The organism is Flavobacterium sp. W21_SRS_FM3, from assembly GCF_052113625.1.
Taxonomy (GTDB): domain Bacteria; phylum Bacteroidota; class Bacteroidia; order Flavobacteriales; family Flavobacteriaceae; genus Flavobacterium.
The window spans coordinates 230,685-461,370 of the sequence record NZ_JBGQOD010000001.1 but is presented as its reverse complement, the minus strand read 5'-3'; the positions used below and the strand labels follow the sequence as shown (position 1 = coordinate 461,370).

Genomic DNA, 230,686 nt, shown 5'->3' with positions numbered 1-230,686 from the left:
GAAACGTCTTGGTATTTGTATTCGAAAATTTCGAAAACAGCAGTAAAAAAACCCTCTAATGTATTATCGTAAGAAAGAATCGTCATTTAAAAGTGATAATTGATTGCTGAAAGGATTTTCGAATTTGCTCTTGGTGTCTTTTAGAATAATGTCTTTTAAATTGACTGCATCGAGAAAATCCAGACTTCTATTTGCATTCGCAACAGAAATAAAATATTTGGCTCTATTAGTCGATACACCTATTTTCTTAATATGCTCTAAAGTCAGATTTTTAAAACGTCGTGCTTGAATAATTTTGTAGGCTGATTTGACTCCAATTCCCGGAACTCTCAAAATCATTTCTAAAGGCGCTGTTTGAATCATTACCGGAAACTTATCGACATTTCGCAATGCCCAACTCATTTTTGGATCTACCTCTAAGTCTAAAAACGGATTGTTTTGCTCGAGAATTTCATTGGCTTTAAAGCCATAAAAACGCATCAACCAGTCGGCTTGATACAATCTATTTTCACGTACTAACGGCACTTGCGAACCTAAAGCTGGCAAACGAGCATCATTTGAAACAGGTACGTAACCCGAATAATACACACGCTTTAAATTAAAATTTTTGTAAAAATGATCTGCTACTTTTATAATTTGTAAGTCGGTTTCTGGAGTGGCTCCCACAATTACTTGTGTACTTTGTCCCGCGGGTGCAAACTTAGGTGTTGACTTAATAATTTTCTTCTCGTCTTTGTATATGAGGATTTCGTTTTTTACAAAATCCATCGGTTTAATCATTTGCTGGTGACTCTTGTCTGGCGCAAGCAATTTTAGACCAGACTCTGTTGGGATTTCAAGATTCATACTTAATCGATCTGCATACAAGCCTGCTTCACGCATGAGCTCATCACTCGCATCAGGAATACTCTTTAAATGAATGTACCCATTAAAATTGTGCTCTAAACGCAATTTTTTTGCCACTCTCACGAGTCGTTCCATCGTATAATCGGCATTTTTAAAAATACCAGAACTTAAAAATAATCCTTCGATATAATTTCTTCTGTAAAAACTCATGGTTAAGTCTACAACCTCATCTACGGTAAATGCAGCACGTTGTATGTCGTTGCTAATGCGAGTCACGCAATAAGCACAATCATAGATGCAGAAGTTAGTTAATAATATTTTTAATAAAGACACGCAGCGCCCATCTTCAGTATAAGTGTGGCAAATACCAGTTGCTGATGAGTCGCCTAATCCTTTTGATATGTTCTTTCTATTACCTCCGCTTGACGAACAAGAAACATCATATTTAGCAGCATCTGCTAGGATTTCCAGTTTTTCTTTTACTCTATCGTAATTCAAATTTTTAAAATTTAAGGGATACAAATTTAGTGATAAAAACGTATTATCTCTCAAACAACCAAACATTTAAGATTTGTTTAATGTTTCAATTTATCTTTTAAAATAGTACACAAAATGTTTAAAACTTTGCCCTATATTTGCACATTCAAATATCAAATGTATTTTGATACTAATTGACTGATTTACGAAGATGAAAAAAATAAGGAATTTTTGCATTATTGCACATATTGATCACGGTAAGAGTACACTAGCTGACCGTTTATTAGGCGCTACACAAACGGTTACTGCACGTCAAGAAAAGGCACAACTACTAGACAATATGGACCTAGAGCGTGAGCGTGGGATTACCATTAAAAGTCATGCCATCCAGATGGAATATACGTACAAAGGAGAGGAATACATCCTTAACTTAATCGATACTCCTGGACACGTAGATTTCTCATATGAGGTTTCTAGATCAATCGCTGCTTGTGAAGGTGCCTTATTGATTGTAGATGCTGCACAAAGCATTCAAGCACAAACGATTTCGAATTTATATCTTGCTTTAGAAAATGACTTGGAAATCATTCCAGTATTGAATAAAGTCGATTTACCATCTGCTAATCCAGAAGAGGTTAGTGACGATATCATTGATTTATTAGGGTGTAAACTGGAGGATATTATTCATGCTTCAGGGAAAACAGGCTTTGGTGTCGAAAATATTTTGGCTGCCATTATTGAAAAAATTCCACCACCATCAGGAAATAAAGACGAACCATTACAAGCGCTGATATTTGACTCTCATTACAACCCATTTAGAGGAATTGAAGTTATTTTTAGAGTAGTGAACGGCGAAATCAAAAAAGGGCAAAAAATTAAATTCATGGCCACTGGCAATGAATATTTTGCTGACGAAATAGGTACATTAAAATTAAACCAAGTTCCGAAACAAGTGATTTCGGCTGGAGATGTTGGGTATTTAATTTCGGGTATTAAAGAAGCTAAAGAAGTAAAAGTGGGTGATACATTAACGGATGCTAAAACGCCAACCACAAATGTAATTACAGGTTTTGAGGATGTGAAACCAATGGTATTTGCTGGAATCTACCCTGTAGATACGGAAGATTATGAAGAGTTAAGAAACTCTATGGAAAAATTACAATTGAACGATGCTTCACTTGTGTTTTTACCTGAGAGTTCGGCTGCATTAGGATTTGGTTTCCGTTGTGGATTCTTAGGAATGCTACACATGGAAATTATTCAGGAGCGTCTGGAACGTGAGTTCAATATGACGGTAATCACTACGGTTCCTAACGTTTCTTACCATGCATTTACAAAGAAAGATCCTGACACAGTTCTAGTGGTAAACAACCCATCTGACTTGCCAGAGCCTTCTCGTTTAGATCATGTGGAAGAGCCTTTTATAAAAGCTACTATTATTACAAAAGCCGATTACGTAGGAAACGTAATGAGTTTATGTATCGAAAAACGTGGTTTGATTACCAATCAAACGTATTTGACTACTGAAAGAGTTGAGTTGACTTTTGATATGCCTCTAGCAGAAATTGTATTTGACTTTTACGATCGTTTAAAAACTGTTTCAAAAGGATACGCCTCATTTGACTACACACCTATCGGGATGCGTACATCCAACTTAGTGAAAGTAGATATTTTATTAAATGCGACTATTGTTGATGCTTTATCTTCACTGATGCACGTTGATAATGCTTATTCTATTGGTAAAAAAATGTGTGAAAAGTTGAAGGAATTAATACCGCGTCAACAATTTGATATTCCCGTACAAGCGGCGATTGGTGTGAAAGTGATTTCTCGTGAAACGATCAAAGCATTACGTAAAGATGTAACTGCTAAATGTTACGGTGGAGATATTTCTAGAAAGCGTAAGTTACTTGAAAAACAAAAGAAAGGTAAAAAACGTATGAGACTTGTAGGTAACGTAGAGATTCCTCAAGAAGCGTTTATGGCTGTACTGAAACTGAATGATTAAATCTTTTTTATAGAGAATAGAAGAAAGAAGCAACAACAAAGTGGAACCCTGACGATGTAAAAATGGTCAGGGTTTTTTATTTGAATTCTCGAACGCTGAAACATTCAAACTTAAAATAATCACTTTCCTTTCAACCATTCAAACAAACGTTTGGCGTCTTCTAATTTAAACAATTGGGTTCCCTCATTCATCGTTGCTGCTGAACCGCAGGCTACACCCCATCGCAATACTTCCTTCAAATTTTTATTTTGCGAAAGCGCCCACACCATTCCTCCTACCATACTGTCTCCTGCACCTACCGTACTTTTCTTTGCTACATTTGGAGCCGGAACATAATCATAGGAATCTTTGGTTACTAAAACTGCTCCTTGCGGACCTAGCGAAACAACTACAATTTCAGTCCCTCCTTGGGTAATAATTTTTTTAGCAGCTTCATTTACCTCTTCCATTTCAAGGCGTTCAACACCTACTAATTTAGCCAACTCTCCTACATTAGGCTTAATCATATAAACACCTGTTTCGACTACTTTTTGCAATGACTCTCCAGAAGTGTCTACGATAATTTTTGTATTTGCTTTTTTAGCTATTTCGGCAATCTGTTGATAAAAATTGCTAGCTAAACCTTCGTTTAAACTCCCGCTCAAAACTAAATATTCAGCTTTGATGCTTGCTATTTTAGTGAGTATGCTTTCTTTCTCCATATCGGAAAGAGGAGCTCCTGGAAAACCAAAGCGGTATTGAGAGTTAGTATTATCATCTACTGCAACAAAACTTTCTCGGGTCCAGTTTTGAACTGCTATGGGATCAATAGCAATTGATTCATTGGTTAATAATTCTTCTATAATAGCACCTGTTGGACCGCCCGAAGTAAAAACTGCTAAAGATTCCCCTTCTAATCGAGCTATCGCTTTAGAAACATTAATTCCGCCACCTCCTGCATCATATCTGGGTGCATCACATCTTATCTTTTGTTCAGGAACTAAACCTCTCAAGTGAGTGCTTTTATCCAAGGCTGGATTTACAGTTAGGGTAACAATGTTAGATGGTTTCATTTTGCGCTTTTTAATTTCACTTAAAGATGCAAAAAAAATATTAATCCGATTACTAAATATGAAAATCTATTCAACTTTAATCCATTTAAGCTATTCTACTTTGTACCTTTGCTGCATTGAAACTTAACATAATGATTGAAGATAAAAACCCACAACGAACTAGTATTGCTCAATTAGGAGAATTTGGTTTGATTGACCATTTAACAAAAAATTTCCAAATTACTCAGTCATCAACACTTAAAGGGATTGGTGACGACGCTGCTGTTTTGGATTTTAAAGATAAAAAAGTAGTTGTTTCTACTGATTTAATGATTGAAGGCGTGCATTTTGATTTGGCTTATATGCCTTTGAAACACTTAGGATATAAAGCTGTTGTTAGCAACATTTCTGATATCTGCGCGATGAATGCTAAAGCGACTCAAATCACTGTTTCTGTAGCAGTCTCAAACAGATTTCCGCTAGAAGCTTTGGACGAATTATTTGAAGGTATCAATCATGCCGCAATAGAGTACAAAGTTGATGTTATTGGTGGCGATACAACCTCCTCGCAAAAAGGTTTGATTATTAGTATCACTGCTATTGGCGAAGCAGATGAAGAAGAACTGGTATACAGGAATGGAGCTAAGGAAACGGATTTGTTAGTAGTAACAGGCGATATAGGCGCCGCTTACATGGGATTACAAGTTTTGGAAAGAGAGAAACAGGTATTCCAAGTGAATCCTAATTCACAACCTGATTTAGATGCATACACCTATTTAATAGAACGTCAACTCAAACCAGAAGCTCGAAAAGATGTTCGCACTTTACTGCACGCTCTTGAAATAAAACCTACTTCAATGATTGATATTTCAGATGGTTTATCCTCTGAAATTATGCATTTATGCAAGCAGTCTGGAGTTGGATGTAATTTATATGAAGACAAATTACCTCTTGATCCACAATTAATCAATGTTTGTGAAGAATTTGATATCGATAGTACTACTGTAGCTATTAATGGTGGTGAAGATTACGAATTGCTTTTCACAATTGCCATGGAAGATTTTGAAAAAATAAAAGCCAACCCCAACTTTTCAATAATTGGTCATATGACACAAGAAAGCGAAGGTATCCATCTTGTTACGAGAGCCAATACTAAAATTGCCCTCAAAGCGCGCGGTTGGAACGCTATAACCTAAAAATAATAAAAAAGGACATTTTAAAAAATGTCCTTTTTTTTATACGTTTAAAATAATAGCCCTTTGTTTCTAGCTGCTCTAACGAGTTCGATGTCACTTCCATCAGTTACATCTAATAACTCTTTGAGATTCAACTTCCTTGCCTCTATGGCGTTTAAGGATATCGGAATATATTGTGGCATGTCTTTCGCTCTAGTTCCTTTAGAAAGATGAAACAAAATTTGTTTATCGAATAAGTCAATTTCGATACTATGCTCTTGCGACTCCAGCATCTTAATAACTGATTGACTGTAATATCTTTCATTTTTAATAACCTTATCAAAAGCAAATAATAATTCATCAAAGGTCAAGTCATTTTTAATAACCAGTCCGTTCGGATTTATGCTATTAATGATAGTTTGTATTTTTAAAAATTCAGTGAACATGGTTAACAAAATAATTTTGCATTCGGGCATGAACTCTAAAATCAATCTGGCTAAATCCTCTCCAGAATAAAGTCCTTTTTCCTCATATGAAGGCATGCTGATATCTAAGAAAGCAATATCAAAAGAGGGAGTGTTGGGGTTTGTAATAATATTATACGCCGACTCACAGTCTTTAGCTTCATCAATCACAAACTCATATTGATCAGGATTATACCTTGTTATTGCATTTTTGTAGCCTTGTATAATAAAAGGATGATCATCAACAATTAAAATATTATTCTTAATGCTAGTTATAGCAGCAGAGTTGCTTGTCATTTTATGTAGGTATTTGTTTTTGTTCTAATGGGACTGTAACAGTAATGGTGGTTCCTTCTGCTTTCTTTGATTTTATAGTAAACAAACCATTACATTCTTTTGTTCGAGAAATCATGTTTTGTAAACCAATTCCTTTCTTCTTTGCTTTAGTATTAAATCCTAAACCATCATCATTTATTACTAAAACTATATTCTCTTCTTGCTTTCTTAAATCAATTTTAATCGTATTCGCTTTTGCGTATTTATTGATATTTTGAAGTGATTCCTGAATTATACGGTACAAATTAATTTTAACAGAGTTAATTACATCTTCCCATTTTATATTAGAATCAATGTTGGTTATCAATTTTGCATGAAAAGTTTTCCTTTGTTCTTCAAACAAATTATCAACAATGGCTACGAAGTTATTAATTAATTCTGATTTTTCTCTATTTAAATCGTGAGATATTTCACGAATATCCTGTTCAATGTTCTTTAATTCTGATAAATAACTTGTTCTTTGGGCTACTGCCATTTCATCTTGATAAGAATTTAGTCCATCCAAATTCATTCGAACACCAAACATTCTACCTAGTACACCATCATGTAACTCTTGTGCTACACGCTTTTTTTCCTCCACCCGATTGCTTTCAATGGTATTTTGCTGAGAGATCATTAAGTTGTAAATATCCTCATTAGCTTTTTGTTGCTGTTGTTTGTATAGTAATTCCCTATTTTTAGTTTTCTGGGCCTTTATAATATAGAGGAACAAACCTAATATGGTCAAGACACTGAAAACATATACTAAGTTCCTATTTTGAAGTTCTAGGCTGGAGTTTTGATCTTTGATTTGATCTGTTTCGTATTCTATACGGGCGAATTTATCACCCATCTTTTTTTCCTTATTTTGTAACTCTTCATTTACTTTAATATAATCTTTAGTATACTTTGAAGCATTTTGAGGCTCAATAACAGCTAACTGTTTCAAAGCAACTAAAATATCACGGGAATTTCTTGTCTCTTTAGATAAATGAAATGCTTCCTTTGAGAATTTTAATGCCTTAAGAGTATCTCCTTTTGATGCAAAATACTCAGATAAATGTATTTTATTAATAAAAATTCCAGATGTCAATTTTAAACTATCTCTCAACTTTAGTGAATCAAAAAATAAATCTGGAAGGTTTTCATTATCACCAATTTTAAATTTAGTATAAGCTAAATTATCAAGTAACATAGCGTATACATATGGTTTCTGAATTTTTAAATTTTTCTCTAAAAGACCTTTTTGAAAATAGTTTTTAGCAATTAGATATCGATTCGAATTTAGATATAGAAATCCAATATTATTATAGGTTGTTGCCTTTGATTGAAAAACTTTCGGTATAATGTCATCATCACTAATTTTCAACGCTTTATTATGATAAGCAATTGCATTATCATATTCACCTAACTCACCATAAATAATACCTAAAAGATTATAAGCATCATAGAAAATATTATTAACATTTCTTTCACCTTTTATAACGCGTAATACATTAAATACAGATTTTTCTGAACCTAAAAAATCTCCTGCTTTATATTGCAGATTTGCTTTGTTAATTAAAGTTTTTCCTAAATTAAAATTATCCTTATTATCCTTATACATATTTTCAGCCTTTGAATAAAAATGAAAAGAAGTATCTAAGATTCGTTGAGATTCATAATAGTCCCCTAAGTAGGTATATGCTTTTATTATATTTAAAGTATCTTTAGCATTTTCTGATTTTTCTAAAATATAATGCACTGTTTTGTTAAATGCTTTCCAGTCATTTACATTATAATATCGATTAGCAACTTTAAAAAGATTCGCTCTACCTAGAGAATCATCGGCCTGATTTTCAACTATGTTAAGTGCTTTTTTTGTATATAATAATCTTTTATCCTTCGACAAATTAAAGTCATTGGCCTTTGAGAAATAAATAGAAAGACTATCTTCAGAAGTATTTAAATCATCTTTACCATTCTGCCTTGAAGTACAACTCCAAAATATAATTAACAGAACAAGAATACTAAGTAAAATATTATTATTTTTCAATTTTCGGTATGGAATTTTATCAAAAATAGTAAAATAAAATGATTGATATAAAAAAGGCCATCAAATAAATTTGATGGCCTTTTAATATACTTGATGTACAAAGTATTTAATCCTTTATTTAGTCAACTTTTACATTGCCTCCGGTAGCTGTTCCGCCGATAATATCATCCACTTTAACGTTTCCTCCTGTAGCTGTTCCACCAATGATATCATCAACTTTTACATTTCCACCCGTTGCTGTTCCACCGATAATATCATCAACTTTTACGTTTCCTCCTGTAGCTGTTCCACCGATGATGTCATCAACCTTCACATTTCCTCCTGTAGCTGTTCCCCCAATAATTTCTGGGCTACTTGTTTCTGGAGTTGTAAAAGAAGTTAAAACCATTACTAAAGAAAATAAACTGAATGTTAAGATTGCTTTTTTCATAATTAAGGGGATTTTTTTATGTTGTTTTTTTGATTTTACATTTTTTTGACCTGCTGTTCTAGCAGTATCTTGATGTAAAATTACACAGAGTCCCGACTTTTTTCTTACAAAAAAAGCCCTATATGGTAGATTGCAATCGTTTGAGTGTGGATGATAACCAAATCTGGGTGGATGGCTATTTTTTAAATTTCTAGGTAGTTATTGTTGGAAATTTCGCTTATTATAAGATCTATATTAGTCTTATAACCTTTAGAGAAAGGCAGCTTTGTAGTTGTGTTCTTAATGTAGCATACAGCATTCCCTGTGTGAATTCGGGAGATATAATTACTATTTACAATATAGCTATTGTGTATTCTTATAAAAGGGAAAACAAGAGCACTCTCAAAATGCTTTAATGTTTTAAAAGCTGTGATAAGCTCGCCATTATTTAAATGAATGTCTGTGGAATTATTGTCTGCTTTTAAATAGCATATATCTCTCGTATCAATATACCTGTAATCTCCATAAGATTTAACACACATAATCAGTGGTTGATTTTCTACTGATTTTTCATGCTGGACTACAATTTCAGGTAATGGTTCTGGGGACGATACTAAGGGATCAACTGTTTCTTCTTTAATTGATTTCTTTAACTTTAAAACCATTTTGACAAAATCTGGTCTAGCTAGTGGTTTGAGTAAATAATCGGTTACCTCATATTTCAACGCCTCATAGGCTAAATCCGTTTTAGAAGTAATGACGACTATTTTAGGAATAATTTTTAAATAACGGTGCAGTTCATTGATGAGTAGCAAAGAGAGTTTACTTTGCTTTTTTGCAGGATCAATTTCTAAAAAAACTAGATCGGGGGTATGCTCTAGTACCAAATTTAAACCGTCATCATAATTTTGAGCGGAAGCTATAAAGCTAAGCTCCGAAAAACTATCAGCCACGGCTTTTGTTTTCAAAACACTTTCTTGATTGTCGTCAATAATAATGTACGAATAGTTCATCTATGCTTTTTCCTAAATTGTTAGGTATATTATTAGATGTTTACAGTAAAGCTTACTCTAAAAATTAAATTACTTACAGTAGTTTTGGGAAACTAATTAAATAAAAATTGGTACTTTTAAAACTTAAAACCAACAAACTCCCATTATTTAACAAAATAAATGTACGTGTTTACTGTGTTTTTATTAACAAATGTTCATATAATTTAAATGAATGTTAATATAATTTGTTCAAGTGCAAAAAAATCCGATGAAAGACATAATTAGCAGAGATTGAGCTAGTAAACTATTCACAATTCATTGACGATAATCTTTAAAACACAAAAGACCTTCCTAAACGGAAAGTCTTTTGTGTTTTATAATTAATGAGGTAATTACATTTTCATCAACCAGTTTTTCATCGAAACTTCATTTTCAATAATGGCTTTCAATTCCGAGATCTTAACTCTATCTTGCTTCATTGTATCTCTGTGACGGATAGTTACTGTTTGATCTTCTATAGTTTGATGATCTACTGTAATACAAAAAGGAGTTCCTAGTGCATCTTGCCTTCTATAACGACGCCCAACAGCATCTTTCTCATCATAAGTAACGCTAAAGTCCCATTTAAGATCTTCAATAATTTTATGTGCAATTTCTGGCAATCCATCTTTTTTAACTAATGGCAATACTGCTGCTTTTGTAGGTGCTAAAACTGATGGTAATTTTAACACTGTTCTAGTTGAACCATCTTCTAAAGTTTCTTCTTTAAGACTAGTAGCAAAAACCGCCAAAAACATTCTATCAAGACCTACTGAAGTTTCCACCACATAGGGAACATAATTTTTATTTAATTCAGCATCAAAATACTGTAATTTCCTTCCAGAGAACTTCTCGTGTGCTTTTAAATCAAAATCAGTACGAGAATGAATTCCTTCTAGTTCTTTGAAACCAAATGGGAAATTAAATTCAATATCTGCGGCAGCATTAGCATAATGCGCTAATTTTTCGTGGTCATGGAAGCGGTAGTTTTCTTTTCCTAGTCCTAACGACAAATGCCATTTAAGTCTTGTTTCTTTCCAGAACTCATAATGCTTCATTTCTTCTCCTGGACGAACAAAAAATTGCATTTCCATTTGTTCGAATTCACGCATACGAAAAATGAATTGCCTTGCAACGATTTCATTTCTAAATGCCTTACCCGTTTGAGCAATACCAAAAGGTACTTTCATTCGACCTGATTTTTGTACATTTAAAAAGTTTACAAAAATTCCTTGAGCTGTTTCTGGGCGCAAGTATAAGTCCATAGCAGTATCTGCCGAAGCCCCTAATTTCGTTCCAAACATCAAGTTAAATTGACGAACTTCAGTCCAATTACGAGAACCAGTTTCAGGACAGGCAATTTCTAACTCTTCTATTAATGCTTTCACATCTTCCAAGTCTTCATTCCCCAAAGAACGTCCTAAACGTTCTAATATTTCTCTTTCTTTAGCCTTGTATTCAACAACTCGAGCATTTGTGGTAACAAATTCCTGTTCATTGAAAGCATCTCCAAAGCGTACTCTTGCTTTTTCAATTTCTTTGATTGCTTTTACATTTAGCTTTTCAGCATAATCCTCAATCAAAACATCAGCTCTATATCTTCTCTTTGAATCTTTATTATCAATCAATGGATCATTAAAAGCATCAACGTGTCCAGAAGCCTTCCAAGTAGTAGGATGCATTAATATAGAAGCATCAAGGCCTACTATATTATCATTCATCTGAACCATTGATTTCCACCAATATTCACGAATGTTCTTCTTTAACTCCACTCCGTTTTGTGCATAATCATATACTGCACTCAAACCATCGTAGATTTCGCTTGACGGAAAAATAAATCCGTACTCCTTTGCGTGCGAAACTACATTCTTAAATATATCTTCTTGTTTTGCCATACTGCAAAAATATAAAAAGAGAACTTAAAAAAAAGGAATTAACTGAAGATTGAAGGATTGATTTTCATATTTTTATAAATAAATTAGAAAATGTATGTTAAAAAGCATTATTAATCTATTCTTTCCTAAGACTTGCTGTGGTTGCAATTCTCTCTTACTAACCAATGAAAAGGTAATTTGTACAGAATGCCGACATAAAATTCCATTAACCAACCACCATTTAAACATAGAAAACGAAGCTTTTAAGAAATTTTACGGTAGAACACCTGTTGTACACGCATCTGCATTTCTATATTTTCACAAAAAAGGAATAGTACAGGAACTTATTCACAACTTAAAATATAGAGGTCATCAAGAAATTGGGGAAATATTGGGCAGCTGGTATGCTGCAGATTTGAAAGAGGTTGAAGTCCTGAAAACCGTTGATTGGGTCATTCCTGTTCCACTGCATAAAAGGAAATACAAAGAAAGAGGTTACAATCAAGTAAGCACTTTTGGAAAATCACTAGCACAAGAATTAAATCTAATATATGTGGATACTTTATTATTAAGAACCTCCTATTCAACAACACAATCAAAAAAGAACCGAGTAGCCCGAAGCGAAGGAATTGAATCAGCCTTTGATACTGACTATTCTGAGCAGCACCACAACAAACATTTTTTACTAATAGATGATGTTATTACCACTGGTGCAACACTAGAGTCTTGTTCAAGAGCATTATTAAAAATCCCAGGTGCAAAGATTAGTATTGTCTGTATGGCTATAGCTGAATCCTAAATAAAAATTTGGATCAAAACAAAATTAGGATAGGGGAAAAAGTATTGATAATTAGAAAATAAGACATAAGAAAACTGAAAAACGACGCTACTATCAATTTATTTAATGAAATTATAACAAAATACAATTTTCAATTCCAAAGTTAAATGATTAAATTTGGATAAAATTATAAATTATTAAACAAACATATTATGGCTTTTGAATTACCTCAGTTACCATATGCGTATGACGCATTGGAACCAAATATTGATGCACGCACAATGGAAATTCACCATTCAAAGCATCATAATGCTTATACTACCAACCTAAATGCCGCTATTGCTGGTACTGATATGGAAGGAAAAACAATCGAAAATATTTTAATTAATCTAGACATGAAAAATACTGCTGTTCGCAACAACGGTGGTGGTTTTTACAATCATAATCTGTTCTGGACTGTAATGTCACCTAACGGCGGAGGTCTTCCTACAGGGGATTTATTAGCAGCAATTGAAAACGATTTTGGTAGTTTTGATGAATTCAGAGCTAAATTTAGTAAAGCGGGAGCAACTCAGTTTGGTTCAGGATGGGCATGGTTATGTGTACATAAAGGAGGAAAACTAGATATTTGCGGAACTCCTAATCAAGATAACCCATTAATGCCTGGTGTAGGTTGTGGTGGTACTCCAATTTTAGGAATGGACGTTTGGGAACATGCTTATTACTTGCATTACCAAAACAGAAGACCAGACTATATCGAAGCATTTTTCAATGTAATTAACTGGACAGAAGTTTCTAGAAGATTTGCTTCAGAGAAATAGTTTTTTTTACAAAAACACACAAAATAGACAAATTGACTGAAAAGTAAGTTTGTCTATTTTTTTTGCCTTCACATTAAGCAGATTACATTTTTTAAGGAATGAATACCACTAAAAAAAGACAAATACGCCATAGCTTATTTGTCTTTCTTATTTATATACTTTTTGTACTTGACTTTATTCCAATAAAAAAGGTGGAATTCCTTCCACCCTTTTTGCCCCAAATCTACCATAAACTTAACCTACTAATTTTATGGTTCACCAAATTTATGGTAGAAGGGTTTTACAAACAAATATTTAAGACGAACAACCCATAAAACCGATAAAAAACCTTATCAGTACGATTTTTAGTATGCTCGTGCATCTTTACCTTCATAAAAATTCATAAATGCTCTATTGACAACTCTGTTTCCTCCTGGTGTAGGATAGTCTCCTGTGAAATACCAATCTCCAAGATTTTTCGGACAAGCAATATGCAAATCTTCTACCGTTTGAAATATAATTTTCACCTCGGCTTTAATTTCTGGAGAACTCAGCATCTCAGCAATTTTATCTGAAACTTCTTGTGGTTCAAAAGGAGCATATATAGCGGTTACATAATTTACTACTTCAGTATCCACAAAGTTTTCTTGTGCTTTACACTTAGCGTATACTTCATCAACAATATGGTATAGATTTCTTTCTTTTAATAATGCTAGTGCCGCCCTGAAAGCAACAAGGCCTTCTAGTTTAGCCATGTCGATTCCGTAGCAATCTGGAAATCTAATTTGAGGCGCTGATGAAACAACCACAATTCGTTTGGGATTCAAACGATCCATCATTTTAATTATACTCATCTTTAAAGTAGTACCTCTTACAATACTATCGTCTATTATCACCAAGTTATCCGTAGGTTTGATAACTCCATAAGTAACATCATAAACATGTGCTACAAGATCATCACGACTACTGTCTTCAGTAATAAACGTTCTTAACTTAGCGTCTTTAATAGCAACTTTTTCAGTACGTATTTTTACAGAAAGTAGTTCTTGCAAACTTTCTGCTGTTAAAGTATCTCTATTTTTAAGTATGAAATTGTTTTTTCTTTGGTTCAAAAAGTCTTGAGCTGCTTCCACTAAACCATAAAAGGAAGTCTCGGCAGTATTCGGGATATATGAAAAAACAGTATTGTCAGTATCTTGATCAATTGATTTTAAAACTGCGGGCAAAATTAATCGCCCTAAGTTTTTTCTTTCTTGATATATTTCAGCATCACTTCCTCTAGAGAAATAGATTCGTTCAAAAGAACAGGCTTTTTTTACTGTAGGTGTTAAAATTTCCTGCATGGAAACAGTACCATTCTTTTTAATAATCAATGCATTTCCTGGTTCAATTTCCTGTACACTTTCAAAGGGAACATTAAATACAGTTTGGATCACTGGTCGCTCAGAAGCCACAACTACTACTTCATCATCTTGATAAAAATAAGCGGGACGTATTCCTGCTGGGTCTCTAAAGACAAATGCATCTCCATGACCTAACAATCCTGCCATAGCATAACCTCCATCTAAATTCTTAGAAGCTCTGGTTAAAATTTTAGCAACATCTAATTTTTCAGCAATTACTGGTGAAGCCTCTCTTTTAGACAAACCGTTATTTTTACACTCTTGGTATAAATCAGTAACTTCATCATCAAGGAAGTGTCCTATTTTTTCCATTACAGTAACGGTATCAGCCATTTCTTTTGGATGTTGACCTAATTCCACCAAACTATTAAATAGCTCTTTAACATTAGTCATATTAAAGTTACCTGCTAATATCAAGTTTCTGTGCATCCAGTTGTTTTGACGTAAAAACGGGTGAACACTCTCAATACTATTTTTACCAAAAGTTCCGTAACGTACATGCCCTAAGAACAACTCTCCTATATATGGAATCTTTGCTTTTTGAAGCGCAACATTATCTGCATATTCAGGATTTGAGGTCATTTCCTCATTGATACGGTCATTTATTTGAGCAAACACATCTTGTATAGGCTGCGAATGATTTGAACGTACCCGACTGATGTACCTTTCTCCAGGTTCTACATCTAATTTGATACTTGCAAATCCAGCTCCGTCTTGACCACGGTTGTGTTGCTTTTCCATAAGGAGATACATTTTTTGTATTCCGTAAAAAGCAGTACCGTATTTCTCTTTGTAATACTCAAGCGGTTTAAGTAGTCTAACTAATGCTATTCCACACTCATGTTGTAAAGCGTCGCTCATTGTGTTGTTGTTTGTTGTGTTGTTATTCTTAAAATATAAAAAGTCTTACTATTATAAAACCATGCAATAATAATGCCTTCAAAATCTATTAATCAAAAAAGCCCCGTCTCCGAGGCTTTAAGGCATTATAATTCTATATCAAATTGAGTCAAAGATTTAAACTGCATTAATCTTGACACTACTTCTTCTTTATCCAAACTAACCATTCGGTCTGTTCCAAACTTCTCTACACAAAAAGATGCTAAGTTAGAGCCATAAATGATGGCGTTTTTCATATTCTCAAAAGAGACATTTTCACTTTGTGTAATAAAACCTGCAAAACCACCTGCAAATGTATCTCCAGCACCTGTAGGATCAAACACTTCCTCTAATGGTAACGCTGGAGCAAAGAAAACTTTTTGATCATGAAACAATAAAGCACCATGCTCTCCTTTTTTAATTACTACATATTTAGGTCCCATCCCTTGGATTTTGGCTGCAGCCTTAACAAGAGAATATTCTCCTGAAAGCTGTCTTGCTTCCTCATCGTTGATTGTAATAACATCAACACGTTTCATTACATCAAGCAATTCAGGCAAAGCACAGTCCATCCAAAAATTCATTGTATCTAACACCACTAATTTTGGCTTAGTTTCCATTTGATCCAATACACTACTCTGCACTAGTGGGTGCAGGTTTCCTAGCATAACCACATCAGCATCTTTATAGTTCTCAGGAACTTTTGGTTGAAAATCAGCTAAGACATTTAATTGTGTGTCTAAGGTATCTCTCGAATTTAAGTCATTATGGTAGCGTCCACTCCAAAAGAATGTTTTTCCTCCCTTAACTACTTCAAGACCAGAAATATCAATATTTCTATCTGTTAATAAATCTAAATATTCTTGTGGGAAATCGTCTCCAACTACAGATACGATTGCAGATTGTAAGTTAAAAAAAGAAGCAGATAGTCCGATGTACGTTCCTGCTCCACCCAAAATTTTATCTGTTTTGCCAAAAGGAGTCTCAATTGCATCAAAAGCAACTGTTCCAACAATCAATAATTTATTCATTTATATGAGTTTCGAATTAAGGCGCAAAGATAGTTTATAACTTTCATAGTTGCAAAGATTCAAACTCGCAAAGTTTTCATAATAATTTACCCTCTTCCTTTTCATAAAAAGTATCTATAGAAAGATCTTTTTGCATTGAAGCCATGACAGCAAGTTCATCACAACGTTCATTTTGGGGATGGTTGTTGTGGCCTTTAATCCATTTAAAATCCACTTGGTGTTTTCTATATACAATTAAAAGTCGTTTCCATAAATCAGCATTCTTTCTATTGACAAAATTTTTCTTCTCCCAGCCAAGAACCCATTTTTTCATAACAGAATCTACTACATACTTAGAATCTGAAACTACTAGCACCTTAGTGTTTGGGATTTTAAGCTTTTCAAGTCCAACAATTACGGCAAGCAATTCCATTCTATTATTAGTAGTTAGTCGAAAGCCCTCATAAAATTCCTTCCTATAGACTTTACCCATCACCTTAGTTTCCATGACTACTCCATACCCGCCTCTACCAGGATTTCCCTTTGCAGCGCCATCCGTATATATATGTACTTCGTAATCCATGTGTGATATAGTGATTGTAATGATTAAACTTAGTATCTTTATTTTTTTAAAAGATTGGCTATAACTTCAGGGAAAAACTGCTGTTCTAGTCCATGAATCAAATTAGCAACTTCCTCAGGAGTTTCTGTTCCTTTTAAAGCAACACTTTTTTGAAAAACAATACCCCCTTCGTCATAATGTTCATTCACAAAATGAATAGAAATGCCTGTTTCTGATTCTCTATTTTCCACAACTGCCTTATGCACATTCATACCATACATTCCTTTCCCACCATATTTAGGCAATAAAGCGGGATGAATATTGATAATTTTATCCGGAAAAGCGGCAATGATATTTGCAGGAAATTTCAATAGAAAACCAGCCAAAACAATTACATCAGGCTGTAGTTGATTAATTTTTTGTAGTACTTTACTTCCAAATAACTCTTCTTTTGTAAAAATATCGGTTGAAATGTCGTGTTTTTTAGCTCTCTCTAAAACTTTTGCATCAGGATTATTTGTAAACACAGCTACTACTTCTGCTTTTTCATTTCCTTTAAAGTACTTTATAATATTTTCAGCATTAGTCCCCGATCCAGAAGCAAAAATTAGAATTTTTTTCATAATCAACCCGATTTTAGTTACGCAAAAAAAGGAATAAAATTCCAAAATAAATAACATTGAGAAGCCTTTGTTGAAATAAATTTTATAATTTAGTTGTCACATTTATCAACTTATTGGTTGTTTTAAAATAAAGTTTTTTATTTTTGCCAACAAATTAAATTCTAAAATTAAAGATTATGTCAGACATTGCATCAAGAGTAAAAGCGATTATCGTAGACAAATTAGGTGTTGACGAAAACGAAGTTGTAACAGAAGCAAGCTTCACTAATGATTTAGGAGCTGACTCATTAGACACTGTTGAGCTTATTATGGAATTCGAAAAAGAATTTGACATTCAAATTCCAGATGATCAAGCAGAAAACATTGCTACTGTTGGTCAAGCTATTTCTTACATCGAAGAAGCTAAAAAATAATAATATTTCACCCGTATACTTCTAGTATGCGGGTGTTATTATTTTTCTTTAAAAGAAAATTGCGATTGCTATTCAATCAAAAATGATATTTATAAGGTAATGCCCACGGCTCTTTTGTAACAATACAGTAAAGAAAGCGTGGGTTTTATTTGTTTAAAGATAACAAAACACATAAGTTATGGTATTAAAACGAGTTGTTGTGACAGGTTTAGGTGCTCTTACTCCTATAGGAAATAACATACAAGAATATTGGGACAGTCTTATTAACGGAGTTAGTGGAGCTGCGCCAATAACTTATTTTGACGCTTCAAAATTTAAAACTCAGTTTGCCTGCGAATTGAAAAACTTTAATGCCGAAGATTTTTTAGACAGAAAAGAAGCTAGAAAGATGGACCGTTATGCACAATATGCTATGGTTTCATCTGAAGAAGCAGTAAATGATGCAGGATTTAATTTCGAAAAATTAGATAAAGACAGAGCTGGTGTTATTTGGGGTTCAGGAATTGGAGGTTTAGAGACTTTTCAAATAGAAATGTTGAACTTTGCTGCAGGCGATGGAACACCAAAATTCAATCCGTTTTTTATCCCAAAAATGATTTCAGACATTGCATGTGGACATATTTCTATTAAATATGGTTTTAGAGGCCCTAACTTTGCGACTGTTTCTGCTTGTGCTTCTTCTACAAATGCTATTATTGACGCATTCAACTATATCCGTTTAGGACATGCTGATGTAATGGTCACTGGTGGATCTGAAGCAGCTGTAACTATTGCTGGCATGGGTGGATTTAATGCTATGCATGCATTATCAACTAGAAATGATGATCCAAAAACTGCTTCAAGACCGATGGACAAAGACAGAGATGGTTTTGTTTTAGGTGAAGGCGCTGGAGCTTTAATTCTAGAAGAATACGAACATGCTGTTGCCCGTGGCGCAAAAATCTATTGCGAAATTGGTGGTGGTGGAATGTCTGCAGATGCACATCATATCACAGCACCACATCCAGAAGGATTAGGCGCTAAAAATGTAATGCTAAATTGCTTAAGAGATGCAGGTTTACAGCCAACAGATGTTGACGGCTTAAACATGCACGGTACTTCAACTCCTCTTGGAGATTTAGCTGAATCAAAAGCAATTGAACACGTATTTGGAGAGCATGCTTATAGCATGAACTTGAACTCAACAAAATCAATGACAGGTCACTTATTAGGTGCTGCTGGTGCTGTTGAAACCATTTCTTCAATACTTTCTATGAAATACGGTATTGTTCCCCCTACAATCAACCATTTTACGGATGATGAAAACATTGACTCTAAATTGAATTTTACATTTAATGTAGCTCAGAAAAGAGAAATGAATGTAGTTATGAGTAACACTTTTGGTTTTGGTGGTCATAACGCATGTGTATTAGTAAAAAAACTAGACTTGTAATATAACATTATGAGTATATTAAAAAAAATATTTTCTAAATCCCGTTCTCTAGAAGACGGGATTTTTTTTGATGCTATTCAAAAAATTCTTGGGTTTGCCCCAAAAAACCTTGACCATTACAGAAAAGCATTTACTCATCGCTCCTCTAACCGTCTCAATGCTGATGGGAACCCTATAAACTACGAACGTTTAGAGTTTTTAGGAGACGCAATGTTAAGTTCTGTAATAGCTGCGCATCTTTTTAATAAAGCCCCACATGGCGACGAAGGTTATCTTACTAAAATGCGTTCAAAGATTGTAAGTAGAGAACACCTGAATGAACTGGGTAAAGACCTTAATTTGATTCAGTTTATTGAGAGCAAGGTTCCTGTACAGCACTTTGGAGAAAATATTCATGGTAATATATTTGAATCACTTATTGGCGCCATATATCTTGACAAAGGCTATGTGTATTGTGAGAAATTTATTCAAAAAAGAGTTGTAATTCCTTATGTCGACATATCTCGATTAGAAGGCAAAGTAATAAGCTATAAAAGTCTTGTTATCGAATGGTGTCAAAAGGAGAAAAAAGTTTTTCACTATGACATTTTTGAAGACAATGCTATTGATGGCCAACGTCTTTTTGGTGTTAAACTAAGCATCGACGATAAAGTAATTGCAAAAGCCAGAGCCACCTCTAAAAAGAAAGCAGAAGAGAAAGCATCCCAGCGCGCTTATTTTGCATTTCAGGAAAAAATGGACAAGAAATAATATTAAATCCTTGAAAACTACAACGTTTTCGTTCATAAATTAACGAATTCATTACATTTTCTGCTCTTTAACTTCAATAGAAATAGTATATTTACATCATTATTTTTAGTGAATATGGCTATTCATAAACTGGACCTTGGCGACTTTGACGAAATAGATTATTATTTAATTGCTATTCATACTTCATTAGAAGATTATCGATTAGCTTATTTTATCAATCAAAAACTTCCTATCAACTTAGCAAAAAGTAAAGAAGAAGTGCAGATAAACATAAAAGAAGGCGAAACTAATTTTGCTCGCTTTTATCACTATGATTCAGAGAATGCCATATCTTGGAATTTAATACAAAATAAGAACGAAGTACTCCAACAAAATCTAAATCCCTCACAAGATTTATTTTCGAATGTAAAAATGGAGGTTTCAACTAAAGTTTTCTTACTACCAGAATTTAAAAAAGCAGATTATTTTTTAAAAATAGAAAACACTGATGATACGATAAATGTGTCCCAAATTAAGACCATATTAAATACCATTGATAGTATATCCACTGTTTACACGGTAGATACTAATCAAATAAAATCAAAAAACAATTTAATTTTTTAATACAAATGATTCCGAACAAAAAAACCAAAATTGTAGCCACACTTGGACCTGCATGTAGCACAAGAGAGATTATAAAAGACATGATTGACGCAGGTGTAAATGTATTTAGAATTAATTTTTCTCATGCGGACTACGAAGGTGTAAAAGAAAAAATAAATATCATCCGTTCATTGAATGAGGAGTTTGGATATACTACAGCTATTCTTGGAGATTTACAAGGGCCAAAATTACGTGTAGGTATCATGAATGAAGGCGTTGTTGTAAATGATGGTGATTTAATCACATTTACTACCGCTGAAGATATTATTGGAACTGCTGAGAAAGTTTTCATGAAATATAAAAATTTTCCAAACGATGTAAATCCTGGAGAAAGAATTTTATTAGATGATGGAAAACTTATTTTTGAAATTGTTTCGACAGATAAGAAAACTGAAGTTGTTGCAAGAGTAATTCAAGGTGGGGAATTAAAATCTAAAAAAGGGGTAAACCTTCCAAATACTAAAATATCACTTCCTGCTTTAACAGAAAAAGATATTGCTGATGCGATATTTGCTATCGGACAAAAAGTAGATTGGATTGCATTATCTTTTGTAAAAACTCCTCAAGATCTTAAAGACTTACAGGATTTAATTAATGAGCATTCAGACGTTAAAATACCAATCGTTGCCAAAATCGAAATGCCAGAAGCATTAGAGAACATGGATAAGATTGTTGCTTATTGTGATGCCTTAATGGTCGCACGTGGAGATCTAGGAGTTGAACTCCCTGCTCACGAAGTACCATTAGTGCAAAAAGATTTGATTCGTAAAGCTAAAATGGCTCGTATTCCTGTGATTGTTGCTACTCAAATGATGGAAACAATGATTACAAGCTTAACTCCTACAAGAGCAGAAGTAAATGATGTTGCTAACTCAGTTATGGATGGAGCAGATGCTGTAATGCTTTCTGGAGAAACGGCTGCTGGAAATTACCCAGTTCAAGTGATCCAAAAAATGACGCAAATCATTCAAGCAGTGGAAGACTCTCCGCTTATTCAAGTACCTCAAAATACACCACAAATTAAGACAAAACGTTTTATTACAAAAACAATTTGTCGTCATGCTGCAATCATGGCCGATGCTATCAAAGCAAAAGCGATTTGTACTTTGACAAATAGTGGTTATACTGCTTTCCAAATTTCAGCTTGGAGACCATCAGCTCATATCTTAGTTTTCACTTCTAACAAAAGAATTGTAACGCAATTAAGTTTGTTATGGGGAGTTAAAAGCTACTACTATGACAAGACAGTAAGTACTGATGATACAGTAACTGATGTAAATGAAATTGCAAGAGAAAAAGGATATGTTACTAAAGGTGATTTCTTAATTAATTTAGCAGCAATGCCAATTAAAGAAAAAGGAATGGTTAACACGATGAGAGTTTCTGAAATAGAATAAAAAAAATACCATTGTAATAGAATCCGTCTTGTAAGAAATCAAACAAGGCGGATTTTTTTGTACAGCTATTTTTTTACTATATCTTTGATAAAAATAATATTTTAATTAATTATGAATTTCAAATCAAAAAATCCATTTTTAAACAATAAGTCTTTCTCAGCTACCACAGCACGAAGAGAAGAAGTGCACCACGCCACACTGATTGATTACAATCAAGAAATGACACTTAACGGAACTATAAGCAAAACACTACTTTTATTTTTACTATTGACAGCATCCGCAATGGTTATTTGGTGGATGGCTTTTAATGGTTTAAATCCAATTGTCCCTGCAATAGGGGGAGCAATTATTGGATTAATTTTAGTAGTTGCTGCTGCTTTCAAACCACAATATTCAGGCTATCTCGCACCGGGCTACGCCTTGTTTGAAGGATTATTCATTGGCGGTGTCTCAGCCATATTTGAAGCAAGATATCCAGGTATCGTTATACAAGCAGTAGGAGCGACATTTGTAACTTTTGCTGTATGTTTAGGACTTTATAAATTTAAAATCGTAAAAGTAACAGAACAATTTAAATCAGTTGTTGTAGCAGCTACTCTCGCAATTGCCACTTATTATCTTATCTCTTGGTTGGTATCGATGTTCACTAGTTTTCAACCAGTACATTATGGCAACTCCATGATGAGCATTGGAATTAGTGTATTTGTAATTATTATTGCTGCTTTAAATTTATTTCTAGACTTTGATAGAATCGAAAAAGGAGTACAACAAAAAATGCCAAAATATATGGAATGGTTTGGGGCAATGGGTTTAATGGTAACATTAGTTTGGTTATACATTGAGTTCCTTAGATTGCTGTCAAAACTTTCTAGCAAAGATTAAGTATAATCATTTCACTATAAAAAAAGCCTTTCAAAATGAAAGGCTTTTTTTATGCAGCTTGTTCAAAAGCGATAAAATGAGCTAACTCACCACTCCTATTAAAAATAGGAAAACCCTTTATTAGACAGTAATAAGGTTCACCGTTCTTTTTATAATTAAGCACCTTTTTTTCAAAGGGCAACCTATTGTTAATTGCTTCTCTGATTTCATTTGAAGTGATTGGACAACTGGCTTCGCCTTGAAATATTCTTGGATTCATTCCTATTAGCTCTTCAGCTTTATATCCATTCATATTAGCGATATTCTGAGACGCAAAAACAATATTGAGCTTTGTGTCAGTAAGTACAATTACTTCGCCGTATAACGCAGATTTGAAATCCCAGTCTTTTGATTCCCATTTAGCAACTGCGGCAATATCATTAATTTTTTTATGATCCTCATTTACATTTCGCAGATGAATTAAAGTATCATTATAAAAGTCCCATGAAAATACTGGATTAGCATTTATATTAAGACCAATATGAAACCTTGCTACTGCGTTCTCATAATTTTCAAATTGTATCATGTCTCTCCATTTTTAATCAAATATAATTGATTAACTACATCAACTAGAGTAATTCAAGTCATTTAACTATTGTTAAACCTTAATTTTTGAACTTAAAAGGCAAATTTTAGTTGTACTACCACCGCTTTTTTTTCTTCAGTATTCAAATTACTCATCGATATACCCAATAAACGAACAGACTCTTTCATACGTTCCTGATATAGAAGTTCTTTTACTGATTCTAATATTAGCCCTTTATCAGAAATGAAATAAGGCAATGTTTTACTGCGAGTTTGCTGGGTAAAATCACTATATTTAATTTTGAGCGTGACCGTTTTTCCAGAAATAGCACTTTTTTTTAATCTTCTCTCTAAAGTAGTAGCAATTTTTTCCAATTGCTCCAACATAAAAATCTCAGAAGACAAGTTGATATCAAACGTATGTTCTGCAGCTACAGATTTTGTAATTCTATTTGATTTCACTTCACTATTGTGTATACCTCGCACCACATTAAAATAAAAGGCGCCTGATTTTCCAAAATGTTTCTCAAGAAATTCCAAAGATTTATGCTTTAATTCAAGTCCAGTAAAGATCCCTAACTGATACATTTTCTCAGTAGTCACTTTACCAACACCATAAAATTTTCGAATAGGCAATTCTTCTAAGAATTTTAGGACTTCATCAGGATTAACCGTTTTTTGTCCATTAGGTTTATTATAATCACTAGCAATTTTAGCAACAAATTTATTAACCGATATTCCTGCTGAAGCTGTTAAACCGACTTCATTAAAAATGCGCATTCTAATTTCTTCGGCTAGTAAACTAGCACTGCTATTACCTTTTTTGTTATGGGTGACATCAAGATAGGCTTCATCAAGTGATAGAGGCTCAATTAAATCAGTATACTCTTTAAAAATGGTATGAATTTTAGCGGAGATCTCTTTATAACGATCAAAACGAGGGGAAACAAAGATAAGTTCTGGGCAATTTTTCTTAGCCATTACACCACTAATGGCACTTCTAACTCCAAATTTCCTAGCCTCATAACTCGCAGCTGCCACAACTCCTCTATTTTCAGATCCGCCTACAGCTATAGGTTTGCCTTTTAAATCTGGATTATCCATTTGCTCCACTGACGCATAAAAAGCATCCATGTCAATATGAATAATTTTCCTATTAGGATTTAAATTGGGCATAGTACAAATTTAAAAAGCTTTGCGCTGAAAACAATCTTATGAATACAAAAATAGTAATACATTTGAAGTATATAATAAACTGACCCAGCATTTGCTAAAGCTCGTAATTCAAAATAAAAGAGTTTTATAAAAAAGGCTACATATAAAAAGCAACACCTATGATTGAAATAGAAAGGAAGTTTTTAGTAAAATCAGAAGCTTTTAAAAATGATTTTTTTTCGAAAAGAAAAATTAAACAAGGCTACTTAAGTTCGGTACCAGAACGTACCGTTCGCGTAAGAATAAAGGGAGATAAAGCTTTTATAACAATCAAAGGCGCATCCAGTAACAGTGGTTTATCTCGATTTGAATGGGAAAAAGAAATACCCGTACAAGAAGCTGAACAGTTATTATTGTTATGCGAAGAAGGCATAATTGATAAAACTAGATATGAAATTAAATCGGGTATTCACACTTATGAAGTAGACGAGTTTTATGGTGCCAATGAAGGTTTAATCATGGCTGAAATAGAACTTAACTCAGAAGATGAAAGTTTCGAAAAACCAGATTGGCTGGGAATGGAAGTCACCAATGATCAGCGATATTACAATTCTTATCTTAGCGCAAATCCTTTTAAAAAGTGGAGCTAATTATTTAGTAAACACTTCAATGGTAACTGTCATAACACCAATACCTTTGTTTTTAGCAATTTCCATAAATGCTCTTTTAGACAAATCAATTTCTCTTGATCTTACAAAGGGCCCTCTATCAATCACTTCAACAATTACCGATTTGCCATTGACCTCATTTGTCACCCTCAACTTAGTACCAAAAGGAAATTTTTTATGAGCGGCTGTATATTTATTCATATCAAAAATAGCACCACTAGCAGTTCTTCTTCCATGAAACTTATCAGCATAGTATGAGGCATGAGAACCTGTTTTATAAGGCACTAACTTTCCCATCTTCTCAGTCAAAGTGTCTTTCTCGACTTCTTGCTGTACAATAATAGTTTTTACTTTTTTAACCGTATCTTTTGCCGTAGCATTCTTTTGTAGAGAAGTTTTGATTTTATCAGCAACTGTACTTTGACTACTAGCTAGCCCAATAATAGCTACTGAGAAAAACAATGTTATAAATTTTTTCATACTTTTTTATTTCGTTGTAATGCATTTTGCAAAAACCATACCTAGATAAAAAAAGTCCTGAAATCAGGACTTTTTGTTGGTTTTATAACCAAAGATGCCAAGGCAATCTAAGTAAGATTAACGCAAATCCTAAACCATAAAAAATAGCAAATGTTTTAAATTTTGACTCACTTGTGATTAAACCCTTATGCTTAGACCAACCAATTGTTATTAATGCAATAGCGATCAGATTAATCAGTGGATGCTCTAAGGAAGTTAAACGCATTGCTTTATCAGACATATTACCTAAAGCCGCAAAACCTAAAGGAGATACAAAATACAAAATCAATCCAATTAGTAATTGTGTATGTGTACCAATTAAAGCAAAGAGAGCAATTTTCCTATCTGTTCCCGTAAATTCTTTCTTAGAAAACATTCCTATGAAAGCGTTGACAACCGCAATTACTAATAATAAAAGAGCTAAGTAAGCCCAACCAGAATGAAATTTTTGAATGAATTCGTACATAGAGTAATTATTTTTTAAAACAAATATAGGAAAAAATGGGATAAAAAAAAGCCCTCATTTCTAATAGAAATGAGGGCTTGATGTTTTCAACAGAAATTAGTTAAATGTATAACGAAGACCTGTTTGTATTTGCCATCTTGATGAATTCAATCCAACATCATCAATTTGATTAATATTATTTCCTACGTTTGGATTATAACTAAATCTTGGTGTAGTAGTACCCGTTACGAATCCTTCTTGCTTAAGCAACTGTACTTGGTCGAAACTTGTAAAATATCTCTTACCCCAGTCTTTGTTTAATAAGTTGGTAAAGTTAAATATATCCGCAGTAAATTCTAAAGTATGTTTCTTTTTACCTGAAGTAATTATAAATTCTTGAGCGAATTTTAAGTCAACAACATGAGATGTTTTTAAACGATCCCCATTGCGTTCTGCATAATCACCTTTTCTACTTTTTAAGTATTTGTTTCCTTCTATGAAAGCACTAAGGGCATCCCATTGTGCTTGTGGAGATAAAGGATTTGCAGTAGTTGATACTAAAACAATCTCATTTTGTGCAGCTGGCACATATATTAAAGCTGAGTTAGAAAAAGTATCTTGTAATAATCCTCCAGCATCATTATAAACATAACTTATAGGAGTACCTTGAGCTCCCTCATAGAAAAATCCTATTCTAGTTTTAGTAAAAGGACTCCATTTGAAAGTTGCGTTACCGTTAGAGATAATTCTTCTACCTTGGTCAAAATCAGATCTAGAAAGACTTAAAGCATTTGCTCCATTTACTGATTCAGTATTATTCCACTGAGAACTGTTTTGAGATGACGTTGCATCTAAAAGAACTGTAGACTTACCGTATGAATATGTTCCAGAAATGTTACCATCAATAAAATCAGATCTAAAGTTTTTAGTCAATGTAAAAGAGATGTTGTGTGCCTTACCTTCGTCTGTGTTTGAAGCTAAATATATACCTAGGTATGTTGGATCAACTCTACTGTTTCCATTGTAACGTGGTCTATTATCTGGACCTGTTAAATTACTTGAAGCCGCTTTAATATTAAGATTTTCATATTTAATAGAACTGATATTATCGTTATACGTAATTTCAGAAGTTAAAACGAAGCCTAATGGTAATTTTTGATCAATCCCTAAACTAGCTTTAAAAACTTGAGGTAATTTAAAGTCATTTGCAAATAAATCTATGTTACCACCTTTTCCACCTGATCCAGGACGTGGGTAAGAAGCTGGCAATGGTTGGATTTGACTAGCAACACTAGGATTAGGATTAAAATATGGTGTTTGTGTAGCATTAGTAATTGAAATAGCTCCTTGAGAAATTCCATTATTATTGTACGTACCACCTGGCCATACTAAAGGCAGTCTAGATGTAAAAATACCTAATCCTCCTCTAAACTGAGTTACTTTTTTACCATCAAGATCGTAATTAAAACCTAAACGTGGTGCAATATGAGGAGTGTTTTTTATACCTTGACCCACTCTTGCTCCCTTTAAATCTTTTCCAGCAGCTTCTAATATACCAACAGTTCTGTTATTAAAATCGTTGTTTACTAAACCATCTTCCCAAACTGGAATATCAACTCTAACACCATAAGATAATTTAAAGTTACTATTTACTCTCATTTCATTTTGAGCATAGAAACCGAATTGTTTTGTTCCAAACTCAGCAGCTCCTAATGACTCGTCACCTTCACCACCAATTAATGAGTAGTTCATTTGGAATCTATTTGGTCTTCTATCTAATAAGAAATCATCTAAACTACTGTATCGGTATGATCCAAAATTATTACCGAAGAAAACATTACGAGAAGAAGAAAACTCATTGTGAGTTCCAATTGTAATTGTACTAATTCCAGCATTAATTTCGAAATTATCTGTAATTGTCAACACTTTTTGGCTTAAGAAATTTGCAGTTGAAAATCCTTCTGCACCAAAATAAATACTTTGTGACGATCCGTCAAAAATTTGTACTGAAGGAAAAGGATCTCCAGATGCATCACGATCATCAAGTACATTGGTGTAAGCAACAACTAAATTATTTGAAAATTTATTTCCAAATCTTGAGTTTAATTCTAAAGCAGTTGAATTAGTTGTTGAGTTGAATAATTGACTACCATTAATAAAACTTATAGCAGTAGCAGAAGATCTACTTGGTGAAAAATTCTCCGCTTTAACATAACTATGTTTCAATGATAATTTATGATTATCATTGATGTTCCAGTCAATTTTACCGATCAATTTATCACTTACTAATGTTCTCACGTTATTTTCAAATGACCCTGGATCATAACCATAAGAAGCTAATTTAGTTCTTAATTCACCTAATCTATTTGCTGAAAGACCAGTATAGTTTGCTAAATCAAAAGGTTGTGGAGTTTCATTATCTTGTTTTTCATAATTAATGAAATAGAATAATTTATCCTTAACAATAGATCCACCAGCTCTAATCCCATAAGTCTGTGCTGAGAAATCAGCTAATTTAACTCTAGGGTTTGTACCTGCTAATGAAGGAGGTGTTTTTGCAGCTAAATCTTGGTTTCTATTTAAATAGTAAGCAGAACCTTCAAAATTATTTGTTCCTGAACGAGTGATTGCGCTGATTGCACCACCAGCAAAACCTGACAATTTTACATCAAAAGGAGCAACACTCACTTGAAACTGCTCAATAGCATCAACTGATATTGGACTTACACCAGTTTGACCACCATTTGTACCGTTAGCCGCTAAACCAAAAACATCATTACTTACAGCTCCATCGATGTAAATAGCATTGAAACGGTTATTTTGACCACCAACTGAAAGAACATCATCACCACGTAATTGCGCTTGAGGAGTTAATCTAGCAAAATCAGCGATATTTCTTGACAGTGAAGGTAATGCCTTAATCTTATCTGAATCAATTATTGTTTGAGAACCTGTTCTTTTTGAATTAAATGTATTGTTTTTAACACCTGTAACCACAACTTCTTTTAATTCGCTAGCTTCATCTGTTAAAACAACTTTGAAGTTTTTCGAATCTCCTAATTGAAGATAAATATTAGCTTCCTCAAAGGTTCTATACCCTACGAAAGTAACCACTACACTGTAAGGACCTCCAACTCTCATGTTAGAAATTCTAAAATTACCATTAATATCAGTCGTTGCTGTATACCTTGTACCTGATGGTACATGCGTCGCAAGAATTGATGCTCCAGGCAAAGATTCTGACTCACGGTCGTAAACAACCCCATTTATGGAGGAAGTTGTATTACCTTGAGCATAAATACTGGTATGTGCAGCTGTAAATGCAACCAATATCAAAAATAACCTCAATAATTTTTTCATGATTTTTAGTTTAAAATATTTTGGCAAAAATCTAACATTTTCTACAAATAAATGTTAATTAAATGTTAATAAAAAGCCGCCTAAATGTGCTTTTTAACATAATTATGAATATTTACTTGTATATTCTCGCTTTCTGAATATTTTTTATCAAATCATCAAGTTATTTGTTAAAATAAATACTATTCCTTAATTAACTTAGATTTAGGCACTAATCCAGTATAAATGGTAAGTAATAGAGGGCGACTACAAAATTCATATATGCCTTTATAATAGCTCTACACTTGTCAAAAAAATAGATACATATTAACAATTACCAGATTAAAATAAGCACAAAAAAAAGCAGATGTTAAAACATCTGCTTTTAGTTATTATTGCCTATAAACTTTTACATTATAAGCGGTAAGTTATTATTTATCTAGAAGTTAAAACGCATAGAGGCATTCCAAGTTGTTCCATATCCATAATACCCTTTATTATTAGCATTAAGGCCATTAATTACTACATCACCGGCATTAGCAGCTATGTTTGTAGTAAGTTCAGATACATAGATTTCATCAAATAAATTGTTGATATTTACTCTAAATACGACTGATCTGTTTTTATTTTTTCCTGTTAACATTTTGTAAGAAAGTCCAGCATCTACTAAAGTATAACTTGGCAGCTCAATATTATTTTTTACTGAACCTACATTAGCATATAATTTTTGGTAATTTCTCCAATCAGCATCAATAGAAAAACGAGTTGCAATTTCATATTTAAATCCTAATCCCATAGTTACTTGCGCAGCATCACCAACTTTACCTCCATCAACATCAACTCTAGAACTACTAAGAATATTTCTATCTGAATCTCTAACTGTTTTAACAGCATCTCCAACATAGTGATAGTCTCCAACAGACGCAAATCCACTGATATCTAATTTAGTAAAAGGTTTTGCAACAAAATCTAATTCTAAACCTGAGTGAAGTTGCTCTACACCTTCATTTGTAGTATATTGTAAGTCATTATTAACCTCATTTGAAGTTGTAGTTACTCTATCTTTCCAAGATGTTCTAAAAGCATTAATACTACCACTTAAAAATCTTGATTTAAAGCTATAACCTGCTTCCAAACCAAAAACCTTTTCATTTTTAGTTAATGGATTCACTTCATTTCCGTAGTTTAAGTAAATGTTATCATGGTAAGGTTGGCGAGAGTAATATCCAGTATTAACATAGAATGAACTATTATTCCCTATCTTATAACTACCACCTGTTTTAACATTATAACCAACATTGTTCACTTTTTCTGATTCTGCGTCTGCAGGAAGATAAGCGTATCTATCAAATCTTACATGAGATTGGTTTGAAACCGCCCCTTGAAAAAATGCAGAGAAGTTATCCTTAGCATATTCTAATTGTGAGAAGAAACCTCCATAAGAAATTGTTTCATCATAATCCCATGAGTATCTGTTTTCAACAGAAGCTGTATGTGTTAAAACTGCCCAAGGATTATTTGTATTCGTTTCATAAATTTTATTATTAGGGATATTTACATTGTATTTATCTAAATAATAATCTGCACCTAATAAATTCGTAAGCTGTCTGAAGTGAGTTCCAGTATAGGTTCTTAAATCAAGTCCCATATTGAAGTTTAAATTCTCCGCTAATTCTGTTTTAAAATTAGTTACTAAACCATACCATGCATGGTTATTAACTGAATTACGTAATGCACCTGTTGCTGCACCGGTTGTACTTGCTTTGTTTGCTGCAATTGTAGCATCAAAATCAACATTACCAGTATCCGTTCTCTTAATTGAACCAACGGTACCTACACTTCCTCCTCTACCCCAAGACGCATAAAGAACAGTAGATAAACTTGATTTATCAGTAATATTAAAATCCCAATTCAAGTTAGCTACTGGTTTATGGTAATAATTTCCAACTGCTGAAAGGTATTCTCCATTTAGAGTTCCCCAGTTATTATTATATTTTCTACCATACTTTTTAAAATCACTTAATCTTTTACCGTAGTTCTGATCATGAGTTTGTGGAGCTCCAGTCAATATGAAGTTGAAACTATGCTTATCATTTGCTTTGTAACCTACAGAGATAAAATAATTTTGTCCTTGACCTTTAGTACCATCATTATAACCATCACCTTGCCAGTGAGAAAACAATACACTTGTTCCCCATCCGCTTTTACTCATACCTGTATTATAAGCAATAGTAGATTTAAAATAGTTATCATTTGCTTGACCAAATGAAGCGAAACCACCTTGTTTTTTATCAGTAGCTTTTGTAACAAAATTCACAGTTCCACCTACAGAAGATATTGCTAATTTAGAAGAACCTAATCCTCTTTGAATTTGAATTATACTTGCGATATCAGACATTCCTGACCAGTTAGACCAGTACATCTTACCGTCTTCCATTCCATTAATTGGTTGACCATTCAATAAAAAAGCAGTATTATCTTGAGCAAAACCACGCACACTTATTCTTGAATCTCCATATCCACCAGCTTGACCAGCTACATATACAGAGGGTGTATTTACAAGAGATTGTATTACATCAGAAGAACCAATTTTCGCTTGAATTTCCTCAGCTTTAATAGTTGAAACAGCAATTGCCGTTTTTCTATCTTTTGCTAAATCGATAATTCCTTTACCAATTACAACAATCTCGCTTAATTCATTAGAATTAGAAACCAATGCAATGTTTCCTAAATTTTGTGTGGCACCTTGTGCCACAGAGAATTTAACCAATTTAGGTTCAAAACCTATAAAAGAAATAATCAATTCACCAGAGTTAACTGTTGTGTTTATTGAAAATTTACCATCAAAATCTGCAGAAACTCCTGTTTTACTTCCTTTAACACTGACATTTGCACCAGGCAGTGAACCTTGTCCATCAGTAATAGTCCCAGTGATTTTCCCTTGAGAAAACATACTTGAAACTACTAAAAACAGTAATCCAAAGAGTAACCAATCTTTAATTGTCTTCATTTTTTGTTTTTTTATTATTTTCCACAAAATTATAACAATTTAACACAAGCATGTTAACATAATGTTAAGAACTATAATTAACGTAGTCAATTTTCTTAAATTAAATCTAGAATTTTAACTAAAACATCAATTTAAATTACACAATTAGCAAAGTAATGTAATTTTATATGTATATTATTCAAACTTTAAGGAATAACTTTGCAGACCTCTGAAAAGCAAAAAAAACCTAAATTTTTTAATAATTTAGGTTTTTTTTGTTAAAGAAATCAACTCATTATTTCTTCTGTAGATAATAATTCAATAAAAATTGGGTTGAGCTATCGTGATTTTTAACCTCATGATTATTAATTTCTTCTAAGATAGAATTTGCTAATTGCTTACCTAACTCCACTCCCCATTGATCAAAACTAAATATATTCCAGATTACACCCTGCACAAAGATTTTGTGCTCATATAGAGCGATTAGCGACCCTAATGACTTAGGAGATAGTTTATCTATTAATAATGTATTAGTCGGCTTATTTCCCGTAAAAACCTTAAAAGGCAACAAGAATTCAGCTTTTGTCTTATCTAGCCCTTGTTTAGTAAATTCATTTTGAACTTGATCCGCTGATTTTCCATGCATTAACGCCTCTGTCTGAGCAAAGAAGTTAGACATTAATTTATCGTGATGATCTTTATCTCCATACAACGGCGCAACAAAACCTATAAAATCGGAAGGAATTAATTTAGTTCCTTGGTGTATTAATTGAAAAAATGCGTGCTGAGAATTGGTGCCCGGCTCACCCCATATAATAGTTCCCGTTTGATAGTTAACCGGTTTACCGTCCCTACCAACACTTTTACCATTACTCTCCATTGTTCCTTGTTGTAAATAAGGAGCTAGTTTTTGCAAATACTGAGTATAAGGAATCAGTGCTTCACTTTCGGCACCAAAGAAATTATTGTACCACACACTAAGTAAAGCTAAAACAACGGGCATATTTGAATCAAAATCAGCAGTTTTAAAATGCTCATCCATTTCATTAGCCCCCGATAATAATTCGTCAAAATTATCAAAACCTACTGCTAAACTAATAGTCAAGCCTACAGCACTCCATAATGAAAATCGGCCTCCTACCCAGTCCCACATTGGAAAAACATTGTCAGGATTAATACCAAATGCTGTTACTTTTTGAATATTAGTAGAAACTGCCACAAAATGCTTAGCTATATCTTGTTGAGTAGCGCTTTGTAAAAACCATTTTTTTATGGTTTCTGAATTAGTCAAGGTTTCCTGAGTTGTAAACGTTTTTGATACAATTACAAAAAGAGTCGTTTCAGGATTTAGTTTTTTTATAATTTCATTTACATGATCCCCATCAACGTTAGAAACGAAATGAACATTTAAGTGATTTTTATAGTACTGTAAAGCCTCGACTGCCATCGCTGGTCCTAAATCTGATCCTCCAATTCCTATATTGACTACATCAGTAAATGATTTATTGGTATATCCTTTTCTCTCACCAGAGACTACTTCATTCGTAAAAGTCTTTATTTTATTTTTTACCTCGTAAACCTCCGGAATGACATTTTCGCCATTCACATTTACGACAGTACCTTCCTTAGCTCGCAGAGCAGTGTGAAGTACTGCTCTATTCTCTGTTTGATTAATTAATGCGCCGTCAAAATAATCCTCAATCGCTTCTTTAAGTCCAACTTCTTTTGCTAAATCTAACAATAAAGTGATTGTCTCTTGATTGATAATATTTTTAGAATAATCGATTAAAAAATCATTCCACTTTATATTGAATTTTTCTGTACGAGAAGCATCCGCTTTAAACATTTCTTGCATTGAAGCATTTTGCATTTCATTATAATGTTTTTGAAGCTTACTCCAAGAAACTGTTTCTTTTGGATTTATCGTTTTTAAGGCCATTGTATTTAAATTCTAGTGTTATTATATTTTTGGTAAAAATACTTAAATTACTTTTAACAGATAAAGTGATTCCGATTATATCACAATTTATCTTAAATCAAATACTAATTACAAAGCAGAAAAGGCAAAAAAATATTTCACTGAAATATTTTTTTGCCTTTTCTCAATTATAACAAAGAATTACGAATCTTATGTTTTATAAATTAGCAATACTATCTAATTCAAATTTTAATGGTTCAATTTTTTTCAAAAAACGAGCTTTATTACTACTATTCATTGGCTCACCGTTGGGCAACTTAAGCCTTAAAGCATCAACCTGAACTCCATTTTTCCAAAAGCGGTAACATACATGAGGTCCCGTTGCTAAACCAGTACTACCCACTCTACCGATTACATCTCCTTGGTTAACATGTTGCCCTCTTTTCACTAAAATTTTAGACATATGAAGGTATTGCGTAGAATAAGTACTATTATGCTTTACTTTAACATAATTCCCATTACCCGCTGTATAGCCCGTTTTTTCTACGGTACCGGATGCGGTTGTTGTGATAGGAGTACCTCTTGGTGCGGCATAATCAGTCCCTTTGTGTGCTTTCCATCTTTTTTGAACAGGATGAAACCTGTTCATCGAAAACCTAGATGTTAATTTACTGAATTTTATAGGCGTTTTTAGAAAGAAGTTTTTAAGGGTTTTTCCTTCTTCGTCATAATACTCCACCTTTCCTTTTGATTGATTTTGTACAAAAGGAAATGCATAAATGATTTTCCCTTTGTATTCAAAAAATGATGCTTCCATATTCTCCACTCCATCATAGATAGAGTCATTGATGAAGCGCTCTGTAAAAGTGATTCCGTAACGATCTCCTTTTTTAAGTTTGAAGAAATCAATAGACCAAGAATATATTTTAGTAATCTTACTTGCTAATGCAGCCTCTACACCTGCATTTCCTAAAGTCTCTGACAACGATCCTTTTAAAACCCCACCAATTGTTCGCCTTCTTATCGTAATTGGTCTTGTTTTTTTGTGCGCCACTACAGCCGAATCACGGAGGTCAAAAATATAGTAGCTTAAAGCATCTGGTTGATATACAAAAACTTCTAGCTTGTTCGTTTTATCTTTAGACCTTAGCATTGTATAAGCACGGTTAGGTCTTATTACCCGCACATCAAAAGTATCTTTTATACTGCGTACAATTTCATATACTTTTCTATCACCAATATTTTGTTTTTCTATAATTGTACCAAAAGTATCTCCCCTTTTTACCGTGTCCTGAACAACATTATATTCAGAAAAATTAAATCCAAAATCAGAATGCTCTGCCATGGGTTTAACTTTCTTAACTTGTTTTTTAATTTCAGCTTTGTTTTCGGATTTATTACAAGATAGTATTGTTGTCAATACCATGATAATGATTAATACTTGCTTCAAACTGTATTTTTTTTATTGAATTTAACTTATTTTTCCACGCCCCAATTCACCAATTCCTCCTCACTCCATAATTCTGGAAAAAAAATTCTTCTTTGGTATTTTGGATGCATGTATTTCTTCCAGTCACTTCCTCCTGTGGCTTCACCATCTCCTTTACCACTGTGATCGATGTATTTAATAGCGACATTTAAGTGTTGCATAACCCAAGTAATATTCACTGTATGGTCAAAATGGCGCATTGCCTTAACTAGCTCTGGATTTTTTTGATCTGCTTCAGGAAGCTGTTTGAATTTCTGCCAAATGTTAATGGAGTTGTACTCTTCCATATGCGCTAAGAAAGCACTTTTATATTTGCGCTCAAACTCTTGAAGCAGAAAAGATTTCTCCCCAGTTTTATAATCTTTACCTGCTGCTTGCCAATACAAATGTTCAAAAGCATGATTATAAGAGGTATTTCTATCAATATTAGCTCTAAAGCGGTAGTCAATCAAGTTAATCAAATCTGTTGAAGAAAATTCGATTAATCGATATTGAGCACTTTGAAAACCACTTGCGGGAGTTAAGGTATTTCTAAACTTCATGTATTGCTCTACTTCCATCCCTTCTTCCATTATACTAAACGAGGTGGTTAGCATGTCAAAGTACCTACTCACGCGCATTAGCCTTTCAGTAAAGAAGTCGGTTTTTATATTGTCACAATAACATATTTGCTGCATCTCCCATAGAATCATTTTAAAAATTAATTCATTTACTTGGTGATACATAATAAAAACCATTTCATCTGGGAGGGTTGTCCTTTGCGTCTGCAAACTTAATAAAGCATCGGTTTGAATATAATCCCAATAGGTTATGGGTTTTGACCAAAGTAATCCTTCGAGATGGGTATCTGTTTTCTGGTTAATGGCATCGTATTTATTTTCGATTTCCTTTAAAACAGCTTCTCGGTTTTCATTAATGTTCATTATTGTTTTATTTTAAACGGATTGTTTAATCCTTTAAATGCATCTAAATCTGCTTTTATTGACCCCACGGCTAGTTCTGCTTTTATTCGAATAGGCAATCTGTTATCATCATCCGATATCCATATTGTCACACTTTCTTTTTCTTTAAAAACACGACCTGATTGCACCAACGGTTTAAAAACCATAGAAGACACAACGCCAAATTTAGTGGTAATATTTTCACGGCCTACAAACTTTAACTTAAATTTTGTGGTTTCATCATCAAAGAACATATCAATCGCTACTGATTCACCTGGACTAATTTTATTGATCTCTGGCGAGTTTCTAAGATAGTAGAATGCTGATAATATATCTTGAGTGTTTTTAGGGATAACAAATGTTTTCTCGTTTCTGTTTTTGTAGTCTTTTACTAAAACCTTATTTGCAGACTGATTAAAGAAACCTTCTTGATTTTTTCTGTAACCACCTTCGTCAATTTTTCTAACAAAACGATAAGGACTGCCTGTTTCTTTATCTATATAACTTTCATATAGATCATCGACTTTAAAGAAAAATCGAGACATTCCAGTGGTATACCCTTTTCCAATAACGTGAAAAGCTTTTTTATTATTTATTGTAGCATCTTTAACTTCTAAAGTGGCGTAACCCGCATTAACAATACCATAATGAATTCGGAATTTAAACCATTCCCCTACATCATAAGCATCTTCATTGCGACTATCAAAGCTAACGGTAAGAATCAATAATAAGAATAGGATAATTTTTTTCATAACTTACTTTTTCTATTTATTGAGGGGAGTTGCAAATTTTGTTCCAAATATATTAAAACAAAAAAACTCAGTCAAATAATGACTGAGTTTTTATGCTATTAACTAACCAAAAAACTATAAATTATGAAATTTATATCAATTCGGAAGGAAACCACCCCTTCCATTTTGCGAGTGCAAAGGTAGCTAACAAATCCAGATATTTAAACTAAAAAAAAAGTTTAACACATCATATGCAAAGAAACATGCGTTTCATCGGTTATTTTTTTACATAATGCAAAAATAAGCTGTTTTTACAACGTTCCTCGCAATTGTTGTTCTCTCTCAATAGATTCAAATAATGCTTTAAAGTTTCCAGCACCAAATCCTTTGGCTCCCATTCTTTGGATTATTTCGAAAAATAAAGTTGGCCTGTCTTGAACTGGTTTTGTAAAAATTTGCAATAAGTACCCATCTTCATCAGCATCAACCATAATAGCCAATCTTTCGATTTCATTGATATCTTCTTTCATCATTCCCATATGCTCTCCCAAACGTTCTGGTATTGCTTCATAATAAGTATGTGGTGGAGCTGACAAAAATTCCACTCCTCTTGCTTTTAATTGACTTACCGTCTTAATAATATCATCTGTAGCAATTGCAATATGTTGAATTCCTGGTCCGCCATAGAAATCTAAGTATTCTTCAATTTGTGATTTTTTCTTTCCTTCGGCTGGTTCATTAATAGGGAATTTAATTCTACCGTTACCGTTAGACATTACTTTACTCATTAATGCCGAATATTCTGTATTAATTTGTTTGTCATCAAAAGAAAGGAAATTTACAAATCCCATAACTTCTTCATAGAACTTCACCCAAGTATTCATTTCATTCCATCCTACATTTCCTACCATGTGGTCAATGTATTTTAAACCTGTTGGCTCTGGATTGTAATCTGATTTCCATTCCTTATATCCTGGCAAGAAAACACCACTGTAGTTTTTACGTTCTACAAATATGTGAACCGTTTCTCCATAAGTGTAAATTCCAGAACGCACCACTTCTCCATATTCATCTTTCTCCACCGTAGGCTCCATAAAAGAACGCGCTCCGCGCTTCATTGTTTCCTCATAAGCACTTGTTGCATCTTCAACCCATAAGGCAGCTACTTTTACTCCATCTCCATGTTTTTTCAAATGTTCGTGTATAGGAGAATCTTGTGTCAGCGGTGTGGTTAATACGATACGTATTTTATCTTGCTTTAACACATAAGATGTCCTGTCTTTAACACCTGTTTCTAATCCGGCATACGCCAAAGATTGATAACCAAAAGCTGTTTTATAATAATGTGCTGATTGTTTTGCGTTTCCTACGTAGAATTCTACATAATCAGTTCCTAACAATGGAAGGAAATCTTGTGCTCCTTCAAATATTTTTTCTAATCCGTATTCTACTGATTTTACTTCTTTTGACATGATATTTATTTTTTATGTGAAATCTAATTTTGGAACGCAGACGACGCGGATAAAATTGATTTGCACGGATTTTTTTATTTTAAAATTTGTTTACTATTTGCACGTAACCCTAGCCCTGATGGTAGCGGCATCCTTTATGTTTTTTCTTTAAAAACATAAAGATATAGCGGACAGCGGGAAATAGCTTCTCCCATTGACTCCGCTAAGGAAGTCATTACTCTACCCAAGACTTATAATATTGTCCATCATCTAGACCCATAGCTTCTTCAGTGACCATTAGTGGACGGAATGTATCGACCATAACTGCCAATTCCTCCGTACCGGTGTGACCAATGCTGCGTTCCATAGCGCCAGGCGCAGGCCCGTGCGGAATCCCCTTTGGGTGCAAGGTGATATGTCCCTGTTCAATGTTGTTGCGGCTCATAAAATCACCATCTACATAATACAAAACTTCATCACTATCAATATTGCTGTGATTGTAAGGTGCCGGAATTGATTTTGGGTGGTAATCGTATAATCTAGGTACAAACGAGCAGACTACAAAAGTGGCAGTCTCAAAAGTTTGATGCACCGGTGGCGGTTGATGTACACGCCCCGTTATGGGTTCAAAATTGTGAATACTGAATCCATAGGGAAAGTTGTATCCATCCCAGCCTATTACGTCAAAAGGATGCGTAGCATAAACTACTTCGTGCATCATTCCTTCTTTTTTAATTTTGATTACAAAATCGCCTTTTTCATCATGGGTTTCTAATTCATTAGGCAAGATAAAATCACGCTCGCAAAACGGCGAATGCTCTAAGTGTTGTCCGCTTTCATTTTTATAGCGTTTAGGCGTATAAAAAGGCGCAAATGACTCAACATAAAACAAGCGATTGTCTTCAGTATCAAACTGAATTTGATAAATAATTCCGCGTGGTATAATGAGATAATCTCCGTATTCAAAGGGAATATTCCCCATCATGGTACGCAATTTGCCTTTTCCTTTGTGGATGAAAATCATTTCATCAGCATCGGCATTTTTATAGAAATATTCTGTAAGTGATTTTCTTGGTGCTGCAAGCCCTATCGTACAGTCTTTATTGACTAGCATGGCTTTGCGGCTTTCTAAGAAATCATCCGCAGGTTTCAATTCAAAACCTTTTAGTAATAAAGATTTGATGTTTTTTCCAATAGCAATTTTAGGCTCTACTGAATAGGATTTGTTGATCTCTTTAACCTGAGTAGGTCTGTGAACATGGTACAATAAAGAAGCGTGACCATGAAAACCTTCGGTACCAAACAGTTGTTCGTAGTAAAAACCCCCGTTGGGTTTTTCAAACTGCGTATGTCTTTTTTGAGGGAAAGTCCCTAATTTATGATATAATGGCATGTTTTTTTGTTTTAAGTGTAACTTATAAAGCGGGAAGGCTTTGCAATTCGTCATTCAAAATCAAAAATCAATGACTTATTCAGGATTTCTCTTGATTAAGAATTGTAGATACTCTAATAAACCTGTCCATTTTGTTTTCATTATAACAAATATCGGAAATATTATTGAAATAAATTAAATTTAAAACATAAATCCTACACTAAACCATGTATACCCTTTTGTGTTTTCTGGTGACCAAGAATGCTTAATTTCTATAGGACCGATTACGGTTTCCATGCCGTAACCAATAGCGTATCCCGAATATTTAGGTATGGATATCCACTCTACTGTTTCAAAAATATTATCCCCGAGATTTGCAAAATTTGCAGAAAAGTTCAAATGGTTATTTTTAAAGATCTCATAATCTAAAGTACCCGTTGATTTTATATAGCTATTTGCCGCAATACTTAAAAAATCATAACCATAAAAATGCCTGAAGTTATTTAAAGATTTATAGCCATAGCCTCCCAATATGAAATTAAAAAAACTAACACTATCATTCCCAAAAGAGAAACCGGCCTCTGTTTGAATCTTTATCGTAGCGTGTTTAAACAAAGTAGCTGCGACTCCGAAGTCTCCTTTTGCTATATTAAAGGGCTCAAATTCCTTAGTGTAATCTGACGAAAATAAAAAGGACTGAATATCACCTGAAAAATACCAACCTCTTTTTGGAAAATCTTTATTATCAAAAGAGTCGTATTTCATGTAACCGAAAAGGCTAAAATAACTGCTCTTATCAATTATAGGATCAGAGTTACCCAAGGTTTCTGAGTTAATCTTTAAATATTTATATTCGACTCCACCACCTATTAAGAACTTTTGTACAAATAGCGACTGAAAATAGGCCTGACTGGTTAAGTCTGAAAAATCAACATTAATGGAGTTCACTCCAATTGTATTAAAATCCAAATTACTAATTTCTCGCGCGACATTCCTATTAAACTGATTGTAATGTGACTTGAAACCAAAGCTTAAATTATATCCATTCTCAATGTAGTAATCAAAGTTATACCTAAAATTATCCCCTAGAACAATATCTAATGAAGCAATGTCATTTTTAAACAAAGTTTTTTTACGGGTCAAATTCACTAAAACACCACTTTTGAATAATCCATCGTAGTGCAAGCCAAATTTAAGATACGATTTAGTAGGATTCTCTTTTAATTCTAGATTCAAATTATCGCCACCGTTATGTGAATCTAATGTATAATCTATTACACTAAAATTTCCTGTGGCGTTAATATTATTTATCCCTCTTTCTAACTGATTATAATCTACTTTGGCATCTGGTTTAAAACGGAGTTTCCCTAGAATATAATCTCGAGTAAAATTATCTAAATCATTACAATTAATTTCATTAAGATGAATACTATCTCTCTCCACAGCCATTTTAGGCTTCACATAGGGCCCTTGTTGATCTGCTAGTCGTTTTATTGGTTCATAAACAGCAAATGTAGCGTCTTCCCCTTTTTTAATGATTTCTTTCCCTTTATCAAAAGAAATAACACCGTAGTCCTTGATATCTGGTTTTACATAAATATCTGTTTGTTCAATATTTTTCTTCATCTTTTCAATCGAATGAAGATTGGTTATTTGCACTAGAATTCGCGTAGCATCTTTGAGCGATTTTCTAGTTAACAAATCATCTTGCACATCAACACCTATGATAATATCAGCACCTAATTTTCTTACTTCGTCTATAGGGTAATTATTTGTTACACCACCATCTACGAGAAGTCTTCCATTAATTTCCACTGGGGAAAACAAAGATGGAAAAGCCGCACTGGCTATTATGGCTTGCGCCAAATTCCCTTTATCAAGTACAACCTGCTCTCCAGTTTCAATATCTGTGGCAATACATAAAAAAGGAATGGGCAGTTTGTTAAAGTCTCTTATGTGCCTTACATTTCTAGTTAACCTACTTAAAAGGTTGAAGTTGTACATTCCCTTAGAAAGTGCTTCAGGAATTCCTACTTTGAATTTAGTAAAAGGAAGTACTAATGCGTATAACTCATCATTTCTTTTTTCGTAAAAATTCTTTGATGATCTGGGTATAAAATCGTTGATTAACTCATCAAAATTGGTTGCCTGAAAGATAGAATCTATTTGAGTAGCATTATAACCAGATGCATATAAGCCTCCTATTACCGCCCCCATACTTGTTCCCCCAATATAATCTATTTTTAGACCTGCCTCTTCTAACACCTTTAGAACTCCGATGTGAGCAAAACCTTTTGCCCCACCACCGCTCAAAACCAAACCTACTTTTGGCCGTTTTGCATCTTGTGAGAAAACGGTCAAACAAGACAATAGCATCAGGGTAAAAAGAACAGGTTTTTTCATAAAAGAATTTTATTTTCAGAATGCTAGCTGACCAAATCAATTAGTTCACTCACTATCATTTAGTTGTCGCTTTGTAAAAGTCGGTAATTTTTTTGGCTTTAGACATACCAATAACGTCAGAAATTTCTTTTTCTGTTGCTAATTTCAATCTTTTAACACTTTTAAAATGCTGAATCAATGTCAACATTGTTTTTTCACCTATTCCAGGTATAGACTCAATAGAGGAGTTCAAAGCTGCTTTACTGCGTTTATCTCTATGGTGGGTGATTCCAAAACGGTGCGCTTCGTTTCTTAATTGCTGAATTACTTTTAAGGTCTCTGATTTCTTATCCAAATACAAAGGCACTGAATCCCCGGGATAAAAAAGCTCTTCCAAACGTTTTGCTATCCCTATAATGGCAATTTTACCTCGCAGTCCTAAATCGTCCAAGCTTTTGAGCGCAGCTGACAATTGTCCTTTTCCCCCATCTATAATAATTAGATTGGGTAATGGTTGCTCTTCATCTAACAATCGCTTGTATCTCCTATACACAACTTCAGTCATAGATGCAAAATCATCTGGCCCTTCTACTGTTTTTATATTAAAATGACGGTAATCTTTTTTACTGGGTTTTCCGTCTTTAAAAACAACGCATGCCGCAACGGGATTTGTTCCTTGGATATTAGAGTTATCAAAACATTCAATATGACGTGGCTCTACAGGCAATCGCAAATCTTTTTGCATTTGTGCCATTATCCTATTAGTATGTCGATCAGGATCTACAATTTGCAATTGTTTTAATTGTTCGATTCTATAAAATTTGGCATTTCTTATGGATAAATCTAAAATTTGCTTCTTATCTCCTAACTGCGGTACGGTCACTTTTAGATTCTCCCCTAAATCGACAGGAAAAGGAGTTATAATTTCTTTAGAAAGCAGTTGAAATCGCTCCCTAAGTTCTATAATAGCGAGCTCTAACAGTTCCTCGTCAGTCTCTTCTAACTTTTTCTTTATTTCCATTGTATGCGAACGGATAATTGCCCCATGCGAGATTTGTAAAAAATTCACATACGCAGCCGATTCATCAGAAACAATCGAAAACACATCGATATTAGTGATTTTAGGATTGACAATAGTCGAGCGCGACTGGTAATTTTGTAAAACTTCTATCTTTTCTTTTATTTTTTGAGCTTCTTCAAAATGCATGTTTTGAGCTAAGTCAGTCATTACTTTTTTAAAGTCTTTCATGCTCTCTTTGAAATTCCCTTTTAGAATTTCGCGAATAGCGTCAACATGTTTTTGATAGTTTTCTAATGTCTCATGTGCTTCACAAGGTCCTTTACAATTACCAATATGATACTCCAGACAAACTTTAAATTTACCGCTCTCTATATTATTTTTGGTCAAATCATAGTTACAGGTGCGCAAAGGATACAGCTCTTTGATCAAGTCTAATATGGTATGTACTGTTTTAAAACTAGTATAGGGACCAAAGTATTCTGAACCATCTTTCACCATTCTTCTCGTAGCAAAAATGCGCGAAAAAGGTTCTTTTTTAATACATATCCATGGATAACTTTTATCATCACGTAACAATACATTATACCTTGGCTGCAATGTTTTTATCAAATTGTTTTCTAATAAAAGAGCATCGGTTTCGGTAGGTACTACAATGTGCTTTATGGTCACAATTTTTCTAACCAAGACATTTGTTTTGGCAGTATCATGGACTTTATTAAAATAAGAAGAGACTCTTTTTTTGAGATTTTTGGCTTTACCCACATATAAAATCTTCCCTTCCTTATCGTAATATTGATAGACGCCTGGACTATCAGGCAAAGTTTGAATTTGAAGCTCGAGTGTAGGTTTTTGCATTATATTTTAATTTCACAGCACTACTGAGAGACCCAGCGCCTTTGTGGTATTCTATTATTTGTAGTTAGTGGACGGATTTAGTTTCAAATTTACGAATTCCAAATAATAATTTCTACTTTTAGCATTTAATTACAGATGAAAAACTCAAATCCTATTACTATTTTAGGCGAAACCATTTTAGCTGGCGAAAGCAAGACTATTTACATGGAGATTGCAAAATTACACAATACCGCTAAACTTAAGATTCCGATAATTGTACAACGTTCCAAAATTGCTGGCCCTACAGTCCTTTTCTGTGCCGGAATTCACGGTGATGAAATTAATGGAGTTGAAGTGGTACGACAGCTAGTAACGAAAAAAATAAACAAACCCATACGCGGTACAATAATTTGCATTCCTATCATTAACATGTTTGGATTTATTAACCGGTCACGCGAATTTCCTGATGGACGAGATCTAAATAGGGTTTTCCCAGGAAGTAAAAAAGGCTCCCTTGCGAGTCGGTTTGCTTACCATATTTTGACAGAGATTATGCCCCTTGTTGACTACGCTGTCGATTTTCATGCGGGAGGGGCAAGCCGTTTCAACGCGCCACAGATAAGATTAGCTCCTAATAGTGATGCACTAAAAGATTTGGCTGACGTTTTCAATGCTCCTTTTACTTTATTTTCTAAAAATATTGCGGGAACTTTTAGAAACGCCAGTCAGAAATTAAATGTCAAAATGCTGCTTTTTGAAGGCGGGAAGTCCCTAGATATCAATTATCCTGTTGCCGATGCAGGTGTTGATGGTGTTAAAAGAATTCTTAAACACCTAGAGATGTTAGACCCAAAACACCTGATCGAAATACAAAAAGAAAAAACTATATATATTGAAAAATCCATGTGGATACGAGCTAAATGCTCGGGCCTGCTACACGATAATGGGCATATAGGTGCTTTTGTTAAAAAAGGAACAGTTTTAGCCACTATTACTGATCCATTTGGGAAATTTGAACGCAAAGTAAAAGCCCTTAATGATGGTTATATTATCAATGCTAATCACTCCCCAATTGTTTACCAAGGTGATGCAGTATACCATATATCAAAAACGATTACCAATAGAGATGAATAAAAAAGAACTAAGAGTCAAGTACAAATCATTACGTAAAGCTCTCTCAGAAAATCAGAAGGAGGAAAAAAGTTTGTCAATTGTCAATAGAGTAATGACGCTGCCTATTTGGGACAAGAATTACTTTCATGTCTTTTTACCTATTGTAGAACAGAACGAAATAGACACTGAATTGCTCCTACACCTTCTCTCAGGAAGAGATAAAGATATTGTTGTTTCTAAAGCGGATTTTGAAACTCGCGATATGACACATTTTTTATTGACTGACAACACCCGAATTAAAAAAAACGAGTATCATATCCCAGAACCTGTTGACGGAATCGAAGTTCCAGCTAAAAAAATACAGGTAGTATTTGTACCGCTATTAGCCTTTGATAATAAAGGTAACAGAGTAGGATATGGTAAAGGTTTTTATGATAAATTCTTATCTGAATGTGCTGCTGAAACGATCAAAATAGGACTTTCTTTTTTTGATGCTGAGGAGCAAATCGATGATGTTTTTGATGGTGATATTCAACTGAATTACTGCATCACACCTGAACGTAATTATACCTTCTAAACACCTAGCCCTGATGGAAACGGCATCCTCTTGTGGCGGTGTTCGCCAGAAGAGATAGAGTGTACAGCAGGAAATAGCTACTAATACAAAAGGAATTAGACGTTTAATTGTGTTCTTTATGGAAGGCTTTTTTATTGAAAAAAATCAATATTCCAACTCCTGTAGAAATTGCCATATCAGCAATATTGAAGATGGCATTAAAAAATGTAAAATCTTTTCCTCCCCAGAACGGCAACCATTCTGGAAGGTTTCCATGCCAAATAGGAAAATAAAACATATCTACAACTTTACCATGAAAATACTTACCATAAGGTTCTTCAGCAAAAAGAGTGGCTAATTGTGAATGACTGTCATCAAAAATAACTCCGTAAAAAACTGAGTCAATAATATTACCAAAAGCACCTGCTAATATCAATGCAATTGCAACAATAAGATAGTTAGAACTGTGTTTTCTCTCTACAGAATCCCACAACCAATATCCTATTCCCCCTACTGCAACTAATCTAAAAAGAGTTAGAAACAATTTCCCATAGGTTCCAGGAATTTCAGTTCCCCATGCCATACCTTCATTTTCGATGAAAAGGATCTTAAACCAGTTGAAAACTTCAACTTCTTCTCCCAATATAAAATTAGTTTTTACAAATATTTTAGACAGTTGATCTACTAGTAATATTATAAAGATAAGGAGATACGCTTTTCGTAATGACATTTTTTTTTATTTAAGAGCCGTAAAAGTAATAATTTTATCAAAAAAAACGCTCCTAAAGGAGCGTTAAATATTTACCGAAGAAAGAGTCTTATCGTTGTAAGTTTTTAGCCTCTATACTCATGGTTGCATGAGGTACAATTTTTAGCCTTTCTTTGCTAATTAATTTACCGGTCACTTTACATAAACCATAGGTTTTGTTCTCTACACGGAATAAAGCGTTTTTCAAATCACGAATAAACTTTTCTTGACGAATAGCTAATTGTGAGTTGGCTTCCTTAGACATTGTTTCACTACCTTCTTCGAACGCTTTGAATGTAGGTGATGTATCATCAGTCCCATTGTTCAAATCATTCATGTAAGCACTTTTTATCAAATCTAAATCAGCTTGAGCTTTCTCTATTTTTTTAAGGATTATATCTTTAAACTCTGCTAAATCGGCGTCAGAGTACCTTGTTGCTTCATCTACCATGTCTTATATTATTTAGTAATTGTTATTTTTGTTTTTATCTCGTCAAATTCAATTTCAGCACCTCCCTCAACACTGGCTTGAAAAATCAATTCCTCAGTCAATGTCTCTGATTTTATGTACTCGGCATTTGTATTTACCGCTTCCTCTAAAGTAGTATTGTCTTGCAAATATACTTTTATCTTATCCGTCACTTCAAAACCAGAATCTTTTCTAAGGTTCTGAATTCGGTTAACTAACTCTCTTGCTATTCCTTCTTTTTTCAATTCAGGAGAAATTACAATATCTAATGCTACCGTAATTCCATTAGAGTTGGCAACCAACCATCCTTCAATATCTTGTGATGTAATCTCTACATCTTCTAATGTTAAAGTTATGCTATTTCCAGCAATAACAACATCTAGTGTACCTTTCGCTTCTATTTCATTTATTTGATCAGCTGAAAAATTTTGTATCTCCTTAGAAATCAACCCCATACCCTTACCAAATCTAGGTCCTAATGCTTTGAAATTAGGCTTGATTTGCTTCACTAAAACACCTGATGCATCATCTAATAATAAGATTTCCTTAACATTTACCTCTGCTTTTATTAGGTCAGAAACGGCCTCAATTTCAGCTCTTTGATTGTTGTCAAGTACTGGAATCATTACCTTTTGTAATGGTTGACGCACTTTAATCATCTCTTTTTTACGGAGTGATAATACCAATGATGAAATGGTTTGTGCCTTCTGCATTTTACTCTCTAACGATTTATTAACAAAGTTTTCAACGTATTTTGGAAACTCCGCCAAATGTACACTGTCAAAACTTTCCGACTGTGTTGCTTGAGTTAAGTCTCTGTAAAGTTTATCCATGAAGAACGGCGCAATGGGCGCACTTAGCTTACTTACAGCTAACAAACAAGTATATAATGTCTGGTAAGCTGCTATCTTATCTTGAGCGTATTCGCCTTTCCAAAAACGTCTTCTACACAAACGAACGTACCAGTTACTTAAATTTTCCTGAACGAAATCTGAGATGGCTCTAGCCGCTTTTGTAGGCTCATATTCCGCATAGAAGCTGTCAACATCTTTTATTAACGTGTTTAACTCAGAGATGATCCATTGATCAATTTCTGGCCTTTCGTTTACAGGAATTTCAGCTTCTTTATAAGTAAATCCGTCGATATTAGCATATAAGCTAAAGAACGAATAGGTGTTATAAAGTGTACCAAAGAATTTACGACGTACCTCAGCAATTCCCTCTAAGTCAAACTTTAAGTTGTCCCAAGGGTTTGCATTAGAGATCATGTACCAGCGCGTGGCATCTGGTCCATATTCTGATAAGGTTTCAAATGGATCTGCTGCATTTCCTAGACGCTTAGACATTTTTTGGCCGTTTTTATCTAGTACTAAACCATTCGAAACTACATTTTTATACGCTACTTTGTCAAAAACTAAAGTACCGATAGCGTGTAAAGTATAAAACCATCCACGTGTTTGATCTACTCCTTCTGCAATAAAATCAGCAGGGAAATCTTTGTTTTGATCAATTTTGTCTTTGTTTTCAAAAGGGTAATGCCATTGTGCATAAGGCATTGAACCGGAGTCAAACCAAACATCAATCAAATCAGCTTCACGGGTCATTGGTTTTCCAGAAGCAGAAAGCAAAGTAATTTCATCAACTACATTTTTATGTAAATCAATTAGGTCATAATTACTTTCGTCCATGTTCCCAATTTCAAAACCTTTAAAAGGATTTTCTTTTTGAAAGCCAGCAGCGATTGATTTTTCTATTTCGTTGTATAATTCTTCAACAGAACCAATTAAGATTTCTTCTTGTTTGTCTTCTGTTCTCCAGATAGGCAATGGAATTCCCCAATACCTAGAACGCGATAAGTTCCAGTCATTAGCGTTTTTAATCCAGTTTCCAAAACGTCCTTCTCCAGTTGATTTTGGTTTCCAGTTGATGGTTTCATTCAACTCAAACATTCTATCTCTAACCTCTGTGATTTTTATAAACCATGAGTCTAGTGGGTAGTATAAAATAGGTTTATCAGTTCTCCAGCAATGTGGGTAACTGTGAACGTATTTCTCTACCTTGAAGGCTTTATTTTCTTCTTTTAACTGAATAGCGATTTCAACATCTACAGAACGTTCTGGAGCTTTGCCATCGTCATAATATTCATTTTTAACATACTTTCCAGAGTACTCACCTAATCCTTGGATAAATTTCCCTTGTAAGTCTACTAATGGCACTGGTGTTCCATCTACATCTAAAACTAACATTGGCGGTACTTCAGGAGTAGCTTCCTTGGCTACTTTAGCATCATCCGCACCAAATGTTGGTGAAGTATGTACAATTCCTGTTCCATCTTCAGTAGTTACAAAATCACCCGAAATTACTCTAAAAGCATTCTCAGGATTTTGATACGGCAATACCAACGGCATTAATTGCTCGTATTTGATACCAACTAAGTCAGCACCTTTAGCCTCTGCAATAACTTGATAAGGTATTTTCTTGTCTCCAGCTTTGAAATTCTCAAAGTCGGCTGCATCTTCACTAGCAAAAAATCCTTTGCCAAATTGTTTCCCTACTAAATTTTTAGCTAGAACAACGTTCGTTGGTAAAAAAGTATATTGATTAAACGTTTTCACAACAACATAATCAATTTTTGGCCCTACAGTCAAAGCGGTGTTTGACGGTAATGTCCATGGTGTTGTTGTCCAAGCTAAGATTAAGATCTCGCCTAATCCTTGCAAAGCTTCTGGTAATGTTTCATTGATTGCTTTGAATTGTGCTACAACGGTTGTATCCGTAACATCACGGTAACTTCCTGGTTGATTTACTTCGTGAGAAGACAACCCTGTTCCTGCTTTTGGGGAATACGGTTGGATTGTGTAGCCTTTGTACATCAAATCTTTGTTATAGATTTGTTTCAAAATCCACCAAACCGTTTCCATATATTTAGGCTTGTAAGTCACATATGGATCTTCCATATCTACCCAATATCCCATTTTTTCGGTCAAATCATTCCATACGTCCGTATAACGCATCACGGTTTTTTTACACGCTTCGTTATATTCTTCGATAGAAATTTTAGTACCTATATCTTCCTTTGTAATTCCGAGTTCTTTCTCAGTTCCTAATTCCACAGGCAAACCGTGAGTATCCCAACCCGCTTTACGCTTTACTTGGAACCCTTTTTGTGTTTTATACCTACAAAAAATATCTTTGATCGCACGTGCCATAACGTGGTGAATACCTGGCAATCCATTTGCTGAAGGTGGTCCTTCAAAAAATACGAATGGTGCATTCCCCTCACGAGTAGTTACACTCTTTTCAAATATATTTTCTTTCTTCCAAAAATCAAGTACTTCTGACGCTACTGTTGGCAAGTCAAGTCCTTTGTATTCAGTAAATTTTGTGCTCATTTTATCCTTTTCTTTAATCGAAGTGCGAAAGTAATAAAATTATGTCATAAGTCGAAAGTCCAAGGTCGAAAGTTGATCAAAGACATGATTTTGTCTCCAAGACTATAACCAAATGATAATTAGCAGAATAACGCTTTGAATTTAGCTACATTTTTTCATCATCGTCTAACTCGAAAAAATCATTAACTGATTTGCTGAATAACAATGATAATTTCAAGGCTAATACAGTTGATGGAACAAACCTGTTTTTTTCAATTGAGTTTATCGTTTGCCTAGAAACTCCAATCTTCTCAGCAAGTTGTTCTTGTGTAAGATCTAAAATGGCCCGTTCAATTTTTAGTCTATTCTTCATTGTAGGCTTTTTTTAACTTTCTGAAAATAAGAATCTGCATTGTAAGCATAAACCCTAAAACAGCTACGTCCTTGCTTCCTTCTATTGTACGCCCTTCTGAGAGACTAAAAACAAGGGCGTAATGAATAAACGGAATTGATAAATATATCAACACTGTACCTATAACAGCATAATTATACGACTGCATACGGATTTTTGCAATTAACTCATCTTCTATTTTTTCTTTTGATATTGAAATCATAAGTAATCCTAAAATTATGCCTGTTTGAGCAATTCTCTCAAATAAATCTCGACTTCTTAAATCTATGAAATTGAGTTTAACAGAGCTAACAATTGCTAAAATAGAAATAATGAATAGCACCAAACCAACTTTCTTGAACTTATTAGGCAACTGAAATCCTGTAAATTTATTGATTTTTTCGATATCACCTTCTTGTTTTGTCTTTGACTCCATAAAGTTAATTAGTTAAAGTTTGCTTTCCTTAAAGAACAACAAACTTGATTAAAAGACAAATATACTTTACTTTTCAATACAAAACAGAATTTAATCTGAAATTTTCAGCTTTAAGAAAAAACTTCCTTTAAAACCTCTAGAGATTTCGGTTTTTTGAAGCCGTCAAGATGAAAACTGTAGTAGTCAATCAGAATTTTCAGCACAATTTGCCTTTCAAGAACATGAAAGATTTTTTGGTCGTTATCAAATTTCAAATTGATTAATTTTTTAAACAAATTCGTTTCATGTTCCGTAATGGAGCTCACCCCATGGAACGGCGTAAAAACACCTTCTACCATTTCAAAAAAAGGCATGTCAACATCTGAAATATCAGGATAAAAACCCAAATATTTAGTGGCTTCTAGCATTAGAATTAAATGAAAATTAGCTATTTCATCGTGATGGTCTAGCCATAACAATGCTGCCTCCAAAAAGTTAAATAGCGCTTCATTTTTTTCTTCTTCATGTATCGAATGATACAAAATTTCTGAAATAAAAATGACTATCGTACTCTTAAAAATATCCGTATGAATCGTTTGAAAAGGAGTGCTAATTTTTATCTCTTTGAAATTTTCTAAAGTTCCCTTATTCTTATGTACCGCTTCTATTTCCAACATTGAAAGTGGCTGAAAATAAGCAATCTTTTGGTTTGATTTCCTGCCAGAGAAAGCATCACGAACAAAATAAGATTTTAAGCCATGTGACTGCGTAAAGCACTTCACAATCAAACTCTTTTCTTGGAATTTAATTGAGGATATTACGATGGCTTTTGTTTTGACTTGCATAAATACTTTTTTTATGAAATAGCTAGTTGGACGTTGCTTTTGTATCGATTCAAGAATCTTTTTTCAATAACAAACCAAGAAAAAACTGCAAATAGAAAGGTAATAAAAATCACTAAAATTGCCATTAGAATGGGATTGAATCTTCCAAATAAATTGTATTGTCTAAAAAGCTGTATTATTGGAAAATGATAAATATACATTCCGTATGTAAAATCACCATACTTGCCAAAGTTATTAAGAAATGGAAAGCTATAAGCCGCAGTGATTACTATAACACCAAAAGTCAATGGATACAATAAATCAATTTGGAAAATTGAAAAATTGAAAAACATTGTTAAAAAAAGTGCTGCCAACAAGAGTTGAGTTTTGTGCTGTAAAACGAAATCAAAATTCAAATACAAAAAGACCCCAGTTACAAAGTATACTAAATACCCCGGCAATTGCTTTGCTAATACGGGATTATCAAAATAAAAATCCATCACAAACCAATATAGAATTGACAAAATGTACAAGCTTCCCAGTATTAAAAGTGGCTTTTTTATTTTTGTTATTATAAAAAAGATAATAGGTAAAACCACATAAAACCCTTCCTCAACTTTCAATGTCCAGAGCGATCCATTTATCACACAATAAAGATTATTTTCAAATAGACCTGGCAAACAAGGGTGCATAAAGTTTAAAAAAAGTAGATTCCATCCTAAATATTTATAAATATTTATATCTGTGAAATATTCGATAAATGAATAGCTACTGAAGAAAGACAAAACTAAAGTTGAAATTAGCAATACAGTTACATACGCAGGTAAAATTCTTTTGATTCTTTTCATAAAATACTCTTTTAGCGATGGAGTATTTCTATAACTTTTTGTCACAAGAAAACCACTAATAATAAAAAATCCCTTTACCGCTATACTTGAATTGGAAACACTTGACAGAAATGAAAGAGCTGTACTCTGTGAAAGTTCACATAAGTGCGCTAACAAAATATTAAAAGCAAAAAAAAATCTTAAAAAATCAAAACAATTTTTATTCATTTAGAAGTCTGTTGGTTAATATATTTAGAAAGTTCAGTTACCATGCTTATCGTATAATCATTACCTTCTTCACTTTAGTCTCCAAACCGTCTTGTGCCGAAATAAAAATCATATACACACCCGAAGCTACTTTATATTTCCCAAAAGCAGTTGTATCCCATTCTATTGTACCTCCTTCTGCAGTAGTTTCATATACTAAACTACCTGTAATATCAGTGATTTTAACATTGGCTTTATTGATCAGGCCAGCAATTTTAACGGTCCCAGTATATTGTGGACGAACGGGATTTGGATAAACATACACATTATTCAAATCATCACTGGATGCTGTAGCAACGCCTTTAAATGAAATCAAACCTTTATCAGTTGCTATAAAAACTTCTCCTGTTGTAGGATTAATATCAATATCATTTATAACGTTACTAGGCAAAGGGGAGTTGTTAATCGTAAAATGGTATTTTGTTTCCTGACCATTTGCAGAGACCATAAACACTCCCGAATCAGCGGTAGCAATCCATTTATTATTCGCTCCATCCACAGCGATATCTGTTATAAATTGTTCGTAAAGCAACTCTTGCGCTAGGTTGTCATCAAGTATAATAATGGCATTAGTTGCCAACTGATTGTCTGTTTGAAAGCTACCCACATTTGGAAGCACACGAAGCCCTTTATTAGTTCCTATCCAAAGTTGGTTCCTGTTATCTACCGCTAACGCTCGTGCATCAACAGTAGGTAAATTTCCCGCATCAGATCCAAAAGTGATTTTCTTGAATGTATTGTTATTTTCGTTAAAACCAATAACCCCATCTCGGTTTGTAGCCATCCATTTTGTACCGTATTTATCAATTACCATTCTGCCATAACTAACATCTTCACTCTTGTCCAAAATTTTATCCATTGAATAACTTTGCCACTGCCCATTACTTTTCAAAACTTTCAAACCTTCTTTAACTAAACTATTATTAACCCAAAGATTTCCTGCTTTATCGAAAACTCCTCCATTCACCCTTACATCGTCATGGTAACCTGGGATAAATGTAATTTCGTCCAATCCGCTATTTGTCTGATTATATAAGTAGGTCGGGACATCATTTTCTATTTTTAACAAACCCGAATAACTAGACCCCATAAAAACCTCATTTTCATTGTTAGGGTTGACCATAACTCTTACTATAGATTTTGCGCCTAACACTTTCTCATAAGGAATATTCAACCATCCTTCTTTGGTGTATTTACTCAATCCATAACTATCCAAATCATAAGGATTATATGTGGCATCATAATCTCCATAAACAGCCCATAGAGCCGTAGAGGTAGCTTGCATGGCAAAAATATTGTTCCGTATCGGTCCCATTGGAGTTGTGTTTTCAAAAGCAGCTACTCCTGATATACTAGTACTTAATAATCCGTTTTCTTTAGTCCCAATGTAGACCACCTCTCCTACGATAGTAGCACAATTAAAAACCACATTGGGAATTGAAATCTGATTTTGTTTGATCTCACGCACTAAGTTAATTTGCGCATCATAAATAGATATTGTTTGGGGTGTACTAATTATCATATAACTTCCAGACACCCTTATATCTACTGCAGCTTGTGGCAATGTTTTGAATAAAACAAAGGAATTTAAGCTCGTATTGTATTTGTAAAGTGCCCCCACAATATTGATTGCAATTAACTCTTCACCAAAAGAGACTATACCCAACCAGTTACCACCATCTAATAATTGCCACTGACGATAATCATTTAAATTTTTATTAGTTATGTCCGCTCTGCGAATTCCAGAATTTGTTGCAGCATAAATAAATCCATTTTGTATCGCAGTTTGATTAACACTAATTTCGGCGCCATTATCTCCTATGAAGTAGGTGTCTCCAAAAAGCATGGTTTGCAAATTAAATTGTACGATTCCAAAATCACAGGAAATATAAAGAATACCTTGATATTCTAAAAAATAATTCACCTTTTTTCTATTTGCAGGAAGCTGTTTGTTGATAATATCAACAACTTTTAACATACTCCCATCTACTTCATTTATTACGGTAATCAAACCATTTTCATAACCTACTATAGACTTATTGAATTGTGAGCTATAGTATAGCGCACTAATCGTTTGTCCGGAAAGACCATCAACAGTAGTGGTAGTCTTTATTTGAGAATTATTGGTATTTATAGAAAAGAGAGCGTTTTCAGAAGCAGCATAAACAGCCATTGAAGATGCGGAAAGATCTTTAACATCATTAAATGAAAAATAACCTTGCCATGACAAAGTATTTTGGGAAAAACTCATTTGTAGTGTTAATAAAAGCAGTAAGCTTAAAAATCTTTTTTTCATTACTAAGAATAACTATTGAATTACAAATATACTACAAACGCAGCTAGTCGTATTTGTTAACTCCAAATAACAAAAATGCCTTCTAACCACTACTGGCAGAAGGCATTTAAATATTTAAAGAAAAGGGGTTAAACCACTCCTTGCGCAAGCATAGCATCAGCTACTTTCACGAAACCAGCAATATTTGCTCCTTTTACATAATCTACGTATCCTGTAGCATCAGAACCATATTTCACACATGAAGCATGAATATTCAACATAATTCCTTTTAATTTTTCATCCACTTCTTCAGAAGTCCAGCTTAATCTCAATGAGTTTTGAGACATTTCTAAACCTGAAGTTGCTACTCCACCAGCATTTGATGCTTTTCCTGGAGCAAATAATAATTTTGCATTTTGGAAAACAAGAACAGCGTCTGGCGTTGTAGGCATGTTAGCCCCTTCAGCCACACAAATACAACCATTAGCAACAAGTGCTTTAGCTTCCTCTTCGTTTAACTCATTTTGAGTTGCACATGGTAAAGCAATATCACATTTCACTTCCCAAGGACGAGCTCCTGCAACATATTTAGCATTAGGATATTTAGCAACATACTCGCTAATTCTTCCTCTTAATTCATTTTTAAGCTCCATTACAAAAGCTAATTTTTCAGCATCGATTCCGTCAGCATCGTAGATATATCCAGCTGAATCAGACATAGTCACTACTTTACCTCCTAATTGAGTGGCTTTTTCAGTAGCATATTGTGCTACGTTTCCTGAACCAGAAACCACAACTGTTTTACCTGCAAAACTATCTCCTTTAGTCTCTAACATACTTTGTGCAAAATATACCGCACCGTATCCTGTAGCCTCAGGTCTGATTAATGATCCTCCAAAAGAAATTCCTTTACCAGTTAAAACACCTGTAAATTCATTTCTTAATCTTTTATATTGACCAAACATGTATCCTACTTCTCTTCCTCCAACACCAATATCCCCTGCAGGAACGTCAGTATTAGCACCAATATGCTTAGACAATTCCGTCATGAAACTTTGGCAAAAACGCATTACTTCGTTATCAGATTTTCCTTTTGGATCAAAATCAGCTCCACCTTTTCCTCCACCCATTGGTAAAGTAGTTAAGCTATTTTTAAATGTTTGTTCGAAAGCCAAAAACTTAAGAATACTTAAATTTACTGAAGGATGAAAACGAAGTCCTCCTTTATATGGTCCGATAGCCGAGTTCATTTGAATACGGTATCCTCTATTAACTTGAGTTTCTCCTTTGTCATCAATCCATGCTACTCTAAACATGATAATACGATCAGATTCGACCATACGCTCCAAAAGCATTTTGTTTTGGTATTTTTTATTTTCTTCAATAAAAGGAATTACTGTTTCAGCAACTTCTAAAACTGCCTGTAAGAATTCTGGCTCGTTTGGGTTTTTTTTAGTAACCGCTTCAATAAAAGTAGTAATACTTTGTGACATGATTATTAGATTATTAACGTTTAAGAAAACGTTTTCGTTAGTGCGTACAAAGATACATCATATAAAAATATATTTATTTCATTATTTTGTTAATTCTATACGAATTATTTTTTTTACAAACTTTACTAAAAAAAGCCGCTTTACCAATTGTATAATCCCTAAAAACGTTGTGTTTTTCTTAGACAAACCGACATTTAATTACTTATTTTTTATTTTTATTTCAAGGGTTGAATGATGTTTTTTATATATTTGTCCAGACTTGAAATTTTCTAAAAATGCTCAAACCCTTTTCTCTAATTTTGCTTTTTTTATTTGGTCTATCAAATACTACAAATGCACAGTTTGGTTTTTCACATGAAGTGGGAATTATAGCAGGGCCTGTAGCTTTCCAGTCAGACTATGGAGAACGATATGATTTAAGCACAAATGCTGGAAATACAGGAGTAGGAATAGGAATCATACATTACATCAACTTTTCTTACAAGGCGGATTGTAATTGCTACACTGCTGACACCTACTTTAATGATCATTTTAAACTTAGAAGCGAGCTTTCGTACAACAAAACAAACTTAGAGCACCTTGGTGAATGGGTTGCTCCAGAGCGCACTGGCCTTGGCGCTGACCAACTGCGTGCCATGAAAGGGAGCACAGCAGTAACGAATATAGGTATGCAGCTAGAATATTTCCCATTGAGTATTAGAAGATTTACAGCAACAACGGGAAGTCTAGGACCTTTTATTAGTTTAGGTGGCCAGTTTAGCTACTACAACCCAAAGGCTTATTCTACTTTAGGCCCTTTAGGAACACCACTCACTACTTTTCCTAAATATTTAACACCATCTGATGGCAGACCTTACGGGTTTTCTAATGAAGGAGGTACCGTCTGGTCAGTTGTTTCGAGTGTAGGAACACGATACAAACTTAGTCCGCTGCGCGATTTGATGGTTGACCTCCGATTCCAGTATTTTTTCTCTAACTGGGTGGATGGTTTAAATCCAAATCCGGATATTTATAAAGAAAACAAAGCTAATGACTGGCTAGTATGGTTTAATGTTGGCTACATTTACTACTTACAATAGTTCATCCCTATTATAATCAAAAACCCCAATTCTAAAAATCAGAATTGGGGTTTTTTATTCTCTCCACAAACATCTTAAAAAGAGAGAAAATATAATATAAGCTATGCTAATGCTTGTTTTAAGTCTTCAATTAAGTCATCGATATCTTCAATACCAACGCTTAAACGCACTAAATCATCAGTGATTCCAGTTTCTTTTCTTTTAGCTTCTGGAATAGAAGCGTGAGTCATCAAGGCCGGAAGGTTTGCTAAAGATTCTACTCCTCCTAAAGATTCTGCTAAAGTGAATAATTTTATTTTTTCCAAGAAATCAACTGCATCCTCCTTTTTCTCCGAGGTAAAAGAAAAAGAAACCATTCCTCCAAAAGCTTTCATTTGTTTTTTTGCAATCTCATGAAAAGGGTGCTCTACTAAACCAGGGTAAAAAACCGTTTTCACCTTTGGGTGATTGTTCAAAAATTCAGCAACTTTCTCTCCATTTTCACAATGTCTTTGTACTCGCAGGTGCAATGTCTTGATTCCTCTGAGTACTAAAAAACTATCCATGGGTCCAAGAGTAGCACCGGTCGCAAATTGCTGAAAGTGCAATTGTTCCCCTAATGCCTTGTCTTTTACCACCAATGCTCCCGCTACAACATCTGAATGTCCTGCTAAATATTTAGTTGCAGAATGCATAACCACATCTGCCCCAAGGTCTAGGGGATTTTGCAAATAAGGTGTAGCAAAAGTGTTATCAACGGCTAATAGTATCTTTTTAGCCTGCGTTATTTTGGCAATTGCCTCGATGTCGGCCAGTTTCATTAAAGGATTTGTAGGCGTCTCAACCCAAACTATTTTTGTGTTTTCATTAATTACTGCCTGGAATCCCTCCATGTCATTCATATCTATAAAATGGAATTTAATTCCAGAGTCTTTATAAATCTTAGTAAACATTCTGTAGGTACCGCCATATAAATCATCCATGGCAATCACTTCGTCACCTGCTTTTAAAGACCGTAGCAAACAATCAGTTGCTGCTAAACCTGAAGAAAAAGCCAGTCCTTTAACGCCATTTTCTATACTCGCTAAAGCATCTTCTAAAGCAGTACGCGTGGGGTTTGCTGATCTACTATACTCATAGTCACCAATAGGTTTCCCTGGACTGGTTTGAGCAAATGTAGTAGTCTGAAACACGGGTACCATTACTGCCCCTGTACTTGGATCATGATGCTGCCCGCCGTGTATTGTTTTAGTATTGAATTTCATAAATAGTTAGAATTTATCTGAATGGTTTTACAAATTTACCTTTTAATTTATTCTTAGCTAGCCACAAGTTGATACCTTTGTATTTAATTAACACTTTTTTTGCGATGAAACATAGTATCTATTTAATGGGATTATTCTTTTTATTAATGGGTTGCCAAAAAGAGTTGTCTTTTGAAAATCAAACCTACAATAAGAAATCCGGCTTAGCTTGCAACGACGACTGTCCTGAAATTACAGTCAGTATTCCCGTGGCTCAGGGAGCAGCTGTGGTGATGGATAGTATCAACTCAAAAGTATTTTCCGTTTTAAAAGAGATAGTCTATTTTGGAGAGAAGCCCTATACCTCTAAGGATTATGATGGGCTTTTAAGTGCATTCATAGGATCCTATGAAAAATTAAAAACAGAATTTCCAAAAGATGAATTTGGTTGGGAGGCTAAAATTGAAGGAAGTGTCATTTACCAATCAGACAGTATCTTAAATATTGAAATTAACCATTATACTTATACAGGAGGAGCGCATGGTTATCAAGGTCTCCGCTCCCTGCTATTTGACCCTAAAACAGGGCAATCAATTGACAATGCCCACTTGTTTAAAGATCAAAATGCTTTTAAGGCTTTCGCCGAAATAAAATTCAGAAGCAAATTTAAAATTCCAGTAAATCATTCCATCAATGCTACTAAATTTATGTTTGAAGAGGATCAATTCCAACTTCCATTAAACATTTTTTATACCAATGACGGACTACTTCTATACTACAACCGTTATGAAATAGCATCTTATGCTGATGGACCAAAAGAATTGTTATTGCCTTATGACGAAATCAAAGAGTATCTTTTATTAAAGTAATTCCCTGGAAGCAGTTGTAGCCCCGATAGCAGTGAAAACCCTAAAGAAATAAAACAGCTATTTTTTTTTACCTAATAGAGCGACCAGCGGAAGCTCCTGTTAGGTATTAAAAAAATGCTGTTTTGTGAGTGAGGTTGTAACGTATAGCGGGATTAGCTCCTTAATAATATTCTTTTTTTTAAACGAATTTTCTTAAACTAAGAATTACGCCTATATGGATTCCTTCATGGAATTGATTAAAAACCATCGCATCTTTTACATCTTTTAGCACAAAGCCTGTAGAAGTAGGGTATTCTTGATAATTGGTAAACAACCCTTTATCAACATCAGCTTCTGTCTGGTCAATAGTACTTGCCAACAAGGAATAAACTAAATCTACCTCCTCCTGTGTTGCGTCTTGTACGGGTTTAGTTCCTTTTTTATATTTCTCGACTAAATCATCACTAATAAACATGGATAATCCAGACAATTTGTAAACAAGCATTTGCTGCACCACGACTATGTGAGCGATATTCCAAATTAAATTATTGTTGTATCCATCTGGAATTTTATTGAGTTGCTCTAATGTATATCCTTTTAAAAGTTGCGAAAGCATTTTTCTGCTTGTTCGAGTTACAGCTAATGTGGTGTTCATTTTATATATTTTTTGATAAAAATAATCATTTTCCGTGTGAAATGAATTTTCTTTGCACAAAGAAAACGCCATTTATCATGAATAAAATATATTACATCGCTTCTTGTGATACTTGTAGAAAGATCATAAAAACATTACCAAAAGACAATAATCTGGTTTTTAGAGACATTAAACAAACAGCTTTAACTGCTGAAGAACTTGAGGAAATGTACCAAGCATCAGGAAGCTATGAAGCATTGTTTAGTAAAAAAGCACAACTCTATAAATCAATGAATCTTAAAGATAAATCGTTGACTGAGGATGATTATAAAAAATATCTTTTGGAGCATTATACCTTTTTAAGCCGTCCTGTTTTCATGATTGATAATAAAGTCTATGTGGGTGGAACACAACAAAACATGTTACAGGTTATGAAAGCATTAAATAATGTCTAAAAGAAGTATTGCCTTACTAGGCGCTACTATCGTTTCTATTATTTACGGACTCACCTTTACTATTGCTAAAGATGTTATGCCTTTATACGTAGATGCGTACGGCTTTATTTTGCTGCGAGTAAGTGGCTCGATGGTATTGTTTTGGTTAGCATGGTTGTTTATGCCCAAGGAAAAAATAGCGCTAAACGATTTTCCTAGAATCGTTGCTGCTGCTTTCTTTGGAGTGGCTTTTAACATGCTTACATTTTTTAAAGGTTTAAGCCTTACCTCTCCTATATCGGCCTCTGTAATTATGGTAACCACACCTATGATTGTACTGACACTTTCGGCAATTATAATGAAAGAGCGCATGCAAAAACGGATGGTTATCGGAATTCTTTTAGGACTTCTTGGAACCGGTTCTCTTATCCTATATGGTAAATCGATAGGAAGTGCAACTAATGCCAGTTTAGGAAATGTTTTAGTGCTAGTCAACGCCATTTCTTATGGTTTTTACTTGATATTAGTAAAGAAGTTAATGGACAAATACAATGCCTTTACCTTTGTAAAATGGATTTATTCATTTGGTTTTTTGATGGTATTACCTTTTGGCTGGAGCCAAATTGAGGTTGTAAACTGGAATGCAGTTCCCACTGCTATTATTTGGAAAATAAGTTTTGTGGTTGTCATCTCTACTTTCCTGACCTACCTGCTTAATTTACTAACGATGAAACAGTTAAAACCCACAACTGTAGCCGTTTTTATATACCTACAACCGTTCTTTGCCACAGTTTTTGCGATTAGTTTAGGCAAAGATGACTTGAGTTTAGTTAAAATACTATCTGCAATTTTAATATTTATAGGGGTGTATATGGTGACCTCAAATCCTAAACTCGCTAATAAATAACTTTAAAAAGCGTACTAAATTCTCCCTTTGGGGTTTAAGTGGCTTTTGCTTATCTTTGAGCTCTTTTTAGAAAAATATATGATACAATCAATGACTGGTTTTGGTAAAGCCACTTTACAATTACCTAACAAAAAAATTACTGTAGAGGTAAAATCTTTAAATAGTAAAGGTTTAGACCTAAACGTAAGAATGCCTTCTTTATACCGCGAAATGGAATTGGGATTGCGCACTCAAATTGCTTCAAGGCTAGAAAGAGGAAAAGTAGATTTTTCTATTTTTATCGAAAGTACCGCTGAGCAAACAACTACTAAAGTTAATGTGCCTATTGTTAAAGCATACATCACGCAACTTAGAGAAGTTTATGCTGCTGCAGATGAAACGGAATTGATGAAGATGGCTGTAAGAATGCCAGATGCTTTAAAAATTGAACGTGATGAAATTGACGAAAATGACTGGATTCAAATTCAGACAGTTATCGAAGAAGCATTACAAAACATATTGACTTTTAGAAAAGACGAAGGCATGTCACTTGAAAGAGAATTTCAATTGCGCATAGCCAATATTCGTCAGTACATGACAGAAGCATTAGCACTGGATCCCGAACGTGTAGCTGCAATAAAAGAACGTTTACAAACGGCTATTGCTGAGCTAAAAGTAAATGTTGATGAAAATCGTTTTGAACAAGAATTAATTTACTATCTAGAAAAATTAGACATTACTGAAGAAAAAGTGCGTTTAACTAATCACTTGGATTATTTTTTAGAAACCATTAATGGTAGTGAGGCAAACGGTAGAAAACTAGGCTTTATCACCCAAGAAATGGGTCGTGAAATCAACACCATGGGTTCAAAATCGAATCATGCTCAAATGCAAAAACTGGTTGTTCAAATGAAAGACGAGTTAGAGAAAATAAAAGAACAAGTTTTAAACGTATTATAAGACCACAAAGACGCGATTTATCGCGTCTAATTTTTAGGTGTCACTACTAAATTAAACCTGCAATTGCTAAAACAATTGTGGGACCGCATAAAAAAACACAACAATGAGCAAAGGAGGAAAGTTAATTGTTTTTTCGGCACCGTCAGGATCTGGAAAAACTACTATCGTTAAGCATTTATTAAGCAAGCCAGAACTAAATTTAGAATTCTCTATCTCGGCTGCTTCAAGAGAACCAAGAGGAGAAGAAATAAATGGTACGGATTATTATTTTATTTCTACCGAAGAATTTAAGAAGCACATAAAAAATGAAGATTTTTTAGAGTGGGAAGAAGTATACAGAGATAATTTTTACGGAACTTTAAAAAGTGAAATCGACCGCATCTGGGCTAAAGGTAAAAATGTTATTTTTGATATTGATGTAGCAGGTGGCTTGCGTATCAAATCAAAATTTCCTGAAGAGACTCTAGCTGTTTTTGTGAAACCACCAAGTATCGATGAATTAAAAATCAGACTTAAAAAGCGTTCTACCGAAAGCGAAGATAAGATCAATATGCGTATTGCCAAGGCATCAGTAGAATTAGCAACTGCACCACAATTTGATGTAGTAATAAAAAACTATGATTTAGCAATTGCTTTAGACGAAGCCTATCAGTTAGTAAAAGATTTTGTAAAATAGTATACAGAGACGGGGCTGTAATTTGTAAAATACGCCCAATACCTGTAACCTAAAACCTAGATTATGAAAATCGGACTTTATTTTGGAACTTTTAATCCCATACATGTTGGCCATCTCATTATTGCCAATCACATGGCTGAAAATGCTGACTTGGATCAGGTTTGGATGGTGGTAACACCACACAACCCTCACAAAAAAAAAGCGACGTTATTAGATGATTACCATCGTTTACAAATGGTTCATCTTGCCACCGAAGATTTTCCAAAACTCAAACCTTCCGATATTGAGTTCAAACTTTCGCAGCCTAATTATACCGTTAATACATTAGTCCACTTAGAAGAGAAATTTCCTAATCATCGATTCTCTTTAATCATGGGAGAAGACAATTTAAAATCATTACACAAATGGAAAAATTATGAAGTGATTTTAAAAAATCATGATATTTATGTGTACCCAAGAATCTCTTCTGAAGCTGAAAATTTAGAATTAAAAAGTCATCACAAAATACACATAATTGACGCTCCTATAGTCGAAATATCGTCTACTTTTATTCGCAATAATATTAAAGAAGGAAAAAACGTGCAACCGCTTTTGCCTGCCAAAGTTTGGGAATACATCGATCACAATAATTTTTACAAAAAATAGCTATTTTAAATTCTTTTTTAATTCTGCTTCAATTTCATGAAAAGCAGTATCAAAATGATCGTTCTTAGCTGACAACAAGAATAGATTTGTAACAGGCATTTTAGAACTGTCCCAAACCTCTATTAAACTACCAGACTTTAAGAAAGTGTGTGCATTACAATTCCAAGTTAAAGCAATTCCTTCATGTTGAACTAATGCCGTCAGCATCTCAAATTCGGAAGGAATAATAAAGTTGGGGATAATAGTAGGTCTTTTTTTATCAAAAACATGCAACCAAAATAATTTTACATGGGGTATTCCAGCATCATGACTGTACCATTTTTGTTCATTTAACCATTGTTCTGCTGTCTCAAAGTCATTTTCTTTTAAATAGGATTTGAATGCCTTGGTCTTAATCGATTTTGAACCTACAATAATTTGCTTTACCTCCCCTACTTTTGAACACACCGTGTCAAAGGTTTCATATTGTTGTGAGACAATCGCAAAATCTATCTTTTTATCATTGACTAATTCGAACAATATTTTATTTTCATGAAAACTAAAGTCAACGAAGTCAAATTTTGAAATAAGCAAGCTCCCTAAACTGCTAAAAAAATGTTTCGAAACCCCAACAGTGATTAACCTATTTGCATTAAAGGCTTTGGCTCTAAATCCATTTTCTACATTTTCCAAACGATCAAGCGCTTCTATAATTAAGTTATTCAGTAACTTAGCATATTCTGTTGGATCCACACCTTTTGATTTTCGATTAAAAAGTTGGTAACCTACATGTGCTTCCAACATCGCTATCTGCTGACTAACCGCTGGCTGACTTATAAATAACTCTTTAGCAGCCAAAGAGAAATTACCATTTTTGTAGACTGATTTAAACGTTCTGTACCACTCGAGATTAACCATGATATAAATATATTTATCACAAACATAATTTAAATTATTTTTACTGATAGCTAATTCGCCGTAAATTTGTTCAAACAAAATTGAAAAATGAGAAAAGTAGCAGTATTTGCTTTAATAGTATTAACAGTGGGTTGTTTTACAGCAACGGCACAAAAAAATAAAAAAAATAAGATGAAAAAAGTATTATTCGTTCTTACTAGTCACGATAAACTAGGAGACACAGGAGAAAAAACAGGATTTTGGATAGAAGAATTTGTAGCCCCTTATTATGAGTTAGCTGACAAAGGAGTAATTATAGAAATTGCAACTCCACTAGGAGGTCAACCACCTATTGATCCAAAAAGTGCAGATCCATCTGCAGCAACAGAAGACACAAAACGATTTGACAAAGACACTGCTTTGCAAGCCAAATTAAAAAGCACCCATAGGCTAGCTGACGTTAAAGAAGCAGATTATGATGCGGTTTTTTACCCAGGAGGTCACGGTCCATTATGGGATTTAGCTAGCAGTGATAAATCTAGTGCATTAATTGCCTCTTTTTACACGAACAATAAGCCTGTTGCCTTTGTTTGTCACTCACCTGCAGTATTAAAAAATGTTAAAGTTAATGGTGAGTATTTAGTAAAAGGTAAAAAAGTTACCGGTTTTTCAAACACTGAGGAAGAAGCGGTAGGTTTGACTAACGTGGTGCCATTTTTATTAGAAGACGCTTTACAAGCAAATGGTGCAATTTATTCTAAAATTGGTGATTGGCAGCCTTATGCGGTTGAAGATGGATTATTAATCACAGGACAAAATCCTGCCTCTTCAAAATTAGTTGCAGAGAAATTATTAGAACAATTAAATTCAAAAAAATAATATGTTAAACTTCGAATTATACAACCCTACCAATTTAGTATTTGGAAAAGGACAAATAGAAAAACTGGGAGAACTTGTACCTAAGGGGGCTAAAATTTTATTAGCCTACGGTGGTGGAAGTATCTTTAAAAACGGAATTCACGAACAAGTGATTGCTAATCTTAAAGATCATGAGGTCGTAGAATTTAGTGGAATAGAACCTAATCCACATTTTGAAACCTTGATGAAAGCAGTGGCAATTATCAAAGAACAAAATATAGATTTTATTCTTGCTGTGGGTGGTGGATCTGTAATTGATGGTGTGAAATTTATTTCGGCTGCTGTCAATTTTGAAGGTAATCCTATGGATATCCTACAAAAGCGTTTGCTTATTAAAGAAAATGCGATACCATTTGGAACCGTTTTAACTTTGCCTGCAACAGGAAGTGAGATGAACTCAGGAGCCGTGGTTACCATTGAATCTACAAAAGAGAAATTAGCGTTTGGAGGATCAGCTTTGTTCCCTAAATTCTCTATATGTGATCCAACAGTTATCCAGTCTTTACCAAAAAGACAATTACAAAATGGTGTTGTTGATGCTTACACGCATGTAATGGAACAATATTTAACGTACCCTCATGAAGGATACTTGCAAGATCGTATTGCCGAAGGGATCTTACAAACCTTAATTGAAGTAGGACCACAAGTAGTTGAAAACCCTAAAGATTATGCATTAGCCTCTAACTTTATGTGGTCTTGCACCATGGCTTTGAATGGATTAATCCAAAAAGGAGTTCCTAGTGATTGGGCTACCCACATGATAGGTCATGAATTAACAGCAATGTACGGAATTGACCATGCTAGAACATTAGCAGTTATTGCACCAAGTTTATACAAGGTTATGTTCGAAACTAAAAAAGGAAAATTAGCACAATACGGTAAACGCATTTTCAATTTAGAAGGAACTGAAGATGAAATTGCTAATGAAGCAATTAACAAAACAGTTGAATTCTTCCACAAAATGGGAATGGATACTAAATTATCTGATTATACAAAGGAGTATAGTAATACAGCCGATTTTATTGTCAATCGTTTTGATGAAAGAGGCTGGAAAGGACTTGGAGAAAAACAAAACATCACATTAGATAAAGTAAAATCTATTGTAGAAATGAGTTATTAACACTGAGATAGCTATACTGATTAAATAATAAAAAGGCGTTCTGGATTAAATTCAGGACGCCTTTTTCATAACACTAAAACAAAATTAACTAACTCAATTTTCATATATTTATTAAAAACTTAATTTATAAGAAGTTATAACGTTAATAAAATTATTTTATTGTGGCTAATTATAAAATATTTTGATTTATTTTTAATTATTGGAGGCAAATATTGGTTTAATGCAAGTATTTGCTGCAATATTTTATTGCTGAATTAATCCAATTTTAAGTACTTTTGACTAAATTTAAGAAAAAAATGACCGAAAATATAAAATTCGCAGTTATAGGTGGTGGAAGCTGGGCAACTGCGATTACAAAAATGTTATGTGTAAATCTCAATGAGGTTTCTTGGTATATGCGTAACGAATCAGCCATTGACCATATTAAAAAATTCAAACACAATCCTAATTATTTAAGTGCAGTAGAATTTGATACCAAAAAGTTATTACTAACTAGCGATATCAATGAAGCAGTGGCCTATGCTGATTATCTTATTTTTGCCATTCCATCTGCATTTGTTGGAGCCGAATTAGAAAAACTTACCGTTTCTTTAAAAGACAAAGTCATATTCTCAGCCATTAAAGGGATCGTTCCTGAAACTAGCATGATTGTAGGAGAACATTTCCACTTTACGTATGACATTCCTTATTACAACATTGGTGTGATTACAGGACCCTGCCATGCTGAAGAAGTGGCATTAGAGCGTTTATCATATCTTACTATCGCTTGTGGTGATGCCGATAAAGCTAAAATTGTAGCTGACAATTTATCTGGTAATTATATCAAAACTAAAATTACCGATGATATTATAGGTACAGAGTATGCTGCCATGCTTAAAAACATTTATGCCATCGCAGCTGGTATAGCGCATGGTTTAGGATACGGAGATAATTTTCAGTCGGTGTTAATGAGTAATGGAATACGCGAAATGAAGAAATTCATTAAGAAGGTCCATAAAATGAAAAGAAATATTAATGATTCAGCCTATTTAGGTGACTTATTAGTAACCGGTTATTCTGTTTTCTCGAGAAACAGAATGTTTGGTAACATGATTGGGAAAGGGTATACCGTAAAAAGTGCCATGATGGAAATGAGCATGGTTTCTGAAGGTTATTATGCGACTAACAGTGCCTACAAGTTAAATCAGGGTTATGGTGCTAAAACGCCAATTATTGATGCTGTATACGAAATCTTATATGAAGGCAAGGATGCTAAAACTATCTTTAAAGCATTAACAGAGAAGCTTGATTAATTAGTCCTTATCAAACCATAAAAATAAAGATATGAAACATTCTTTTTACCATAAAAAAGCAGGTACTATTCTTATAAAAATCTTTATTTTATGTTTTTGTGTGTTTTCCAAAAGCTATGCTCAGGAAATAACAGGACAACAATTATTAAAAAAAGCCATTCAGTACCATGATCCAAAAGGCAATTGGGATCAATTTAAAGGGACGCTTGCTATAAGCATGCAATCTGCTGACGGTAAAGAAAGGCTGAGTGACGTAAGTATTGATTTAGCAAAACAATTTTTCAAACTTAGCACTGCTAAGAATGGTAAAACTGTAGCCTATACAATAATAAATGACAAGATTGTGCTGCAGTTAGATGGTATAACTGATTTTACAGAAGAAGAAATCAAGACCTATAATTTAACCGAAGCGAGAGCTCGCTTCATGCAAAATTATTACACTTATCTTTATGGATTGCCAATGAAACTAAATGATCCTGGAGCAATTATTAATCCAGAGGTAGAAAGAAAAGTTTTTTTAGGTCAAGAATATTTAGTTTTGAGAGTAAAATATGAAGAAGGTATAGGTAAGGACTCTTGGTTCTTTTATTTTGATCCCAAAACATATGCTTTGAAAATCTACCAATTTTACCATGATGAGGCTAAAAAAGATGGTGAATACATTGTTCTTACTGATGAAGAAATTTTCTCAGGCATTAAAATTCCAAAAACAAGAGCATGGTATTTAAATCAAGGCGGAAATTATCTAGCTACTGACACCTTAACTAAGGTGAGCAAATTAGAAGCAAAATAGAAACTACTTTAAAAAAACGGCAAATTGCTGCCATGAACATAATAAAAAAGGAAGATAACAAGCTTACTGTAAACTTGTTATCTCCCTTTTTATGTTTTTTGAAATGCTTATCTAACAATAACCCCATCAACAAATAAGATAGGAACTTCTTCTACTTCTTTTTCATTAATGGACTGTGCTTTGAAAACAAATTTTTTATCATGTAATTTATCTCCAATAAAAAATGTGACCATAAACTCATTATTTAAATCTAAAACACTTTTTTCAATCATCTCTAACTTTACGACCGAAACAGCTGGAATTTGCACAAAAGCATGGCGCAACAACGATGTTTTTTTCATTTCCCCATCAATTGTACCAAAAGCTTTAGAAACAACCATAACACTATCTATAAGAAAGTCACTATCGTTTACCAAGTAAGCATACCACACTTTCTCCATAAAATCATCACTCCATTCCTGAACTGCTGCTAGGAAAACATTTTCTACAACGGGAATTATAATGTCTTTTTTCATAATAGTATAATGTATAAAGCCTATAACCTAATGTTTAAGACCCTGTTTATATGCTTGACTTAAATTGCTCTAAGAAACGAACATCATTTTCATAAAACATACGGATATCACCAATTTGATAAAGCAACATCGCTATACGCTCTACTCCCATACCAAATGCAAAACCATTATATTCTTCAGGATTAATCCCACAGTTTTTCAAAACATTTGGATCTACCATTCCGCATCCACCAATTTCTAACCAACCTGTACCTTTTGTAATTCTATAGTCGGTTTCTGTTTTTAGTCCCCAATAAATATCAATCTCAGCACTAGGCTCTGTAAATGGGAAATACGAAGGACGCAAACGAATTTTTGACTTACCAAACATCTCCTTGGTAAAATACAATAAGGTTTGTTTTAAGTCGGCAAATGACACGTCTTTATCAATATAAAGTCCCTCAACCTGATGGAAAATACAGTGAGAACGAGACGAAATTGCCTCATTTCTAAAAACACGCCCTGGCGATATCGTACGTATAGGTGGTTTATTATTTTCCATATAACGCACTTGCACCGATGAAGTGTGCGTACGTAATAAGATATCTGGATCAGTTTGAATAAAAAAAGTATCCTGCATATCACGTGCCGGATGGTATTCTGGCAAGTTTAATGCGGTAAAGTTATGCCAGTCATCTTCAATTTCTGGACCTTCAGACACATTGAATCCAATGTTTGAGAAAATATCAATAATCTGATTTTTTACGATGGAAATGGGATGACGAGACCCGATGATTACTGGCTCAGAAGAACGCGTTAAATCACCATAAACTCCTTTTATTTCTTCTTTACTTTCTAAAGACTCTTGTATGCTTTTTACCTTTTCTTCAGCCGAAGTTTTAAGCAAATTAATCACTTGCCCAAACTCCTTTTTTTCAGCATTAGGCACGTTTTTAAACTCCGCAAAAAACTCTTTCAAAAGCCCTTTACTTCCTAAGAATTTGATTCTAAACGCTTCTAATTCTGATTTATCCTCAGTAGCAAAAGCTTGTGCTTCCCCTATATATTCTTTTATCTTGTCTATCATTTTCATCCAATAATTGAGAGTGCAAATTTAAGGAATTTGTTCCAAGTTTACTGTTTAAAGTTAAAGTTTGTCGACTTTGACATAAATATCATTCAATTACTTCTCGTTCCAAAAAATAATTGACAATCGCTTCTTTCATTAGTACCGACTGTTCTCCAGCCTTTAATGGAGGTAGTTCTTCCTTTACTTTATAATGAGGCCAGCCATCTACATCAAAAAATTCAAATTCATAAAACCCATACGGCTCTAATAAACGGCATATTGCGATATGCATTAAATTTAATTTTTCGTCTTTTTTATATTCATTGTGCACCTTTCCCAATTCTTGAACTCCTATTAAATAGATAATCGAATCTAAATCTAGATCTTCACCTTGTGAAAATTGATCGGAAAGTATCGTAACCAGCTGTTCCCAGCGTTCTTTAAGTTGTGTATCTCTTGACATGTGATTTGCAATGTACGGTATCAATTGTAACCGAAATTAGTTTGCAAAGATAACAACTAGAAATTTGACAATGGATGTTTGAGAATTCTTTTATATTTGTTCCTGATCAATCAAATGTTAGTATTTATGGGCTTTTTAGATATTGTTTTAAGTGTATTTTTAATTTTTGCTCTGTATAAAGGACTTAAAAACGGACTTTTTGTAGAGCTTGCCTCTTTGCTATCACTAGTTTTGGGTATTTATGTCGCGATTAAGTTTTCGTATTTCGTAAAAGAATTGCTTTCTAACCATGTCTCATGGTCCCCTAAGTACATTGAGATTATCGCCTTTGCGTTAACTTTTATTCTGATTGTATTAGCAATCCAACTTTTAGCCAAAGTTTTAACTGGAATAATGGATTTTGCATTCTTAGGAATCATTAATAAGCTAGCTGGCGCTGCCTTTAGTGTCTTAAAAGCTGTATTGATACTGAGCGTATTGTTTACTCTTTTTCAAAAAATAAACTTCAATAATATATTGGTTAAAGAAGAAACTTTAGACAACTCTATTTTATACCATCCGATCAAGAAGACTGCTCAGTTTATCTATCCGTCTTTAGAAAACTGGTATAATGACCTTAAAGAAAGGCAGATTGAAGATAAAAACAAAAGTGAAGAAATTCCACGTTCGGAATAACTTATATTACTTCACTTCTAAAATGGCCGTTTTTTCTATCCATCCTTCCGTTCCATCTGTTAATTGAATTTTTGTCCAATTATCAACCGTTTCCTCTACAAAAACTTTTGTTCCTTCATGCAGTACAAAAATAGCTGCACCTAATCTTTGAGGTTCATTTTTTACTTCTGCCTGCTCCGCAAACACAATGGCTGGTCTTTCATTTTGGTCATGGCTTTTTTCGAAAATAGCTGCCGCAACACTAATAAGCAACATGACTAACATCACAAACATACCGAAGAAAAAAATACGTTTCAAAGCAGTCTTTTGAGAAAAATAATATCCGAGGAAAGATAACAAGAATAAGACCGAAAAACCCACTGAGATCATGCCCCAAATATTGTAATGATAGATAGCCGTAAAGTCCCTAAGTAATTTAGCAAAACCTACTTTTGGGATAACTTTGATTTCATCGACTGTTCTTTTTTGGGCAAAACGCAAATTGTTTTGAGTTTGCGCATCGTTTGGTTTTAATACTAAGGCCTTCTCATAATTATAGATAGCAGGAGCTACTTTATTTAATTTATAATAGCAGTTTCCTAAATTAAAATACAATTCAGCAGACTGTTTATGGGCTTTTAAAATTGCTGTATACGCAGTGATTGCTTCCTCGTATTTGCCATTTTTATACAACTCATTTCCAGTTTCAAAACCCGTTTGAGCAAAGAAAACCTGAGTTGTTAGTAATAGTATATAAAGTATGTTTTTCATTGTTTGTGTATCAATTGTCAACGAACAGTTTGTACATTTTAAAATTACAATTGTTTTTCTAGTTCAGAAATTATAGACACCGCTTTATCATAATCATTTTGAATCGTTGCACTAGATGCTGGTGCATATCGTGCGACTTCGCAATTTTCTGTCAGTGCAATAAAATCATTAACTACATCAGGATTAGCGTTTCTAGACAGTAAAATATCCTTAATGTTATCCTTGCTCATATCAGCGGTTTCAATATGTAATTTTGCTTTTAAGAAATTGTGCATTGCTTTTTCAAGCGCTACATAAAACGGCTCTTTATGATTTATTTGTTTTTTAGCTTGAGATAAATATTTCTTAGCTAATTTGTTATTTCTTCTGACTCTGTTTCCTACCACATCTCCGTCAAGTGCTTCTTTTTTCTTCTTTAACAGCACTACGATCGGAACAATTAAGAATGGTAAAAACAGCAAAAGCAAGTATAAGTTAGACCCAAAAAAATCATCCTTATCAACATCTGTAAGTGTGGTTTTTAGCTTGATGTATTTGAATTGCTCTTGACTTGACAGTCTATTCTTATCTGCTGTGGCGTTAGCGGTAGCTCTGTTGTCTATTGGACCATTAAGAACATTAACCATCACCTCAGACGAAGTAATCGTTTTGTAAGTCGCTGTTCCTAAATCAAAGTAGGAGAAACGCAAAGGTTTTACGGGATAATTTCCTTTATATTGGGGTACTATGGTATAAGTATCACTTACTTTTCCGCTCATCCCTGCTAACGAAGTGTTGACGTCTTCGTTGTGAACCCCGTCATACATTTCTAATGCATTAGGTACAACAGGTTTTGGCAAGGTGAATAATTTTAGATTCCCTTTACCAGTTACACTTACTACTAGATCAAGACTTTCTCCATTCTTAAGGCTTGTCTTTGAAGGAGTAACTTTGAAGTCATAACGACCCACGGCACCTGAAAAATCATCTGGTTTTCCTGCTTCAGGTAATGCTTTTACAGAAATGGTTTTTGACCCTGCAGAAACTCGCTTACTACCTTCGGTTAACAACATCCTACCAAAAACATCCCTCCTATTAGTAGGTAATTGCACATCAATATCTAAAGCTAAAGGCTCTATAACTAACTTCCCTGATTTTTGAGGATACAATACTGTTTTACGCAATACAACATATCGGTATTTCTCTCCCTTAAACATTCCTTCTTCAGCTACTAATTGCTTTATATCAATGTTCTGACTCCAAAAGTCATTGTACTTGGGTTTATTCAGTTCTTTCCAGTTGGTGATACCAATGTTATAACTAAAATATAGTTTGTAAACTACTGTTATGGGCTCGTTGATATACGGATTTGTCTTTGATATATCAGCAACGAGGTAAATATTATCATCTGCAGAAACGCTTGTGTCATTTGGGTCCTTAGGCTGTTCTACCGCAGCGGTAACAGTAACTTTAACGGGTGAAGTCTTGTAAACTTGTCCGTTGTATTCAATAGTAGCTTGTTTTATTGTTAATGTACCCTTTTGATTGGGCAATAAATAATAAGAATACACTTTTTCAAAAGAGCTCCTACCGTTTATCCAGGACTGACTAACTTGTTGGCTTGGTCCTGCAATGACTCTAAACCCGTCAAAAGATGGTTCATTAAAATTATCGCCATCAATATTCATAGCAAAATCAACACGAAGTCTTTCGTTCAAACCAAGCGTTGTCTTGCTCACCTTTGTCTCAAATTGTACTTGAGCCATTAGTCCTTGAAAACATAACAGTACTAAAATTAAATATCTTTTCATTTGTTTCTCAACCCTTTTGTATGTGGATTATTTATATGCTATTATACTATTCAAAAAATACTACCAATCTTTTTCTGTCTTAACAGGTTTGCCTTTTACTTTTTGAGCATTCACTTTATCTTGGATTTTCTTTTCCTCGTTATTTACTGCATCTAAAAGGTTTTGTAAACGTTGCTTAGAAATCTCCCCTGGCTTAGGTTTAGGCTCTCCATCCTTGTTGGATTTATCATCCTTATTAGGATCTTTCTTGTCTTTATCTCCGTCTTTTTTATCCTTGTCTTTGTCGCCGTCTTTCTTATCGTCCTTTTTATCCTTTTCCCCGTCTTTCTTATCGTCCTTTTTGTCTTTGTCTTTTTTATCCTTATCCTTTTTATCTTTATCATCCTTAGGCGGATTCTCTTTTAGCATTTTTTTTGCCAAAGCATAATTGTAGCGCGTTTCATCATCAGATGGATCATTCCTAAGCGCATTTTTATAAGCCTCCACTGCCTGTGTGTAATCTTTCTCCTTCATGAATACATTTCCTAAATTGTGAAATGCTTTGTGTTTTTCAGGTCTAGTTTTAGCACTTTTTAAAGCTTTCCCATACGCGTACTTAGCTTCTGAAGCTTGATTTTGTTTGTATATGGCATTTCCTAAATTGTAAGGTGCAGCTACATTATTAGGGAATTTAGAATTTGATATTCTATAATTAGCTTCGGCCTCTGTAAATTTACTTTGAGCATATTGATCATTAGCATCTTGTAAGCTTTTATCCTTTTCCTGGGCAAAGGACACTACTGACCCTAGTAAGAGTAATGCGTAAATAGTGAATATGTATTTTTTAAAATTTTTCATTTGTATTCAATTATGTTATTCCTAAAGTGAAACACTTTGAGAATGGACATTTATTTATTTTCGTTAAATAAATTCAGCTTTTTAACCCAGTCTGTTTTTCTTTCCAATAAGAAAAGATCTGCAAACAATAGGATAAAGGCAAAACCTAAAAACCACTGAAACTGCGATTGAAAATCAGCCATTTGCGTAGCTTCAAATTCGGTTTTCTGAATGGTATTCAAAGTGTTTTTTATGTATTCTAAAACTTCTTTAGTATTGTTCCCGCTTACATAGCCACCCTTAGTCGCTTTGGCAATCTCTTCTAAACTTGCTCTGTTTAATTTGGTTACAACTACCTCATCATTATTGTCTCTTTGATAGGCTTGGACTATCCCATTTTTCTTTAATGGAATGGTTCCTCCTTTATCAGTTCCCACTCCTATAGTTACAATTCTCATTCCTTGCTTATTCGCCTCTTCGGCGGCCATTTTAGCTCCTTCAGAATGATCTTCTCCGTCAGAAATAAGAATTAATAATTTGCTTGTTTTACTTTTATCGTCAAAATAAGTAGCCGACAGTTTAATCGCTTCATCTAGTGAGGTTCCTTGAGAAGAAACCATCTCCGTGTTCATACTTTGTAAAAACATCTTCGCTACACTGTAATCAGTAGTGATGGGCAATACCGGAAAAGCACTTCCTGCATAAGCTACAATTCCTATTCTATCGTTCCCAAGTTGATTGATAATTTGGGATACAATTTGCTTGCTTTTTTCTAAACGACTTGGAGCAATATCTTCAGCCAGCATACTCTTGGATACATCCATTGCAAAAACGATGTCAATTCCTTCGCGCTTTACCGTTTCCATTTTAGTACCAATCTTTGGGTTTACTAATCCTAAAATTAATCCCGCTAAAGCCAATAGAATGACTATTAGTTTCAAAACAGGTTTGAAAACTGAGCTGTCAGGACTCAATTTTTTAACTAATTCTAAATCCCCAAACTCCTTTTGCTTTTTTCTTTTCCAATATAAATTGAAAAGAAATACCACTACCACTAATGGCAATAATAAAAGCAGGTATAAATATTTTATTTCGTCTAATTCCATATTTTTTAAACACAAAGGGCAAGCATTTTTAACTTATTTTAAAATTTAAAAAACATGCACCTATTATATAAAACTTTTAAAAACTGTATTTCTCAATCCTATTTCGGCTAATAATAAAAAACCTGCTAACCATACAAATGGTCTGTATTTTTCATCATAATCGTAGAATTTCAACTCTTCAATTTCTGTTGTTTCTAATTTATTTATCTCACCATAAATTGCTGCTAACTTGCTGTTGCTCGTTGCTCTAAAGTATTTTCCATCTGTTTTTCGAGCAATACTTTGCATCAGTCGCTCATCAATTTCTACCTTCATCATCTGGAATAAGAATTGACCATTAGGACCTACTGCGTATGGAAACTCAGCGGTTCCATTAGTACCAATACCGATAGTATACACCTTTATTCCATACTGTTTAGCAATATCAGCTGCCGTTTCCGGTTCAATAAAACCAGCATTATTAACCCCATCAGTTAACAAAATAATTACTTTACTTTTCGCCTTACTATCTTTCAATCGATTGACCGCGGTAGCTAAACCCATTCCAATACCTGTTCCATCTTGCAATACATTATCGTAGTGGATGCTTTTTATAGCTTCTAGAATAATGGCTTTGTCACTGGTCACTGGAGTCTTAGTGTAGGCTTCAGAAGCATATACGACTAATCCTATCCTATCATTTGGTCTTTCCTCTGTAAAATCAGCAGCCACTCTTTTCAGCGCTTCCATTCGGTTGGGCTTTAAATCCTTGGCAAGCATACTTCCAGATACATCGACAGCCATTACAATATCAATCCCCTTTGTAGTTTTAGTTTTATTGCTAATATCTACGGTTCTGGGTCTGGCCAAGGCTACAATTAACGAACTTAGTGCTAATAAACGCAGTACGCTTAGATACGGTTTTAGCTTTGCTAAAAATGAAGTTGCGGTTTTGAATCCTTGAATCGAACTAATTTTTAAAGTAGCTGCCTGCTGGTTTCTTTTAAAAACTAACCATATAATTGCTAATGGTATCAAAAGAAACAACCAAAAAAATTCGGGATTTAAAAAGGTTATTTTTGCCATTACTTATTTAATTGTTTTAATTCTACTGAACTCAATACTCTGTCAGCAATTTCATTTGCATAGGAATCTCCCTCTTCATGGAAAATGATAATTTGTTGCAATCCTCCCTCTTGGCTAAACAATAGTAATTCATAATACAGCTTCTCGCTGCTATTTGTTTCACTATTCACTCTTGAGAAAGTTCCGTAGCCTTTTAAACCACTTATTCCTTCTGGAGTTTCAAAATCTTCTTGTTTCACAATCATGTTTTGAGCCCCTTGAGATTCTAAGGTTTGTATGGTAACCTCCATGGATTTCTTTAAATCGATGGTACTGTCTTGTTTGTATTTAATAGTCGAAACCATTAAATAAAAATTATCCACAAAGCTACCGTATGCAAAGGAGTTCATTTCTTTAATTAAAGCCAGACCTTCTTTAGGTAATGATTTTGTCAAATCAATTCGCTTAAGAACCTTAGGTGTTTCAATGATCACACTAGGATTACCATACTCACTTTTTACCCATTCTCCCTCTAGTAATTCTTTAGTAGGATGACCAATAATATTATCTTTTACATAATCGAACCCTTTAGTAACTATGAAAAAAGTAGTCACTGCCAATAAAAGAAAAAGAACCGAAGCCACAGTATAGATTATACGCTTGTTTCTTTTTTTCTTAAGCTGAATTTCTATTTGTTTTTTCTTTTGCGCTTCATTAAGCAACATGTCCTCTTCAACTTCTACCTCAACAGGAATAGCCCTATCTAAAGTCAAGATCGCCTTTTCTATTTTGTTTTTATCTTCTGTAATTTCGTAATCCAATGGTTTTGATTTAGCAAATTTTACTAAATCGGCTTGTTTTAAAACGCGCTCTAAGTTCTCAATTGTTTCCTGAGAAACAGTCATTTTCTTTTTAACAGATGCGGCTCTAAGACCTTCAATAAGCTCAGAAGTAGTGCTCTCCATTGCTGGAATTTCAATGGCTTCTTCGATATAATTTCTAGCAATATCTGTTAATTCACTGTAATATGATTTTACTTCCCCTTTTTGCCACAGTTCCTTTTTTTCAAGGTTGTTCAATAAGCTAGTTGCTTTTTCTATAGGTGTTTTATAAACCTCTTCTTCAATTTTTTTCTTTTGTTGTTTTTTGATAAACCAGTAAACAGCTGCTGCAATTCCAAGGATTAATGCTAGAATTAAAAGGTATTTCCACCAATTCCCTAAGCTTGATTTGACAGGAATAACTTCTTTAATATCATACATTTTTTGTTTTAATGTATCTACCTGTACATTCGCTACTTCAACTGATACCGAATCAGTCATATACGGTTTATTATTAATCAGAATTTTAACACTCGGAAGAGTGTAGCGACCTGAGTCAAACTGAATAAGACCATAGCGTTTGATTAATTCATAACGATCGTTATTTTTAACGGTGTCTATAGGATAAGACTGAATCACTTCTAGAGCTCCTATGTTTTTTAACTTTGGAAAAACAACTTTGGACAGGGTATCCACATTAGTCTTAAAAGTTAATTTAAATTCTGCTCCTATTTTATTTTTAGTGGTATCAATACTTGTTTCTACTCGTTTTTGTTGCGCAAAAACAGCTGTAGAAAGAAGCATTAAAAGTAATAATAAATGTTTTTTCATTATATAAATTTTCTCTTGAAAATAGAATTTAGAAATTCAGATTAACGATTTTGATTGTAGCATTTCCTTTGCAAAATTAAATTCTAAAATCACTATCGCGATTTAAAATAACCCAGCAATTTAGTTACATAACTTTCATCTACTCGAGTATTTACAACGCCCGAACCTGATTTACTAAACGTTTCTTTAAAATAACTTAATCTTTCATTATAGTGTTTCTCGTAGTTGAACCGAACGGTCTTAGAACTGGTATCGATTAATTGGGTAATACCTGTTTCGGCATCTTGCATAGGAACCATTCCAATATTGGGCATTTTTTCTTCTCGAATATCATATACTCGAATACCCGTTATATCGTGCTTTTTAGCGGCTATTTTTAAAGTTTGCTCATAATCTTCAGACATGAAATCAGAAATAACAAATACAATTGCTTTCTTCTTTTGGGTACTCGATAAAAACTTTAATGCTTGGGCGATATTAGTTTTGTGACTTTGAGGTTCAAATTCAATTAACTCTCTGATAATACGCAGTACATGCGACCTTCCTTTTTTGGGCGGAATGTACAATTCAATCTGGTCTGAAAATAAAATTAGACCAATCTTATCATTGTTTTGTGTCGCCGAAAAAGCCATTGTGGCAGCAATTTCTGTAACAATATCTTTTTTAAACTGATTTTTAGACCCAAAGCTTTCAGAACCAGAAATATCTACCATTAACATCATGGTTAACTCTCTTTCTTCTTCAAAAACTTTTACATGTGCTTCATTGTATCGTGCGGTAACATTCCAGTCAATAGCTCTAATATCATCACCATACTGGTACTGACGCACTTCACTAAATGTCATTCCACGGCCTTTGAATGAGGTATGGTATTCACCCGAGAAGATGTGATCACTCAATCGTCGGGTTTTAATTTCAATCTTACGTACTTTTTTTAAAAGGTCTTTTGTATCCATTTATTTAATTTGTTTAAAGTTTAAAAAAGTTTAAGGTTTGAAATTACCTACAGTAACTTGAAACCTTAAACCTTAAACAAATTTTAAGGTACTTCTACTTCGTTTATAATTTTATTGATAATATCTACTGAGGTAATATTTTCGGCCTCAGCTTCATAGGTGATTCCTACTCTGTGACGAAGAACATCATGAACTACAGCACGCACATCTTCTGGAATTACATAACCACGTCTTTTGATAAAAGCATAACATTTAGCCGCATTAGCTAAGTTGATACTTCCACGAGGTGATGCCCCAAAACTGATTAATGGTTTTAGATCGGCTAATTTGTATTTCTCAGGGTAACGGGTAGCAAAAATAATATCAAGAATATATTTTTCAATTTTTTCATCCATATAGACTTCACGAACGGCTTCTTGCGCGCGTAAAATTTGCTCTACAGATACGACTTGGTTTACTTTCTCATAACTTCCTTTTAAGTTTTGACGAATTACCAAACGCTCTTCATCCATTTTAGGATAATCAATAACTGTTTTTAGCATGAAACGATCCACTTGTGCTTCTGGAAGTTGGTAGGTTCCTTCTTGTTCAATTGGGTTTTGAGTCGCCAATACTAAGAAAGGTCGTTCTAATTTAAAAGTGGTATCGCCTATCGTTACTTGTTTTTCTTGCATCGCCTCTAACAAAGCCGATTGCACTTTAGCAGGTGCACGGTTGATCTCATCGGCTAAAACGAAATTAGCAAAAATAGGTCCTTTTTTAATCGAAAATTCGTTTGCTTTAATATTGTAAATCATTGTCCCTACAACATCCGCAGGTAATAAATCTGGAGTAAACTGTATTCTACTAAAAGAACCATGAACAGCTTGAGAAAGCGTATTAATCGCTAAAGTTTTTGCTAATCCAGGAACTCCTTCTAGTAAAATATGTCCTTGACCTAAAAGTCCGATTAATAATCTTTCGACCATGTGTTTCTGACCCACAATCACTTTATTCATTTCCATAGTAAGGAGGTCAATAAAAGCACTCTCTCTTTCTATTTTTTCATTGATTGCTCTAATGTCTAAAGTCGATGTATTCTCTTCCATATTTTTATTTTTAAAACCTTGAATTTAATCTCTTGCTTTTGAGAGTGCAAATTGAATTTTTTTTTACAGGAAAGATGTTAAAAAATGGTTAAAACTTCTAGGAATGTCCTATTTTTAAGGTTGAATTATGATACTATTTTTATATTTTTAAGAACTTTGAAAAATATACTTTGGAAATGCATCATTTCTCATTTCAATTAAAAAAACAAACCATGAACAAAACGTCATTATCGCCTATAATTGCTGGAACTATGAATTGGGGAGTTTGGGATAAAAACCTCACTCAAAAGGAGATGGAAAGCATGATCCATATTTGTTTAGAAAACAAAATTACTACCTTTGATCATGCAGATATTTATGGTTCTTATACCACCGAATCTGATTTTGGAAAAGCGTTTGCTGCAAGCAAAATTGATAGGGAAAAACTGCAGTTGATTTCTAAATGCGGTATCCAAATGTTAGCCGAAAATCGCAATAACAAAATCAAACATTACGACTACTCTAAACAACACATAATCACCTCAGTTGAACAATCTTTACGTAATTTACATACTGATTATTTAGATGTTTTTTTATTACACAGACCCAGTCCGTTGATGCAAGCTGACGAGATTGCAGCCGCGGTCGAACAATTAAAAAAGGAAGGTAAAATTCTTGATTTTGGACTTTCTAATTTCACTACTTCACAAACAGAATTGATACGACAAAAAACGGCGGTTAGCTACAATCAAGTACAGTTCTCAGCAACTAACTTTGAACCGATGGTTGATGGTAGTTTTGATTACATGCAAATGAATGGCATTCAGCCCATGTCGTGGAATCCTCTAGGTTGCGTTTTTAGAGAAGACATTCCGCAAACCCACCGTTTAAAAAAATTATTAGCTAGGCTAGTTTCTAAATACCACTTGGGCTCAGACACGCTATTACTTTCATGGGTTTTAAAACATCCTGCTAAAGTTATTCCTATTGCAGGAACAGTAAATGTAGCCCGAATTCAATCTTTAATGAAAGCAGTCGAATTAGAACTGGAAAAAGAAGATTGGTTTGCCATATGGACAGAGAGTATGGGAGAGGATGTCGCTTAAATAAAAGAGTTATAATGCCATAACATTAATTATTGATAAAAAAACATGACTAAGACAGTATTGATAACGGGAGCTACTAGCGGAATAGGAAAAGCAACAGCTCAATTATTAGCCCGAAATAAGTATACTATTATTCTTTGCGGAAGACGTGAAGACCGCTTAATTGCACTCAAGAAAGAGCTATCTGAACTAACGGAGGTTCACACATTACAATTTGATGTACGTGATAAAAAAGCAGTTTTTGAAGCCATTAATTCGCTACCAGAAACTTTTTCTACAATAGATATATTAATTAATAATGCAGGAAACGCCCATGGGTTAGATCCTATTCAAACAGGTGATCTGGACGACTGGGATGCTATGATAGATATCAATGTAAAAGGTTTGTTATATGTATCGAAAGCTATTATTCCACAAATGATTGAAAGACGATCAGGGCATATCATTAATATTGGTTCTACAGCCGCTAAAGAAGTGTATCCAAACGGAAATGTATACTGCGCTTCTAAACACGCTGTCGATGCTTTAAATCAAGGGATGCGTATTGATTTGAATCCGTACGGAATCAGAGTAGGCGGAATTCATCCTGGAATGGTAGAAACTGAATTTAGCGAAGTTCGTTTTAAAGGGGACACCCAAAAAGCAGAAAATGTTTATAAAGGTTTTACACCTTTGCAAGCAGAGGACATTGCCGATATTATACATTTTGTAGTCTCAAGACCTTATCATGTAAACATTGCTGATTTAGTAGTAATGAGTACCGCACAGGCGTCATCGACTATTGTTAAAAGGGATTGATTTATTATTAATATTATTATTTATTCCTAAGACGGTTACAGTATGGCAAATTATAATTCATTTGAAGAAATGGCCATCTATCAATTGGCTAGAGAACAAAGTAACAGAGTTTGGCATTTAATTCAAACTACATCACTGGGACAAGATTATAAATTACGAGAGCAAATTAATGGCTCTTCTGGCTCAGTAATGGATAATATAGCTGAAGGATTTGGAAGAGGTGGAAATAAAGAATTTATCGTTTTCCTAAGTTATTCTAGAGGATCGTGTTGCGAAACAAAAGCTCAATTGCAACGTTCATTTGATAGAAAACATATTACTGAGGAGAATTATTTAGAATTGACCTTAAAGTCACAGATTATTATTGATCAGATTTCAAAATTCATAAATTTTTTAAAATCTTCGGATAGAAAAGGATCAAAATATGATTGATAGCACCAATATAAAATAGATTATTAAATAATAAATAATAGCAAATCTAAATGATCAACAAACGCCTTTTAATTAAAAACTTACTTGCTCATAATGACGAGAACAGTTTTTATGATAAAAAGCGCCAATTGAATTTACATACCCGTGAAGGTAAGGCGAAATTTTTAAAACACATTTGCGCTTTATCCAATTCTAACCCGGCTAATAATTCCTATATTGTAGTTGGTGTTGAAGATCAGGACAATGAAATTGTAGGGGATGATTTTTTTGATGATAGTCGCATTCAAAACTTAGTAAATGCCTATTTAGAAAACCCTCCTAAAATTCAATATGAAAATGTCCCTTTTCCGAATTTACCGAAAGATAAGGTGGTAGGATTAGTAACGATAAAACCAAAACATAAGACCTCTTATTTTAAAAAAGGAATTCATACCATTACAGCTAATACTGTTTTTATTCGTCGTGGGAGCAACACAACTCCTACGACAGATAAGATCGAAAAAAACCATCAAAATACAGAAACTGTTATAGGTATTGAAAACAACGCTCGCAACAATATTAAATATACGCTAGATGGGGTTTTTGATTTCATGAACTACCGCCACAAAGATATGGCCCCAAAATACAATGTATTTAAGGAGCTTTTTATCATTTGTTGGGCTGGAATTCCTAAAAGGGTCCGAGACAAGACTTATTTGTCTAGAGTAGATATTGAATTAATAAATGAGCAGGTAAAGCTATTTTATTCTGCTCAAGATGTAGTAACTATTAATTTTGACGAAGATTCATTTACAATTACAGAATATGTTCCTCTAGGCTTAAACGATAAAACAAGTTATTATCCTTTAGAGCAACAAACGATTTATTTTTATGAAAATGGCTATTATAAGATTGAAACTAAGATGTTGTTTCAACCGCCAGAATTCAATAGAAAGATGTTATTTCATATCTACAATACTAATCTTTCTTTATTACAGAAATTAAGTAAAGGATATAAACTATCCGAAAGGGAATATAAAGATTTAGAGAATTTACCGTCTACATTTATGATCTGTCACCTCAACGGATTTGAAGATGCCAAAGATAAGTTGATTGAAGCAAAAACGCTTATCAAGCCCTTCCCCTACATTTATCTCTCTTTTAAAGAAGCATTGCGAATACTAAGAAAGATGAAATACGATACTAAAAATGAAGATTAAAAAAGGATACAATATCATTTAAAAAACTACATATCGTTCTGATAATCAAAACAGATAAAGCGATTAATGTATTCATTGTTTTTTGGTTTTTTAAGGTTTATGTAAAAATACATAAAAAAAATGATACCAAACAATCACCTAAAGTAGTGATATTTTAAAACTTTATTAAAACTTCAATTAGACAGGCCATTTTAAAAAAAATAAATAAAATATCCGCTCGTCCCAACTCTTTTCGCTATTTTTATGGATTAGAAAAACGACACACTTGTCCTTTTTTATAATCCCGATTGACCACACACAAAATGAGAACATTAGTTATAGGTGATATACATGGAGGCTTGCGTGCACTTCACCAAATTATAGAACGAGCCAAAGTTACTGCAACCGATACTTTAATTTTTCTTGGGGATTACGTTGATGGCTGGAGTCAATCTCCTCAAGTCCTAGATTATCTGATTCAATTAAAAACTACTAATACTTGTATTTTTATTCGTGGAAATCATGATGAATTATTATTGCACTGGTTAAAAGACAACAAAGAAAACCTGATGTGGTATAAGCATGGTGGAGAAGCGACGGTAATGGGTTATGAAAAAGTAGATGACGTTACTAAACAATTACACATAGATTTTTTATTGTCATTAGATGATTATTATTTAGATGAAAAAAACCGCCTATTTGTTCATGCTGGTTTTACCAATATGAATGGTGTGAAATATGAATTTTACCCAAAATTGTTTTACTGGGACAGAACGCTTTGGGAAACCGCTTTAGCACTAGACCGAAGCATTAAACCTAATGATTTGTTATATCCCAAACGGTTAACATTGTATGATGAAGTTTATATAGGTCACACCCCTGTAAGCAGAATTGGCAAAACAGAACCAGTTCAAATGGCCTGTGTTTGGAATGTGGACACTGGAGCCGCTTTCAAAGGGCCACTTACCATTATGGATGTAGACACCAAAGAATTCTGGCAGAGCGAACCCTTAAACCACTTGTATTTTGATGAAAAAGGAAGAAATTAGATTTTAATACCCTAATTTTGCACTATTATTATTAAAATATATTAAGTATGAAAAAAGTAATTACGTTATTATTACTGTCATCAGTTTGGCTTACAAATGCTCAAGCATTTAAAGGAAATGGAGATGTGAAAGGGCAAGTTGGTTTTAATATCCAAGATGGCGGAACAGGTATTTTTTTATCATCTGATTTTGGAATTGGAGAGAATATGTCACTAGGACTTACCACAAATTATTTATTATCAGTTTCAACAGATGAATTTGGTGACAACCCTTCATTTGGTGATCGTGTTGATCTTAAAGCACGATTTAATGCTAATTTAGGGAATGTAATGCAATTAGATCCAAAAATGGATATCTATCCAGGTTTAGACTTAGGTTTGAAAAACTTTGGGGCTCATTTAGGCTTCCGTTACTTCTTTACAGAAGGTTTTGGTTTATTTGGAGAAGCAGGAGTACCTATCGCTAAATATGACACAAACAACAGTGATTTTGGACACAATTTAAACAATCAGTTTGTATTTAATATTGGTGCCTCTTTTAATTTATAAGAGAAAAATTATATATTAGAGCAAAACACGCTAGTTGATACGCATAAAAAAAGGCAGTTTGAAATTTCAAACTGCCTTTTTTTAGTATTTACAACGCGCTACAAATCAAATTTAATCCCTTGTGCTAATGGCAAGCTAGTGGTATAATTGATGGTATTAGTTTGACGTCTCATGTATACTTTCCAAGCATCAGAACCGGATTCTCTACCTCCACCAGTTTCTTTTTCTCCTCCAAAAGCACCACCAATCTCAGCACCTGAAGTTCCTATATTGACATTGGCTATACCACAGTCAGAACCTACAACAGATAAGAAAAGTTCTGCCTCTCTTAAGTTATTCGTCATAATTGCTGATGACAATCCTTGAGCAACACCATTTTGAATTGCGATGGCATCTTCAACATTTCCTGAATATTTCAATAGATACAATACCGGTGCAAATGTCTCGTGTTGCACAATTTCGAATGAATTATCCGCTTCGGCAATCGCAGGTTTCACATAACAGCCACTTTCATATCCTTCTCCAGAAAGCACACCACCCTCAACTAGTAACTTACCACCTTCGGCAACTACTTTTGTTAAAGCATTATTGTACATTTCTACAGCGTGTTTATCGATAATAGGTCCCACATGATTGTTTTCATCTAATGGATTCCCGATACGTAGTTGACCATAAGCCGATACTACAGCATCTTTTACCTTGTCATAAATGCTTTCATGAATAATTAGACGACGTGTAGAAGTACATCTTTGTCCAGCTGTTCCTACTGCCCCAAAGACCGCACCAATTACGGTCATTTTAATATCAGCATCTGGCGTTACAATAATGGCATTGTTTCCACCTAATTCTAATAATGATTTCCCTAAACGTCCTGCTACTGTTTGAGCAACAATTTTACCCATACGAGTAGAACCTGTTGCCGAAATTAAAGGCACACGTTTATCATTAGTCATCATTTCTCCAACTTTATAATCACCGTTTATTAAACAAGAAATTCCTTCAGGAAGGTTGTTTTCTTTAATTACTTCAGCAATAATGTTTTGACAAGCTACTCCACAAAGTGGTGTTTTCTCAGATGGTTTCCAAACGCAAACATCTCCACAAATCCATGCTAATGCGGTATTCCAAGCCCAAACGGCTACTGGAAAATTAAAGGCTGAAATAATTCCTACTACTCCCATTGGGTGGTATTGCTCATACATACGGTGTCCAGGACGCTCAGAATGCATCGTTAATCCATGCAGTTGACGAGAAAGACCTACTGCAAAATCACAGATATCAATCATTTCTTGCACTTCACCATATCCCTCTTGTAATGATTTTCCCATTTCATACGAAACCAATTTACCTAGAGCTTCTTTATTTTTACGTAATTTTTCTCCAAACTGACGAACAATTTCTCCACGTTGAGGTGCTGGCATGGTTCTAAATGTTTTGAACGCAGCCGTAGCTGATTCCATTACCTTCTCATAATCTGCAGCTGTTGAGGTTTTAACTTTCGCTATCAATTGCCCATCTACAGGAGAATAACTTTCTAGGATTTCTCCATTTGAAAAGTGATTTAGACCTGTTGAAGTTCCTTCATTAATGTCTTTGATACCTAATTGTGCCAAAGCTTCTTTCATTCCGAATTGATTTGCTATTGTTGTCATTGTAACTTTTTTAGTTAAAATTGTTATATTTTTTTGTAAAGATATCATTTCGAGTTGAATTTCTCTCGAAGAAAATTGTTAAAATCGAAGTAAAATTAGCTCATATTAGTAAGTTACTAACGATTAATATAGAAGAAACCCAATTTCCCCAAAAGAACAAACAGCTTTTATACTGTAAATTCTAAGTCCTAAATACGCATTTATAGACAGCTTAATTTTGTAAAAATACAATCACCATTAAAATGCAAAATATTTTAGGAGTTCATTTTATTTTTCCTGTACAAGGAAAGCGTTTTGAGCTGTAACTGTATCTATAAAACCGTCTTTGGGAAGCAACAATTATCAAAAGAATAGTACTTTCTATGCGGTTAACCATTTTTGAAAATCAGATATTCCTTTTTGATTCAAAAATGCTTACTACATTTCAATTTTTATAAATAATTTGATTTTATGCACAAACGCCTAGCCCCGGTAGTAGCGGCATCCTTTTATGGTTTTCTTTAAGCCATAAAAGATACAGCGGATAACGGGAAATAGCTCCTATAAATAATAAACTATTTATGGGCAACAAATCTGGGATCGGCTTCCATTACCGTTCCACATTGATCACAAGTTCTAAGTTCTATGGAATTGTAAAAATGTTCAAAGTGAGGCAAGAAATCTTTTTCTATATCTTTCAATTCAAATTTAACTTCATACAATTTATGATTGCAGTTGTCGCAATGCCACTGTAAACCATCAGTAAAGCCTTTTCCTACACGTTTGCGTTCAATAACTAATCCTATTGAACCTGCTGAACGAACGGGAGAGTGCGGCACATTAGCGGGATGCAAATACATGTCACCAGCATTTAAATCCATTTCTTTGCGTTCACCATCTTCTTGAATAATCACCTTTATTGAACCTTCTAATTGATAAAACAATTCTTCGGTTTCATTGTAATGGTAATCTTTACGCGCATTAGGTCCTGCTACAATCATGACAATATAATCCCCCGACTCTTGGTATAAATTTTTATTTCCCACAGGTGGTTTTAGTAAATCACGGTTTTCGTCAATCCATTTAGTTAGGTTGAAAGGTTTTGCTATTGCCATCTGTTAGGTCTATTAAGTTTATGAGAGGCTAAGTTACTAAAAACAGCCGTGTCCTGTCGTTAAGAAACTCTAAAATGTAAGCTGTTTAACTAAATCGAATATTCTTTGTGATTAGAACATCATTTATGTTCTTTAATCAAATAAATGTACACCGGAAAATGATCGCTAAAACCTATTTCAGTAGTCGAATGTCGCTTAGGATAACCCTTGTACTGACCTGATTCTTGAATTAAAAAGGCTTTATTATAAATACCCGCTTTCCAATATTGAAAACTACTAAAATCATTTTTGATTAAGGACTGTGACACCATGATTTGATCAAAGATATCCCAAGAATCGCGATAGGCTATTGTTCCTAAACCTTTTTTTGCCATTTCTTCGAATGGATTGTAAACTCCAAACTCAACCACCTCTTTTTTAGTAGCCTTAGCGCCAAGAGCTTTTTTAACGCTATTATTTAACGGTCCGTCATTTAAATCCCCCAGCGTAATCACTTTAGCATTTGGATTTATTGCTTGTAGCGAATCAATTATTTTTCGGTTTAACATGCCTGCTGCTTCCCGAAACGGACTTGTCTTTTTCTCGCCACCAGAACGGGAGGGCCAGTGATTTACAATAATATTAATTTCTTCACCCTCTAGAAATCCAGTGACTAAAAGTTGGTCACGTGTAAACACCCGATTGTTTTGTGCACTAATAGCCAGTTCGTCATCCGATTTATCATCGGGTTCAACTTTTGAGCTCAGTTCTTTTTTATATACTAATAGCGGAATGTTACTATAACTTGTGGGTCTGAAATATTTTTTTTGGTACAGTAAAGCCACGTCGATACCCCGCTTATCCGGGGAATCAAAATGAATAATTCCAAAATCTTTATCAATGATTTTAGGTTCTTTAATTAAGTCTTCCAGAACTCCTCTGTTCTCAATTTCTGAACAGCCTATAAACGTAGGCGCATTTGAATTCTCAGAAGAACCAATTTCGAGTAATACTCTAGATAAATTTTGTAGCTTTTGATGGTATTTCTTACTGGTCCAGTGTTGCGCTCCTTTTGGAGTCCACTCATCATCATTAGTACTTGGATCGTTAATAGTATCAAATAAGTTTTCGAAATTATAAAAAGCCACTGTATGAATGGTATAATTTTTCTGCTGAGCAACTCCTTTAGTGTGAGCTAACAGAAACAATAACAATGCGAGTAAACTAAAAATTCTCATACATCAGATTTAAAGATCAATCAACTAAAAGGCCTTCTAACACGAATTAGATTCATTAATAAAAATACTACAATTAAATTAAGAAAGTTTAATTTATTTTCAAATTCATTATATTTGTTTGAATCCTCTTGGAGACAAATCTAAATTTATTTACCCCAGACAAAAAAACACATGTACACAACACGATTTTGGTCATTAAACAGTAATTTTGGTTTGAATATGTTCCTACTATTATTTTTTGTTTTGCAATCTTTCAATATTCAAGCCCATACATTTATGACTACACCAGCTACTTTACAAAAAGGAGATACCATAGCAATTTTAGCAACAGCCCGAAAAAACTTAGACGACAACTTAAAACCTGCTATTGATTTATTACATAGTTGGGGACTCGAAGTAGTGATAGGAAGTACCATCGGATTAGATAACAATCAACTTGCGGGAACAGATGAGCAAAGAGCTGCTGATTTCCAAAAGCAGTTAGATAATCCAAACATCAAGGCCATCTGGTGTGTAAAGGGTGGTTATGGTACCGTACGAATGATTGATTTATTAGACTTTACAAAATTCAAACAAAACCCAAAGTGGATTGTTGGTTTTAGTGATATTACCGTTTTACATAACCACTTAAATACCATGGGATACAAATCGATTCATGGAATAATGCCAGTAACTGTAGCCAGAGCTACACCAGAGGCTGTGGAAAGTCTATACCTTTCTTTATTTGGAAAAAAATTAGACTACAGCATTCCTTCAGACGGAATGAATAGAACGGGTAAAGCTACTGGAGAAATTGTGGGAGGAAACTTGTCTATACTTTATAGCTTGCTGGGTTCTCCATCAGCGATTGATTGCAAGGATAAAATATTGTTTATTGAAGATTTAGACGAGTATCTGTATCACATTGACCGCATGATGATGAATTTGAAACGTAATGGTTGTCTGGAAAGCATTAAAGGAATTATTGTAGGTTCCATGACTAAAATGAAGGACAATGACATTCCTTGGGGGAAAAATGCGGTTGAAATAATTGAAGACGTGACTAAGAATTACAACATTCCTGTTATCTACAACTTCCCAGCGGGACACATTAGAGATAATCGTGCGCTAGTGTTGGGTGACATTGTTACAATGGAAGTAACTGAAAAAACAAGTACTGTAGAATTTAAGTAAATAGCCTAAATACGTTTCATGGCAGCACACAACGAATTAGGAAAACTTGGTGAAGAAATGGCTGTAGCCTTTTTACAAAAAGACGGTTATGATATTTTAGATACTAACTGGACTTTTCAAAAAGCGGAAATTGACATTATTGCCAAAAAAGGAGACATGCTTGCCATCGTAGAAGTCAAAACCCGTTCTTCATTAGATTTTGGACTGCCACAAGACTTTGTGAAACCTAAAAAAATTCAACTTTTAGTAAAAGCAGTTGACGCTTACGTAACCCAAAAAAATCTCGAGGTTGAAGTTCGCTTCGATATTATTGCTATAACAGCACCCGGAAAATCTACAGACGAAGGAGTTAACAAAGAGAAATCTTTTGTAATTGAGCACCTTATCGATGCATTTTATCATTTTTAATGGTTTTTCAGTGATGTTATATTTGTAACAAAATGTTTTTTATTTATATTTGCAGTAGATTTAAAGACAACTAAGATCCTAACCATTAGTGCAACCAACTAAAATACCACTTGAATTATTATGAAAACAGTTTCATCCATCGTAGAAAACTACATCAAGACTAAGCCTTTTTTACTAAATGCTTTATCACTTGGCATCATCAACTTGACCTCTTTGTCGAGAAATATTATGTCTGAATTAGAAAGTGAATTTGGAAAAGAAGTCAAACAAGGTGCTATCGTAATGTCGTTAAAAAGATTAACCGAAGAACTGGATTTTAGATTGAATCATAAGATCAGTAAGGTGATTAAGAACATCGGTGAAATAACGGTACGTTCTGCTTTAACAGACTATACTTTTGCCGTTTCAGAAACGGTATTAAATAAGCAAGCTGCTTTAATTTCGGATATTAATGCTTTAGCTGATGTTTTTTATACATCATCCAGAGGTGTAAATGAAATCAACATTGTCTTAAGTAACAGTGTGAGTCATTTAGTAGACAAACATTTCGTTAGCGAGAAGTTGATTCAAAAATTAGAAAACCTTGCCTCAATAACAGTAAAATTACCAAAAGAAAATATTGCTGTCCCTGGTATATATTATTTCATTTTTCAAAGATTGGCTTGGGAAGGAATCATTATTAACGAAGTCATTTCCACTTCAAATGAATTCACGATTCTTGTTAGTGAAGAGCAAGTAGACGTTGCTTTTAAAGTCATTAAAGATTTAAAGAATTAATTCTGGTAATAGATATCAAAAAAGCTTCCCATCAACTACGATTGGAAGCTTTTTTTTTATCATTTAGTGTCCTACAGATTCATTCCACCTGAAACTTCGATACGTTGCGCATTGACCCATTTAGCATCATCTGTGCATAAAAAAGCGACAACACCACCAATATCTTCTGGCAAACCAACACGTCCTAATGCTGTTAACGAGGAAATATGATGGTTTAACTGCTCGTTATCTCTTACCACACCTCCACCAAAATCAGTTTCTATAGCACCTGGCGCTACAATATTCACTCTTATTTTTCTTTCTCCTAATTCTTTGGCTTGGTATTTTGTTAGTATTTCCATTGCGCCTTTCATACTCGCATAAGCGGCGTAGCCTGGAAATGAAAAACGACTTAAACCGGTAGAAATATTCACAATTCCGCCACCATCATTCATATGAGACAATGCGTTCTGCGTAAGGAAAAAAGGTCCTTTGAATTGAATATTGTTTAATTCATCAAATTGTTGTTCTGTGGTTGTTAAGAAACTTTCGTGAATTCCAATACCTGCATTATTGACTAAAAAGTCGAATTTATCTGTATTGAAAGTTGTTTTCAAAGCCGCTGCTACATTTTGAAAAAATAAGTCAAAAGTACCTGACTCTGCAACATTCAATTGAATAGCTACCGCTTTTTGTCCTACTGCTTCGATTTCACTAACCACCGTTTCAGCTTCTTCTTTTTTACTATGGTATGTTAACACTACATCAAGTCCTTTATTAGCAAGACTCAATGCCATTTCTTTACCTAACCCTCGGCTTCCGCCTGTAACTAGCGCTATTTTATTTTTTTTACTTTCCATTTTTATTGATTTTTATTGATAGAGCAAAATTAGTTATGATATCAACTTCAGCAGTTGTAAATATCAATCCATAGTTTGCAAAATTCAAATTACACTATTTAAACTCTAAAGGACAATGGAGTTAATGCCGTTTGTTTTTTGAAAAAATTAGAAAAATGTGCCAATTCTTCAAAACCAAGTGAGTATGCAATTTCGGAAATATTCCAATCAGTTTCTTTTAATAAAATCTTAGCCTCATAAACCAGTCGTTCACTTATTAGCTCAGTAGTAGTTTTGCCAGTGTTTTCTTTTAACACTTTATTGAGATGATTGACATGAATAGACAATCGCGCCGCAAAATCTTTGGCTGATTTCAGCTCTAAGCGTTGGCGAGGCGATTCAATAGGAAATTGTCTTTCGAGTAATTCTGCAAAAAGCGAAGAAACTCTTGCTGCCGAATTGTGCTTAGAGTACAACGCAGTAACAGGTTGTAGCTTTTGTCCAATGTGAATCAACTCAGCCACATAATTCCGAATTAAGTCGTACTTATACGCATAATCTGAATTAATTTCCTGATGTATCTTTTTAAAAATCAAATCGATTGCAAGCACTTCTTCCTCCGTTAACTGAAAAACGGGATAGCCATCTGTTTGAAAAATAGGCAATGTTTCCAAGTCAATTCCGCTTTTATCTTTAGTCAAAAACTCACTTGTAAACACACAAAAATGACCTGACTGCAAAGAATCTTTCGGCACATAATGGTATGGAATTTTGGGTGTTGCAAACAAAAGTGCGTAGTTTTCAATATCAATCTCACGATCTGCGTACTCGACTTTGTTTTTCCCTCGAATCAAACTGATTTTATAATACGCTCTTCTATCATAAGTCATTACGGGTATTTTTTTCAAATCCCCCCATAGTTCTTTTATATCGAACACATTGAAATGTCCAATTTCTTTTTGGATTCCGCTTGGTAACAAAGCACTAGATTCTATTTTAGCTCCTTCGGAAATCTCTTTATAAAATTCATCTATTGATTTTGACTTCATGACTGTTGATTTGTAAAAATCAAATATACAAAAAGAAATAGCTCCCAATCTTTATAAGTTTGGGAGCTATTTTATTCTAGATATCTGAAATAATAATTAGTTGCTTATTCTTCAATTCCGCCTAACATTTTCATCAAATCTAAGGCTCTTCGAGTTGATTTAACATTGTCGAAAGTCAACAATAAACGCAAGCCATTCTTGGTTTCTTTTTCTTTTATTTTGCAAATAGAACTGTGTTTTTGAACAAAATGCATGACCGACATAAAACGATTCGATTGATAGTAATCTGACTGTTGATCAGATACAAAATAACCTATCATCTTGCCTTGTTTCATCACTAACTTTTCGATACCTATTCCGCTAGCAATCCATTTAATGCGAATGCTATTCATTAAGGCAATAGCTCGTGGTGGCATTGGTCCAAATCTATCAATCAGTTTTTTCTGGAAAAGTTGTAAATCTTCTTCATTTTTAATGGCGCCTAACTCGTTGTACAAACTCAAACGTTCACTGATGTTATTTATATATTCATCTGAAAACAACAATTCAAAATCAGTATCAATTTGAAGGTCTTTTACATATTCTTTCGTTTCGAGATTATTCTCTGTAGGATATAAATCTTTAAACTCATTTTCTTTCAATTCGTCAATAGCTTCGTTCATGATTTTTTGATACGTATCAAAACCTATTTCGTTGATAAAACCAGATTGTTCACCGCCTAGTAAATCTCCTGCACCACGAATCTCTAAATCCTTCATCGCTATATTAAATCCGCTCCCTAACTCATTAAATTGCTCTAAAGCCTGAATCCTCTTTCTAGCGTCGTCAGTCATTGCTGAATAAGGAGGACAGACGAAATAACAGAATGCTTTTTTATTGCTACGTCCTACTCGACCACGCATTTGGTGCAAATCAGACAATCCAAAATTATTCGCATTATTGATAAAAATGGTATTCGCATTAGGAACATCTAAACCACTTTCTATTATCGTGGTCGCCACCAATACATCAAATTCTCCGTTCATGAAAGCCAGCATTAGCTCTTCTAGTTTCTTTCCATCCATTTGGCCATGACCAATTCCAACTCTAGCATTAGGCACTAAACGCTGAATCATTCCTGCCACTTCCTTGATGTTTTCTATTCGATTATTAATGAAGAAAACCTGTCCGTTACGCTGAATTTCATACGAAATTGCATCTCGAATCATTTCTTCGCTAAAACCTACCACATTGGTTTCAATGGGATAGCGATTGGGCGGTGGTGTTGTAATAACAGATAAATCTCGGGCAGCCATCAATGAAAACTGTAATGTTCTCGGGATAGGCGTTGCCGTTAGAGTCAGTGTATCTACATTGGCCGCAATCGTTTTTAATTTGTCTTTGACGTTGACACCAAATTTTTGTTCCTCATCTACAATCAGTAAACCTAAATCTTTAAAAACAACATTTTTATTGACTAATTGATGAGTTCCAATGACAATATCGAGTTTGCCTTCGGCTAATAATTTAAGGGTTTCTGCTTTTTGCTTAGCGGTTCTAAAGCGATTCAAATAACCAATAGAAACAGGCATGTCTTTTAAACGTTCCGTAAATGTTCGGTAATGTTGGTAAGCCAAAATAGTTGTAGGCACTAAAACAGCCACTTGTTTGCTATTGTCTACCGCTTTAAAAGCAGCACGAATCGCTACCTCTGTTTTACCAAAACCTACATCACCACAAACCAAACGATCCATAGGTCTGTCACTTTCCATATCCGCTTTGACTTCGGCTGTTGATTTTATTTGATCAGGAGTGTCTTCATAAATAAACGAACTTTCTAACTCGTTTTGCAAGTAACTGTCTGGCGCAAATTGAAAGCCTTTATCCAGCCTTCTTTTGGCGTAAAGCTGAATTAAGTTAAATGCTATGTGCTTGACTCTGGCTTTTGTTTTTTGTTTTAAAACTTTCCAAGCATTAGAGCCTAATTTATAAATTTTGGGAGGTGTCCCGTCTTTACCGGTGTATTTTGATATTTTATGAAGCGAATGAATACTTACATAAACAATATCATTATCAGCATAGACTAATTTAATGGCTTCTTGGGTTTTCCCTTCTACCTGAATTTTCTGCAGTCCACCAAATTTTCCAATTCCGTGATCAATATGCGTTACATAATCCCCAACTGATAAAGTGGTCAGTTCTTTTAGTGTAATATTCTGTTTTTTAGAATAGCCGTTTTTGATGCTGAACTTATGATAACGCTCAAAAATTTGGTGATCCGTATAACAACTTATTTGATTCTCTTCGTCAACAAAACCTTGATACAATGGCATTACCACCGTATGATATTGTTTCCTGATATTCTCAGAATTAGCTTCGTCTAAGGTTTCAAAAATATCGTGAAAACGTTTGGCTTGATTATCATTCGAACAAAACAAATAATTTTTATAGCCATTGAAGTGATTCTCATTCAGATTGTTCAACAACAAATCAAACTGTTTATTGAACGAAGGTTGCGGCTGAATGTAAAATTCAAATTTCTTTGTTGTTTTAAAAATAGGTTTAGAGGATAGTTCTACTATTGAAAAATCAACCGCTTTTTTAATAAAAGCAGACTGATTTAAAAACAATTGCTCTGGTGTAGCGTGTTTGAGGTCCTTAGATAATTTTTCAAAAGCTTCTTCGGCTCTTGTAAATTGCTTGTCTAACTGAGAGAATAAATCTTCTGTATTCTGAATAAATAGAACCGTTTTCTCTGATATGTAATCTAAGAAACTTTCTCTGTTTTCCTGAAAAACCTTGTTCTCTACATTGGGAATTATGGTAATTTTCTTTTGTATCTCGATAGACAGTTGAGTGCCTACATCAAAACTACGAATGCTGTCCACTTCGTTACCAAAAAATTCTATTCGGTAAGGATTATCATTCGAAAAAGAAAACACATCGACGATTCCTCCACGAACTGAAAATTCTCCCGGCTCTGTTATGAAATCGACTCTTTTAAATTCATATTCAAATAAAACTTCATTGATGAAATCAATAGAAATTTTATCTCCCACGGAAACTTTCAGCGTGTTTTTCTCCAGATCTCTTCTAGTAACTACTTTTTCAAACAGCGCTTCTGGATAACTAACGATTACAGCCGGTTTCTTGCGAGAGTTAATGCGGTTAAGCACCTCAGCACGCAACAATACATTTGCATTATCAGTATCTTCAATTTGGTACGGACGACGATAGGATCCCGGATAAAATAAAACATCCTTTTCTCCAATCATTTGTTCTAAATCATTCAAGTAATAAGCGGCCTCTTCTTTATTGTTTAATACAATCAAAAAAGGACTCTCGGCTTTCTTAAAAAGCGAGCGTATGACAAATGAAACCGCAGAGCCTAACAGGCCATCAAGATGCATTTTTACGCCTTTACTCTCGTTTAAACGATCAGCAATTTGCTGGATTTTTGGCGAATTATCGTAGGTGTTATATAAGACTGTTTTACTCAACTCTAGGTAAATTTGGATCTAATGGTTCATTAGGAATGGCGCGAGACGCATCCATCATTTTCTTCAACTCTGATTCTCCCTCTTCAGTAGGGATTTTACTTTTTTCAACAATTTTATCCATTTGCCTTTGCAAAGAGGCTAATTCATTATTGATTTCTGAAATTACTTTGACTACTTTTTTATCTGGCACATCATCAAGGTGAATGAATAAATCCAGCAGTCGCACTTTAGTAATTAGTGTAGCAATTCTACTTTTTATTTGAGGTTGGTTATATTCACTAGGAATATTATCATTCAATGCCATTGCCTTTTTTGAAATAGCTGTTGATTTTTGTTGAAAAGCCCCAAGGGTGCGCTTTGGTTTTAAAGCTAATTCTGCTAAAAAGGTGCGAAATTCATTCCAGCTGGCTACGCTAGCTTCTGCCGTTTCATTAATAGGAGTGTCGTAAAACACCCATCCTTTATTAATATTTGTAAATACGAGTTCCTTTTTCTTAATTTCCTTCTCATTTTCAGCAGTCCTTTTTTGACTATCGTCTTTACAGGAAGCAAACAAAACAAGGAGAAAAAAAGTATATTTTATTTTGAATTTCATAGGTATTGCATTGAAGCACAAAGTTACAAAGTAATTTATAAATACAGATTTGAAAATGCGAATTACAATTCATTTCCAAACAATAGCTTTTTAGCATTAATAATGCCAAAACTACAATCGCAACTACAACATTTTAAGGCTTTGTTTTAACTATTGACAATCCTTAGCGGGCGACTCCAAAATATTTCCGAAAACGTTATCTTTGTTTTTTAAATTCTATACACAATGAGTACAAAAATATTGATTATAGGGGCTTGCGGACAAATAGGAACCGAACTAACCCATTCACTTAGAGAAATTTACGGAACCGACAATGTAATTGCATCTGACATTCGTAAACTGAATATCGACGTCGTAAATTCAGGACCCTTTGAGGTTATAAATGCGTTAGACTTTAATCAAATTGAGCATTTAGTAGAAGTTCATAAAATTACTGATGTGTATTTAATGGCTGCATTACTATCGGCTACAGCAGAGAAAAATCCTGCTTTTGCTTGGGATTTAAATATGAACTCGCTATTCCACGTTTTAAATTTGGCGAAAGCCGGAAAAATAAAGAAGGTATTTTGGCCTTCTAGCATTGCGGTTTTTGGGCCAACAACTCCTAAAGAGAACACGCAACAATATACTATCATGGAGCCATCCACCGTTTATGGTATTAGTAAACAAGCGGGAGAAAGATGGTGTGAATACTACCACAATATCTTTGGGGTAGATGTGAGAAGCATCCGCTATCCTGGTTTAATTAGCTGGTCATCGCCTCCTGGTGGGGGAACTACTGATTATGCAGTTGATATTTTTCACAAGGCATTGGCTGATAACAAATACGAATGTTTCTTATCTTCAGAGACTAAAATGCCAATGATGTATATGGACGATGCAATTGCTGCCACAATAAAAATCATGCAGGCTCCAAAAGAAGAGATTAAAATTCACTCGTCATATAACTTAGCCGCTATGAGTTTTACACCAACCGAAATCGCGGCTGAAATCAAGAAACACATTCCAGATTTCACTATTACTTACGAACCAGACTTCCGTCAAAAAATTGCCGATAGCTGGCCAGCAAGTATTGATGACAGCAACGCCAGAGCTGATTGGGGATGGAAGCATCAATATGATTTAGAGACGATGACGAAAGTTATGTTAGAGAATCTAAAGAAATTAGAAAATTAAAAATAATTGTAGTTTTTAGTAGCATAAACAGGGTGCATCTTTGGACGTTCCCTCCCGTTATGCGCTGTATCTTTGCTTATTTAAAGAATAAAAGCAAAGGATGCCGCTACTACCAGGGCTAACTAGTAGTATGATTACACATAAAAAAGAGTCGCAAAAAATATATTTTGCGACTCTTTTCTTTTTTAAACTAAAATGCCATTCTTTTGAAACATTGAAGTGACCTTTTTTGCTTCTTCCACTGATTTTACTTCAAGTAAATCTCGGGTTTTTCCGTTAGTTAAAGTTATGTAATACTTTTTGCGTCCGGATGAAACCCGCTCATTAAATCCCTGAATTTGATCTATTGGAATTTTTTCTAAGCTTGAAGTTTTAAATATAAAATGATAAAGAAAACCTATGGATGTTATTCCTAAAATAAGCCATATTACTGTTAGATATCCAAAGCCTTTAATAACATCTCCTGATAAATTTAGTACTGAGTTCGTTAAGGTTAAAATCATCACAAATTTCATTCCCATTAGATGGGTTTTCAAACCATCTTTAATCTCAATTATTCTATTGGCTTCGTTGTATCTTATATTCATTATTTACTACGACTCTTTATTGCTGAAAAACATTATTCCCTTGTTTCACATCGGCCATCAATCCACTAGAATCAATCGTGATTTTCTTGATATCACTTTTTGCTTTAGCAATGGTAAAATCATAATTAGATGCTGCCCAAGTCCAATCGTTTAAAACTGTTCTTTTTACAGACGGGTTTGGATTTTCTTTTTCAAAATTCATCATTCGTAAAGGAACATAAAAACTTTCGGAGGTTCCATCAGTATATTCAACCGTTAAATCGATAGGCATTGGCATTCTCCCTATTCTTTCTAAACTTACTATCGTTTCATTTCCATTATCTGTCACTGTTTTGATTCCGTAATCGATAGTATTGGTAGTTTCTGTCCAGTCAACTAAATACCAATCCAAATTTGCTCCCGAAACACGTTCAGCCGTTCTTTTGATATCATTAGGTGTAGGGTGTTTGAATTTAAAATCATGGAAATATCTTTTAACCGTTTCAGCTAATTTATCTTCTCCAATCACATAACGTAACTGAGATAAAAATAAACTTCCTTTAACGTAAGAAGAAATACTGTACGGTCTATTTTCATCATAACGATCTCCATGAGTTGTTTGTGGTTGCTCTTTACCAGAATTCACTAAACTATAATATGCTTTGTAATTTCCTTCAAAAGGGTTGACTACTTTTGTATCTGATAATTCGTTTATTGCTAGATCTTCAATATAAGTTGTAAAACCTTCATCCATCCACGGGTGCTTAGACTCATTTGAAGCTAAAATATGTTGGAACCAAGAGTGTCCTAACTCGTGAGTAGCCGTACCATAAATTCCTTCAAGGGTTCCATTTCCTAGCATTAATGTACACATCGCATACTCCATTCCGCCATCGCCTCCTTGTATGAAAGAATATTGCTTGTAAGGATAATTACCAATGTTTTTGTTGTAGAAATCCATTACTTTCACCATCATTGGTTCTAGTTTTTTCCAGTTTTCTACTGTTTTAGGATAGTTTTTGTATAAAAAGTGCAAAGCCACATCATTAGGTCCTTTTACCACATCATGTACATATTCTTTATCAGCAGCCCAAGTAAAATCATGTACCATAGGTGCTGTAAAATGCCAACTTAGTGTTTTAGTTTTCTTAGGGGTTTTAACGGTAACGCCTTCGTCTTGGTAACCATGTCCTATTTCATTTTGGTTTTGTAAATATCCTGAACCTCCTAATGTATACTCCTTGTCGATGTTAATAGTTACATCAAAATTTCCCCATACACCATGAAATTCTCTAGCGATATAAGGATCAGCATGCCAACCTTCAAAATCGAATTCGGCTAACTTTGGGTACCATTGAGACATAGACAATTCTACCCCTTCATTATTGTTTCTTCCAGAACGACGAATTTGAACAGGTACTTGTCCATCAAAGTCAAGTGTGAAAGTTGTTTTAGTATTAGGTAGTATCGGCTTAGCTAAGGTTACTTCTAAAATAGTTCCAGCCGTTTTAGTCACTGCAGCAATTCCGTCTTGTTTAAAATTAGTAACTTTTAAATACCCTATTTCATTTGGCTTTAGCCCTTCAATTCGGCTTACTTTTATTTCTTTATCATCAATTTTAACTTTGGTAACCATCCTTCCGTCAGGATCTTTAATACTGTGTAGTCTTGCATCCATCTCGCTTCCTGGTTGAAAAGCATTGTTGAATAAATGGTAATACACTTTTTTTAAAGTATCACTAGAATTGTTAGTGTATACTAATTCTTGTTTTCCTTTATACTGATAGTTTTTTACATCCATCGTCACATCCATTTTATAGTCAACATGCTGCTGCCAATATTTTGAACTTTGTGCTGATATGGATCCTATACTAAATGTAACGAATGAAATCAAAAGAAACTTTCTCATCTTTATTTAAAATAAAAAATGGAAGAACCGAAGTTCTTCCATTTGATTAATACTTTTTGGATTATTTTTTAGACATTTTATCTGCCATTAGTATAGCGTTATAAGCATTTACGATTTTACCAGATTTAGATAAAGTAGTAAAAGAACGGCTATCTTTAGGATTTCCACCAACAATAACATCGGTGCTAATTGCTACTCCTGAATCCATCAATATGTGCTTCACTTGTGATGCAGATAATTTAGGGTAATACGAACGAATTAGGGCAGCTACTCCAGCAACATTAGGAGAAGCCATTGATGTTCCTTGTAAGTATTTGTAAGTGTCTTTTGGAGTCGTCGCATAAATCTTGACACCAGGGCCAAATACATCTACATTTACTTTTCCGATGTTAGAAAAACGAGCTACTACTTTATCACCATACTCAAAGTTCAATGCTCCAATAGTAATCATGTTATCTGCAAATTCTGTTTTTTTGTCATCAGAATCATTTGGGAAATTATTATAGGTATCAATATCTTCAGCATCATTACCTGCTGCATGAACAATTAAGACATCTTTTTTCTCTGCATATTTAATAGCATCGTAAACCCATTGTTTGTGTGGAGAAAAGCTTTTTCCAAAACTTCCATTAATTACTTTAGCTCCATTGTCTACTGCATAACGTATTCCTAAGGCAATATCTTTATCATACTCATCACCATCTGGTACAGCACGAACAGTTAAAATTTGAACATTATTAGCAATTCCATCACCACCAATACCATTATTTCTTACTTGAGCTACAATTCCAGCTACGTGAGTACCGTGAAGAATTTTATCCTTGTCTGGTCCCATAACATTGTTATTACCATATTTCACATCTGTAAAATCATCTGGATTGTCTCCTACAACAGCTCTGTAATCTTGTTTTAAATTGTCACCGTTTAGAACAGTTGCCATTCCGTTGATATCGTTTTGGATCGCTGCTTTTAAGTCAACAACACTCAAACCGTAAGAAAGCATTCTTTGCATAGTTACTTTACTTTCCATTACTGCAGTATCCTTAGAATCAATAGCATTCAATTCTTCTACCGTATATACTGGCTTCGCTAATGTTTTAGCGATAGTTGCATCTGCCGCAGTAGTAGAAGCGATTAATTGCTCTAATCTAATTTTTCCAGCAGTTGCTTCTGCAATTTTCTCATCATTTAATTTCTTAGCTTCTAAATAAGTCGCTTCATCAACTAAACTTTTATTTTTAATGATTCTTTCGTATTCTAAATTTTCTTTAGTGATGTCCCCTAGGAAATTCCATCCATGAATATCATCTACATATCCATTTTTATCATCATCAATTCCGTTGCCAGGAATTTCTTTAGTGTTAGTCCACACTACTGATTTCAAATCTTCGTGCTCAATATCTACACCAGAATCTACAATTCCTACAATTACCGGAACTCCTTTTTTATCTTTCAACAATTCAGCATAAGCTCTATCAACACTCATTCCAGGAATGGTGTCCGTCACGATATCTAAATGACTCCAACGCTTCAATTCAGATTCTTTAATTGGAGCATTTTTTTTAACGTTTAATGGTGCCGTAATTACAGCAAAAGAGTTAAAATTTGAAACTTGTTTTTGTGCTCCACATCCTGCCAAAACCAATACGGCAAATGCAGAAATACAAATGGGTTTAATACTATTCATTATAATTTATTTTGTTGAGTTTAAAATATTGGTCTAAAATAATTCATTTTGTTACATAACCGAAACGATTAACACTATGTTAAGATATCTTCACAGCTGAACACTTCTTTCAATCGCACCCCTTTTTCAGTATGTTGCACAGTTATAATCTGGTTGTGTGCATCATGTTCTAAAAATAAATAGTGATTATTATCAGCAGCAGCATTTAAAAATTTTGTTTTCTCTGGCATGGTCAGCAACGGTCTTGTATCGTATCCCATTACATAAGGAACAGGAATATGTCCGGCTGTAGCCAATAAATCAGCACAAAAAACGATTGTTTTACCGTTGTACTGAATGTGTGGAATCATTTGCTTTTCGGTATGTCCATCAACAAAAAAGATGCCAAAATCCAGTTCTGATTGTTCAAGATAGTCATTTTCAGGCCTTTGAATAAAATGCAATTGTCCGCTTTCTTGCATGGGCAAAATATTTTCAGATAAGAAGGAGGCTTTCTCTCGAGGATTGGGTTTAGTCGCCCATTCCCAATGATTTTCATTAGTCCAGAACTTGGCATTTTTAAATGCAGGTTCATATCCCGTCTTATCCTTATTCCACTGAATGCAGCCACCACAATGATCAAAATGCAGGTGTGTCATAAAAACATCGGTAATGTCTGCTCTATTGAAACCATATTGAGCTAATGATTTATCCATAGAATGGGAGCCCCAAAGTGAATAGTAACCAAAAAATTTATCGGATTGTTTATCTCCCATACCGGTGTCAATTAAAATCAGTTTGTTGCCATCTTCAATAAGCAAACAACGCGCTGCAATATCAATTAAATTATTAGCATCAGCAGGATTAGTGCGATTCCAGATGGTCTTAGGAACAACCCCAAACATGGCACCACCATCTAATTTAAAGTTTCCAGTTTCTATAGGATATAATTTCATTTTTAAACGATTTTGTTCAATATCAAACAAAGTTAAAAATTTCAGCGTCTTAAATAGCTTTTTTCTATTTTATGATTAGTTATAAAAATGTTATCCATTATGGAAAAAGGTTTTTATATAGTATCTTTGCAGTTAATTTAGACAAAATCAATATAGCATGGCTGCTGTCTAGTTTAAATACCTGATAATAAAACAGCTGTATTGAAATTTGGATAGCAATACACTATTAATAAACAACATAAACATGATAAAAGTTTCTGACACTGCCAAAAAGAAAATTATCGACTTGATGAAAGACGATGGTTTTGATGCTGCAACAGACTATGTAAGAGTTGGTGTGAAAAGCGGAGGTTGCTCCGGCTTGTCTTATGATTTGAAATTCGACAATAAAAAAGGCGAAGACGATAAAATATTCATAGACAACGACATTACGATCGCAGTAGAGAAAAAATCTTTTTTATACCTAGCGGGAACCATTTTAGAATTCTCAGGAGGACTAAACGGAAAAGGTTTTGTTTTCAATAACCCTAACGCAACTAGAACTTGTGGATGTGGAGAGAGTTTCTCTTTATAAATTTTAGACACAAATAATAAAGTTTACTATTCAATTATTGAATTTTAAATCTTTAAATCTTTAAATAAGAATGAGCAAATACACAGAAGACGATTTAAAAATCGAACTCGAAAACAAAGAATACGAGTATGGCTTTTACACCGAATTAGAGTCGGATACATTCCCTATTGGGTTAAATGAAGACATAGTTCGTGCCATTTCACACAGAAAAGAAGAGCCACAATGGATGACCGATTGGCGTATTGAAGCCTTTCGTGCTTGGCAAGAAATGACAGAGCCAGAATGGGCTAACGTACATTATGCAAAACCAGATTTTCAAGCCATATCGTATTACTCAGCACCTAAAACTGTTGACCCAAATAAAACATTAGACGATGTAGATCCAGAACTTTTAGAAATGTACAAAAAGTTAGGTATCTCAGTTGATGAACAAAAAATGATGAATAATGTTGCCATGGATATCGTAGTTGACTCGGTTTCTGTAGCAACAACATTCAAGAAAACATTAGGAGAAAAAGGAATCATTTTTATGAGTATATCTGAGGCTATTAAAGAGCATCCAGAATTAGTTCGTAAATATTTAGGAACAGTAGTACCTCAAAAAGACAATTTTTATGCTGCATTAAACTCAGCTGTATTCTCTGATGGTTCTTTCTGCTATATTCCTAAAGGAGTACGTTGCCCAATGGAACTTTCGACTTATTTCCGTATCAATCAAGCAGGAACAGGACAGTTTGAAAGAACATTATTAGTTGCTGATGCAGGAAGCTATGTAAGTTACCTTGAAGGATGTACCGCACCAAGTCGTGATGAAAATCAATTGCACGCTGCAGTAGTGGAATTAATTGCTCTTGATGATGCTGAAATAAAATACTCAACCGTTCAAAACTGGTTCCCAGGAAACAAAGAAGGAAAAGGTGGGGTTTATAATTTTGTTACCAAAAGAGGAATCTGTGAAACCAATGCCAAAATCTCTTGGACACAAGTAGAAACAGGTTCAGCAGTAACTTGGAAATACCCTTCTTGTATCTTAAAAGGAGACAATTCAGTAGGAGAATTTTATTCGATTGCAGTAACCAATAATTACCAACAAGCAGACACAGGAACTAAAATGATTCATTTAGGTAAGAACACTAAATCAACCATTATTTCTAAAGGTATCTCAGCTGGTAAATCACAAAATAGCTATAGAGGTTTAGTACAAATTAGTGCTCGCGCTGATAATGCTCGTAACTTCTCACAATGTGATTCCTTATTGATGGGAAACAATTGTGGAGCGCATACTTTCCCTTATATCGAAAGTAAAAACCCATCTGCTAAAATCGAACACGAAGCAACCACTAGTAAAATTGGTGAAGACCAAGTTTTCTATTGCAATCAACGTGGAATTCCGACAGAAAAAGCTATCGCTTTAATCGTAAACGGTTTTAGTAAAGATGTTCTAAATAAACTACCAATGGAATTTGCTGTAGAAGCACAGAAGTTGTTAGAGATAAGTTTAGAAGGATCTGTAGGGTAAGAAATTTGAAAATGAGTTAATTTGAAAATTTGAAGATGGAGATTAAGGAAAATGTAATTGTTGCCCTGACATTTAAGTTCGCTTTAGAAATTATCAGCTATTGTGATACTTTACAGGAGAACAGAAAATTTGTAATAGCAAATCAATTACTAAAATCCGGAACTTCCATTGGTGCAAATATTCGAGAGGCTCAAAATGCAGAAAGTAAAGCTGATTTTATACATAAATTTAAAATTTCAGCTAAAGAAATAGAAGAGACAATCTACTGGTTAGAATTATGTAAATACTCAAAAGACTATCCAAATGTAGACCAATTACTAGATCAAGTGAATACAATTTCGCGAGTAGTAAATAAAATAATAATTACATCTAAACAAAAATAAACTTGGATTTTCCAAATTTCCAAATTATCTAATTTCCAAATTAATTATGTTATCAATAAAAAATTTACACGCTTCAATAGGCGACAAAGAAATATTAAAAGGAATTAATCTTGAAGTTAAAGCAGGAGAAATTCACGCGATAATGGGTCCAAACGGTGCTGGAAAAAGTACCCTTGCTTCTATTATTGCAGGAAATGAAAACTACGAGGTAACTGAAGGTGAAATCACATTAGAAGGAGAAGATCTTTCAGAATTAGCTCCAGAGGAAAGAGCACATAAAGGAGTTTTCCTTTCTTTCCAATATCCTGTAGAAATTCCTGGAGTATCAGTAACTAACTTTATGAGAACAGCTATCAATGAAACGCGCAAAGCTAATGGTCAAGACGAAATGCCGGCTAACGAAATGTTGAAAGTAATTCGTGAGAAATCAGAATTATTAGAAATTGACCGTAAGTTTTTATCTCGTTCTCTTAATGAAGGATTCTCAGGTGGAGAAAAGAAACGAAATGAGATTTTCCAAATGGCGATGTTAGAGCCAAAAATTGCTATTCTTGATGAAACAGATTCTGGATTAGACATCGATGCACTACGTATCGTTGCTAACGGAGTTAACAAATTAAAAAGCGACAAAAACGCAATTGTAGTAATCACACACTACCAACGTTTATTAGATTATATCGTTCCTGATTTCGTTCACGTATTATACAATGGGAAAATTGTAAAATCAGGCGGAAAAGAATTAGCTCACGAGTTAGAAGAAAAAGGATACGACTGGATTAAAGCAGAGAATTAAAAATAGTCAAAAGTCAAAAGTCATAAAGTCAAAAGCAATACAGTAATGGGGAAATTTAATTCTTTTGAAGAAATCAATTCTTGGCAAAAAGCAAGGATATTTAACAAACGAATTTATCTAATTACTGAAAATGCAAATTTTAAAAAAGACTTTGATTTCATTAGACAAATTAGACGAGCATCTATATCAATCTCCTCCAATATTGCAGAAGGGTTTGAAAGAAACACAGATAAAGAGTTTATTTACTTTTTGTATGTTGCAAAAGCATCAGCAGGAGAAGTTCGTTCTCAATTATATTTGGCATTTGATTTAGATTATATTACTAAAGAAGAATTTGAAAAACTTTTAGAATCAGTAACAGAAATATCAAAATTGTTAAGTGGTTTTATTAAATATTTATCAAAAGTCTAGAATTTGAAAATTTAAGGCCTGAAAGGTTTGCCACCTTTAGCTTTGAGACTTTTGAAATTAAGACTAAAATAACATTAAGTTGACAATCCTGAGTCTTTTGACTTTCGACTTTCGACTTTAAGACTAAAAATAAATGGATTTAAAAGAAAAATTAGTATCGTCTTTTATGGCTTTTGAAGAGCGTGTAGATGTTCACTCTGAACTTCACGATGTACGCACAGAAGCATTAAAGAATTTTGAAAACAAAGGTTTCCCTACTAAAAAGATGGAGGCTTGGAAATATACTTCGCTTAATGCCGTCTTGAAAAATGATTTTACTGTATTCCCTAAACAAGAGAATACGGTACAATACAGCGATGTAAAAAAATACTTTTTACATGAAATTGACAGTTATAAAGTTGTTTTCATTGACGGAGTTTTTAGCTCACACCTATCGGCAACTACGCACGAAGGAATTGATGTGTGCTTGATGTCATCGGTGTTAAACAAACCAAAATACAAAGAAGTAATTGACACTTATTTCAACAAAATTGCAAATAAGGAAGAAAGCTTAACGTCTCTAAATACGGCTTTTGCCAGTGAAGGAGCGTATATCAATATCCCTAAAAGTAAAGTTGCTGACAAACCTATCGAAATCATGTATTTCTCTACAGGATCAGAAGCGGCACTTTTAGTTCAACCTAGAAACTTAATCATTGTTGGTGAAAACGCGCATGTTCAAATCATCGAGCGTCATCAAAGTTTAAGCGAAAATGCGGTTTTGACAAATGCTGTAACAGAGATTTTTGCTGAAAAACGTGCTGTTGTTGACCACTATAAAATTCAAAATGACAACCTATCAGCAAATCTTATTGATAACACTTATGTGTCACAAAAAGAAGAAAGTAGTGTTGCCGTAAACACGTTCTGTTTCGGTGGAAACCTTACTCGTAACAATTTGAACTTTTACCATTTTGGAGAACGAATCGTAAGTTACCTAAACGGAGTAACGATTATTGGCGAGAAGCAACACGTAGACCACTATACATTAGTGCAACATGCAACACCAAACTGCGAAAGTCACCAAGATTACAAAGGGATTTTCTCTGACCGTTCTACAGGAGTTTTCAACGGAAAAATATTTGTGGAGAAAGAAGCACAAAAAACAAATGCCTTTCAAAAAAGCAACAACATCTTATTGAGTGACAAAGCAACTATCAATGCTAAGCCACAATTAGAAATCTTTGCTGACGATGTAAAATGTTCGCATGGATGTACCATTGGACAACTGGATGAAACGGCTATGTTCTACATGCAACAACGTGGTATTCCTAAAAAAGAAGCCAAAGCATTATTGATGTACGCGTTTACAAATAACGTAATTGAAAGCATTAAAATTCCCGAATTGAAACAACGCATCACTAAACTAATTGCAAGTAAATTGGGTGTGAAAATGGGATTTAATTTGTAATAAACTACAACAACAAACAAAAAGGGCGCAGAGTTTTTAATAAACTTTGCGCCCTTTGTAATTTTAAATCTATCCTAAACCTTGGTCGTTTTCAGGAGCTATTCCCGCTATCCGTTGCAATCTTTTATTGTTTAAAAGAAAAACAATAAAAGGATTTTCACTGCTATCGGGGCTATTATACTGTAGCATAAGAAACAGCTATCAATCCGATTGAAGCTTTTAAATATCTTGATCCTTCCCTCTATTTTAAACCTTGAAATCCGTTTTATTTATTTTATAATCTAATCTCTACTTTTTAAAACTACCAATTATCCCTTTCAACATTTCATTAAAATCAAATTTAGCATCCTCTGTCAATCCCATTCTTACAATGACTAAATCTAGCGACGGAATAATAAAGACTTTTTGTCCTTGAAAACCATTAGCTGAGTATAAATCCTTAGGAGCATCAGCATAACGACCTCCTGCATTGAGCCAAAAATGTGCTCCGTAATCTCCTTTGGAACCATTGGTTGGCGTCGCCACATATTTTGCCCAACTCTTATTGAAAAGCTGTTCTCCATTCCAGTTACCTTCATGTAAATACAGTAAACCAAATTTTGCCCAATCACGTGTAGTTGCCCAAGCATAGGATGAGCCTACATAATTCCCCGCCATATCCGTTTCTACGACCATAGAGTTCATGCCTATTTTGTCAATCAACGCAGCATACCAAAAATCAAGGTATTCTTGATGCGTTGCAAATTGATCTCGCAATATATAAGAGAGTAAATTACTAGTTCCAGAAGAATAATTCCAGTGCGTGTTGGGTTTATAAACCGCTTTCTTTTCTAATTGCACCCTACCCATATTTTCGGCTTGAAAAAGCATTTTAGTCGCATCGCAAATCGTACTGTAATTCTCCTCCCAAGCCAAGCCTGAATTCATATGCAGCAAATCATTAGTCGTGATTATTTTACGTTCATCATTTTTCCATTCGGGAATTGGAGCAGGTTTATGGATGTCGTATTTTCCCTCTTTAGCCAGTATTCCAAACAAAGTTGCGGTAATACTTTTGGTCATAGACCAACCAAGAATTTTACTGTCTTTATCAAAACCAGTATCGTATTTCTCGGCAATGATATTATCTTTATATATCACTAAAAGAGAGCGAGTTCTTTTCTCAGTTGTCCCTTTTACATCAAAGGCATTGGCTACAGCCGCATTCAGTTTACTGTAATCTACATTGCTAAAAATACTGTCTTTTGGATCGTTGTTTCCGTAAGGAAAAGGTAAATTGTTTTTTACAAAAGTCCTTTTAGGAACGTCATAGGGTTTAGTAATGTCAAAATTATCATCAATTAAGGTAGCCCCTAAACCAGGTCTGTAAATTGCTTTTCTTTCTTTGAGTCCGTAAACAGATGCGGTAGCAAATTTATCTTTCTGATAAATTGCATTACTAGCCAGATCAATCATGTCAATATCATTGTCTCCTTTTTCAATCATTTCCTGAGAACGTTGATCAATAAAATGCCCTGAAGCCATGCTTTTGGCTGAAAAGCCAGAAATCAAATCCAACTTGGGATAAGTGGTAAACCCAAGGTATAAAACACCTATAAATAGCGCAGAACCAATAACTTTAAATACTTTTTTCATAATATCTTGATCGTTTATACTGCAATTTAATTCTTTTTTAGACATACCAACACTAATTTACTTTTAAAAAACGGCATCAAAATACTCCCTATGAAATTCGCTAAAATCATCGCTAAAACAATTTAGATTTAGTACTTTTGTATTTAGAATTTTTCTAAATAATTATGCTAGACATTCAAAAAATAAGAGCCGATTTTCCTATACTTTCTGAGAAAGTAAATGGAAAACCATTAGTCTATTTCGACAACGGAGCTACCTCTCAAAAACCACAAGTGGTTATAGATGCTATCTCTAAATATTACCAAGAAATTAATGCAAATATCCATCGCGGTGTCCATACATTAAGCCAATTAGCAACGGATGCTTATGAGATTTCTCGTGGTAAAATTCAAAATCATATCAACGCCAAGTTTTCCCATGAAGTGCTTTTCACTTCAGGTACTACCTTTGGAATTAATTTAGTTGCTAATGGATTTGCTTCGCTATTAAAAGCGGGGGATGAAGTTGTTGTTTCGGCATTAGAGCACCACAGTAATATTGTACCTTGGCAAATGTTATGTGAGAAAACAGGCGCTACGCTGAAAGTGATTCCGATGAATGATCAGGGCGAATTAATCATGGCAGAATATGACAAATTACTGTCAGACAAAACTAAAATTGTTACGGTAAATCATATTTCGAATGCTTTAGGAACTGTGAATCCTATTAAATACATGATTGACAAAGCACATGAAGTAGGCGCTGCTGTATTGATTGATGGAGCGCAAGCAGTACCTCATGTACGACCAAATGTTCAAGAACTAGACTGCGATTTTTATGTGTTTTCAGGACATAAAATGTGTGGCCCTACTGGTGTAGGTATCCTTTATGGTAAGGAAGATTGGTTAAATAAATTGCCTCCTTACCAAGGCGGGGGAGAAATGATCAAGGAGGTGACATTTGAAAAAACAACCTATGCTGAACTACCTCATAAATTTGAAGCAGGAACGCCTAATATTGCTGGAGGTATTGTTTTAGGAACTGCTATTGATTATATGAACAGCGTTGGTTTTGATAACATTCAAGAACAAGAATTGGCTTTGCTGGAATACGGAACACAACGTTTGTTAGAAATTGAAGGATTACGAATTATAGGTACTGCCGCAACAAAAACATCCGTTATTTCGTTTAACATTGATGGCATTCATCCCTATGATATTGGTACGATAATTGACAAATTAGGAATAGCGGTAAGAACAGGCCACCACTGTGCACAGCCCATTATGAACTATTTTAATATTCCAGGAACAATACGAGCATCATTTTCTTTTTACAATACAAAAGAAGAGATTGACAGTTTAGTGGAAGCCTTGAAAAAAGCACAAATGATGTTATCCTAAAACGCAAATTATGAAAATATTTTCTTTATTATTTTTGACCATTTTTCTTGGTAGAGGTTGCGAAGGCGAAACGAAACAAGATATCAATACTGCTGTAATAGAGTATGTAGCAAACACGAGAGGCTTTTATCAAAAGATCACAATTGAAAAACAAATGCTTACTATTTCTCATGATCGAAGCGGAAATGAGAAAACCGAAGCAACCAAAATTAGTGATACCGACTGGAAATCACTAGTTGCACTTTTTGAAGATATTAATCTTGATGAAATCAAAGATTTGAAATCACCAACGGAAAAACGCTTCTATGATGGAGCAGCTATAGCCAATTTAAAAATTACCTATAAAGGAAACACCTACGAATCAACAAGTTTTGACCATGGTTTTCCTCCATATGAAATTAAAAAATTAGTTAATAAAATAAATTCATTTGCAAAACAAAATAATGAAAATTAAAGACATACAAGAAGAAATAGTAGACGAATTCTCCATGTTTGATGATTGGATGCAACGTTACGAATACATTATCGACCTAGGAAAAAACCTGCCGTTAATTAAAGAAGAGTTCAAAACCGAAGATAATTTAATTAAGGGTTGCCAATCTAAAGTATGGCTGCAAGGGGAGCAAAATAATGACACCATTATTTTCACTGCAGATAGTGATGCTATTCTAACCAAAGGAATAATAGCTATCTTAATCCGCGTTTTTTCTAATCAAAAAGCAGAAGACATCCTCGCTGCTGACATGGATTTTATAGATCAAATAGGGCTAAAGGAGCATTTATCAGCAACCAGAGCTAATGGATTGGTATCCATGATTAAAAATATAAAAATGTATGCCTTGGCCTTCAATGCAAAAAACGATTCCGACTCTAACTTATAAGCATACCTGATACAGAACTTATTTGTTATTAAAATTTAAACAAAAATAAAATGACACAAGAAATAGACACCAACGAATTAGGCGAAGCAATTGTAAAAAAATTAAAAACAATTTACGACCCTGAAATTCCAGTTGATATATATGAATTAGGATTAATTTATGATGTAATGGTAAACACCGATTATGAAGTAAAAATCTTAATGACTCTAACCTCTCCAAACTGTCCCGTAGCGGAGAGTTTACCTAAAGAAGTGGAAGACAAAGTAAAATCAATTGAGCACGTTAAAGATGCTGAAGTTGAAATCACTTTTGATCCACCATGGAGTAAAGACTTAATGAGTGAAGAAGCAAAACTGGAATTAGGAATGCTTTAAATTAGTCATAATGTCAAAAGTCATAAAGTCACAAAGTAGCTGCCTTTATGACTTTCGGCTTTAATACTTCAGAAATGGAAGAAATAATAAATAAAGTAGCTAGTAGCACGCTGGATGTTTTCGATCTTGAAGATTACTATCCAAAAGGCGTACGCAGACAAATCGACATTTCTCAATGGTTGTTGGAAGGCTTTTTATTAAAGGAAAAAGACTTTAGAGAGCACTTAAAAAATCATGATTGGACACAGTATCAAGATCAGTTAGTCGCTATTAATTGTAGTACAGATGCTATTGTACCGGCATGGGCTTCCATTTTAGTGACCATACAATTAGCGCCATTTGCAAAAAAAATCGTTGATGGAACGATTGAAGAATTAGATGCCGCATTATACGAAGAAATCTTGGCTAAGGTTGATTATTCTGTTTATTATAACAAAGCTGTTATCATCAAAGGTTGTTCTAAAAAGCCAGTTCCTATGCGTGCTTATGTTTTAGCAGCACAGCACTTGCAACAACAGGCGAGAAGTATTATGTATGGGGAGGCTTGCTCAGCAGTACCCTTGTACAAAGCGAAAAAATAATCCTTTAAAACTAGAAAGATGAAAAAAACATTACTTAGCGTCCTAATCCTATTAGGAACTGTATCGATTAGCGCCCAAGAGGTCGTAAAAGACACCACTAAATATTGGACTAAGAAAGGAAATATTTCTTTACTTTTCAATCAATCTTCTTACAATAAGCAATGGCTCGGTGGCGGAACATCAAACATAGCGGGAAATTTTGGACTTAATTATGATTTCAATTATAAAAAAGGCGACGTCGTTTGGGACAATAAATTTATTTTAGCTTATGGTTTAAGCAAAATTAAAGGAGATGAAAAAACAGCCAAAACTGATGATCGCTTAGAGCTAAATTCACTTTGGGGTAAAAAGGCTTCAGGGCAATGGTATTACTCTGTATATTTTAACTTTAAAAGTCAGTTAGATACAGGGCTGGATAAAAACGACGAACGTATTTCTCATTTCTTCTCTCCTGCTTATTTTCAGTTTGGACCTGGGATGTTGTGGAAAAAGAGTAATAACTTGAGCGTCAATTTTGCGCCGGCAGCAGCAAAAGCTATTTTTGTTCATCCTCATTTTACGGAATTCGGACCTTCATTTGGAGTTTTACAAGGTGACAGCTCTCGTTTTGAATTTGGAGCTAGTATCTCAGCTTATTACAAGTTCAATGTAATGACGAATGTTTCTATTGAAAATCGCCTGAACTTATATTCAAACTATTTAGACAATCCTCAAAATGTAGATATCGATTACCAAATGAATGTGGTGATGAAAATCAACAAATACCTTTCGGCAAATGTTGCTCTGCAAACAATTTATGATGACAACTCAGTACAAGCAGTACAGGTTAGAGAACTTTTTGGAATTGGAGTGAATTACGGTTTTTAAACCGTATCAACATACTTAAAAAATGCCCTTTTGAAACTTTTCGAAAGGGCATTTTTTATAGCTACATTTCAAAAACTTCTCATCATTACAAAAGTAACCTTATCTGTATTTTCAAAAATCAGCCCTCTGACTGAGTACACAGTATTGCATGAGGGATGGTCGTGAAAATCCTTTTATGGAGCATCGCGAAATAAAAGATTGTAACATACAGCCCGACCCTGCTGTAACGGAGTGAAAGCTGGGGCATGCCCCAAAAAAAATCCCTCTTGAAAACTCAAAAGGGATTTTTAGTATTATTATAACAACTGAAAAACTTATGCTTCGTCATTGCTCTCGTCTTCTTCTTTCTCAACGGCATCTTTATAATCAGGATACAAAAATTTATTATACGGAAAACGAGTGATGTGAATTTGCCTCACGGCTTCGTAGACGCGTTGTCTAAATTCTTCAAAATTCTCCTTATTAGTTGCTGAGATGAATAACGCATTATCTTCTCCTACACGACTCATCCAAGTGGATTTCCATTCTTCCAGGGTGTAGTGTCTTGGCGTTTTTTCAGTCATCAAATCATCTTCGTCAATAGTCAGATGTTTGTAAGCATCAATCTTATTGAAAACCATTATTACTGGCTTGTCATTAGCTTTAATATCTAACAAGGTCTGGTTTACTGATGCAATATGATCTTCAAAATCAGGGTGCGAAATATCCACAACATGTAATAACAAATCAGCCTCGCGAACCTCATCTAGTGTACTTTTAAAAGAATCTACTAACTGAGTAGGTAGTTTTCTAATAAATCCTACGGTATCAGAAAGTAAAAAAGGTAGGTTTTTGATAACTACTTTACGAACGGTTGTATCCAAGGTTGCAAAAAGCTTGTTCTCTACAAAAACATCACTTTTTCCCACGGCATTCATCAAAGTTGACTTTCCAACATTAGTATATCCAACTAAAGCTACACGCACCATAGCACCGCGATTACTACGCTGAGTACCCATTTGTTTGTCAATAGCTTTAATTTTATCCTTCAACAATGCAATTCTATCTCTTACAATACGTCTGTCTGTTTCAATCTCTGTTTCTCCAGGTCCACGCATTCCAATTCCCCCTTTTTGACGCTCAAGGTGTGTCCAAAGTCCGGATAATCTAGGCAACATATAAATACATTGCGCTAACTCAACTTGGGTTCTTGCATAAGAAGTTTCGGCACGTTGTGCAAAAATATCTAATATAAGGTGGGTTCTATCAAGGATTTTACAATCGATAATTTTAGAAATATTTTTTTGTTGCGAAGGTGTTAGTTCATCGTCAAAGATCAATGTTGAAATTCCATTTTCTTTTACAAAAAGGTGGATTTCATCAATTTTTCCAGTCCCTACAAAGGTTTTAGGATTAGGTCGCTCCATCTTTTGAGAAAAGCGCTTCACCACTTCACCACCAGCTGTATACGTTAGAAACTCTAATTCATCAAGGTATTCGTTAAGCTTTTCCTCGCTTTGATTCTGAGTTACGATACCAACTATGGCTGTTTTTTCGAAATTTATTACTTCTTTTTCTAGCATATTTTTAAATAAGTTACAAATTTAATCATTTGTAGGCTATATATAGAGTTAATGCCTTCATAAAAATAAAAACAAAAAATAGGATAGAAGATTTAGAAACTCCAAACCTACTATCCTATCATTCAAATTGCGATTATTACATTAAACTTAATCGCTATATTTTGTAATAACTAAATGTGAATTTTAGTTTACTGCTATTAGCTTCACCTCAAAAATAAGTACAGATCCACCTGGGATGGTGCTGTAATCATTGTTTCCATATCCTAAATGAGCCGGAACAAGTAGAATACCATTACCTCCTTCTTTAAAATAAGGAATTCCCTCTGTCCATCCTTTAATCACTTGTTGTAAGTTAAAAGTGATTCCTTTAGCCTCACTTTGATCAAAAACATTACCGTTGATAAAAGATCCTTTGTAAGCTACAGTAACATTAGCGCCACTATTAGGTTGCTTTCCTGTACCTGGCTCATTGATTACATAATACAAACCAGAGTCGGTTTTTTGAGCATTCAAGTTATTCTTAGCAATATAATCTGTGATTTCTTTGTCGTTTTTAGCAACATAATCCACTTCTTTGTCTTTAGAACAAGAAACTACAATTGTTAAAACTAAGGCAAATAATACTTTTTTCATGTTTACTTCATTTTTATAAAGTCGCAAATATATACAATTCCTCTGTCTCTTTTTTAAAATGAATGGAGCGTTATGTTAAAACTGTAACACTCATTAATTAAGTATAAAACTGCATTGCTATACTAACTTTTCAATAGAATTAAACTTCGGTAAAACTCAGAATAACTACCAAATTAGTCTCCAAAAATCTGTACATCATCTACTTGAAAACCGCCGTCTAATGTCAAATTCTTTCCTGATCCAGTATACCTAAAAGCAATATTTATTTTTCCTTTGTAAGAAGACAAATCAACAGCTCCCGATCCTATAAACTGATGCCAAGCCGTTGCTTGTTTAGGCAAAATAACGGTTAACGGAATCCAATTGGCTTTGGTTACGTTGAGCCCGTCAAAATTAACGGAGACAAATACATCCAAGGCGTTTAAAGAAGAATCCACATCGAGATGGTGTTGTGCTGCTCTAAAAGTTAGAATTTCATTAGTGTGTGTATCCATATCAATTTTAGGCGAGATCAACCAAGCAACATTGGAGTTTACTTTTGTTCCACTAATAGAGAACTCAGCATAGCCATTGCCAGAATATACGCCCCCTTTCCAAAACAAGCTACCACTTTGAACAATATTATACCAACCCGGCAGGCTCAAGTTATTCTTGTCAACAACGGTTTGAAAATCTTGTATGAAGAACGGTGTGGCTCGAGGGCCTGTCATAGTTATATCTTTTTCTGAACGGACTAAAAATTGATAATCTGTGCCATATTTGGTTAAAATCCCTCTTACTTTTCCATTACCTTTTGGTACTTCGTTTCGGGCAAAATCAGCATAACTACTTGTTCGCAAAATAACTTGATTGCCTTGTTTGTCTATTAAAGTCCAGTTTGTAGCTCCTCCTATATCATTAGCCGCTTCATAAAAATGCCTACCCAAAGCAGCTTCGCTAAACTGCACTCCTGAAATTTCAACTAAAGTATTCAAGTTAGCATCATTCAATAATTCGGGAATAGTTAATTTTCTTACCAATGTACCTTCTTCAACCGTGCTACAGGAAGCATTCAAAACTTTTTTATACTCATTTTGCGATAGTCTTCCTACCCCGCCTTCATTATAAGAATTTACATAAATTGCTCCTATACGCAAACCTCCATAAAAAATATCAGTGTGTTGGTCTTTGAGTTTTATGTAGACTTTGTTTCCCAATCGGTAATCAACATACATATTCGTAACATCCACAGGAACACTAAACCCAATAGGGGCTGTAGTTGAACTTCCTAATGTTTGCATCGAAATACTTTTAAAGAAGTTCCCATGCTCATCGCTAGAAACCACATATGCTTCAATGATATCATCATATTTATATTGCGAAACAATTGCAGCCGCACTAGCCCTCACTTCGCTAACACTGCGGTTGACTATAAAATCGGGTTGATTGCAACTAAGTTTGGGAACCGTTACCTCATCATTAACGCAAGAACTCAAGCACACCGTGATTAGAGCCAGTGCAAGAGCATTGTACAATATTGTTTTCATAATAGCTTATTTTGTAATTATAAATTGATATAAATATTGGCAAAATATGTCCTGCCGTAGCCATAAAAATATTTGTTGCCAAAAGACGGACTTCCACTGGAAACATCTTGATTGAGTTGTCTGAAATTTGCATTTCTTGCCTGCTCATATCCTCCCGTTTTGTATTTAGTATTTAAGGCATTATTGACGCTAACGAATGCTCCTAAATTCTTTCCATTGACTCGCCATGATTTTCCCGTGGTGAAATTGAGCAATAAGAAAGCGTCTAGTTTTTCTTGTTGTAATAATTCAGCTGCTCTTTCTTCTGACGCTTCTGGAAATGGAAAGCCACTTGCCGGATTAGTATAAAAGCGATTTGTTCTAGATAGAGGAGAAAAATCAACATAGCTATCTGCTAGATAATTTATGTTACTACCTACCCACCAATAACTTGGATCACGATATTCTAAACCTAAACTATAGGCTTGTTGTGGCATACCCGCTTGTTTGTAATTTTTCAAAAATGCAGTTCCAAAATCGAAGGAAGGTTTGCTATTGTTCACCGTTGCAAGTGCATCATTATTAATCGTTACATTAGGATTGCTATCGTATATAAACTGCCCATAAGCTGCAGAAAAACTACTTTTTAAAGTTGCGCTAAGTTGGTATTCTAAACTCAACTCCGTTCCTAAGTTCTTTTTATTTACATGCGTTAGCGTCTGACTAACAAAGGCATTAGTATTGGTATAACCCGCTCCGTTATCAAAGATGCCTTCGGCATAAAAGAATGAGGTTTGAGTAGCGTCTTTTATGGTTGAATAATAGGCCGTAAGTCTGGACTTGAATTTGGCTGAACGATAAATATAACTTGCATCCAGACTACTTATATTCTCACTTTGCAATCCGTCGACAATAGCATTGTTTAGCCTTGCATTAGGAAAAGTGTTTCTTAAATTAGGTGCTTTCGTTAAGTGTGCTCCGTTAAGAAGGACAAGTTGTTTTCCTGATATTTTGTAGGTTAGCCCTCCCTTAAATCCAAAATTTTCAAACTTTACGGGTTCGCTTTTGCCGAAAGATATTGTTTCGTAGATACCGTTTTTATACAAACCCTCTCGCTGATAGTTGGTACTCGAGAATGATTGTGCCACATAAAAATCTACTGTATGGTACGAAAATTTAAACTGACTAAAAAAGGTAAAAGTAGTCGCGGCGTACTTATAATTATATCCGTAGGCATCACCAACGCCAACCGTTCTATTTGGATTATTTAGATCAGACTGTGCTTGATTTCCACTGTAAAAGCCGTCAATATCCTCAAAATAAGCTCCACCCAATAAATCTATTAGCTTTTGATAATTATGAGATTTCAAGCTTTGGTAGGTTCCACCTGCATTTACAATTAGATTATCATTAAGTTGGGAATTGAAATTGGTATTGGCCACAATTGTTTGGTCACCCGTTCGATCTTCATATACCACATAATGACTCTTTGCTGGTGCATAGCCTGTGATGGCACCACCGGCGTCAACAATTGGAGTTTGATTAGCTTTGTAAAGTGCCTCCCAGTCAATTTGTTTATTGGCAAGAAAAGCCAACTTACTCTTTTCAGCATTGTCATAATCCGGACTGTACGCTCCTGAAAATTCTCCATCATCTTTGGCATAAAGTGACGTATAATAGCTAGGCATTTTTCTAAAATAAGTAGGATCAGGACTGTTGGCGTTTTGGTAATCTATTGTACTATTGGTTATTTTACCAAATTGATACATTAGACTTGAATTGAGATTTGTATGCTCATTTATTTTAAAATAGTGATTGAGCATGAGTAGCGGTTCTTCAATTGTTTTAATTCTCGAATTTCTCTTTTTCCCATCTTGAAAACCCCAGTAGGAATTGTACTTTTCGCCTGCTAGTTGGCTAACTTCAGTAGTGTTGGGAGAGTTTTTGCCACGACTATTTGGAGTGTAGAAACCACTCACATTAAGCGCATGCTGCTCATTAATTTTGTTTTCGATACTGAGAAAAAGAGAGTTCCCGTCGTAGTTTGTCCCTTCAAAATAACCTTCATTAGCCCATCGTTTTCCTGCAGAAACCACATAGGCCCATCCTTGCGAATTAAGTCCAGAAGCATAAGTCGCCATACTACGCCAACTGTAATTTGTATTGGTTCCTGAAAATGTGATTCGGCTTCCAGCTCTATATATAGACGCGCGTGTATTGATTTCTTGTGTTCCTAGAATGCCCCCAAAGCTATAGTCTGATGGGGCAGTTCCCATTGAAAATTCTTGATTCCTAGTGGCATCATTGAGTCCGCCCCAATTTCCCCACTGCGGTCTTCCGTCATATAATTTATTCATTGGCACACCATTAATCATTGTGGTTGCCTGTTCACTGTCTAATCCTCTAATTTTAAAACGAGCTTGGCCCCAATTAAAAGCCGCAGCTTGCTGAAAAGCATCTTTAGAAGATTGCAATAATCCGGAGGTACTTTCAGAACCACTATTGTCTTCGCTTAAATCATTTTCAAACAGCCGTACCATACCGGTTTGCATGTCCGCTAGTTGATCTTCATCAAGCATAATGATTCCCAGATCGAGATTTTGGTTATCCGTGATCGTAACAGGAACTAGTGCCTCTTTGAATCCTTGACTTTTAAAAAGGAGGTACTGGTCTCCAGTAGGTACCTCACTAAATTCAAACTTCCCTTCTATCGTAGAAAGTTGCATTAAGTTGGTGTTTTGTATTGTTATAACAACATTAGCTAGGGGGCGCTGTCCCTTGGAGTCCAATACAACTCCGGATATTCCTGTAAGTTTTTGTGCCCATACACTCCCTATTTGAAAAATAAAGCAAAGTGCCAAAAGGTTTAGTTTCATATAATTCTTTCCATATTAAATAGCGGTATTGATTCCTAATGATTAGGAATAGTGAGTGTACAAGAAATAAGGGATTAATTTATTTTTAGTCCAATGCTACAACTTTCAATTGTAAACTGAAAGCGGTAAAAAATAAAATGGTTTTTGGAAAATTGGAAAACGAGTCATGAACAGTTTGACAGCCTTTCTGATAATGTGGTATTTAGAAATCGCAAGTCGGAAATAGCAACTGATTTCAAAACATAAATATAATTAAATTTTGATACCAAAATTAAGTTGCCGAAAAAAATACAATAGCATGGTTTTTACATAATCAATACTGGATAAAACACCTATATAATTGCTGTTCATGTAACGAATTTAGGCTAATATGGACGTTGTTTTTCACATAAATTATAGAAATATATGACAACGTTGCGACTGTTATACATAAAAAAAGAGCTTGCAGTGCAAACTCTTTTTAATATTTATAATATAAAAATGATTTTAAACATCGTCAAAATCTACTCTTAAGTTTTCAGATGTGGGATGTGCTTGACAGGTTAAGATTAATCCGCTTGCAATTTCTTTATCAGTAAGTATCGCATTTTTCTTCATCTCAGCAGTTCCTTCGGTCACACGAGCAAGACAGCTACTGCATATTCCGCCTTGACAAGAATAAGGAGCATCAATACCTTGTTTTAATGCTGCATCCAGAATAGTTTGTTTTTGAGACATATCAAAAGTGGTCTCTTCATCATCTACCATAACTGTAATTTTTGAATGGCCTTCTAGCGATTCTGAAATTACATTCTCTTGAGTAGTGGTGGTGAAAAGCTCGAATTTAATTGCTGATTCTTTGATGTTTTTTTCTTTTAAAACGGTAGAAACAGTTTCAATCATGGCTTCAGGACCACATAAATAGAACTTATCAAAGTCTAAAGCAGCGTGTTTGTTGTTCAAAACAAAGTTAACTGTGGATTTCTCAATACGTCCAAATAAAGCCTCTTCCACTTTTGCTTGGCTATACACATAATGCACAAAAAAGCGGCTTACATATTTTAAATGCAAATCATGTAATTCTTGATGAAAGATGGTTTCTTCCGGAGTTTTGTTCCCATAAACTAAAACAAAAGAACTTTTGGGTTCATTTTTAAGCACGTCCTTTATAATTGAAAGTACTGGTGTAATTCCGCTTCCAGATACAAAAGCTGCGTAATTTTTTTGACGTTCTGCGTGAGGTTCAAAAGAGAATTTCCCTTCTGGAGTACCTACTTCTAGCACATCTCCTGCTTTAAGTTTCGTATTAGCAAATTGAGAAAAAGCACCATTTTTCACTGCTTTAACGGCAATACGCAATTCTCCGCTATCCGGTGCTGAACATATAGAGTAAGCGCGTCTAATTTCTTGACCGTCTAAAGTTAGTCGTATATTAAGGTATTGCCCTGCTATAAAATCATAGTTGGGTTTTAATTCTTCGGGAACATTAAAAAGTATGGAAACCGCATCTTTAGTTTCACGTCTTACTTCTTTTATGGTTAGTTTTAAAAATGAAGGCATGGATTAATTTTTTTACAAATATACTAAAGAGATTAGGTTTCTTTAAATCAAAATATTGAAATTTTATATACCTAGAAGTATTATGTATAAGAATCTTATGTATATTTGTGATTCAAAATTTGATCGAAATGAAAAATTCACAATTATATAAAGGAAGTTTGAACACCATTATCATGAAGCTGCTGGAGGAAAACGGCAAGATGTATGGTTATGAAATCACCCAAAAAGTAAAGGCCATTACAGCGGGTGAGCTCAATATTACCGAAGGTGCTTTGTATCCTGCATTGCATAAACTGGAGGCAGAAGGAATTCTGGATGTCGAAATTGCAAAGGTTGATAACCGCATGCGCAAGTATTACAAACTAACCGAAGCAGGAGAGAAGGAAACTGTTAATCGTTTATCAGAGTTAGAAGACTTTATTAGAAACATGCAAAATTTAGTGAACCCAAAACCTAATTTAGAATTTTAATTTTTAGATCATGCAATTAACAGCCGAACAAATAGAATGCATCAATCAAACTTTAATTGGAAAAGGGATAAAATTTGACGATATAAAACTCGAAGTTTTAGATCATATTGCTACTGAAATTGAAAATGAAATGGAATCCACAGCCAAGGATTTCGAAGTAGTTTACAATGAAGTTCTTAAAAACTGGAGTGAGGAATTTAAATTAACAAAAGACTTTTTCTCATTACAATCAACTTATCCTAAACTAGTTCATAGTAAATTGAAAACTCAGCTTAGAAGTGAAATAGTATTAGCATTAACATCATCACTACTATTAATTATTGGTTTACAATTTGTAGATGACACAGAAGGAAAATTACAATATTTGAAATTAGCAAACGATGTCTTGTTTTACACCTATTGTACAACTGCAGCTGTAGCTCTTTTAATCAAATTATGGAATTTAAAATCTAAAACCACTACTACCTATAAGCAATTGTTTGACAGCCGTTTTACTCTTCTTATTATTTTTTTATCAATCATTATCAATTCGAGCGTTCCTCAGGATCAAACGAATCAAAATTTATTTGTAGCAACAATAAGTTGTTTTTTTGTGTTTTTACTTTCGACCATTTATGTAGGAATGAAGCACATACAATTTCAAAGAAAATTTTCAATTCAATAGAACATGAAACTAACCAACCAACAAATCAATTACGTCGAAAATTACATCAATTCCAAAGACATTAAATGGTATGAACTGCAAGTAGAACTTACAGATCATATGATTAACAGTATGGAAGAATTTTGGAAGGCAGATCCTGAACTAACTTTTCATCAAGTAAAACACTATGCTGAAGAAAGATTTGGCAGGAACGGGTTTAAAGCGATTGAAGAAGAACGCACGCAAATATTGAAAAAAGAATCTAGAAGGATGCAGTGGAAGATGATTGCTGATTATTTAAAGTTTCCTAAAATATTTGCAAGTGCACTAACTCTTATTATTTTTTATAAATCTTCATTTTATTTTGACAAGCCGGTAAAATTTATTGCTCTGCTTTATGGTTTTTTCTTGGCTTTATATATTCCTGCTATTTACTCCTACTTTAAAAACAGGAAAATAAAAGGCAAACGCTTTCTACAAATTGAAATTAGCAGTCCCATAGCACTAGGATTAGGGTTTTTAAATTTTGGAATAAGCTTAACGAACTTATTCAAGGAATGGATTGAGCAATACGATGTATTAAGACTTGTTTTTTGCGCCGTTTTGGTTCTGGGAATATTGTTTTTAGTTACGGGTAAACAAATCTATGAAAGGTCCGTGTCCAATATCAAAAAACAATACCAACTCACTTAATTCTTCTCTAATGAAACTAACCAACCAACAAATCGCTACGATAGAACAAACCTTAGTTTTAAACGGTCTTGTGTACGATGATATCAAAATAGAACTATTAGATCATATAGCCTCAGAGATTGAATTTGCAATCGATGAAAAAGAGGAACTATTTGAAGATGCCCTAAAAACAGCGTTCTCAAATTGGGAGGGACAATTACATGCTAGTACATCTTTTTGGATTTGGTCAGAGTCTGTTCCAAAGATTATCATTCAAAAATCACTAAAAATGGTAAAACATATTTTTTTGATGTCTTTTGGCTTGGGAAGTACTACTGCTCTTGCTGTTACTTTTATATTCAAATTTAACCCACAACAAGGGGTTCTACTTATATTAAATAGCATACTTCAAGCGGCCAGCGGACTGGGGATTATATTACTTATTTACTTAAGATATAAATTATGGCAATCTAAATTTAAATCATTTTATAGCTTTTTATTCAATCGAAATGGTTTTATACAAGTGATCACTCTTGTTATGCTTGCAACAGGAATTTTTAATTTTAGAGGATATAGCAATTTTAGCGATTTTCATTTTATGAGCGCTTTGTTACCAACTACGTGGTTGTTTATCTCAGGATTTTATTTAAACGTGGGCTTCCAACATTTGAGATTCGAAAAAAAATTATCTAAAGTATAATTATGCAATTAACCCCAGCACAAATTGACCAACTATATCTGTTCACCCGCCAGCATTATGTGGAATGGTATGACCTGCAATCAGAATTGGTCGACCATCTGGCGAATGCGATAGAAGCACAGATGAAAGAGAATACAGCATTGACTTTTGACGAAGCCTTAAATGTTGAATTCCAGAAATTTGGTGTTTTTGGTTTTATGGATGTGGTAGAGAATAGGCAAGCCGTATTGAAAAAAAAATACAATAGTTTAGTTTGGACACATTTCAAAGGGTTTTTTAGTATTCCCAAAATTATCTTTACCATTGCGGTAACTGCAATTCTTTATAATCTTATAAAACTAGACTTCTATAGTAAATGGATTTTTTTGGGGATTTATGTGATTTTGATTGGAACTGCATTTTACTACATGATACAAAACCGTAAGAACCGCAAACAAAAGACAGTGCTAGGACAAAAGAGATGGTTGTTTGAAGAGATTATAAACAAATATGGCGATTTTTCGGCAGCTCTCATTGTGCCTTTAAATATTTTCATTCAATTACTAAATCATTCAAACGTAATTTTATCAAATAACTATTGGATACTGGGGCTCAGTTCCTTTTTAGTAGTAACCGCTATTTCCATTTTTATCATCTTTGTAATAATACCTTCTAAGGTAGATGAGTATTTACTAGCCACTTATCCCGAATATATATTAGAAAAACTGTAACATTTTCCAGTTTCTAATTACTTACTGTTAAACCAAAATACCTAACCAATGATTTACAAATTTATTTACCTCGAATGGAAAGCCTTCACTCGGTCTGCTTCATTTGCCACAAATTTAGGGTTAAAGATACTAATGGGCTTTTTAGCGCTCTACTTTACATTAGTTTTTTTAGCGCTGGGTTTTGGGGCCTTTTACATATTCAAAAAAATGAATATGGATCCGTTGCCTACTATTAATAAATTTTTGATTTATTATTTCTTAGTAGATTTAATCGTGCGCCTTTTATTGCAAAAAATTCCGGTGATGAACATTCGTCCGTTACTAATCTTAAAAATTAGCAAACCCACTATTGTTCACTTTTCATTAGGAAAAACGATACTCTCTTTCTTTAATATTGTTCATGCATTCTTATTTATCCCCTTTAGTATTATTTTACTAAAAGAAGGCTATGATGTGGTTTCGGTAATTTTCTGGTTTTTATCAGTAAGTTCATTAGTCTATATTAATAATTTTATCAATATTTTACTGAGTAATAAAGACAACTTACTAACTGTTTTTATCGCTATAGCTGCGTTGCTAGGCGGACTACACTATTATGGTTTTTTCAATATTACTGATTATTCGACACCTGTTTTTTCGGCATTTTTTGATACTAAATGGGCTTTTCTAATTCCGATATTGGTACTTATTAGCTTATACTATATTACGTTTTCCTATTTCAAATCGAATCTGTATCTAGATGCTGGATTGTCCTCAAAAACAGATATTGCTAAAACAGAACAGTTAACTTGGTTAAACCAATTTGGAACACTTGGAACCTTCCTTAAAAACGACATCAAATTAATCAAAAGAAACAAGCGCTCTAAAACTACCATTGGACTGAGTGTGATGTTTTTATTCTACGGACTATTATTCTTTACAGGAGCTATTAAAACGTATGATACTCCCGTGATGCATATTTTTGCAGGTATCTTTGTTTCTGGAGGTTTCTTAATCACCTTTGGGCAATTTGTACCCAGCTGGGACAGCTCCTATTATCAATTAATGATGACTCAAAACATCCCCTACAAAGGCTATTTGAATTCAAAATGGTGGTTGATGATTTTAGCAACAATTTTCACAACAATACTGGCCTCATTCTATTTGTATTTTGGATGGCAGGTTTACCTTACTGTCGTTGTAGGCGGAATTTATAACATTGGTGTCAATTCACAATTAGTATTATTAGGTGGTGCTTATACTAAAACACCTATTGATTTAAGTTCTGGCAAAGGAGCTTTTGGAGACAAGAAAGCATTCAATATTAAAACCATGCTAATATCCGTTCCGCAGTTGGGCTTACCTATTTTATTATATTGGCTTGGGATGCATTATGCTAGTGCTACTGTAGGTTTGTTATTAGTAGCGGGTTTTGGTTTACTGGGTTTATTATTAAAAAACAAAGTCTTTAACCTTATTGAAAAAATCTATAAAACGGAAAAATATGCCACTATAGCAGCCTACAAGCAAAATAGTTAAATTTTACAAAGCGTTTAAACTAATCCATAACCGATTAAACTTTTTACAATGATACAAGTAAATAATCTTTCAAAAATATACAATACTACCACTGTTCTTAAAATTGCTACCCTGGAAATCCCTAAAGGACAAAGCCTTGGCTTAGTAGGAAATAATGGAGCCGGAAAAACTACTTTTTTCAGCTTGTTATTGGACTTAATCCAACCTACAACAGGAAATATTATCAATAATGAAATAGAAGTCAACACCAGCGAGTCTTGGAAACCTTTCACCGCATCTTTTCTTGACGAAAGTTTCTTGATTGGGTATTTAACTCCCGAAGAATATTTTTATTTCATAGGCGATTTACGTGGTCAAAACAAAGCTGACATTGATGCCTTATTAGCAAAATACGAAGAGTTTTTTAACGGCGAAATCTTAAATAATAAGAAATACTTACGAGATCTATCTAAAGGAAACCAAAAGAAAGTGGGGATTATCGCCACCTTAATTGGTAACCCAGAAGTGGTTATCTTAGATGAGCCTTTTGCAAATCTAGACCCTACAACGGTAAGTAGATTAAAAAGAATCATAAAAGAATTAGCCCAAAACCCAGAGGTAACCATTTTAGTTTCCAGCCACGATTTGCAGCATACCGTTGAAGTTTGCGATCGAATTGTAGCACTGAACAAAGGAGAGGTTGTCAAAGACATTCAAACTTCGCACGAAACACTACAAGAATTAGAATTGTTTTTTGCCGTTTAGAATAAATAGTATTAGGGCATGACCACGCTAGAAAAAGCGTGGTCGGGCTTTCACTCTCAATCTTTTTTATTTTAAAAAAATAAAATAAAAAAGGATTTCCGCTACATCCCTCATGCAGGCAGAAACCAAATAAATAGAGATAATTTTCACTATCTCAAAAAGAAACGTATTTTTACCAGTCAGTATACTAAAAAGCTTTTTTAAAAGTTTAATGATAAAAACGTTTACCATTGAAAAACCCTAATTCTAGATTTTTAATTCCGTGTGGATTTTTATTTTTTTTGGTAGCCTGTTCTACTAAAAACAACACATTTTTGGCTAGAAATTCCCATGCTTTAAGTACTGAGTATAATATCTTATACAATGGTCAAATAGCATTAGACAAAGGTATAGAAGGAATTAAAGGCAATAGTACAGATGATTTCTGGAAGCGTTTACCCATTGAAAAAATGCAAATTAGTGACGAACTTTCTGAAGAGACGAAATCAAAAAATACCGACTTCGAACTAGCCGAAACCAAAGCGACAAAAGCGATCCAAAAGCATTCAATGAATATTGGGGGTAAAGAGAGAAACTCTCAAATAGATGAGGCCTATCTCCTACTAGGAAAAGCCAGGTATTACGACCAACGCTTCATACCTGCTTTAGATGCTTTTAATTTTATCTTATACAAATACCCGAGCAGCAGCAAAATTTATGAAGCCAAGATTTGGCGCGAAAAAACGAATATGCGCTTAGGAAATGATGCCTTGGTGGTCAACAACATTAGTCGTTTATTAAAAGACAAACAACTTAAAAAACAGGTTTTTTCTGATGCTAATGCCCTTTTATCAGAGGCTTTTATAAACTTAGAAGAAAAAGATAGCGCTATAAGCAAGCTGAAATTAGCAGAGCAATTTTCGACAAAAAACGAGCAAAAAGCGCGATACCGATTCATCCTAGGGCAACTGTACGAAGAACTAGGTCATAAAGACAGCGCACGTCAAAGCTACAATGCTGTAATCGCTATGAATAGAAAGTCAGAAAGGAAATATGTCATCCAATCTCAAGCACGCATAGCACAGCTGTTTGATTATCAAAAAGGAGACACCACAGCACTTATAAAAAACTACGCAAAACTATTAGAGGATCGTGAAAACCGACCTTTTCTAGATGTATTAAATTACCAGATGGGTGTTTTTTATGACAAACAAAACAACGAAGACCAAGCACTTAAATATTACAATGCTTCCTTAGACAAAGTAACCACAGATGATTATTTGATGGCTTCTAATTATAGAAACATGGGGAATATGTATTTTAAAAAGGCATCCTACCCTATAGCTGCAAAATACTATGACAGTACTTTAGTCAAATTAAATCCCAAAACCCGAGAGTACATTCATATTAACAAAGTACGCAAAGACTTGGATGAAGTGATTCTGTACGAAGATATTGCTACTCGAAATGATAGTATATTAACTCTCGTTGCACTTTCAGATGGGGAAAAACAGTTGTATTTTGAAAATTATATTTCGAAGTTAAAAGAGCTTGATGAGGCTAAAAGAATAGCATCCGAAAAACAGCAGGAAAAACAAGAAAACATTGATCGAAATAATAAAGTAACAACGGCAAATCCTATGACAGTTCCGCAGGATATGGGGAATACAATTCAAGGGCCGCCTGCTTTACCTCCTTCTATGAGCACTCCCAATCCTGCTGTGAGTACATTTTATTTTTACACACCTACAACTGTATCTTTTGGTAAAATAGCTTTTAAAAAGAATTGGGGTAATCGTTCTTCTGAAGGAAACTGGAGGTTATCAACTAATAAAAACAACAATTTTCCTACTGATAATGTAGCTTTAAATAACAATCAAGAATTAGACAGCATCGTTAGTGGAGATCAATTTAAAGAGGAATATACTACTGATTTTTACATCAAGCAATTGCCAACAAATCAATTCGAAATTGACAGTATCGCTAAAGAACGTAATGCTGCATACTACCAGTTAGGAGTGATTTATAAAGAAAAATTAAAAGAATATCAGTTGGCTACCACTAAATTAGAACAACTACTACAAAACAATCCTCAGGAAAAATTAGTGCTTCCTGCGCTATACAACTTATATAAAATTTACCAAATAACAGACAGTCAAAAGGCGGCCGAGATAAAAAATAAAATCGTGGCTACTTATCCTAATTCAAGATATGCCCAAATTATTTCTAACACAAATCAAGGGGACCCACTTTTAGCGGATACACCAGAAAATGCTTATGCTAAAATTTATAAGTCATTTGCCAACGAACAGTATAAAGCTGTTTTAGAGCAAATTGATCCGTTAATTATACAGTTCTCGGGAGAAGAAATCGTTTCAAAATTGGAGCTTTTAAAAGCCAATACACTGGGTAAATTAAACGGAGTTGCCGATTATAAAAAAGCACTGCAGTTTGTTGCAGATACTTATCCCAATACCGAAGAAGGTAAGAAAGCTAACGAAATAGTGGAAAGACAAATTCCGCTTCTCGAAAAAATGGATTTTACAACCAATGATAGTCACAATTGGAAAATCCTGTACAGAATGCCTTCATTAGACGATCAAAAAAGAAAAGAAATTGAAGAGAAAATTAAAAAATATCTTGCTACAGAATTTGCATCCTCTATAAGTTATTCTTTAGATCCTTATTCAGCTAATGAGCATTTCTTAACCATTAATGGCAGTACATCTGAACAACAGGCGTTACAGATAAGTAGTATATTGAAAGAAAATAAATCTTATAAAATAAATGAAACTGCAATCATTATCAGCAATGATAATTACAAAGTAGTGCAAATTAAAAAAAATCTTGACGCTTACTTAGCTTCAAAAAAATAATGAAACATGTTTAATAAAAAAACAAGTCCGTACACTGATCTTTTAGGAAAAACTAACAGGATTGTAGAAGGCACTAGTATTAAAGGCGATATCGATACTAAAGCTGATTTTAGATTAGATGGGGAGCTAATAGGTAATTTTACATCTACTGCTAAATTAGTGATTGGATCAACAGGCAGTGTAGTAGGAGACATCATCTGCAACAACGCTGATATTGAAGGTAGATTCAATGGCACGATTAAAGTTACTGAAGTACTCAATGTGAAGTCTAAGGCCAGTATTCATGGTGAAGTAACAGTAGGAAAACTATCTGTAGAACCAGGTGCTGATTTTAGTGCATCCTGCATTATGAAAGACAATTTAAAAAACCTTATGCTTACTGATGGAAAAGAAACCCAACAAAAAATCAACTAGTAAATGGCTGGCCATGATGAACATCCCTTTTCAAATGGGAATCATCATTTTTAGCTTTACTTATTTAGGTATGTGGCTCGATGAAAAATACACCAATTCCTCTGTCTTTACCATAATATTATCACTATTATCTGTCTTTATATCATTATACAACATTATAAGGCAGGTCAAAAATCTAAATAAAGAAGAATAATGCAACAGTTTTACCATTTTCTAAAATACCTCATACCATTTACAATTATCCTGTTTTTTACCCAAAACTTTATTGTAAATAGTTATTTTGAACCCGATTATTTTTTCTACTCCACCTGGAGTATTTATCTCTTTCATTTTATAATAACTATTTTATCGTTTTTATTTTTAGTTTTTGTAAATAAAACCTTTCCAGATAAAACTGGTTTTGCGTTTATGGGAATCAGTTTAATAAAAATGATGGCAGCAGTTGTTTTCCTAATTCCACTGTTACAATCTGACCTTCAGAACCAGATTCCAGATGTAGGAGCCTTTTTTATTCCGTATTTTTTATACTTGTTTTTTGAAACTTTTTTTGCGATTAAGCTAATAAACAAGCATTAAATTCTATATTTATCGCATTTAACGTTCATAAATTGAAATATAGCTTTTAAAAACTAAATGATATATTTTCAATTGTGAATAAATTATGTACCTTTGCAAAAAATTTTGAAACGTAAAATTAGACACACAATTTAATAATGGTATTTTCAAATAAACCTGTTCAGTTCTTATTAGTTGCTTTAGTAGCCAGTATCCCTTACTTTGGATTTGCAAATCCAGCGGTTGACAGTCTTTCTGTTGTTAATGAGTCTGTTGCAGAGCATGGAGCACATGCTGCACCCGAGAAAAAAGAGTTTAATGCTACAGAATTAATCAATGATCACATTGGTGATTCTCATGAATTTCACATTGCTGATTGGGATGGACACCCTATTTCTCTTTATTTGCCTATAATTTTATGGACAGATAATGGATTAGAAGTATTCTCATCAGAAGCATTTCACCATGATAACTCTGGAGAACACGTTATTGATGTAAACGGTCAAAAATTAGTTCGTTTCAATGAAGTAATTTTTTACGCTGATAAATATGAAACATTATCACAAGAAGATAGAGAAAACGGAGCTTTTGCTTTTGATGCAAGACCATTAGACTTTTCAATCACTAAGAACGTATTTTCTATGTTCATGTCGGCAATCGTTATGTTCTTATTGTTTTTTGCAGTAGCACGTTCTTACAAGAAAAACCAATTAGCGCCAAAAGGACTTGCTGGTTTCTTGGAGCCTTTAGTAACTTTCGTTAGAGACGAAATTGCTATTCCTAACATTGGTATCAAAAAGTACGCTAATTACATGCCGTATCTTTTAACTATATTTTTCTTTATTTGGATCAACAACCTTATTGGATTAATTCCTTTCTTTCCATTTAGTTCTAACTTAACAGGAAATATCTACTTTACTTTTGTATTGGCATTTATTACTTTCGTTGTAACTACTTTCAGTGGAAACAAAGATTACTGGAAACATATTTTAACTCCTCCAGTACCAAAGGCGTTATACCCAATTATGATTCCTGTTGAAATCATTGGGATGTTAACTAAACCTTTTGCATTGATGATTCGTTTATTTGCAAATATCACTGCAGGTCACATCATCATCTTGAGTTTAATTTCATTAATTTTTATATTCGATACAGTAGCGGTATCTCCTATATCAGGAGCATTCGTATTGTTCATGAGTGTATTAGAAATGTTAGTTGCTGCGTTGCAGGCTTATGTCTTCACGTTGTTAACAGCATTATTCATTGGTCAAGCTGTAGCAGAGCATGATCATCATTAAAATGTGTTTTAATAATTATTAACTATATAAATTTACTATTATGGTATTAGCTGGAATTGGAGCTGGATTAGCAGTAATCGGAGCAGGTCTTGGAATTGGAAAAATTGGTGGATCTGCAATGGATGCTATCGCTCGTCAGCCAGAAGCTGCTGGAAAAATCCAAACTGCTATGATTATCGCTGCTGCACTTATTGAAGGTGTTGCGCTTTTCGCAGTTGTAGTTGCTTTAATCGCGAAGTAATTAAAATTTAAAATTTCCTGTAGCGGTTGGCTACAGGAAATTTTTAAAAAAGAAAAACAATTTTTAAAAATATAAGTTTATGCAATTAACTTCACCGGAGAGTTTAATTTTTTGGACAACGATCATTTTCTTTGTTTTCTTTATTCTTTTAAGAAAATTTGCTTGGAAACCAATTTTGGGAGCAGTAAAAGGTCGTGAAGAATCGATAAATAATGCTTTGGCTTCAGCCGAATCAGCTCGTCAAGAAATGCAGAATTTAACTGCAGACAATGAACGCATCTTACAAGAAGCAAGAATGGAACGTGACGCTTTATTAAAAGAAGCTCGTGAAATGAGAGAAAAAATGATTGCTGATTCTAAAAATGAAGCACAAGCTCAAGGAGAAAGATTGATAGCGCAAGCAAAGGCTGCTATCGAAGCTGAGAAAAATGCAGCTATGGCTGAATTGAAAACTCAGGTTTCTACTTTGTCATTAAGTATCGCAGAGAAATTATTGAAAGACGAATTATCTAATAAAGAAGCTCAAACTAAATTAGTTGAGAAAATGTTAGGTGACGTAAAATTAAACTAAAATTATGTCAGGAACTAGAGCAGCAATTCGTTATGCAAAAGCATTCTTAGACTTAGCCATTTCTGCAGGAAATGAGCAAGAAGTTTATAAAGACATGTCTTTAATTTCTTCTACAATCAATGGAAATGAGGAATTGAGTAATTTTATTCAAAACCCAACGATTTCTGTAACTGTAAAAGAAAGTGCCTTGACAGAAGTTTTTGCAAATACAACAGGATTGACTAAAAGTCTTTTCCGTTTGTTATTAGAAAACAAGAGATTCGAAATTTTAGGAGGTATTGTTTCTCAATATATTCTTCTATCTGACGAAAATAATGGAATACAAGTAGTTAAAGTAACTACTGCTACTCCATTAGACTCCGTTTTAGAAGCAAAAGTTTCTGAAAAAATAAAAGAATTTTCTGATAAGAAAATTACAATAGTAAATACAGTAGACCCTTCTATTATTGGTGGGTTTATTTTAAGAATTGGTGATAAGGAGTACAATGCTTCTGTTGCTAATAGATTACAAGTTTTAAAAAGAGAATTAAGTAACTAGTTTTATTACACATTAAAGTGTCTAAATCATAAATTAAGATGGCGGAAATCAAACCTGCTGAAATTTCAGCAATATTAAGAAAGCAAGTAGAAGGTTTTGAATCTGGTGCTACACTAGAGGAAGTAGGAACGGTACTTCAAGTTGGAGATGGTATTGCTCGTATTTACGGGCTTTCAAATGTGCAATATGGCGAGTTAGTTGAATTTGATAACGGACTTGAAGCTATTGTATTGAATCTTGAAGAAGACAATGTTGGTGTGGTACTTTTAGGACCATCAACAGGAATCAAAGAAGGTTCTACAGCAAAAAGAACACAACGTATCGCTTCTCTTAAAGTGGGTGAGCAAATGGTAGGACGTGTAGTAAACACACTTGGTTTTCCAATTGATGGAAAAGGACCGATTGGTGGAGACTTATATGAAATGCCATTAGAAAGAAAAGCTCCTGGAGTTATCTTTCGTCAGCCAGTAACAGAGCCATTACAAACTGGAGTAAAAGCAGTAGATGCTATGATCCCAGTAGGTCGTGGACAACGTGAGCTAGTTATTGGTGACCGTCAAACAGGTAAATCAACTGTTTGTATCGATACTATCTTGAATCAAAAAGAATTTTACGATGCAGGAAAACCTGTATTTTGTATATATGTTGCTATCGGGCAAAAAGCTTCGACAGTAGCAGGAATCGCTAAAATGTTAGAAGAAAAAGGTGCAATGGCTTATACAGTTATTGTTGCTGCAAATGCTTCTGATCCTGCTCCAATGCAAGTGTATGCTCCTTTCGCAGGTGCTGCAATTGGAGAATACTTTAGAGATTCAGGTCGTCCAGCTTTAATTGTTTATGATGATTTATCTAAACAAGCAGTAGCTTACCGTGAGGTTTCTCTTTTATTAAGAAGACCACCGGGACGTGAAGCATATCCTGGAGACGTTTTCTACCTACACAGTAGATTATTAGAAAGAGCTTGTAAAGTGATCGCTGATGACGGAATTGCTAAAAACATGAATGATTTACCAGATTCTATCAAAGGAATTGTAAAAGGTGGTGGTTCATTAACAGCTTTACCAATTATTGAAACTCAAGCTGGTGACGTTTCTGCATACATCCCAACAAACGTAATTTCGATTACAGATGGTCAAATTTTCTTGGATGGAGATTTGTTTAACTCGGGGGTTCGTCCAGCAATTAACGTAGGTATCTCGGTATCTCGTGTTGGAGGAAATGCACAAATTAAATCAATGAAAAAAGTAGCTGGTACTTTAAAACTTGATCAAGCACAATTCCGTGAATTGGAAGCGTTTGCTAAATTTGGTTCAGACTTAGATGCTGTTACTTTAAATGTAATTGAAAAAGGTAGAAGAAACGTTGAAATCTTAAAACAAGGTTTAAACGATCCTTATACAGTTGAAGACCAAGTAGCAATTATCTACGCTGGTTCTAAAAACTTATTGAAAAATGTACCTGTTGAAAAAGTAAAAGAATTTGAAAAAGAATTTTTAGAATTTTTAAACAACAAACATAGAGCAACATTAGATGCTTTAAAAGCAGGTAAGTTAACAGATGAAATTACTGATGTAATTCAATCTGTAGCTAAAGAAGTTTCAGCAAAATATAACTAAAAATAGTCGAAAGTTGTAAAGTCCAAAGTCTTAAAGTCAGTTAACTGGCTTTTTACAGACTTTAGACTTTATAACTTTATGACATTAGACTAAAACAAAAATGGCAAATTTAAAGGAAATCCGTAATAGAATTACTTCCGTTTCATCTACGATGCAAATCACATCTGCGATGAAAATGGTTTCTGCAGCAAAGCTAAAAAAAGCACAAGATGCAATTACAGCAATGCGCCCTTATGCCGAAAAATTAACAGAATTATTACAAAATCTTTCTGCTACACTGGAAGGTGATGCTGGTGAAGAGTTTACGGCACAACGTGAAGTAAATAAAGTATTAATCGTTGTGGTAACTTCAAATAGAGGTTTGGCAGGTGCATTTAATACAAATGCAATTAAAGAAGCTAAAAACCGTGCAGCATTTTATGCAGGGAAGCAAGTGGATATTTTTGCTATCGGTAAAAAAGGAAACGATGTTTTAAGCAAAGTTTTGCCTGTAGTTGACAATCAAAGTGCGATTTATGATAATCTAACTTTTGATAATGTTGCTTTAATCGCTGATACGCTTACTCAAAAATTTGTTTCTGGTGAATATGACAAAATTGAATTGATTTACAATCAATTTAAAAATGCAGCAACTCAAATTGTGCAAATAGAACAGTTCTTACCTTTAGCTCCAATAAAATCAGATGTACCAGTATCAACTGGAGACTATCTTTTTGAACCATCTAAAGAAGAAATTGTTTTGACTTTGATTCCAAAATCATTAAAAATGCAATTGTATAAAGGAATTCGTGACTCGTTTGCTTCAGAGCACGGTGCCCGAATGACTGCAATGCATAAAGCAACTGATAATGCAACTGAATTAAGAAATCAATTGAAATTAACTTACAATAAAGCACGTCAAGCTGCTATTACTAACGAAATACTTGAGATCGTAGGTGGTGCAGAAGCTTTAAATGGTTAGTAGCAACTAATTCAACAATATATAAAACCTCGCTTTGCGGGGTTTTTTTATGCTTTATACTTAAAACCAACCGTCACTTTTTTAAGAATTATTTAACTACACTTTTACAAACCTTATTATAAATCAGGTAATTATACCTAATCCCGGCTGCCACTAAAATCTTACTTTTGAACTTATTAATCAATTGCGTGGGGCAACAATGGAAAATTATTTAATAGCACTATCGGAAAAAATATTAAAAGATGCACAAGACAACTTAGACACAGCACAGCTAAGAAGAGAATTGCATTACTTAAAATTAAACAAATTAGAAGGTTTTCTATCTTCAGATGATTTAAAAAAACATTTTTGGACGAACATCTACAATGCCTTTGCAATAATTATAGCCAAAGAAGCTTCTCAAACAGAAGCCGCATTCAAATACAAGCGAATCAAAATTGCGCGTAACATCCTTTCCTTAGATGATATTGAATACAAGATACTAAAATTGAACAAAAGCAATATTAGTCAAAAACTCATTAATGCCTTGTTTTCCTCTAATTTTATAAAAAGATTGGCCGTTGATGACGTGGATTATAATATCCAATTAAAATTAAATAGAGCTTCTTTATACAAATCAAATTATAATAGTACTCACTAATATCACAAAATAAAAGAATTAGCAAACAACTCCGTTTATAAAAAAGCAGCATTTGTGATAACTTTAATTGTGTCATTTATGCCTTGCTCTATTTTTTGATTAATTTTATGGTTTATAAAACGTACCATTGAAAATTAAAGAACTTACCACAATTGAAGAAATGCTTGCTCAAATTGGAGTGATGCAACAGCTATATCCAAAGCTATCGAAGGAAAAATATGCTAGTTATCTACAAGAAATGATTCCGCATAATTATACTCAAATTGCTGTATTTGATGAAAACGTTTGTGTGGGTATCACCGGCTGCTGGTTTTCGACAAAACTATGGAGTGGCAAATACCTTGAAATTGACAATTTTGTCGTCCATCCTGATCATCGCTCTAAAGGCATTGGTAAATTATTAACGGACTATGTGGAACAAAAAGCCATTGACTTAGCGTGTACTAATATCGTACTAGACGCGTTTACCACTAACTTTGCCGCACATCGCTTTTACTACAACCAAGGCTATGGTCCCAAAGGATTTCATTTCGTAAAAATTTTAAATGAAGAAGGTCTAACCTAAAATCAAAAAATGGAGTTATTTAAAAAATTACTTTTTACACTATGTATTGTATTAGGAATTTCGGGCTGCGCTATTAAAAGAGATGTACAAATGAATTTTCCACAAGAAATAGCTTCTGTTTACTTAAAAACACAAAAAGGAACCGATGGCAGTTCAGAAAGAATAATGCTCTACATCGCATTGCAGGAGGATTTGAAGGAAAATGTACAATTAGAAAAAATCTATTTTAGGACACAAGAAGCAACATTCGAAAAGGTAAATGCAAAACTATATAGGGCTACTATATCTCCCGTTCAAATTGATTCTAATCTTATCCTCTCTGGCGAGCATAAAAACGAATATGGCAATGTAGCTCCAGAAATTAGAAAATCAAAATTTGAATTATTGCCTAATGACGCAATGCTGCAATACAAATTAAGCAACAAAACCTTATACTATAAAATAACAAACATCAAGGAACAGTAATGAATAGCTAACTGCTGATGAATAAACAAAAGAAATAGTTATTTTTGTTTTTTAAATAAATTAAAGACCATTTTGGGATTATATAAAAACCTTTTTAAGCAAACTGCTATATATGGACTGGCCACTGTAATGCCAAGGATGTTTAGCTTTTTACTTGTACCACTTTACACTGATTTACTACCCAAGGCTGAATATGGAAAAGTATCCATCATCTTCGCCTACATGATATTCTTTAATGTCATTCTAGCCTACGGAATGGAGACGGCGTTTTTTAGATTCTATAGTAAAGAAACTAATAAAGATAGTGTGGTAGAAACTGCCACGGTTTCTGTTTTTTGGACCACCATCCTCTTTCTCTTTATTGCATTATTATTTCGCAGCAGTTTAGCTGACTGGTCTGGAATTGATCCGCAGTACATTGGGTATACCATATGGATTCTAGCTTTGGATGCCTTAGTTATTATTCCGTTTTCAAAACTGAGAGCGTTTCAAAAACCTATGGTTTATGCAGCTATCAAAATAGGAAACGTACTAGTCAACCTTATTTTGAGCGTACTTTTTTTACTGTATATCCCACAAATTATCAAAAGCAATCCAGATGGTTTCTTAAGTTCTGTATACGTTGATAACTTTCAAATAGGCTATATCTTTTTAGCGAATATCATTGCGAGTTTACTAACCTTTGTAGCGCTATCACCTAACTATGTGTTTCTGAAATGGAAATTTGATTTTAGTTTATGGAAAAAAATGATGCGCTACGGTATGCCCATCATGATTGCAGGAATCGCATTTGCCATCAATGAGCAATTTGACAAAATATTATTAGGTAAGTTACTGCCTGACAATATAGCTGAAGCTGAAGTAGGAGTCTATTCTGCCTGCTATAAATTAGGACTATTTATGGTTTTGTATAGAACTGCATACACCTTAGGTATTGAACCGTTCTTTTTTAGTCATGCTTCTAATAAGAATGCGCCGCAAACCTACGCTATGGTAACCAAATATTTTGTCATTTTTGGATCATTTATTCTGTTAACCGTAATCGTTTTTTCTGATTTGTTCAAACAACTAATGATACGTGACAGTTCGTACTGGGTGGCTATGAAAGTGGTGCCTTTGATTATTTTGGCCAACTTCTTTTTAGGAATTTACACGAACCTTTCCGTTTGGTATAAATTGATAGACAAAACGCACATTGGAGCTTATATTTCTATAGTTGGAGCCATAATCACATTAGTATTAAACTATTTGCTTATCCCCTCAATGAGCTACTATGGTTCAGCCATAGCTACCATAGCGGCTTATGGAAGTATGATGCTTATCTCCTACTACTTAGGGAACAGGTACTACCCTATTCCTTATGATATAAAAAAAATTGGAGGCTATCTCTCCTTATCCATATTGTTCTCGGCAATATCCTTTTATGGATTCAGAGAAAATTATTATGTGGGAATCACGTTATTACTATTATTCCTTTATTTTATTTATCACAACGAAAAAGAAACACTTTTAAAAATAGTGAAGCGTAATAATAGTTAGGAGCCATTTCCTGCTGTGCGCTATATCTTTTCTTTCCTTAAAAAAGTCAAGAAAAGGATGCCGCTTCCATCAGGGCTAGAAATCCTGCTAACAAATTCAAAAAGAGTAAAAATGAAAATACACATCATCAATAAATCACAACATGCCTTGCCTAACTATGAAACCATAGCATCCGCAGGAATGGATTTAAGAGCTAATTTAACAGAGTCTATAAGCCTACAACCATTAGAGCGAACTATTGTAAAAACAGGACTTTTTATTGAACTGCCTATAGGTTACGAAGCGCAAGTGCGACCACGAAGTGGACTGGCCTTTAAAAACGGAATCACAGTTCTTAATTCCCCAGGAACGATCGATGCTGATTATCGTGGCGAAATTGGTGTGATTTTAGTAAATTTATCCGCTGAAGTTTTTGAAATTAAAAATGGAGAGCGTGTAGCCCAACTGGTTATAGCTAAACACGAGCGTGCAGACTGGATTGAAGTCCAAGAATTATCTGAAACTTCTAGAGGTGCTGGCGGTTTTGGTAGTACTGGAGTAAAATAAATTCAATAATTTAAAGATTGAAACATTTAAAAATTCGAAGAGAATCATTTAATCTTTCAGTCATTTAATCTTTCAATAATAATAAAACATGAAAATAATTATCCCTATGGCAGGACGTGGTTCACGTCTTAGACCACATACATTAACCATTCCTAAACCATTAATTCCTATTGCTGGAAAACCTATTGTACATCGTTTAGTAGAAGATATTGCTGGCGTTATCAGTCAAAATATTGAAGAAATAGCGTTTATCATTCACAAAGATTTTGGTACAACAGTCGAGAATGATTTGATCGCCATTGCTGAGAAACTAGGCGCTAGAGGTACAATCTATTATCAAAATGAAGCTTTAGGAACGGGTCATGCGATTATGTGTGCCAAAGAAAGCATGGATGGACCTATTGTTGTGGCTTATGCTGACACTCTTTTTAGAGCTGATTTTAGCTTAGATACTACTGCTGATAGTGTAATTTGGGTGAAACAAGTAGAAGACCCAAGCGCTTTTGGTGTAGTCCAATTAAATGAAAAAAATGAAATTGTTGATTTTGTTGAAAAACCAGCAGAATTTGTTTCAGACTTAGCCATCATTGGAATCTATTATTTCAAAAAAGGAGAAGATTTACGCACTGAATTACAATACTTACTGGACAATAATGTTACTAAAGGTGGTGAATACCAATTAACAGACGGACTGGAAAATCTGAAACAAAAAGGAATGCGGTTTGTTCCTGGAAAAGTAGACGAATGGATGGACTGTGGTAATAAAAATGTCACTGTTGAAACCAACTCACGAATGCTGAACTTTTTACACAAAGATCAGGTAGATTTAGTCGCTTCAAATGTGAGATTAGATAATTCTACGATTATACCTCCATGTTATATTGGTGAAAATGTAGTGTTAATAAACAGTACTGTGGGTCCTAATGTTTCTTTAGGAAAAGGATGCCATGTGGTTAGTACGACAATCAAAAACAGTTTGGTGCAAACCCATGCGCATATCAGCAATGCAAATTTAGACAATGCAATGATAGGAAATCATGCTACTTTTAATGGTGATTTTACAGCAATTAGCATTGGTGATTATTCCGTTTTAGAGTAGCCAAATTAGCTAAAAATATAAGCCTGCAAACTTTTAAACGTTTGCAGGTATTTTATAAACTACAATGATAAAAAAATCCTTCTTATTATTTCTATTTGTTTTGCTAAGCAATTCCACTTTGCTCTTGGCTCAAACAGAACCGGAAGATGTTAAGCAGGATGTAAATAAATTTGAGGATTATTTTTATGAATCCTTAAAACAAAAAGGCATTGAAAATTATGATAAAGCGATTGTCGCTTTAGAAAAATGTCTAAAAATCGAACCTCAAAATGCGACGATACATTTTGAATTAGGAAAAAATTATTTGGCTTTAAAGCAATATAAAAACGCCTATACTTCCTTCGAAAAAGCGGCCAGTATCGATCCTACTAACAAATGGTTTTTTATAGGTATGTATGACGTCAATTATGAAACCAAAGATTATCAAGGTGCCATAAAAACAATACAGCAATTAATACCATTTGATCCCAAATTCAAAGAGGACTTGACTTCACTTTATATGAACACAGGGCAATTTGATGAGGCCTTAGCTTTAATAAATGAGCTAAACGAAACCTCTGGAAAATCGGATCGAAGAGAATCTTATAAAATCCAAATTTTATCACAAGGGAAATATCAGAATGCTGAAATAGCTCATTTGGTCGAACAAGTAAAGAAATACCCAAAGGAAGAAGCTAATTATCTTTCGCTTATTTATTTGTATTCAAAGAATAATGAAGAGACAAAAATGCTGGAAACAGCCAAAGAATTAGAAAAGCAAATCCCCACTTCAGAATGGGCACAAGTAAGTTTATTCAAAAATTATTTAGAAGTTAACGATGGTATAAAAGCGGTTAAAGCGATGAATATCGTTTTGGGAAGCACTAAAATTGATCCTAAAATTAAACATCGCATCCTTAATGAATTTTTATTATTTGTTACTAAAAACCCACAATACAGTGCTGATTTAGAAAAAGCGATTGGCTATTTTGACAACGATCCTGAAGTGAATGTGGCAAAAGAAATAGCGAAGTTCTATCAAATTAAAAAGCAATGGGACAAAGCCATTCCGTTGTATGAAAAAGCACTTAAAAAAGGGACCGAAGTAGATTTAGAAAGTAGTTTGCTTTTGCTTCAAGCGTACACAGAAACGAAAAATTTTGAATCTGTAGTCCGATTGGCGGTTGAAATGATCGACAGCTTCCCTACCCAACCCCAATTTTATTATTATGCAGGATTAGGCTATAACCAACTTTTGCAATATAAAAAAGCCAAAGACATTCTAGAAATGGGCATGGATTATGTAGTAGAAGATATTACTTTAGAAATAAATTTCAATATTCAACTGGGAGAAGCCTACAGTGGCTTGGGAGACCATAAGAAAAAAGAGTTTTATTTTTCTAAAGCCAATCAATTATTAAAAAAATAAAATATGAAAAAAATAGCCCTTTTATTAGCCATCGTACTGATGGTTTCTTGTAAATCAAAATCGATCGTGACTGAGGTTAGCGCGCCAGCAACCTATTTAAAGTCTAAAACAATAATTGAAAATCATTACAACAATAAAACTGACTTTTCTACATTATATATTAAGGCTAATGCCCGTTATGCAGATGACAAGCAAACACAAAATGTAACTGCGGAAATCAAAATAAAAAAGGATGAACAAATTCTAGTAAGCATTCGGTTTTTAGGTATCACAATGGCTAAAGCATCGATTACACCTACTACAGTGCGTTACTATGAAAAAATAAAAGGGACTTACTTTGAGGGAAATTTTAGTTCGCTAAGCCAGTGGTTAGGAACTGATTTAGATTATACTAAAATTCAAAATATGTTAGTAGGAGAAGCTTTAGATGATTTAAGCAAGGGAAAATATGCTGAATCTTTAGTAGAACAACTGTATCGACTGGATGATGTATCAAATTCAAAAACTAAAAAAACCTTTTATATCAATGCAGACGATTTTAGCGTTAATAAGCAAGAGATCAATCAAACTGCTGAAGGTAGAATGATTCAAGTAGCCTATTCAGATATTAAAAAATACAATGAAATCAGTATCCCTACGAAGGTCCTGATCAACACTTATCAGAAAAAAGGGAAAACCGAAATTAATTTAGATTACAATACCATTTCATTTAATGAAGAACTTTCTTTCCCATATAGTGTTCCTAATGGTTATAATAGAGTTATAATTAAGTAAATTTGCAAAAAATATTTTTTTAAGATGCCAAAAATTTTCCTAAGCCTATTATTTATTTGTCTGACTTCCACGATGTGGAGCCAGTCTTCTCAACAAGAAAAATTAGAACAGCGTAAAGCAGAGATTCAAAGAGAGATTAGAGAGAATGAAAAGATGTTGAAAAATGTGAAGTCGAAAGAAAAGTCGGCTATGAATGTGTACATGATTCAAAAAAATAAAATTCGCCTAAAAGAAACGTTAATTAATACTACGGAGAAGCAAACCAAGCTTTTGGCAAATGATATGTATATTAATCAAGTGAAGATTAACAAGCTTAATAAAGAACTGCTTATCCTTAAAGCCGATTATGCTAAGATGATTGTAAAGTCCTACAAAAGCAGATCTGAACAAAGTAGAGCGATGTTTATCCTATCTTCTGAAAGCTTTTTACAAGCCTATAAAAGGGCACAATACTTGAAACAGTATACTAATTTTAGAAAGTCTCAAGGAGAGGAAATAGAATCTAAATCGACGGAGTTAATTACCATCAATAAAAGATTAAACGGCCAAAAAATTGCTAAGCAAAAATTATTAGCAGAAAACGTTAAAGAGCGTGCTGTTTTAGAGAAGGAAAAGATAGAGCAAGAGAAATTAGTAAATGAAATTAAGAAAGATAAAAATAGAATAGTTTCAGACATCAGGAAAAAACAGAGAGAGTCAAAAACTATTGATAGACAAATTGACCGTTTGATCAGGGAAGCCATTGCTGAAGCCAATAGAAAAGCTGCTTTAGAAAAAGCGAAAGCAAAAGCCCTAGCTGAAAAATCAGGAGCCACTCCAAAAGAGGTCGCTGCTACGGCTTCAAAAGCACCAGTATCTTCGTCCAGAATTGAATTGACTCCAGAATCTAAACTTATTGCTGACAATTTTAGAGCCAATAGAGGAAATTTACCTTGGCCTGTTGAAAAAGGATTTATATCATTAGGTTATGGCGATCAGGCACACCCTATTTACAATACCTTAGTAATTCATAATAGTGGTGTAGAAATCACGACTAATGAAGGTGCTAATGCTAGAGCCGTATTTGGAGGAGAAGTGGCCAGTGTGATGGTATTATCACCTGTTAATAAGGCCGTAATGATACAGCATGGAGATTACTTCACTATATACCAAAATTTAAGCTCGGTATCCGTAAACAAAGGAGATAAAATTAGTATAAAACAAAACATAGGGCGTGTACGAACTAATGGGGATACAGGTAAAACTGTAATTAAGTTCTTGTTACTTCAAAACACTACATATACGGACCCTAAAGGATGGTTGTCTAATAAATAAGACATCTTACTACATAAAAAAAGCGCCTCGTTTTATTAGTTATAAAACGAGGCGCTTTTTTTATGAATCTGTCCTAATGACTACTATTTTACTTGTCTGTACTATTTGTAAAAGTAGCTTCGGTAGCCTTCATCATTTGTGCTGTAGTCCAAGTTCCTGAAACAATCATGCGTCGGATAGTGTACAAAGGGTCCACTGAATCTCTTTTGGTCGAAAGAATAAATGCCATCTGATAACCGCTTTCTTTTATTTTAGGAATGGCAGCTGTATTCCATAGTCCAAAAGGATAGGCGAAATAAGGAACGGGTTTAGCTATAATTTCTTGCAGTTTCTCCTTAGGTTTAACCAACTGCGTATTCCAGTCCTCTCCTGCGTATTTTGTCACCATATGATGATCCCAAGTATGAGCACCTATACTATGACCAGAATCAGACATAGACTTAATTTGCTCTTTGGTCAAATAATTAGGACGATTAATTGAAACGGTCATTACAAAAAACACTCCTTTAAAGCCGTATTTTTCCATTTCAGTTACTCCTAAACTATATTGTTCTCCCCGAGTATCATCAAACGTGATCATAATGGGTTTTGAAGGCAATGGCGCATTAAAAACCAAATAATTATATAGCTGTTCTGGCAAAATAGTATGATAACCGGCTTCTGAGAGTGCTTTCATTTGAGCTGCAAAATCAGCAGGTTTAACTGAGTAGACTTTTGTCATAGCACCTGAACTCGCGTTAAAATCTTTAATGTTGTGATAGCACAAGATAGGCACTTCCTTCTTGGCTAAAATAGCTGCAGCATCATTGGGTTTCTTTTGCGCTACTTTTTTTTCTTTCTGAGCAGCCGCAGGTGTAGCTTCTTGAGAGACTGTATCAGCTTGTTCCACTTTTGACTGGCATCCTATCACTAAAAAAAAAGCCACTAAAGGATATAATAAACTTTTCATCATCTGTTAGTTCTTAAAAAGCATTATTGGTATTGAATGTAAATCGGTTTTGGTGTGAACTTCAACAATTCTTCTGGCGTGTACATTTGCCAGTTGTTCCAGTTGTCATTTTTATAAAATAATTTGAAACCAGTAAATTGCACGGGTTCTCTATAAATATAGCTCAAGTAGGTAGAACGTTTTAAAACTTTACTTCCAAAGCCGTCCATATCCATCACTACTTGTACCTCTGGAACTGTTTTAATCTTTTTATAATTAGTCACCATACCTTGTGTAAAACGATGCACGATTAAAACTTTAGGAGTTAATTTGTTTTCTCTAACCACCTCAGCAAGAATATCAATGGCATCATTAATATCATCAGCGGTAAAAGAACCAATTTTTGAACCTGGGATTTCACCGTTTTTCAATGAAAATTCGGGATCAATACCTAAGTGAACATTGGGCATAGCTAAATATTCTTTTAATTCAGTCACTTCGTTTTTAACCGTGCTGTGCCCTACTTGAATATCTAAAAACACCAAAGCATTAATGGGTTTAGCCCAACTAATTACCGTATCGATTTGTTTGAACGGCATGCGCATGCGATGCATGTTGGCTTTTCCTGGCGCACCTTGAGCGGTTACTGCAATATAATGCAAAGCAGGTATGGTTTTCACTGTCGAATCTGCCGCGGCCCATTTGGCTACTTCAGATTGTAATTTGGCTAACATTTGCTCTTTGGGAATTTCACCTAAGATTCCCATTCTCTTTGAATACAAATTTCCGTAGAAAGCAATAATTCTATTGTATGGCAATAATGCGCCCGGTAAAGGATGTGGCGTTTTCACTGGCCATCTCCCTGTAGTGTCGTTGTTACTTAAGGCTAACATTCTCTTATTGTAATCTACGGTGTCAATGGTCGAAATTTGTTTTTTCTTCACCGTGTCAACAGTTGCTGAATCTAATTTTGAATCAATAGATTGATCGTCTGCTGCCTTACCTTGGTTGCAACTTGATGCGCCAATAAGTACAGAAAGAGAGAGAACTAATATCGTGAATTTTTTCATAAAAAAGTTTTGGTTTCATTACAAAGATAAACCTAGTTACCGACTATTTATTATGTTCTTACTAATTGATTTTATAAGATAAGCATATAAAAAATATAATCAAGCTATTTTTGATTCCAGAACAGAATACGCTAAATTTATAACTACTATTCTAAATTCTTACATTAGGTGTTAAAGACCCACTCTCGTTTTTTAATATTGATTATTTTACTGCTACATGTTGTAACAGCTAGCAGTCAAATAACAAAAGATACCACTTCCCTATCAGAAGTGCGCATTGTAGCGTCTCCAACAGCGGTGTCCTTACAAAAAATGGCGGCTGCTGTAGCCAGTATTCCAATAACGGAAGCAAATAGTGGTGATGGAATAATCCTGACTTCGGTACTTAATAAAATTCCGGGAATTAATATGCAGCAGGGCGCTTTGAATACCAATAGGATTTCCATTCGAGGGATGGGTGCCCGCTCCCAGTATGGTACAACTAAAATAAAAAGCTATTTTGAAAATATCCCGTTAACCACTGCAGAAGGCGAATCTACTATTGAAGATATCGATATGGAAAATATTGGTCGCATCGAAATTGTAAAAGGACCTAACAGCACAAGCTTTGGCTCCGGATTAGGTGGGGTCATTCATCTGTTTGCAAAAGACATTCCCGCTCAGACCTTCGCATTAAAATCAGCTACGACCTACGGAAGTTATGGCTTATTAAAACAAAGTTTCTCTGGAGTGTACAGCCAAAATGCGATAGCAAGCACGATAAATTACAATCATTTACAAAGTGATGGCTTTCGCCAAAATTCGGCTTACGATAGAAAATCTGTTTCGCTATTGAGCAAACAAAAAATTAACAACACAACTGCTTTGTCTCTTGTAGCTATTTACACAAGGCTAAAAGCCTATATTCCTAGCTCCATTAATGAGGACGACTTTAACAATCATCCTGAGAAAGCAGCTAACAAATGGTTGCAGGCACAAGGATATGAATCCTATGACAAACTACAGCTGGGTTTGGGCTATCAGCAACAATTTACTAATAAATGGTCTTTTAAGAGTAGTGTCTTTTCTACTTTTAAGGAGGCGTACGAACCGAGACCTTTTGATATTTTAGCAGATAAAATTAGCAATTTGGGTTTTCGAACCAGCCTCAATTACAACAGCAGTATTGGTTCATTACCGTTTGAATTGAGTTTGGGAACCGAAATACTTACCGAAAAGTATCAGTATTCCTTATTTGAGAACAACTTCCAATCCAATCAAAATCAAGGAAGTCTGGCTGGTGCCAAATTTACAGAGGCAGAACAAAACAGGAACTACAGCAATTATTTTTTACAATCCACTTGGTCTCTTTCGCGTGATTTGCAGCTGGAGGCAGGTTTGGCTTTGAACAGCACTAGCTATACTTTATTGAATATTTTAGAACCAAATAATAGTCCCAAAAAAATACATCGTTTTGCTGATGTAGTGTCTCCCCGAATGGGCCTTAGTTATCAAATAGCTTCCTTAAAAAACCTGTACGCCTCCGTTAGCAAAGGTTTTTCCCTGCCTTCTGTAACAGAGACATTGAATCCCAACGGGCAAATCAATACCAATCTGCAATCAGAAATAGGGTGGAATTATGAAATAGGTTTCAAAGGCAATTGGATGCAAAAAAGGCTGTACAGCGAACTGGCTTTTTTTAGTACACAAATTACAAATCTATTGGTTGCACGCCGTACCGCAGCAGATCAATACATTGGAATCAATGCTGGAGCAAGCAGTCATCAAGGCATGGAATTCACGTTAAATTACCAACTGCTACAAACAAGCAACTGGCAGTTGACTAGCTATCTGTCGGCAGCTTTGAACCATTTTAAATTCAAAGATTTTATTGATGGTACTAGCGATTATTCGGGGAATCAATTAACGGGAGTGCCTAATTCACAATATACATTAGGACTGGATTTCAATACAGCTAAAGGATTTAGTCTGAACAGCTCTTTTTTAAAAGTGGGCCCAATTCCTTTAAATGACGCTAATTCTAAATATGCTAAACGTTATGAATTAGTAAATATCAAAGCGAGTTACATGCTTACCCTGCTGCAACAGCTGAAAACTACCTTTAGTGCGGGCATCAACAATGCGACAAATACGCATTATGCTGCGAGTATTTTGCCTAATGCTGTTGGATTTGGTACTAGTAAACCACGGTATTATTATCCTGGAAATCCTAGAAATTATTATGCCGCTATTACTTTGAACTATTTATTTTAATTTCAAGCTACTTTTTAACTGCAGCCACTTCTTCCACAGTGACACTCTTTTTTTGTTTGTTGCCCCAGCTCGTCATAATATAGTTCATTACGTCTGCTACTTCTTGATTTCTCAGTCCCATCGCAGGCATCGCGCTATTGAATTTTTTAGCATTAACCACTATGGGGCCACTAAGGCCAAATTTCACCGCATGAATGCTTTGGGCTCTTTTTTCAGTTAACCAATTAGAACCGGCTAAATTTGGAAAATTTTTAGTGTCTCCTTTACCGTTAGCCATATGGCATTGCATACAGAAATCAGTGTAGACTTCTTTACCGTTTTCAACACTTTTTTGTAATGGCGTTTTATCTTGCTCATCTGCTGAGAAACTAACGTAATCAGTCTTCGAAAAATCGTTCAAAGGTATCACTACATCAGCATAATAAAACCCGCTACAAAGGGTCAATAGCAATCCGATAGGTAATTTAATAATCATCATTTTAATTGGGTATTATTTTAACAATGCCTTTCCCTTCTACTCCCAGATAAATAAATCCGTCTGGCCCTTGCGATACTGATCGTACTCTACCAATATCAGTAGCAATTTTTTGTCTGGCTGTAATGTTGTTTCCATTTACTTTCACCAATTCTAAATATTGAAATTTTAAAGAACCAATAAGCAAATTGCCTTTCCAGTCTGGGTACTTGTCACTGGTTACAAAAGTCATTCCGCTAGGGGCAATAGAAGGAATCCAATAGTAGATAGGATTTTCAATTCCCGGTTTTTCTTGTATTTTACTGATGGTGGTATCATCATAGTCGATACCATAAGTAACCACTGGCCAACCGTAGTTAGCTCCTTTTTTAATAATATTGATTTCGTCTCCCCCTTTAGGACCGTGCTCATGTTCCCAGATAGCGCCAGTAGTTGGGTTTTTAACTAATCCTTGAGGATTGCGATGTCCATAAGAGTAGATCGCCTCTTTAGCGCCATTTTTCCCTACAAAAGGATTGTCTTTAGGAATACTCCCATCATCATTCAAACGGTATATTTTTCCGTTGTCACGAGTAATGTCTTGTGGATTGACAAAATGAGCGCCGCGCTCCCCTGCCGAGAAATACAAGTAGCCCTCGTTGTCAAAAACAATTCGAGATCCAAAATGCTGTCCCTTTGTCGTATTGGGTCCACATTTATACAGCGACTCTATTTGCGTTAGGCTTTCGTTTTGCAATTTGGCTCGAATAAGTTTGGTGTTACCTCCTTCGCCCTCGCCCTCCGTGGAAGCATAGGTCATATAAATCCAACCGTTTTTCTCATAGTCGGGATGCAGTACAATATCTAGTAAACCTCCTTGACCGCGATTGTAAACTGCAGGAACGTTTTTAACTTCCATTTTTGTGCCATTTTTAAAATGGTATAAAATACCGCTTTTTTCAGTAATAAGCATGGAGCCATCGGGTAACCAAGCCATTCCCCAGGGTATGGCGATCCCGTCAACGACCGTTTCTAAACTATAGTTTTTTACCTCATCTTGAATGCGCACGTCTTTTTGATCAATTTGGGCATTGCAACTAAGAACAATGAAGGAAATAAATAATAAGCTGATTCTTTTCATAATGCTATGTTTAAGTCGTTAAAAAAACGATTGTTTAAAGATAATAAAAGAAGTTTAGTCGCTGGATGATAAATTTAGGTTTTTAACAAAGAAATATAATTACTAAGTGCTTTTGAAAATATAATTTGATTAAGTTTAAAAAGTTCAGCTTCAATATTCCAGTCTTTGATCATTTCTTCATCTTCGTCGCAAACTTGTTCTCCAGTCATTTTTCTAGTGAGTATATCACTCATTAAGATATCGCTACAGGAATAATATTTAGGATAGTATTTTTCTATAAATGTCCAGTTTATGTAGTTAATAAATTGTAATGATACCATAAGAAAATGTTTTTTTAATACCGAATAAATGTATAGTTAATATCTGGTAAGTAATTTAAGCTCTAATAACAACGATACGGCAAACTAAAGAAAGTTTATAGTTTATTAAAAATTGTGTCCATATGATATTCTAAAAATTCTAGTTTTGGTAAGTATTTAATTGGTGTTGTGATTTTATGATTTTCAATAGAGGCAAAGTGATTTTGATAAAAAGTGGTGCTTTTTTTCTTTTTTAAAGAGTCTGAAAGTACAATTTTAAAATTTTGATTTATTCCAATTATTCCTTTATCAAATGCTTTATCAAACAATGCTGAAAAGCAAATACCATTTTCAGGGTTTAAACGCTGTTTTTCGTTTTTTGACCACGGTATAATATGACTTGCCAATAAAAGCTCAGGGATATCAATACCAGTGATAGCACATTTGGTAGAATAATTCGCTAAAACCATTTGCCTAAATACTGATTGGTTTACTCTTGTTTTAACTTCTCTAATTAAATTTTCTCCTTTTAAATTCTTTAAATCAAAAAGTATATCTTGATATTTATTTTCAATACTTGATTTCTCTTTTTGAGCTAAAATATATTCACTTAAAAAAATCAATTCCTCTTGATTGTGGAAAAATTCATCCCAAATTGGTTGAACTTGATTTATCCCATTTTTAAGCCCTCCAATTCCTCTTTGCTGATGAAATGGATCAACACTAGCAAAATTTCCCAATCTCATTCCAATTGAACTAGGTGTTCGGTTTATTAATTCAGCTAATTCAATTACCTGTGGATTTCCCTTATGAGTTTTCCCGAATTCAATTTTCAAGTAGAGATTAAAAGCTAATATTAATTCTTCTCGCGTCCACAGTCTTACTTTCGACATTATTATTTATTGATTTAGTTAATTGGATACTACAAATTAATATATCCAATGTATCTAATGTAAAGATAATTTTTGAATTGAATTTAAGAAATTTATTAGATGGAAAGACTTGCCCTCCCTAGCCCTGACTGCAATGGAATTCCTTATGCAAGAGGCTGCTGTTTTTCTAGGTATAAAAGAGCGACTGTAAGAAGCTCCTTTTATGCCGTAGAAAAGCAAAGGCTATAAATAAGAATGCAATGAAAGGCAGGAGTAGCTCCTAAAACAAACTAGTGTTTTAAAGAAAGTAGTAATAAATAATGAAATGTCGTGAAGAGCTTTTTAAGCAGATTTAAGCTCCTTAAAATGCGACCTTGTGTTCTTGTGAGAAATGTAGCTTTTTAGCTCATGGAAGTGTGCCTACTGGCTTTGTTTAAAACGCAGGCGCTAAACAACGCGAGCTACGCAATAACTTCGTTGAATTTAGTGCAAAAAAAAAGCCCGACATTGCTGTCAGGCTTTTAAAAATCTTGTCCCGATAGCTATTGGGAGAACCAACCCCGAAAGCTTTCGGGGCTATGATTAACAGTCTTTATATTTTTCAAGTAATTTGATGGTGATTTCAGGATATCGTATAAGATTTTCAATATAAATTTTACTTTTCATTTCCTTGATATGCTTCTCGATTGCTAAAGCTTGTGTTTCGGTTTCACATTCAATTTTAAAATAGATTTCCCAATCTGTAGCTTTACTCGTAAATTTTCTAGTTTCGTTTGAATTTAAATGGAATTCCAATCGTACATCAAAATTAGATGTATAACCAATGTAAAATCGATTCAATGTAGCGGAGTGAAGAATGTATACTAAATTCATTTTTGTGGTTTTTATAAAATGAAAGGTTTTTCGAACGCGAGTTACGCAAAAACTTCGTTGAGTTTAGTGCAAAAAAAAAGCCCGACATTGCTGTCAGGCTTTTAAAAATCTTGTCCCGATAGCTGTGGGGAGAACCAACCCCGAAAGCTTTCGGGGCTATGATTAACAGTCTTTATATTTTTCAAGTAATTTGATGGTGATTTCAGGATATCGTATAAGATTTTCAATATAAATTTTACTTTTCATTTCCTTGATATGCTTCTCGATTGCTAAAGCTTGTGTTTTGGTTTCACATTCAATTTTAAAATAAATCTCCCAATCTGTAGCTTTACTCGTAAATTTTCTAGTTTCGTTTGAATTTAAATGGAATTCCAATCGTACATCGAAATTAGATGTATAACCAATGTAAAATCGATCCAATGTAGCGGAGTGAAGAATGTATGCTAAATTCATTTTTGCAGTTTTTATAAAATGAAAGGTTTTTCGAACGCGAGTTACGCAATAACTTCGTTGAGTTTATTGCAAAAAAAAAGCCCGACATTGCTGTCAGGCTTTTAAAAAGCTCCCTCTCTTGGGCTCGAACCAAGGACCCTCTGATTAACAGTCAGATGCTCTAACCAACTGAGCTAAGAAGGAAACTGTATATTTTTATATATAAGAACTTTTTAATCTTTTTTTGTTGCTTTATTGTGATGTGCGTTTCAGTGGTAAAGCGGTGCAAAGATAGGCCTAAATTTGATATCTGCAAGCAAAAATTAAAATTTTTTTTACTTTTTTTTACTTGCCTACAATTGCTTTATAAATGTCATTTCCGTTAGCAAATAGTAGTAGTGTGATAAGTAAAACAAAACCAACCATTTGTGCGTTCTCTAAGAATTTATCTGATGGTTTTTTACCTGAAATTATTTCGTATAATAAAAACATCACATGTCCACCATCAAGTGCCGGAATAGGCAATAAGTTCATTACTCCAAGCATAATTGACAATAAAGCTGTGATTCTCCAAAAGGTTTCCCAACTCCATGTATTTGGAAAAATATCAAATATGGCTTTAAAACCTCCTACTTGTTTGTAAGCACCGGTACTTGGACTAAAAATCATTTTTAATTGTTTTCCATATCCTACTAACTGGTCTTTACCTTTAGTGATTCCCACCGGAATAGATTCTGCAAAGCCGTATTCTTGCTTGCTTACTTTATAATACCCTAGTTTCTCTAAAGATTCTAAACTGATACCACCTGTATTCACTCCTAAGGAACCTTCTTTAGAAACTACCACCGTAATGTTTTGTTCTTTTTGATTGCGCAAAATTGTTGCTGGAATGGTTTTACCCTTGACATTCGCTAAAATTGGTTTTACCTGATCAAAATATTTTGTACGCTGCCCGTTTAACGAGATAACAATATCTTTAGGTTCTAAATTAGTATTTGGCGATTCTTCACTGACTGCGCCAATAGCAAATGGCATACGGATGTCAATTAAAGTCCCTTTTTCATGCTTAGATAACTGATCTACAAAATCAATAGGCATATTGATCTCTTGTTGCGTTCCATTTCTTTCGATCAATACCTTTTTGGCCATGATAATTTTCATGTTGATATCGTTGTCAAACTTAGCAATAGCCACACCATCTGTAGCTAAAATTTTATCACCCGTTTTAAAACCGGCATTGATCATGGCTGGATTTTCAATTAGCAAACCATCACTAAAGTCAGTCATTGCCACAAAGGTATCTCCGTAAGCAAAAGCCATTCCGATATATATAATGAAAGCCAAAATAAAGTTGACGGTCACACCACCAAGCATAATAATTAAACGTTGCCACGCTGGCTTAGAACGAAACTCCCAAGGTTGTGGAGGCAAAGCCATTTGCTCTTTGTCCATACTCTCATCAATCATTCCAGATATTTTCACATAACCACCTAGAGGCAACCAACCGATTCCGTATTCAGTCTCTCCAATTTTCTTTTTTAGAAGGGAATATTTAACATCAAAAAACAAATAAAATTTTTCGACTCTGGTTTTAAATAATTTAGCAGGAATAAAATGTCCTAATTCGTGAAGTATAATAAGTAATGATAAACTCAATAAAAATTGAGAAAGCTTGATAAATAGATCCATTTTTTAATTTTAATTCTTTTTATGACTCACAAAAGTAAGGTTTTCTATTTGTATAATTTGCAATAATTATTCCATACCTTTTTAAATGTTTGTTAATTAATGGAATTTGAATTTTTCGTTTGGCAGATGTCCCTTAACTTTACTTTTCTAAAATGGCTAACAATCTAGCCTCATTTATAACGATTTAAAATATACAGTATGTCTTCAAAATTATTTTCACCACTTCAAATAAAAGATATTAGCCTTAAAAACAGAATTGCAATCTCGCCTATGTGTCAATATTCGGCTACAAATGGATTTGCTACAGATTGGCATCTCGTACATCTGGGCAGTCGTGCTTTAGGTGGCGCTGCATTAATTATTCAGGAGGCCACAGCTGTTTCTCCCGAAGGCCGAATTTCTCCAGGCGATCTAGGAATCTGGAATGACAGTCATATTGAAAAGTACATCCAAATCAATGAATTTATCGAAAATCATAATGCCGTTCCTGGAATCCAGCTGGCTCATGCTGGTAGGAAAGCAAGTGTATCTGCTCCATGGGAAGGCAATAAAAAATTAGATCCTTCTAGTGAAGAAGGTTGGCAAACTGTCGCTCCAAGCGCTATAGGTTATCACGATAATGAAGCGACTCCTGAAGCATTAGACAAAAACGGAATGGAAAAAGTACTTTCTGATTTTAAAGCCGCAACTAAAAGATCCGTACAGGCAGGGTATAAAGTAATGGAAATCCATGCTGCTCATGGGTATTTGTTGCACCAATTTCTTTCTCCTTTATCGAATCTACGAACAGATGAGTATGGCGGAAGTTTTGAAAACCGCATCCGTTTTACACTAGAAGTGGTTGAAGCGGTCCAATCAGAATGGCCAAAAAACTTGCCACTGTTTGTAAGAATATCAGCGACTGACTGGGCAGAGGGCGGCTGGAATGGCGAAGAATCAGTTCAACTTTCTAAAATATTAAAAGAGAAAGGAGTGGATTTAATTGATGTTTCTTCGGGTGGGTTAGTTTCGCACCAACAAATTCCGCTAGGACCTAATTACCAAGTGCCTTTTGCCGAAAGCATTAAAAAAGAAACGGGAATTTTAACTGGAGCCGTGGGTTTAATTACCGAAGCGCATCAAGCAGAAGAAATTGTTGCTTCAGGAAAAGCGGATCTGGTATTGTTTGCCAGAGAATCTTTGAGAGATCCTAATTTAGGATTGACATTTGCACATGCTTTAGGCGCGGATATTGAATGGCCAAAACAATACGAAAGAGCTAAAAAATAAATTATTTTGAAAAACGTAAATTGGGCACTGCCTTTTTTACTGCAAAATAAAATTAAATAAACCCGCGATGATACCTAAAATCCGTATGATCTGCGTTCCATAAAACCAACTACCTATGCAAAAAATAAAAACCGCTTTACTTTCTTACGGAATGTCTGGTAAAGTATTCCATGCACCATTTCTGGCGTTCCATGAAGGATTTGAATTAATCGGTTCTTGGGAAAGAAGTAAAAAATTAATTCAGGAGGATTATCCTGAGGTAAAAAGTTATCCTACTCTGGAAGCTGTTCTAGAGGATGATGTTGATTTGATTGTTGTTAATACACCGGTAGGAACTCATTATGAGTATGCTAAAAAAGTTTTGCTAGCGGGCAAACATGCGATAGTCGAAAAAGCCTTTACTACAACTGTTGCCGAAGCACAGGAATTAGCCACATTAGCCAATGAAAAAGGAGTTAAACTAGCCGTTTTTCAAAACAGACGCTGGGACAGTGATTTAAAAACTGTACGACAAGTGTTACTCGATGGAAGCTTAGGCGAAATTGTGGAAGCCGAATTTCATTTTGATCGTTACAATCCTAATTTGAGTCCGAAGCAACACAAAGAAACAGCCAACTCTGGCGCCGGAATTCTAAAAGATTTAGGACCGCATCTAATTGACCAAGCGCTGTACTTATTTGGTGTGCCCACTGCAGTAAGCGCCACAATTAGAATCACAAGAGAAAATTCTCTAGTGGATGACTGGATTGATCTCCAATTAGTTTACCCAAAAATGAGCGTGCGATTAAAGGCCAGTTTTTTTATACGGGAAGCCATTCCTGCGTACCAGATTCATGGTAAAAAAGGTTCCTTTTTAAAAGCCCGTGGCGATGTTCAGGAAGATGATTTAAAACTTGGTAAAAAACCCAACTTAACTGATTGGGGAACAGAGGACATCGAGAAACAAGGCCTATTGCATACCGAAGTAAACGGCAAGATTGTTCATGGTAAAATCCCAACATTGCAGGGGAATTATTATAGTTTTTTTGATGGTGTTTATAATGCAATTGTTAATGATACTGTCGAACCTGTAACAGCCCAAGATGGTGTACATGTGATGCAAATAATTGAAGCTGCGATTCAAAGCAACGCTCAGAATAAAACAATCGATTTGTAATTTTTTCATCATAAATAGCAATTTTACCGCAGATGCGCAGATTTTATAAATTTATAGAATGAGTGAATCTGCGGTGTTTTTTTTATAAATCTGATTACAAGAGACTCTATTTTATAAACAATAACGTTGTAATTCATACCACACATTTTATTTAATGACTACGGCAGATTGCTTTTTGTATTTTTGTAGCTTAAACATATAAAGACCATCATTTTGATTGATTTACGATTTATAACTAAGTTTAAAGCCAGAGGGAAATACAAAAAGACCTACCAGAACGCCAAGATCTCTTATCTTAATAGAATTCGTTGGGCAGTATCGTCCTTTTATTTTGGTATGGGATTGTGTTTTGCTACTTGGGCTAGTCGTATTCCTGATATTAAAACAGCTTTAGATCTAGGCTCAGCTGAGTTAGGAACTATTTTATTTGCAGTGCCTTTAGGTCAATTGTTGATTATGCCTTTTTCAGGAAAATTAGTAACCCGTTTTGGTAGTCATCGCATCTTAATTTTTTCTACCATATTATATGTACTAAGTTTGACTAATTTAGGTCTAGCTACTAATCCTTGGCAGTTGTCTCTGGGATTATTTGTTTTTGGATTATTCAGCAATTTAACCAATATAGCCGTAAACACCCAAGGTGTTTATACCGAAGAGCTTTTCAAGAAAACCATTATGTCTTCCTTTCACGGGATGTGGAGCTTTGCTGGATTTACCGGAGCCTTAGTTGGTTTAGGAATGCTGACCTTACAACTTACGCCCTATGTTCACTTTTGGATTGTGGGTGTAATCGTCTTATTGATGATGGCATTTAATTACCAATTTTTGATAAAGGCCAAGGAAATCCCTAAAAACGAAAAGAAAAAATTGTTCACAAAACCAGATAGCGCGCTTATTTGGTTAGGCGTTATTGGATTTTGTTGCATGGCCAGCGAAGGAGTAATGTTTGACTGGAGTGGTGTGTATTTTAAAGATGTAATTCATGCACCCGGCCCCTTAGTAATCGTAGGTTATACCTCATTTATGATTATGATGGCAGGCGGGCGCTTCTTTGGAGACGGATTGATTCATAAATTTGGAAGAAAACGAGTGATGCAAATCAGTGGGGTATTAATTTCAGCAGGGTTATTCACTGCGGTAATTTTTCCGTACATCATTCCAGCTACTATCGCATTTATGTTTGTAGGAGTTGGTGTCTCTACCATTGTACCCACTTTATATAGTATTGCAGGGAAAAATGCTACAGTGCCTCCAGGAGAAGCTTTAACCATAGTATCTAGTGTAAGTTTTCTTGGGTTTCTTATGGGACCACCCGTGATTGGTTACATCGCTGAGCTTTCTAGTTTGCGTTTTTCGTTTGCCTTTATTGGTGTATTTGGCGTGCTGATCGCATTTATGGTCTCTAGAATAAAGGCTGTCAATTAATTTTGGATTCGTACTATCATTAACCAAAACGATTGTACTCCTACTCTATTTTTGAGATAGTAAAGAAAATTAAAGGACAGCATGACTGCTAAACTGAAGCCGCAATTACTGACTCCATAACGTTTACTACTTTTTGTGGTGCTATAGTACGCATGGCGTCTTGATATCCTTCGACCATTTTATTTCCGTAAACAGAGGTAGGTAAAAGTGGGTATTGCTCCCTATCTGCAGTCAAGGAATTCGATAAGGGTTGATTAAAAGGAATAAAGCCTGCATAAGGGTGCGTTGCTCCCCACAACGAAATAACGGGTACGCCCTGCATTGCTGCGATATGGCCATTTCCAGAATCCATCGATAGCATAACAGCTACATTACTAATCACATCTAATTCTTGTTGTAACTTCATTTTACCCGCAATAGAAACAACATTATCATTTCCCTCAGCCAAGGAATTTAAAATTTCGATTTCTTTTTTACCACCACCAAATAATAGTATTTTATAATTGGAATTTTGTGCCAGAGAATGAATGACCTCTCGCATTAAATCCAGCGGATAAACCTTAGCATCATACTGTGCAAAGGGCGCAATCGCAATTAGTTTTTGTGCATTCCCTCCTATAATATCTAAAATTTCAGGACTGAGTTTCGCTTTTTCAGTAAAAGAAGGCCCGGATAAATCCAAAGGGAAACCAAGCGTTGCAAAAACAGCAGCATGCCTTTCAAACATGCTAGGCAACGGTTCAAAAATCTTGTTTTCAGGACGTGTGAGTGCTTTTTTGGCTGCTCTACCTTTATCTACTGCAGCTATTTTTTTTCCGCTTAAAGCAAAAAGTGTACGAACAACTTTAGAACGTAACACATTATGTAGATCGGCAAAAGCATCGACGCCAACTGCGTTTACCTCTTGAAACAATTTTAGTAATCCTAAAAAGCCTTTGTGACGTTCTTTTTCATCGAAAGCAAAAAAAGAAACATTCTTAATTCCGTCAAAAAAAGGTTTGAAGAAAGGACGGGATATAACCGTGATTTGCACCTCTGGATACTGTTGTACAAAGGCACGTAAAACAGGAACCGTCATGGCGACATCTCCCATTGCGGAAAGTCTCATGACGGCTATATGCTTAATTTTATTTGACAATGGTATTGCCAATTATTTTTTCCCTTGGTACAATACTGGATTCAATTCATCATCATTGTACATTTTCATTTGTTTGTACACTTTCATGAATTTATCACCATTCTCAATATCCGTTAACAAATCATCAATCGCTGTTGACAAGTCAGTTCTTTGTTCTAATAAAATGTTTAGCTTAGCTTGGCATTTGTCCCTGTGGTCTTGAGAAGCTTCTTCACGAGTTGCTTCTTCATTCATATGGTGAATCTTTAATGCTAAAATAGACAATCTGTCAAATGCCCATGCAGGACTTTCTGAGTTGATCTTAGCATTGTCCTTTACTTTAACATCGCTGTATTTTTGTAAAAAATAACTATCAATATATTCCACCATGTCTGTACGTTCTTGATTAGAAGCATCAATTCTTCTTTTCAAAGTTAGTGCAGCTACTGGATCAATATTCGGGTCACGAATAATGTCTTCAAAATGCCATTGTACTGTATCAATCCAATTTTTTAAGTACAATAAATGCTCAAATTTTTCTTTAGGAAAAGGGTTGTTTATCGGTTGGTCCACATTATCAAACTGGTGGTAATCTTTGATACTTTGTTCAAATACGGAATAAGCTAATTTTGAAAACATATTTTTATATTTTTATAGATACAAAGATACTTTTTATACTTTTATAAAAAAATTACATAACACAAATCTATATTTTGGTCACTAAAAATCACTTCCGGAACGGATTTTAAACCAAATTTGTTAATAAACTCATCATGAAAATTCATAATTTATCTAGTAACAACAGCGTACTCAACCACTTTTTAGGTCAAATAAGAAATGTCAATGTCCACAATGACAGTATGCGTTTTAGAAGAAATATTGAGCGTATTGGTGAAATTATGGCGTATGAATTAAGTAAGGAACTACATTATAAAGAAGTGGAAATCCAAACTCCACTGGGTATCAAACATACCACTGAAATAAAAGACCAACTGGTGCTGTGCTCCATTTTACGGGCAGGATTACAATTGCATTTAGGTTTTTTAAATTACTTTGACGGTGCTGAAAATGGCTTTGTATCAGCATACAGACACCACCCAAATAACGACGATTATTTTGATATTTTAGTAGAATACCAAGCCATAGCTGATATCAACGATAAATATTTACTACTGCTTGACCCTATGCTAGCTACAGGTCAATCTATTGTTGCTGTTTATAACAAATTAATGGAAAGGGGAACTCCTAAAGAAATCCACATTGCCGTAGTCATTGCTGCACCTGAAGGAATTGAACATCTAGAAAAAAACTTACCTGATAACTGCCATTTATGGATTGCCTCCTTAGACGACAACTTAAATGAACATAGTTATATTGTTCCTGGCCTTGGGGATGCCGGAGATTTAGCTTACGGTATTAAATTATAACTGCGAGAAAAAAGCAAATAAACTACAGGCTACAAGTACAAACAATACCATTTCCTGTTTCAATTTTGGTTGCGGAATTTCGATGTGGCTCGTAGCCATCATTGCCAATGGTGCTACAGTAAAAAGGAGTAAATCATTACTTTTATTAGACGAAATCACGTAAACTAATACCCCAATAAAAAAGCTGGCAATAATTTTCTTGTAAGAAGCATGTAAAACTAAAGGCCTGCTTGATAAGGTAGAAACCATAGACACTACAAAAAACAAGACTACAGTGGCGTAAATGGATAAGGCGGCATTTTGATAATTATTAGTGAAATAATTTATTTGAAAGTTCACTTGCACACTCCTATCGATATACGAAGACACATCTATATTAAACAGTATGGCCGCCAAGACAAACACAATAAACACTGCAAAAAAGGCAATTATAGGTAAGATCCAGTTTCTATAATCTCTTGCCACGTGAAATGTAATCGAGATAAATACTAACACAAGGTATAAAATGCTCCAGAAATGGAATAAAGCTGCTACAAATATCCAAAGTGAAGCATCAAATATCTTTTCCTTAGAAGCCTTTAGTGACTGCAGTGACAGCAGCCTTCTAAGGGCTAATAAAATGAAAAAATTAGATAAAACCAGGTTTCCATCATTAAAAACAGATGGAAAAAACAGCAATAACAAAAAGTAGAAAAAAACCGTGTAACCACTGTCTTTACTCAGGCCATTCTTATTAGAAATAAAATTAGTGATGAAAACTGAGGCTAATAAAACCAATAATATTCCGGTTTTTTCTAAAATATAAAGTGACGCAGTGGACCAAGATTCGTCTTGAATCTGATAGATAAAAAAGAAACTCAGTATTAAAAATACTACTAAAGAGAAATTTAATGGTGTAGATTTTTTAAAAACACTTGTAATCATAAGGATATTTTATACTTTTGTGACTGTAAATATAATACTTGTTTAAAAAGGAAACCCCTCAAGTTCTAAAAGATTCTCACAAAAGAATTTTTGATTTTGAGAAAAATATAAAAACAAAATAATTTTAACGATATGAAATCATTTTTTGAAGGAATACAAAACTTATTTGTAAACATCTTATTTGCTCCTCTTGACTTTTTACGTTCATTAGAGCTTTCTTCATGGTTTGCAGCTAATTTAATCAACTGGATTTTCATGATTATTTGTGCAGTTGCTATGGTATACTGGATCAAACAATTAAGAATTTTTGACGAAGCAGGAACAGAAAATCAAGATACTACGGCACATTCTTTCTTAAAATAAACTTCCCTAACCCTAATGGTTTAGGATTAAGGAAGATTTCTTTATTTATAAAAGATCGTTACCAATATCTTTTCTAAAATTCATCTTATCAAAGTGTAGCTTGTCTATATTTTGATAAGATTTTTTTATGGCTTCTTGGAAGCTATCGCCGTAGGAAGTAATGGCCATTACTCTTCCTCCATTACTAACCACTGTATCATTTTCTAGTTTTGTTCCTGCATGAAAAACAATAGAATCTGTGATATTCGCTAAACCACTGATTACTTTACCTTTTTCAAAGTTTTCTGGGTAACCACCAGAAACCAGCATTACAGTTGTAGCGCTTCTTTCATCGATTTCTAAAGTAACCTCATCTAGTTTTTCATTGGCCACAGCCAAAAACAATTCGACTAAATCTGTTTTTAATCTCGGAATCACCACTTCAGTCTCAGGGTCTCCCATTCGTACATTGTATTCAATCACGATAGGCTCGTTATTGACATTAATTAAACCTATAAAAACAAATCCTTTATATGGAATACCATCTTTTTGAAAACCATCAATGGTTGGTTTAACGATGCGGCTTTCTATTTTTTCCATTAAAACAGCATCAACATAGGGAACTGGAGAAACGGCTCCCATTCCGCCGGTATTTAAACCTGTGTCGCCTTCACCAATGCGTTTGTAATCTTTAGCAGTAGGTAAAATTTTATAGCTTTTTCCATCAGTAAGAACAAAACAGCTCAATTCAATTCCGTCAAGGAATTCTTCAATAACTACTTTTGAACTAGCTGCACCAAATTTTTGATTTACCAGCATGTTGCGCAATTCTTCTTTGGCTTCAGCCAAATCATGAATAATCAAAACGCCCTTTCCTGCTGCCAGTCCGTCTGCTTTTAATACGTATGGCGGATTTAATTTTTCTAAAAAATCACAGCCTTTTTCAACTGTTTCAGCTGTAAAACTATCGTATGCCGCTGTAGGAATATGGTGTCTTACTAAAAACTCTTTGGCAAATTCTTTACTTCCTTCTAATTGTGCCCCTATTTTTGATGGTCCTATAACTGGAATCGCGTTTAAGGCTGCATCATTTTTAAAAAAGTCAAAAATCCCTTTTACTAATGGATCTTCTGGTCCTACCACAACCATCTCAATTTTCTCCTGAAGAACTAATGTTTTAATGGCGTCAAAATCTGTAGGGCTAATGTCAACATTTGTTGCAATAGCTGCAGTACCAGCATTTCCTGGTGCTACAAATAGTTTATCACAAAGCGGACTTTGAATCATCTTCCATGCAAATGCATGTTCTCTCCCGCCTGAACCCAGTAGTAAAATTGTCATGTGTTGTGTTGTTTAGTTGTTCTGCAAAAATAATTGCTTTTGAACGTAAATAATAATTAATTTTTAAAAAGTTATGGGTTGTTCTGAATTAGTGGAGTATTAACATTATTTTTGAGGAAATATATCCGTAAAATGCTTTCTCTTTTTGATTTATCGCTTCAACTCAATGGCTTTCCTATAAAAAAAGCTAAAAAAGTGCTAGCCAAAATTATGGCTATGCCTCCAGAAGAAAAAGAGCTTTACATTGCACAAAAGAAAAATGAAATTGTCCAATTTCATTTAGAAAACAATCCTTTTTATCAAAAATTAGTTGGAGCTCCTGCGTTTAAAAATTGGGAGGAATTGCCCATTTTAAATAAGAGTCATTTACAAATTCCGTTATCAGAAAGACTTTCAAAAGGCTATACGCTTAAAAACGTTTATGTTAACAAAACCTCTGGTTCCAGCGGCCATCCCTTTACTTTTGCCAAAGACAACTATAGCCACGCCTTAACATGGGCTTCTAATTTCATGCGTTTTGGGTGGTTTGCAATTGATTTGAATCAATCGTATCAAGCGCGTTTTTATGGAATCCCCAAAGATTTTATGGGTCAAAAAAAAGAACGGCTCAAAGACTTGTTGAGCAAGCGTTTTCGCTTTCCTGTTTTTGATTTATCAGATGCTGCGTTAGAAGATGTACTCAAAAAGTTTCAACAGCATAAGTTTGATTACATCAATGGCTATACGAGTTCAATCGTACTCTTTGCTAAGTTTTTACAACATAAAAATATCATTTTAAAAGACTGCTGCCCAAGTTTAAAAGTCTGCATGGTTACCTCAGAAATGCTTTTTGAAAAGGATAAAATCCTTTTGGAACAGCAATTAGGTATTCCTATTATTAATGAATACGGAGCATCAGAACTGGATTTAATTGCTTTTCAAAATTCTGACGGAGAATGGCAAGTAAATGCAGAAACTTTATATGTTGAAATCGTAGACGAAAATGGTGTGCTGTTACCTCACGGCAAAGAAGGCCGCATTGTCATTACCTCGCTCTACAACAAAGCACATCCTTTTATTCGATATGAAATAGGAGATATAGGAATCCTAGATGAAAAAAGCACTGTACACAAACCTATTCTAAAAAAGTTAATTGGTAGAACTAACGATGTGGTGTTGCTTCCAAGCGGTAAAAAGTCAGCGGGTTTAAGCTTTTATTATGTAACTAAAAGCATTATGGAAGATGATGGGAACGTTAAAGAATTTGTTATTAAACAAACTAAAATAGACAGGTTTGAGGTGTTTTATGTTAGTACCGCACCATTACTTTCGGATCAAATTAAAAAAATAGAACAAGCCGTGGCGCTCTATCTTGAACCTAATTTAGTTTTTCATTTCTTTAGAAAGGATAGCTTAGAAAGGAGCAGTCGCGGGAAATTAAAGCAGTTTACAAGCTTGCTTTGATTCTTTTTACATACCAAGGTTTAATCAACAATTGCGTAAATAAAAACAGCTTCATACAAGCTACAGCGATAGGAAAACTATAACCATGAAATTTCCTGTAAACCGTGAAGTTGTATTTAATTAAATCCAGTTTAGAAGTAGATAAGGAATCTTTTCTAACCCTATAATATGCCAAACTCTCAGGGACAGGACGGGCTGTTTTTATTTTTTGAAGCACGGTTAACCAATGCATCCAATCTTGCCGTTTCCGAATGGGAGAAATGGCAATTTTTCCAAAAAAATTCACATTATAGATACCCGTTAAATTACCCACATAATTACAGAAAAACAGTTGCAAGTAACTTAAATTTCTGGGCGCTTCTACTCTTCGGTTTAATGAATTTCCTTCTTCATCAATGCATTCATAAAATGAAAAAGTAAAAGGGAGCTGGTGTGTATGCATAAAATCCAGTTGCACTTGTAGTTTATTCTTTTTCCACAGATCATCAGCATCAAGAAAAGCGATAAATGCTCCTGTAGCCATTGCCAAAGCGGCATTTCTGGCCTTTCCGGTTCCACAGTTTCTACTTAATTGTTGCCATTTAACGCGATGATCTTTAGCCGCAATAGAGGTTAGTATAGATAAAGTAGTATCACTGGATGCATCATCCACCACGAGAAGTTCCCAATTTTGATAGCTTTGATTTTGGACAGATTGAATCGCTTCCGAAAGAAATTTTTCAGAATTGAAAGTGGGCATTATGATTGATACTAAGGCTGTTGTCATAATTAATAGGCTTTGTCCTCCCCTTTCCAGATATTGACCACCGTTTGGTAGATGATTTTTAAATCTAAAATAAAAGACCAGTTTTCAATGTAAAAAACATCTAACTTAATTCTATTGATCATATCTCTTTCTTGTTCAATTTCGCCTCTAAAACCACTGACCTGAGCTAATCCCGTAATTCCTGGTTTTACATAGTGGCGTTTCATGTATTTCTTTATTTTATTGCTGTAAATCTTATTTTGTGCCCACAAATGCGGACGGGGTCCTACAACAGACATATCTCCTAGTAATACATTGATAAATTGAGGTGTTTCGTCTATACTGGTCTTGCGCATCAACTTTCCAATTTTAGTAACTCTAGGGTCGTTTTTAAATGTCTCTGTCTCTGAATCCCTGTTTATTTTCATGGAACGGAACTTATAACAATTAAATTCGTTTTCATTTATGCCTGGTCGCCCTTGTTTAAAGAAAATAGGCCCTTTTGACTCTAGTCTAATTAAAATAGCCAATAAGGGTGCTAACCAAGATAAAATACCAACAATAACAATCAAAGAAAATACAATGTCAAAAAGGCGTTTGAGCACTTTGATCGTGGGCTCATTCAGCATGGTATCTTTTAATGATAATACTGGAAAAAAATCATAATAATCGATTTTGAGATTTTTAGAAAAGATCTCCTTAGTGTCAGGAATGAATTTTAATATTTTGTTGTTTTCATCGGCAAATTCAATCAGGTTCTTCAGTTTTTCATTAGATACTTCCTGTAATGAACAATACATTTCGTCTACCTCATTTTGGATAACAAAATCTTTAACTGCATCAATCTTAGCTGTAATTGCTGGGTTTTCTTTCTTATCCGAAAAAAAGCCTAGAAAATGATATCCGTAATCAATTTTAGTCTCAAAAAGTTCTTTTAACTGTTGCGCTTCTAACGAATAACCAATAATTATTGCAGTACGATAATTATTGCCAGACTGAATCCTGTATTTAATTAGATAATAATACTGTCCCCATTTAAAAAGACTGATTAAAAGGATGCAACTAATAAAATACAAAATCATGTGATTAACAGGAAATAGTATCTCTTGTGAAAACGGAAAAAAAGCCACAACCACTAAGAAAAAAAGCAATGTTTGCTTAAGAATTTTAGAAATGATTTCGATAGGCTTGGTAAACCGGTAAACCTCGTAAAAACCCAATAAAAAAGCAATGACAAGCCAGGCTACAGTTTGATAAACTAAAAAAACCGCAACGTTGATATGGGTGTCTCCAACCAAAACAAATCCTAGCACAGCAATAATCATCAAATCCATTAAAATACTAATGGGTCTAATGTACTTAGAATACCTGCCTGTTTGCATCTTGGCCATTATTACCGAATCAAATTACTTTATATAATCTGTAAAGTCCTTGTGTTCTTCCTTCGAAAGTTCCTCTTGGGACAGTGACTTGAAATAATCATAGGTGATCTTCATTCCTTCGGCGCGATTCACTTTGGCCTCCCAGCCTAATAATTCTTTTGCTTTGGTTGTATCCGGTTGTCTTTGTAAAGGATCATTCTCAGGTAATGGATGATAAACAATTTTCTGGTCTGTTCCCGTTAATTTTATGATTTCCTCAGCAAAATCTTTGATCGTGATTTCATCTGGATTACCAATGTTTACTGGATACACATAATCAGAATGTAATAATCTAAAAATACCTTCAACTTGATCATCAACATAACAAAAAGAACGGGTTTGCATACCGTCTCCAAAAATAGTTAAGTCCTCACCACGCAATGCTTGTCCTATAAAGGCAGGAATTACACGTCCGTCATTAAGGCGCATTCTAGGTCCGTAAGTATTAAATATTCTAACGATTCTGGTTTCCACACCATGAAAAGTATGGTATGCCATAGTAATTGATTCTTGGAAACGTTTGGCCTCATCATAAACCCCTCTAGGGCCTATAGTATTGACATTTCCATAGTATTCCTCTGTTTGTGGATGAACTAATGGATCGCCATATACCTCTGAAGTTGAAGCTATCAAAATTCTAGATTTCTTAACTCTGGCTAAGCCCAAAAGGTTATGTGTTCCAAGAGATCCTACTTTTAAAGTTTGAATAGGAATTTTTAAATAATCAATAGGACTTGCCGGAGAGGCAAAATGTAAAATATAATCTAACTGTCCCGGTACATGAACAAACTTGGTTATATCGTGATGATAAAACTCAAAATTTTCTAATTTAAATAAATGTTCAATGTTTTTTAAATCTCCTGTAATGAGATTATCCATTCCAATAACAAAATAGCCTTCTTTAATAAAACGATCGCATAAATGCGAACCTAAAAAACCTGCAGCACCAGTGATAAGTATCCTTTTCATAAATAAATTTTACTCCTGCAAGGTATAAAAAAACATTTAACAATAGCTAAACAAACACAGGCTTTCCCTAACTCAAAATAGTACAAAAGCACGCATTCCATTGCTATTTTAGTTATGTTTGTCTTATAAAACCTATTTAATTTGAAAGTTGTTCATGTTGTAGAGGCGCTTGCCGGTGGAGTTCATACTTATTTCAAAGATCTGTCTGATTTTTTTGGAGATCCAGAAGTAAATAAGAACGTCCAAACAACAATTATATACAGTAGTAAGCGCGAACAAGTGGCTGCTGACAAAATAACAACTCAATTCTCTAAAGGAGTACAACTCATTGAGCTGAATATGGAAAGGGAATTGTCACCGCTTCAAGATTTGAAAACAATATATCAGTTAGCGAAGCTTATCCACAATTTAAAACCAGATGTACTTCATTTACATTCTTCAAAAGCAGGCGTAGTAGGAAGAGTGGCTAGTTTCCTATCCTTTAGAAAACTCAAACTGTTTTATTCGCCTCATGGCTATTCCTTTTTGAGAACTGATATTTCGAATTCGAAAAGAAAACTATTCAAAGCAATAGAAACTAATGCTCAAAGGATTTTTGGGGGACAAACAATTGCTTGTGGAGACACTGAATATACCATTGCTAAACAAATAGGACCATCACATTTAATACGCAACGGAATTAATGTCAATGCTATTGCAAGTATCGTTCAACCAGTTAGTAGCTTTCCCCTAACAATAGGTATTGTAGGCCGCATCACGCATGCCAGAAACCCACAATTATTTAATGACATTGCTTTACGATTCCCAGAGTACAACTTTCTCTGGATTGGTGGTGGGGAATTATCAATGCTATTAACAGCTCCTAATATAACCATTACAGGATGGCTGATCGATCGCGAGCTGGCTTTACAACAATTAAGTACTGTTGCTATTTATTTACAAACTTCTCTGTGGGAAGGCTTGCCTATTGCTGTTTTAGAAGCTATGGCTATGCAAAAACCCGTTATTGCTACTAATATTATAGGCAATAAAGATGTTGTTGTTCCTAATAAAACGGGGTTTTTATTTAATAGTATTGCCGAACTTGACGCTCATTTAAAATTGCTAAACGATGAAAAGAGGCGAGCTGAACTGGGAGCCAATGGTTTGCGAAGGGTACAGGAATTTTTTGATTCGAATGCTAATTTTAAAGCACTACTTGGACTTTATTACCGCTAATTTTTTTTGCTGTAACCAATAACTACCAAAAATTGAAAACCAAAATCCACTAAATGCAATTCCGTCAAAACGAAGTAGAAAATCATCCGTGAGGTTTGACATCAGGAAAATTAAAAAGAAAGAGAAAACAACTGCATTTTTTAAATCCATACCTAAAAAACCAATCCCGCCTATATAAAGAAGCACCACTACTGGTCCGAGAATTCCAAATTTCAATAGAAAGTCCAGAAACTGATTGTGAACAGGGAACTCATACTTGGATAAAAAATGCTGATTCGTCTGCTTGTAATACTTAAATAATTCAGGCTTTCCATCTGAAGCTCCCGTTCCAAAAGGCAGCTTTTTTACTGATAATTCCCAAGTAGATTTCCAAATAGACAATCGGGTTACCAAGGCGTTAAAAATTGTAGATTCAGGATTTTCAATTTCATCTAGTTTTCCTATTTTATCCATATAAGCAAAGGTAACTTTCGAATATTTTTCACTCATATACGGGTTGCTTTGAACGAATAAGAAGAAAATTCCACCCACTAATGCCGTAGTGGCAAGGAATATTTTGATGCTTTTTTTAAAACTGTATTTGTTAGCTATTTCGAAAAAGAAAACAACAGCTACACAAAGCAATACATTGATCAAGGCAACTCTAGTATTGACAAAAAGTACAAAGAAAAATGACAGCATAAAAAGAAATAGTCTTGATCCTTTATCCAATAGTGTTGCGTTTATTTTAAAAGCAGTTATCGTATAATAAAAGTGTATAATGACCACAAAGGCAAGGTGCATATTAAGCGCTGGAGCATGAATACCAATACTGTTAGCAAAAGAATACCCCATTTCCCAAAGGTCGGTTCCTTTTAAGTACTTATTCATCAGATCAGGATACAACACAATAAAACGGACAAAGAAAAATAATACAATGGCCGTAGTAGCAACACTGTAATACCGTAGCAGTTTATTAAAGGCTATCCGCTGAAAATGACCCAGAATAAATAAAGGAAAAACAACTAAAGAAATGCTTTTTTCGATCGATTTTAAACCCAAAGTAAGCGAATCATTATTCCAGAAAAAAAGCAGCTCTAATAAAAGTGGACTAGCAATAACTACTCCTAATATAATAGCTGAATTAGTCCGTTTTAATTTCTTGAAAAAAAGTAAATTGAAGACAGCAAAAACAATAATAATAATCGTACACACTTTCCTAAAAAGCATCGTTGTCGCGATTGCAAACAGCAAGAAGTTGTAGATTTTATTAAAGTTTTTTTCTGAAATATTCATAATACAGGGAATAATAAATGAGTGGGAAAACGCCTATTTTATGACGGATAGCAGTTCCTAAATCGGGTTCAAAAACGCCTTGAACGATAAAATAAGAAAATAAGATTAATAAAATCCATAACTCATACTGATCCCTTTTCCGGTCCTTTAGACATCTTGAAAATCGCACTAATAAAATATAAAACAACAACAACTGCCAGATGATGAAGGCAATAATTTGAGGGGAAAATAAGTGTTTCAGACCATTTAAAGGAATATTTACTGTAAAAAAACCGTAGATAATTCCAATGGTCTCACCATACCAGGTGTCGGGTTTTAAAGGGGAAACAATCATGGAGTTAGCATCTTGCGATACTAATCTAGAACTGTTCACAACTTCCCTACTGCTTTCTGAAAAATGCTTGCCTTTTAATACACCATAACTTAACGACATAAAGATAACAACCATTAATCCATAAAATATTGTAGTAAGGGTTTTGTTTTTAAAATTGACGAAACTGACGGCATACATTACTAAGGCAATAATAGGTATCAAAAGGTAATAAGGCCTATAAAAAATTCCAAAAATTGCTAGAAGCGCCATCGATGTTAGAATGGACTTCCAAAAAGAAATGCTTTCTTTTCTATAAATAAAAACAATTAATGCTACATAATTGAACGTAATAAACTCTTTTGAAGGCATTGACATAAAAATGGCTATCATGAAAAAGCCTAAATACACTAACAAGTTCTTGACGTTCAGTTTTTCAAACTGAGGAGCAATTCCTATTTTATAAAGTACATACATTAAAATTGGATACTGTATCAATGCAATAATTGGAAAATTGAGGTAGCGTAAACCGGTAACCTTATAAAACAATATAGTTAAAGGATAGCTTCCCCAGTAACCTATTTCGTGGCCTTTGTCGTAAGCTATAATGGCTGCATCATAAAAAAAACGAGCAGGTAGAATATAAAATGCCGTAACTGCTACCAATAAATTGATAACAAATAATAAAATAAAAGTGGCTTTATTTTTCCGGATATGCATTGTACTATTTATATAAATTTCCCTTCAATTAATTATATTCAACTCTATATCTTAATTCAGATACACTTTCACCTTATCTTTTTTATAGATAATTATCGTGGCACACAAATTCCAAAAAAAGGTACTACTTACAAAAGCAATTGCTGCTCCTATCATACCGTATTTAGGAATTAAAAATCTATTCAAAATAAAATTAATCAAAACAGCAACAAGCAAAGTTCTTTGAAAGGTAGCCTGTCTACCGGTCATGTTTAAATATACTGTAGCTGTTCCAAAGATGGAACAAATTCCTTGTCCTACAATTAAAATGAGTAAGGCAGTAGTAGCCACCTTATAATTTTCTCCAAAAAATCCTAATAATTGATTTGAAAGTAGACACATAATTAGAGTAACAGGTGCTGTGATCACTACAATTAAACGTACACTTTTTTTGATGATGCTATGCATTTCAATGTCGTTTTTAGTTGCAAAATACTCGGCTATTTTTGCAGAAACCGTGATATTTACAGTTAAACTAATCATTGTTAACAACGTCATGATTTTAACCGCAATAGAGTAAAAGGCAACTGTAGCATCATCATGGTATATTTTTAAAAAAAGGATGTCAAAACTCATTAATAAAAACAGCGCCATGCCGCTAACAGCAATGGGATAGGATTTTAAAGTTATTTCTTTATAAGAAAAAGATGTACTGTTAGCAGTTCCTTCCATTTTATGGAAGAAGTACATAATAAAAAGGGTGGTTATGATGGCCAATAAAATAAAACCATACAGAAATATTTCGGCTAGATACGTTTCTTTGCCATACTTTAATAAGAATATGGATCCCAATATGACAGGCAGGTATTTTATGGTATTTCTAAATAATTCTGCTAAATAAAGATGATCAAGTGCTCTAAAAACCTCTGTATTAAGAACTGTTACTGCGTATAAAAAGAGTATTGCTGTTGATTTTAATAGAATAGGATAAACTCCCGTATCGTCAAAAAAAGTTGTAATCCATGCCTTATCTATGATCTTGAATAATAAAAACAATAGTAAGGAGCTTAATAATACTAACACCATCATTTTAAAATAGGTGTTTTTAAACCCATCTAATGAGTTAGTACCACTTAATCTTCCTTTAAAATAAAGTATGGATTGATCACAGCCAAGCAAACAAATACTCCCTATTACAAATAAATAAGAACGTACAAAGTCGTACTGTCCAATGACATGAGGACTGAAGTTATGGGTTAAAAAAAAAGTAAAACCAAATAAGACAATTACCCCAAAAATACGCAGTAGTAACGTAAATAGGCTTTGCGTCACAAGACTGTCCATGTTCTTTTTTTGAAGATAATATCGTATTGTTTCTAACATATGGTGTATTATCATTCTTAAATCAAAATGAGTTGCAGGGAGCGTAAATCAAAATTATTTTTGATTTACTTTTAGCGCTTCTTTTCGATAAAAAGAAATAAATAAACGGATAAATAAAAATAAAGAAAGTAATACTAGCGGTAAGACTAATTTTAATTTCCCCTGCAGGGCTTTATTGTTTATACGGTTTAAAATAATCGCCTTGTCATTGATTATTTTAGAAGAATTGTACAAATCGATTTTTAAAAAACCCATTATATTCGTTAACGAGTCTTTTGTTCTAAGGATATCATTCAGCTGCGAGTTTTCATTGTAATAAACTAATTTATCACTCTTTCGGTCAGTTGTATTAGCTGTGAAATTGCTAATAATGGCATCAATTTGTGAAATAATTTCTTCCTTGATTTTGATTTTTTGTTGAATAGAGTTAGTGTTTATTTTTTGAAATTCACTAAAATAATTGCTACTGTTTAGATACGCTAATATGGGTTTTATTGTAGCTGTTTGATCTACCTTACCTTTTGTCGAAATATGGATGCTGTGAAATGCATAATTTTTGCTCGTTGCTGTCTCTTCAATGGCTGATTTTAAATCGCCGTTTTGAGCCATTAATTGTAACAACTCAATGTTTTGACCATTAGTGTTGATAAACTTATAAACATCCACAATAGGCTCTATTGTAATTTTACTAATATTTGATGGGTCCTGAATTCCAATTGATTTTAAAAACGGCATATCGTTCTGTTCAATTTTAGATTCGATAACATCAATTTTAGAATACAAATAATCAGTACTCTCAAAATTAGGTTCTACAATAATTTGATGATTATAATTATTAATATGTGTATCAAAATACAAGCCTACACCAAAACCAAGAAGTAGTAAAAAAACAATAATAAGACTGTTTTTAACAACAAACTGAATACTTTTAAAAAGCATTGCACTGATCCATTGGAAAAAACTGCCCACTTTATTAAAAAGCATAAATAAATCGATCTCTTGATTATCTTGATTTTGGGGTACGTTTGTACTCATCTATTCTTTATTTTGTGTTGAAAATTTGTTCCAAAATCTTTATGGTAATCAAATAAGTTGGTTTAACTCCTGTTGTACCCAGTCCTCCTGAAGCAAGTGTACTTCCTGTTTCTAGTGGGTTATCTGATGCGTAATACGCATACCTCACTTTAATGTCGTGTGGCACACTTTTTCTAATTTTTGATGCTGATTGAATTGCTTTTTGGTAATAAGAACCTTCCATTTCTAATCCAATAACTCCCCATGTTGATTGATGGAAGAATTTCAATAAGTCTCTATTTTGTAACGAAGTTCCTAAAACAGTCACCATGGCGCCTGCAAAAACAGCAATATCGTTGCCCTCAAACATTTCAGCTGTTAGTTCGTTTTCAAAAAAGTAATTATCAGCAGTACCTTCATTGATGTGTGCATTAGGAATCATAATATCTCCTTTTCCACCTTCTAGAATTCCTGCTTTACCCATGATTGAAACCGACTCCACATTTAATAAAATATCTTTCTTAAATGGTTTTAATAACTCGTCAATAGTTTCATATGCTTGTTCTCCAAAAGCATAATCCATTACGATAAGAACGGGTTCTTTGTCGCCAAGCTTTGCATTAGGGAATGATGATTTAGCCCAATTGATTTTGGCTGTATCAAAAATTTGAACGTCAATATTTGTTCCTGAAGTATCTGGTAACGAAATCATCCCGTGCTTCAACGCTACTTCTTCAACTTTATTTCGTACTTCGTGTGCACCTGATTTGCTTAACTCTTCATAAATAAAGAAATCAGATTTGTCTTTGAATTGCGTTTTTAAGACCGTAGTGGCAAAAATAGAGTTCATAACTGAGTGCATATTCGCACTAATAACATGAATAGGGCGATCTAATAAGCCATTTTCTTTTAAAACTTCCTTGATATTAGTCGCCCAGATTTCTCCATGAATATGGTGTCCTAAACGTTCTCTTAAAATCGGGCTAAATGTAATAGTACGCTTATTATTGCCTACAATCTCATCGATAGCTAATTTACCCAACCAGAAAATCACATGTAAAAAACGGTCTGGCGCAGCCTCTGAACCAAAAGAGTCGTAGATATTTAATACTTCCTCAAAAGTTCTTCCCAGAATATTTGCGGCATGCGAAATCGCTTTTTCTTTCTCTATTAGCGATAACTTTTTAGTTTGAGAAACGGCTTGTTCTAGCTTCATCCAATCACGAGAAACTTCTCCAGCTTCATCTAGTAAAACCCTATTTCTAATTTTGTGTGATTCGATAAAAATAAATGTCAAGTGCGTCAAAATATCATAGATATCTGATCGTCCACGTGTAATTTCAACATTCATTTGCTCTTCGTCAATTCTATAACAATTGCGTCTTCTCTTTGGAGGAACAATTGCTTTGAAGTGTGATCTAGAATAGCCTTCATCCGAGGTTAGATTAATAAAACGACACTCCTCAATTCCTACAGGAAGGCGTTCTATCACATATAAAAGCCCGTTAAGTTCTACTTTTTCTTCAGCAATATTTCCATAAATTTCAGGTCGTAATGCTAACAATGCTTCTCTCAAAGTATCTCCTGAAATACCCATCGGTTTGTAAAAACCTCTATTGAATAAATGACGCATTGTAATGTACATTTTTTCAATCGCTGCTGATGATTCCTGTGCTCTAGATCTTGATATATTTTTAGTCTCTTTCATTTCTTATAATTTTCTAACCTACAAAGGTAATTCTTTTATTTTGTGTTTAATAAATCAACAATTTTTCTGTCATTAGACAACCTTGGTATTTTATTTTGTCCACCCAGTTTTCCTATTGATTTCATGTATCCTTGAAAACCATTTTTGGCTACTTTAGTAAGCACTACTTTTTGCAAAATATTACCTACTATTAAGTCGTCATAATACATGTTTTGTTTTCTCATGGCATGGTCTATCGCTTCCGCAAAAGCAACTACGTCCTGGGGTTCCTGTTCAAATTCTACAAACCATTCGTGATACGGTAAGCCGCTTTTAGGATTGATTTGCGGTGCTACTGTAAACTCGTTTACTCTAACATTTGTATCTTGCATGGCTTCTTGCAAAGCGCTCTCTACTTCTTTACCAATGACATGTTCTCCAAAAGCTGAAATATAATGCTTGATCCTGCCCGAAACAATCACGCGATACGGTTTTAAAGAGGTAAACTGCACTGTGTCACCTATATTATATCCCCATAGACCTGCATTGGTAGAAATAATTAAAACATAGTTAACACCAAGCTCTACTTCTCCAATAGTGTAACGTCTGGGCTGGTCATTGTAAAACTCGTCACTTTTTACAAATTCATAGAAAATACCCGCTTTTAAAAGCAGTAGCATTCCTTTTTCTTTTTGTGAATCTTGGTAAGCAAAAAATCCTTCTGATGCAGGGAAGAGTTCAATACTATCTACCTTTCGACCTATAAGATTTTCAAATTTAGCTCTGTAAGGTTCATAATTCACTCCCCCGTAAATAAACAAATTGAAATTCTTAAAGATATCTCCTACGGCCTTCCCTCCTTTTTGCTGTAAGCGTTCAAAATACATTTGAACCCAAGAAGGAATTCCTGAAATTACTGTCATATTTTCGTGGAAAGTCTCTGCAACAATGGCATCAATTTTAGTTTCCCAGTCGTCAATACAATTCGTTTCAAATGAAGGCATGCGGTTTTTTTGCAAATATTTAGGAACAAAATGCGCTACAATTCCAGATAGTCGGCCAAATTGTATGCCGTGCTTTTCTTCTAAAATAGGACTGCCTTGTAAGAAAATCATTTTTCCATCTACAAATTCGGCCTTGCCAGTTTCATGAATGTAATGTAAAATAGCATTACGGGCCGCTGTGATATGAAAAGGCATTGATTCCTTAGTTAGCGGAATATATTTTGCTCCTGAAGTTGTTCCTGATGTTTTTGCAAAATAAAGAGGCTTCCCTTTCCAGAGTATGTTTTCTTCTCCTTTAACTACTTTATCAACATACGGTTTTAAGTCCTCATAATCTCTAATAGGCACTTGTTTAGCAAAATCCTGTACTGATTTTATTTGGTCAAAATGATGGTCTACGCCAAATTGGGTATTTTTTGCCTCTTTAATTAATGCTTTAAAAACAGCCTCTTGACTAGCCACTGGATTCATTGCCCAAGCCTGAGTTTCTTTAAATATTTTTTTAGCAAACACCTTTGCTGCAACAGATTTTATTGACATTATGGTTGGGGTTCTTTTAAAATAAGAGATTCTACTCCTATTTAGATTTTTTTGAAGTAGCTTTTTTTTCTTCTTTATTTACTTGATTTCGCAATTCTATTTCTGACTCTGAAGCCGTAAGTTTTACTTGTGGAGCAGGTTCATCATTAGTAGCTAATATAGAGTCTTTATTAAATTTTGCATATTCTAATTCACCATTAAGCACTTTTTGGATGGACTTGATATAGGCTTCATTTTTCTTCAATGCTATAGTCAATGAATCAGATTTTAAGGCCAGTTCAGTAGCATCTTTTTTTAATTTAGAAGAAGAATAGCCTGGTATAAATTCTCGTAGTGGCGTAAAGGCAATAATTACAGTCGTAATTGAAATTAACAATATAGCACCAATAGAAGCCACAACAAATACGTTCATCAGATTTAATTTAAAAGAAAATATTTCTTCAAAAGTATCCTCGTTCAAAATAACCAAGCGGTTTTTAATGAATAATTTATTGTGAAGTTTCTTTCTTTTTAATCTTTTTCCTGCCATATTTTTTCTTTATGTTACAAATATAATAATTAAAGTCAATGATAGGACTTCATGCGCTTACTTCACTAATAAAGCACCTTTATATTTATTTTTAATATATCTTTAACTTAAGAGGAAATAAATAAATGTCTTAAAATGAGCGCACATAAACTTATTCTATTTACCTTTGTCGCTACATTTATTAAAAATTTGCTTAGGCAATAAATTATTCAATCATGGGAAGATTTGGTGTTACAGAAATCCTAGTTATTTTAGCAGTTGTTTTATTACTTTTTGGAGGTAAGAAAATTCCAGAATTAATGAAAGGATTAGGAAGCGGAATTAAAGAATTTAAAAATGCCGCTAAAGACGATCAGTCAGCTGATAAAAAAGAAGATACTAAAGAGTAATTCTTTATACTACAAAACATGAAAGCACTGCCCAATAGTGCCTCATAAGGTAATCCCAAATCCCAATTAGTGGTATTTGGGATTTTTTTTGTTGTTGCTTTTTGAAACATAAGTTAAATTAAGTTTAACTTTATTAAAAATTAAACGCTATTACTGATGAAAAATTTTAAGCTTTTGTTTGCCTTTTTGATATGTGTTCAAAGTAGTTACTGTCAAGATATCACTGGTTCTTGGTCAGGGGAAATTAAGGTACAAGGTACTATCTTACCTTTAATTTTTAATATTGTAAATAACAATACTGGCTTAACTTCAACCTTAGACAGTCCGGCGCAAGGTGCCAAAGGCATTGCAGTTACTTCGACTATTTTCAAAGATAATGAACTGCTTATCCAAGCTGCTAATTTGAATTTAGAATTTAAAGGGATCTATAAAAACAACCAAATTGATGGTGTTTTTTCACAAGGAGGCCTTCAGTTACCAATGGTTTTAACTAAAAAGGCTACTCCCTCCGTTGTGATAAATCGTCCACAAGAGCCTAAACCCCCATTTACTTATACAGTAGAAGAAGTGTCATTTGTAAACCCAAAGGATAAAAACACCTTAGCAGCTACATTAACGACACCTAAAAATAAGGCTACTTTTCCCATTGCTATAATGATTACAGGTTCTGGTTCTCAAAACCGTGATGAAGAAGTTTTTGGGCACAAACCATTTTGGGTAATTGCGGATGATTTTGCTAACAAAGGAATCGGGGTATTGCGTATTGATGATCGTGGCGTTGGGCAATCTTCAAAAGGATCGCATGAAGACACTACTGAAAATTTTGCTTCAGATATTAATACCGCGGTAACTTTTTTGAATAACAAAGGATTTGATAATGTAGGACTTATAGGCCATAGTGAAGGCGGTTTAATTGCTCCTATGGTTGCGGCAAAAAATAAAAATGTTAAATTTATTATTGCTATGGCAGCACCAGGGATTCCGGTAGACCAATTATTATTATTACAAACAGCCGCTGTTTCAAAATCGCAAGGAGCAAAAAATGAAGAAATTACATCTAGTACGATGTTTAACCAAAAAGTATACGCTTTCATTAAAAATTATTCTGCCTCAAATCTAAAAATGGATTTGAAGACCGTTCTTATCGCCGAATTAAAAAAATTACCCAAAGAACAAGCAGTGCCACAAGATAAGCTAGACGATTTTGTTGAAAGTCAGTTGCAACAACTTAGCAGTCCTTGGTTTGTTTATTTTTTAAAATGCAATCCAGGTGCTTATTGGTCTAAAATAACTATTCCAGTATTAGCTATTAATGGTACAAATGATGTCCAAGTCACCGCTACTGAAAACTTAAAAGGAATCGAAAACTCCCTAAAGAAAGCCAATAATAAAAATTTTGAAATCCAACAATTTGACGGTTTGAATCATCTTTTTCAAGACGCAAAAACTGGTGCAGTTTCCGAATATGCAACCATAGAACAAACCATTTCGCCAAAAGTTCTTGACAAAATGAGTACCTGGATTTTAAATAAATAATAATAGATAGTCTCTATTAAATTTGAACTAGTCTAACCTATACATTGACTTCATCAGTTCTATAGGATCACTAACTATTATTTTTTTACTAATGATATAAAAGTAAAAATAAATTAATTTCCGAAAGATATTACTTGTTATATTTACCTTCTAAACATAAAAGTAATTTATATGAAAAAAGGGTTTTTGTCATTAGTAGCTTTGGCTACTTTTGGATTAAGTAATGCTCAGATGAAAGAAAAGGGGACTTTAGAAATAACTCCCAAAATTGGTATTTCTTCATACGCTGAATATGATAATAACAATCATACTGATAGCAATTCGGGTGTTGCATTTGGTGTCACAACTGACTATTATTTTAACAATCGCTGGAGTTTACGTTCAGGAGTGAGTTTTGATAAAATGGGCGGTGAATACCAGTTCAATGGTACTATAGAAGATAAAATAAATTATATAAGTATTCCTGTGAATGCCAATTGGCACTTTGGAAGTACCCGTAAGTGGAATTTAAACTTTGGACTTAGTCCTTCATTCTTAACAAGTGCAACTACGGAGGGAGTAGATATTAAAGATGGTTTAGAATCTTTTCAATTAGGTTTATCCTATGGTATTGGTTATAAAATAGAAGTTACTCCAAAATTTGGTGTTTTAATCGATATGCAATTATTTAGTGGTTTAACCAATATTTCTGCAGATAGAAACTTTGATTATAGAAATTCAGGGGGTGGATTCAATGTGGGCGCTGTTTTAGAATTATAAAAAGCAAAATCAAAAAAAAAGTCCTGATTAAATCAGGACTTTTTTATGTTATTAAATCACCATCGTCAATTGAATGCGCTTTCTATCCTCATCGACCTCTGTTACTTTTACCTGAACATGTTGGTGTAGCTTCACCACTTCATTAACGTCGCTTACAAAGCCTGCTTTAAGCTGAGAGATATGAACTAAACCACTTTCTTTCACTCCTATATCTACAAAACAGCCAAAATTAGTTATGTTGTTCACAATTCCAGGCAGTATCATACCTGATTTTACGTCTTTTATCGTTTTTACATTGGGGTCAAATTCAAAAACTTTAGCTGATTTTCTTGGGTCCAGTCCCGGTTTTTCTAATTCTTTGATAATATCTTTCAGTCCTAATAACCCTATTTCGGGAGTGATATAGTTCTCTGGCTTGATTAAGGCTGTTTTCTCTTTATTGGCAATTAAATCATTGACCGTCAATTTTAAATCCTTGGCCATTTTCTCAACAATTCCGTAAGCTTCTGGATGTACGGCCGAGTTATCTAATGGATTTTTAGCGTTCGAAATTCTAATAAAAGCTACTCCTTGTTGGTAGGCTTTTTCACCTAAGCGCGGCACTTTTTTTAATTGTTTTCTATTATCAAAAGGACCGTTTTCCGTGCGGTAAGTCACAATATTTTCGGCTAGCTTCTCTCCTATTCCACTCACATAACTTAGTAAGTGTTTACTAGCGGTGTTGATATTTATCCCAACCGAATTCAAGCAACGTATTACTGTATTGTCTAGTTCTTCTTTTAATTTACTTTGATCTACATCATGCTGATATTGGCCTACACCAATGGCTTTTGGATCAATTTTTACTAATTCGGCCAAAGGATCAGAAAGTCTTCTTCCAATAGAAACTGCTCCACGAACCGTTACATCATAATTAGGAAATTCTTCCCGAGCAATTTTTGAAGCTGAATATACTGATGCTCCTGCCTCAGAAACGATGAAAACGTGTACCGTTTTATCAAAAGCAATTTTCTTTATAAAGAATTCGGTTTCGCGAGAAGCGGTTCCATTTCCTATAGAAATTGCATCAATGTTGTATGCGTTCACCATTGATTTTATTTTTTTCATCGCCATCGCCGTTTCATTTTGTGGCGCATGTGGATAAATGGTTTCGTTGTACAACAAATCTCCTTTTTCATCCAAACATACTATTTTACAACCACTTCTAAAACCCGGATCAATAGCTAAAATTCGCTTTTCTCCTAATGGAGGCGCTAGCAATAGTTGTCCTAGATTATTAGCAAAAACTTGAATCGAATTAGCATCGGCTTTAGCTTTAGCTTCCTGCAAAGCTTCATTAGCAATCGCTGGATTTAGTAATCTTTTATACGAATCTTCAATAGCTAATTGTACCTGCGGTGTGCTTTTACTTTGTCCTTTTAAAACCAGTGCATCAATAATATCATAGGCTTCATCAAGATCTACTTCGACTTTAAACTTAATAAAACCTTCTTTTTCAGCACGCAGCATAGCCATCAGTCGGTGGGATGGTGCTTTGGTTAATGACTCTGACCAATCAAAATATTGATTGAATTTTTGGGCTGCTTCGTCGTCTTTTTTGGTTTTGACTACCTTAGTGGTAATCGTAGCTTTGCGTTCATACAAGCGACGCAATTGTTTACGGACATAGATGTTTTCATTTATCCATTCGGCAACAATATCCCGAGCACCTTGCAGAGCGGCCTCTTCATTGATTACATTATCATTTAAGTATTTTGTTGCAATAAAATCGACATCATCATTATTCTGAGCCATGATGATTTTAGCCAAAGGTTCTAAGCCATTTTCACGAGCTACATCTGCCTTCGTTTTTTTCTTCTTTTTAAAAGGCAAATAAAAATCTTCTAGTTCTTGCAAATCAAAGCTTTTATCAATTTTAGCAAATAAGGTTTCATTCATAGCGCCTTGCTCCATGATTGATTTTAAAATAACTTCCTTACGTTTCACAATTACTTCATACTCTTTTTGAAGTTTTGCTATATTTTCTATCTGAACCTCATCTAAATTTCCTGTGGTATCTTTTCGATATCTGGAAATAAAAGGTATAGTACAATCTTCTTGTAATAGTTGAACCGTTTTTTGAATATTTACCACTGCCGTTGAAACAGTTTTGGCTATAAATTGTATATTAGTCATTATTATGTTGGAATAATTTTTAAAATCTGTTTATTAAAAATAAAGTTGTGTCCTTATTTTTTAGCTAAAATAATAGCTTTAAAATTAAATCAAATAGCAATTATGTCTTTATTATATGTTTTTATCATACTAAATGTTTTTGCGTTTTTAATTACTGCTTATGACAAAATATTAGCTGTAAAACGTAAAAAAAGAATTTCTGAAGATACGCTGCTGACCTATGCCGCTATTGGTGGCAGTATTGGTTCTGGTATTGCCATGTATCTGTTTAGACATAAAATTACTAAAAGATATTACCTCTTTAAATTTTATCGAATTGTAGTTGTCCAAATAGTGGTGCTTGCTATCCTTCAGTATTTTGGAATAATTGAAGAATACTACACTATAAACTTCAAGTAATCGAAGTAGTTAATCATTTATAAATCATCAATTTAAGTGTATTTTAATATTGCATTTTTTTTACTATCTGTTATTTATAAAAGCAACAATGCCTTCCCTAAAAAACAAAAAAACCGCAACACGCACTGTAATAAAAAGTGGTACTGCGGTTTTTATATAGCAAGCAATGCTTAACTACAAGCAATTTTATTTACTCTATTTTGGTGTCTTCCTCCTTCAAAATCAGTTGTTAAAAATGTTTCAACCATTTCTACCGCTTGAGGAATAGAAGTATAACGTGCGGGAATACTAATCACATTAGCATCATTATGTTGACGTGCTAACGCTGCTATTTCTTTAATCCAACATAAAGCGGCACGAACTTTAGAATGTTTATTAACAGTCATTGCAATTCCGTTTCCACTTCCGCAGATAACAATTCCAAAATCTGCCTTGCCTTCTGAAACGTCTGTAGCTACAGGATGCGCAAAATCTGGATAATCCACACTTGCCGTTGAGTCAGTACCATAATTTGTAACTTCGTAGCCTTTTGCTATTAACATTTCAACAATTGCTTTTTTATAATCTGGACCAGCATGATCGTTTCCTATTGAGATTCTCATTATATATGTATTAAGTTGTGTGAGGCAAATTTACCAAAAACAATTTTGGATTTATAAAGCATGGATTTTTTTATTTGTTAAAAATACTCAGTTAGTACCAGCATACCATTACAGCACCTTATAACTAACAGATTACTATGTATTTATGACTTATCAACAATTTGAAATAATGCATAAAATATTGATTATCAGTAAATAATTAGAAATTTAATTGTTAAAAATATACGTTGTTAATAGCTAAATCTAAACACTTGATATTCAGTTAACTTTAAGTTAACATAAAATGTTGATAAGTTGAGATAGAAAATAAGAACTATTTTTTGGTAATTTCTAAAAAAAATGTAATCCAAAACCGACTTTTAAAATCCTAATAAAGTTTGCTGAATTTTTAGAAAAGTTATTAATACTCAAAATATGTTTATCAACATAAATTTTAAAAATACTTATTTACAATTTCAAACTATTTTAGTTTATCAACCGTTGTTAATTAAATTAGGATAACGCTTAAAAATAAGTACTTTAAATCCATTTAACATTGTTAATAACTCCCGATAAAAGGATAAAACTTCATTTCAAACCTTTTTATCAAAAATTTATAGTCACTATTAACAAGCTATAATACCCATTAATAAATAATTTAAATTTAATTTTTCTTTTTGTTGTATTATATATGTGTTGACAACTTTCAAAAAAATTAAACGATTTTTAAATTGTTATCGTATTTCATTTCTTGAAGAATTGCTTTAACGGTTGCAAAATCGTTTGGATGAATTTTAAGTTTGATTCCGCCAAGTGCAGTTGAATACATTGGAGCAAATGAAGACATGATTTCATTCTCAAAAAAGTATTGCAATCCCTCTTGATCTAATCGATGTTTTAGGATTTCAATTTCATGGATGTAGTCAAAGACTGCGATAGTTATAAATGTTTCCATATTTTTCATCTTTTCATAAAGATACAACTATCTCTCTAAAGTTATATTTTCTTTAAAACTCCGTGCTATTTTCTTATAACTGTTAACTATTTTGTAATTTTCAACTTTTAAGAAAAGATTTATGAGTAAAAGATTAAGAAAGCCGGTAAAAAAAGAGAAAGATTTCTCAGATAAAATTATAAAAATACTATCGCAAAGTGCTAATAAAGCATTCAATTATAAACAAATAGGAGCTAAGTTAGAGCTTGATGATACCCAGAGTAGAAATCAAATTATAAAAGATTTGAAGATTTTAGCTTCACAAAATAAGATTATTGAGTCTGAACCTGGAAAGTATTTGATAAAAGCAGCGAGTCAAGATTATTACGAAGGTAAAATTGATATGACAGGCCGTAAAACAGCTTACTTTGTATGTGCTGATTTAGAAGAAGATGTTTTTATTCCAACCAATAATTTAAATCATGCTTTAGACAAAGACATTGTCAAAGTATATGTGTATAACCGCAGAAAAGGGAAACGTCCTGAAGGTGAGGTTATTGAAGTAATAGAACGAAATAAAACGGATTTTGTGGGAGTTATTGATATTCAAAAGAATTTCTCTTTTGTATCAACAGCCAACCCTAAAATGTACACTGATATTTTTATACCAAAAGATAAAATAGGTGAGGCAGAGCAAGGAGATGTAGTATTGGTGCATATCGAAGATTGGCCTTCAAGAGCCGATTCTCCTTTTGGTGCTGTGATAAAAGTGTTAGGAAAACCAGGAGAACACGATACAGAGATTCATGCTATTTTAGCCGAATATGGTTTACCATCTGAATTCCCAATTGAGGTTGAGACTTATGCGCAAAAAATTGATACTTCGATTACTGAAGCTGAAATTGCTAATCGTAGAGACATGCGTGATACGCTAACTTTTACCATTGATCCAAAAGATGCTAAAGATTTTGATGATGCGTTGTCGTTTAAAAAATTAGAAAACGGAAACTACGAAATTGGTATTCACATTGCCGATGTTTCCTATTATTTAGAAGAAGGAACAATCTTAGATGATGAGGCCTATCAGCGTGCAACATCGGTGTATTTAGTAGATAGGGTAGTGCCTATGTTACCAGAGGTGTTGTCTAATTTTGCTTGTTCACTGCGTCCACAAGAAGAAAAATATACGTTCTCAGCTGTATTTGAAATCTCTGAAAAAAGTGAAGTTATTAACCAATGGTTTGGTCGAACAGTAATTTATTCAGATCAACGTTTTGCTTACGAAGAGGCGCAATACATCATAGAGACAAAAGACGATACCATTCCGGAAGAAATTTCGATTACGGGTAGTTCCTATCAAGTTTCTCCAGAAATTGTCGCAGCAACGCTTAAATTAGATGAATTAGCAAAGATTTTTAGAAGAAAAAGAATGAATGATGGTGCTATTTCATTTGATAAAGTTGAAGTGAAATTCAATTTATCCGAAGAGGGTGAACCAGAAGGCGTTTATTTTAAAGTGTCTAAAGATGCCAATCATTTGATTGAAGAATTTATGCTTTTAGCCAATAAGAAAGTGGCAGAATACATTGGAAAACAAAAGAAAACTTTTATTTATAGAATTCACGACGAACCTAATGAAGACAAATTGTTTGCTATGCAAGCACTGATAGGAAAATTTGGTTATAAAATTGATTTCAAGCAAGGGGATGTTTCTAAAGCCTTAAACCAGTTAATGGCGGATGTTAATGGAAAAAAAGAACAAAATTTAATCGATACTTTGGCTATTCGCTCGATGAGTAAAGCCAAATACTCTACTGATAATATTGGTCATTACGGACTAGCATTTGATTATTATTCTCACTTTACTTCGCCTATTCGTCGTTATCCTGATGTTATGGTACACCGTTTGCTACAGTTTTATTTAGATGGAGCTAAGTCAGCTGATGAAGAATTGTATGAAACCAAATGTTTGCATTGCTCTACGATGGAAGGATTGGCCACAAATGCCGAAAGAGATTCGATTAAATACATGCAGGTAAAATACATGCAAGATCATCAGGATCAAGAGTTTTTGGGTGTAATTTCAGGTGTTACTGAGTGGGGAATTTATGTCGAAATTATTGAAAATAAATGTGAAGGTATGGTACGTATTCGTGATATAAAAGACGATTATTACACCTTTGATGAAAAACAATATGCATTAGTTGGAGCTACTTCAGATCAATTATTACAATTAGGTGACGAAATCTTCGTTAAAGTTAAAAATGCCGATTTAGTTAAAAAACAATTGGACTTTAATTTTTTAAGAAGAATAGGTGAAACCGAAAAATAAATAAAAGACTAATTATGAAAAAATTATTGATAGCAGCCATTGTGTTGTTAACGCAAACAACATTTGCTCAAGTAACTAAAAATTTAGGAGACTTCAATACAGTTAAAGTATTTGATAAATTAAATGTAAAATTAATTGAATCTTCTGAGAACAAGGTTGTTATTTCTGGAAACAGACAAGATGAAGTAGAGGCAGTCAATAACAATGGCGAACTGAAATTAAGAATGCCGTTCCCCAAACTTTTGTCTGGGAATGATATTTCCATAAAGTTGTATTACAAAAGTATAGATGGTGTAGCAGCCAGTGAAGGGGCTTATGTTTCTAGTGATGAAACTTTTGAATCTACAATCATGGATTTGAATGCAAGAGAAGGAGCAGAGATTCATTTAAATTTAGATGTTGATAAGGTCAATATTAAAGCCGTTACTGGTGGAATTATTGCAGTTTCAGGTAAAGCAATTAATCAAGATGTCGTGCTAATGACAGGTGGAATTTTAGAATCAAAAGACTTAGTTACTTCACAAACCTCAATAAGCGTTTCTGCGGGAGGAAATGCTGAGATCTATGCTACGACTTTAGTGGATGCCAAAATCAAAGCAGGAGGGACTATTTTTATCTATGGTAAGCCTAAACAAATAAATAAAGAAACATTACTGGGCGGGAAAATTGAAGAAAAAAATTAAATTGCAATCTTTTTAGTCTAAATAAATTTCAATTTGTAATGATTAACGATATTTTATCAGGTATTCCGTGGGGAATTTTCTTAAGCTTCATGGTGGGCCCTGTCTTTTTTATTTTACTGGAAACAAGTATTATAAAAGGATTTAGAGCAGCTTTAGTTTTTGATTTAGGTGTTGTTTTAGGGGATATTTTCTTTATTGCAATTGCTTATTTAGGGAGTTACCGATTGATCCAAAGTTTACAAGACAAACCCGCTTTATTCATTTTTGGTGGTATTATCATGTTTGCGTATGGCGTAATTTCTTTTTTAAGTTTACGCAAAGAAAAGAAGATAAATACAAAAGATATCGATAAAGAAATCATCAAGAAAAATTACATTAGTCTTTTTGTCAAAGGTTTTTTATTGAATGTTATTAATATAGGGGTTTTAGGTTTTTGGATGGCTGTAATTATCTCAGTAGGGCCTAAATTAGAAATGGAAAACTCTAGAATGATGACCTTTTTTAGTACTGTAATCATTACGTATTTACTAATTGATTGCATTAAAATACTTTTAGCAAAACAATTAAAATCCAAGATGACACCTTCAAACATTCTTAAAATTAAGAGAGGAATAAGTATCGTACTGATGATTTTTGGTTTAGTTTTAATAACACAAGGTTGGTTTCCACAAGAGAAAGAAATGGTTAAAAATGCTTTTCAGAAAATAGAAAAGCAACATTAAATTTTTATAAAATTGATTTAAACCGCTCTAATTGAGCGGTTTTTTTATGCTTAAAATTGGACAGATTTTAGATTTTACTGTAAAGAAATTTAGAAATGTTAGGTTTATTAAAGTATACCAACTAGATATATTTAACTACCTATTGTATTTTTCAGTATAATTTTATCTAACATTTATTTTGATTTCTGACTGAATATTAATTAGATAATGGTTAGATATTTTCACAAATCTCCGTGGCTTTTTTGTGAAGTTCTGCGAAGCAATTCTCTAAAATTCAATTATAAAAAAAACCTCCAATTTTCCTTGAAGGTTTTAGAGGTATCGTGCGGATTCGAACCTAATATTTATATAATTTTTCTAAAAAATTCAACCATAAAAAAAACCTTCAAGTTTCCTTGACTGTGTAGATAAATCGGTCGAATTCGAACCTAAACTTTATATAATTTTTCTAAAAAAATAACCATAAAAAAACCTCCAAGTTTCCTTGACTGTGTAGATAAATCGGTCGAATTCGAACCTAATCTTTATTTAATTTTTCTAAAAAATTTAACCATAAAAAAAACCTCCAATTTTCTTGAAGGTTTTAGAGGCATCGTGCGGATTCAAACCTAATATTTATATAATTTTTCTAAAAAATCCAACCATAAAAAAACCTCCAAGTTTCCTTGAAGGTTTTAGAGGCATCGTGCGGATTCGAACCGCAGTAGGAGCTTTTGCAGAGCCCAGCCTAGCCACTCGGCCACGACGCCATTATTGAATGGATGGCAAAAGTACTTAAAATCTTTATTGTTTAAAAGGCTAAAGCGCTATTTTTTTAAAAAAATATAGTATCTTACACAGTATGAATACTTTATTTTTAATTTTCTAACTGCTTTTTAACTTCTGTATTCTTCTAATTCAATAGTTACCGCTTCTACATCACCACCAATAGGAGGGTTGATTTTTGAAACCGCTAATAATATTCTAGATACTTCTGGGATATCATTAAATACTCTGGTAATAATTCTATGCGCCACATGTTCTAGTAAGTGGGAGCGAATAGCCATTTCTTCTTCAACTATTCTGTTCAACAGTACATAATCAACGGTGTCATTTAAGTCGTCTGAAATGCATGATTTTCTCAAATCAGTTTTAATTTCTAAATCTACTGAGTAATCTGATCCTATTTTACCTTCTTCAATTAAACATCCGTGGTAGGAATACGTACGGATGTTCTTTAGTTTTATTGTTCCCATTTTTTTATTTCTTTTGAAGTAAAAGTTTCCACTTTGTGTATTAACTTTAAACGTTAAAGCTTAAACTTTTTTTTACCTTTGCTAAAATAAAACAAAATAATGTCAACTGAAGAAAAATCACTCCATTTTATAGAACAAATCATAGAAGAGAACTTAACTAACGGTTTTCCTCAGGATGATTTACGTTTTCGTTTTCCACCTGAACCTAATGGTTATTTGCACATTGGTCATGCTAAATCTATATGTTTACAATTCGGTTTAGGATTGCGTTACAATGCACCTGTTAATCTTCGTTTTGATGATACGAATCCTGCTAAAGAAGAACAAGAATATGTAGATGCTATTAAGGAAGATTTGCAATGGTTGGGTTTCCAATGGGCCGAAGAACGATATGCGTCTGACTATTTTCAACAGTTGTATGACTGGGCGGTTCTAATGATACAAAATGGTAAGGCTTATGTGGATAGTCAATCTTCTGAAGATATGGCTGCCCAAAAAGGAACACCTACTCAACCTGGAGTGGATGGTCCCTATAGAAACCGTTCAGTTGCAGAGAATTTAGCCTTGTTTGAAGGTATGAAAAACGGTGATTTTCCGGAAGGAAGTCATGTTTTACGTGCTAAAATTGATATGAAATCTACTAATATGTTAATGCGTGATCCTTTGATGTATCGCATTTTACACCGTCATCATCACCGTACAGGAACTGTTTGGAAAATTTATCCAATGTATGATTTTGCTCATGGAGAAAGTGACTATATAGAACAAATTTCGCATTCCATTTGTACCTTAGAATTTGTAATGCACAGGGAGTTATATAACTGGTTTTTAGATCAGATATATGATGAAAATAAAGTAAGGCCGCATCAATATGAATTTGCTCGTTTGAACCTTAATTATACGGTTATGAGCAAACGTAAGTTGTTGCAATTAGTTCAAGAGAATATTGTTAATGGTTGGGATGATCCTAGAATGCCTACTATTTCAGGTTTAAGAAGACGAGGATATACCGCAAACTCTATTCGCAAATTTTGTGATATTATAGGTGTTGCTAAACGTGAGAATGTAATTGATTATTCTCTATTAGAATTTTGTTTACGCGAAGATTTGAATAAAACAGCTCCTAGAGTAATGGCGGTTTTAGATCCAGTTAAGGTGGTAATTACTAATTATCCTGAAGGTAAAGAAGAATCATTGGAAGCAGAAAATAATCAAGAAGATGAAGCAGCAGGTTATAGACAGCTTCCATTTTCTAGAGAATTGTACATAGAAAGAGAAGATTTTCTTGAAGTGGCTCCAGCCAAATTTTTCCGTTTGAGTATAGGTAATGAAGTACGTCTTAAAAACGCCTATATTATTAAAGGAGAATCTGTTGTTAAGGACGCTGAAGGGAACATTACAGAAATTCATGTAAGTTACGATGAGGACAGCCGAAGTGGAAGTGGGAGTGAAGCTTCACAACGTAAAGTAGCAGGTACTTTGCACTGGGTTTCTATAAAACACGCTATTCCAGCAGAAGTTCGTTTGTATGATCGTTTATTCATAGATGAAGCACCTGACAGTCATAAAGAGAAAAATTTCTTAGATTTTATGAACAAGCATTCTTTAGAAACCGTAACTGGTTTTATGGAACCAAGTTTAGCTACAGCTACAGTAGGTGATAAGTTTCAGTTTCAACGTTTGGGTTACTTCAATGTTGATAAAGACTCCACATCTGACAAGATTATCTTTAATAAAACTGTAGGATTGAAAGATGCTTGGGAAGAAAAAGGGAAGAAAGAAGCTAATGTATTGATGGCAACTCAAAAAGAAATCAATAAATACGTTAAGGAAAAAGATGCAGTTGCATCACAAAACATATTAGAAAGTATCATAAGCAATATTAAAAGTATTGACAATTATAGCTTGATCAATCAAACGATTGTAAAGAATATTAAGAATGATAATAACGCCTTACTTTTTGCTAATCTAATTTTGCTTAATTCAGATAAAATTAGTTCAAAAGATATCGATGCTGAATCTTTACAAAAATTATATGGTATGTCTTTGAAAAGTCAATTAGCTGGTGTTCGAATAGTAGCTCTTGAAAATTTAATAAATGATGTTGATAATAGTACCGATTTCAAAAGTCAGATTTTAGAAATGAAGGAAAAAGAGAAAAACGAAAATGTTTTAGCACTTATTAATAGTTTTGAAGTATAATTTATAATTATAGATTTTATCAATTAAAAGCATCCCATCAGGGGTGCTTTTCTTATTATTGATTAATTTGATGTTCTTTAAATTTTACATAGATTTTAATGATTAAAAACTAAGCCCATAAATCGTTTTTAAAACCATTTTTTACTTTTTACATCAATTAATATCTCTTAGTTAGAAATCGTTTAAAAAAAGTCTTTATTTGGATTTTAATGCTACTATAAATGACTTTTACTGCTTATTAACTGTAAAATGTTAATAAAATTTGTATCTTTATAATAATACTAATCTAAATTGAAAAATCATGTCAAATCATAATGGAAATACTTTACTTGCACTTGTAACTGGAGTAGCAATCGGTGCTGGAGTTGGAATTTTGTTTGCACCGGAAAAAGGAACTAAAACGAGATCAAAAATTAAAGATGGTTATAAAGGGGCAAAAAAAGATTTTAAGCATAAGTATGAAAACTTGTCTGAAGAGATGAAACAAAAGTTAACAACTGCAAAAATAGATCTTGAAGAAACTTATGAAGATTTAGTTTCTAATATGAGTCATAAGACAGAAGATGTTATTTCATTTCTAGAAATTAAATTAGCTGAGCTAAAAGAACAAAATGCTAAACTTCAAAAGAAATAAATCATCACTGAATTAAAAATTAAAATATGGCTTTTGAAGAATTAAAAGAAAACACTGAAAATATTCAAGACCAAGTAAAGTCATACATTGATAGCAATATAGCTTATTATAAACTCAGGAGTTTTAAAGTGGCAATGAAATCCACTACTGCAATTCTTAAATTTATGCTTATTGTTTTGTGTTTAACAATGGTTTTAATATTTTTTTCAATTGCACTGGCTTTTGGTCTAAGTGCAGTTTTTAATAGTTATGCTTATGGTTTTCTTTCGGTAGGAGGGCTGTATCTGATACTTACTTTACTTTTATTTTTAATTAAGGATAAAATTGTAGAGGGTCCTATTTTAGAAAAATTTTCAGAAATATTTTTTAACGATTAAATCATGCAAACTAAAAAGTATTCATCGTACGCTCAAATAGACAGTGAGCTAGAAATTCTTAAATTAGAAAAGGAAATAAGTCATCAAAAGGTGATTTTAAGTATTAAACAAACAAAAAAGAGCTTAAGTCCTCATCATATTATAAACAACTTTGTAGGCTCGTTTAAAGAGGGATTTAAAGGCTCTTATGCGAGTATATTAAACTTACTTATCCCCATAGCAATTAAATGGATTATAAATAAAAAAAGAGGCCGTTAAGCCTCTTTTTTTTATTTTATTATGATTCATCATCTTCATCTTCATTCTCATCAGCATCATTCATCTCTATAACAGGAGTGGTATCTTTGTAATCAGGTCTCGTTTTCTCTTTCTTTCTATTTCCTTTTTTCATCATTTCTCCCACCTGGTTAGATGCACTAAAAGAGGCTACCATGTTATTAAGCATTTCACTTCCCGCTTGTGGAGAATTAGGTAATAAGATTAAGTTAGAGTTTGTATCTGCACCAATAGCTTGCAATGTGTCATAATGCTGTGTCACTACGATAAGGGCAGAGGCTTCTTGAGAATTAATGCCCACTCTGTTTAAGACATCTACACTTTCTACTAAACCTCTGGCAATCTCTCTTCTTTGATCAGCAATACCTTGACCTTGTAAACGTTTGCTTTCAGCTTCTGCTTTGGCCTTAGCTACAATTCTAATTCTAGATGCTTCTGCTTCAAATTCTGCTACAGTTTTTTCTCTATCTGCAGCATTAATTCTGTTCATTGCATTTTTTACTTGAATATCTGGATCTATATCAGTTACTAGCGTATTGATAATGGTATATCCATATGTTGTCATAGCTTCATTTAATTCTCTTTTTACAGCAATGGCAATGTCATCTTTTCTTTCAAATACATCATCAAGCTTTAACTTAGGAACTTCGGCACGTACTACATCAAATACATAAGATGTAATTTGATCGTGTGGGTATTCTAATTTGTAAAAAGCGTCATACACTGTTTCTTTAACTACCATAAATTGAACTGACACTTTCAATTTGACAAAAACGTTATCTTTTGTTTTAGTTTCGATGATAACATCAAGTTGTTGGATTTTCAAATTGACACGTCCAGCAATGCGATCAATCAATGGAATTTTAAGATGTAAACCCGACTGTCTAATACTTAGATACCTACCAAAACGCTCTACAATAACTGCAGTTTGCTGTTTAACAGTAAAAAAGGAGGAGAGTAAAATAAAGAACCCCAAGACAAGAATAATAAGTAAAGCAATGTTCATAGTTTTTATAATTTAGTTTAAAAATTACTGTTAAATTACGAAATTTCTTTAGGTTTGTCTTACTTATTTGATTTATATGCAAAAGATAACATTTAGTTTACTAGTTCTTTTTATTTCCTTGTCTCTTTCTGCTCAGTATAATTATAGAGATGCTAACCGAATTGGTATTACCATTGGTGCAAATCAATTTGATTTAAACACTGATAACTTTCCAACAAATCCTGAAATGGGGTGGAATGCAGGACTATCTATAAGAGGAAATTTTTATAATAATTGGGATATGGTTTATGCTTTACAGTTCAGTGAAACTAATTTTACTATTCCTACTACGAAAGCTGGTGTAGTGAGTGAAAATGTTAACTATAAATTAGCTGCGGCTCAAATAGCTCTTCAATTAAGTTATGTAATTATAGAAAACCATTTAACAGTTGAATTAGGTCCATTAGTTCAAGTAAATGGTAAATTTAAAATTGATACTGATCAGCAGAATAATGCTATTAACGGTACGACTTTACTAGCCAAAGATATTGTTGATATTTCTAAATTTAATTTTTATCCAACTATAGGAGTAACAGCAGGGGTGAAGCACTTTAGGGTAAACCTCTCGTATCAATATGGAATTAATAACATGCTCGATAACTTGAACAAGGATAATGCAACTTACAATTTCAAGGGTAATGCAAGCATAGTAAATGCAAATGTTATCTTTTATTTATAAAAAAAGCTTCCGTTATAACGGAAGCTTTTTTGTAATTATATAGTTGCAATTGCTTTCTGAAGTCGGCTAATTGTTTCTTGTTTTCCTATAACTTCAACGATGTCAAAAAGGTGAGGTCCTTTAAGTGCTCCCACTAAACTCAAACGGAAAGGTTGCATTACTTTACCCATTCCAATTTCATTTTTGGTCATCCAGTCTTTTATTATTGTTTCAATATTCACAGAGGTAAAATCACTAATTTTTTCCAAAACACTAATTAGTTCTTGCATTAAAGCAGGAGTTTCTTCTTTCCAGTTTTTCTTGGCTTTTGCATCATACTCAGTAGGCGCTACAAAAAAGAAATCACTCATTTCCCAGAATTCTGATACAAAATGGGCACGTTCTTTTATTAATGAAACTATTTTGACTAAATCATATTTAGTGACATCTATATTTTTATCAATAAGAATAGGGGAGAAGGCTTTGGCTAAATCTTCCTCTTTTTGTATCATTAAATACTGGTGATTGAACCATTTGTTTTTCTCAGGATCAAATTTAGCACCCGCTTTGTGTACTCTATTCAAGTCAAATTTTTCAACGAGTTCTGCTAAGGTAAATATTTCTTGCTCTGTACCATCATTCCAACCAAGTAGCGCTAGGAAATTAACTACAGCTTCAGGGAAGAATCCGTTTTCTCTGTAACCCATCGATTTTGTCCCGTTAGAAGCATCTTCCCATTCTAGAGGAAACACAGGAAATCCTAACTTATCTCCATCACGTTTTGATAATTTCCCATTCCCAACTGGTTTTAATATTAAAGGCAGGTGAGCAAATTCTGGTGCATCCCAACCAAAGGCTCTATAAAGTAAAACGTGCAAAGGCATTGATGGCAACCATTCTTCACCACGGATAACATGTGAAGTTTCCATTAAGTGATCATCTACAATATTGGCTAAATGATAGGTAGGCATTCCATCACTTTTAAACAATACTTTGTCATCAAGTAAGCTAGTTTCAAATTTCACATCACCACGAATGATATCTTTTAAATGTAAAGTTTCAGCAACAGGAGTTTTAAAACGGATAACATAATGTTCTCCATCAGCAATACGTTTTTCAGTTTCTTCTTTTGAAAGTACTAATGAAGTATCTAATTTTTCTCTTATTGTATGGTTGTAGATAAATGTTTTTCCTTGTTCTTCATCCGCTTTTCTTTGTGCGTCTAAAGCTTCTGCTGTATCAAACGTATAATATGCCCAGCCAGAATGAATTAGTTGATCAGCATATTCTTTATACAAATGTTTTCTTTCGCTTTGACGGTAAGGACCAAATTTTTCATTTTTGCCAATAGTTTCATCTGGAGCAATTCCTAACCATTCTAATGCTTCCATAATATATGCTTCGGCACCTGGAACAAAGCGATTTTGATCAGTATCTTCGATTCTAAGATAAAAGGTACCGCCATTTTTTTTGGCAAATAAATAATTAAATAATGCGGTACGAACTCCGCCAATATGTAATGGCCCTGTAGGACTAGGTGCAAAACGCACACGAACTTGCTTTGACATTTTTGTAAATTTTGATGCAAAGATACAATTTCAATTACTCAATTTATTAATTTGAAAAAGGGATAATGCCATGATTTTCAAGATAGCTTTGTTTTAGTATTTTATTGTTGGTATAAATTGTTACTTTTATTGGTTATATAAATCAATTGTTAATTGTGGAAAGTTCAAATTTAATTTATCAAAAGCTAGAGGGCTTTATTAAGAAGTATTACCTAAATGAATTGATAAGAGGAACGGTACTCTTTATTGGTTTTGGTTTACTGTATTTTCTGCTGATACTTTTTATTGAATATTTTCTCTGGCTTAAGCCAATAGGGAGAACGTTTTTATTTTGGATTTTTATACTTTTTGAAGTTTTTCTACTTGTTCGTTTTATAGTTTTTCCCATCTTTAAATTGTTCAAATTACAAAAGGGACTTGGACACAGTGAAGCATCTATTATTATTGGTAACCATTTTGCTGACGTTAAGGATACTTTGACTAATTTTCTACAACTTTCTAATACCAATCCAGATGTAGAACATTCTGAATTATTACTAGCTTCGATTGCACAAAAGGCAAATGCTTTGCAACCCATCCCTTTTACAAATGCAGTTAATTTTAATTCGAACAAGAAATACCTTCCATTAGCTGTAGTTCCTGTTCTTCTTTTCTTGCTTTTTTATGTATCTGGTAATACTAATATTATTTCTCAAAGTTTTAATAGGGTAGTGCATTATGATGCTGCTTTTTTACCTCCAGCTCCTTTTCAATTTGTTGTTTTAAATAAAAGTTTGCTAACAGAACAGCATAAAGATTTTACAGTAAGGGTTAAAACTTTAGGGAATGTTGTTCCTGAAAACGTAATGATTTTTATAAACAATGAAAGTTATTTTTTAGAAAGTACTAAGGCGGGTGAATTTCAATATACTATTTCTAATCCAACGGCTAATATGCTGTTTCATCTTGAGGCTAATAAAGTTTCCTCCTCTGATTATGAATTGCAAGTTGTTCAAGTTCCCACTATTTCTAACTTCGAAATGCTATTAAAATTTCCAGCTTATTTACATAGGAAGTCTGAAATTAGTCAAGGCTCTGGTAATGCTGTGGTGCCTGAAGGCACAACTGTCACATGGAAAATTATAACAGAGGCAACTCAAAATGTGGTTTGGTCTCATCAAAATACGAGTTCGTCGTTTACAAAACAAGATAAAAGCTTTATTTTATCAAAAAATATTTTTCAAAACACAGATTATCAAATAATTACTTCAAATGCCAGTGTAAAAAATCACGAAAAACTAGATTATCAGCTCAATGTCATTAAAGATCAATATCCAAGTATAGAAGTAGGTACAGTTCCTGATAGTTTGCATGTAGATAAGAACTTTGTTTTAGGTAAAATAGCTGATGACTATGGCATCTCAAAATTAAACATTGTTTATTATCCAAATGGTAAAATAGCAAATGCTAAACGTGGAACAATTGCTGTCAAAGGTGGTAGCTATGATCAATTTGTTTTTTCTTTTCCAAGTAATTTAACCATTGAGAAGGGTGTAGATTATGAGTACTATTTTGAAGTCTATGATAATGATGCACTGCATAATTTTAAAAGTACTAAATCTTCAGTTTTCTCTAGTCGTATTGCTACCGACTCAGAAAAACAGCAGCAAATTCTTAATGAACAAAACAACAATATTAAAGGTTTAGAAAATTCATTAAATAAGCAAACCAAACAATTGTCTGAATTAGAAAAATTGCAAAAATCAGGTAAGGAAAAAGATAAATTTGAATTTAAAGATCAGCAAGAAGTAAAAGATTTTATTAAAAGGCAAAAGCAACAGGATGATTTAATGAAGCAGTTTACTGATAAAATGAAAGATAATTTAGATCAGTTTAAAGAGAATAAAAAAGACGATTTCAAAGAAGCTTTACAAAAACGTTTAGATAAAACCAATAAGGATCTTGAAGAAAATAATAAACTATTAGACGAGTTAAAAGATCTTAATGATAAAATAAAGAATGAAGAGTTGCTTTCTAAATTAGATATATTCAAGCAAAATAGTAAAAATCAAGTCAAAAATTTAAAACAATTAGTAGAGCTTACGAAGAAATATTATGTTGAAAAGAAAGCTGAGCAAATTGCAGATAAGCTATCTAAGTTGGCAGACAAGCAAAATAAACTTGCTGAAGATTCTGATAAAAACAATTTAGAAAAACAAGGCCAGGTGAACAAGGATTTTGATGCTATTCAACAAGAATTGAAGGATCTTAAAAAAGAAAACCAGAATTTACAATCTCCTATTTCTATTCCTAACGATGCTGATAAGGAGAAAAGTATAGATGAGGATTTGAATAAAGCGATGGAACAGCTACAAAAATCAAACAAAGAAAAAGCTGCTCCTAAGCAAAAAAGTGCTGCTAAGACGATGAAGTCTATGGCTAACAAAATGTCTGAAAGTTTGGAATCAGGTTCAAAAGAACAATTAGAAGCAGATGTGAAAACTTTACGACAAATATTAGATAATTTATTAGCATTTTCACTTTCCCAAGAAGAGCTAATGAAGCAGGTAAAAAGCTTAAAAGTTTCTTCTCCTGCGGTGAGTAAAAAAATAAAATGGCAACAAGATTTAAAAGAACAATTCAAACATATTGATGATAGTTTATTTGCCATGTCGCTACGTAATCCTAAAATTGCTGAAGAGGTTACTGTAGAAGTTGGGAATATGCAATATAATATAGACAAGTCATTAGATAGTTTTACTGATACTCAATTTGGGAAAGGAGTTTCTCACCAGCAGTATACCATTTCTGCTGCTAATAAATTGGGCGATTTTTTAAGTAATATATTAAATAGCATGCAGATGAGTTTGTCTAATCCGGGTTCTGGTAATCCTAAACCTGGTCAAGGGGCAGGAATGCAATTGCCTGATATTATACAAAAGCAGGATGGTCTTACTGATAAAATAAAAAAGGGTATTGAATCTGGAAAAGATCCTGGAGATAAAAAAGGTGAAATGCCAGCTAATGGTGCTGAGTCTGGAAAAGATGGTGAAGGTGATGCAAAAGCTATTTTAGAGATTTATAAAGAGCAACAATTATTAAGGGAATCTCTTGAAAACGAATTAAAAAAACAAGGATTATCGAGAGATGGAATGAATGCTATGGAACTTATGAAGCAATTGGAAAAGCAATTACTGTCTAAAGGTTTCAATAATGAGACGATTCAAAAAGCTGTAAATATTAATCGTGAATTATTGAAATTAGATTCCGCGATTAAGGAGCAAGGAGAAGATAACAAGCGCCAGTCTGAAAGTAATAAAAAAGAGTTTTCTAATAATTCTAAACCACTGCCAAACGCCTTGTTAGATTATTTAAATAGCATAGAGATTTTAAATAGACAATCATTACCTTTGCGCTCCAATTTTAACCAGAAGGTTCAAGAATATTTTAATAAAAAATGATCAATTTTAATTACGAGAATGAGTTTACTCTAGACAATGAAGCCGCTATCACTAATTGGCTTTCTCAAGTTATTGTCTCAGAAAACAAGAAAGAAGGTGAGATTAATTACATATTTTGTGATGACGAATATTTGCATAAAATCAATGTCGAGTATTTAGATCATGATACCTTGACTGATGTGATTAGTTTTGATTACACGATGGGAAATGAAATTAGCGGTGATTGTTTTATATCCGTGGAGCGTGTTAAGGATAATGCGACAGACTTTAAGGTATCATTTGACGAAGAATTAAGACGTGTTATTGTTCATGGTTTATTACACTATTGTGGTTATAAAGACAAAACCGTAGCAGATGAAGTTACAATGAGAAGCAAGGAAGATGAAAAGTTACTGTTGTTCCACGTGAAACAATAATTTATTCTGTCCTAAAATATACTTAATGTTTCACGTGGAACATTAGATATTTTTAATTTTGCAATTTACAAAGTTCCACGTGGAACAATTGGCAGTGCTATTATTTTGATTAAGAATTTAGTTGCTGTGTTTTAATACCACTCCCAATAAAACTGGGTTAATTTATAAGAATATGTTTCAAGAAGAATACGATGTTATTGTTGTAGGTGCGGGTCACGCTGGTTCAGAAGCTGCTGCCGCTGCTGCCAACTTAGGTTCAAAAACCTTATTGGTTACGATGAGTTTGCAAAATATAGCGCAAATGTCATGTAATCCTGCGATGGGTGGAATAGCTAAAGGGCAAATTGTACGGGAGATTGATGCGCTTGGTGGATACTCGGGAATAGTTTCGGATCGAACAGCAATTCAATTTAAAATGTTGAATAAGTCCAAAGGTCCTGCTATGTGGTCACCACGAGTTCAAAGTGATCGTATGCGTTTTGCCGAAGAGTGGAGAATGATGTTAGAGGGAACTCCTAATTTAGATTTTTATCAAGAAATGGTACAGGGGTTGATCATTGAAGATGGAAAGATAAAAGGAGTGCGAACTTCACTCGGAATTGAAATAAAAGGAAAGTCGGTTGTTTTGACTAATGGTACTTTTTTGAACGGTCTAATTCATGTAGGTGACAAACAATTTGGAGGAGGTAGGGCAGGAGAAGGAGCTGCTTATGGAATTACCGAAGATTTAATTAAAGCAGGTTTTGAATCGGGTAGAATGAAAACAGGGACACCTCCTCGTGTGGATGGTCGTTCTCTTGATTTTAGTAAAATGAATGAAGAGAAAGGGGATGCTAAACCAGATAAGTTTTCATACTCAGATATTACATCTCCATTGGTTCATCAAAGATCTTGTCATATGACGTATACTTCTCTTGATGTGCATGATATTTTAAGAGAAGGTTTTGATCGTTCCCCTATGTTTAATGGAAGAATTAAAAGTCTTGGCCCAAGATATTGTCCTTCTATCGAAGATAAAATAAATCGTTTTGCTGATAAAGAAAGACATCAATTATTTATTGAACCTGAAGGATGGAAGACTTGTGAAGTTTATGTAAATGGTTTTTCAACATCCCTTCCTGCTGACATCCAATTTAAAGCAATGCGTTCAGTAGCGGGTTTTGAAAAAGTACAGTTTTTGCGTCCCGGTTATGCCATCGAATACGATTATTTTCCACCAACGCAGTTAAAGCATACTTTAGAAACTAAGTTAGTTGAAGGTTTGTATTTTGCTGGACAGATTAATGGAACTACCGGTTATGAAGAAGCAGCCTCTCAGGGATTAATGGCGGGTATCAATGCGCATTTGAAAGTGAATGAAAAAGCACCATTAATTCTAAAAAGAGACGAAGCTTATATGGGTGTTTTAATTGATGATTTGATCACTAAAGGAACCGAAGAGCCTTATAGAATGTTTACTTCACGTGCTGAATATAGAACTTTATTAAGACAAGATAATGCCGATTTCAGATTAACACCAATGTCATATGAAATAGGTTTGGCTTCGGAAGCGCGTTTGCGTAGAATGGAGCACAAATTAAAAGAATCTGAAAAATTGGTTGCCTTTTTTAGAGAGTCTAGTATTTCTATGGCTGAAGCAAATCCTATTTTAGAATCCAAAGGAACCGCTTTGATTTCGCAAGGAGATAAAATGTTCAAGGTCTTTTCTCGTCCACAAATTGACTTAACGGATATGATGAAGTTTGATAAAGTGAAAACATACGTTGAAGAAAATGATGTGGATCAGGAAATTTTGGAACAAGCAGAAATTCAAGTTAAGTATTCAGGTTATATAGAAAAGGAACGTAACAATGCTGATAAATTGACACGACTTGAAGATGTGAAGATACCAGAAGATTTTGATTATCATAAAATTAAATCTATGTCAATTGAAGCTAAGCAAAAGTTGACTAAGATTAGACCCATAACGATATCACAAGCATCAAGAATAAGTGGAGTTTCGCCAAGTGATATTTCTGTATTATTGATTTACATGGGAAGGTAGAGAAGGATTCAATTTTAAATTTTGAGATAGAAGTAGAATGACTCATAATATCTCTATTTAAATTTTGTTCCACGTGAAACTACGCTCAAAACCCTTGTAGTACTTGAATAGTTTTAAAAATAAATACATTAAATCCCTGAAAGCACTTTAAATGTTTTTAGGGTTTGGTTTGAAAAATATAAATAGTATATAATTTAATAAATGGACATTTCTAATAAAAAGCATTTTCTAACTGTAAAAGATCATTCCGTTTCAAAAGAAATTTTTGAACTATATCACGATGAAAATCTAGATATGTTAATTACACATCCGCAACCCAGTATTGCAACTCTTGGAAAATATTACGAAAGCGAGGATTACATTTCACATACGGATAGTAAAAGATCCTTGTTTGAAAAAGCGTATCATTTTGTAAAAAATATTGCTTTAAAAAACAAACTGGATCTTATAAATTCACTGCAACCAGCAAAAGGGCGTATTTTAGATATTGGTGCTGGAACAGGAGAATTTTTGTCGGTCGCTAAAAATAATGGCTGGCAAACTATAGGAGTGGAGCCAAATGAAAAAGCGAAAGCAATAGGCAGTAGTAAAGGTGTTGATTTTGTAAATGAAACACTAGAATTACAAAATCACTCTTTTGACGTAATTACGATGTGGCATGTGTTAGAACATGTACCAAACTTAGAACAACAAATTACAGAATTGAAAAGATTGTTAAAACCAAATGGTTCGTTAATAATTGCTGTACCCAATTTTAAATCGTACGATGCTATACATTATCAATCTTATTGGGCAGCCTACGATGTGCCAATTCACTTTTGGCACTTTTCTAAAAAATCTATAAAACTGCTTTTTGCAAAAGAAAAAATGAAACTCGAAAAAATTCTTCCTATGAAGTTTGACTCATTTTATGTGAGTTTACTATCTGAGAAATACAAATCAGGAAATATGAATTATGTTAAAGCAATATATGTAGGTTTGAAATCAAATCTATTAGCTATCACTAGTAAAGAGTATTCCTCTCATATTTACGTACTCAAAAACAGTTAAAAATCAATTTAAGGCTTATTTAAAGGCTGAATTGCTATCAAAAAGTATATTATGTGTGCTTTTTATAAATTTTAGCTTAAAAAAGCGCTATTAAAGTCAATTTTAATAAGAATAAATTATTGAAAGTAAAATAGTAATAGTAAAACCTAATGATCTAAATAATTTCTAATTTTTAAAGTTTTTTAGGTTACTATCTATTTTTTTATATTTTTGTCGTACACACATTAAATTACAAAATAAACCAAAATGAAAAAAGTATTATTAATTATCGCAATGTCTATTTCAGTTGTTGCTTGTAACAAGACTGCAGAAGTTAAAGAAGTAAAAACAGCTTACGTGGATACGTCGGTATTAATGAAAGAATATACAGAGGCTAAAGATCTTGAAGCAAAATATAAAGCACAGTCTGAAGAAAAAGGAAGACAGCTAGAGGCAGAAATTAACCGTTTTAAACAAGACGCTGCTAATTTTCAAAAGCAAGCTCAAGCTAATGGTCAAGAATGGGCTCAAAAAAGAGGAGCTGAATTGCAAAAAAGAGAACAACAACTAAGCTACGCACAACAAGCATTGTCTCAACAATTACAACAAGAAAGTGGTGCAGAAATGGATACTTTAGTTACAGGAGTTAAAAAATTCATCAAAGCTTACGGTAAAGAAAAAGGTTATGCTTATATCTATGGTACAGGTGATGCGGCTTCAGTATTATACGCTGAGGAAAAATACGACATCACAAAAGATATTGTAAAAGCATTAAATGACAAATATAAGTCTACTGCTAAAGCAGCTGATAAAGAAGAAGAAAAAGAAGAGGCTAAAAAATAGTTCTTTTTTTTAGTTTAATTAAAAGCCTTCATTCTATGATAAGAATGAAGGCTTTTTTAATTGGTTATTTTCTAAGTTTGATCAATTTAATTCCTTTAAAAAATTCTTACTTTTACTTGATTTTAAAAACATTGCAGTAGTCACTTACATGCCATCTTATTACTATTAAATTTAATCGCCTAATGCAAACCATTTCTGAAGCTGCTGCTTATACTTTACAATTTATCAATCAAACGCAGCGTTCTGTTTTTTTAACAGGGAAAGCGGGTACTGGAAAAACAACGCTTTTACGGGAAATTATAGAAACAACCCATAAGAATACTGTGGTTGTAGCACCTACAGGAATCGCCGCTTTAAATGCTGGTGGAGTGACCATTCATTCGATGTTCCAATTGCCTTTTGGAGGATTTATTCCCGCATTTAATGTCGACTCTCAATTTACAGATACCGTGAAGTTTGAATCTAAGGATACTTTGCGCAGGCATTTTAAAATGAGTGGTTTAAAGAAATCGGTGATTCGAAATATGGAACTGCTGGTAATTGATGAAGTAAGTATGCTCCGTGCTGATTTACTGGATGCTATGGATTATATGATGCAAACCGTTCGTAAAAAAGCTAGCCCTTTTGGTGGTGTACAAGTGTTATATATAGGAGATTTACTACAGTTGCCACCGGTTATTCGTGATGAAGAGTGGCGTATTTTGCGTAATTACTACAAAGGAAAATTCTTTTTCCACTCACACGCTGTACAAATAAGTCCGCCTTTATATATAGAATTATCTAAAATTTACCGTCAAACGGATACCGACTTTATTTCGGTATTGAACAATTTACGCAACAATCAGATTTCGCAGCAAGATGTTGCTGTGCTGAATCAGTACGTTAAACCTGATTTTGACCTGAAAGAAAATAAAGGTTACATCACATTGACCACTCATAATGCAAAAGCCGATGCAATGAATGCACAGGCACTTGAAGATTTGAAAGGAGAGTTGATCACTTACAAACCAGAAATTGTTGGTGATTTTCCAGAGAAGATTTATCCAATTGAATCACAGTTACAATTAAAAATTGGTGCACAAGTGATGTTTGTAAAAAACGATTTATCTTTTGAAAAAAATTATTTCAACGGTAAAATGGGTATAATCAAATATCTGGGTATGCAAGAAATCACTGTGTATTTTCCAGATGAAGATAAAACAATAGAAGTAGATAAGTACGAGTGGCAAAATATTCGTTATAAAGTAGATCCCACCACAAAGGAAATAGAGGAGGAAGTATTAGGCACTTTTGTACATTATCCTATAAAGCTGGCTTGGGCAATAACGGTACATAAAAGTCAAGGTTTGACTTTTGACAAAGCTGCGATTGATGTTTCGCAAGTTTTTATGCCTGGACAAGCATATGTTGCTTTGTCACGTTTACGTTCACTAGAGGGGCTAATTTTACTCTCTCCGCTACGAATGAACGGAATTTCTAATGACCAAGATGTGATGGATTATGCCCAGAATAAGGCTACTGAGGAGCTCTTGAAAAACTCATTGCATTTTGAAACTAAAAATTTTATTCATAACTATTTGATAAACAGTTTTGATTGGGCTGATTTGGCTCAAGAATGGCGCAATCATAAATACAGTTATTCGGAGAAATCTGAAAGTTCAGAGAAATCTAAGCATGCCTTGTGGGCTACAAAACAATTAGATGCTATGGATGGGCTTTTGGATCCATCCAAAAAATTTATTCATCAGCTCAATAAAATTTTTAATACAGAAACTGTCGACTTAATACATGTGTCAGAAAGAATCCAGGCTGCCTTTGATTATTTCTTACAACCTATGGATGATTTAGTTTTTGAAATTTTATGGAAACTTGAGGAAGTCAAGCGCGTCAAGAAAGTCAAAGCTTTCTATGAGGAATTGAGCGTTCTGGAAGAGTTGCAAACCAAAGCTGTATTGCGATTAATGAAAGCTAAATTACTGATTGAAACCGTAGTTGCTGGCGAAACCATTTCGAAAGAAAAACTAACTTCTGATGAAATCAAGAAATACATTCCTAGGAAAAAAGAAGCCATAGAAAAGCAATTCAAGAAAGTACATGTGACGCTGATTGAAGATGATAAAGACTTGGAACGCTATACATCAAAGAAAAAGACGGATAAAAAAGCACCCAAAAAATCAACTGTAGAAGAAACATACGACTTGTGGATAGCTAAAAATTCTATTCAAGATATAGCGACCATTCGTAAATTAACACCACAAACCATAGAAAGCCATTTGGTTAAACTTATTCAGTCCAAGAAAATCAATGTTCAAGACATCTTAGCTGAGGATAAGATAATTGAGTTGACTGGAGCTTTTAAACATTATAAGGAAGAATCGCTTAGCCCTATGAAGGAACAATTTGGTGAGAAATACAGTTGGGATGAACTTAGAATGTTCAAGGCAAGTTTGAATTAGTTTTATAATTAGGAGCAAAACATACCAAGTTTTAAGAATGATTGCTCCCGCTATACGTTGCAATCTTTTCTTTTTTTAAGAACAAAAGTAAAGGATTTTCACTGCTATCGGGGCTATAGATTTTATATATTTATTTCATTCTTGAATTTAGAAATATAGCACATAGCTTCAATGAATCAACTAGATGTCTTTAGATTAAAAATCTTGTAAAAATCCCATTTTCTACGGTATTATTACTACGATTATTTTTAAAGAAATCATTTTCAAATTAAATGAAAACTAGATGGAACAGCGGCACTAGCATAATAAAGTAGGCTTAAATGCTATGTGCTTTTTTAAAGTTTAAATACACTAATCAGCCGAAAGCTTCCAAATTCTATAACATTAGAATTCAGTAAAACAAGCAAGAAACCAATTCAATACTGTATTTTTGCGGAATGCAAAAAAACAGTAAGACTTCTCAATTTGAATTCGTAGCATTAATGGCTTCATTAATGTCAGTGGTGGCATTAGCCATTGATGCACTCTTACCCGCGCTAGAGATTATTGGAATAACCATTGGTACAACTAACGTAGTTGACAATCAATTACTCATCACCATGATCTTTCTTGGTCTGGGATTTGGACCGCTAGTTTTTGGACCGCTTTCAGATAGCTTAGGGAGAAAACCAGTAGTATATATGGGTTTTGGCTTGTTTATTATCGCCAGCTTTATTTGTGTCAATGCCCAAAGTTTAGAAATGATGGTCATAGGGAGGATTTTGCAAGGAATAGGTCTTTCGGCTCCTAGAACGATCAGCATTGCTATAATTCGTGACATGTACAGTGGTGATTATATGGCGCGTATAATGTCATTTGTGACCGTGGTATTTATACTCGTTCCCGTGGTTGCTCCTGCAATGGGCAAATTCGTTCTCGATTATTATAACTGGCATGGCATTTTTTACATTCAAGTCATTATCAGTCTTCTGGTTTCTTTATGGTTTTTTAAACGCCAGCCTGAAACGCTGTCTATTGAAAACAAGAAAGTTTTTTCGAGTAAAGGATTTATAGGAGAATTTAAAGAATTGCTAAAATTTAAAAAGACTATAGGTTTCACAATAATCTCTGGATTTATTACAGGATCATTTATGGTTTACCTAAGTAGTTCCCAACAGATTTTTCAGAACCAATACAACCTTCAGGAAGAATTTCCATACATTTTTGCTGGACTAGCTATTGCAATTGGTGCAGCAGTTTTTTTAAATGGAGTCCTAGTTTTAAAATACGGAATGGAGAAATTGATTACCGTTGCTCTTATCTCTTTCTTTGTGGTTTCAGCGGTATATGTTGGCCTGTTTTATAATAGCCCTAATCCTGATGTGCGCATCTTGCTGCTGTTTTTTGCTTTGCAATTTTTTAGTATTGGTTTCCTCTTTGGGAATGTACGTGCTATGGCGATGGAGCCTGTGGGTCACATTGCAGGGATCGCAGCAGCAGTAACGGGCTTTATTTCAACTATCATGGCAGTACCCATCAGTATCTATATTGGTCGCTTTATTGCTGATACGGCCTTGCCGTTGTTTATAGGTTTTTCTGTCTGTGCAGCGTTAGCTATTTCTTTATTAATGTATTTAAAAATAGACGAGAAAAGAAGATTTACACAACTCTAACGTTCCAGATATTTAAAACGGAATGTTAAAAATCGTTAATAATTTTTATATAACAAAGCAGTTGCTTAGTTTTGCATCAGAATTAAAATAGTCATGGCTAGAAGTAAACAATATAACGAACAAGAAGTAATAGAAAAAGCAATGTCTTTATTCTGGCGCAATGGGTATGAGAATACCTCCGTACGTATGTTGGAAAAGGAAATGGGTATCAATCAATTTTCTATTTACGCCAGTTTTGGTAGTAAACACGGGGTTTTTTTAGAAAGTTTAAAATGTTATAAGAGCAAAGTCTTTGCTATTTTCGAAAAATTACAAAACGGAACAGACGGGGTTAATGACATAAAAACTTTTTTTTATGATTCAGTTGCTTTTCCAGCTACCGTTGGGGAACAAAAAGGTTGTTTATTAACCAATACTTACAATGAGTTTGCTGATACTGAAGACCAAATCATTCAGGATCAAATGACCGAATTTATGAATAACCTTAAAACAATTTTCATAAAAAAATTAAAAACAAATACTTCTAAGGATGATGCTACCATAGAAAAACAAGCGAACTATCTACTATTAGCAAAACATGGTTTAGCAGCAGCGACTAGGGTAAACAGTTCTAAAGAAATTGAGGATTATATTGAATTAACTTTCAGTAACATCTAGGCTTTTTTTTTGACTATAAACTAAGCAATTGCTTAGAAATAACGTAACAGTAATAATAATATTTAAAATTAAAACGTATGACCACTTTAAAAGTTCACAACATCGAGTCAGCACCAGAAGGTAGCAAAGCATTATTAGAGAATTCTCAAAAAGCATATGGAATGATTCCTGGGCTTCACGGCGTTTTAGCGGGGGCTCCAGGAATACTTCAAGCCTACCAGACTTTACATGAATTATTTGTGAATAGCTCCTTCAATGAAGAAGAGTTGACAGTAGTATGGCAAACAATTAACGTTGAGCACGCCTGTCATTATTGCGTACCCGCGCATACGGGAATAGCGGCGATGATGAAAGTAGACAATGATATCACCGAATCTTTGCGTAATGAAACTGCTTTGGCCAACACCAAATTAGAAGCCTTACGCACTATGACCTTATCAATTGTCCGCAATCGTGGACAAGTTGCTCAAGCAGAACTTGATGCATTTTACACAGCAGGTTACGGAGAACAACAACTATTAGAAATCATTCTTGGATTGTCTCAAAAAATAATTAGTAATTACACTAACCACATTGCAAATACGCCAGTTGACGCGGCATTTAAGAAATTTGCTTGGTCAAAATAAACAGTCAATACACCTAATTTTAAACCTTATTTTATTTGGGCAGCTATTCCGCGCTCCGTTCCCGCTTTTATTGTTGCGCTCCGCTGCACAATAAAGAGCTCCACTCAGCTCAGGCTGTGGGATCGTGATTGAATACTGTTCCTTATTTTAGATAAGAGATGTGATTGTAATACAATGATAAAATAGACAGTATGATAAAAGTAAGTGTAATGTATCCTAACAGTAGCGATACAAAATTTGATACCCATTATTATAAAAACTCACATCTCCCTATGGTGGCTGAGTCTCTGGGCAGTGCTTTAAAAGGTATGGAATTTTCAGTGGGAATTGCAGGCAGAGTTCCAGGCGAAAAAGCGCCTTATGTAGCTGTTGTCGATTTAAAATTTGACTCGGTTGCCTCGTTTCAAGCGGCTTTTGCTCCTCATGCGGCAAAATTTGCTGCAGATGTCCCTAACTACACAAATGTTGAAGGGGAAATTCAAATTAGTGAAATTCTTTAATATTTTAGTACAGATCAACTAACAGCTAAAAGCGATTTAGGATTCTTTCGTTAGCCGCTACCGTTATTTGGACAAAACAAGCTGTATAAGCACGAATTCTGGATTAAACAATATTTATTAGCTAAATGAGGTAATTAATGCGTTAAAACGTATAAAAAAGAGGATTGGGTGTGCTTTTAGATCCATCTGATCTAGTTTTTTTCTTTACGCGTTACTATTAAGAAATTTGAGTGCTGTATTTTGAAAAGCTGTGGTTTCTTGTGATATTGCTTTAGCTAATGGCTATAGAATAATTCTTTTTGAAAAGGAGTCCCGGTAGCCCAGATCGAAGCGACATCCTCTTATGGCATCCCGATACTTATCGGGAGCCATAAGAGATACAGTGTAGAGCTGGAAAAAGCTTCAAAAAAAAATACCCCCAAGTAGCATAACGCTTTTTGGGGGTATTTTAAATTGTAAATGAAATTCGTTTTACAAAGACTCAATCAAAAGCCACGCTTCTGGATTATCCTTTTTTTGAATTTCTCTTTTTGCTTGTTCTGCTTCAGCAAATGTTGCATAACTTCCGTACAATACGGGATACAAACCATGTTTATTAGGAGCTATTTTGCGCGCTTTGTATCCTAATTCAGACAAACGTTTATAAATTTTTTCAGCATTTTTTTCTTCTCTAAAAGCACCTGCTACTACATGGTAAGGCATTTTTCCTTCTTTGATAGAAAGTGTCACTGCCGGCATAGGGTTTTTGATAAAAAAGGTAGCTTCTTGAATTTTATTTTCAACTTGTTTTTGAACAGCTGATTCTACTAGAATAGTTTCTGTGGCAATTTGGTTCTGGTAAATTGGATAGCCAACACTTCCAATTAAACCTAAGCCCAAAACAAAAATAGCAGCATATTTTAAATAAGATGGTGTACTTCTTTCTTCTGGTTCAAAAGCAATTACTTCTTTTTCCTCAAGAGAATCAATTTTTTGTTCAAAGATTTCTCTTTTCACTACGGGAGAAACAAACGAACTCAAACCAAACGAACTGGATAAATAATTCATTTGATCAGATGGTTTGAAAACCAAATTATTATCTTGGTTAAGCGTGATCTCACCAATGTTTTTAATAGACAAAGTTCCATTTTCCTCTAAGGCCTTTTTCCAGCTCACTACTTCATATTGAATAGCGCTTACGGCATAGTCGTAAGAAGTCTTTTCTGATTGAGCTATGTGATTGGCTAATAGACCATCATTGTTTTTCAAATTTGCATTGAAAGAAATCATTTTTTTTGGTGGAAAAAATGAATTTGCGCTTTCAACCCACTGTGCCGACTGAATTTCGGTCAAAAAAGCACCGAAACCGGGAACGGTAACACACTGGTAACGATATAAAAGCTGGGCGATGTAAGGTTGGATATTCATACTTACAAAGTTATACAATGAAAATAGTTATCAAAATTTTATTCACAATTTTTATTAACAATTGAACTAAAATTTTTATACTTTTCAGCTACAAATATTTAGCATGACAGAACAGGATTTATTTTACTTATTAGCCCTGCAAAGGGTAGAAGGAGTTGGCGACATCATGGCCAAGAAGTTATTGACACATTGTGGTAGCGCAGCAGCTGTTTTTAGTGCTTCATCAAAGCAGTTGACTGCTATAGATGGCGTAGGTTCCTTATTACTAAAAAATCTAAAAGACCAAACGGTTTTTGATAAAGCAAATAAAGAACTGGATTTTATTAAAAGTAATAACATCAATGTTGCCTATTTTCAAGATGATCAGTATCCAGAGCGTTTAAAACATTGTTTTGATGGTCCGTTGTTGTTATTTAGTTCAGGTACTATCAACTTACAAAATCGTAAAGTGATTAGTATTGTGGGAACGCGACAAATTACTTCTTACGGAACAGAATTTTGCCGAAAATTAATTGAAGATTTGGCTCCGCTGGATCCCATCATTGTCAGCGGATTCGCTTATGGTGTGGATATCGTGGCACATCAGCTGGCTATGGAATATAATTTACAAACTATTGGAGTAGTGGCGCATGGTTTGAACCAAATCTACCCCAAAACCCATAAAAAATATGTTGCAAAAGTAGAAGAAAATGGCGGTTTCATGACCGAGTTTTGGAGTTCCTCGAATCCCGACAAGGAAAATTTTGTTCGTCGAAACCGAATCGTAGCGGGAATGTCTGAAGCAACAATTGTGATTGAATCAGCTGATAGAGGTGGTTCCCTAATTACGGCAAATATGGCCAATGATTACAATCGCGATGTTTTTGCAGTTCCGGGACGCGTAACCGACAAATATAGTCAGGGCTGTAACAACCTAATAAAAACCCAAAAAGCAAATGTGCTTACTAGCGCCGCTGATTTGGTTTACATACTGAATTGGGATATTCAAAAAGAAACTAAACCTGTACAGAAACAACTGTTTGTCACACTCGATGATGATGAACAAAAAGTATATGATTATTTACTAAAAACCGGAAAAGAATTAATGGATATTATCGCCTTGCGTTGTGATTTTCCTATCTACAGAATTTCAGGATTATTGTTGAATATGGAATTGAAAGGCGTGGTCAGGCCTTTGCCAGGGAAATTGTTTGAGGCGATATAAACTGAAGTAAATAAACCGCAGATTCGCAGATTTTTAATTTTTTTAATTTTGCGAATCTGTGGTTTAATTTTTTTTACTTAGATAACTCTATAGAATCTCAGTATTGTTGTTGAATATGGAGTTGAAAGGCATAGTACGGCCTTTGCTAAGGAAATTGTTGAAGCGATATAAACTGAAGTCAGTAAACTGCAGATTCACAGATTTTTAATTTTTTTGATTTAGTGAATCTATGGTTTAATTTTTTTACTTAGATAACTCTACAGAATCTCATGAATGTTGTTGAATATGGAATTGAAAGGCGAAGTACGGTCTTTGCCAGGGAAATTGTTTGAGGCGATATAAACTGAAGTAAATAAACCGCAGATTCGCAGATTTTTAATTTTTTTTAAATCTGCGAATCTGTGGTTAATTTTTTTAACTAGATAACTTAACTTCACATCCTAATTCGTCCCTCTATTGCTGGTTTGCAACTAGTACCGACTTACTTTTTAGCACTAAATATAGCGTTTAAAACAAAACCCCTTTCTATTCGAAAATAAAAAGGGGTTTGTTTAATTGTTTCTTAATGGATTTAAAGCACTTCAAAACCTAGTTTTTCTCTCACTCTTGACAACACGCCATTGGCAACTGTCGAAGCTTTGTTAGCGCCTATATTAAGTAAAGCATCTACTTCGGGAAGGTTGTTCATATAGTAGTTGTATTTTTCTCTTTCAGTTTTGAAGGTTTCGCATATCAGTTCAAATAAAGCTTGTTTGGCGTGACCATAACCATAGTTTCCACCTTCATAATTAGCGCGCATTGCCGCAAGTTGTTCGGCATTGGCTAACAAAGAATAAATAGCAAAAGCATTACAAGTATCTGGGTTTTTCGGGTCTTCCAGTGGGGTGCTGTCAGTTTCAATACTCATCACTTGCTTGCGCAATGCTTTGTCATCAAGGAAAATATTGATAATATTATTCGCAGATTTACTCATTTTACCACCATTTGTTCCAGGAATCAACATGCTGTCTTCTTGAATTTTGGCCTCGGGTAAAACAAATGTTTCTCCCATTTGATGGTTGAAACGAGAAGCCACATCACGAGTGATTTCAAGATGTTGTAGCTGGTCTTTCCCTACAGGTACAAATTCTGCATCATACAATAAAATATCAGCAGCCATTAACATAGGGTAGGAGAATAATCCTGCGTTTACATCATCTAGTCTGTCTGATTTGTCCTTAAAAGAATGCGCTAAAGTCAAACGCTGGAACGGAAAAAAACAACTCAAGTACCATGATAATTCTGCTGTTTGTGGCACGTCAGATTGTCTATAAAAAACTACTTTGTTAACATCCAGCCCACAAGCTAACCATGCTGCAGCAGTACTGTAAGTATTGGCTCTTAATGTTTCTCCATTTTTTATTTGGGTAATCGAATGCAAGTCGGCTATAAATAAAAATGATTCGTTTTTAGGATCATTCGATAATTCAATTGCTGGAATAATTGCTCCCAGTAAGTTTCCTAGATGTGGTGTTCCTGTGCTTTGAACGCCAGTAAGTATTTTTGCCATTATATTTTTTTTCTGATTCGCAAAGTTCGCATAGTTTATTTATCTACCACAAAGTTCGCCCCGTTTTTTTTCAAAGTTTTTAAAGATAATTGTTTTAGGTGATATGCTGTTTAAAAATTGAGCAGCAGATATCGTTATTTTAAAATTATTCGTTGTATACTCACTTTTACAATTGCCTAAATTTGATTGTTTTTAACAATTGTATCGTAGGAATTCCTATTTTTGAACTCATGAAAGGAATTAAAATAATATTTTGGACATTATGGCGCATTTGGTTTTATGTATTAATGGCTATCCCCATTTTAATTATGTTTCCCTTTTTGCTAATTTCTATTAGTACTGATAAAGGCTATCCTTATTTCTTCAAAATGGCTCGTATCTGGGCTAAGTTTATTCTGTTTGGAATGGGCTTTTATTACAAGGTTGATAAAGAGCAACATGTAGTTTCAAATAAGAGTTATATGATTGTGGCTAATCATACTTCTATGGCTGATATCATGTTAATGCTGGCAGTTATAAAAAATCCGTTTGTATTTGTGGGCAAGCAAGAATTAGCTAAGATTCCCTTATTTGGATTTTTCTATAAGCGTACTTGTATTTTAGTTGATAGAGGCTGTTCCAAAAGTAGAAGGGATGTTTTCATACAGGCTCAAAATAGGTTAAATCGTGGGTTTAGTGTTTGCATCTTTCCAGAAGGCGGAGTTCCAGATGATGAGTCTATTGTATTGGATACTTTTAAAGACGGAGCATTTCGATTAGCAATTGAGCACCAAATCCCTATTGTTCCTATCACTTTTGCAGATAATAAAAAGCGACTTTCTTACACCTTTTTTAGTGGAAGTCCAGGAGTAATGCGTGTAAATATTGGTCGTGAAATCCCCACCTTAGGCAAAACTCCGATGGATAGAAAAAACATAAGAGAAGAGGTGCGAACAGTTATATTGAGTCGGTTAAATCAATATAATTCGTGCATTAATTTAGAACTGGAAACTAACTCCCGAATAGAGTCCGATAAATAACGGCTGAAAATTATTATCCTCCTTAGAAAAGGTGTCGAACTGGTATTTCAACATCGGTTCAAAATTGAATTGAAAGGATTTCATAAACTGGTACTTAAAACCCACTCCAAAATTAGAACTTATATGTACTTTGTTCAAATTGCTCGCCTCACCTAAGGCTATATTCGATTGTGAAGAAACTACTGAAATTTTGTTTTCATCAAGCAATAAAGTACTAAAACCACCAATTAGACTAATCCCCACTTTTTTATCTAAAAGTGCGTACGAAATCTCTAAAGGCAATTCATAATACCCCATTTTTTGATTGATATTTCCTAATTCATTAAGCTGGATGTCTTTTTCTGAACTGGTTAAGGAGTTGTATACAGATGAGGTTCTAACTTCTATCGCACTAGCAGAGTGGTATTCAATATTAGCTAAGCTATTAGAAGCAAATCCAGGGGAATAATAGACGTCATTAGTGTTATAACCCATTTCTAGTTTATTAATCCCTGTACGAAGCGTAATTTTATTATTGATAGCATAATGCACACCTATGCCCAAACTAATATTCTTATCTGCCGTTTTATCATTATCAGATAATTTACTGTCTATAGGTGAGCCGCCTGAATTAGGATTCAGGTAAATAGGCGCAATACTAGTGGTTATTTGCCATTTTTTTGCAGAAACCGCTGCAACAGTAGGCTCGTCTTTATTTTTGTTTTTTAAAATTTCTTCTAGTTCATTACTATTCTTCAATGTTTTTTCAGCATTAACTTTAGAATCATTAGCAGCAATTTCTTCTACTTGCTTAGTAGTATATTCATAGTTTTTAGTAACGGTTGTGGCACTATTACTAGCGGCAACACTATTGGTGGAGTGTGAGCCATCCTCTTTTTTAATAATTGTATCTGGATTTAGACTGCTAAGCTGACCGGCCGTTGCTGGGTTTAACGGTGAATTATTTTTTGCGATATAAATTGTAGAATTAGTTTGATTCTTCGTCTGTTGACTTTGCTTTTTGGCAGCAACAATTGTTGTATTTTCTTTTTCATTTTGTGTACTGTTTATGGGATTTGTAGTTCCAGTTTGTATCTTTTGTTTAAAGATTAACTGGTCTTCTTGTAGTTTCTTTTTTGAGGAAGGAGCATCAGGATTTTTCGAATCAAAAACAATGATTTCTTTATTTCCTGCAGGATTGCTGTCAATATTGTTAAGCATTAATATACCTACAACTAAAGCTGCAGCAATCCCTGAATAGCGAAACCATAACGGGACAATCCTTCTTTTTTTCTTATCCTTTTTTAATTCGGCTGCGATGTTAAGCCAAACCTTTTCATTTGGAAGTGTTTCAAAATCCTTTAATTGCTCTTGAAACAAACGGTCTATATTTTTTTTCTCTTTCATTTTGCCGATGATTCTAGCTTTATTTCTATTCGGTTTTCAATTTTTTCTTTTAATATAAGGCGCGCTCTATGTAGATTAGATTTTGTCGTTCCTGTTGATATTGAAAGCATTTCACTGATATCTTTATGGGAGTAGCCGTCTAATACATACAGGTTAAATACAATGCGGTATTGATCAGGGAGTTCTTGAATGATGTGCAACAAATAATCTAATGATACCTCCTCCTCATCAATTTCAACTTCAACCTCCGGTATGGTGTCGTTTAGAACCTCCATGAACCGTACTCCTTTAAATTTTTGAAGGGCGTTGTTGATCATAATTCTTTTGGCCCAACCTTCAAAAGAACCTTTGCCACTGTATTGTTCTATTTTTCGAAAAATAATCAGAAATCCATCTTGCAAATTGTCTTGTGCATCAGCATAATTGCTAGAATATTGTAAACAAACACCAAAGAACTTTTTAGAGAACAAATGGTACAATTGTTCCTGAGCTTTGGGCTTATTTTTTTTACATTCATTAATTAGCTGATCTAATACCACAGAATTTATTTTTTAGTCAACAACTGGAATTTCAACATCTTCAAATATATCTTTACCATCAGTGTCTGTTCCTTTATAAAATTTAAAAATATAGGAACCCGTACTGGTAACATTAAAATTAAATTTAGTTTCTGACAAGGCAGGAACTTCTTGTGTACAGATTTGATCATCATTAACAGATGCCTGAACAGCTATGGTTCTTGTATTTAAATTTTTACTAAAATAAATTCCTTCGAAAACATAACAGGCAGTAGGTTTCTGATATTTTAAAGTAATTTCATAGGTCTGACCTAATTTAAAATTTGCGGGAACAACATAGCTTTCCACAGGAAGAACATGATAACTATAGGAGTCAGAGTTTTTATCATCTAAACTGCAAGACGTTAGTAAGCCGAGCATGGCAAAAAGTACTATAAATTTTTTCATTGTTTTAGAATGTTTAGGTTACTAATTTATTTTTTGAATTCTTTAATAAAGAGTATCCTAACTGAAAAAGGTTGCGTATAAAATTAACTTTTTTATCGTTTCTGTCTGATGATTATAGATTTTCATTTAAATAGTGAATTGTGAAAAGATTGATTCCAAAAAAAAAGTGCCCAAATACTGGATTTGGACACTAATAATATAGAGTTTTAAACTACTAGCTATCTGCTAATTCTTTAATTCTTTCTTTGATTTTAACTTCAAGTTCGTCAGCTAATTCTGGATTGTCTTTGATTAACGATTTTACCGCATCACGACCTTGACCTAATTTGGTCTCACCATAACTAAACCATGATCCTGCTTTTTTGATAATTTCAAATTCAACAGCCAAGTCTAAAATTTCTCCCGTTTTAGAAACACCTTCACCGTACATGATATCAAATTCAGCTACTTTAAATGGTGGAGCTACTTTGTTTTTTACGATTTTAACCTTAGTTCTGTTACCAATAACATTATCTCCGTCTTTAATTTGTGTAGAACGACGAATGTCTAAACGTACAGAAGCATAAAATTTAAGGGCATTACCTCCAGTTGTTGTTTCTGGATTCCCAAACATAACACCAATTTTCTCTCTCAACTGGTTAATAAAGAAAACAGTACAATTAGTTTTACTAATCGTTCCGGTTAATTTTCTCAATGCTTGTGACATTAAACGTGCATGAAGTCCCATTTTAGAATCTCCCATTTCACCTTCAATTTCACTCTTTGGAGTTAAAGCTGCTACCGAGTCAATTACTACAATGTCTATTGCTCCTGAACGAATCAAGTTTTCAGCGATTTCTAAAGCTTGTTCCCCGTTGTCAGGTTGAGAAATGATTAGGTTTTCAATATCTACTCCTAATTTTTCAGCGTAGTTTCTATCAAAAGCGTGTTCAGCATCAATAAAAGCAGCAATTCCACCTGCTTTTTGCGCTTCGGCAATTGCATGTAATGTCAACGTAGTCTTTCCAGATGATTCTGGACCATAAATTTCGATAATTCTTCCTTTTGGGTATCCATTCACACCTAATGCTAAATCGATTCCTAAAGACCCCGAAGAAATACTTTCTACTTCAACGATGGCTTTATCGCCCATTTTCATTACTGTTCCTTTACCGTATGTTTTGTCTAATTTATCTAGCGTAAGTTGTAACGCTTTTAATTTGGCTTCTTTTTCTGTACTCATCTTCTCTTTTACCTTTTCTTTCATTTGTATTGTTTATCTCTGTATGAAATTAGCAGTGGATTTTTCCTGAAATTTCAGTTATTCAAATTCATATTCGCGTAAAAATACTTCTTTTTTTGATTTAAATTTTTTGTTTAAAAAATATTTAACTTCTAAAAAACAAGATCATTACATGAACAATGCTTTTAGCTCAGTAGCATCTTCTGGTTTTATTTTTCCTGCCAATAGTAAACTCAATTGTTTGCGTCGTAATGCAGCGTCAAAACGTTGTTTTTCAAGTTCAGTTTCAGGAACAATTTGGGGTACTTCAACAGGTCTTCCAGTATCATCTACAGCTACAAAAGTGTAAATAGCCTCGTTAGCCTTGGTTTTATTACCGGATTCTCTATCTTCTACCCAAATATCAATGTAAATTTCCATAGAACTTTTAAAAGAACGGGAAACCTTGGCTTCAACCGTAACTACACTTCCTAATGGAATGGCTCTATTGAAAGCCACATGATTTACTGAGGCAGTTACTACAATTCTTCTCGAATGTCTTCTTGCTGCAATACTTGCTGCACGATCCATACGAGCTAATAACTCCCCACCAAAAAGATTATTCAGAGGGTTTGTTTCGCTTGGTAAAACCAAATCGGTTAGGGTAGTTAAAGATTCTGAAGGATTTTTTGGTGTCATGTTTTTATATAAATGTAAATATTATTTTTTATTGCTCTAATTTAACCAATACACTGCCATAACAGCGGGAATAAAATAGATAACAATGGTTCTGGCTCCGTCATAGTCTTTGGCTAGACGTTGACCAAATAGCAGCATTATTAAAGTGATACACGAAAAAACAGCTCCGTAAAAACCAAATAATCGGCCATTATTAATTAACAATTCAATGCAACCAACAACGCATAAAATACCTGAGATTAATTCTAAAATCAAGATGTTTAGTAAGGCTAATGGAACATGATTTTTTAATTGTGTTTTTGCAAAATGTCCTTTTAACCAGTCCACATTATCTTTCCAGTAGAAAAGTTTATCGTAACCAGACTGAATGAAGGAAACGGCCAAAAAAGCCAAAATTAAAATAGAGGCAACGTTGTTCATAATTATTATTTTTTATGGATTAGACGGGTGAGTTTAATAGATAAATCTGTCAAAATAATCTTTGCATTACCATTGCGTTCTACATGATACATGGCATCAGATAGTTCGTTGAATATATCGTGAATATTGTTTCCATTAACAAAGGGAGCAAAATTCTCTAATTTGAATTTCTCTACTTTGGGTTCAAAATAGACTAAATTCTTCGTTTCATAATTTATCAATAAAGCTTGTCGGAACATTTCTATACAAAATTGAAGAAACTTCTTTTGAGTCTCTCTTCCCAAGCCAGCTATTTTTTCACTCCAAACTATCAAGTCTTGAATAGCTGCGGCATTTCCTTTTGCTTTAAAAGCAGCTCTAACCCAAGTCACAAACCATTGTTCAAAGGGGTGTTCCTCATCATCAGCATGCAATAAATGCAAGGCAATATTAAAATTTCCCTGAGCTTGATGTGCAATTTTTGCAGCAATCTTTGGATCGGCATTTTCACGCTCCACTAAGGCTTCTGCAATTATAGGTTCGCTTAGTCCATTAAAATGTAAAATTTGACAACGTGATCTTATAGTTTGAATGATGTCTTCTTCATTTTCTGAAATTAAAATAAAAACCGTTTTCTCTGGTGGCTCTTCTAGTAATTTCAATAGTTTATTAGAAGCAGCGATATTTAATTTATCAGCCATCCACACGATCATAAACTTGTATCCTCCTTCGTAGGCTTTTAAAGATAATGATTTTAAAATTTCTTGTGCATCATCAACTCTTATTTCCCCTTGCTTGTTTTGAACTCCTAATATTGCGTACCAGTCAAACAAGCCACCATAGGGATTTTGAGTTATAAATTGTCTCCAATCTGTAATGAAATCAATGCTTTTTGGACTTTTCTTTACTGCATCTGTGGTCACCGTAGGGTAAGCAAAATGCAAATCAGGGTGGGATATTTTTTGAAATTTTAGATTACAAGATTCGTTTGCACCATTGTTTTCTCCATTTTGATTGCTACATAAAATGTATTGAGCATACGCAATGGCCATAGCCAAAGTACCACTTCCTTCGGGACCAACAAACAACTGTGCATGCGGAATTCGACCAGAATCAGCACTTTTTGTCAGATGATTTTTAATATGTTCTTGCCCTAAAATTTCAGAAAATTGCATAAAGCAAAGATAGTAGAAAATGGGTTAGTCAAAAATTTTAAGGAGCAAAGTTTCTTAAAATCCGGAAGTAAAAAACAGTTACCAAACACAAGGTTTTATATATTGGAGTTTGATGTGGGTTTGCTATTGAAATTGGATTGCTACACACAATTTATTTTTATTATTAATTTACAACGATTTCGTTATCTAAAAGCAATTTTTTTTGATTTTTTCAGATTTATTACTGATTTAAAACCACTATATTTGTTACTCTTTCAATAAAAAATAAACTAAAAATAGACCTAATGAAGACTTTAAGCAACTTTGATTTTAAAAATAAAAAAGCAATTATACGTGTTGATTTTAATGTCCCTTTGGATGAAAATTTTAACGTAACCGACGCTACGCGTATTGAAGCAGCAAAACCAACTATTGATGCAATTTTAGCACAAGGAGGAAGTGTAATTTTAATGTCACATTTAGGACGTCCTAAAGGAGTTGAAGAAAAATATTCATTAAAACATATTTTAAAAACAGCATCTGACATTCTTGGAGTTCCTGTTCAATTCGCTTCTGATTGTATTGGTGACGAAGCTAAGAATGCTGCGGCTAATTTAAAACCAGGAGCAGTCTTATTATTAGAAAACTTACGTTTCCATGCAGAAGAGGAATCAGGAGATGTTGCTTTTGCAAAAGAATTAGCTTCACTAGGAGATATTTTTGTAAACGATGCTTTTGGTACTGCACATAGAGCGCATGCTTCAACAACAATTATTGCCCAGTTTTTTCCAACTGAAAAATGTTTTGGATTGCTATTGGCTAAAGAAATAGAAAGTTTAAATAAAGTTTTAAAAAACAGTGAGAAACCTGTTACAGCTGTTCTTGGTGGATCTAAAGTTTCTTCTAAAATCACCGTTATTGAGAACATTCTTGATAAAGTGGATCACATGATTATCGGTGGAGGTATGACATTTACATTTGTTAAAGCCTTAGGAGGAAAAATTGGAGATTCTATTTGTGAAGATGACAAGCAAGAACTGGCTTTGGAAATTTTGAGATTGGCCAAAGAAAAAGGAGTTCAAATTCATATTCCAGTTGACGTTATAGCTGCTGATGATTTTTCGAACACAGCCAATACCCAAGTTGTTGATGTGAAAGAAATCCCTGATGGATGGCAAGGTCTTGATGCAGGTCCAAAATCATTAGAGAATTTCAAAAAAGTAATTATGGACTCTAAAACCATTCTTTGGAACGGTCCACTAGGTGTATTTGAAATGGAAAGTTTTGCTAAAGGAACGATTGCTTTAGGGAATTTTATTGCCGAATCAACTGCAAATGGAGCTTTTTCTCTTGTAGGTGGGGGTGATTCAGTTGCTGCAGTGAAACAATTTGGTCTAGAAGATAAAATGAGTTATGTATCTACCGGAGGTGGTGCTATGCTTGAAATGTTAGAAGGAAAAGTGCTTCCTGGTATCGCTGCGATACTAGATTAAAGGTCGTATTTTAACAGTATTTATTTAATTTTTTAGTTTTAACATATTATGTTTGCAAAAGAATGATTTTGTAATCATTTAGAATTAAGTATGTTGACAAAAAAATTGCATGAATTTAAAAAACGCCACCTTATCATTTTTATTATTAGTTTCGATTCCTTTGTTTTCACAAGAAATTGTAGAAAACAAAGGAATTGTTAATTTAGAAACAAACCTTTCTTACCTGGATTCCATAAAACAAACCTTTGTTAAGGACAAAATGGCACTTTGTATTGATAGTTTGTGGATGAAAGAACTTACCAATCTTGACTTGTACCACGATATGGCTAGTGATGTGGAGAATATCAATATGGATGAACAAGTTGATTACGACTTGTCTACACCCTTGTTGAAATCCAGATTAGCCGCCATGAATGCTAAATCGCCTTTTAGAATAGAGTACAATCAAAGTTTAGAAAATGTCATTAAATCGTATCTGAAATACCGAAAAAATTCTTTTGGTAAATTGATGGCCCTATCTGAATACTATTTTCCTATTTTCGAAGAAGCCTTCGCTAAGAAAAATGTACCATTAGAAATCAAATACCTCGCTATTGTTGAGTCGGCATTGAATCCTAAAGCAGTCTCAAGGATGGGCGCTACTGGACTTTGGCAATTTATGTATCGCACCGGGAAACAGTACAATCTAAAAATTGATTCCTTTATTGATGAACGTAGCGACCCTTTAAAAGCCACAGAAGCGGCAGCCCAATACATGGCAAACATGTATAAAATCTTTGGAGATTGGGAACTTGTTTTGGCGTCATACAATTCCGGTCCCGGGAATGTTTCTAAAGCAATCCGTAGATCAGGAGGTCAGCAAAATTATTGGAATATTAGAAAAAAGTTACCCAAAGAAACACAAGGTTATGTCCCGGCTTTTTTAGCGACTATGTATTTGTATGAATACCATAATGAGCATGGTATCAAACCTGATCGTGCTATCATGCAGCAATTTGCCACTGATACTGTTATGGTGAAAAAACAAATGTCTTTTAAACAAATTGCTGATTTGCTCGATATGCCTGTGGCACAATTGCAAGCCTTGAATCCGTCCTATAAATTAAATGTGATTCCATATTATGATGATGAAAATCATTACTTGAGATTGCCAAAGGCAAAAACTGCAGTTTTTGTTTCTAATGAAAATAAAATTTATGCTTATTTGCAACATGAGATAGACATAAAAGAACATCCCTACGGCAGCAGATCTGCTATAGCGTCAAATGCAGCTTCTACTAAAAATACTACTAGAACCGTACGCACCCGAACTAAATATTATAAAATTAGACGAGGGGATAATTTAGGCGCCATTGCTAATAAATACAAAGTATCTGTAGCAAACTTAAAACGATGGAATAGACTAAGAAGCAACAACATTGCTTATGGAAAAAGTCTAAAAATTATCTCCACCGAAGTGATAATTAAAACAGTTCCCAAAAAGAAACCAGCAGCATTTGCAGTGCTAAAAAAGTCTACCAAAGAAGCTATAAAAGGCATCAAAATTAAAGATGAGGTGGTGCTTATCGCAAAGGATACTTTAAAATCTTCGAACAATAAATCAGCTTTTTATGTGGTACAAAAAGGAGATAATCTAATTGCTATTGCCAAAGCAAATCAAATTACGGTAGCGCAATTAAAATCTTGGAATAATTTAAAACGCAATACAATTCAGCTTGGAGAAACCTTGCAAATTGCAGCAAATAGTGAAAAACCCTTGGCGGATGTTGCTGTGGTATCTGAATTGGTGAATATCAAATATGTTGTTCAAAAAGGCGATAATTTAGGAAGCATTGCTAAGAAATTTGGAAGCTCAATTGCTGAATTGAAAAAGTGGAATAACTTAGATCAATCTACAATTACTGCTGGAAAAAATCTAATAGTAGCCAAAAATGAAGTGGCTATAAGCACTAATAAGGCTTCCGCTAGTACCTTTAAAAAGAATGACGATACAACAAGCTTGTCTCAACAAGACGCACATGATTATTATGTAAAAAAAGGAGACTCGTTATATAGTATCGCTAAAAAATATCCTGGAGTTTCTATTTCGGATATTAAAAAATGGAATGATATTAGCGGTGAAGATATTAAACCTGGAATGAAACTGAAAATTAACGGATAATACCATAATCTTCTATACATTTGGGTTATCATTACCATTTAAATTATAATGAATAAAATTCCTTTTTTAGCGCTTCTTATTTCGATCCTTTTATTTTCCTGTAAAAAAGAGGAAACCGCTGTGCTTAAAAAAACATCAGGAAAAATCAATAATATCTCTGTAATTATAGACGACCAGTTATGGAATGGCGAAGTCGGGGATAGTATTAGAAATAAATTTGCTTCGGCTGTTATAGGGTTACCTCAAGAAGAACCTTTATTTACCATCAATCAGTATCCAGTAAAATTAATGGAAGGTTTTATGATGGATAGCCGTGCTATTATTTTAATTAAAAAAGATACCAAAGACCATTTCGAAATAAAGAAAAATAGTTACGCGACACCTCAAAATGTGTTTTGCATCTCTGGAAAAACGGTGGCATCAATATTAAATAGTATTGAGAAGCATGCACCAAGAATGATTCAAATAATACGTCAGGCCGAAATTAACGAAAGTCAAAGTATTAATGAGAAGTCTTTGTTGAACCCTAAAATTCTGGCTAAAAAATTTCAAATATCTATCAAGGTACCTTTTAGCTACCAGTTCATGGTACAAGACACTACTTTTGTTTGGCTGAAAAAGGAAATTGTTAGTGGGAATACAAGTTTATTAATTTATCAAGTTCCATTAAACACTGTAAAAAGAGATAAGAATTTAGTTTCGAATATTATCAAACTGCGTGATTCGATAGGAACTTTGTATGTTCATGGAAAAGAGGCAAACACCGATATGATTACAGAAGAGGCTTACGCCCCTTATTTTTTCAAAATAAAATTAGACGGTAAAGAAGCTTATGAAATGAAAGGAACCTGGGAACTGAAAAATGATTTTATGTCGGGGCCTTTTATTAATTATGCTATAGTCGATAAAAAGAACAATAGGTTGTTGATTTTAGAAGGTTTCTGTTATTCTCCATCAAAAGAAAAAAGAGATTTAATGCTAGAATTAGAAGCTATAATTAAATCGGTTGCTATTCTTGAAAATTAATTTATCCAAATTCAATATTCCATTTTAAAATAATATTACTTCTATGACAATACAATGGCAAATAAAGCCTTTTGAGGCACTTTCAGTACACGAGTTATACGATTTACTCAAACTTAGAAGTGAGATCTTTGTAGTGGAGCAAAACTGCGTTTATTTAGATCTAGATGGTAAGGATAAAATAGCACTACATCTCTTTGGAACATTTGAAGGTAAGGTTGTGGCGCACGCCAGACTTTTTAAACCCGGAATTAGTTTTGATAATGCCTCAATAGGTAGGGTAGTAGTAGATGCTAATTATCGTGATAGAAAGTGGGGTCATGATTTAATGCGTGAAGCGATTGCAGGAATTGCATATCATTACAACGTCAAGGAGATAACTATTGGAGCTCAATTGTATTTGAAAAAATTCTATGAAAGCCACGGCTTTGTGCAAAGTAGCGAGATGTATTTAGAAGATGATATTCCGCATATTGATATGATAAAAGAATAATTACAGTTTAGTAATTAAGAACTCCACTCTACGATCAAATTTATCCCCTTTATTCAAGGGGAATTTGTTTCCACAGCCTTTATAGGACATTCTAAGACTGTTAATGTTTTTTGACATTAAATACATGAAAACGGTCTTCGCTCTATTGACGGATAGTTTTCGTTCATTGGTACCTCTATCGATAGCGTCATTAAATTGTGTGGGAGTGCAACAAACATGACCTCTAATTTCAAATTCGATATTTCTTCTTTTGTCTAATAAATCAGCGATTTTATCAAGTTCATTTTTAGATTCATAAGTGAGTTTACTACTTCCAAGGTCAAATAATACGTTTTCAAAATAAATACGATCTCCTACTTCATGATGATCTTGGAAAGAATTATAAATTCCTTTACCAAAACTATTCTTCCTAACAATAAGTAAATCCACTCTGCGGTTTTTAGAGCGTATTTCGGCTAAATTTGCTAATAAATCATCGGTAAGGAGAACCCGTCCTTTGCCTTCTATGATGACTATTTTATTTTTATTGAATCCATTTGAAGTGAGTACTTTTTGGACTGTATGTACTCTGTCTTCAGATAGTTTATAATTGTAATCATTATTCCCTCTATCATCACAATAGCCGTAAATTTGAATCGATTCTATTAAAGTGGTGTCGGCTTGAATGATGAAATCTACTATTGTTTGTTCCTGATCAGGATAAAGGTTGTATTTGTCAAATTCAAAATACACGGTTTCTACTTTTTGTTCCTGAGCGCTAAGGATACAAAAACAGACACTGAACAGTATTGTTAAATAGTTCCTCATTAATTTTTTAGAATCGTATTGTATTCATTAACATTATTTAAAAGGCTAACCGACTTAGTGATTGCAGAATTGTTTTTTAGATAATACTGATACAAACCTTCTTGGTACTGGTAGCGTTTAATAATTTCGTCGACCATAAGGTTCTTAACTTCGGCCTGATTTTTATCTAATAAAGTTTCTTCGCTTTTTTGCAATGCATTCAATAACTGCTGGTATTCATTACTGATTGTTTCGTCTATTTTTTCTTTTTTGGCTACAGCCAAAGTATTTTTAAGCGCCAGTTCTGTTTCTGTATCAAAAGAGTACTTTTCGGCTTTTAAAAATTGTTTGAAATCAGCGTAATCAGCTTGGGTAATTGTTGGTATTTTATCACCTAAACCTGGATTTTTATAATAGTAGCGGGTCACATAGTTAAAAATGCCATCATTTCGTAGTAAGGCGTTAGTAATGGGACTGGTATTCGTTTCTGGAAGTTGAATGTCTGGTAAGATACCGCCGCCGTCATACACGGTTCTACCTTTACGAGTTTTAAACGCATTGTAGTTTTTCTCTTGTGTTCTTATGGCAAGTCCGTTTTTATCTTTATGGGCATAATCTAGCGCTTGAATGCAACGACCTGATGGGGTGTAATAACGCGAAATAGTGACTTTTAATTGGGTACTGTACGTTAGATCTATCGGTTTTTGAACAAGTCCTTTACCGTAACTTCGACTTCCTACTACAACGGCGCGATCTAAGTCTTGTAATGCTCCAGACACAATTTCTGATGCTGAGGCGCT

General features: G+C 34.0%; 214 protein-coding genes and 2 tRNA genes (2 of these 216 only partly in view). 108 read left to right on the top strand and 108 right to left on the bottom strand.

Going from position 1 to position 230,686, the window contains the following annotated elements; genetic code table 11:
* Both ACEN2K_RS02105 and ACEN2K_RS02100 read right to left on the bottom strand, forming a co-directional pair.
* Window positions 1-86 carry the start of a TIGR03915 family putative DNA repair protein gene (locus tag ACEN2K_RS02105; RefSeq protein WP_441757657.1) on the bottom strand. It extends 682 nt beyond the left edge of the window, so 86 of the gene's 768 nt are visible here — the first part of the coding sequence; the start codon lies at window positions 84-86; its stop codon lies off the left edge, out of view.
* Entirely contained in the window at window positions 64-1,344 is a 1,281-nt protein-coding gene (locus ACEN2K_RS02100) for a putative DNA modification/repair radical SAM protein (protein WP_441757656.1), read from the bottom strand. The genes ACEN2K_RS02105 and ACEN2K_RS02100 overlap by 23 nt, the downstream gene beginning before the upstream one ends.
* A 190-nt stretch (window positions 1,345-1,534) precedes the next feature.
* Here ACEN2K_RS02100 and lepA point away from each other — a divergent pair, with 190 nt between their 5' ends.
* A complete protein-coding gene (lepA, locus tag ACEN2K_RS02095; RefSeq protein WP_441757655.1) occupies window positions 1,535-3,331 on the top strand; it encodes a translation elongation factor 4 in 1,797 nt (598 codons plus the stop codon).
* Between the two features lie 119 nt (window positions 3,332-3,450).
* On the opposite strand, the gene ACEN2K_RS02090 is transcribed toward lepA, so the two are convergent.
* A complete protein-coding gene (locus tag ACEN2K_RS02090; RefSeq protein ID WP_441757654.1) occupies window positions 3,451-4,383 on the bottom strand; it encodes a 1-phosphofructokinase family hexose kinase in 933 nt (310 codons plus the stop codon).
* 131 nt (window positions 4,384-4,514) lie between these two features.
* Between ACEN2K_RS02090 and thiL the strand changes: the two genes are divergently transcribed.
* The gene (gene thiL, locus ACEN2K_RS02085; protein WP_441757653.1) at window positions 4,515-5,558 is read left to right on the top strand and encodes a thiamine-phosphate kinase; all 1,044 of its coding nucleotides are present in this window, start codon (window positions 4,515-4,517) and stop codon (window positions 5,556-5,558) included.
* 47 nt (window positions 5,559-5,605) lie between these two features.
* On the opposite strand, the gene ACEN2K_RS02080 is transcribed toward thiL, so the two are convergent.
* The 5 genes from ACEN2K_RS02080 to ACEN2K_RS02060 all read right to left on the bottom strand — a co-directional run bounded on the left by ACEN2K_RS02080 (window position 5,606) and on the right by ACEN2K_RS02060 (window position 11,686).
* On the bottom strand, window positions 5,606-6,298 hold the full coding sequence (locus ACEN2K_RS02080) for a response regulator (protein WP_441757652.1): 693 nt from the start codon (window positions 6,296-6,298) through the stop codon (window positions 5,606-5,608).
* A 1-nt stretch (window position 6,299) separates the two neighbouring features.
* Window positions 6,300-8,351: a tetratricopeptide repeat-containing sensor histidine kinase gene (locus ACEN2K_RS02075; protein WP_441757651.1), complete on the bottom strand. Its 2,052-nt coding sequence runs from the start codon at window positions 8,349-8,351 to the stop codon at window positions 6,300-6,302.
* A 118-nt stretch (window positions 8,352-8,469) separates the two neighbouring features.
* The gene (locus ACEN2K_RS02070; RefSeq protein WP_441757650.1) at window positions 8,470-8,781 is read right to left on the bottom strand and encodes a 3-oxoacyl-ACP reductase; all 312 of its coding nucleotides are present in this window, start codon (window positions 8,779-8,781) and stop codon (window positions 8,470-8,472) included.
* 182 nt (window positions 8,782-8,963) lie between these two features.
* The gene (locus ACEN2K_RS02065) at window positions 8,964-9,773 is read right to left on the bottom strand and encodes a LytR/AlgR family response regulator transcription factor (RefSeq protein ID WP_441757649.1); all 810 of its coding nucleotides are present in this window, start codon (window positions 9,771-9,773) and stop codon (window positions 8,964-8,966) included.
* A 371-nt stretch (window positions 9,774-10,144) separates the two neighbouring features.
* Window positions 10,145-11,686, bottom strand: coding sequence for a glycine--tRNA ligase (locus ACEN2K_RS02060; RefSeq protein ID WP_441757648.1), 1,542 nt, complete (start codon window positions 11,684-11,686; stop codon window positions 10,145-10,147).
* A gap of 94 nt (window positions 11,687-11,780) precedes the next feature.
* On the opposite strand from ACEN2K_RS02060, the gene ACEN2K_RS02055 reads away from it, so the two are divergent.
* Both ACEN2K_RS02055 and ACEN2K_RS02050 read left to right on the top strand, forming a co-directional pair.
* Window positions 11,781-12,464, top strand: a complete 684-nt coding sequence (locus ACEN2K_RS02055) for a ComF family protein (protein ID WP_441757647.1) — start codon at window positions 11,781-11,783, stop codon at window positions 12,462-12,464.
* A 191-nt stretch (window positions 12,465-12,655) separates the two neighbouring features.
* Window positions 12,656-13,264, top strand: a complete 609-nt coding sequence (locus tag ACEN2K_RS02050; RefSeq protein WP_441757646.1) for a superoxide dismutase — start codon at window positions 12,656-12,658, stop codon at window positions 13,262-13,264.
* Window positions 13,265-13,608: 344 nt separating this feature from the next.
* On the opposite strand, the gene ACEN2K_RS02045 is transcribed toward ACEN2K_RS02050, so the two are convergent.
* The 4 genes from ACEN2K_RS02045 to purN all read right to left on the bottom strand — a co-directional run bounded on the left by ACEN2K_RS02045 (window position 13,609) and on the right by purN (window position 17,720).
* On the bottom strand, window positions 13,609-15,507 hold the full coding sequence (locus tag ACEN2K_RS02045; protein WP_441757645.1) for an amidophosphoribosyltransferase: 1,899 nt from the start codon (window positions 15,505-15,507) through the stop codon (window positions 13,609-13,611).
* A 125-nt stretch (window positions 15,508-15,632) separates the two neighbouring features.
* Entirely contained in the window at window positions 15,633-16,556 is a 924-nt protein-coding gene (locus ACEN2K_RS02040; protein ID WP_441757644.1) for a PfkB family carbohydrate kinase, read from the bottom strand.
* Window positions 16,557-16,632: 76 nt separating this feature from the next.
* Complete coding sequence (gene rnhA, locus ACEN2K_RS02035) at window positions 16,633-17,118, bottom strand: ribonuclease HI (protein ID WP_441757643.1); 486 nt, start codon at window positions 17,116-17,118, stop codon at window positions 16,633-16,635.
* A 38-nt stretch (window positions 17,119-17,156) separates the two neighbouring features.
* Window positions 17,157-17,720 (bottom strand): phosphoribosylglycinamide formyltransferase, encoded by a 564-nt coding sequence (gene purN / locus ACEN2K_RS02030; protein WP_441757642.1) that lies wholly within the window; start codon window positions 17,718-17,720, stop codon window positions 17,157-17,159.
* A 176-nt stretch (window positions 17,721-17,896) separates the two neighbouring features.
* On the opposite strand from purN, the gene ACEN2K_RS02025 reads away from it, so the two are divergent.
* The 6 genes from ACEN2K_RS02025 to ACEN2K_RS02000 all read left to right on the top strand — a co-directional run bounded on the left by ACEN2K_RS02025 (window position 17,897) and on the right by ACEN2K_RS02000 (window position 23,236).
* Window positions 17,897-18,133, top strand: coding sequence for an acyl carrier protein (locus ACEN2K_RS02025; protein ID WP_007137004.1), 237 nt, complete (start codon window positions 17,897-17,899; stop codon window positions 18,131-18,133).
* 178 nt (window positions 18,134-18,311) lie between these two features.
* Window positions 18,312-19,565 carry a beta-ketoacyl-ACP synthase II gene (gene fabF / locus ACEN2K_RS02020; RefSeq protein WP_441757641.1) on the top strand — a complete coding sequence of 418 codons (1,254 nt, stop codon included), beginning with the start codon at window positions 18,312-18,314 and terminating at the stop codon, window positions 19,563-19,565.
* A gap of 9 nt (window positions 19,566-19,574) precedes the next feature.
* Window positions 19,575-20,315 carry a ribonuclease III gene (gene rnc / locus ACEN2K_RS02015; RefSeq protein ID WP_441757640.1) on the top strand — a complete coding sequence of 247 codons (741 nt, stop codon included), beginning with the start codon at window positions 19,575-19,577 and terminating at the stop codon, window positions 20,313-20,315.
* A 114-nt stretch (window positions 20,316-20,429) separates the two neighbouring features.
* Complete coding sequence (locus ACEN2K_RS02010; protein ID WP_441757639.1) at window positions 20,430-20,918, top strand: IPExxxVDY family protein; 489 nt, start codon at window positions 20,430-20,432, stop codon at window positions 20,916-20,918.
* Between the two features lie 5 nt (window positions 20,919-20,923).
* Window positions 20,924-22,354: a pyruvate kinase gene (gene pyk / locus ACEN2K_RS02005; protein ID WP_441757638.1), complete on the top strand. Its 1,431-nt coding sequence runs from the start codon at window positions 20,924-20,926 to the stop codon at window positions 22,352-22,354.
* Between the two features lie 111 nt (window positions 22,355-22,465).
* Window positions 22,466-23,236 (top strand): Bax inhibitor-1/YccA family protein, encoded by a 771-nt coding sequence (locus ACEN2K_RS02000; RefSeq protein WP_441757637.1) that lies wholly within the window; start codon window positions 22,466-22,468, stop codon window positions 23,234-23,236.
* A gap of 49 nt (window positions 23,237-23,285) precedes the next feature.
* Here ACEN2K_RS02000 and ACEN2K_RS01995 read toward each other — a convergent pair whose 3' ends face one another.
* Both ACEN2K_RS01995 and dinB read right to left on the bottom strand, forming a co-directional pair.
* Window positions 23,286-23,801 carry a PAS domain-containing protein gene (locus tag ACEN2K_RS01995; protein WP_441757636.1) on the bottom strand — a complete coding sequence of 172 codons (516 nt, stop codon included), beginning with the start codon at window positions 23,799-23,801 and terminating at the stop codon, window positions 23,286-23,288.
* A gap of 92 nt (window positions 23,802-23,893) precedes the next feature.
* Window positions 23,894-24,976 (bottom strand): DNA polymerase IV, encoded by a 1,083-nt coding sequence (gene dinB / locus ACEN2K_RS01990; protein ID WP_441757635.1) that lies wholly within the window; start codon window positions 24,974-24,976, stop codon window positions 23,894-23,896.
* A 158-nt stretch (window positions 24,977-25,134) separates the two neighbouring features.
* Between dinB and ACEN2K_RS01985 the strand changes: the two genes are divergently transcribed.
* A complete protein-coding gene (locus ACEN2K_RS01985) occupies window positions 25,135-25,605 on the top strand; it encodes a CYTH domain-containing protein (protein ID WP_441757634.1) in 471 nt (156 codons plus the stop codon).
* On the opposite strand, the gene ACEN2K_RS01980 is transcribed toward ACEN2K_RS01985, so the two are convergent.
* The 12 genes from ACEN2K_RS01980 to uvrC form a co-directional block, all read right to left on the bottom strand.
* Window positions 25,606-26,103, bottom strand: coding sequence for a septal ring lytic transglycosylase RlpA family protein (locus tag ACEN2K_RS01980; RefSeq protein WP_441757633.1), 498 nt, complete (start codon window positions 26,101-26,103; stop codon window positions 25,606-25,608).
* 82 nt (window positions 26,104-26,185) lie between these two features.
* Complete coding sequence (locus ACEN2K_RS01975; protein WP_441757632.1) at window positions 26,186-26,608, bottom strand: hypothetical protein; 423 nt, start codon at window positions 26,606-26,608, stop codon at window positions 26,186-26,188.
* Between the two features lie 96 nt (window positions 26,609-26,704).
* Window positions 26,705-29,947 (bottom strand): TonB-dependent receptor, encoded by a 3,243-nt coding sequence (locus ACEN2K_RS01970; protein ID WP_441757631.1) that lies wholly within the window; start codon window positions 29,945-29,947, stop codon window positions 26,705-26,707.
* Between the two features lie 415 nt (window positions 29,948-30,362).
* Complete coding sequence (locus ACEN2K_RS01965; protein WP_441757630.1) at window positions 30,363-32,933, bottom strand: TonB-dependent receptor; 2,571 nt, start codon at window positions 32,931-32,933, stop codon at window positions 30,363-30,365.
* Window positions 32,934-33,207: 274 nt separating this feature from the next.
* Window positions 33,208-34,851: a glucose-6-phosphate isomerase gene (gene pgi / locus ACEN2K_RS01960; RefSeq protein WP_441757629.1), complete on the bottom strand. Its 1,644-nt coding sequence runs from the start codon at window positions 34,849-34,851 to the stop codon at window positions 33,208-33,210.
* A 196-nt stretch (window positions 34,852-35,047) separates the two neighbouring features.
* Window positions 35,048-36,280 (bottom strand): peptidoglycan DD-metalloendopeptidase family protein, encoded by a 1,233-nt coding sequence (locus ACEN2K_RS01955; RefSeq protein WP_441757628.1) that lies wholly within the window; start codon window positions 36,278-36,280, stop codon window positions 35,048-35,050.
* Window positions 36,281-36,306: 26 nt separating this feature from the next.
* Window positions 36,307-37,242, bottom strand: coding sequence for a tryptophan 2,3-dioxygenase family protein (locus tag ACEN2K_RS01950; protein ID WP_441757627.1), 936 nt, complete (start codon window positions 37,240-37,242; stop codon window positions 36,307-36,309).
* Complete coding sequence (locus ACEN2K_RS01945) at window positions 37,242-38,012, bottom strand: DUF3108 domain-containing protein (protein ID WP_441757626.1); 771 nt, start codon at window positions 38,010-38,012, stop codon at window positions 37,242-37,244. The genes ACEN2K_RS01950 and ACEN2K_RS01945 overlap by 1 nt, the downstream gene beginning before the upstream one ends.
* Before the next feature lie 290 nt (window positions 38,013-38,302).
* Complete coding sequence (gene hppD, locus ACEN2K_RS01940) at window positions 38,303-39,463, bottom strand: 4-hydroxyphenylpyruvate dioxygenase (protein ID WP_441757625.1); 1,161 nt, start codon at window positions 39,461-39,463, stop codon at window positions 38,303-38,305.
* A 214-nt stretch (window positions 39,464-39,677) separates the two neighbouring features.
* Window positions 39,678-40,835 carry a homogentisate 1,2-dioxygenase gene (locus tag ACEN2K_RS01935; RefSeq protein WP_441757624.1) on the bottom strand — a complete coding sequence of 386 codons (1,158 nt, stop codon included), beginning with the start codon at window positions 40,833-40,835 and terminating at the stop codon, window positions 39,678-39,680.
* Between the two features lie 180 nt (window positions 40,836-41,015).
* On the bottom strand, window positions 41,016-43,217 hold the full coding sequence (locus tag ACEN2K_RS01930) for a patatin-like phospholipase family protein (RefSeq protein WP_441757623.1): 2,202 nt from the start codon (window positions 43,215-43,217) through the stop codon (window positions 41,016-41,018).
* Window positions 43,218-43,272: 55 nt separating this feature from the next.
* Window positions 43,273-45,072: an excinuclease ABC subunit UvrC gene (gene uvrC / locus ACEN2K_RS01925; protein WP_441757622.1), complete on the bottom strand. Its 1,800-nt coding sequence runs from the start codon at window positions 45,070-45,072 to the stop codon at window positions 43,273-43,275.
* 135 nt (window positions 45,073-45,207) lie between these two features.
* Here uvrC and ACEN2K_RS01920 point away from each other — a divergent pair, with 135 nt between their 5' ends.
* The gene (locus ACEN2K_RS01920; RefSeq protein ID WP_441757621.1) at window positions 45,208-46,185 is read left to right on the top strand and encodes a succinylglutamate desuccinylase/aspartoacylase family protein; all 978 of its coding nucleotides are present in this window, start codon (window positions 45,208-45,210) and stop codon (window positions 46,183-46,185) included.
* A complete protein-coding gene (locus ACEN2K_RS01915) occupies window positions 46,178-46,741 on the top strand; it encodes a 5-formyltetrahydrofolate cyclo-ligase (protein ID WP_441757620.1) in 564 nt (187 codons plus the stop codon). The genes ACEN2K_RS01920 and ACEN2K_RS01915 overlap by 8 nt, the downstream gene beginning before the upstream one ends.
* 103 nt (window positions 46,742-46,844) lie before the next feature.
* On the opposite strand, the gene ACEN2K_RS01910 is transcribed toward ACEN2K_RS01915, so the two are convergent.
* From ACEN2K_RS01910 to gdhA, 9 genes are all read right to left on the bottom strand, one after another.
* Window positions 46,845-47,450 carry a lipoprotein signal peptidase gene (locus tag ACEN2K_RS01910; RefSeq protein WP_441757619.1) on the bottom strand — a complete coding sequence of 202 codons (606 nt, stop codon included), beginning with the start codon at window positions 47,448-47,450 and terminating at the stop codon, window positions 46,845-46,847.
* Between the two features lie 88 nt (window positions 47,451-47,538).
* A complete protein-coding gene (locus ACEN2K_RS01905; RefSeq protein WP_441757618.1) occupies window positions 47,539-47,919 on the bottom strand; it encodes a TraR/DksA family transcriptional regulator in 381 nt (126 codons plus the stop codon).
* 8 nt (window positions 47,920-47,927) lie between these two features.
* Window positions 47,928-51,329: an isoleucine--tRNA ligase gene (gene ileS, locus ACEN2K_RS01900; RefSeq protein ID WP_441757617.1), complete on the bottom strand. Its 3,402-nt coding sequence runs from the start codon at window positions 51,327-51,329 to the stop codon at window positions 47,928-47,930.
* A gap of 145 nt (window positions 51,330-51,474) precedes the next feature.
* Entirely contained in the window at window positions 51,475-51,681 is a 207-nt protein-coding gene (locus ACEN2K_RS01895; RefSeq protein WP_441757616.1) for a helix-turn-helix transcriptional regulator, read from the bottom strand.
* Complete coding sequence (locus tag ACEN2K_RS01890; RefSeq protein ID WP_441757615.1) at window positions 51,671-52,135, bottom strand: hypothetical protein; 465 nt, start codon at window positions 52,133-52,135, stop codon at window positions 51,671-51,673. Before ACEN2K_RS01890 ends, ACEN2K_RS01895 begins: the two co-directional genes overlap by 11 nt.
* Before the next feature lie 110 nt (window positions 52,136-52,245).
* Complete coding sequence (gene recO, locus ACEN2K_RS01885; RefSeq protein ID WP_441757614.1) at window positions 52,246-52,959, bottom strand: DNA repair protein RecO; 714 nt, start codon at window positions 52,957-52,959, stop codon at window positions 52,246-52,248.
* A gap of 11 nt (window positions 52,960-52,970) precedes the next feature.
* Window positions 52,971-53,993, bottom strand: a complete 1,023-nt coding sequence (locus ACEN2K_RS01880; protein ID WP_441757613.1) for an acyltransferase family protein — start codon at window positions 53,991-53,993, stop codon at window positions 52,971-52,973.
* Between the two features lie 46 nt (window positions 53,994-54,039).
* A complete protein-coding gene (porZ, locus tag ACEN2K_RS01875; protein WP_441757612.1) occupies window positions 54,040-56,328 on the bottom strand; it encodes a type IX secretion system anionic LPS delivery protein PorZ in 2,289 nt (762 codons plus the stop codon).
* Between the two features lie 128 nt (window positions 56,329-56,456).
* Window positions 56,457-57,800: an NADP-specific glutamate dehydrogenase gene (gene gdhA, locus ACEN2K_RS01870; RefSeq protein WP_441757611.1), complete on the bottom strand. Its 1,344-nt coding sequence runs from the start codon at window positions 57,798-57,800 to the stop codon at window positions 56,457-56,459.
* A gap of 275 nt (window positions 57,801-58,075) precedes the next feature.
* On the opposite strand from gdhA, the gene ACEN2K_RS01865 reads away from it, so the two are divergent.
* On the top strand, window positions 58,076-58,879 hold the full coding sequence (locus ACEN2K_RS01865; RefSeq protein WP_441757610.1) for a THC0290_0291 family protein: 804 nt from the start codon (window positions 58,076-58,078) through the stop codon (window positions 58,877-58,879).
* Between the two features lie 101 nt (window positions 58,880-58,980).
* On the opposite strand, the gene ACEN2K_RS01860 is transcribed toward ACEN2K_RS01865, so the two are convergent.
* Window positions 58,981-60,123, bottom strand: coding sequence for a cystathionine gamma-synthase (locus tag ACEN2K_RS01860; RefSeq protein WP_441757609.1), 1,143 nt, complete (start codon window positions 60,121-60,123; stop codon window positions 58,981-58,983).
* Window positions 60,124-60,227: 104 nt separating this feature from the next.
* On the opposite strand from ACEN2K_RS01860, the gene ACEN2K_RS01855 reads away from it, so the two are divergent.
* Window positions 60,228-60,971: a DUF3298 and DUF4163 domain-containing protein gene (locus tag ACEN2K_RS01855; RefSeq protein ID WP_441757608.1), complete on the top strand. Its 744-nt coding sequence runs from the start codon at window positions 60,228-60,230 to the stop codon at window positions 60,969-60,971.
* 178 nt (window positions 60,972-61,149) lie between these two features.
* Here ACEN2K_RS01855 and ACEN2K_RS01850 read toward each other — a convergent pair whose 3' ends face one another.
* The gene (locus ACEN2K_RS01850; RefSeq protein ID WP_441757607.1) at window positions 61,150-61,605 is read right to left on the bottom strand and encodes a DinB family protein; all 456 of its coding nucleotides are present in this window, start codon (window positions 61,603-61,605) and stop codon (window positions 61,150-61,152) included.
* A 77-nt stretch (window positions 61,606-61,682) separates the two neighbouring features.
* On the opposite strand from ACEN2K_RS01850, the gene ACEN2K_RS01845 reads away from it, so the two are divergent.
* From ACEN2K_RS01845 to nadD, 5 genes are all read left to right on the top strand, one after another.
* The gene (locus ACEN2K_RS01845; RefSeq protein WP_441757606.1) at window positions 61,683-62,039 is read left to right on the top strand and encodes an arsenate reductase family protein; all 357 of its coding nucleotides are present in this window, start codon (window positions 61,683-61,685) and stop codon (window positions 62,037-62,039) included.
* Window positions 62,032-62,925: a DMT family transporter gene (locus ACEN2K_RS01840; protein ID WP_441757605.1), complete on the top strand. Its 894-nt coding sequence runs from the start codon at window positions 62,032-62,034 to the stop codon at window positions 62,923-62,925. Before ACEN2K_RS01845 ends, ACEN2K_RS01840 begins: the two co-directional genes overlap by 8 nt.
* Window positions 62,926-63,003: 78 nt before the next feature.
* Window positions 63,004-63,864, top strand: a complete 861-nt coding sequence (locus ACEN2K_RS01835) for a YicC/YloC family endoribonuclease (protein ID WP_441757604.1) — start codon at window positions 63,004-63,006, stop codon at window positions 63,862-63,864.
* Between the two features lie 103 nt (window positions 63,865-63,967).
* Window positions 63,968-64,540, top strand: coding sequence for a guanylate kinase (gmk, locus tag ACEN2K_RS01830; RefSeq protein ID WP_441757603.1), 573 nt, complete (start codon window positions 63,968-63,970; stop codon window positions 64,538-64,540).
* Between the two features lie 63 nt (window positions 64,541-64,603).
* A complete protein-coding gene (gene nadD / locus ACEN2K_RS01825) occupies window positions 64,604-65,185 on the top strand; it encodes a nicotinate (nicotinamide) nucleotide adenylyltransferase (RefSeq protein ID WP_441757602.1) in 582 nt (193 codons plus the stop codon).
* Here nadD and ACEN2K_RS01820 read toward each other — a convergent pair whose 3' ends face one another.
* Window positions 65,186-66,082 carry a LysR family transcriptional regulator gene (locus ACEN2K_RS01820; protein ID WP_441757601.1) on the bottom strand — a complete coding sequence of 299 codons (897 nt, stop codon included), beginning with the start codon at window positions 66,080-66,082 and terminating at the stop codon, window positions 65,186-65,188.
* An 87-nt stretch (window positions 66,083-66,169) separates the two neighbouring features.
* Here ACEN2K_RS01820 and ACEN2K_RS01815 point away from each other — a divergent pair, with 87 nt between their 5' ends.
* From ACEN2K_RS01815 to ACEN2K_RS01800, 4 genes are all read left to right on the top strand, one after another.
* Window positions 66,170-66,940, top strand: a complete 771-nt coding sequence (locus ACEN2K_RS01815; protein WP_441757600.1) for a type 1 glutamine amidotransferase domain-containing protein — start codon at window positions 66,170-66,172, stop codon at window positions 66,938-66,940.
* 1 nt (window position 66,941) lies between these two features.
* A complete protein-coding gene (locus ACEN2K_RS01810; protein WP_441757599.1) occupies window positions 66,942-68,099 on the top strand; it encodes an iron-containing alcohol dehydrogenase in 1,158 nt (385 codons plus the stop codon).
* A gap of 296 nt (window positions 68,100-68,395) precedes the next feature.
* Entirely contained in the window at window positions 68,396-69,391 is a 996-nt protein-coding gene (locus ACEN2K_RS01805; protein WP_441757598.1) for an NAD(P)H-dependent glycerol-3-phosphate dehydrogenase, read from the top strand.
* A gap of 31 nt (window positions 69,392-69,422) precedes the next feature.
* Window positions 69,423-70,184 (top strand): DUF6503 family protein, encoded by a 762-nt coding sequence (locus tag ACEN2K_RS01800; protein ID WP_441757597.1) that lies wholly within the window; start codon window positions 69,423-69,425, stop codon window positions 70,182-70,184.
* 107 nt (window positions 70,185-70,291) lie between these two features.
* Here ACEN2K_RS01800 and ACEN2K_RS01795 read toward each other — a convergent pair whose 3' ends face one another.
* From ACEN2K_RS01795 to ACEN2K_RS01785, 3 genes are all read right to left on the bottom strand, one after another.
* Window positions 70,292-70,699 (bottom strand): hypothetical protein, encoded by a 408-nt coding sequence (locus ACEN2K_RS01795; protein WP_441757596.1) that lies wholly within the window; start codon window positions 70,697-70,699, stop codon window positions 70,292-70,294.
* A 46-nt stretch (window positions 70,700-70,745) separates the two neighbouring features.
* Entirely contained in the window at window positions 70,746-71,765 is a 1,020-nt protein-coding gene (pheS, locus tag ACEN2K_RS01790; RefSeq protein ID WP_441757940.1) for a phenylalanine--tRNA ligase subunit alpha, read from the bottom strand.
* A gap of 88 nt (window positions 71,766-71,853) precedes the next feature.
* Window positions 71,854-72,210: a hypothetical protein gene (locus ACEN2K_RS01785; protein WP_441757595.1), complete on the bottom strand. Its 357-nt coding sequence runs from the start codon at window positions 72,208-72,210 to the stop codon at window positions 71,854-71,856.
* A 78-nt stretch (window positions 72,211-72,288) separates the two neighbouring features.
* Here ACEN2K_RS01785 and ACEN2K_RS01780 point away from each other — a divergent pair, with 78 nt between their 5' ends.
* Window positions 72,289-72,885 (top strand): CvpA family protein, encoded by a 597-nt coding sequence (locus ACEN2K_RS01780; protein WP_441757594.1) that lies wholly within the window; start codon window positions 72,289-72,291, stop codon window positions 72,883-72,885.
* 6 nt (window positions 72,886-72,891) lie between these two features.
* Here the strand turns inward: ACEN2K_RS01780 and ACEN2K_RS01775 are convergent, their stop codons facing one another.
* The 8 genes from ACEN2K_RS01775 to ACEN2K_RS01740 all read right to left on the bottom strand — a co-directional run bounded on the left by ACEN2K_RS01775 (window position 72,892) and on the right by ACEN2K_RS01740 (window position 82,087).
* Window positions 72,892-73,635, bottom strand: a complete 744-nt coding sequence (locus ACEN2K_RS01775) for a tetratricopeptide repeat protein (protein WP_441757593.1) — start codon at window positions 73,633-73,635, stop codon at window positions 72,892-72,894.
* Between the two features lie 44 nt (window positions 73,636-73,679).
* Window positions 73,680-75,425: a BatD family protein gene (locus ACEN2K_RS01770; RefSeq protein ID WP_441757592.1), complete on the bottom strand. Its 1,746-nt coding sequence runs from the start codon at window positions 75,423-75,425 to the stop codon at window positions 73,680-73,682.
* A 60-nt stretch (window positions 75,426-75,485) separates the two neighbouring features.
* Complete coding sequence (locus tag ACEN2K_RS01765) at window positions 75,486-76,262, bottom strand: tetratricopeptide repeat protein (protein ID WP_441757591.1); 777 nt, start codon at window positions 76,260-76,262, stop codon at window positions 75,486-75,488.
* Window positions 76,263-76,312: 50 nt separating this feature from the next.
* The gene (locus ACEN2K_RS01760; RefSeq protein ID WP_441757590.1) at window positions 76,313-77,347 is read right to left on the bottom strand and encodes a VWA domain-containing protein; all 1,035 of its coding nucleotides are present in this window, start codon (window positions 77,345-77,347) and stop codon (window positions 76,313-76,315) included.
* A gap of 63 nt (window positions 77,348-77,410) precedes the next feature.
* Window positions 77,411-78,412 (bottom strand): vWA domain-containing protein, encoded by a 1,002-nt coding sequence (locus ACEN2K_RS01755; RefSeq protein ID WP_441757589.1) that lies wholly within the window; start codon window positions 78,410-78,412, stop codon window positions 77,411-77,413.
* Window positions 78,412-80,043 carry a hypothetical protein gene (locus tag ACEN2K_RS01750; RefSeq protein ID WP_441757588.1) on the bottom strand — a complete coding sequence of 544 codons (1,632 nt, stop codon included), beginning with the start codon at window positions 80,041-80,043 and terminating at the stop codon, window positions 78,412-78,414. The genes ACEN2K_RS01755 and ACEN2K_RS01750 overlap by 1 nt, the downstream gene beginning before the upstream one ends.
* Before the next feature lie 92 nt (window positions 80,044-80,135).
* Complete coding sequence (locus ACEN2K_RS01745) at window positions 80,136-80,999, bottom strand: DUF58 domain-containing protein (protein WP_441757587.1); 864 nt, start codon at window positions 80,997-80,999, stop codon at window positions 80,136-80,138.
* An 83-nt stretch (window positions 81,000-81,082) separates the two neighbouring features.
* Window positions 81,083-82,087, bottom strand: coding sequence for an AAA family ATPase (locus tag ACEN2K_RS01740; RefSeq protein WP_441757586.1), 1,005 nt, complete (start codon window positions 82,085-82,087; stop codon window positions 81,083-81,085).
* 212 nt (window positions 82,088-82,299) lie between these two features.
* On the opposite strand from ACEN2K_RS01740, the gene ACEN2K_RS01735 reads away from it, so the two are divergent.
* The 6 genes from ACEN2K_RS01735 to ACEN2K_RS01710 all read left to right on the top strand — a co-directional run bounded on the left by ACEN2K_RS01735 (window position 82,300) and on the right by ACEN2K_RS01710 (window position 87,177).
* Window positions 82,300-83,172, top strand: a complete 873-nt coding sequence (locus ACEN2K_RS01735) for an aldo/keto reductase (protein WP_441757585.1) — start codon at window positions 82,300-82,302, stop codon at window positions 83,170-83,172.
* 45 nt (window positions 83,173-83,217) lie between these two features.
* Entirely contained in the window at window positions 83,218-83,970 is a 753-nt protein-coding gene (locus ACEN2K_RS01730; RefSeq protein ID WP_441757584.1) for an SDR family NAD(P)-dependent oxidoreductase, read from the top strand.
* A 42-nt stretch (window positions 83,971-84,012) separates the two neighbouring features.
* Window positions 84,013-84,402, top strand: coding sequence for a four helix bundle protein (locus ACEN2K_RS01725; protein ID WP_441757583.1), 390 nt, complete (start codon window positions 84,013-84,015; stop codon window positions 84,400-84,402).
* Window positions 84,403-84,452: 50 nt separating this feature from the next.
* Complete coding sequence (locus tag ACEN2K_RS01720) at window positions 84,453-85,601, top strand: ATP-binding protein (protein ID WP_441757582.1); 1,149 nt, start codon at window positions 84,453-84,455, stop codon at window positions 85,599-85,601.
* Between the two features lie 302 nt (window positions 85,602-85,903).
* On the top strand, window positions 85,904-86,629 hold the full coding sequence (locus tag ACEN2K_RS01715; RefSeq protein WP_441757581.1) for a metallophosphoesterase: 726 nt from the start codon (window positions 85,904-85,906) through the stop codon (window positions 86,627-86,629).
* Window positions 86,630-86,676: 47 nt separating this feature from the next.
* Window positions 86,677-87,177 (top strand): DUF6646 family protein, encoded by a 501-nt coding sequence (locus ACEN2K_RS01710; RefSeq protein ID WP_441757580.1) that lies wholly within the window; start codon window positions 86,677-86,679, stop codon window positions 87,175-87,177.
* Window positions 87,178-87,275: 98 nt separating this feature from the next.
* On the opposite strand, the gene amaB is transcribed toward ACEN2K_RS01710, so the two are convergent.
* From amaB to ACEN2K_RS01695, 3 genes are all read right to left on the bottom strand, one after another.
* Window positions 87,276-88,829 (bottom strand): L-piperidine-6-carboxylate dehydrogenase, encoded by a 1,554-nt coding sequence (amaB, locus tag ACEN2K_RS01705; protein WP_441757579.1) that lies wholly within the window; start codon window positions 88,827-88,829, stop codon window positions 87,276-87,278.
* A 554-nt stretch (window positions 88,830-89,383) separates the two neighbouring features.
* Window positions 89,384-89,923, bottom strand: coding sequence for a 3-hydroxyanthranilate 3,4-dioxygenase (locus tag ACEN2K_RS01700; RefSeq protein WP_441757578.1), 540 nt, complete (start codon window positions 89,921-89,923; stop codon window positions 89,384-89,386).
* A 119-nt stretch (window positions 89,924-90,042) separates the two neighbouring features.
* Window positions 90,043-91,140: an endonuclease/exonuclease/phosphatase family protein gene (locus ACEN2K_RS01695; RefSeq protein WP_441757577.1), complete on the bottom strand. Its 1,098-nt coding sequence runs from the start codon at window positions 91,138-91,140 to the stop codon at window positions 90,043-90,045.
* Between the two features lie 276 nt (window positions 91,141-91,416).
* Between ACEN2K_RS01695 and ACEN2K_RS01690 the strand changes: the two genes are divergently transcribed.
* The 3 genes from ACEN2K_RS01690 (at window position 91,417) to ACEN2K_RS01680 (ending at window position 93,498) form a co-directional block, all read left to right on the top strand.
* On the top strand, window positions 91,417-92,313 hold the full coding sequence (locus ACEN2K_RS01690; protein WP_441757939.1) for a S66 peptidase family protein: 897 nt from the start codon (window positions 91,417-91,419) through the stop codon (window positions 92,311-92,313).
* 18 nt (window positions 92,314-92,331) lie between these two features.
* A complete protein-coding gene (locus ACEN2K_RS01685; protein ID WP_441757576.1) occupies window positions 92,332-92,721 on the top strand; it encodes a YraN family protein in 390 nt (129 codons plus the stop codon).
* Between the two features lie 120 nt (window positions 92,722-92,841).
* Window positions 92,842-93,498, top strand: a complete 657-nt coding sequence (locus tag ACEN2K_RS01680) for an aspartate kinase (protein ID WP_441757575.1) — start codon at window positions 92,842-92,844, stop codon at window positions 93,496-93,498.
* A 71-nt stretch (window positions 93,499-93,569) separates the two neighbouring features.
* On the opposite strand, the gene ACEN2K_RS01675 is transcribed toward ACEN2K_RS01680, so the two are convergent.
* The 4 genes from ACEN2K_RS01675 to ACEN2K_RS01660 form a co-directional block, all read right to left on the bottom strand.
* Entirely contained in the window at window positions 93,570-94,337 is a 768-nt protein-coding gene (locus ACEN2K_RS01675; RefSeq protein WP_441757574.1) for an SDR family NAD(P)-dependent oxidoreductase, read from the bottom strand.
* A gap of 98 nt (window positions 94,338-94,435) precedes the next feature.
* Complete coding sequence (locus ACEN2K_RS01670) at window positions 94,436-95,365, bottom strand: helix-turn-helix domain-containing protein (RefSeq protein WP_441757573.1); 930 nt, start codon at window positions 95,363-95,365, stop codon at window positions 94,436-94,438.
* A 104-nt stretch (window positions 95,366-95,469) separates the two neighbouring features.
* The gene (gene mfd, locus ACEN2K_RS01665; RefSeq protein ID WP_441757572.1) at window positions 95,470-98,844 is read right to left on the bottom strand and encodes a transcription-repair coupling factor; all 3,375 of its coding nucleotides are present in this window, start codon (window positions 98,842-98,844) and stop codon (window positions 95,470-95,472) included.
* Window positions 98,837-99,439 (bottom strand): hypothetical protein, encoded by a 603-nt coding sequence (locus tag ACEN2K_RS01660; protein ID WP_441757571.1) that lies wholly within the window; start codon window positions 99,437-99,439, stop codon window positions 98,837-98,839. Before ACEN2K_RS01660 ends, mfd begins: the two co-directional genes overlap by 8 nt.
* Before the next feature lie 225 nt (window positions 99,440-99,664).
* On the opposite strand from ACEN2K_RS01660, the gene ACEN2K_RS01655 reads away from it, so the two are divergent.
* Entirely contained in the window at window positions 99,665-100,615 is a 951-nt protein-coding gene (locus tag ACEN2K_RS01655) for an L-threonine 3-dehydrogenase (RefSeq protein ID WP_441757570.1), read from the top strand.
* 185 nt (window positions 100,616-100,800) lie between these two features.
* On the opposite strand, the gene ACEN2K_RS01650 is transcribed toward ACEN2K_RS01655, so the two are convergent.
* The 4 genes from ACEN2K_RS01650 to ACEN2K_RS01635 all read right to left on the bottom strand — a co-directional run bounded on the left by ACEN2K_RS01650 (window position 100,801) and on the right by ACEN2K_RS01635 (window position 105,712).
* A complete protein-coding gene (locus ACEN2K_RS01650) occupies window positions 100,801-101,202 on the bottom strand; it encodes a hypothetical protein (protein ID WP_441757569.1) in 402 nt (133 codons plus the stop codon).
* Between the two features lie 16 nt (window positions 101,203-101,218).
* The gene (locus ACEN2K_RS01645) at window positions 101,219-103,090 is read right to left on the bottom strand and encodes a M1 family metallopeptidase (RefSeq protein ID WP_441757568.1); all 1,872 of its coding nucleotides are present in this window, start codon (window positions 103,088-103,090) and stop codon (window positions 101,219-101,221) included.
* Between the two features lie 61 nt (window positions 103,091-103,151).
* A complete protein-coding gene (locus tag ACEN2K_RS01640) occupies window positions 103,152-104,777 on the bottom strand; it encodes a S8 family peptidase (RefSeq protein WP_441757567.1) in 1,626 nt (541 codons plus the stop codon).
* Window positions 104,778-104,851: 74 nt separating this feature from the next.
* On the bottom strand, window positions 104,852-105,712 hold the full coding sequence (locus ACEN2K_RS01635) for an MBL fold metallo-hydrolase (RefSeq protein WP_441757566.1): 861 nt from the start codon (window positions 105,710-105,712) through the stop codon (window positions 104,852-104,854).
* 244 nt (window positions 105,713-105,956) lie between these two features.
* Here ACEN2K_RS01635 and ACEN2K_RS01630 point away from each other — a divergent pair, with 244 nt between their 5' ends.
* From ACEN2K_RS01630 to sufD, 6 genes are all read left to right on the top strand, one after another.
* Window positions 105,957-106,286, top strand: a complete 330-nt coding sequence (locus ACEN2K_RS01630; RefSeq protein WP_441757565.1) for a HesB/IscA family protein — start codon at window positions 105,957-105,959, stop codon at window positions 106,284-106,286.
* Window positions 106,287-106,356: 70 nt separating this feature from the next.
* Window positions 106,357-107,805, top strand: coding sequence for a Fe-S cluster assembly protein SufB (gene sufB / locus ACEN2K_RS01625; protein WP_441757564.1), 1,449 nt, complete (start codon window positions 106,357-106,359; stop codon window positions 107,803-107,805).
* A gap of 35 nt (window positions 107,806-107,840) precedes the next feature.
* The gene (locus ACEN2K_RS01620) at window positions 107,841-108,188 is read left to right on the top strand and encodes a four helix bundle protein (RefSeq protein WP_441757563.1); all 348 of its coding nucleotides are present in this window, start codon (window positions 107,841-107,843) and stop codon (window positions 108,186-108,188) included.
* A 46-nt stretch (window positions 108,189-108,234) separates the two neighbouring features.
* Window positions 108,235-108,981: a Fe-S cluster assembly ATPase SufC gene (gene sufC, locus ACEN2K_RS01615; protein WP_441757562.1), complete on the top strand. Its 747-nt coding sequence runs from the start codon at window positions 108,235-108,237 to the stop codon at window positions 108,979-108,981.
* Between the two features lie 45 nt (window positions 108,982-109,026).
* Complete coding sequence (locus ACEN2K_RS01610; protein ID WP_441757561.1) at window positions 109,027-109,392, top strand: four helix bundle protein; 366 nt, start codon at window positions 109,027-109,029, stop codon at window positions 109,390-109,392.
* Window positions 109,393-109,525: 133 nt separating this feature from the next.
* Complete coding sequence (gene sufD, locus ACEN2K_RS01605) at window positions 109,526-110,842, top strand: Fe-S cluster assembly protein SufD (protein ID WP_441757560.1); 1,317 nt, start codon at window positions 109,526-109,528, stop codon at window positions 110,840-110,842.
* Window positions 110,843-111,130: 288 nt separating this feature from the next.
* Here the strand turns inward: sufD and ACEN2K_RS01600 are convergent, their stop codons facing one another.
* A complete protein-coding gene (locus tag ACEN2K_RS01600) occupies window positions 111,131-112,477 on the bottom strand; it encodes a serine hydrolase domain-containing protein (protein ID WP_441757559.1) in 1,347 nt (448 codons plus the stop codon).
* Window positions 112,478-112,641: 164 nt separating this feature from the next.
* On the opposite strand from ACEN2K_RS01600, the gene ACEN2K_RS01595 reads away from it, so the two are divergent.
* The 6 genes from ACEN2K_RS01595 (at window position 112,642) to ACEN2K_RS01570 (ending at window position 116,559) form a co-directional block, all read left to right on the top strand.
* Window positions 112,642-113,856 (top strand): aminotransferase class V-fold PLP-dependent enzyme, encoded by a 1,215-nt coding sequence (locus ACEN2K_RS01595; RefSeq protein WP_441757558.1) that lies wholly within the window; start codon window positions 112,642-112,644, stop codon window positions 113,854-113,856.
* Between the two features lie 10 nt (window positions 113,857-113,866).
* Window positions 113,867-114,310, top strand: coding sequence for a hypothetical protein (locus ACEN2K_RS01590; protein WP_441757557.1), 444 nt, complete (start codon window positions 113,867-113,869; stop codon window positions 114,308-114,310).
* Window positions 114,300-114,737: a SufE family protein gene (locus tag ACEN2K_RS01585; RefSeq protein WP_441757556.1), complete on the top strand. Its 438-nt coding sequence runs from the start codon at window positions 114,300-114,302 to the stop codon at window positions 114,735-114,737. The genes ACEN2K_RS01590 and ACEN2K_RS01585 overlap by 11 nt, the downstream gene beginning before the upstream one ends.
* 50 nt (window positions 114,738-114,787) lie before the next feature.
* Window positions 114,788-115,111, top strand: a complete 324-nt coding sequence (locus ACEN2K_RS01580; protein ID WP_441757555.1) for an SUF system Fe-S cluster assembly protein — start codon at window positions 114,788-114,790, stop codon at window positions 115,109-115,111.
* A gap of 74 nt (window positions 115,112-115,185) precedes the next feature.
* Entirely contained in the window at window positions 115,186-115,692 is a 507-nt protein-coding gene (locus tag ACEN2K_RS01575; protein WP_441757554.1) for a DUF2480 family protein, read from the top strand.
* Window positions 115,693-115,710: 18 nt separating this feature from the next.
* Entirely contained in the window at window positions 115,711-116,559 is an 849-nt protein-coding gene (locus tag ACEN2K_RS01570; protein ID WP_441757553.1) for a DUF3078 domain-containing protein, read from the top strand.
* 314 nt (window positions 116,560-116,873) lie between these two features.
* Here the strand turns inward: ACEN2K_RS01570 and hflX are convergent, their stop codons facing one another.
* The 5 genes from hflX to ACEN2K_RS01545 form a co-directional block, all read right to left on the bottom strand.
* Window positions 116,874-118,121, bottom strand: coding sequence for a GTPase HflX (hflX, locus tag ACEN2K_RS01565; protein ID WP_441757552.1), 1,248 nt, complete (start codon window positions 118,119-118,121; stop codon window positions 116,874-116,876).
* Window positions 118,122-118,304: 183 nt separating this feature from the next.
* Entirely contained in the window at window positions 118,305-118,754 is a 450-nt protein-coding gene (locus ACEN2K_RS01560) for an FKBP-type peptidyl-prolyl cis-trans isomerase (protein WP_441757551.1), read from the bottom strand.
* A gap of 173 nt (window positions 118,755-118,927) precedes the next feature.
* The gene (locus ACEN2K_RS01555; RefSeq protein WP_441757550.1) at window positions 118,928-120,280 is read right to left on the bottom strand and encodes a DUF5689 domain-containing protein; all 1,353 of its coding nucleotides are present in this window, start codon (window positions 120,278-120,280) and stop codon (window positions 118,928-118,930) included.
* Between the two features lie 17 nt (window positions 120,281-120,297).
* Window positions 120,298-123,135: a carboxypeptidase-like regulatory domain-containing protein gene (locus ACEN2K_RS01550; protein WP_441757549.1), complete on the bottom strand. Its 2,838-nt coding sequence runs from the start codon at window positions 123,133-123,135 to the stop codon at window positions 120,298-120,300.
* Between the two features lie 486 nt (window positions 123,136-123,621).
* Window positions 123,622-124,674, bottom strand: coding sequence for a 2Fe-2S iron-sulfur cluster-binding protein (locus tag ACEN2K_RS01545; protein ID WP_441757548.1), 1,053 nt, complete (start codon window positions 124,672-124,674; stop codon window positions 123,622-123,624).
* 128 nt (window positions 124,675-124,802) lie between these two features.
* On the opposite strand from ACEN2K_RS01545, the gene ACEN2K_RS01540 reads away from it, so the two are divergent.
* From ACEN2K_RS01540 to ACEN2K_RS01420, 25 genes are all read left to right on the top strand, one after another.
* Window positions 124,803-125,144, top strand: coding sequence for a PadR family transcriptional regulator (locus ACEN2K_RS01540; protein WP_441757547.1), 342 nt, complete (start codon window positions 124,803-124,805; stop codon window positions 125,142-125,144).
* Between the two features lie 10 nt (window positions 125,145-125,154).
* The gene (locus ACEN2K_RS01535; protein WP_441757546.1) at window positions 125,155-125,808 is read left to right on the top strand and encodes a hypothetical protein; all 654 of its coding nucleotides are present in this window, start codon (window positions 125,155-125,157) and stop codon (window positions 125,806-125,808) included.
* 3 nt (window positions 125,809-125,811) lie between these two features.
* Entirely contained in the window at window positions 125,812-126,480 is a 669-nt protein-coding gene (locus ACEN2K_RS01530) for a hypothetical protein (protein ID WP_441757545.1), read from the top strand.
* A 10-nt stretch (window positions 126,481-126,490) separates the two neighbouring features.
* The gene (locus tag ACEN2K_RS01525) at window positions 126,491-127,159 is read left to right on the top strand and encodes a hypothetical protein (RefSeq protein ID WP_441757544.1); all 669 of its coding nucleotides are present in this window, start codon (window positions 126,491-126,493) and stop codon (window positions 127,157-127,159) included.
* A 2-nt stretch (window positions 127,160-127,161) separates the two neighbouring features.
* Window positions 127,162-127,869 carry a hypothetical protein gene (locus tag ACEN2K_RS01520; protein WP_441757543.1) on the top strand — a complete coding sequence of 236 codons (708 nt, stop codon included), beginning with the start codon at window positions 127,162-127,164 and terminating at the stop codon, window positions 127,867-127,869.
* Window positions 127,870-127,917: 48 nt separating this feature from the next.
* A complete protein-coding gene (locus tag ACEN2K_RS01515; protein WP_441757542.1) occupies window positions 127,918-129,387 on the top strand; it encodes a DUF5687 family protein in 1,470 nt (489 codons plus the stop codon).
* 48 nt (window positions 129,388-129,435) lie between these two features.
* Window positions 129,436-130,131: an ABC transporter ATP-binding protein gene (locus ACEN2K_RS01510; protein WP_441757541.1), complete on the top strand. Its 696-nt coding sequence runs from the start codon at window positions 129,436-129,438 to the stop codon at window positions 130,129-130,131.
* 230 nt (window positions 130,132-130,361) lie between these two features.
* On the top strand, window positions 130,362-132,986 hold the full coding sequence (gene porW / locus ACEN2K_RS01505) for a type IX secretion system periplasmic lipoprotein PorW/SprE (protein WP_441757540.1): 2,625 nt from the start codon (window positions 130,362-130,364) through the stop codon (window positions 132,984-132,986).
* A 6-nt stretch (window positions 132,987-132,992) separates the two neighbouring features.
* A complete protein-coding gene (locus tag ACEN2K_RS01500; protein WP_441757539.1) occupies window positions 132,993-133,400 on the top strand; it encodes a bactofilin family protein in 408 nt (135 codons plus the stop codon).
* Entirely contained in the window at window positions 133,369-133,593 is a 225-nt protein-coding gene (locus ACEN2K_RS01495) for an AtpZ/AtpI family protein (RefSeq protein ID WP_441757538.1), read from the top strand. The genes ACEN2K_RS01500 and ACEN2K_RS01495 overlap by 32 nt, the downstream gene beginning before the upstream one ends.
* A 520-nt stretch (window positions 133,594-134,113) precedes the next feature.
* Window positions 134,114-135,253: a F0F1 ATP synthase subunit A gene (gene atpB / locus ACEN2K_RS01490; RefSeq protein WP_441757537.1), complete on the top strand. Its 1,140-nt coding sequence runs from the start codon at window positions 134,114-134,116 to the stop codon at window positions 135,251-135,253.
* Between the two features lie 40 nt (window positions 135,254-135,293).
* Entirely contained in the window at window positions 135,294-135,494 is a 201-nt protein-coding gene (gene atpE / locus ACEN2K_RS01485; protein WP_031453874.1) for an ATP synthase F0 subunit C, read from the top strand.
* A 79-nt stretch (window positions 135,495-135,573) separates the two neighbouring features.
* Window positions 135,574-136,065 carry a F0F1 ATP synthase subunit B gene (locus ACEN2K_RS01480; RefSeq protein ID WP_441757536.1) on the top strand — a complete coding sequence of 164 codons (492 nt, stop codon included), beginning with the start codon at window positions 135,574-135,576 and terminating at the stop codon, window positions 136,063-136,065.
* Between the two features lie 4 nt (window positions 136,066-136,069).
* Complete coding sequence (gene atpH / locus ACEN2K_RS01475; protein ID WP_441757535.1) at window positions 136,070-136,603, top strand: ATP synthase F1 subunit delta; 534 nt, start codon at window positions 136,070-136,072, stop codon at window positions 136,601-136,603.
* A gap of 38 nt (window positions 136,604-136,641) precedes the next feature.
* On the top strand, window positions 136,642-138,219 hold the full coding sequence (gene atpA, locus ACEN2K_RS01470) for a F0F1 ATP synthase subunit alpha (RefSeq protein WP_441757534.1): 1,578 nt from the start codon (window positions 136,642-136,644) through the stop codon (window positions 138,217-138,219).
* 100 nt (window positions 138,220-138,319) lie between these two features.
* Complete coding sequence (gene atpG, locus ACEN2K_RS01465) at window positions 138,320-139,180, top strand: ATP synthase F1 subunit gamma (RefSeq protein ID WP_441757533.1); 861 nt, start codon at window positions 138,320-138,322, stop codon at window positions 139,178-139,180.
* 199 nt (window positions 139,181-139,379) lie between these two features.
* Window positions 139,380-139,820 (top strand): DUF547 domain-containing protein, encoded by a 441-nt coding sequence (locus tag ACEN2K_RS01460; RefSeq protein WP_441757532.1) that lies wholly within the window; start codon window positions 139,380-139,382, stop codon window positions 139,818-139,820.
* A 160-nt stretch (window positions 139,821-139,980) separates the two neighbouring features.
* Complete coding sequence (locus ACEN2K_RS01455) at window positions 139,981-140,385, top strand: GNAT family N-acetyltransferase (protein WP_441757531.1); 405 nt, start codon at window positions 139,981-139,983, stop codon at window positions 140,383-140,385.
* Window positions 140,386-140,394: 9 nt separating this feature from the next.
* The gene (locus ACEN2K_RS01450; RefSeq protein ID WP_441757530.1) at window positions 140,395-140,850 is read left to right on the top strand and encodes a hypothetical protein; all 456 of its coding nucleotides are present in this window, start codon (window positions 140,395-140,397) and stop codon (window positions 140,848-140,850) included.
* 72 nt (window positions 140,851-140,922) lie between these two features.
* Entirely contained in the window at window positions 140,923-142,389 is a 1,467-nt protein-coding gene (locus ACEN2K_RS01445) for a lipopolysaccharide biosynthesis protein (RefSeq protein WP_441757529.1), read from the top strand.
* Window positions 142,390-142,500: 111 nt separating this feature from the next.
* The gene (gene dut / locus ACEN2K_RS01440; protein ID WP_441757528.1) at window positions 142,501-142,935 is read left to right on the top strand and encodes a dUTP diphosphatase; all 435 of its coding nucleotides are present in this window, start codon (window positions 142,501-142,503) and stop codon (window positions 142,933-142,935) included.
* An 88-nt stretch (window positions 142,936-143,023) separates the two neighbouring features.
* Complete coding sequence (locus ACEN2K_RS01435) at window positions 143,024-144,034, top strand: sugar phosphate nucleotidyltransferase (RefSeq protein ID WP_441757527.1); 1,011 nt, start codon at window positions 143,024-143,026, stop codon at window positions 144,032-144,034.
* A gap of 64 nt (window positions 144,035-144,098) precedes the next feature.
* Entirely contained in the window at window positions 144,099-145,442 is a 1,344-nt protein-coding gene (locus tag ACEN2K_RS01430) for a tetratricopeptide repeat protein (RefSeq protein ID WP_441757526.1), read from the top strand.
* A 3-nt stretch (window positions 145,443-145,445) separates the two neighbouring features.
* Complete coding sequence (locus tag ACEN2K_RS01425; protein WP_441757525.1) at window positions 145,446-146,216, top strand: DUF4292 domain-containing protein; 771 nt, start codon at window positions 145,446-145,448, stop codon at window positions 146,214-146,216.
* A gap of 24 nt (window positions 146,217-146,240) precedes the next feature.
* Window positions 146,241-147,530, top strand: a complete 1,290-nt coding sequence (locus ACEN2K_RS01420) for a murein hydrolase activator EnvC family protein (RefSeq protein ID WP_441757524.1) — start codon at window positions 146,241-146,243, stop codon at window positions 147,528-147,530.
* Window positions 147,531-147,618: 88 nt separating this feature from the next.
* Here ACEN2K_RS01420 and ACEN2K_RS01415 read toward each other — a convergent pair whose 3' ends face one another.
* Window positions 147,619-148,482, bottom strand: a complete 864-nt coding sequence (locus ACEN2K_RS01415; RefSeq protein ID WP_441757523.1) for a polysaccharide deacetylase family protein — start codon at window positions 148,480-148,482, stop codon at window positions 147,619-147,621.
* 20 nt (window positions 148,483-148,502) lie between these two features.
* Window positions 148,503-149,528: a hypothetical protein gene (locus ACEN2K_RS01410; protein ID WP_441757522.1), complete on the bottom strand. Its 1,026-nt coding sequence runs from the start codon at window positions 149,526-149,528 to the stop codon at window positions 148,503-148,505.
* 168 nt (window positions 149,529-149,696) lie between these two features.
* On the opposite strand from ACEN2K_RS01410, the gene ACEN2K_RS01405 reads away from it, so the two are divergent.
* Window positions 149,697-151,781 carry a TonB-dependent receptor family protein gene (locus ACEN2K_RS01405; protein ID WP_441757521.1) on the top strand — a complete coding sequence of 695 codons (2,085 nt, stop codon included), beginning with the start codon at window positions 149,697-149,699 and terminating at the stop codon, window positions 151,779-151,781.
* A 7-nt stretch (window positions 151,782-151,788) separates the two neighbouring features.
* Here ACEN2K_RS01405 and ACEN2K_RS01400 read toward each other — a convergent pair whose 3' ends face one another.
* The 8 genes from ACEN2K_RS01400 to rseP all read right to left on the bottom strand — a co-directional run bounded on the left by ACEN2K_RS01400 (window position 151,789) and on the right by rseP (window position 157,541).
* Entirely contained in the window at window positions 151,789-152,259 is a 471-nt protein-coding gene (locus tag ACEN2K_RS01400) for a c-type cytochrome (RefSeq protein WP_441757520.1), read from the bottom strand.
* Between the two features lies 1 nt (window position 152,260).
* The gene (locus ACEN2K_RS01395) at window positions 152,261-153,376 is read right to left on the bottom strand and encodes a PQQ-dependent sugar dehydrogenase (RefSeq protein ID WP_441757519.1); all 1,116 of its coding nucleotides are present in this window, start codon (window positions 153,374-153,376) and stop codon (window positions 152,261-152,263) included.
* Window positions 153,377-153,450: 74 nt separating this feature from the next.
* Complete coding sequence (locus tag ACEN2K_RS01390) at window positions 153,451-153,696, bottom strand: hypothetical protein (RefSeq protein ID WP_441757518.1); 246 nt, start codon at window positions 153,694-153,696, stop codon at window positions 153,451-153,453.
* A 95-nt stretch (window positions 153,697-153,791) separates the two neighbouring features.
* The gene (locus tag ACEN2K_RS01385; RefSeq protein WP_441757517.1) at window positions 153,792-154,568 is read right to left on the bottom strand and encodes an HNH endonuclease; all 777 of its coding nucleotides are present in this window, start codon (window positions 154,566-154,568) and stop codon (window positions 153,792-153,794) included.
* A gap of 561 nt (window positions 154,569-155,129) precedes the next feature.
* Window positions 155,130-155,420 (bottom strand): GIY-YIG nuclease family protein, encoded by a 291-nt coding sequence (locus tag ACEN2K_RS01380; protein WP_441757516.1) that lies wholly within the window; start codon window positions 155,418-155,420, stop codon window positions 155,130-155,132.
* A 162-nt stretch (window positions 155,421-155,582) separates the two neighbouring features.
* On the bottom strand, window positions 155,583-155,873 hold the full coding sequence (locus tag ACEN2K_RS01375) for a GIY-YIG nuclease family protein (RefSeq protein ID WP_441757515.1): 291 nt from the start codon (window positions 155,871-155,873) through the stop codon (window positions 155,583-155,585).
* 109 nt (window positions 155,874-155,982) lie between these two features.
* A tRNA-Asn gene (locus ACEN2K_RS01370) sits at window positions 155,983-156,056 on the bottom strand.
* A gap of 141 nt (window positions 156,057-156,197) precedes the next feature.
* Entirely contained in the window at window positions 156,198-157,541 is a 1,344-nt protein-coding gene (gene rseP / locus ACEN2K_RS01365) for an RIP metalloprotease RseP (protein ID WP_441757514.1), read from the bottom strand.
* 198 nt (window positions 157,542-157,739) lie between these two features.
* On the opposite strand from rseP, the gene ACEN2K_RS01360 reads away from it, so the two are divergent.
* The 3 genes from ACEN2K_RS01360 to ACEN2K_RS01350 all read left to right on the top strand — a co-directional run bounded on the left by ACEN2K_RS01360 (window position 157,740) and on the right by ACEN2K_RS01350 (window position 161,391).
* Window positions 157,740-158,810, top strand: coding sequence for an NADH:flavin oxidoreductase/NADH oxidase (locus ACEN2K_RS01360; RefSeq protein ID WP_441757513.1), 1,071 nt, complete (start codon window positions 157,740-157,742; stop codon window positions 158,808-158,810).
* Window positions 158,811-158,925: 115 nt separating this feature from the next.
* Window positions 158,926-159,966: a Gfo/Idh/MocA family oxidoreductase gene (locus ACEN2K_RS01355; RefSeq protein WP_441757512.1), complete on the top strand. Its 1,041-nt coding sequence runs from the start codon at window positions 158,926-158,928 to the stop codon at window positions 159,964-159,966.
* 213 nt (window positions 159,967-160,179) lie between these two features.
* Window positions 160,180-161,391 carry an MFS transporter gene (locus ACEN2K_RS01350; RefSeq protein WP_441757511.1) on the top strand — a complete coding sequence of 404 codons (1,212 nt, stop codon included), beginning with the start codon at window positions 160,180-160,182 and terminating at the stop codon, window positions 161,389-161,391.
* An 88-nt stretch (window positions 161,392-161,479) separates the two neighbouring features.
* Here ACEN2K_RS01350 and ACEN2K_RS01345 read toward each other — a convergent pair whose 3' ends face one another.
* Together ACEN2K_RS01345 and ACEN2K_RS01340 are read right to left on the bottom strand one after the other, a co-directional pair.
* Window positions 161,480-162,499 carry a glycosyltransferase family 9 protein gene (locus ACEN2K_RS01345; protein WP_441757510.1) on the bottom strand — a complete coding sequence of 340 codons (1,020 nt, stop codon included), beginning with the start codon at window positions 162,497-162,499 and terminating at the stop codon, window positions 161,480-161,482.
* Window positions 162,500-162,541: 42 nt separating this feature from the next.
* On the bottom strand, window positions 162,542-163,147 hold the full coding sequence (locus tag ACEN2K_RS01340; RefSeq protein ID WP_441757509.1) for a DUF4254 domain-containing protein: 606 nt from the start codon (window positions 163,145-163,147) through the stop codon (window positions 162,542-162,544).
* 134 nt (window positions 163,148-163,281) lie between these two features.
* Between ACEN2K_RS01340 and upp the strand changes: the two genes are divergently transcribed.
* On the top strand, window positions 163,282-163,935 hold the full coding sequence (upp, locus tag ACEN2K_RS01335; protein WP_441757508.1) for a uracil phosphoribosyltransferase: 654 nt from the start codon (window positions 163,282-163,284) through the stop codon (window positions 163,933-163,935).
* Here upp and ACEN2K_RS01330 read toward each other — a convergent pair.
* Window positions 163,930-164,859 (bottom strand): DUF6427 family protein, encoded by a 930-nt coding sequence (locus tag ACEN2K_RS01330; protein ID WP_441757507.1) that lies wholly within the window; start codon window positions 164,857-164,859, stop codon window positions 163,930-163,932. The genes upp and ACEN2K_RS01330 overlap by 6 nt on opposite strands.
* A gap of 132 nt (window positions 164,860-164,991) precedes the next feature.
* On the opposite strand from ACEN2K_RS01330, the gene ACEN2K_RS01325 reads away from it, so the two are divergent.
* Window positions 164,992-165,222, top strand: a complete 231-nt coding sequence (locus tag ACEN2K_RS01325) for a DUF6341 family protein (RefSeq protein WP_441757506.1) — start codon at window positions 164,992-164,994, stop codon at window positions 165,220-165,222.
* 45 nt (window positions 165,223-165,267) lie between these two features.
* On the opposite strand, the gene purD is transcribed toward ACEN2K_RS01325, so the two are convergent.
* A complete protein-coding gene (purD, locus tag ACEN2K_RS01320) occupies window positions 165,268-166,542 on the bottom strand; it encodes a phosphoribosylamine--glycine ligase (RefSeq protein ID WP_441757505.1) in 1,275 nt (424 codons plus the stop codon).
* 132 nt (window positions 166,543-166,674) lie between these two features.
* On the opposite strand from purD, the gene ACEN2K_RS01315 reads away from it, so the two are divergent.
* Window positions 166,675-167,985: a phenylacetate--CoA ligase family protein gene (locus tag ACEN2K_RS01315; protein WP_441757938.1), complete on the top strand. Its 1,311-nt coding sequence runs from the start codon at window positions 166,675-166,677 to the stop codon at window positions 167,983-167,985.
* Here ACEN2K_RS01315 and ACEN2K_RS01310 read toward each other — a convergent pair.
* From ACEN2K_RS01310 to ACEN2K_RS01300, 3 genes are read right to left on the bottom strand one after another with little or no spacing between them, the layout of a single operon-like run.
* On the bottom strand, window positions 167,969-168,751 hold the full coding sequence (locus ACEN2K_RS01310) for a glycosyltransferase family 2 protein (RefSeq protein WP_441757504.1): 783 nt from the start codon (window positions 168,749-168,751) through the stop codon (window positions 167,969-167,971). The two genes, ACEN2K_RS01315 and ACEN2K_RS01310, sit on opposite strands and share 17 nt — an antisense overlap.
* Window positions 168,752-168,753: 2 nt before the next feature.
* The gene (locus tag ACEN2K_RS01305; RefSeq protein WP_441757503.1) at window positions 168,754-170,121 is read right to left on the bottom strand and encodes an exopolysaccharide biosynthesis polyprenyl glycosylphosphotransferase; all 1,368 of its coding nucleotides are present in this window, start codon (window positions 170,119-170,121) and stop codon (window positions 168,754-168,756) included.
* Between the two features lie 15 nt (window positions 170,122-170,136).
* A complete protein-coding gene (locus ACEN2K_RS01300; RefSeq protein WP_441757502.1) occupies window positions 170,137-171,120 on the bottom strand; it encodes a UDP-glucuronic acid decarboxylase family protein in 984 nt (327 codons plus the stop codon).
* Window positions 171,121-171,261: 141 nt separating this feature from the next.
* Here ACEN2K_RS01300 and ACEN2K_RS01295 point away from each other — a divergent pair, with 141 nt between their 5' ends.
* Window positions 171,262-172,338 (top strand): glycosyltransferase, encoded by a 1,077-nt coding sequence (locus ACEN2K_RS01295; RefSeq protein ID WP_441757501.1) that lies wholly within the window; start codon window positions 171,262-171,264, stop codon window positions 172,336-172,338.
* Here the strand turns inward: ACEN2K_RS01295 and ACEN2K_RS01290 are convergent.
* Genes ACEN2K_RS01290 through ACEN2K_RS01260 form a run of 7 tightly spaced genes read right to left on the bottom strand, consistent with a single transcriptional unit; the run spans window position 172,315 to window position 180,779 of the window.
* Entirely contained in the window at window positions 172,315-173,613 is a 1,299-nt protein-coding gene (locus ACEN2K_RS01290; protein ID WP_441757500.1) for an O-antigen ligase family protein, read from the bottom strand. The genes ACEN2K_RS01295 and ACEN2K_RS01290 overlap by 24 nt on opposite strands.
* A complete protein-coding gene (locus ACEN2K_RS01285; RefSeq protein WP_441757499.1) occupies window positions 173,588-174,643 on the bottom strand; it encodes a hypothetical protein in 1,056 nt (351 codons plus the stop codon). The genes ACEN2K_RS01290 and ACEN2K_RS01285 overlap by 26 nt, the downstream gene beginning before the upstream one ends.
* 51 nt (window positions 174,644-174,694) lie before the next feature.
* Window positions 174,695-176,005: an MATE family efflux transporter gene (locus ACEN2K_RS01280; RefSeq protein WP_441757498.1), complete on the bottom strand. Its 1,311-nt coding sequence runs from the start codon at window positions 176,003-176,005 to the stop codon at window positions 174,695-174,697.
* A 54-nt stretch (window positions 176,006-176,059) separates the two neighbouring features.
* Window positions 176,060-177,040, bottom strand: a complete 981-nt coding sequence (locus ACEN2K_RS01275) for a hypothetical protein (protein ID WP_441757497.1) — start codon at window positions 177,038-177,040, stop codon at window positions 176,060-176,062.
* A 7-nt stretch (window positions 177,041-177,047) separates the two neighbouring features.
* Window positions 177,048-178,727, bottom strand: coding sequence for a DUF6909 family protein (locus tag ACEN2K_RS01270; protein ID WP_441757496.1), 1,680 nt, complete (start codon window positions 178,725-178,727; stop codon window positions 177,048-177,050).
* A gap of 35 nt (window positions 178,728-178,762) precedes the next feature.
* The gene (locus tag ACEN2K_RS01265; protein ID WP_441757495.1) at window positions 178,763-180,250 is read right to left on the bottom strand and encodes a GH3 family domain-containing protein; all 1,488 of its coding nucleotides are present in this window, start codon (window positions 180,248-180,250) and stop codon (window positions 178,763-178,765) included.
* Between the two features lie 37 nt (window positions 180,251-180,287).
* Complete coding sequence (locus ACEN2K_RS01260) at window positions 180,288-180,779, bottom strand: peptidase (protein ID WP_441757494.1); 492 nt, start codon at window positions 180,777-180,779, stop codon at window positions 180,288-180,290.
* 215 nt (window positions 180,780-180,994) lie between these two features.
* Between ACEN2K_RS01260 and tatA the strand changes: the two genes are divergently transcribed.
* The 3 genes from tatA (at window position 180,995) to ACEN2K_RS01245 (ending at window position 183,463) form a co-directional block, all read left to right on the top strand.
* Window positions 180,995-181,168: a twin-arginine translocase TatA/TatE family subunit gene (tatA, locus tag ACEN2K_RS01255; RefSeq protein WP_441757493.1), complete on the top strand. Its 174-nt coding sequence runs from the start codon at window positions 180,995-180,997 to the stop codon at window positions 181,166-181,168.
* Window positions 181,169-181,324: 156 nt separating this feature from the next.
* Entirely contained in the window at window positions 181,325-182,704 is a 1,380-nt protein-coding gene (locus ACEN2K_RS01250) for an alpha/beta hydrolase family protein (protein WP_441757492.1), read from the top strand.
* A 171-nt stretch (window positions 182,705-182,875) separates the two neighbouring features.
* A complete protein-coding gene (locus ACEN2K_RS01245; RefSeq protein ID WP_441757491.1) occupies window positions 182,876-183,463 on the top strand; it encodes a porin family protein in 588 nt (195 codons plus the stop codon).
* Window positions 183,464-183,514: 51 nt separating this feature from the next.
* Here the strand turns inward: ACEN2K_RS01245 and ACEN2K_RS01240 are convergent, their stop codons facing one another.
* Window positions 183,515-185,638, bottom strand: a complete 2,124-nt coding sequence (locus ACEN2K_RS01240; protein ID WP_441757490.1) for a Tex family protein — start codon at window positions 185,636-185,638, stop codon at window positions 183,515-183,517.
* Between the two features lie 102 nt (window positions 185,639-185,740).
* On the opposite strand from ACEN2K_RS01240, the gene ACEN2K_RS01235 reads away from it, so the two are divergent.
* On the top strand, window positions 185,741-186,037 hold the full coding sequence (locus tag ACEN2K_RS01235; RefSeq protein WP_441757489.1) for a DUF1294 domain-containing protein: 297 nt from the start codon (window positions 185,741-185,743) through the stop codon (window positions 186,035-186,037).
* A gap of 170 nt (window positions 186,038-186,207) precedes the next feature.
* Here ACEN2K_RS01235 and rpiB read toward each other — a convergent pair whose 3' ends face one another.
* Entirely contained in the window at window positions 186,208-186,639 is a 432-nt protein-coding gene (rpiB, locus tag ACEN2K_RS01230) for a ribose 5-phosphate isomerase B (RefSeq protein WP_441757488.1), read from the bottom strand.
* Window positions 186,640-187,333: 694 nt separating this feature from the next.
* Complete coding sequence (locus ACEN2K_RS01225) at window positions 187,334-187,573, bottom strand: DUF2007 domain-containing protein (RefSeq protein ID WP_441757487.1); 240 nt, start codon at window positions 187,571-187,573, stop codon at window positions 187,334-187,336.
* A gap of 121 nt (window positions 187,574-187,694) precedes the next feature.
* On the opposite strand from ACEN2K_RS01225, the gene rnr reads away from it, so the two are divergent.
* The 3 genes from rnr to ACEN2K_RS01210 are packed head-to-tail and all read left to right on the top strand — an operon-like array spanning window position 187,695 to window position 191,289.
* Complete coding sequence (rnr, locus tag ACEN2K_RS01220) at window positions 187,695-189,884, top strand: ribonuclease R (protein ID WP_441757486.1); 2,190 nt, start codon at window positions 187,695-187,697, stop codon at window positions 189,882-189,884.
* Window positions 189,885-189,898: 14 nt separating this feature from the next.
* The gene (locus tag ACEN2K_RS01215) at window positions 189,899-190,567 is read left to right on the top strand and encodes a head GIN domain-containing protein (RefSeq protein ID WP_441757485.1); all 669 of its coding nucleotides are present in this window, start codon (window positions 189,899-189,901) and stop codon (window positions 190,565-190,567) included.
* A gap of 38 nt (window positions 190,568-190,605) precedes the next feature.
* Window positions 190,606-191,289, top strand: coding sequence for a LysE family translocator (locus tag ACEN2K_RS01210; RefSeq protein ID WP_441757484.1), 684 nt, complete (start codon window positions 190,606-190,608; stop codon window positions 191,287-191,289).
* Between the two features lie 678 nt (window positions 191,290-191,967).
* On the opposite strand, the gene ACEN2K_RS01205 is transcribed toward ACEN2K_RS01210, so the two are convergent.
* Both ACEN2K_RS01205 and folB read right to left on the bottom strand, forming a co-directional pair.
* Window positions 191,968-192,038 (bottom strand) — tRNA-Cys (locus tag ACEN2K_RS01205).
* 126 nt (window positions 192,039-192,164) lie between these two features.
* The gene (gene folB / locus ACEN2K_RS01200) at window positions 192,165-192,524 is read right to left on the bottom strand and encodes a dihydroneopterin aldolase (RefSeq protein WP_441757483.1); all 360 of its coding nucleotides are present in this window, start codon (window positions 192,522-192,524) and stop codon (window positions 192,165-192,167) included.
* 99 nt (window positions 192,525-192,623) lie between these two features.
* On the opposite strand from folB, the gene ACEN2K_RS01195 reads away from it, so the two are divergent.
* From ACEN2K_RS01195 to ACEN2K_RS01180, 4 genes are all read left to right on the top strand, one after another.
* Complete coding sequence (locus ACEN2K_RS01195) at window positions 192,624-194,726, top strand: glutamine--tRNA ligase/YqeY domain fusion protein (RefSeq protein ID WP_441757482.1); 2,103 nt, start codon at window positions 192,624-192,626, stop codon at window positions 194,724-194,726.
* A gap of 301 nt (window positions 194,727-195,027) precedes the next feature.
* Window positions 195,028-195,360 carry a YtxH domain-containing protein gene (locus tag ACEN2K_RS01190; RefSeq protein ID WP_441757481.1) on the top strand — a complete coding sequence of 111 codons (333 nt, stop codon included), beginning with the start codon at window positions 195,028-195,030 and terminating at the stop codon, window positions 195,358-195,360.
* Between the two features lie 26 nt (window positions 195,361-195,386).
* Window positions 195,387-195,737 (top strand): phage holin family protein, encoded by a 351-nt coding sequence (locus ACEN2K_RS01185; protein WP_441757480.1) that lies wholly within the window; start codon window positions 195,387-195,389, stop codon window positions 195,735-195,737.
* Between the two features lie 3 nt (window positions 195,738-195,740).
* Window positions 195,741-195,995, top strand: coding sequence for a DUF6327 family protein (locus tag ACEN2K_RS01180; protein WP_441757479.1), 255 nt, complete (start codon window positions 195,741-195,743; stop codon window positions 195,993-195,995).
* 19 nt (window positions 195,996-196,014) lie between these two features.
* Here the strand turns inward: ACEN2K_RS01180 and ACEN2K_RS01175 are convergent, their stop codons facing one another.
* Window positions 196,015-197,019, bottom strand: a complete 1,005-nt coding sequence (locus ACEN2K_RS01175; protein ID WP_441757478.1) for an SPFH domain-containing protein — start codon at window positions 197,017-197,019, stop codon at window positions 196,015-196,017.
* Between the two features lie 76 nt (window positions 197,020-197,095).
* On the opposite strand from ACEN2K_RS01175, the gene ACEN2K_RS01170 reads away from it, so the two are divergent.
* On the top strand, window positions 197,096-197,737 hold the full coding sequence (locus ACEN2K_RS01170; protein WP_441757477.1) for an outer membrane beta-barrel protein: 642 nt from the start codon (window positions 197,096-197,098) through the stop codon (window positions 197,735-197,737).
* 35 nt (window positions 197,738-197,772) lie between these two features.
* Here the strand turns inward: ACEN2K_RS01170 and gltX are convergent, their stop codons facing one another.
* Entirely contained in the window at window positions 197,773-199,284 is a 1,512-nt protein-coding gene (gltX, locus tag ACEN2K_RS01165; RefSeq protein WP_441757476.1) for a glutamate--tRNA ligase, read from the bottom strand.
* A gap of 155 nt (window positions 199,285-199,439) precedes the next feature.
* Between gltX and ACEN2K_RS01160 the strand changes: the two genes are divergently transcribed.
* The 10 genes from ACEN2K_RS01160 to ACEN2K_RS01115 all read left to right on the top strand — a co-directional run bounded on the left by ACEN2K_RS01160 (window position 199,440) and on the right by ACEN2K_RS01115 (window position 212,947).
* Window positions 199,440-202,724, top strand: a complete 3,285-nt coding sequence (locus tag ACEN2K_RS01160; protein ID WP_441757475.1) for a hypothetical protein — start codon at window positions 199,440-199,442, stop codon at window positions 202,722-202,724.
* Window positions 202,721-203,140: an rRNA maturation RNase YbeY gene (gene ybeY / locus ACEN2K_RS01155; protein WP_441757474.1), complete on the top strand. Its 420-nt coding sequence runs from the start codon at window positions 202,721-202,723 to the stop codon at window positions 203,138-203,140. The genes ACEN2K_RS01160 and ybeY overlap by 4 nt, the downstream gene beginning before the upstream one ends.
* 172 nt (window positions 203,141-203,312) lie before the next feature.
* The gene (gene mnmG / locus ACEN2K_RS01150; protein ID WP_441757473.1) at window positions 203,313-205,184 is read left to right on the top strand and encodes a tRNA uridine-5-carboxymethylaminomethyl(34) synthesis enzyme MnmG; all 1,872 of its coding nucleotides are present in this window, start codon (window positions 203,313-203,315) and stop codon (window positions 205,182-205,184) included.
* Window positions 205,185-205,385: 201 nt separating this feature from the next.
* Window positions 205,386-206,234 (top strand): class I SAM-dependent methyltransferase, encoded by an 849-nt coding sequence (locus ACEN2K_RS01145; RefSeq protein WP_441757472.1) that lies wholly within the window; start codon window positions 205,386-205,388, stop codon window positions 206,232-206,234.
* 246 nt (window positions 206,235-206,480) lie between these two features.
* Window positions 206,481-207,056 carry an OmpH family outer membrane protein gene (locus ACEN2K_RS01140; RefSeq protein WP_441757471.1) on the top strand — a complete coding sequence of 192 codons (576 nt, stop codon included), beginning with the start codon at window positions 206,481-206,483 and terminating at the stop codon, window positions 207,054-207,056.
* Between the two features lie 182 nt (window positions 207,057-207,238).
* Window positions 207,239-209,512, top strand: coding sequence for a helix-turn-helix domain-containing protein (locus ACEN2K_RS01135; RefSeq protein ID WP_441757470.1), 2,274 nt, complete (start codon window positions 207,239-207,241; stop codon window positions 209,510-209,512).
* Window positions 209,513-209,949: 437 nt separating this feature from the next.
* Window positions 209,950-211,164 (top strand): multidrug effflux MFS transporter, encoded by a 1,215-nt coding sequence (locus tag ACEN2K_RS01130; protein ID WP_441757469.1) that lies wholly within the window; start codon window positions 209,950-209,952, stop codon window positions 211,162-211,164.
* A gap of 93 nt (window positions 211,165-211,257) precedes the next feature.
* Complete coding sequence (locus tag ACEN2K_RS01125; protein ID WP_441757468.1) at window positions 211,258-211,821, top strand: TetR/AcrR family transcriptional regulator; 564 nt, start codon at window positions 211,258-211,260, stop codon at window positions 211,819-211,821.
* Window positions 211,822-211,898: 77 nt separating this feature from the next.
* The gene (locus ACEN2K_RS01120) at window positions 211,899-212,447 is read left to right on the top strand and encodes a carboxymuconolactone decarboxylase family protein (protein ID WP_441757467.1); all 549 of its coding nucleotides are present in this window, start codon (window positions 211,899-211,901) and stop codon (window positions 212,445-212,447) included.
* A gap of 191 nt (window positions 212,448-212,638) precedes the next feature.
* Window positions 212,639-212,947 carry an EthD family reductase gene (locus ACEN2K_RS01115; protein WP_441757466.1) on the top strand — a complete coding sequence of 103 codons (309 nt, stop codon included), beginning with the start codon at window positions 212,639-212,641 and terminating at the stop codon, window positions 212,945-212,947.
* 471 nt (window positions 212,948-213,418) lie between these two features.
* On the opposite strand, the gene ACEN2K_RS01110 is transcribed toward ACEN2K_RS01115, so the two are convergent.
* Window positions 213,419-214,354 (bottom strand): SPOR domain-containing protein, encoded by a 936-nt coding sequence (locus ACEN2K_RS01110; RefSeq protein ID WP_441757465.1) that lies wholly within the window; start codon window positions 214,352-214,354, stop codon window positions 213,419-213,421.
* Between the two features lie 103 nt (window positions 214,355-214,457).
* On the opposite strand from ACEN2K_RS01110, the gene dprA reads away from it, so the two are divergent.
* The gene (dprA, locus tag ACEN2K_RS01105) at window positions 214,458-215,558 is read left to right on the top strand and encodes a DNA-processing protein DprA (RefSeq protein WP_441757464.1); all 1,101 of its coding nucleotides are present in this window, start codon (window positions 214,458-214,460) and stop codon (window positions 215,556-215,558) included.
* 571 nt (window positions 215,559-216,129) lie between these two features.
* On the opposite strand, the gene trpS is transcribed toward dprA, so the two are convergent.
* The gene (trpS, locus tag ACEN2K_RS01100) at window positions 216,130-217,107 is read right to left on the bottom strand and encodes a tryptophan--tRNA ligase (protein ID WP_441757463.1); all 978 of its coding nucleotides are present in this window, start codon (window positions 217,105-217,107) and stop codon (window positions 216,130-216,132) included.
* 230 nt (window positions 217,108-217,337) lie between these two features.
* On the opposite strand from trpS, the gene ACEN2K_RS01095 reads away from it, so the two are divergent.
* Window positions 217,338-218,126, top strand: coding sequence for a lysophospholipid acyltransferase family protein (locus tag ACEN2K_RS01095; RefSeq protein WP_441757937.1), 789 nt, complete (start codon window positions 217,338-217,340; stop codon window positions 218,124-218,126).
* Here ACEN2K_RS01095 and ACEN2K_RS01090 read toward each other — a convergent pair.
* The 7 genes from ACEN2K_RS01090 to ACEN2K_RS01060 all read right to left on the bottom strand — a co-directional run bounded on the left by ACEN2K_RS01090 (window position 218,085) and on the right by ACEN2K_RS01060 (window position 223,951).
* On the bottom strand, window positions 218,085-219,512 hold the full coding sequence (locus ACEN2K_RS01090) for a hypothetical protein (protein WP_441757462.1): 1,428 nt from the start codon (window positions 219,510-219,512) through the stop codon (window positions 218,085-218,087). The two genes, ACEN2K_RS01095 and ACEN2K_RS01090, sit on opposite strands and share 42 nt — an antisense overlap.
* Window positions 219,509-220,051: an RNA polymerase sigma factor gene (locus ACEN2K_RS01085; protein ID WP_441757461.1), complete on the bottom strand. Its 543-nt coding sequence runs from the start codon at window positions 220,049-220,051 to the stop codon at window positions 219,509-219,511. The genes ACEN2K_RS01090 and ACEN2K_RS01085 overlap by 4 nt, the downstream gene beginning before the upstream one ends.
* A 12-nt stretch (window positions 220,052-220,063) precedes the next feature.
* On the bottom strand, window positions 220,064-220,477 hold the full coding sequence (locus tag ACEN2K_RS01080; RefSeq protein ID WP_441757460.1) for a hypothetical protein: 414 nt from the start codon (window positions 220,475-220,477) through the stop codon (window positions 220,064-220,066).
* Between the two features lie 214 nt (window positions 220,478-220,691).
* Window positions 220,692-221,699, bottom strand: a complete 1,008-nt coding sequence (gene recA, locus ACEN2K_RS01075) for a recombinase RecA (protein ID WP_441757936.1) — start codon at window positions 221,697-221,699, stop codon at window positions 220,692-220,694.
* 168 nt (window positions 221,700-221,867) lie between these two features.
* Complete coding sequence (locus ACEN2K_RS01070) at window positions 221,868-222,377, bottom strand: acyl-CoA thioesterase (protein ID WP_441757459.1); 510 nt, start codon at window positions 222,375-222,377, stop codon at window positions 221,868-221,870.
* A 36-nt stretch (window positions 222,378-222,413) separates the two neighbouring features.
* The gene (locus ACEN2K_RS01065; RefSeq protein WP_441757458.1) at window positions 222,414-222,797 is read right to left on the bottom strand and encodes a DoxX family protein; all 384 of its coding nucleotides are present in this window, start codon (window positions 222,795-222,797) and stop codon (window positions 222,414-222,416) included.
* A gap of 5 nt (window positions 222,798-222,802) precedes the next feature.
* On the bottom strand, window positions 222,803-223,951 hold the full coding sequence (locus ACEN2K_RS01060; RefSeq protein WP_441757457.1) for a DNA polymerase III subunit: 1,149 nt from the start codon (window positions 223,949-223,951) through the stop codon (window positions 222,803-222,805).
* A 284-nt stretch (window positions 223,952-224,235) separates the two neighbouring features.
* On the opposite strand from ACEN2K_RS01060, the gene ACEN2K_RS01055 reads away from it, so the two are divergent.
* The 4 genes from ACEN2K_RS01055 (at window position 224,236) to ACEN2K_RS01040 (ending at window position 229,100) form a co-directional block, all read left to right on the top strand.
* Complete coding sequence (locus ACEN2K_RS01055; RefSeq protein ID WP_441757456.1) at window positions 224,236-225,423, top strand: phosphoglycerate kinase; 1,188 nt, start codon at window positions 224,236-224,238, stop codon at window positions 225,421-225,423.
* A 109-nt stretch (window positions 225,424-225,532) separates the two neighbouring features.
* A complete protein-coding gene (locus ACEN2K_RS01050; RefSeq protein WP_441757455.1) occupies window positions 225,533-227,584 on the top strand; it encodes a LysM peptidoglycan-binding domain-containing protein in 2,052 nt (683 codons plus the stop codon).
* A gap of 48 nt (window positions 227,585-227,632) precedes the next feature.
* Window positions 227,633-228,610, top strand: coding sequence for a DUF4837 family protein (locus ACEN2K_RS01045; RefSeq protein ID WP_441757454.1), 978 nt, complete (start codon window positions 227,633-227,635; stop codon window positions 228,608-228,610).
* A gap of 43 nt (window positions 228,611-228,653) precedes the next feature.
* Window positions 228,654-229,100 (top strand): GNAT family N-acetyltransferase, encoded by a 447-nt coding sequence (locus ACEN2K_RS01040; protein ID WP_441757453.1) that lies wholly within the window; start codon window positions 228,654-228,656, stop codon window positions 229,098-229,100.
* On the opposite strand, the gene ACEN2K_RS01035 is transcribed toward ACEN2K_RS01040, so the two are convergent.
* A complete protein-coding gene (locus tag ACEN2K_RS01035; protein WP_441757452.1) occupies window positions 229,101-229,907 on the bottom strand; it encodes an OmpA family protein in 807 nt (268 codons plus the stop codon).
* Window positions 229,907-230,686, bottom strand: partial view of a S41 family peptidase gene (locus tag ACEN2K_RS01030; RefSeq protein WP_441757451.1) — the final stretch only. It continues 858 nt past the right edge of the window; 780 of the gene's 1,638 nt are visible here — the last part of the coding sequence; the start codon falls outside the window, past its right edge; the stop codon is at window positions 229,907-229,909. Before ACEN2K_RS01030 ends, ACEN2K_RS01035 begins: the two co-directional genes overlap by 1 nt.

Excerpts from the sequence above, each read along its gene's own strand:
- ACEN2K_RS01460 (WP_441757532.1), top strand. The coding sequence starts at position 139,380 with ATGGAAAATTATTTAATAGCACTATCGGAAAAAATATTAAAAGATGCA.
- atpE (WP_031453874.1), top strand. The coding sequence starts at position 135,294 with ATGGTATTAGCTGGAATTGGAGCTGGATTAGCAGTAATCGGAGCAGGT.
- ACEN2K_RS01035 (WP_441757452.1), bottom strand. The coding sequence starts at position 229,907 with ATGAGGAACTATTTAACAATACTGTTCAGTGTCTGTTTTTGTATCCTT.
- rpiB (WP_441757488.1), bottom strand. The coding sequence starts at position 186,639 with ATGAGAATCTCAATAGGAAACGATCATGCTGGTCCAGATTATAAAAAA.
- ACEN2K_RS01860 (WP_441757609.1), bottom strand. The coding sequence starts at position 60,123 with ATGAAATTCAATACTAAAACAATACACGGCGGGCAGCATCATGATCCA.
- ACEN2K_RS01700 (WP_441757578.1), bottom strand. The coding sequence starts at position 89,923 with ATGGCAATAGCAAAACCTTTCAACCTAACTAAATGGATTGACGAAAAC.
- ACEN2K_RS01385 (WP_441757517.1), bottom strand. The coding sequence starts at position 154,568 with ATGTCGAAAGTAAGACTGTGGACGCGAGAAGAATTAATATTAGCTTTT.
- ACEN2K_RS01175 (WP_441757478.1), bottom strand. The coding sequence starts at position 197,019 with ATGAACATTGCTTTACTTATTATTCTTGTCTTGGGGTTCTTTATTTTA.
- ACEN2K_RS01890 (WP_441757615.1), bottom strand. The coding sequence starts at position 52,135 with ATGGAGTCAAAGACAAAACAAGAAGGTGATATCGAAAAAATCAATAAA.
- upp (WP_441757508.1), top strand. The coding sequence starts at position 163,282 with ATGAAAATTCATAATTTATCTAGTAACAACAGCGTACTCAACCACTTT.
- ACEN2K_RS02060 (WP_441757648.1), bottom strand. The coding sequence starts at position 11,686 with ATGGCAAAACAAGAAGATATATTTAAGAATGTAGTTTCGCACGCAAAG.
- ACEN2K_RS01970 (WP_441757631.1), bottom strand. The coding sequence starts at position 29,947 with ATGAAAAAATTATTGAGGTTATTTTTGATATTGGTTGCATTTACAGCT.
- ACEN2K_RS01740 (WP_441757586.1), bottom strand. The coding sequence starts at position 82,087 with ATGGAAGAGAATACATCGACTTTAGACATTAGAGCAATCAATGAAAAA.
- ACEN2K_RS01750 (WP_441757588.1), bottom strand. The coding sequence starts at position 80,043 with ATGAAAAAACATTTATTATTACTTTTAATGCTTCTTTCTACAGCTGTT.
- ACEN2K_RS01070 (WP_441757459.1), bottom strand. The coding sequence starts at position 222,377 with ATGACACCAAAAAATCCTTCAGAATCTTTAACTACCCTAACCGATTTG.
- ACEN2K_RS01275 (WP_441757497.1), bottom strand. The coding sequence starts at position 177,040 with ATGAGTACAAACGTACCCCAAAATCAAGATAATCAAGAGATCGATTTA.
- ACEN2K_RS01715 (WP_441757581.1), top strand. The coding sequence starts at position 85,904 with ATGAGAACATTAGTTATAGGTGATATACATGGAGGCTTGCGTGCACTT.
- ACEN2K_RS01610 (WP_441757561.1), top strand. The coding sequence starts at position 109,027 with ATGGGGAAATTTAATTCTTTTGAAGAAATCAATTCTTGGCAAAAAGCA.
- ACEN2K_RS01915 (WP_441757620.1), top strand. The coding sequence starts at position 46,178 with ATGAATAAAAAAGAACTAAGAGTCAAGTACAAATCATTACGTAAAGCT.
- ACEN2K_RS01235 (WP_441757489.1), top strand. The coding sequence starts at position 185,741 with ATGTCTTTATTATATGTTTTTATCATACTAAATGTTTTTGCGTTTTTA.
- ACEN2K_RS01185 (WP_441757480.1), top strand. The coding sequence starts at position 195,387 with ATGGCTTTTGAAGAATTAAAAGAAAACACTGAAAATATTCAAGACCAA.
- ACEN2K_RS01305 (WP_441757503.1), bottom strand. The coding sequence starts at position 170,121 with ATGGCCAAGATGCAAACAGGCAGGTATTCTAAGTACATTAGACCCATT.
- trpS (WP_441757463.1), bottom strand. The coding sequence starts at position 217,107 with ATGGCAAAAATACTTACTGGCGTTCAAAGCACAGGAACACCACATCTA.
- ACEN2K_RS01675 (WP_441757574.1), bottom strand. The coding sequence starts at position 94,337 with ATGGAAAGTAAAAAAAATAAAATAGCGCTAGTTACAGGCGGAAGCCGA.
- ACEN2K_RS01280 (WP_441757498.1), bottom strand. The coding sequence starts at position 176,005 with ATGTTAGAAACAATACGATATTATCTTCAAAAAAAGAACATGGACAGT.
- porZ (WP_441757612.1), bottom strand. The coding sequence starts at position 56,328 with ATGAAAAAAAGATTTTTAAGCTTACTGCTTTTATTAACACTACAAATG.
- ACEN2K_RS02050 (WP_441757646.1), top strand. The coding sequence starts at position 12,656 with ATGGCTTTTGAATTACCTCAGTTACCATATGCGTATGACGCATTGGAA.
- ACEN2K_RS01595 (WP_441757558.1), top strand. The coding sequence starts at position 112,642 with ATGCTAGACATTCAAAAAATAAGAGCCGATTTTCCTATACTTTCTGAG.
- ACEN2K_RS01240 (WP_441757490.1), bottom strand. The coding sequence starts at position 185,638 with ATGACTAATATACAATTTATAGCCAAAACTGTTTCAACGGCAGTGGTA.
- ACEN2K_RS01655 (WP_441757570.1), top strand. The coding sequence starts at position 99,665 with ATGAGTACAAAAATATTGATTATAGGGGCTTGCGGACAAATAGGAACC.
- ACEN2K_RS01430 (WP_441757526.1), top strand. The coding sequence starts at position 144,099 with ATGATAAAAAAATCCTTCTTATTATTTCTATTTGTTTTGCTAAGCAAT.
- ACEN2K_RS01310 (WP_441757504.1), bottom strand. The coding sequence starts at position 168,751 with ATGACAACAGCCTTAGTATCAATCATAATGCCCACTTTCAATTCTGAA.
- purN (WP_441757642.1), bottom strand. The coding sequence starts at position 17,720 with ATGAAAAAAATTCTAATTTTTGCTTCTGGATCGGGGACTAATGCTGAA.
- uvrC (WP_441757622.1), bottom strand. The coding sequence starts at position 45,072 with ATGCAAAAACCTACACTCGAGCTTCAAATTCAAACTTTGCCTGATAGT.
- ACEN2K_RS01045 (WP_441757454.1), top strand. The coding sequence starts at position 227,633 with ATGAATAAAATTCCTTTTTTAGCGCTTCTTATTTCGATCCTTTTATTT.
- rnc (WP_441757640.1), top strand. The coding sequence starts at position 19,575 with ATGAGTATATTAAAAAAAATATTTTCTAAATCCCGTTCTCTAGAAGAC.
- ACEN2K_RS01910 (WP_441757619.1), bottom strand. The coding sequence starts at position 47,450 with ATGTCATTACGAAAAGCGTATCTCCTTATCTTTATAATATTACTAGTA.
- ACEN2K_RS01690 (WP_441757939.1), top strand. The coding sequence starts at position 91,417 with ATGACTACACCAGCTACTTTACAAAAAGGAGATACCATAGCAATTTTA.
- sufB (WP_441757564.1), top strand. The coding sequence starts at position 106,357 with ATGAGCAAATACACAGAAGACGATTTAAAAATCGAACTCGAAAACAAA.
- ACEN2K_RS02090 (WP_441757654.1), bottom strand. The coding sequence starts at position 4,383 with ATGAAACCATCTAACATTGTTACCCTAACTGTAAATCCAGCCTTGGAT.
- ACEN2K_RS01720 (WP_441757582.1), top strand. The coding sequence starts at position 84,453 with ATGATCAACAAACGCCTTTTAATTAAAAACTTACTTGCTCATAATGAC.
- ACEN2K_RS01400 (WP_441757520.1), bottom strand. The coding sequence starts at position 152,259 with ATGATGATTATTAAATTACCTATCGGATTGCTATTGACCCTTTGTAGC.
- ACEN2K_RS01195 (WP_441757482.1), top strand. The coding sequence starts at position 192,624 with ATGTCAACTGAAGAAAAATCACTCCATTTTATAGAACAAATCATAGAA.
- ileS (WP_441757617.1), bottom strand. The coding sequence starts at position 51,329 with ATGAGCACAAAATTTACTGAATACAAAGGACTTGACTTGCCAACAGTA.
- ACEN2K_RS01390 (WP_441757518.1), bottom strand. The coding sequence starts at position 153,696 with ATGGTATCATTACAATTTATTAACTACATAAACTGGACATTTATAGAA.
- ACEN2K_RS01355 (WP_441757512.1), top strand. The coding sequence starts at position 158,926 with ATGCAAAAAATAAAAACCGCTTTACTTTCTTACGGAATGTCTGGTAAA.
- ACEN2K_RS01245 (WP_441757491.1), top strand. The coding sequence starts at position 182,876 with ATGAAAAAAGGGTTTTTGTCATTAGTAGCTTTGGCTACTTTTGGATTA.
- ACEN2K_RS01650 (WP_441757569.1), bottom strand. The coding sequence starts at position 101,202 with ATGAATATAAGATACAACGAAGCCAATAGAATAATTGAGATTAAAGAT.
- ACEN2K_RS01725 (WP_441757583.1), top strand. The coding sequence starts at position 84,013 with ATGGCAAATTATAATTCATTTGAAGAAATGGCCATCTATCAATTGGCT.
- ACEN2K_RS01510 (WP_441757541.1), top strand. The coding sequence starts at position 129,436 with ATGATACAAGTAAATAATCTTTCAAAAATATACAATACTACCACTGTT.
- ACEN2K_RS01300 (WP_441757502.1), bottom strand. The coding sequence starts at position 171,120 with ATGAAAAGGATACTTATCACTGGTGCTGCAGGTTTTTTAGGTTCGCAT.
- ACEN2K_RS01980 (WP_441757633.1), bottom strand. The coding sequence starts at position 26,103 with ATGAAAAAATTTATAACATTGTTTTTCTCAGTAGCTATTATTGGGCTA.
- ACEN2K_RS01735 (WP_441757585.1), top strand. The coding sequence starts at position 82,300 with ATGAACAAAACGTCATTATCGCCTATAATTGCTGGAACTATGAATTGG.
- ACEN2K_RS01415 (WP_441757523.1), bottom strand. The coding sequence starts at position 148,482 with ATGATGAAAAGTTTATTATATCCTTTAGTGGCTTTTTTTTTAGTGATA.
- nadD (WP_441757602.1), top strand. The coding sequence starts at position 64,604 with ATGAAAATCGGACTTTATTTTGGAACTTTTAATCCCATACATGTTGGC.
- tatA (WP_441757493.1), top strand. The coding sequence starts at position 180,995 with ATGGGAAGATTTGGTGTTACAGAAATCCTAGTTATTTTAGCAGTTGTT.
- ACEN2K_RS01730 (WP_441757584.1), top strand. The coding sequence starts at position 83,218 with ATGACTAAGACAGTATTGATAACGGGAGCTACTAGCGGAATAGGAAAA.
- ACEN2K_RS01635 (WP_441757566.1), bottom strand. The coding sequence starts at position 105,712 with ATGAAATTATATCCTATAGAAACTGGAAACTTTAAATTAGATGGTGGT.
- ACEN2K_RS01225 (WP_441757487.1), bottom strand. The coding sequence starts at position 187,573 with ATGGAAACATTTATAACTATCGCAGTCTTTGACTACATCCATGAAATT.
- ACEN2K_RS01965 (WP_441757630.1), bottom strand. The coding sequence starts at position 32,933 with ATGAAGACAATTAAAGATTGGTTACTCTTTGGATTACTGTTTTTAGTA.
- pheS (WP_441757940.1), bottom strand. The coding sequence starts at position 71,765 with ATGATAGACAAGATAAAAGAATATATAGGGGAAGCACAAGCTTTTGCT.
- ACEN2K_RS01345 (WP_441757510.1), bottom strand. The coding sequence starts at position 162,499 with ATGAGACTTTCCGCAATGGGAGATGTCGCCATGACGGTTCCTGTTTTA.
- pgi (WP_441757629.1), bottom strand. The coding sequence starts at position 34,851 with ATGGCCTTAAAAACGATAAATCCAAAAGAAACAGTTTCTTGGAGTAAG.
- ACEN2K_RS01455 (WP_441757531.1), top strand. The coding sequence starts at position 139,981 with ATGCTTGCTCAAATTGGAGTGATGCAACAGCTATATCCAAAGCTATCG.
- ACEN2K_RS01130 (WP_441757469.1), top strand. The coding sequence starts at position 209,950 with ATGCAAAAAAACAGTAAGACTTCTCAATTTGAATTCGTAGCATTAATG.
- ACEN2K_RS01050 (WP_441757455.1), top strand. The coding sequence starts at position 225,533 with ATGAATTTAAAAAACGCCACCTTATCATTTTTATTATTAGTTTCGATT.
- ACEN2K_RS01630 (WP_441757565.1), top strand. The coding sequence starts at position 105,957 with ATGATAAAAGTTTCTGACACTGCCAAAAAGAAAATTATCGACTTGATG.
- ACEN2K_RS01410 (WP_441757522.1), bottom strand. The coding sequence starts at position 149,528 with ATGAAAAAATTCACGATATTAGTTCTCTCTCTTTCTGTACTTATTGGC.
- rnr (WP_441757486.1), top strand. The coding sequence starts at position 187,695 with ATGAGTAAAAGATTAAGAAAGCCGGTAAAAAAAGAGAAAGATTTCTCA.
- atpH (WP_441757535.1), top strand. The coding sequence starts at position 136,070 with ATGTCAGGAACTAGAGCAGCAATTCGTTATGCAAAAGCATTCTTAGAC.
- ACEN2K_RS01880 (WP_441757613.1), bottom strand. The coding sequence starts at position 53,993 with ATGAATAAAAATTGTTTTGATTTTTTAAGATTTTTTTTTGCTTTTAAT.
- thiL (WP_441757653.1), top strand. The coding sequence starts at position 4,515 with ATGATTGAAGATAAAAACCCACAACGAACTAGTATTGCTCAATTAGGA.
- ACEN2K_RS02010 (WP_441757639.1), top strand. The coding sequence starts at position 20,430 with ATGGCTATTCATAAACTGGACCTTGGCGACTTTGACGAAATAGATTAT.
- ACEN2K_RS02040 (WP_441757644.1), bottom strand. The coding sequence starts at position 16,556 with ATGAATAAATTATTGATTGTTGGAACAGTTGCTTTTGATGCAATTGAG.
- atpG (WP_441757533.1), top strand. The coding sequence starts at position 138,320 with ATGGCAAATTTAAAGGAAATCCGTAATAGAATTACTTCCGTTTCATCT.
- ACEN2K_RS01450 (WP_441757530.1), top strand. The coding sequence starts at position 140,395 with ATGGAGTTATTTAAAAAATTACTTTTTACACTATGTATTGTATTAGGA.
- ACEN2K_RS01770 (WP_441757592.1), bottom strand. The coding sequence starts at position 75,425 with ATGAAAAGATATTTAATTTTAGTACTGTTATGTTTTCAAGGACTAATG.
- recO (WP_441757614.1), bottom strand. The coding sequence starts at position 52,959 with ATGCAAGTCAAAACAAAAGCCATCGTAATATCCTCAATTAAATTCCAA.
- ACEN2K_RS01560 (WP_441757551.1), bottom strand. The coding sequence starts at position 118,754 with ATGAAAAAAGTATTATTTGCCTTAGTTTTAACAATTGTAGTTTCTTGT.
- ACEN2K_RS01855 (WP_441757608.1), top strand. The coding sequence starts at position 60,228 with ATGAAACATAGTATCTATTTAATGGGATTATTCTTTTTATTAATGGGT.
- ACEN2K_RS01930 (WP_441757623.1), bottom strand. The coding sequence starts at position 43,217 with ATGAAAAAACCTGTTCTTTTTACCCTGATGCTATTGTCTTGTTTGACC.
- ACEN2K_RS01170 (WP_441757477.1), top strand. The coding sequence starts at position 197,096 with ATGCAAAAGATAACATTTAGTTTACTAGTTCTTTTTATTTCCTTGTCT.
- ACEN2K_RS01765 (WP_441757591.1), bottom strand. The coding sequence starts at position 76,262 with ATGAAAAATTTTAAAAAATACATATTCACTATTTACGCATTACTCTTA.
- ACEN2K_RS01520 (WP_441757543.1), top strand. The coding sequence starts at position 127,162 with ATGCAATTAACCCCAGCACAAATTGACCAACTATATCTGTTCACCCGC.
- ACEN2K_RS01820 (WP_441757601.1), bottom strand. The coding sequence starts at position 66,082 with ATGGTTAATCTCGAGTGGTACAGAACGTTTAAATCAGTCTACAAAAAT.
- fabF (WP_441757641.1), top strand. The coding sequence starts at position 18,312 with ATGGTATTAAAACGAGTTGTTGTGACAGGTTTAGGTGCTCTTACTCCT.
- atpB (WP_441757537.1), top strand. The coding sequence starts at position 134,114 with ATGGTATTTTCAAATAAACCTGTTCAGTTCTTATTAGTTGCTTTAGTA.
- atpA (WP_441757534.1), top strand. The coding sequence starts at position 136,642 with ATGGCGGAAATCAAACCTGCTGAAATTTCAGCAATATTAAGAAAGCAA.
- ACEN2K_RS01530 (WP_441757545.1), top strand. The coding sequence starts at position 125,812 with ATGAAACTAACCAACCAACAAATCAATTACGTCGAAAATTACATCAAT.
- ACEN2K_RS01795 (WP_441757596.1), bottom strand. The coding sequence starts at position 70,699 with ATGAAAAAAGACATTATAATTCCCGTTGTAGAAAATGTTTTCCTAGCA.
- ACEN2K_RS01535 (WP_441757546.1), top strand. The coding sequence starts at position 125,155 with ATGCAATTAACAGCCGAACAAATAGAATGCATCAATCAAACTTTAATT.
- gltX (WP_441757476.1), bottom strand. The coding sequence starts at position 199,284 with ATGTCAAAGCAAGTTCGTGTGCGTTTTGCACCTAGTCCTACAGGGCCA.
- ACEN2K_RS01620 (WP_441757563.1), top strand. The coding sequence starts at position 107,841 with ATGGAGATTAAGGAAAATGTAATTGTTGCCCTGACATTTAAGTTCGCT.
- ACEN2K_RS01360 (WP_441757513.1), top strand. The coding sequence starts at position 157,740 with ATGTCTTCAAAATTATTTTCACCACTTCAAATAAAAGATATTAGCCTT.
- ACEN2K_RS01115 (WP_441757466.1), top strand. The coding sequence starts at position 212,639 with ATGATAAAAGTAAGTGTAATGTATCCTAACAGTAGCGATACAAAATTT.
- ACEN2K_RS02080 (WP_441757652.1), bottom strand. The coding sequence starts at position 6,298 with ATGACAAGCAACTCTGCTGCTATAACTAGCATTAAGAATAATATTTTA.
- ACEN2K_RS01315 (WP_441757938.1), top strand. The coding sequence starts at position 166,675 with ATGCTTTCTCTTTTTGATTTATCGCTTCAACTCAATGGCTTTCCTATA.
- hppD (WP_441757625.1), bottom strand. The coding sequence starts at position 39,463 with ATGTCAAAAGAAGTAAAATCAGTAGAATACGGATTAGAAAAAATATTT.
- ACEN2K_RS01975 (WP_441757632.1), bottom strand. The coding sequence starts at position 26,608 with ATGTACGAATTCATTCAAAAATTTCATTCTGGTTGGGCTTACTTAGCT.
- ACEN2K_RS01215 (WP_441757485.1), top strand. The coding sequence starts at position 189,899 with ATGAAAAAATTATTGATAGCAGCCATTGTGTTGTTAACGCAAACAACA.
- ACEN2K_RS01685 (WP_441757576.1), top strand. The coding sequence starts at position 92,332 with ATGGCAGCACACAACGAATTAGGAAAACTTGGTGAAGAAATGGCTGTA.
- ACEN2K_RS01290 (WP_441757500.1), bottom strand. The coding sequence starts at position 173,613 with ATGAATATTTCAGAAAAAAACTTTAATAAAATCTACAACTTCTTGCTG.
- ACEN2K_RS01065 (WP_441757458.1), bottom strand. The coding sequence starts at position 222,797 with ATGAACAACGTTGCCTCTATTTTAATTTTGGCTTTTTTGGCCGTTTCC.
- ACEN2K_RS01680 (WP_441757575.1), top strand. The coding sequence starts at position 92,842 with ATGAAAACAGTTTCATCCATCGTAGAAAACTACATCAAGACTAAGCCT.
- ACEN2K_RS01055 (WP_441757456.1), top strand. The coding sequence starts at position 224,236 with ATGAAGACTTTAAGCAACTTTGATTTTAAAAATAAAAAAGCAATTATA.
- ACEN2K_RS01250 (WP_441757492.1), top strand. The coding sequence starts at position 181,325 with ATGAAAAATTTTAAGCTTTTGTTTGCCTTTTTGATATGTGTTCAAAGT.
- ACEN2K_RS02025 (WP_007137004.1), top strand. The coding sequence starts at position 17,897 with ATGTCAGACATTGCATCAAGAGTAAAAGCGATTATCGTAGACAAATTA.
- ACEN2K_RS01640 (WP_441757567.1), bottom strand. The coding sequence starts at position 104,777 with ATGAATAGTATTAAACCCATTTGTATTTCTGCATTTGCCGTATTGGTT.
- ACEN2K_RS01435 (WP_441757527.1), top strand. The coding sequence starts at position 143,024 with ATGAAAATAATTATCCCTATGGCAGGACGTGGTTCACGTCTTAGACCA.
- ACEN2K_RS01845 (WP_441757606.1), top strand. The coding sequence starts at position 61,683 with ATGAATAAAATATATTACATCGCTTCTTGTGATACTTGTAGAAAGATC.
- mnmG (WP_441757473.1), top strand. The coding sequence starts at position 203,313 with ATGTTTCAAGAAGAATACGATGTTATTGTTGTAGGTGCGGGTCACGCT.
- ACEN2K_RS01120 (WP_441757467.1), top strand. The coding sequence starts at position 211,899 with ATGACCACTTTAAAAGTTCACAACATCGAGTCAGCACCAGAAGGTAGC.
- gmk (WP_441757603.1), top strand. The coding sequence starts at position 63,968 with ATGAGCAAAGGAGGAAAGTTAATTGTTTTTTCGGCACCGTCAGGATCT.
- amaB (WP_441757579.1), bottom strand. The coding sequence starts at position 88,829 with ATGACAACAATAGCAAATCAATTCGGAATGAAAGAAGCTTTGGCACAA.
- ACEN2K_RS01060 (WP_441757457.1), bottom strand. The coding sequence starts at position 223,951 with ATGCAATTTTCTGAAATTTTAGGGCAAGAACATATTAAAAATCATCTG.
- ACEN2K_RS01575 (WP_441757554.1), top strand. The coding sequence starts at position 115,186 with ATGGAAGAAATAATAAATAAAGTAGCTAGTAGCACGCTGGATGTTTTC.
- ACEN2K_RS01340 (WP_441757509.1), bottom strand. The coding sequence starts at position 163,147 with ATGTTTTCAAAATTAGCTTATTCCGTATTTGAACAAAGTATCAAAGAT.
- ACEN2K_RS01550 (WP_441757549.1), bottom strand. The coding sequence starts at position 123,135 with ATGAAACTAAACCTTTTGGCACTTTGCTTTATTTTTCAAATAGGGAGT.
- ACEN2K_RS01540 (WP_441757547.1), top strand. The coding sequence starts at position 124,803 with ATGAAAAATTCACAATTATATAAAGGAAGTTTGAACACCATTATCATG.
- ACEN2K_RS01180 (WP_441757479.1), top strand. The coding sequence starts at position 195,741 with ATGCAAACTAAAAAGTATTCATCGTACGCTCAAATAGACAGTGAGCTA.
- ACEN2K_RS01545 (WP_441757548.1), bottom strand. The coding sequence starts at position 124,674 with ATGCCTTCATTTTTAAAACTAACCATAAAAGAAGTAAGACGTGAAACT.
- ACEN2K_RS01285 (WP_441757499.1), bottom strand. The coding sequence starts at position 174,643 with ATGCATATCCGGAAAAATAAAGCCACTTTTATTTTATTATTTGTTATC.
- recA (WP_441757936.1), bottom strand. The coding sequence starts at position 221,699 with ATGAGTACAGAAAAAGAAGCCAAATTAAAAGCGTTACAACTTACGCTA.
- ACEN2K_RS01270 (WP_441757496.1), bottom strand. The coding sequence starts at position 178,727 with ATGAAAGAGACTAAAAATATATCAAGATCTAGAGCACAGGAATCATCA.
- ACEN2K_RS01810 (WP_441757599.1), top strand. The coding sequence starts at position 66,942 with ATGTTAAACTTCGAATTATACAACCCTACCAATTTAGTATTTGGAAAA.
- ACEN2K_RS02070 (WP_441757650.1), bottom strand. The coding sequence starts at position 8,781 with ATGAAAAAAGCAATCTTAACATTCAGTTTATTTTCTTTAGTAATGGTT.
- ACEN2K_RS01135 (WP_441757470.1), top strand. The coding sequence starts at position 207,239 with ATGCAAACCATTTCTGAAGCTGCTGCTTATACTTTACAATTTATCAAT.
- ACEN2K_RS01800 (WP_441757597.1), top strand. The coding sequence starts at position 69,423 with ATGAAACATTCTTTTTACCATAAAAAAGCAGGTACTATTCTTATAAAA.
- ACEN2K_RS01515 (WP_441757542.1), top strand. The coding sequence starts at position 127,918 with ATGATTTACAAATTTATTTACCTCGAATGGAAAGCCTTCACTCGGTCT.
- ACEN2K_RS01110 (WP_441757465.1), bottom strand. The coding sequence starts at position 214,354 with ATGAATATCCAACCTTACATCGCCCAGCTTTTATATCGTTACCAGTGT.
- sufC (WP_441757562.1), top strand. The coding sequence starts at position 108,235 with ATGTTATCAATAAAAAATTTACACGCTTCAATAGGCGACAAAGAAATA.
- lepA (WP_441757655.1), top strand. The coding sequence starts at position 1,535 with ATGAAAAAAATAAGGAATTTTTGCATTATTGCACATATTGATCACGGT.
- ACEN2K_RS01985 (WP_441757634.1), top strand. The coding sequence starts at position 25,135 with ATGATTGAAATAGAAAGGAAGTTTTTAGTAAAATCAGAAGCTTTTAAA.
- ACEN2K_RS01080 (WP_441757460.1), bottom strand. The coding sequence starts at position 220,477 with ATGAAAAAATTTATAGTACTTTTTGCCATGCTCGGCTTACTAACGTCT.
- folB (WP_441757483.1), bottom strand. The coding sequence starts at position 192,524 with ATGGGAACAATAAAACTAAAGAACATCCGTACGTATTCCTACCACGGA.
- ACEN2K_RS01425 (WP_441757525.1), top strand. The coding sequence starts at position 145,446 with ATGAAAAAAATAGCCCTTTTATTAGCCATCGTACTGATGGTTTCTTGT.
- ACEN2K_RS01395 (WP_441757519.1), bottom strand. The coding sequence starts at position 153,376 with ATGAAAAGAATCAGCTTATTATTTATTTCCTTCATTGTTCTTAGTTGC.
- ACEN2K_RS01210 (WP_441757484.1), top strand. The coding sequence starts at position 190,606 with ATGATTAACGATATTTTATCAGGTATTCCGTGGGGAATTTTCTTAAGC.
- ACEN2K_RS01260 (WP_441757494.1), bottom strand. The coding sequence starts at position 180,779 with ATGGCAGGAAAAAGATTAAAAAGAAAGAAACTTCACAATAAATTATTC.
- ACEN2K_RS01140 (WP_441757471.1), top strand. The coding sequence starts at position 206,481 with ATGAAAAAAGTATTATTAATTATCGCAATGTCTATTTCAGTTGTTGCT.
- dinB (WP_441757635.1), bottom strand. The coding sequence starts at position 24,976 with ATGCCCAATTTAAATCCTAATAGGAAAATTATTCATATTGACATGGAT.
- ACEN2K_RS01590 (WP_441757557.1), top strand. The coding sequence starts at position 113,867 with ATGAAAATATTTTCTTTATTATTTTTGACCATTTTTCTTGGTAGAGGT.
- ACEN2K_RS01375 (WP_441757515.1), bottom strand. The coding sequence starts at position 155,873 with ATGAATTTAGCATACATTCTTCACTCCGCTACATTGGATCGATTTTAC.
- ACEN2K_RS01755 (WP_441757589.1), bottom strand. The coding sequence starts at position 78,412 with ATGGCAAAAATAACCTTTTTAAATCCCGAATTTTTTTGGTTGTTTCTT.
- ACEN2K_RS01710 (WP_441757580.1), top strand. The coding sequence starts at position 86,677 with ATGAAAAAAGTAATTACGTTATTATTACTGTCATCAGTTTGGCTTACA.
- ACEN2K_RS01815 (WP_441757600.1), top strand. The coding sequence starts at position 66,170 with ATGAGAAAAGTAGCAGTATTTGCTTTAATAGTATTAACAGTGGGTTGT.
- ACEN2K_RS01095 (WP_441757937.1), top strand. The coding sequence starts at position 217,338 with ATGAAAGGAATTAAAATAATATTTTGGACATTATGGCGCATTTGGTTT.
- ACEN2K_RS02000 (WP_441757637.1), top strand. The coding sequence starts at position 22,466 with ATGAATTTCAAATCAAAAAATCCATTTTTAAACAATAAGTCTTTCTCA.
- ACEN2K_RS01145 (WP_441757472.1), top strand. The coding sequence starts at position 205,386 with ATGGACATTTCTAATAAAAAGCATTTTCTAACTGTAAAAGATCATTCC.
- ACEN2K_RS01420 (WP_441757524.1), top strand. The coding sequence starts at position 146,241 with ATGCCAAAAATTTTCCTAAGCCTATTATTTATTTGTCTGACTTCCACG.
- ACEN2K_RS01995 (WP_441757636.1), bottom strand. The coding sequence starts at position 23,801 with ATGATACAATTTGAAAATTATGAGAACGCAGTAGCAAGGTTTCATATT.
- ACEN2K_RS01745 (WP_441757587.1), bottom strand. The coding sequence starts at position 80,999 with ATGGATACAAAAGACCTTTTAAAAAAAGTACGTAAGATTGAAATTAAA.
- ACEN2K_RS01805 (WP_441757598.1), top strand. The coding sequence starts at position 68,396 with ATGACCGAAAATATAAAATTCGCAGTTATAGGTGGTGGAAGCTGGGCA.
- ACEN2K_RS01495 (WP_441757538.1), top strand. The coding sequence starts at position 133,369 with ATGGAAAAGAAACCCAACAAAAAATCAACTAGTAAATGGCTGGCCATG.
- purD (WP_441757505.1), bottom strand. The coding sequence starts at position 166,542 with ATGACAATTTTACTACTGGGTTCAGGCGGGAGAGAACATGCATTTGCA.
- ACEN2K_RS01785 (WP_441757595.1), bottom strand. The coding sequence starts at position 72,210 with ATGTCAAGAGATACACAACTTAAAGAACGCTGGGAACAGCTGGTTACG.
- ACEN2K_RS01380 (WP_441757516.1), bottom strand. The coding sequence starts at position 155,420 with ATGAATTTAGTATACATTCTTCACTCCGCTACATTGAATCGATTTTAC.
- ACEN2K_RS01695 (WP_441757577.1), bottom strand. The coding sequence starts at position 91,140 with ATGAGAATTTTTAGTTTACTCGCATTGTTATTGTTTCTGTTAGCTCAC.
- ACEN2K_RS01125 (WP_441757468.1), top strand. The coding sequence starts at position 211,258 with ATGGCTAGAAGTAAACAATATAACGAACAAGAAGTAATAGAAAAAGCA.
- ACEN2K_RS01525 (WP_441757544.1), top strand. The coding sequence starts at position 126,491 with ATGAAACTAACCAACCAACAAATCGCTACGATAGAACAAACCTTAGTT.
- gdhA (WP_441757611.1), bottom strand. The coding sequence starts at position 57,800 with ATGTCACAAAGTATTACTACTTTTATTGAAGCGGTTACTAAAAAAAAC.
- pyk (WP_441757638.1), top strand. The coding sequence starts at position 20,924 with ATGATTCCGAACAAAAAAACCAAAATTGTAGCCACACTTGGACCTGCA.
- ACEN2K_RS01570 (WP_441757553.1), top strand. The coding sequence starts at position 115,711 with ATGAAAAAAACATTACTTAGCGTCCTAATCCTATTAGGAACTGTATCG.
- rnhA (WP_441757643.1), bottom strand. The coding sequence starts at position 17,118 with ATGGATTACGAAGTACATATATATACGGATGGCGCTGCAAAGGGAAAT.
- dut (WP_441757528.1), top strand. The coding sequence starts at position 142,501 with ATGAAAATACACATCATCAATAAATCACAACATGCCTTGCCTAACTAT.
- ACEN2K_RS01190 (WP_441757481.1), top strand. The coding sequence starts at position 195,028 with ATGTCAAATCATAATGGAAATACTTTACTTGCACTTGTAACTGGAGTA.
- dprA (WP_441757464.1), top strand. The coding sequence starts at position 214,458 with ATGACAGAACAGGATTTATTTTACTTATTAGCCCTGCAAAGGGTAGAA.
- ACEN2K_RS01840 (WP_441757605.1), top strand. The coding sequence starts at position 62,032 with ATGTCTAAAAGAAGTATTGCCTTACTAGGCGCTACTATCGTTTCTATT.
- ACEN2K_RS01040 (WP_441757453.1), top strand. The coding sequence starts at position 228,654 with ATGACAATACAATGGCAAATAAAGCCTTTTGAGGCACTTTCAGTACAC.
- ACEN2K_RS01835 (WP_441757604.1), top strand. The coding sequence starts at position 63,004 with ATGATACAATCAATGACTGGTTTTGGTAAAGCCACTTTACAATTACCT.
- ACEN2K_RS01670 (WP_441757573.1), bottom strand. The coding sequence starts at position 95,365 with ATGAAGTCAAAATCAATAGATGAATTTTATAAAGAGATTTCCGAAGGA.
- ACEN2K_RS01480 (WP_441757536.1), top strand. The coding sequence starts at position 135,574 with ATGCAATTAACTTCACCGGAGAGTTTAATTTTTTGGACAACGATCATT.
- ACEN2K_RS01580 (WP_441757555.1), top strand. The coding sequence starts at position 114,788 with ATGACACAAGAAATAGACACCAACGAATTAGGCGAAGCAATTGTAAAA.
- ACEN2K_RS01325 (WP_441757506.1), top strand. The coding sequence starts at position 164,992 with ATGAAATCATTTTTTGAAGGAATACAAAACTTATTTGTAAACATCTTA.
- ACEN2K_RS01585 (WP_441757556.1), top strand. The coding sequence starts at position 114,300 with ATGAAAATTAAAGACATACAAGAAGAAATAGTAGACGAATTCTCCATG.
- ACEN2K_RS02055 (WP_441757647.1), top strand. The coding sequence starts at position 11,781 with ATGTTAAAAAGCATTATTAATCTATTCTTTCCTAAGACTTGCTGTGGT.
- ACEN2K_RS01090 (WP_441757462.1), bottom strand. The coding sequence starts at position 219,512 with ATGAAAGAGAAAAAAAATATAGACCGTTTGTTTCAAGAGCAATTAAAG.
- rseP (WP_441757514.1), bottom strand. The coding sequence starts at position 157,541 with ATGGATCTATTTATCAAGCTTTCTCAATTTTTATTGAGTTTATCATTA.
- ACEN2K_RS01935 (WP_441757624.1), bottom strand. The coding sequence starts at position 40,835 with ATGCCATTATATCATAAATTAGGGACTTTCCCTCAAAAAAGACATACG.
- ACEN2K_RS01500 (WP_441757539.1), top strand. The coding sequence starts at position 132,993 with ATGTTTAATAAAAAAACAAGTCCGTACACTGATCTTTTAGGAAAAACT.
- ACEN2K_RS02065 (WP_441757649.1), bottom strand. The coding sequence starts at position 9,773 with ATGAACTATTCGTACATTATTATTGACGACAATCAAGAAAGTGTTTTG.
- ACEN2K_RS01945 (WP_441757626.1), bottom strand. The coding sequence starts at position 38,012 with ATGAAAAAAATTATCCTATTCTTATTATTGATTCTTACCGTTAGCTTT.
- ACEN2K_RS01950 (WP_441757627.1), bottom strand. The coding sequence starts at position 37,242 with ATGAACATTAATGAAAACCGAGAAGCTGTTTTAAAGGAAATCGAAAAT.
- ACEN2K_RS01865 (WP_441757610.1), top strand. The coding sequence starts at position 58,076 with ATGCTCAAACCCTTTTCTCTAATTTTGCTTTTTTTATTTGGTCTATCA.
- ACEN2K_RS01895 (WP_441757616.1), bottom strand. The coding sequence starts at position 51,681 with ATGAAGAATAGACTAAAAATTGAACGGGCCATTTTAGATCTTACACAA.
- ACEN2K_RS01850 (WP_441757607.1), bottom strand. The coding sequence starts at position 61,605 with ATGAACACCACATTAGCTGTAACTCGAACAAGCAGAAAAATGCTTTCG.
- ACEN2K_RS01330 (WP_441757507.1), bottom strand. The coding sequence starts at position 164,859 with ATGATTACAAGTGTTTTTAAAAAATCTACACCATTAAATTTCTCTTTA.
- ACEN2K_RS01645 (WP_441757568.1), bottom strand. The coding sequence starts at position 103,090 with ATGAGAAAGTTTCTTTTGATTTCATTCGTTACATTTAGTATAGGATCC.
- ACEN2K_RS01600 (WP_441757559.1), bottom strand. The coding sequence starts at position 112,477 with ATGAAAAAAGTATTTAAAGTTATTGGTTCTGCGCTATTTATAGGTGTT.
- ACEN2K_RS02045 (WP_441757645.1), bottom strand. The coding sequence starts at position 15,507 with ATGAGCGACGCTTTACAACATGAGTGTGGAATAGCATTAGTTAGACTA.
- ACEN2K_RS01660 (WP_441757571.1), bottom strand. The coding sequence starts at position 99,439 with ATGAAATTCAAAATAAAATATACTTTTTTTCTCCTTGTTTTGTTTGCT.
- ACEN2K_RS01775 (WP_441757593.1), bottom strand. The coding sequence starts at position 73,635 with ATGAAAAACATACTTTATATACTATTACTAACAACTCAGGTTTTCTTT.
- hflX (WP_441757552.1), bottom strand. The coding sequence starts at position 118,121 with ATGCTAGAAAAAGAAGTAATAAATTTCGAAAAAACAGCCATAGTTGGT.
- ACEN2K_RS01760 (WP_441757590.1), bottom strand. The coding sequence starts at position 77,347 with ATGGAATTAGACGAAATAAAATATTTATACCTGCTTTTATTATTGCCA.
- ACEN2K_RS01905 (WP_441757618.1), bottom strand. The coding sequence starts at position 47,919 with ATGGTAGATGAAGCAACAAGGTACTCTGACGCCGATTTAGCAGAGTTT.
- ACEN2K_RS01555 (WP_441757550.1), bottom strand. The coding sequence starts at position 120,280 with ATGAAAACAATATTGTACAATGCTCTTGCACTGGCTCTAATCACGGTG.
- sufD (WP_441757560.1), top strand. The coding sequence starts at position 109,526 with ATGGATTTAAAAGAAAAATTAGTATCGTCTTTTATGGCTTTTGAAGAG.
- ybeY (WP_441757474.1), top strand. The coding sequence starts at position 202,721 with ATGATCAATTTTAATTACGAGAATGAGTTTACTCTAGACAATGAAGCC.
- ACEN2K_RS01920 (WP_441757621.1), top strand. The coding sequence starts at position 45,208 with ATGAAAAACTCAAATCCTATTACTATTTTAGGCGAAACCATTTTAGCT.
- ACEN2K_RS01265 (WP_441757495.1), bottom strand. The coding sequence starts at position 180,250 with ATGTCAATAAAATCTGTTGCAGCAAAGGTGTTTGCTAAAAAAATATTT.